General features: G+C 66.4%; 192 protein-coding genes (1 of these 192 running past the window's edge). 93 read left to right on the top strand and 99 right to left on the bottom strand.

Annotated elements, in window-relative coordinates; all coding sequences use genetic code 11:
- On the top strand, window positions 1-120 hold the final stretch of the coding sequence (locus tag AC3WUF_RS16500) for an Lrp/AsnC family transcriptional regulator (protein ID WP_492427584.1). 369 nt of this gene lie to the left of the window's left edge; the window shows 120 of its 489 coding nt (coding positions 370-489); its start codon lies beyond the left edge, outside the window; the stop codon is at window positions 118-120.
- 30 nt (window positions 121-150) lie between these two features.
- Window positions 151-678, top strand: a complete 528-nt coding sequence (locus tag AC3WUF_RS16495) for an acyl-CoA thioesterase (RefSeq protein WP_492427582.1) — start codon at window positions 151-153, stop codon at window positions 676-678.
- On the opposite strand, the gene AC3WUF_RS16490 is transcribed toward AC3WUF_RS16495, so the two are convergent.
- From AC3WUF_RS16490 to phhA, 7 genes are all read right to left on the bottom strand, one after another.
- Entirely contained in the window at window positions 675-1,244 is a 570-nt protein-coding gene (locus AC3WUF_RS16490; protein WP_492427580.1) for a hypothetical protein, read from the bottom strand. The two genes, AC3WUF_RS16495 and AC3WUF_RS16490, sit on opposite strands and share 4 nt — an antisense overlap.
- 221 nt (window positions 1,245-1,465) lie before the next feature.
- On the bottom strand, window positions 1,466-2,116 hold the full coding sequence (maiA, locus tag AC3WUF_RS16485; RefSeq protein ID WP_492427578.1) for a maleylacetoacetate isomerase: 651 nt from the start codon (window positions 2,114-2,116) through the stop codon (window positions 1,466-1,468).
- 14 nt (window positions 2,117-2,130) lie between these two features.
- The gene (locus AC3WUF_RS16480; RefSeq protein WP_492427576.1) at window positions 2,131-2,727 is read right to left on the bottom strand and encodes a hypothetical protein; all 597 of its coding nucleotides are present in this window, start codon (window positions 2,725-2,727) and stop codon (window positions 2,131-2,133) included.
- Between the two features lie 31 nt (window positions 2,728-2,758).
- Window positions 2,759-3,781, bottom strand: a complete 1,023-nt coding sequence (locus tag AC3WUF_RS16475) for a fumarylacetoacetate hydrolase family protein (protein ID WP_492427574.1) — start codon at window positions 3,779-3,781, stop codon at window positions 2,759-2,761.
- Window positions 3,778-4,917 carry a homogentisate 1,2-dioxygenase gene (locus tag AC3WUF_RS16470; protein WP_492427572.1) on the bottom strand — a complete coding sequence of 380 codons (1,140 nt, stop codon included), beginning with the start codon at window positions 4,915-4,917 and terminating at the stop codon, window positions 3,778-3,780. The genes AC3WUF_RS16475 and AC3WUF_RS16470 overlap by 4 nt, the downstream gene beginning before the upstream one ends.
- 23 nt (window positions 4,918-4,940) lie before the next feature.
- A complete protein-coding gene (hppD, locus tag AC3WUF_RS16465) occupies window positions 4,941-6,044 on the bottom strand; it encodes a 4-hydroxyphenylpyruvate dioxygenase (protein ID WP_492427571.1) in 1,104 nt (367 codons plus the stop codon).
- 64 nt (window positions 6,045-6,108) lie between these two features.
- Window positions 6,109-6,966 carry a phenylalanine 4-monooxygenase gene (phhA, locus tag AC3WUF_RS16460; RefSeq protein ID WP_492427569.1) on the bottom strand — a complete coding sequence of 286 codons (858 nt, stop codon included), beginning with the start codon at window positions 6,964-6,966 and terminating at the stop codon, window positions 6,109-6,111.
- 137 nt (window positions 6,967-7,103) lie between these two features.
- On the opposite strand from phhA, the gene AC3WUF_RS16455 reads away from it, so the two are divergent.
- The 4 genes from AC3WUF_RS16455 (at window position 7,104) to AC3WUF_RS16440 (ending at window position 10,826) form a co-directional block, all read left to right on the top strand.
- Window positions 7,104-7,568, top strand: coding sequence for an Lrp/AsnC family transcriptional regulator (locus tag AC3WUF_RS16455; RefSeq protein WP_492427567.1), 465 nt, complete (start codon window positions 7,104-7,106; stop codon window positions 7,566-7,568).
- 69 nt (window positions 7,569-7,637) lie between these two features.
- Window positions 7,638-8,114, top strand: a complete 477-nt coding sequence (locus tag AC3WUF_RS16450; protein WP_492427565.1) for a MarR family winged helix-turn-helix transcriptional regulator — start codon at window positions 7,638-7,640, stop codon at window positions 8,112-8,114.
- 23 nt (window positions 8,115-8,137) lie between these two features.
- Entirely contained in the window at window positions 8,138-9,256 is a 1,119-nt protein-coding gene (locus AC3WUF_RS16445) for an HlyD family secretion protein (protein ID WP_492427563.1), read from the top strand.
- 19 nt (window positions 9,257-9,275) lie between these two features.
- Entirely contained in the window at window positions 9,276-10,826 is a 1,551-nt protein-coding gene (locus AC3WUF_RS16440; RefSeq protein WP_492427561.1) for a DHA2 family efflux MFS transporter permease subunit, read from the top strand.
- A 338-nt stretch (window positions 10,827-11,164) separates the two neighbouring features.
- Here AC3WUF_RS16440 and pip read toward each other — a convergent pair whose 3' ends face one another.
- Window positions 11,165-12,109, bottom strand: a complete 945-nt coding sequence (gene pip / locus AC3WUF_RS16435; RefSeq protein WP_492427559.1) for a prolyl aminopeptidase — start codon at window positions 12,107-12,109, stop codon at window positions 11,165-11,167.
- Window positions 12,110-12,342: 233 nt separating this feature from the next.
- On the opposite strand from pip, the gene AC3WUF_RS16430 reads away from it, so the two are divergent.
- Window positions 12,343-14,310: a lytic transglycosylase domain-containing protein gene (locus tag AC3WUF_RS16430; protein WP_492427557.1), complete on the top strand. Its 1,968-nt coding sequence runs from the start codon at window positions 12,343-12,345 to the stop codon at window positions 14,308-14,310.
- 22 nt (window positions 14,311-14,332) lie between these two features.
- Here the strand turns inward: AC3WUF_RS16430 and AC3WUF_RS16425 are convergent, their stop codons facing one another.
- On the bottom strand, window positions 14,333-14,824 hold the full coding sequence (locus AC3WUF_RS16425) for a DUF456 domain-containing protein (RefSeq protein ID WP_492427555.1): 492 nt from the start codon (window positions 14,822-14,824) through the stop codon (window positions 14,333-14,335).
- A gap of 126 nt (window positions 14,825-14,950) precedes the next feature.
- On the opposite strand from AC3WUF_RS16425, the gene AC3WUF_RS16420 reads away from it, so the two are divergent.
- Window positions 14,951-16,456: a DUF3336 domain-containing protein gene (locus AC3WUF_RS16420; protein ID WP_492427554.1), complete on the top strand. Its 1,506-nt coding sequence runs from the start codon at window positions 14,951-14,953 to the stop codon at window positions 16,454-16,456.
- A gap of 189 nt (window positions 16,457-16,645) precedes the next feature.
- On the opposite strand, the gene mscL is transcribed toward AC3WUF_RS16420, so the two are convergent.
- Together mscL and AC3WUF_RS16410 are read right to left on the bottom strand one after the other, a co-directional pair.
- Window positions 16,646-17,044 (bottom strand): large-conductance mechanosensitive channel protein MscL, encoded by a 399-nt coding sequence (mscL, locus tag AC3WUF_RS16415; RefSeq protein WP_492427552.1) that lies wholly within the window; start codon window positions 17,042-17,044, stop codon window positions 16,646-16,648.
- Between the two features lie 67 nt (window positions 17,045-17,111).
- Window positions 17,112-17,999: an SDR family oxidoreductase gene (locus tag AC3WUF_RS16410; RefSeq protein ID WP_492427550.1), complete on the bottom strand. Its 888-nt coding sequence runs from the start codon at window positions 17,997-17,999 to the stop codon at window positions 17,112-17,114.
- Between AC3WUF_RS16410 and AC3WUF_RS16405 the strand changes: the two genes are divergently transcribed.
- Window positions 17,998-19,050, top strand: a complete 1,053-nt coding sequence (locus tag AC3WUF_RS16405) for a 2Fe-2S iron-sulfur cluster-binding protein (protein ID WP_492427548.1) — start codon at window positions 17,998-18,000, stop codon at window positions 19,048-19,050. The two genes, AC3WUF_RS16410 and AC3WUF_RS16405, sit on opposite strands and share 2 nt — an antisense overlap.
- On the opposite strand, the gene AC3WUF_RS16400 is transcribed toward AC3WUF_RS16405, so the two are convergent.
- From AC3WUF_RS16400 to AC3WUF_RS16375, 6 genes are read right to left on the bottom strand one after another with little or no spacing between them, the layout of a single operon-like run.
- Window positions 19,047-20,237, bottom strand: a complete 1,191-nt coding sequence (locus AC3WUF_RS16400) for a heme biosynthesis HemY N-terminal domain-containing protein (protein WP_492427546.1) — start codon at window positions 20,235-20,237, stop codon at window positions 19,047-19,049. The two genes, AC3WUF_RS16405 and AC3WUF_RS16400, sit on opposite strands and share 4 nt — an antisense overlap.
- The gene (locus tag AC3WUF_RS16395) at window positions 20,234-21,421 is read right to left on the bottom strand and encodes a uroporphyrinogen-III C-methyltransferase (protein WP_492427544.1); all 1,188 of its coding nucleotides are present in this window, start codon (window positions 21,419-21,421) and stop codon (window positions 20,234-20,236) included. The genes AC3WUF_RS16400 and AC3WUF_RS16395 overlap by 4 nt, the downstream gene beginning before the upstream one ends.
- A complete protein-coding gene (locus tag AC3WUF_RS16390) occupies window positions 21,418-22,200 on the bottom strand; it encodes a uroporphyrinogen-III synthase (protein WP_492427542.1) in 783 nt (260 codons plus the stop codon). Before AC3WUF_RS16390 ends, AC3WUF_RS16395 begins: the two co-directional genes overlap by 4 nt.
- 28 nt (window positions 22,201-22,228) lie before the next feature.
- A complete protein-coding gene (hemC, locus tag AC3WUF_RS16385) occupies window positions 22,229-23,173 on the bottom strand; it encodes a hydroxymethylbilane synthase (protein WP_492427540.1) in 945 nt (314 codons plus the stop codon).
- A 36-nt stretch (window positions 23,174-23,209) separates the two neighbouring features.
- Window positions 23,210-23,950 carry a LytR/AlgR family response regulator transcription factor gene (locus AC3WUF_RS16380; RefSeq protein WP_492427538.1) on the bottom strand — a complete coding sequence of 247 codons (741 nt, stop codon included), beginning with the start codon at window positions 23,948-23,950 and terminating at the stop codon, window positions 23,210-23,212.
- Window positions 23,951-23,993: 43 nt separating this feature from the next.
- Window positions 23,994-25,079, bottom strand: coding sequence for a sensor histidine kinase (locus tag AC3WUF_RS16375; RefSeq protein WP_492427536.1), 1,086 nt, complete (start codon window positions 25,077-25,079; stop codon window positions 23,994-23,996).
- 175 nt (window positions 25,080-25,254) lie between these two features.
- Between AC3WUF_RS16375 and argH the strand changes: the two genes are divergently transcribed.
- The 6 genes from argH to AC3WUF_RS16345 all read left to right on the top strand — a co-directional run bounded on the left by argH (window position 25,255) and on the right by AC3WUF_RS16345 (window position 34,239).
- Complete coding sequence (gene argH / locus AC3WUF_RS16370) at window positions 25,255-26,640, top strand: argininosuccinate lyase (RefSeq protein ID WP_492427534.1); 1,386 nt, start codon at window positions 25,255-25,257, stop codon at window positions 26,638-26,640.
- Between the two features lie 133 nt (window positions 26,641-26,773).
- On the top strand, window positions 26,774-28,549 hold the full coding sequence (locus AC3WUF_RS16365) for an alpha/beta hydrolase (protein ID WP_492427532.1): 1,776 nt from the start codon (window positions 26,774-26,776) through the stop codon (window positions 28,547-28,549).
- Between the two features lie 114 nt (window positions 28,550-28,663).
- Entirely contained in the window at window positions 28,664-30,793 is a 2,130-nt protein-coding gene (locus AC3WUF_RS16360) for a TonB-dependent siderophore receptor (protein WP_492427530.1), read from the top strand.
- Between the two features lie 77 nt (window positions 30,794-30,870).
- Window positions 30,871-32,679 carry a DUF885 domain-containing protein gene (locus AC3WUF_RS16355; RefSeq protein WP_492427528.1) on the top strand — a complete coding sequence of 603 codons (1,809 nt, stop codon included), beginning with the start codon at window positions 30,871-30,873 and terminating at the stop codon, window positions 32,677-32,679.
- A 103-nt stretch (window positions 32,680-32,782) separates the two neighbouring features.
- Entirely contained in the window at window positions 32,783-33,529 is a 747-nt protein-coding gene (locus AC3WUF_RS16350) for a FadR/GntR family transcriptional regulator (protein WP_492427526.1), read from the top strand.
- Window positions 33,526-34,239: a sterol desaturase family protein gene (locus AC3WUF_RS16345; RefSeq protein ID WP_492427524.1), complete on the top strand. Its 714-nt coding sequence runs from the start codon at window positions 33,526-33,528 to the stop codon at window positions 34,237-34,239. The genes AC3WUF_RS16350 and AC3WUF_RS16345 overlap by 4 nt, the downstream gene beginning before the upstream one ends.
- A 4-nt stretch (window positions 34,240-34,243) precedes the next feature.
- Here AC3WUF_RS16345 and AC3WUF_RS16340 read toward each other — a convergent pair whose 3' ends face one another.
- Complete coding sequence (locus tag AC3WUF_RS16340; protein ID WP_492427522.1) at window positions 34,244-35,923, bottom strand: DUF6056 family protein; 1,680 nt, start codon at window positions 35,921-35,923, stop codon at window positions 34,244-34,246.
- A 202-nt stretch (window positions 35,924-36,125) separates the two neighbouring features.
- On the opposite strand from AC3WUF_RS16340, the gene AC3WUF_RS16335 reads away from it, so the two are divergent.
- The 4 genes from AC3WUF_RS16335 to AC3WUF_RS16320 all read left to right on the top strand — a co-directional run bounded on the left by AC3WUF_RS16335 (window position 36,126) and on the right by AC3WUF_RS16320 (window position 40,478).
- Entirely contained in the window at window positions 36,126-36,884 is a 759-nt protein-coding gene (locus AC3WUF_RS16335; RefSeq protein ID WP_492427520.1) for an SDR family NAD(P)-dependent oxidoreductase, read from the top strand.
- 78 nt (window positions 36,885-36,962) lie between these two features.
- Complete coding sequence (locus tag AC3WUF_RS16330; protein WP_492427519.1) at window positions 36,963-38,147, top strand: acetyl-CoA C-acyltransferase family protein; 1,185 nt, start codon at window positions 36,963-36,965, stop codon at window positions 38,145-38,147.
- 55 nt (window positions 38,148-38,202) lie between these two features.
- Window positions 38,203-39,549: a hypothetical protein gene (locus tag AC3WUF_RS16325; RefSeq protein WP_492427517.1), complete on the top strand. Its 1,347-nt coding sequence runs from the start codon at window positions 38,203-38,205 to the stop codon at window positions 39,547-39,549.
- A gap of 32 nt (window positions 39,550-39,581) precedes the next feature.
- Window positions 39,582-40,478: an alpha/beta fold hydrolase gene (locus AC3WUF_RS16320; RefSeq protein WP_492427515.1), complete on the top strand. Its 897-nt coding sequence runs from the start codon at window positions 39,582-39,584 to the stop codon at window positions 40,476-40,478.
- A gap of 53 nt (window positions 40,479-40,531) precedes the next feature.
- Here AC3WUF_RS16320 and AC3WUF_RS16315 read toward each other — a convergent pair whose 3' ends face one another.
- Window positions 40,532-42,070 (bottom strand): trypsin-like serine peptidase, encoded by a 1,539-nt coding sequence (locus AC3WUF_RS16315; protein ID WP_492427513.1) that lies wholly within the window; start codon window positions 42,068-42,070, stop codon window positions 40,532-40,534.
- 207 nt (window positions 42,071-42,277) lie between these two features.
- Complete coding sequence (gene speA / locus AC3WUF_RS16310) at window positions 42,278-44,170, bottom strand: biosynthetic arginine decarboxylase (protein WP_492427511.1); 1,893 nt, start codon at window positions 44,168-44,170, stop codon at window positions 42,278-42,280.
- 94 nt (window positions 44,171-44,264) lie between these two features.
- Here speA and speE point away from each other — a divergent pair, with 94 nt between their 5' ends.
- Window positions 44,265-45,116, top strand: coding sequence for a polyamine aminopropyltransferase (gene speE / locus AC3WUF_RS16305; RefSeq protein ID WP_492427509.1), 852 nt, complete (start codon window positions 44,265-44,267; stop codon window positions 45,114-45,116).
- A 61-nt stretch (window positions 45,117-45,177) separates the two neighbouring features.
- On the opposite strand, the gene AC3WUF_RS16300 is transcribed toward speE, so the two are convergent.
- Window positions 45,178-45,624 carry a DUF4124 domain-containing protein gene (locus tag AC3WUF_RS16300; RefSeq protein WP_492427507.1) on the bottom strand — a complete coding sequence of 149 codons (447 nt, stop codon included), beginning with the start codon at window positions 45,622-45,624 and terminating at the stop codon, window positions 45,178-45,180.
- Between the two features lie 81 nt (window positions 45,625-45,705).
- Here AC3WUF_RS16300 and AC3WUF_RS16295 point away from each other — a divergent pair, with 81 nt between their 5' ends.
- Window positions 45,706-45,978 carry a CDGSH iron-sulfur domain-containing protein gene (locus tag AC3WUF_RS16295; RefSeq protein WP_492427505.1) on the top strand — a complete coding sequence of 91 codons (273 nt, stop codon included), beginning with the start codon at window positions 45,706-45,708 and terminating at the stop codon, window positions 45,976-45,978.
- Here the strand turns inward: AC3WUF_RS16295 and AC3WUF_RS16290 are convergent.
- The 4 genes from AC3WUF_RS16290 to glnK form a co-directional block, all read right to left on the bottom strand.
- On the bottom strand, window positions 45,975-47,267 hold the full coding sequence (locus tag AC3WUF_RS16290) for an ammonium transporter (RefSeq protein ID WP_492427503.1): 1,293 nt from the start codon (window positions 47,265-47,267) through the stop codon (window positions 45,975-45,977). The two genes, AC3WUF_RS16295 and AC3WUF_RS16290, sit on opposite strands and share 4 nt — an antisense overlap.
- Window positions 47,268-47,347: 80 nt before the next feature.
- Window positions 47,348-47,686, bottom strand: a complete 339-nt coding sequence (locus AC3WUF_RS16285) for a P-II family nitrogen regulator (RefSeq protein WP_492427501.1) — start codon at window positions 47,684-47,686, stop codon at window positions 47,348-47,350.
- A 178-nt stretch (window positions 47,687-47,864) separates the two neighbouring features.
- Window positions 47,865-49,379: an ammonium transporter gene (locus tag AC3WUF_RS16280; RefSeq protein ID WP_492428417.1), complete on the bottom strand. Its 1,515-nt coding sequence runs from the start codon at window positions 49,377-49,379 to the stop codon at window positions 47,865-47,867.
- A gap of 16 nt (window positions 49,380-49,395) precedes the next feature.
- A complete protein-coding gene (gene glnK, locus AC3WUF_RS16275) occupies window positions 49,396-49,734 on the bottom strand; it encodes a P-II family nitrogen regulator (RefSeq protein WP_492427499.1) in 339 nt (112 codons plus the stop codon).
- A 247-nt stretch (window positions 49,735-49,981) separates the two neighbouring features.
- Between glnK and AC3WUF_RS16270 the strand changes: the two genes are divergently transcribed.
- From AC3WUF_RS16270 to AC3WUF_RS16230, 9 genes are all read left to right on the top strand, one after another.
- Window positions 49,982-50,239, top strand: a complete 258-nt coding sequence (locus tag AC3WUF_RS16270; RefSeq protein WP_492427497.1) for an accessory factor UbiK family protein — start codon at window positions 49,982-49,984, stop codon at window positions 50,237-50,239.
- 145 nt (window positions 50,240-50,384) lie between these two features.
- Window positions 50,385-50,600 (top strand): 30S ribosomal protein S21, encoded by a 216-nt coding sequence (gene rpsU / locus AC3WUF_RS16265; RefSeq protein WP_492427495.1) that lies wholly within the window; start codon window positions 50,385-50,387, stop codon window positions 50,598-50,600.
- Window positions 50,601-50,666: 66 nt separating this feature from the next.
- Window positions 50,667-51,116, top strand: a complete 450-nt coding sequence (locus AC3WUF_RS16260; protein ID WP_492427493.1) for a GatB/YqeY domain-containing protein — start codon at window positions 50,667-50,669, stop codon at window positions 51,114-51,116.
- 88 nt (window positions 51,117-51,204) lie between these two features.
- Entirely contained in the window at window positions 51,205-52,977 is a 1,773-nt protein-coding gene (gene dnaG, locus AC3WUF_RS16255) for a DNA primase (RefSeq protein WP_492427491.1), read from the top strand.
- 58 nt (window positions 52,978-53,035) lie between these two features.
- The gene (gene rpoD / locus AC3WUF_RS16250; protein WP_492427489.1) at window positions 53,036-54,931 is read left to right on the top strand and encodes an RNA polymerase sigma factor RpoD; all 1,896 of its coding nucleotides are present in this window, start codon (window positions 53,036-53,038) and stop codon (window positions 54,929-54,931) included.
- 171 nt (window positions 54,932-55,102) lie between these two features.
- The gene (locus tag AC3WUF_RS16245) at window positions 55,103-57,166 is read left to right on the top strand and encodes an LTA synthase family protein (protein WP_492427487.1); all 2,064 of its coding nucleotides are present in this window, start codon (window positions 55,103-55,105) and stop codon (window positions 57,164-57,166) included.
- On the top strand, window positions 57,163-57,894 hold the full coding sequence (locus AC3WUF_RS16240) for a 3-deoxy-D-manno-octulosonic acid kinase (RefSeq protein ID WP_492427485.1): 732 nt from the start codon (window positions 57,163-57,165) through the stop codon (window positions 57,892-57,894). The genes AC3WUF_RS16245 and AC3WUF_RS16240 overlap by 4 nt, the downstream gene beginning before the upstream one ends.
- Window positions 57,891-59,153, top strand: a complete 1,263-nt coding sequence (waaA, locus tag AC3WUF_RS16235; protein WP_492427483.1) for a lipid IV(A) 3-deoxy-D-manno-octulosonic acid transferase — start codon at window positions 57,891-57,893, stop codon at window positions 59,151-59,153. The genes AC3WUF_RS16240 and waaA overlap by 4 nt, the downstream gene beginning before the upstream one ends.
- Window positions 59,150-60,298: a glycosyltransferase gene (locus AC3WUF_RS16230; RefSeq protein ID WP_492427481.1), complete on the top strand. Its 1,149-nt coding sequence runs from the start codon at window positions 59,150-59,152 to the stop codon at window positions 60,296-60,298. Before waaA ends, AC3WUF_RS16230 begins: the two co-directional genes overlap by 4 nt.
- On the opposite strand, the gene AC3WUF_RS16225 is transcribed toward AC3WUF_RS16230, so the two are convergent.
- Window positions 60,295-61,143, bottom strand: a complete 849-nt coding sequence (locus tag AC3WUF_RS16225) for a glycosyltransferase family 2 protein (RefSeq protein ID WP_492427479.1) — start codon at window positions 61,141-61,143, stop codon at window positions 60,295-60,297. The two genes, AC3WUF_RS16230 and AC3WUF_RS16225, sit on opposite strands and share 4 nt — an antisense overlap.
- 70 nt (window positions 61,144-61,213) lie before the next feature.
- Here AC3WUF_RS16225 and AC3WUF_RS16220 point away from each other — a divergent pair, with 70 nt between their 5' ends.
- Complete coding sequence (locus AC3WUF_RS16220; RefSeq protein ID WP_492427477.1) at window positions 61,214-61,966, top strand: glycosyltransferase family protein; 753 nt, start codon at window positions 61,214-61,216, stop codon at window positions 61,964-61,966.
- A 64-nt stretch (window positions 61,967-62,030) separates the two neighbouring features.
- Here AC3WUF_RS16220 and AC3WUF_RS16215 read toward each other — a convergent pair whose 3' ends face one another.
- The 5 genes from AC3WUF_RS16215 to AC3WUF_RS16195 form a co-directional block, all read right to left on the bottom strand.
- Window positions 62,031-62,621: an outer membrane beta-barrel protein gene (locus AC3WUF_RS16215; RefSeq protein ID WP_492427475.1), complete on the bottom strand. Its 591-nt coding sequence runs from the start codon at window positions 62,619-62,621 to the stop codon at window positions 62,031-62,033.
- A 171-nt stretch (window positions 62,622-62,792) separates the two neighbouring features.
- Entirely contained in the window at window positions 62,793-63,551 is a 759-nt protein-coding gene (locus AC3WUF_RS16210; RefSeq protein WP_492427473.1) for a hypothetical protein, read from the bottom strand.
- A 44-nt stretch (window positions 63,552-63,595) separates the two neighbouring features.
- Window positions 63,596-64,210, bottom strand: coding sequence for an outer membrane beta-barrel protein (locus AC3WUF_RS16205; RefSeq protein WP_492427471.1), 615 nt, complete (start codon window positions 64,208-64,210; stop codon window positions 63,596-63,598).
- Between the two features lie 140 nt (window positions 64,211-64,350).
- A complete protein-coding gene (locus AC3WUF_RS16200; RefSeq protein ID WP_492427469.1) occupies window positions 64,351-64,704 on the bottom strand; it encodes a c-type cytochrome in 354 nt (117 codons plus the stop codon).
- A gap of 10 nt (window positions 64,705-64,714) precedes the next feature.
- Window positions 64,715-65,038: a c-type cytochrome gene (locus tag AC3WUF_RS16195; RefSeq protein ID WP_492427467.1), complete on the bottom strand. Its 324-nt coding sequence runs from the start codon at window positions 65,036-65,038 to the stop codon at window positions 64,715-64,717.
- A 320-nt stretch (window positions 65,039-65,358) separates the two neighbouring features.
- Here AC3WUF_RS16195 and AC3WUF_RS16190 point away from each other — a divergent pair, with 320 nt between their 5' ends.
- The gene (locus tag AC3WUF_RS16190; protein ID WP_492427465.1) at window positions 65,359-66,879 is read left to right on the top strand and encodes a Ppx/GppA phosphatase family protein; all 1,521 of its coding nucleotides are present in this window, start codon (window positions 65,359-65,361) and stop codon (window positions 66,877-66,879) included.
- A 12-nt stretch (window positions 66,880-66,891) separates the two neighbouring features.
- Here AC3WUF_RS16190 and ppk1 read toward each other — a convergent pair whose 3' ends face one another.
- From ppk1 to AC3WUF_RS16175, 3 genes are all read right to left on the bottom strand, one after another.
- Window positions 66,892-68,979, bottom strand: a complete 2,088-nt coding sequence (gene ppk1 / locus AC3WUF_RS16185) for a polyphosphate kinase 1 (protein WP_492427462.1) — start codon at window positions 68,977-68,979, stop codon at window positions 66,892-66,894.
- Window positions 68,980-69,062: 83 nt separating this feature from the next.
- Entirely contained in the window at window positions 69,063-70,388 is a 1,326-nt protein-coding gene (locus AC3WUF_RS16180) for an NAD(P)/FAD-dependent oxidoreductase (RefSeq protein ID WP_492427460.1), read from the bottom strand.
- A 78-nt stretch (window positions 70,389-70,466) separates the two neighbouring features.
- Window positions 70,467-71,246, bottom strand: coding sequence for a MauE/DoxX family redox-associated membrane protein (locus AC3WUF_RS16175; protein WP_492427458.1), 780 nt, complete (start codon window positions 71,244-71,246; stop codon window positions 70,467-70,469).
- 61 nt (window positions 71,247-71,307) lie between these two features.
- Between AC3WUF_RS16175 and AC3WUF_RS16170 the strand changes: the two genes are divergently transcribed.
- Entirely contained in the window at window positions 71,308-71,709 is a 402-nt protein-coding gene (locus AC3WUF_RS16170) for a MerR family transcriptional regulator (protein ID WP_492427456.1), read from the top strand.
- Between the two features lie 15 nt (window positions 71,710-71,724).
- On the opposite strand, the gene AC3WUF_RS16165 is transcribed toward AC3WUF_RS16170, so the two are convergent.
- On the bottom strand, window positions 71,725-72,552 hold the full coding sequence (locus tag AC3WUF_RS16165) for an EcsC family protein (protein ID WP_492427454.1): 828 nt from the start codon (window positions 72,550-72,552) through the stop codon (window positions 71,725-71,727).
- A 38-nt stretch (window positions 72,553-72,590) separates the two neighbouring features.
- Here AC3WUF_RS16165 and AC3WUF_RS16160 point away from each other — a divergent pair, with 38 nt between their 5' ends.
- Window positions 72,591-73,460, top strand: coding sequence for an NRDE family protein (locus AC3WUF_RS16160; protein WP_492427452.1), 870 nt, complete (start codon window positions 72,591-72,593; stop codon window positions 73,458-73,460).
- 196 nt (window positions 73,461-73,656) lie between these two features.
- The gene (locus AC3WUF_RS16155) at window positions 73,657-76,224 is read left to right on the top strand and encodes a choice-of-anchor tandem repeat GloVer-containing protein (RefSeq protein WP_492427450.1); all 2,568 of its coding nucleotides are present in this window, start codon (window positions 73,657-73,659) and stop codon (window positions 76,222-76,224) included.
- Here AC3WUF_RS16155 and AC3WUF_RS16150 read toward each other — a convergent pair.
- Window positions 76,221-76,964: a pteridine reductase gene (locus AC3WUF_RS16150; protein WP_492427448.1), complete on the bottom strand. Its 744-nt coding sequence runs from the start codon at window positions 76,962-76,964 to the stop codon at window positions 76,221-76,223. The genes AC3WUF_RS16155 and AC3WUF_RS16150 overlap by 4 nt on opposite strands.
- A 59-nt stretch (window positions 76,965-77,023) precedes the next feature.
- Here AC3WUF_RS16150 and AC3WUF_RS16145 point away from each other — a divergent pair, with 59 nt between their 5' ends.
- The gene (locus AC3WUF_RS16145) at window positions 77,024-77,815 is read left to right on the top strand and encodes an undecaprenyl-diphosphate phosphatase (protein WP_492427446.1); all 792 of its coding nucleotides are present in this window, start codon (window positions 77,024-77,026) and stop codon (window positions 77,813-77,815) included.
- Between the two features lie 44 nt (window positions 77,816-77,859).
- On the opposite strand, the gene AC3WUF_RS16140 is transcribed toward AC3WUF_RS16145, so the two are convergent.
- The 6 genes from AC3WUF_RS16140 to AC3WUF_RS16115 form a co-directional block, all read right to left on the bottom strand.
- Window positions 77,860-79,353 (bottom strand): DHA2 family efflux MFS transporter permease subunit, encoded by a 1,494-nt coding sequence (locus AC3WUF_RS16140; protein WP_492428415.1) that lies wholly within the window; start codon window positions 79,351-79,353, stop codon window positions 77,860-77,862.
- Window positions 79,354-79,419: 66 nt separating this feature from the next.
- Entirely contained in the window at window positions 79,420-80,571 is a 1,152-nt protein-coding gene (locus tag AC3WUF_RS16135; RefSeq protein ID WP_492427444.1) for an HlyD family secretion protein, read from the bottom strand.
- Entirely contained in the window at window positions 80,568-82,022 is a 1,455-nt protein-coding gene (locus tag AC3WUF_RS16130; RefSeq protein WP_492427442.1) for an efflux transporter outer membrane subunit, read from the bottom strand. The genes AC3WUF_RS16135 and AC3WUF_RS16130 overlap by 4 nt, the downstream gene beginning before the upstream one ends.
- A complete protein-coding gene (locus AC3WUF_RS16125; protein ID WP_492427440.1) occupies window positions 82,019-82,501 on the bottom strand; it encodes a MarR family winged helix-turn-helix transcriptional regulator in 483 nt (160 codons plus the stop codon). Before AC3WUF_RS16125 ends, AC3WUF_RS16130 begins: the two co-directional genes overlap by 4 nt.
- A gap of 112 nt (window positions 82,502-82,613) precedes the next feature.
- Window positions 82,614-83,879, bottom strand: coding sequence for a multifunctional CCA addition/repair protein (locus AC3WUF_RS16120; protein WP_492427438.1), 1,266 nt, complete (start codon window positions 83,877-83,879; stop codon window positions 82,614-82,616).
- Window positions 83,876-85,678 carry a lytic transglycosylase domain-containing protein gene (locus AC3WUF_RS16115; protein WP_492427436.1) on the bottom strand — a complete coding sequence of 601 codons (1,803 nt, stop codon included), beginning with the start codon at window positions 85,676-85,678 and terminating at the stop codon, window positions 83,876-83,878. The genes AC3WUF_RS16120 and AC3WUF_RS16115 overlap by 4 nt, the downstream gene beginning before the upstream one ends.
- 190 nt (window positions 85,679-85,868) lie before the next feature.
- On the opposite strand from AC3WUF_RS16115, the gene AC3WUF_RS16110 reads away from it, so the two are divergent.
- Entirely contained in the window at window positions 85,869-86,672 is an 804-nt protein-coding gene (locus AC3WUF_RS16110) for a sulfite exporter TauE/SafE family protein (RefSeq protein WP_492427434.1), read from the top strand.
- A gap of 6 nt (window positions 86,673-86,678) precedes the next feature.
- Here the strand turns inward: AC3WUF_RS16110 and AC3WUF_RS16105 are convergent, their stop codons facing one another.
- The 7 genes from AC3WUF_RS16105 to AC3WUF_RS16075 form a co-directional block, all read right to left on the bottom strand.
- The gene (locus AC3WUF_RS16105) at window positions 86,679-87,614 is read right to left on the bottom strand and encodes a hydrogen peroxide-inducible genes activator (protein WP_492427432.1); all 936 of its coding nucleotides are present in this window, start codon (window positions 87,612-87,614) and stop codon (window positions 86,679-86,681) included.
- Window positions 87,615-87,676: 62 nt separating this feature from the next.
- Window positions 87,677-88,612 carry an oxygen-dependent coproporphyrinogen oxidase gene (gene hemF, locus AC3WUF_RS16100; RefSeq protein ID WP_492427430.1) on the bottom strand — a complete coding sequence of 312 codons (936 nt, stop codon included), beginning with the start codon at window positions 88,610-88,612 and terminating at the stop codon, window positions 87,677-87,679.
- Entirely contained in the window at window positions 88,609-89,187 is a 579-nt protein-coding gene (gene tsaC / locus AC3WUF_RS16095; RefSeq protein ID WP_492427428.1) for an L-threonylcarbamoyladenylate synthase type 1 TsaC, read from the bottom strand. The genes hemF and tsaC overlap by 4 nt, the downstream gene beginning before the upstream one ends.
- Window positions 89,184-91,694 (bottom strand): DNA topoisomerase I, encoded by a 2,511-nt coding sequence (locus tag AC3WUF_RS16090; protein ID WP_492427426.1) that lies wholly within the window; start codon window positions 91,692-91,694, stop codon window positions 89,184-89,186. Before AC3WUF_RS16090 ends, tsaC begins: the two co-directional genes overlap by 4 nt.
- 155 nt (window positions 91,695-91,849) lie before the next feature.
- On the bottom strand, window positions 91,850-92,317 hold the full coding sequence (locus AC3WUF_RS16085) for a Smg family protein (RefSeq protein ID WP_492427424.1): 468 nt from the start codon (window positions 92,315-92,317) through the stop codon (window positions 91,850-91,852).
- Window positions 92,318-92,351: 34 nt separating this feature from the next.
- The gene (dprA, locus tag AC3WUF_RS16080; RefSeq protein WP_492427422.1) at window positions 92,352-93,554 is read right to left on the bottom strand and encodes a DNA-processing protein DprA; all 1,203 of its coding nucleotides are present in this window, start codon (window positions 93,552-93,554) and stop codon (window positions 92,352-92,354) included.
- Between the two features lie 115 nt (window positions 93,555-93,669).
- Complete coding sequence (locus AC3WUF_RS16075) at window positions 93,670-94,839, bottom strand: LysM peptidoglycan-binding domain-containing protein (RefSeq protein WP_492427420.1); 1,170 nt, start codon at window positions 94,837-94,839, stop codon at window positions 93,670-93,672.
- Between the two features lie 110 nt (window positions 94,840-94,949).
- Between AC3WUF_RS16075 and def the strand changes: the two genes are divergently transcribed.
- The 3 genes from def to AC3WUF_RS16060 are packed head-to-tail and all read left to right on the top strand — an operon-like array spanning window position 94,950 to window position 96,583.
- Window positions 94,950-95,453, top strand: a complete 504-nt coding sequence (gene def / locus AC3WUF_RS16070; RefSeq protein ID WP_492427418.1) for a peptide deformylase — start codon at window positions 94,950-94,952, stop codon at window positions 95,451-95,453.
- Between the two features lie 4 nt (window positions 95,454-95,457).
- Window positions 95,458-96,384: a methionyl-tRNA formyltransferase gene (fmt, locus tag AC3WUF_RS16065; protein WP_492427416.1), complete on the top strand. Its 927-nt coding sequence runs from the start codon at window positions 95,458-95,460 to the stop codon at window positions 96,382-96,384.
- Complete coding sequence (locus AC3WUF_RS16060; RefSeq protein ID WP_492427414.1) at window positions 96,371-96,583, top strand: oxidoreductase-like domain-containing protein; 213 nt, start codon at window positions 96,371-96,373, stop codon at window positions 96,581-96,583. Before fmt ends, AC3WUF_RS16060 begins: the two co-directional genes overlap by 14 nt.
- A 22-nt stretch (window positions 96,584-96,605) precedes the next feature.
- Here AC3WUF_RS16060 and AC3WUF_RS16055 read toward each other — a convergent pair whose 3' ends face one another.
- From AC3WUF_RS16055 to AC3WUF_RS16045, 3 genes are all read right to left on the bottom strand, one after another.
- On the bottom strand, window positions 96,606-97,298 hold the full coding sequence (locus AC3WUF_RS16055) for a hypothetical protein (protein ID WP_492427412.1): 693 nt from the start codon (window positions 97,296-97,298) through the stop codon (window positions 96,606-96,608).
- Window positions 97,299-97,430: 132 nt separating this feature from the next.
- Window positions 97,431-98,426, bottom strand: a complete 996-nt coding sequence (locus tag AC3WUF_RS16050; RefSeq protein WP_492427410.1) for an SH3 domain-containing protein — start codon at window positions 98,424-98,426, stop codon at window positions 97,431-97,433.
- Window positions 98,427-98,603: 177 nt separating this feature from the next.
- On the bottom strand, window positions 98,604-100,463 hold the full coding sequence (locus AC3WUF_RS16045; RefSeq protein WP_492427408.1) for a CocE/NonD family hydrolase: 1,860 nt from the start codon (window positions 100,461-100,463) through the stop codon (window positions 98,604-98,606).
- Between the two features lie 147 nt (window positions 100,464-100,610).
- On the opposite strand from AC3WUF_RS16045, the gene rsmB reads away from it, so the two are divergent.
- Entirely contained in the window at window positions 100,611-101,960 is a 1,350-nt protein-coding gene (gene rsmB, locus AC3WUF_RS16040) for a 16S rRNA (cytosine(967)-C(5))-methyltransferase RsmB (protein ID WP_492427406.1), read from the top strand.
- A gap of 123 nt (window positions 101,961-102,083) precedes the next feature.
- The gene (locus AC3WUF_RS16035; protein ID WP_492427404.1) at window positions 102,084-103,013 is read left to right on the top strand and encodes a hypothetical protein; all 930 of its coding nucleotides are present in this window, start codon (window positions 102,084-102,086) and stop codon (window positions 103,011-103,013) included.
- Between the two features lie 72 nt (window positions 103,014-103,085).
- Here the strand turns inward: AC3WUF_RS16035 and AC3WUF_RS16030 are convergent, their stop codons facing one another.
- The gene (locus AC3WUF_RS16030; protein WP_492427402.1) at window positions 103,086-103,841 is read right to left on the bottom strand and encodes a YdcF family protein; all 756 of its coding nucleotides are present in this window, start codon (window positions 103,839-103,841) and stop codon (window positions 103,086-103,088) included.
- 74 nt (window positions 103,842-103,915) lie between these two features.
- On the opposite strand from AC3WUF_RS16030, the gene AC3WUF_RS16025 reads away from it, so the two are divergent.
- Both AC3WUF_RS16025 and ahr read left to right on the top strand, forming a co-directional pair.
- Complete coding sequence (locus AC3WUF_RS16025; protein ID WP_492427400.1) at window positions 103,916-104,401, top strand: hypothetical protein; 486 nt, start codon at window positions 103,916-103,918, stop codon at window positions 104,399-104,401.
- Complete coding sequence (ahr, locus tag AC3WUF_RS16020) at window positions 104,398-105,423, top strand: NADPH-dependent aldehyde reductase Ahr (protein WP_492428413.1); 1,026 nt, start codon at window positions 104,398-104,400, stop codon at window positions 105,421-105,423. The genes AC3WUF_RS16025 and ahr overlap by 4 nt, the downstream gene beginning before the upstream one ends.
- A 59-nt stretch (window positions 105,424-105,482) precedes the next feature.
- Here ahr and AC3WUF_RS16015 read toward each other — a convergent pair whose 3' ends face one another.
- The 7 genes from AC3WUF_RS16015 to AC3WUF_RS15985 all read right to left on the bottom strand — a co-directional run bounded on the left by AC3WUF_RS16015 (window position 105,483) and on the right by AC3WUF_RS15985 (window position 123,678).
- The gene (locus AC3WUF_RS16015; RefSeq protein ID WP_492427398.1) at window positions 105,483-108,512 is read right to left on the bottom strand and encodes a choice-of-anchor U domain-containing protein; all 3,030 of its coding nucleotides are present in this window, start codon (window positions 108,510-108,512) and stop codon (window positions 105,483-105,485) included.
- A gap of 438 nt (window positions 108,513-108,950) precedes the next feature.
- Complete coding sequence (locus tag AC3WUF_RS16010; RefSeq protein WP_492427396.1) at window positions 108,951-111,263, bottom strand: alpha-galactosidase; 2,313 nt, start codon at window positions 111,261-111,263, stop codon at window positions 108,951-108,953.
- On the bottom strand, window positions 111,260-113,635 hold the full coding sequence (locus AC3WUF_RS16005) for a GH92 family glycosyl hydrolase (RefSeq protein WP_492427394.1): 2,376 nt from the start codon (window positions 113,633-113,635) through the stop codon (window positions 111,260-111,262). The genes AC3WUF_RS16010 and AC3WUF_RS16005 overlap by 4 nt, the downstream gene beginning before the upstream one ends.
- Window positions 113,632-116,025 (bottom strand): neutral/alkaline non-lysosomal ceramidase N-terminal domain-containing protein, encoded by a 2,394-nt coding sequence (locus AC3WUF_RS16000; RefSeq protein ID WP_492427392.1) that lies wholly within the window; start codon window positions 116,023-116,025, stop codon window positions 113,632-113,634. The genes AC3WUF_RS16005 and AC3WUF_RS16000 overlap by 4 nt, the downstream gene beginning before the upstream one ends.
- A 104-nt stretch (window positions 116,026-116,129) precedes the next feature.
- The gene (locus AC3WUF_RS15995; protein WP_492427390.1) at window positions 116,130-119,060 is read right to left on the bottom strand and encodes a hypothetical protein; all 2,931 of its coding nucleotides are present in this window, start codon (window positions 119,058-119,060) and stop codon (window positions 116,130-116,132) included.
- The gene (locus AC3WUF_RS15990; RefSeq protein ID WP_492427388.1) at window positions 119,057-121,813 is read right to left on the bottom strand and encodes a hypothetical protein; all 2,757 of its coding nucleotides are present in this window, start codon (window positions 121,811-121,813) and stop codon (window positions 119,057-119,059) included. Before AC3WUF_RS15990 ends, AC3WUF_RS15995 begins: the two co-directional genes overlap by 4 nt.
- Complete coding sequence (locus AC3WUF_RS15985; RefSeq protein ID WP_492427386.1) at window positions 121,810-123,678, bottom strand: hypothetical protein; 1,869 nt, start codon at window positions 123,676-123,678, stop codon at window positions 121,810-121,812. The genes AC3WUF_RS15990 and AC3WUF_RS15985 overlap by 4 nt, the downstream gene beginning before the upstream one ends.
- 520 nt (window positions 123,679-124,198) lie before the next feature.
- On the opposite strand from AC3WUF_RS15985, the gene AC3WUF_RS15980 reads away from it, so the two are divergent.
- The 5 genes from AC3WUF_RS15980 (at window position 124,199) to AC3WUF_RS15960 (ending at window position 130,653) form a co-directional block, all read left to right on the top strand.
- Window positions 124,199-125,200 carry an AraC family transcriptional regulator gene (locus tag AC3WUF_RS15980; RefSeq protein ID WP_492427384.1) on the top strand — a complete coding sequence of 334 codons (1,002 nt, stop codon included), beginning with the start codon at window positions 124,199-124,201 and terminating at the stop codon, window positions 125,198-125,200.
- 57 nt (window positions 125,201-125,257) lie between these two features.
- Window positions 125,258-126,634 (top strand): Trk system potassium transporter TrkA, encoded by a 1,377-nt coding sequence (gene trkA / locus AC3WUF_RS15975; protein ID WP_492427382.1) that lies wholly within the window; start codon window positions 125,258-125,260, stop codon window positions 126,632-126,634.
- Window positions 126,635-126,639: 5 nt separating this feature from the next.
- Entirely contained in the window at window positions 126,640-128,133 is a 1,494-nt protein-coding gene (locus AC3WUF_RS15970; protein WP_492427380.1) for a TrkH family potassium uptake protein, read from the top strand.
- Window positions 128,130-129,623: a potassium transporter TrkG gene (locus AC3WUF_RS15965; protein WP_492427378.1), complete on the top strand. Its 1,494-nt coding sequence runs from the start codon at window positions 128,130-128,132 to the stop codon at window positions 129,621-129,623. Before AC3WUF_RS15970 ends, AC3WUF_RS15965 begins: the two co-directional genes overlap by 4 nt.
- 88 nt (window positions 129,624-129,711) lie before the next feature.
- Window positions 129,712-130,653, top strand: a complete 942-nt coding sequence (locus AC3WUF_RS15960) for a homoserine kinase (RefSeq protein ID WP_492427376.1) — start codon at window positions 129,712-129,714, stop codon at window positions 130,651-130,653.
- A 69-nt stretch (window positions 130,654-130,722) separates the two neighbouring features.
- Here AC3WUF_RS15960 and AC3WUF_RS15955 read toward each other — a convergent pair whose 3' ends face one another.
- The 3 genes from AC3WUF_RS15955 to AC3WUF_RS15945 are packed head-to-tail and all read right to left on the bottom strand — an operon-like array spanning window position 130,723 to window position 133,174.
- On the bottom strand, window positions 130,723-132,024 hold the full coding sequence (locus AC3WUF_RS15955) for an MFS transporter (RefSeq protein ID WP_492427374.1): 1,302 nt from the start codon (window positions 132,022-132,024) through the stop codon (window positions 130,723-130,725).
- A 7-nt stretch (window positions 132,025-132,031) separates the two neighbouring features.
- Window positions 132,032-132,268 (bottom strand): hypothetical protein, encoded by a 237-nt coding sequence (locus AC3WUF_RS15950; RefSeq protein ID WP_492427372.1) that lies wholly within the window; start codon window positions 132,266-132,268, stop codon window positions 132,032-132,034.
- A gap of 33 nt (window positions 132,269-132,301) precedes the next feature.
- Entirely contained in the window at window positions 132,302-133,174 is an 873-nt protein-coding gene (locus tag AC3WUF_RS15945; RefSeq protein WP_492427370.1) for a DNA ligase, read from the bottom strand.
- A gap of 154 nt (window positions 133,175-133,328) precedes the next feature.
- Here AC3WUF_RS15945 and AC3WUF_RS15940 point away from each other — a divergent pair, with 154 nt between their 5' ends.
- From AC3WUF_RS15940 to AC3WUF_RS15915, 6 genes are read left to right on the top strand one after another with little or no spacing between them, the layout of a single operon-like run.
- Window positions 133,329-134,627 carry an MFS transporter gene (locus AC3WUF_RS15940; protein WP_492427368.1) on the top strand — a complete coding sequence of 433 codons (1,299 nt, stop codon included), beginning with the start codon at window positions 133,329-133,331 and terminating at the stop codon, window positions 134,625-134,627.
- Window positions 134,624-135,925, top strand: coding sequence for an MFS transporter (locus AC3WUF_RS15935; protein WP_492427366.1), 1,302 nt, complete (start codon window positions 134,624-134,626; stop codon window positions 135,923-135,925). The genes AC3WUF_RS15940 and AC3WUF_RS15935 overlap by 4 nt, the downstream gene beginning before the upstream one ends.
- Before the next feature lies 1 nt (window position 135,926).
- Entirely contained in the window at window positions 135,927-136,649 is a 723-nt protein-coding gene (locus AC3WUF_RS15930) for a DUF2238 domain-containing protein (RefSeq protein WP_492427365.1), read from the top strand.
- 23 nt (window positions 136,650-136,672) lie between these two features.
- Window positions 136,673-137,413: a hypothetical protein gene (locus AC3WUF_RS15925; protein WP_492427363.1), complete on the top strand. Its 741-nt coding sequence runs from the start codon at window positions 136,673-136,675 to the stop codon at window positions 137,411-137,413.
- A 48-nt stretch (window positions 137,414-137,461) separates the two neighbouring features.
- Window positions 137,462-138,919 (top strand): LVIVD repeat-containing protein, encoded by a 1,458-nt coding sequence (locus AC3WUF_RS15920; protein ID WP_492427361.1) that lies wholly within the window; start codon window positions 137,462-137,464, stop codon window positions 138,917-138,919.
- A 16-nt stretch (window positions 138,920-138,935) separates the two neighbouring features.
- Window positions 138,936-139,994: a fumarylacetoacetate hydrolase family protein gene (locus AC3WUF_RS15915; RefSeq protein ID WP_492427359.1), complete on the top strand. Its 1,059-nt coding sequence runs from the start codon at window positions 138,936-138,938 to the stop codon at window positions 139,992-139,994.
- A 276-nt stretch (window positions 139,995-140,270) separates the two neighbouring features.
- On the opposite strand, the gene AC3WUF_RS15910 is transcribed toward AC3WUF_RS15915, so the two are convergent.
- On the bottom strand, window positions 140,271-141,581 hold the full coding sequence (locus AC3WUF_RS15910; RefSeq protein WP_492427357.1) for a PQQ-dependent sugar dehydrogenase: 1,311 nt from the start codon (window positions 141,579-141,581) through the stop codon (window positions 140,271-140,273).
- Window positions 141,578-142,144 carry a TetR/AcrR family transcriptional regulator gene (locus AC3WUF_RS15905; protein WP_492427355.1) on the bottom strand — a complete coding sequence of 189 codons (567 nt, stop codon included), beginning with the start codon at window positions 142,142-142,144 and terminating at the stop codon, window positions 141,578-141,580. Before AC3WUF_RS15905 ends, AC3WUF_RS15910 begins: the two co-directional genes overlap by 4 nt.
- 133 nt (window positions 142,145-142,277) lie before the next feature.
- Here AC3WUF_RS15905 and AC3WUF_RS15900 point away from each other — a divergent pair, with 133 nt between their 5' ends.
- The 3 genes from AC3WUF_RS15900 (at window position 142,278) to AC3WUF_RS15890 (ending at window position 146,006) form a co-directional block, all read left to right on the top strand.
- Window positions 142,278-143,093 (top strand): SDR family NAD(P)-dependent oxidoreductase, encoded by an 816-nt coding sequence (locus tag AC3WUF_RS15900; protein WP_492427353.1) that lies wholly within the window; start codon window positions 142,278-142,280, stop codon window positions 143,091-143,093.
- A gap of 12 nt (window positions 143,094-143,105) precedes the next feature.
- Window positions 143,106-144,416 (top strand): acetyl-CoA C-acetyltransferase, encoded by a 1,311-nt coding sequence (locus AC3WUF_RS15895; RefSeq protein WP_492427351.1) that lies wholly within the window; start codon window positions 143,106-143,108, stop codon window positions 144,414-144,416.
- A gap of 327 nt (window positions 144,417-144,743) precedes the next feature.
- Complete coding sequence (locus AC3WUF_RS15890; RefSeq protein WP_492427349.1) at window positions 144,744-146,006, top strand: GGDEF domain-containing protein; 1,263 nt, start codon at window positions 144,744-144,746, stop codon at window positions 146,004-146,006.
- Between the two features lie 12 nt (window positions 146,007-146,018).
- On the opposite strand, the gene AC3WUF_RS15885 is transcribed toward AC3WUF_RS15890, so the two are convergent.
- On the bottom strand, window positions 146,019-146,831 hold the full coding sequence (locus AC3WUF_RS15885; RefSeq protein ID WP_492427347.1) for a hypothetical protein: 813 nt from the start codon (window positions 146,829-146,831) through the stop codon (window positions 146,019-146,021).
- Window positions 146,832-147,011: 180 nt separating this feature from the next.
- Here AC3WUF_RS15885 and bcsD point away from each other — a divergent pair, with 180 nt between their 5' ends.
- From bcsD to AC3WUF_RS15850, 7 genes are all read left to right on the top strand, one after another.
- Window positions 147,012-147,485: a cellulose biosynthesis protein BcsD gene (gene bcsD / locus AC3WUF_RS15880; protein WP_492427345.1), complete on the top strand. Its 474-nt coding sequence runs from the start codon at window positions 147,012-147,014 to the stop codon at window positions 147,483-147,485.
- Between the two features lie 16 nt (window positions 147,486-147,501).
- Window positions 147,502-147,966 carry a hypothetical protein gene (locus tag AC3WUF_RS15875; RefSeq protein WP_492427343.1) on the top strand — a complete coding sequence of 155 codons (465 nt, stop codon included), beginning with the start codon at window positions 147,502-147,504 and terminating at the stop codon, window positions 147,964-147,966.
- Window positions 147,967-148,006: 40 nt separating this feature from the next.
- A complete protein-coding gene (bcsA, locus tag AC3WUF_RS15870) occupies window positions 148,007-150,124 on the top strand; it encodes a UDP-forming cellulose synthase catalytic subunit (RefSeq protein WP_492427341.1) in 2,118 nt (705 codons plus the stop codon).
- Between the two features lie 103 nt (window positions 150,125-150,227).
- Window positions 150,228-152,402: a cellulose biosynthesis cyclic di-GMP-binding regulatory protein BcsB gene (locus tag AC3WUF_RS15865; RefSeq protein ID WP_492427339.1), complete on the top strand. Its 2,175-nt coding sequence runs from the start codon at window positions 150,228-150,230 to the stop codon at window positions 152,400-152,402.
- The gene (gene bcsZ / locus AC3WUF_RS15860; RefSeq protein ID WP_492427337.1) at window positions 152,399-153,541 is read left to right on the top strand and encodes a cellulose synthase complex periplasmic endoglucanase BcsZ; all 1,143 of its coding nucleotides are present in this window, start codon (window positions 152,399-152,401) and stop codon (window positions 153,539-153,541) included. The genes AC3WUF_RS15865 and bcsZ overlap by 4 nt, the downstream gene beginning before the upstream one ends.
- The gene (locus AC3WUF_RS15855) at window positions 153,529-157,497 is read left to right on the top strand and encodes a cellulose biosynthesis protein BcsC (protein WP_492427335.1); all 3,969 of its coding nucleotides are present in this window, start codon (window positions 153,529-153,531) and stop codon (window positions 157,495-157,497) included. The genes bcsZ and AC3WUF_RS15855 overlap by 13 nt, the downstream gene beginning before the upstream one ends.
- Window positions 157,494-157,886, top strand: coding sequence for a hypothetical protein (locus AC3WUF_RS15850; protein ID WP_492427333.1), 393 nt, complete (start codon window positions 157,494-157,496; stop codon window positions 157,884-157,886). Before AC3WUF_RS15855 ends, AC3WUF_RS15850 begins: the two co-directional genes overlap by 4 nt.
- A gap of 54 nt (window positions 157,887-157,940) precedes the next feature.
- Here the strand turns inward: AC3WUF_RS15850 and AC3WUF_RS15845 are convergent, their stop codons facing one another.
- Complete coding sequence (locus AC3WUF_RS15845) at window positions 157,941-158,543, bottom strand: hypothetical protein (protein ID WP_492427331.1); 603 nt, start codon at window positions 158,541-158,543, stop codon at window positions 157,941-157,943.
- Window positions 158,544-158,798: 255 nt separating this feature from the next.
- On the opposite strand from AC3WUF_RS15845, the gene AC3WUF_RS15840 reads away from it, so the two are divergent.
- On the top strand, window positions 158,799-161,216 hold the full coding sequence (locus AC3WUF_RS15840; protein ID WP_492427329.1) for a DUF4394 domain-containing protein: 2,418 nt from the start codon (window positions 158,799-158,801) through the stop codon (window positions 161,214-161,216).
- A 55-nt stretch (window positions 161,217-161,271) separates the two neighbouring features.
- Here AC3WUF_RS15840 and AC3WUF_RS15835 read toward each other — a convergent pair whose 3' ends face one another.
- From AC3WUF_RS15835 to AC3WUF_RS15820, 4 genes are all read right to left on the bottom strand, one after another.
- Window positions 161,272-162,051, bottom strand: a complete 780-nt coding sequence (locus tag AC3WUF_RS15835; RefSeq protein WP_492427327.1) for an alpha/beta fold hydrolase — start codon at window positions 162,049-162,051, stop codon at window positions 161,272-161,274.
- 23 nt (window positions 162,052-162,074) lie between these two features.
- The gene (locus tag AC3WUF_RS15830) at window positions 162,075-164,603 is read right to left on the bottom strand and encodes a TonB-dependent receptor (protein WP_492427325.1); all 2,529 of its coding nucleotides are present in this window, start codon (window positions 164,601-164,603) and stop codon (window positions 162,075-162,077) included.
- A 68-nt stretch (window positions 164,604-164,671) separates the two neighbouring features.
- Window positions 164,672-165,319, bottom strand: coding sequence for a TetR/AcrR family transcriptional regulator (locus tag AC3WUF_RS15825; RefSeq protein WP_492427323.1), 648 nt, complete (start codon window positions 165,317-165,319; stop codon window positions 164,672-164,674).
- A 121-nt stretch (window positions 165,320-165,440) separates the two neighbouring features.
- Window positions 165,441-166,745 carry an OprO/OprP family phosphate-selective porin gene (locus AC3WUF_RS15820; protein WP_492427321.1) on the bottom strand — a complete coding sequence of 435 codons (1,305 nt, stop codon included), beginning with the start codon at window positions 166,743-166,745 and terminating at the stop codon, window positions 165,441-165,443.
- Between the two features lie 90 nt (window positions 166,746-166,835).
- Here AC3WUF_RS15820 and modA point away from each other — a divergent pair, with 90 nt between their 5' ends.
- From modA to modC, 3 genes are read left to right on the top strand one after another with little or no spacing between them, the layout of a single operon-like run.
- Window positions 166,836-167,615 (top strand): molybdate ABC transporter substrate-binding protein, encoded by a 780-nt coding sequence (gene modA / locus AC3WUF_RS15815; RefSeq protein ID WP_492427319.1) that lies wholly within the window; start codon window positions 166,836-166,838, stop codon window positions 167,613-167,615.
- 6 nt (window positions 167,616-167,621) lie between these two features.
- On the top strand, window positions 167,622-168,329 hold the full coding sequence (modB, locus tag AC3WUF_RS15810) for a molybdate ABC transporter permease subunit (RefSeq protein ID WP_492427317.1): 708 nt from the start codon (window positions 167,622-167,624) through the stop codon (window positions 168,327-168,329).
- Complete coding sequence (modC, locus tag AC3WUF_RS15805) at window positions 168,316-168,960, top strand: molybdenum ABC transporter ATP-binding protein (RefSeq protein WP_492427315.1); 645 nt, start codon at window positions 168,316-168,318, stop codon at window positions 168,958-168,960. Before modB ends, modC begins: the two co-directional genes overlap by 14 nt.
- Before the next feature lie 145 nt (window positions 168,961-169,105).
- Here modC and AC3WUF_RS15800 read toward each other — a convergent pair whose 3' ends face one another.
- Window positions 169,106-169,915: a TOBE domain-containing protein gene (locus AC3WUF_RS15800; RefSeq protein WP_492427313.1), complete on the bottom strand. Its 810-nt coding sequence runs from the start codon at window positions 169,913-169,915 to the stop codon at window positions 169,106-169,108.
- 248 nt (window positions 169,916-170,163) lie between these two features.
- On the opposite strand from AC3WUF_RS15800, the gene AC3WUF_RS15795 reads away from it, so the two are divergent.
- Together AC3WUF_RS15795 and AC3WUF_RS15790 are read left to right on the top strand one after the other, a co-directional pair.
- Window positions 170,164-170,610 carry a CBS domain-containing protein gene (locus tag AC3WUF_RS15795; RefSeq protein WP_492427311.1) on the top strand — a complete coding sequence of 149 codons (447 nt, stop codon included), beginning with the start codon at window positions 170,164-170,166 and terminating at the stop codon, window positions 170,608-170,610.
- Window positions 170,611-170,708: 98 nt separating this feature from the next.
- Window positions 170,709-171,617: a BON domain-containing protein gene (locus tag AC3WUF_RS15790; RefSeq protein WP_492427309.1), complete on the top strand. Its 909-nt coding sequence runs from the start codon at window positions 170,709-170,711 to the stop codon at window positions 171,615-171,617.
- A 74-nt stretch (window positions 171,618-171,691) separates the two neighbouring features.
- On the opposite strand, the gene egtD is transcribed toward AC3WUF_RS15790, so the two are convergent.
- Window positions 171,692-172,705, bottom strand: a complete 1,014-nt coding sequence (gene egtD / locus AC3WUF_RS15785) for an L-histidine N(alpha)-methyltransferase (protein ID WP_492427307.1) — start codon at window positions 172,703-172,705, stop codon at window positions 171,692-171,694.
- A 1-nt stretch (window position 172,706) separates the two neighbouring features.
- Entirely contained in the window at window positions 172,707-174,002 is a 1,296-nt protein-coding gene (egtB, locus tag AC3WUF_RS15780) for an ergothioneine biosynthesis protein EgtB (RefSeq protein WP_492427305.1), read from the bottom strand.
- Window positions 174,003-174,245: 243 nt separating this feature from the next.
- Between egtB and AC3WUF_RS15775 the strand changes: the two genes are divergently transcribed.
- Entirely contained in the window at window positions 174,246-174,527 is a 282-nt protein-coding gene (locus tag AC3WUF_RS15775) for a hypothetical protein (protein ID WP_492427303.1), read from the top strand.
- Between the two features lie 3 nt (window positions 174,528-174,530).
- Window positions 174,531-174,719 carry a hypothetical protein gene (locus AC3WUF_RS15770; protein WP_492427301.1) on the top strand — a complete coding sequence of 63 codons (189 nt, stop codon included), beginning with the start codon at window positions 174,531-174,533 and terminating at the stop codon, window positions 174,717-174,719.
- A gap of 26 nt (window positions 174,720-174,745) precedes the next feature.
- Here the strand turns inward: AC3WUF_RS15770 and AC3WUF_RS15765 are convergent, their stop codons facing one another.
- Window positions 174,746-174,982: a hypothetical protein gene (locus AC3WUF_RS15765; protein ID WP_492427299.1), complete on the bottom strand. Its 237-nt coding sequence runs from the start codon at window positions 174,980-174,982 to the stop codon at window positions 174,746-174,748.
- Window positions 174,983-175,099: 117 nt separating this feature from the next.
- Here AC3WUF_RS15765 and AC3WUF_RS15760 point away from each other — a divergent pair, with 117 nt between their 5' ends.
- A complete protein-coding gene (locus AC3WUF_RS15760; protein ID WP_492427297.1) occupies window positions 175,100-175,342 on the top strand; it encodes a hypothetical protein in 243 nt (80 codons plus the stop codon).
- A gap of 1 nt (window position 175,343) precedes the next feature.
- On the opposite strand, the gene treY is transcribed toward AC3WUF_RS15760, so the two are convergent.
- The 9 genes from treY to AC3WUF_RS15715 all read right to left on the bottom strand — a co-directional run bounded on the left by treY (window position 175,344) and on the right by AC3WUF_RS15715 (window position 194,573).
- A complete protein-coding gene (gene treY / locus AC3WUF_RS15755; protein WP_492427295.1) occupies window positions 175,344-178,214 on the bottom strand; it encodes a malto-oligosyltrehalose synthase in 2,871 nt (956 codons plus the stop codon).
- Window positions 178,211-180,277: a 4-alpha-glucanotransferase gene (malQ, locus tag AC3WUF_RS15750; protein WP_492427293.1), complete on the bottom strand. Its 2,067-nt coding sequence runs from the start codon at window positions 180,275-180,277 to the stop codon at window positions 178,211-178,213. Before malQ ends, treY begins: the two co-directional genes overlap by 4 nt.
- Window positions 180,274-182,079: a malto-oligosyltrehalose trehalohydrolase gene (gene treZ, locus AC3WUF_RS15745; protein WP_492427291.1), complete on the bottom strand. Its 1,806-nt coding sequence runs from the start codon at window positions 182,077-182,079 to the stop codon at window positions 180,274-180,276. The genes malQ and treZ overlap by 4 nt, the downstream gene beginning before the upstream one ends.
- Window positions 182,076-184,310 carry a glycogen debranching protein GlgX gene (gene glgX / locus AC3WUF_RS15740; RefSeq protein WP_492427289.1) on the bottom strand — a complete coding sequence of 745 codons (2,235 nt, stop codon included), beginning with the start codon at window positions 184,308-184,310 and terminating at the stop codon, window positions 182,076-182,078. Before glgX ends, treZ begins: the two co-directional genes overlap by 4 nt.
- A complete protein-coding gene (gene glgB / locus AC3WUF_RS15735; protein WP_492427287.1) occupies window positions 184,303-186,516 on the bottom strand; it encodes a 1,4-alpha-glucan branching protein GlgB in 2,214 nt (737 codons plus the stop codon). The genes glgX and glgB overlap by 8 nt, the downstream gene beginning before the upstream one ends.
- Window positions 186,509-189,946 (bottom strand): maltose alpha-D-glucosyltransferase, encoded by a 3,438-nt coding sequence (gene treS, locus AC3WUF_RS15730; protein ID WP_492427285.1) that lies wholly within the window; start codon window positions 189,944-189,946, stop codon window positions 186,509-186,511. Before treS ends, glgB begins: the two co-directional genes overlap by 8 nt.
- Before the next feature lie 3 nt (window positions 189,947-189,949).
- The gene (locus AC3WUF_RS15725; protein ID WP_492427283.1) at window positions 189,950-191,977 is read right to left on the bottom strand and encodes an alpha-1,4-glucan--maltose-1-phosphate maltosyltransferase; all 2,028 of its coding nucleotides are present in this window, start codon (window positions 191,975-191,977) and stop codon (window positions 189,950-189,952) included.
- A 2-nt stretch (window positions 191,978-191,979) separates the two neighbouring features.
- The gene (gene glgC, locus AC3WUF_RS15720; RefSeq protein ID WP_492428411.1) at window positions 191,980-193,218 is read right to left on the bottom strand and encodes a glucose-1-phosphate adenylyltransferase; all 1,239 of its coding nucleotides are present in this window, start codon (window positions 193,216-193,218) and stop codon (window positions 191,980-191,982) included.
- 338 nt (window positions 193,219-193,556) lie between these two features.
- Entirely contained in the window at window positions 193,557-194,573 is a 1,017-nt protein-coding gene (locus AC3WUF_RS15715) for a lysylphosphatidylglycerol synthase transmembrane domain-containing protein (RefSeq protein WP_492427281.1), read from the bottom strand.
- A gap of 158 nt (window positions 194,574-194,731) precedes the next feature.
- Between AC3WUF_RS15715 and AC3WUF_RS15710 the strand changes: the two genes are divergently transcribed.
- Both AC3WUF_RS15710 and clsB read left to right on the top strand, forming a co-directional pair.
- Window positions 194,732-195,511 (top strand): endonuclease/exonuclease/phosphatase family protein, encoded by a 780-nt coding sequence (locus tag AC3WUF_RS15710; protein ID WP_492427279.1) that lies wholly within the window; start codon window positions 194,732-194,734, stop codon window positions 195,509-195,511.
- Window positions 195,508-196,755: a cardiolipin synthase ClsB gene (clsB, locus tag AC3WUF_RS15705; protein WP_492427277.1), complete on the top strand. Its 1,248-nt coding sequence runs from the start codon at window positions 195,508-195,510 to the stop codon at window positions 196,753-196,755. Before AC3WUF_RS15710 ends, clsB begins: the two co-directional genes overlap by 4 nt.
- A gap of 46 nt (window positions 196,756-196,801) precedes the next feature.
- Here clsB and AC3WUF_RS15700 read toward each other — a convergent pair whose 3' ends face one another.
- Window positions 196,802-197,920 (bottom strand): AsmA family protein, encoded by a 1,119-nt coding sequence (locus tag AC3WUF_RS15700; RefSeq protein ID WP_492427275.1) that lies wholly within the window; start codon window positions 197,918-197,920, stop codon window positions 196,802-196,804.
- Window positions 197,921-198,121: 201 nt separating this feature from the next.
- Here AC3WUF_RS15700 and AC3WUF_RS15695 point away from each other — a divergent pair, with 201 nt between their 5' ends.
- The 4 genes from AC3WUF_RS15695 (at window position 198,122) to AC3WUF_RS15680 (ending at window position 199,641) form a co-directional block, all read left to right on the top strand.
- Window positions 198,122-198,463, top strand: a complete 342-nt coding sequence (locus AC3WUF_RS15695) for a BON domain-containing protein (protein ID WP_492427273.1) — start codon at window positions 198,122-198,124, stop codon at window positions 198,461-198,463.
- A gap of 93 nt (window positions 198,464-198,556) precedes the next feature.
- Window positions 198,557-198,901, top strand: a complete 345-nt coding sequence (locus AC3WUF_RS15690; RefSeq protein WP_492427271.1) for an ElaB/YgaM/YqjD family protein — start codon at window positions 198,557-198,559, stop codon at window positions 198,899-198,901.
- Between the two features lie 6 nt (window positions 198,902-198,907).
- Window positions 198,908-199,279 (top strand): phage holin family protein, encoded by a 372-nt coding sequence (locus AC3WUF_RS15685; RefSeq protein WP_492427269.1) that lies wholly within the window; start codon window positions 198,908-198,910, stop codon window positions 199,277-199,279.
- Complete coding sequence (locus AC3WUF_RS15680; RefSeq protein ID WP_492427267.1) at window positions 199,276-199,641, top strand: hypothetical protein; 366 nt, start codon at window positions 199,276-199,278, stop codon at window positions 199,639-199,641. The genes AC3WUF_RS15685 and AC3WUF_RS15680 overlap by 4 nt, the downstream gene beginning before the upstream one ends.
- Here AC3WUF_RS15680 and AC3WUF_RS15675 read toward each other — a convergent pair.
- Both AC3WUF_RS15675 and AC3WUF_RS15670 read right to left on the bottom strand, forming a co-directional pair.
- Window positions 199,604-200,701 (bottom strand): hybrid sensor histidine kinase/response regulator, encoded by a 1,098-nt coding sequence (locus AC3WUF_RS15675; RefSeq protein ID WP_492427265.1) that lies wholly within the window; start codon window positions 200,699-200,701, stop codon window positions 199,604-199,606. The genes AC3WUF_RS15680 and AC3WUF_RS15675 overlap by 38 nt on opposite strands.
- A gap of 125 nt (window positions 200,702-200,826) precedes the next feature.
- A complete protein-coding gene (locus AC3WUF_RS15670; protein WP_492427263.1) occupies window positions 200,827-200,994 on the bottom strand; it encodes a DUF1328 domain-containing protein in 168 nt (55 codons plus the stop codon).
- Between the two features lie 306 nt (window positions 200,995-201,300).
- Between AC3WUF_RS15670 and AC3WUF_RS15665 the strand changes: the two genes are divergently transcribed.
- From AC3WUF_RS15665 to ku, 5 genes are all read left to right on the top strand, one after another.
- Window positions 201,301-201,759, top strand: coding sequence for a PA2169 family four-helix-bundle protein (locus tag AC3WUF_RS15665; RefSeq protein WP_492427261.1), 459 nt, complete (start codon window positions 201,301-201,303; stop codon window positions 201,757-201,759).
- Window positions 201,760-201,801: 42 nt separating this feature from the next.
- Window positions 201,802-202,215, top strand: coding sequence for a PRC-barrel domain-containing protein (locus AC3WUF_RS15660; protein WP_492427259.1), 414 nt, complete (start codon window positions 201,802-201,804; stop codon window positions 202,213-202,215).
- A gap of 69 nt (window positions 202,216-202,284) precedes the next feature.
- Complete coding sequence (locus AC3WUF_RS15655) at window positions 202,285-202,590, top strand: hypothetical protein (RefSeq protein WP_492427257.1); 306 nt, start codon at window positions 202,285-202,287, stop codon at window positions 202,588-202,590.
- Between the two features lie 192 nt (window positions 202,591-202,782).
- The gene (gene ligD, locus AC3WUF_RS15650) at window positions 202,783-205,233 is read left to right on the top strand and encodes a DNA ligase D (RefSeq protein ID WP_492427255.1); all 2,451 of its coding nucleotides are present in this window, start codon (window positions 202,783-202,785) and stop codon (window positions 205,231-205,233) included.
- A 64-nt stretch (window positions 205,234-205,297) separates the two neighbouring features.
- A complete protein-coding gene (gene ku / locus AC3WUF_RS15645) occupies window positions 205,298-206,218 on the top strand; it encodes a non-homologous end joining protein Ku (protein WP_492428409.1) in 921 nt (306 codons plus the stop codon).
- An 8-nt stretch (window positions 206,219-206,226) separates the two neighbouring features.
- Here the strand turns inward: ku and AC3WUF_RS15640 are convergent, their stop codons facing one another.
- Entirely contained in the window at window positions 206,227-207,318 is a 1,092-nt protein-coding gene (locus AC3WUF_RS15640) for an AI-2E family transporter (protein ID WP_492427253.1), read from the bottom strand.
- Window positions 207,319-207,524: 206 nt separating this feature from the next.
- Between AC3WUF_RS15640 and wrbA the strand changes: the two genes are divergently transcribed.
- Window positions 207,525-208,142, top strand: a complete 618-nt coding sequence (gene wrbA, locus AC3WUF_RS15635; protein WP_492427251.1) for an NAD(P)H:quinone oxidoreductase — start codon at window positions 207,525-207,527, stop codon at window positions 208,140-208,142.
- Between the two features lie 35 nt (window positions 208,143-208,177).
- Here wrbA and AC3WUF_RS15630 read toward each other — a convergent pair whose 3' ends face one another.
- Window positions 208,178-208,366: a hypothetical protein gene (locus tag AC3WUF_RS15630; protein WP_492427249.1), complete on the bottom strand. Its 189-nt coding sequence runs from the start codon at window positions 208,364-208,366 to the stop codon at window positions 208,178-208,180.
- 211 nt (window positions 208,367-208,577) lie between these two features.
- On the opposite strand from AC3WUF_RS15630, the gene AC3WUF_RS15625 reads away from it, so the two are divergent.
- Window positions 208,578-209,183, top strand: a complete 606-nt coding sequence (locus tag AC3WUF_RS15625; RefSeq protein ID WP_492427247.1) for a porin family protein — start codon at window positions 208,578-208,580, stop codon at window positions 209,181-209,183.
- A 63-nt stretch (window positions 209,184-209,246) separates the two neighbouring features.
- Complete coding sequence (locus tag AC3WUF_RS15620; RefSeq protein WP_492427245.1) at window positions 209,247-209,777, top strand: hypothetical protein; 531 nt, start codon at window positions 209,247-209,249, stop codon at window positions 209,775-209,777.
- A gap of 4 nt (window positions 209,778-209,781) precedes the next feature.
- On the opposite strand, the gene AC3WUF_RS15615 is transcribed toward AC3WUF_RS15620, so the two are convergent.
- Window positions 209,782-211,290 (bottom strand): ShlB/FhaC/HecB family hemolysin secretion/activation protein, encoded by a 1,509-nt coding sequence (locus tag AC3WUF_RS15615; RefSeq protein ID WP_492427243.1) that lies wholly within the window; start codon window positions 211,288-211,290, stop codon window positions 209,782-209,784.
- Window positions 211,291-211,522: 232 nt separating this feature from the next.
- Here AC3WUF_RS15615 and AC3WUF_RS15610 point away from each other — a divergent pair, with 232 nt between their 5' ends.
- Entirely contained in the window at window positions 211,523-212,212 is a 690-nt protein-coding gene (locus AC3WUF_RS15610; protein WP_492427241.1) for a hypothetical protein, read from the top strand.
- A gap of 123 nt (window positions 212,213-212,335) precedes the next feature.
- Window positions 212,336-212,662 carry an ElaB/YgaM/YqjD family protein gene (locus AC3WUF_RS15605; RefSeq protein ID WP_492427239.1) on the top strand — a complete coding sequence of 109 codons (327 nt, stop codon included), beginning with the start codon at window positions 212,336-212,338 and terminating at the stop codon, window positions 212,660-212,662.
- 78 nt (window positions 212,663-212,740) lie between these two features.
- On the opposite strand, the gene rpoN is transcribed toward AC3WUF_RS15605, so the two are convergent.
- The 3 genes from rpoN to AC3WUF_RS15590 form a co-directional block, all read right to left on the bottom strand.
- Complete coding sequence (gene rpoN / locus AC3WUF_RS15600) at window positions 212,741-214,147, bottom strand: RNA polymerase factor sigma-54 (RefSeq protein ID WP_492427237.1); 1,407 nt, start codon at window positions 214,145-214,147, stop codon at window positions 212,741-212,743.
- A gap of 251 nt (window positions 214,148-214,398) precedes the next feature.
- Window positions 214,399-215,775, bottom strand: a complete 1,377-nt coding sequence (locus tag AC3WUF_RS15595; protein ID WP_492427235.1) for a sigma-54-dependent transcriptional regulator — start codon at window positions 215,773-215,775, stop codon at window positions 214,399-214,401.
- Window positions 215,776-215,859: 84 nt separating this feature from the next.
- Complete coding sequence (locus AC3WUF_RS15590; protein ID WP_492427234.1) at window positions 215,860-218,091, bottom strand: ATP-binding protein; 2,232 nt, start codon at window positions 218,089-218,091, stop codon at window positions 215,860-215,862.
- A 198-nt stretch (window positions 218,092-218,289) separates the two neighbouring features.
- Here AC3WUF_RS15590 and AC3WUF_RS15585 point away from each other — a divergent pair, with 198 nt between their 5' ends.
- Both AC3WUF_RS15585 and AC3WUF_RS15580 read left to right on the top strand, forming a co-directional pair.
- Window positions 218,290-218,613, top strand: a complete 324-nt coding sequence (locus tag AC3WUF_RS15585) for a four-helix bundle copper-binding protein (protein ID WP_492427232.1) — start codon at window positions 218,290-218,292, stop codon at window positions 218,611-218,613.
- A gap of 129 nt (window positions 218,614-218,742) precedes the next feature.
- Window positions 218,743-218,970, top strand: a complete 228-nt coding sequence (locus AC3WUF_RS15580; protein WP_492427230.1) for a dodecin family protein — start codon at window positions 218,743-218,745, stop codon at window positions 218,968-218,970.
- Here the strand turns inward: AC3WUF_RS15580 and AC3WUF_RS15575 are convergent.
- The 6 genes from AC3WUF_RS15575 to AC3WUF_RS15550 form a co-directional block, all read right to left on the bottom strand.
- Entirely contained in the window at window positions 218,928-220,427 is a 1,500-nt protein-coding gene (locus AC3WUF_RS15575; protein ID WP_492427228.1) for a glycogen synthase, read from the bottom strand. The genes AC3WUF_RS15580 and AC3WUF_RS15575 overlap by 43 nt on opposite strands.
- Before the next feature lie 91 nt (window positions 220,428-220,518).
- Complete coding sequence (locus tag AC3WUF_RS15570; protein WP_492427226.1) at window positions 220,519-221,661, bottom strand: sulfotransferase family protein; 1,143 nt, start codon at window positions 221,659-221,661, stop codon at window positions 220,519-220,521.
- 3 nt (window positions 221,662-221,664) lie between these two features.
- A complete protein-coding gene (locus AC3WUF_RS15565) occupies window positions 221,665-222,918 on the bottom strand; it encodes an MBL fold metallo-hydrolase (protein WP_492427224.1) in 1,254 nt (417 codons plus the stop codon).
- Window positions 222,915-223,928, bottom strand: coding sequence for a zinc-dependent alcohol dehydrogenase (locus AC3WUF_RS15560; RefSeq protein ID WP_492427222.1), 1,014 nt, complete (start codon window positions 223,926-223,928; stop codon window positions 222,915-222,917). The genes AC3WUF_RS15565 and AC3WUF_RS15560 overlap by 4 nt, the downstream gene beginning before the upstream one ends.
- Window positions 223,928-224,713, bottom strand: a complete 786-nt coding sequence (locus AC3WUF_RS15555) for an SDR family NAD(P)-dependent oxidoreductase (RefSeq protein ID WP_492427220.1) — start codon at window positions 224,711-224,713, stop codon at window positions 223,928-223,930. Before AC3WUF_RS15555 ends, AC3WUF_RS15560 begins: the two co-directional genes overlap by 1 nt.
- Window positions 224,714-224,912: 199 nt before the next feature.
- Window positions 224,913-227,225, bottom strand: a complete 2,313-nt coding sequence (locus tag AC3WUF_RS15550; RefSeq protein WP_492427218.1) for a DUF6351 family protein — start codon at window positions 227,223-227,225, stop codon at window positions 224,913-224,915.
- Between the two features lie 343 nt (window positions 227,226-227,568).
- Between AC3WUF_RS15550 and AC3WUF_RS15545 the strand changes: the two genes are divergently transcribed.
- Window positions 227,569-227,835 carry a hypothetical protein gene (locus tag AC3WUF_RS15545; protein ID WP_492427216.1) on the top strand — a complete coding sequence of 89 codons (267 nt, stop codon included), beginning with the start codon at window positions 227,569-227,571 and terminating at the stop codon, window positions 227,833-227,835.
- Window positions 227,836-228,017: the final 182 nt, after the last annotated feature.

Here is a 228,017-nt window from a genome sequence, read left to right as displayed (position 1 = left end):
GAACACTTCTTCTGGCAGAAGCTGTCGAAGATCGATGGTGTGCAGGAAATCTCCTCGTCGATCTCGATGAGCCAGACCGTCAACACAACGCGGCTGCCCTTGCAGGTCACACAGGCCTAGCAGCACCTCACCGCAAACGCCGAGACAAATATGCCGTTCCACGACCCCAACATCGCCCTGCCCGTGTCCTATTCGCTGGTCAGCGAACAGGTCTACATGGTGTTTCCGAATGACCTGAACTCCAACAACACGGTGTTCGGCGGACTGATCATGGCGCAGATGGATCGCTTCGCCAGCGTTGCCGCCGACCGTCACGCCGGCGGCGTCTGCGTCACTGTCAGCGTCGACGCCGTGCACTTCATCGCACCGGCCAAGGGTGGCGACGTGCTGGTGTTCAACTGCGCGGTCAACCGGGCATGGAACACATCGATGGAAGTCGGCTGCCGCGTCGAAGCCGAAGCGATCGGCGGCGGCGCGCGGCGGCAGATCCTGACCGCCTACCTGACCTTCGTCGCCGTAAATCCCGACAACTCCCCGCGGCGCGTGCCGCCGGTGCTGGCGCAAACGCAGGAAGAGCGCCATCGCTATGAAGAAGCTCAGTTGCGCCGCGAATATCGCCTGCGCCACGCCGAGGAACTCAAGACGCTGCGCGCCGGCCGGCCGCAGCCGGCAGCCTAGGCCGCCGCGGCGAGCGAACGCGGGATCGCCTCGATGAAGATCGAGTAGCTGTCGGTACCGCGCACCTTCTTCTTGCGCAGTCGTCCGTCCACATAGGCGCGCTCGTAGTCCTGGCGGGCATGCTGGTAGCCGTAGCCGGCACCGCCGAGCTGGGCCTGGACGATGCAGATCAGTACCGCATGCGCTGCCTGATCGTTGAGCGCCATGATCGCCCCGATCTGCGCGCGCAGCGCGGGGCAACGCACTTCGAAATGGCGGATGCCGCGATCGTCCCGATAGCTGAGATAGACGCGCTCAACCTCGAACGAAAACGTGCTGTTGTAGTTTTCGCTGCCTTGGAAGGCACTGTTGCGCTGAATGCCGACAACAAGATCGTCGGAGCGATAGCTGGTCGCGCCGTGAACGCAGCCGCCGAGCTCGCGGACGATGGGCTCATCGCCGGCAAAGGTCTTGCCGTAGACGCGCACATCATTGCGCGGCGGCACGCTGGCGATCTGCTGCAGTGCTAGCGACCGCGATCCGGTCTTGCTGTACTGCATGGGCACATGATTCGCATCCTTGTTCATGACGAACTCCGTTCGGCGAGGCGACGACGGCTCGTTTGAATGAGACCGTCAGCTTCCGACAATGCAACTTTGAGACCTCGTTCCTGAACCGGAGATTGCGAGGGTCTCACCGGCTGTTTTCAGCAGTCCAGCGGTTGCAACTGTCATGCCCAGAGTAAGGATGCAAAGGCTCACAACATGAGCCTTTGATGAATCCGGCAGCGGATTTTGAAACGCCAGTGTCAGTTTGCCGGCGCGTCCGGCTGCTGGCTGGGATGCGCGCGCTGGAAGGCCGGCAGCGTTGCGCAGTGCGCCGCGACACGGGCCAGGCGCGGGAAGCGCGACTCATCGCAGCCGAAGCGCTGCGCGGCGAAGATCTGCGGCACCAGCATGCACTCCGCCCAGCCCGGCAAGTCGCCGAACACGAACGGCGTGTCGGGCAGATCGCGCAGTTCTTCCTCGAGCGCGGCGAGTCCGCGCGTGATCCAATGCTGCAGCCAAGCGCTGCGCTGGGCGTCCTCGAGTTTCAAGGTATCGGTCAGATAGTTCAGCACCGACAGGTTCTGCAACGGCTGGATGTCGGCCACGATCGTCAGGCAGAACGCGCGGACGCGCGCCAGCAGCTGCGGGTCGGTCGGCGCCAGCGCCGGCGTCGGAAAGCGCGTCTCCAGATATTCGAGGATCGCCTGCGACTGATTGATGCTGAACTCACCGTCGATCAGCAAGGGCACGCGCGCCTGCGGATTGACGGCACGGTACTCGGCACCGAACTGCTCGCCGCCGTCGCGGACGAGGTTCACCGGCACGATCTGGTACGGAAGACCCTTGAGGTTGAGCGCGATGCGGACGCGATGGCTCGCCGACGAGCGCCAGAACGCATAGAGCTTGAGCATATCGTCGTCCGGCCTCAGTTGAGTGTCCTGGCTCTATCCTCGCTGATCTCTGCGGGAGGGCTGTGGTGCCGCGAAATCGCAGCCACCGCATCGTCGTACTCCTGCACGGAAATCACCGCCTTGTCGCGCAGCCACTGGAACTTGCCCAGCTCCCGTTGCGGATCGTTGGCGAGATTGACCTCCGCATACCAACGGCGCCACTGCTGACGGCGTCGCTCCGCGATCTCGCTGGTGATGCTGTCCTGCTTCGCGTTGCGAATGACAAAGATGCGTCCCTTGTCCGTCGCAAAGACCAGATATTTGACGCTGGCGAACCAGTACGCCAGCAAGCAGCCGATGCCGAGAATGGGCCAGATCGACAAGCGCAGATTGCCATCCTCCAGCAACTGCGCTCCGAGCTGGATGATGCCGAGCACCACCCAGATCAGGCCTACGTTCCTGAGCCAGGCGTTGCGCTCCTCGATCTCGGTGTGATCGATTGGAATCTCTGAGTAGCTCACCGAAAAGGAATTCGCGCCGCTGGCATCCTTGACGCTATATCTGAGCTCTTCCGCGCCGAACGAGAACGTCGTCCGGGTCGACAGTCGCCTCTGCTTGAGTTCCATGTTCATGCCCCGTTGCGTGTGACTCTGCGGGGACAGTTTACTTTCTGTAGCGCGCAACGACCTGTTCGATGGCGCCGAAGATCGACTCGCCATGCTGGTCGCGCATCTCGATGCGCACCTGGTCGCCGAAGCGCAGGAATGGTGTGCGAGGCTTGCCTTGCAGCAGGGTCTCGACGCAGCGCAGTTCGGCCAGGCAGGAATAGCCGACGCCGCCGTCGTTGATCGCCGCGCCGGGCCCGCCGTCGGGGCCGAGGTTCGACACGGTGCCGGAACCGATGATCGTGCCGGCGGCGAGCGGGCGGGTCTTCGCCGCATGCGCGACCAGCGTCGGGAAATCGAAGGTCATGTCGTTGCCGGCCTGCGGTGCGCCGAGCGGCTGTTCGTTGATGCTCGACAGCAGCGGCAGGGTCACGCGCTTGCCGTCCCAGTGCGCGCCGAGTTCGTCCGGCGTCACCGCGACCGGCGAGAACGCCGAAGACGGCTTGCTCTGGAAGAAACCGAAGCCCTTCGCCAGCTCGGGCGGAATCAGGTTGCGCAGCGAAACATCGTTGACCAGCATGATCAGGCGGATCGCGGCGCCGGCCGCCTCGGGAGATGCGCCCATCGGCACGTCGCCGGTGACGACGGCGATCTCGGCTTCGAGATCGATGCCGTAGTCTTCGCTGGCCGCTTCGATGGGCCCCATCGGATCGATGAAGCTGTCGCTGCCGCCCTGGTACATCAGCGGATCGGTCCAGAAGCTCGGCGGCATGTCGGCGCCGCGCGCCTTGCGCACCAGTTCGACGTGATTGACGTAGGCCGAACCATCCGCCCACTGGTAGGCGCGCGGCAACGGCGAGCGGCAGTCGATCGGGTGAAAGTCCTCCGCGTCGTCGGCGTAGCCGCCTCTGTTGAGGCGGTCCGAAACCATCTGCAACTGGGCGCGAACTTCCGCCCAGCGATCCAGCGCGGCCTGCAGCGTCGCGGCCAGCTGAGGCACCGGCACGCAGCGCGTCAGATTGCGCGAGACGACGACGAGCTGGCCGTCGCGCGTGCCGTTCTTGCGGCTTGCCAGCTTCATTGCGGCGCGGCCCAGCTCTGGTGATAGTCCGCCCACTCGACGCCGCTAGCCGCCGGATCAACGTTCAGCGCATCGCGCGCATCGATCATGACGGCGTATTCGTCGGTGGCGGGTTTCTTCGGCGTCAGCATGTTGTTCAGGGCTTTCGGGTGCGGGCCGTGGGTGAACCCGCAGGGGTGCAGCGTCATCATGCCCGGACAGATGTTGTCGCGCGAGAAGAAATCGCCGGCGTGATAGAACAATACCTCGTCGTAGTCATCGTTGTTATGGAAGAACGGCACCTTGAGCGCGCCTGGATCGGTCTCGAACGGCCGCGGTGTGAAGGTGCAGATGACGAAGCGATTGGCGACAAACGTCGTGTGCGCCGACGGCGGCAGGTGGTAGCGATGCGACATCAGCGGGCGGATGTCGCGCACGTTGATGCGCACCGGCATCAGCGTGCCATGCCAGCCCAGCGCATCCAGCGGGTTGTAGGGATAGGTCACCGTCGAAATCTGCTGGCTGCGCTTGATCGCAACCCGCCATTCGCGGGCGGCCTGCGCGCCTTGCTGCTGCGCGACGAAGGCCTCGTCGAGGCGCGGATAGTCGAGCATTGCCGGATCGAAGATTGCCTGCTCGCCGACCAGTCCCTTGTCCGGCAGCTGGTAGCTGGAGCCGGTCGCTTCGATCAGCAGCCACCGCGTCGGCGCCGCGCATTCGACGCGCCACATCGTGCCGCGCGGCACGACGACATAGTCGCCGCTGGCCAGGCTCAGATGCCCGTAGTCGCAGAAGAACTCGGCGCTGCCGGCGTGCAGGAACAGCAGCTCGTCGCCATCGGCATTGCGGACGAGCTGATCCATGTTGCCGGTGCATGACCACCAGCGCAGCTGCAGATGCGCGTTGTGCAGCACCGGCGCTGCAGTCCAGGGTGTCGTCGACGTCGCGGCGAGCTGGTTCAGATCGAAGGCGCGCGGTCGCAGCGGTCCTTCCCAGTGCGTCCAGCCGGTCGGCGGACGCGGATGGATCATGTGCGTCGCCGGACCGAAGAAGCCTTCCTTGCCCAGCTCGCGCTCGACCGTGCCGGGCGGCAGGTCGGCATGCGCCTGCCGCGAGGCCTGGCCTTCAACGATCGGTCGATAGATCCATTTGCGCATGCGCCGCTCCGCTGTACAGGGACTCAGGCCTTGGCCGGCGCCGCATCGAGCACGCCGCGCTTGATCTGATCATCTTCGATCGACTCGAACAAGGCCTTGAAGTTGCCTTCGCCGAAGCCCTGGTTGCCCTTGCGCTGGATGATCTCGAAGAAGATCGGGCCGATCACCGTGCTGGTGAAGATCTGCAGCAGGATGCCTTCGACCGGCGCGCCGTCGATCAGGATGCTCAGCTCCTTCAGCCGGGCGACCGGCTCGCCGTGGCCCGGCACGCGCGCATCGACGCGGGCGTAGTAGCTGTCCGGCGTGTCCATGAACTGCACGCCACGCGCGCGCAGCGCTTCGACGGTCTTGTAGATGTCGTTGGTCGACAGCGCGATGTGCTGGATGCCTTCGCCGCGGTACTGGCGCAGGAACTCCTCGATCTGCGACTTGTCGTCCGAGCTTTCGTTGATCGGGATGCGGATCTTGCCGCAGGGCGAGGTCATCGCCCGCGACACCAGTCCCGTCACCTTGCCTTCGATATCGAAGTAGCGGATCTCGCGGAAGTTGGCGATGCGCTCGTAGAAGCCAGACCAGTGATCCATGTTGCCGCGCGCGACGTTGTGGGTCAGATGGTCGATCTCCTGCAGGCCGACACCCTTGGGCTGGCGGTCGACGCCATCGAAATAGCGGAAGTCGACGTCGTACAGCGAATGCTCCGGGCCATAACGATCGACCAGATACAGCACGCTGGAGCCGATGCCGTACAACGCCGGCAGGCGCAGTTCCATCAGGCCGGGCTTCGCGTCGAACGGCACCGCGCCCTGCGCGACCGCATGTTCGTAGGCCTTGACCGCGTCCTTGACGCGCCAGCCCATCGCGCAGGCACTCGGACCATGCGCGCGGGCGAACTGCTCGAAGTGCGAGTACGGCGCACGGTTGACCAGAAAGTTGATGTCGCCCTGGCGGTACAGCGTCACATCCTTGCTGCGATGCTTGGCGATCGCCGAGAAGCCCATCATCTCGAACAACGAACGCAGCTGCGCAATGCCTTCATCGGTGGGCGCGGTGTATTCGACGAACTCGAAGCCGTCGGTGCCCATCACATTGGGCGCGGGCGTCTGGTTCGAAGGGCTGGGCTTGCTCATGGGTTCTGCTCCGTGGCGGGGCGTCGGGCCTGTTCTGGCAGGCTTGAATGACATTCGTGGGACATCAGGCCGCGCGCAGGGCAGCGCGCGGCGGCACCTGCTGGTCGCCGGGATAGCTGCGCTCGGCCAGCAGTTCCGGCAGCGCACGCTGCGTCGCAATCAGCGCGCCCAGGTTCTGCGTCACGGCCGCGACCAGTTCCTCGATCGAGCGGATGACGAAATAGGTCTTCTGGTAATCGTCGATGCGGTACTGCGTACGCATGCAGCGCGGCACCTCGAGGCGGACGCGCTGCGGCAGTGGACTCTCGACCGAGTACAGCGTCTCGCCCGCCGACGACAGGATGCCGGCGCCGTAGGCGCGCAGCTCGCCGTCCTGTTCGATCAAACCGAATTCGACCGTGTACCAATACAGGCGCGCGACCAGCGCGAGCGCACCATCGCGCAATGCCTGCAGGCCCAGTTCGCCGAAACGCTGCATGAAAGCGGCGAAGGTCGGATCGAAGAACATCGGCACGTGGCCGAAGAAGTCGTGAAAGATGTCCGGCTCGACCAGATAGTCGAATTCCTCCGGCTTGCGGATCCACACCGTCACCGGAAAGCGCCGCGCCGCGAGGTGGGCGAAGAACTGCTCGTTCGGAATGAAGCCCGGCACCGCGATCAGGCGCCAGCCGGAGCGGGCTTCAAGCAGATCGCTGATCCGTTCGATATCCGGAATGCGATCGGCACAGTTCGTCAGCTTCAGCCCCTCGGCGAACTCGCGGCAGGCGTAGGCGGCGACCTGCTCGGTCTGTCGCGCGTAAAGCCGCCGCCAAAGTGCATGGTCGGCCTCGCTGTACGGGTGCCAGGACTGCTCGACGCTGAAGTCGCTGCGCGCGCGGCTGTAATCGCCGCGAAGCTCGTTGCTGGTATTGGCGTCGTACATAGGAGATGCCTCGCCGATGCGGTCTGGGTAGGCCCTCACTGTAACGCCGGCGGCACAGCGATTTAGTGCATATTCACACCATACGTCGAGCTGGATGCGTAATAATCACTATGAATTGGCATTATGGTAGTGATTACATGCAATCCGACCTCGACCGCACCGACCGCCGCATTCTCCGCGAGCTGCAGGCCGATGGCCGGCTGCCGATCGTCGAGCTGGCGGAGCGAGTGTCGCTGTCTCCCACCGCTTGCCAGCGCCGCGTCCGCAAACTCGAGGAAACCGGCGTCATCGAACGCTACGCGGCCGTGCTCAGCCCGGCGGCGCTCGGCCAGCAGGTCGAGGCCTTCGTGCGGGTCAGCATCGAGCGGCAATCGCGCGACGTCACGCAGGCCTTTGAAGAGGCGATCCGCCGCCGTCCCGAAATTCGCGCCAGCTACGTGATGACCGGCGATCTCGATTTCCTGCTGCATGTACTGGTCCCCGACCTGCAGGCGTTTGCCGAGTTCTCGATGCGGGTGCTGATCGGCCTGCCGGGCGTCAAGGACGTCCGTTCCAGTCTGGTGCTGGAGGCGATCAAAAAGGATCAGGGGCTACCGCTGTAATAAGTCACGCGTCACGGGGTGATTTGGTCTGCTATTGATTAGCTTGCTAACAATAAGTAGACTAGGTTCATGTCTCAGTCTGCCCGCAAACCCTCCGCCGCGACCGCGCCGACCACGGTGATCGGCTCGCTGGTGCTCGATGTCGGCCGCCTGATCCGCCAGGACTTCCGCCGTCGCGCGCAGCATCTGAATCTCACGCAGGCACAGTGGGCGGCCTTGATGCATCTGTCGCGCGAACCCGGCCTGACGCAGACCGAACTCGCCGACCGCCTCGAGGTGCATCCGGTCACCGTCACCCAGCTCCTCGACCGCCTGAGCAAGGCCGGCTGGATCACGCGCAAGGCCCACGTCAGCGATCGCCGCGCGCAATGCGTGCACCTGACCAAGGCCAGCGACGCGCTGATCGAGGAGATGCGGCGCCTCGGCACGCAGACGCGCGAGATCGCCCTGAAAGGACTGAATGCCGACGAGCGCAAGCAGCTGGAAAGCCTGCTGCTGCGCGTGAAGGCGAATATTTCGACCGGCGACAGCCCCGCTGGCCAGTGAAGCAACACGTTGCGAGTCACACCATGCAGACCCCAGACAATCGCGAAGTCATCCTCCCGGCCTCTGCCGAGCGTCGGCGCTGGCGGCGTCCGCTGCTGATCGCCGGCCCGGCCGTCGCCGGCCTGATCGTGCTGGGCCTTTATCTGTTCGGCGGGCGCTATGTCGACACCGACGATGCCTACATCAAGGCCGACAAGGTCAACATCAGTGCCGAAGTCACCGGCCCGATCGCCGAAGTGCTGATTGCGGAGAACCAGCATGTCGCGCGCGGCGATGCGCTGGTACAGCTCGATCGCCGGCCGTTCGAGGTCGCCGTGCAGCAGGCGCAGGCCAACCTGCAGCAGACGCGTCTGCAGCTCGGATCCCTGCGCGCTACCTACGCACAGAAAGTCTCGGCGCTGAGCACGGCGCAGACCGACATGAGCTATCAGCAGACGCAGCAGAAGCGCGTGCATGAACTGTTCGGCAAGGAAGTGGTTTCACGCGCAGCGCTGGATACCGCGAAGCGCGACCTCGATGTCTCGCGCAGCCATCTCGCCGAACTCGAGCACGACCTCAACGAGGCGCGCGTGCAGCTCAACGGCGACGTCGACAGCCCCGCCGAGCAGCACCCGGCGTTTCTGGCGGCGAAGGCCGCGCTCGACAAGGCGCAGCTGGATCTCGACCGCACGACCGTGCGCGCACCGATCGCCGGCGTCGCCAGCAAGGTGCCGGAACCAGGCACCTACGCGATGCCCGGCATGCCGCTGCTGAGCGTGGTCGCCGGCGACGATGCCTGGATCGAAGCCAACTTCAAGGAATCCGAGCTTGAGCGCATCCGTACCGGGCAGCGCGTCAGCATCGAGATCGACGCCTATCCCAGCCACGAATGGCAGGGCGATGTCGTCAGCATCGGCCAGGCGACGGGCGCCGAGTTCTCGCTGCTGCCGGCGCAGAACGCGAGCGGCAACTGGGTCAAGGTCGTGCAGCGCATTCCGGTGCGCATCCACATCCAGCACGCGGCGGACGAGCCGGAGCTGCGCGCCGGCATGAGCGCCGAGATTTCGGTGGACACCGGCCACACACCGCGCGCCGCGCGCATGCTGTCCGCACTGGGCTTCGGCAAGGCCGCTGCGGCCGAGACCGCGGCGAGCGCGCACTGATTCCGCGCCGGTCGTTCCCGTGTCCACTTCCGCGCTGAGCGCGAGCCTGCCAGCAAAGTCGGAATCCACCGCGCTGATCACGATCGCCGTCATGGCGGCGACGATCATGCAGACGCTGGACACGACGATCGCCAACGTCGCCCTGCCGCACATGCAGGGCAGCCTGTCGGCGGCGCAAGACCAGATCACCTGGGTGCTGACCTCGTACATCGTCGCGTCCGCCATCGCGACGGCACCGACCGGCTATCTCGCCGCGCGCTTCGGCCGCAAGCAGGTCTTCATCACCTCGGTGCTGTGCTTCACCGTCTTCTCGATGCTGTGCGGCATGGCAACGACGCTGAGCCAGCTGGTCGGCTTCCGCATCATGCAGGGGCTGTTCGGCGCCGCGCTGGTGCCGTTGTCGCAGACCGTGCTGCTCGACACCTATCCGCGCGAGAAGCACGGCGCGGCAATGGCGATGTGGGGCGTCGGCGTCATGATCGGTCCGATTCTCGGCCCGACATTAGGCGGTTGGCTGACCGACAATTTCAGCTGGCGCTGGGTCTTCTACATCAACCTGCCGATCGGCCTGCTGGCCGCACTCGCGCTGTCGGCCGCGATGCCGGCGACGCGCTCGGAACGCACGACGCATCTCGACGCGATGGGATTCATCTTCCTGAGCCTGGCGATCGGCTCGCTGCAGCTGATGCTGGATCGCGGCGAAACCAAGGACTGGTTCTCGTCGACCGAGATTGTCACCGAAGCCGGCATCGGCCTGCTCGCGATCTACCTGTTCGTCACGCATACGCTGACCACCGACAAGCCGTTCCTGCCGCCGCGCCTGTTCCGCGACCGCAATTTCGTCGCCGGCATCCTGATGATCTGCGTCGTCGGCATCGTGCTGCTGTCGACGTCGGCGCTGCTGCCGCCGTTCCTGCAGAACCTCAAGGGCTATCCGGTGACGCTGATCGGCCTGGTCACCGCGCCGCGCGGCTTCGGCACCATGTTCGCGATGATCGTCGGCGGGCGCCTGATGAAGGCTTTCGACGCGCGGCTGCTGATCGTCGCCGGCCTGCTGTGCATCTCCGCCTCGCTGCAGTGGATGTCGCACTTCAACCTCGACGTCTCGGCGAGCGCCATCGTCTGGTCGGGCGTATTTCAAGGGCTGGGACTGGGGCTCGCCTTCGTCGCGCTCAGCGCGCTGAGCTTCTCGTCACTTGACGCACGCGACCGCGCCGATGCCGCCGCGCTGTTCAGCCTGGTGCGCAATATCGGCGCCAGCATCGGCGTTGCGCTGTGCTTTGCGTTTCTGAGCCGCAGCACGCAATCCGCGCACGCGATGCTCGTCGAGCACGTCAATCCGTTCAACCCGGCGTTGTCGCAGTATCTGAATGCGACGGGCGGTCTGGCCTCCACGGCCGCGCTGGCGATGATCGACACCGAGGTTCAGCGCCAGGCCGCGACGCTGGCCTTGCTTGATGACTACCGCCACCTCGCCATTGCGGTGTTGCTGGCATCACCGCTGGCGCTGCTGTTCCGCAAGCCGCCTCGCGCAAAGGCTGACGAAGCGGCGGTCACCGCCTTCGAGTGATCTGCTGGGAAGTGATTATTTATCTACTAAAAGGAAATAGTAGATCAATAATCACAACTATTCAGCACTGGGTTGCGTGATATTTAACTGACTAATGATTTTTAGTTGATAAATAATCACAGGCATCAGAAAGCCGATGCGATTGATTTATCTTTGATGTTTTTCCTTATCTACAATTAAATATCACATAAACCAGCATCAGGCTTGGTGTGCTAAATTATGATTTATAGTTATTTAGTCAACAAATAATCACATTTTGAGGTCGCCATCAGGCGGTGATTATTTGTTGTATTTAGTGATTATTAATTTAACTATCGCACTTTAAATTTCAGCGTCAATCACCGCCGGAACCGATCCGCAGCATCGATCAGCGCAGTGAGCGTGCCCGCCTCGCTCGCGGCATGACCGGCGTCGGGAACAACGACGAATTCCGCTTCCGGCCAGGCCTTGTGCAGATCCCACGCGGACTTCATCGGGCAGACGACGTCGTAGCGCCCCTGCACGATCACGCCGGGAATCCCGCGCAGCTTGTCGGCGTTGGCCAGCAGAAAGTCGTCCTGCGTGAAGAAGCCCTTGTTGATGAAGTAGTGGCATTCGATCCGTGCGAAGGCCTCGGCGAACTTGTCCTCGCCAAAGCGCTGAGCGGTGTCCGGCGATGTCAGCAGCTTGCTCGTCGAGCCTTCCCACACGCTCCAGGCGCGTGCCGCGCGCAGACGCTCCAGCGCGTCCGGACTCGTCAGGCGCTTGTAGTAGGCGCGGACGAAGTCGCCGCGCTCAGCCTGTGGAATCGCTTGCTCGTAAGGCTCCCAGGCATCCGGATAAATCCAGCTCGCGCCTTCCTGGTAGAACCAGCGGATTTCCGCCTCCCGCAGCAGGAAGATGCCGCGCACGATCAGGCCGGCGCAGCGCTGCGGATGCGTCACCGCGTAGGTCAGGCCGAGCGTCGAGCCCCACGAGCCGCCAAAGACGACCCAGCGTTCGATGCCCAGCGTCGTCCGGATGTGCTCCATGTCGGCGACCAGATCCCAGGTCGTGTTCTCGCGCAGATCGGCATGCGGCGTCGAACGTCCGCAACCGCGCTGATCGAACAGGACGATGCGATAGCGCTGCGGATCGAAGAATTGCCGGTGCCAGGATTCACAGCCGCCACCGGGGCCGCCATGCACGAACACCACCGCCTGGCCTTCCGGATTGCCGCATTCCTCCACGTAGATCTCGTGGATTGAGGACACCTTGAAACGATGCGTGCGGTAGGGTTCGATCGCCGGGTACAGACGGGTCATGGGATGCGGTTCGTAGTGGATCGGCTGACTAGAGTAAGGCTGCCGCGCTGACGGTGAAAGCAGGCATCGTGCAATGCGCCGCGCACTGGAGAAATTCGTTGCCGTCACTGGGCGCTCGCCGTAACATGCACTGACGTTGTCTGCTTGGACCGCATGGCTTGCATGGATTCTGTTCAGTGATCACTACTCGACGCCGTTTTTCCCTTCTTTCCGCGTCGCTGATGATCGGCCTGATGGCTCAGCTGGGCAGCGCGAGTGTCGCCGCCAATCCGGCCGACGACTCGCTCGACGAATTGCCTTCCGAGCTGAACGGCACCGCGGTCGACATCGGCAATTCCGCAGCGCCGCCGGCACCCGGCGCGCGTCTCGACGCTCTGTCCAATATCGATTTCCCGGCCCTGCCCGTCACCGGCAACGACGCCGCCATCCCCGCCCCGGTCGACGCTCCGTCAGCTGGCGCCGGTACCGTCACGCTCGCGCCGCCACCGCCGCCGCGCGTCAGCAACGACAAGCAGTTTCCGCGCTACGAAGCCCTCAATCCGGCGGTCGCCTTCTGGAAAAAGATCTTCGGCGAGTACTCGACGCTGCAGACGGTCATTCACTCCACCGAATACCCGCACAAGGTGCTGCGCGTCCTCGACTTCCGCAGCGAAGCGGCGTCGATGTCGGAAGTGGCGCTGTATAACTACCGCAAGCGCGCCGAGTCCGAAGCGCGCGGCGCGATGGAAAAGCTGATCGGCGGCATCGAAGCGCGCCGCTCGAACCCGGGCTCGATGAGCGCCGAAGAGCGCCGCGTGTTCGCGCTGTTCTCGGATGTCAGCGGCAACCCTTTCCCGCGCATCCGCGACACCCTGCGCACCCAGCGCGGCCTGCGTGAGCGCACCGAGGAAGCGCTGCGCGTCTCCGACAGTTATCTGCCGTACATGGAGCAGATCTTCTCCGGCTATGGCCTGCCGAAGACCCTGACGCGCCTGCCGCTGGTGGAATCGAGTTTCAATCTCGCCGCGTACTCGAAGTCCGGCGCCGCCGGCATCTGGCAGTTCATTCCGTCGTCGGCAAAAATCTACATGCGCCTCAACGAGGTCGTCGACGACCGCCGCGATCCCTGGACCTCGACCGACGCCGCCGCCCGCCATCTGCGCGACGACTACGCGATGCTGCAGGACTGGCCGCTGGCGCTGACTGCGTACAACCACGGCCGCAACGGCATCAAGCGCGGTCTGGCCGCGACTGGCGGCAAGACCATCGTCGACCTGATCAACCACTACGACAATCCGCGCTTCGGCTTCGCCGGCAAGAATTACTACGCGGAATTCCTCGCGGCGATCGACGTCGAGCGCGACTGGCGCAACCGCAAGGACACGCCGGCCGGCCACTCGCCGCTGAATTTCGAAGTCGTCGAGACCAAGCATTACGTTCCCTACGACACGCTGCGCCGCCTCTGCGGTGCCAGCGACGCGGCGTTCCAGCGCCTGAATCCCGCGTATCGTCCGGAAGTCATCAACGGCAAGCTGTTCGTGCCGCCGGGCCATCTGATCCGCGTGCCCGCCGGTGCGGCGCGCAATTTCGAGGTCGCGTATTCGCGCCTCGGCGCCAACGAACGCTTCGAGAAGCAGCGCGTGTTCTATCTGCTGCACAAGGTCCGCAAGGGCGACACGCTGGGCCGCATCGCCAAGGAATATCGCGTCTCGCTGGCTGCCGTGCGCGGCGCCAACGACATGAAGAAGACGGCCAACTTGCGCATCGGCCAGGTGCTGAAGATTCCGCCGCACGAGGAATCGCGCCCAGGTCCGATCAGCGTCGCGGTCGGCGAATCCAAGCCGAGCCAGACGCTGGAGCAGCGTGTCGAGGAACGGCGCGAATCCGGCCAGAAGAGCTACACGGTGCGTAGCGGCGACACGATCAGCTCGATCGCCCGCCGCTTCAGCGTCAGCCAGGATGCGCTCAAGCTCGCCAACGATCTGCGCACGGCGGCCATCCGTGTCGGGCAGAACCTGACGATTCCGTCCGGTGCCGACGTCGTCGCCGTCGAAGCGAGAACCGCGCCGTCGTATCGCCGCCACAAGGTCAGCAGCGGCCAGACGCTGATCTCCATCGCGCGCCGCTACAACGTCAGCGTCAACGATCTGCGCAGCGCCAACGACATGGGCAAGTCGAGCGCGATCAAGGTCGGCCAGACGCTGAAGGTGCCGACGACCTAGGGCCCTTTGACGCCCATTGGCCCTAGACGAAGTACGCGAACACAAAGATTCCGAGCATCACCAGCGACAGCGCGAGCTTCGTCAGCGTCCCGAAAAGCAGGCCCATCCAGGTCGCGATACCGACATTCGCGGCCTGGCCCATGCTCTTGCGCGCGCTGAGTTCACCGAGCACCGCGCCGACGAAGGGGCCAAGCACCAGACCCGGCAGACCGAAGAACATGCCGACGATGCTGCCGAGCACCGAACCCCAGATCGCCTGTGGGCTGGCACCGACGCGCTTGGCCCCGAGCGCCGAAGCGATGAAGTCCACCGCAATCCCGATCGCGACGATCACCGCGAGGACAACCAGCGTGCTGATGCTGACGCGCGAGTAGCCGTCGATCCAGGCGCCCAGCCAAAGTCCGCCGAACAGCAGCGGCATGCCCGGGATCGCCGGCAGGATGGCGCCAGCGAGGCCGGCGCCGACTATGACCAGCACCGCAAGCCACAACAGAATCAAGATGATAGGGTCCATCGACGCTCTCTGAGGGAAGCCTGGACAAGCCTTGTGCCTGCCAAATGCAAGTCATCTCGAGAAGATTCATCACTAGATGAATCGGCTCATTGCGCACTGCACAAAAATCCTTACACTCGATTTCAAATGAGAAATCCACCGTATACGGCACGCCGATTGCTGAGGCAGCGCCACAGGGACCTGGATAACGCTGGCGATTATCGGACCTGGCGGGAAATCTCGCTTGAGCTCGACCGTCTGGAAGGCAGTGAAGCCTGGAAGCTCGACGACACCAGCGAAGATTTCGACTACCTGCTGATCAAGGAACGCCTGGCGGAGCTGCGCCGTCTGCGCGCCACCGGCGATGCGCGACGCCTGGCTTTCGACCTTTCCGAAGGCCTGCACGGCAATCTCGGCAATGTTTCCTCCCCGCGCCTGTACAGCGGTGCGCGTGTCGGCACCAAGGTGCTCGTCGAAGAGTACGTCCGCGAGGTGTCGCGCTGTCTCGATTTCATCTGCGCCGGCGATTTCCCCGACTTCGGCCTCGAAGAGAAGATGCAGTTCTTCAAGCGCACCGCGGGCACCTTTGGCCGCTCCGCGCTGATGCTGTCGGGCGGCGGGACGCTGGGGCTGTTCCATCTTGGCGTCATCAAGGCACTGCACGACGAGAACCTGCTGCCGCGGGTGCTGTCGGGTTCGTCGGCGGGTTCGATCATCGCCAGCACGGTCGGCGTTCGCCTCGATCACGAGATCAGTGAGATCTTCGCTCCGGGCGGCCTCAATCTCGATGCCTTCCAGTCGCTAGGCCTGCGCGAAGCGCTGAAAGGCGGCGCCATGATGGACAGCGGCCAGCTTGAGCGCTGTCTGAATCAGAACATCGGCTCCTACACGTTCGCCGAAGCTTTCGATCGCACCAAACGCATCGTCTGCGTCACCGTCTCGCCGGCCGAACTGCACCAGCAAGGCCGCGTTCTCAACTACCTGACGGCACCGCATGTCCTGATGAGCCGCGCGGTGCTGGCGTCTTGCGCAGTGCCCGGCGTATTTCCGCCGGTGACGCTCGAAGCGCGCAACTATCAGGGAACGATCGGGCCGTACATGCCGGGCAAACGCTGGGTCGACGGCTCGCTGTCATCGGACCTGCCGATGCTGCGTCTCGCGCGCCTGCACAACATCAATCACTACATCGTCAGCCAGACCAATCCGCACATCGTGCCGTTCATGGCGCAGCTCGACCGCGAGAGCGCCGGGCGTCGCGGCGTCGCACCGCTGGTTGCCGATCTGCTCAAGTCCGGCGGCACCGGCGCGCTGCGGCTGGCGCGCAAGCATCTGGATCCGTTTGGCGGCGGGCGCGTGCTCGGCAAGCTCGACAACGTCATCCGCCAGCGTTACTCCGGCGACATCAACATCTATCCGCGCAATACGCCGCAACGCGTGCTGCGCACCTTCAGCAATCCACTGGCCGAAGACATCCAGCGTTACATCCGCTCCGGCGAACGCGCGACCTGGCCGAAGCTCGAACGCATCCGCAACCAGACGCGCATCTCGCGTACGTTCGAGGATTGCCTGCGCCTGTTGAAGTCCTGCGAGCACGAACTGCTGCAGCAGCGCACCGCACCGACCCGCGAGCGCAAGCGGCGTCTGGCGAACTAGGGAACCTCTGAACAGGCGTCGCGAGCGAACGCGGCGCGTAGCCCGGGTAAAACCCGTGGTCTGCGCCTGTAGAGAATGCGCGAACCCGGATTGCATCCGGGCTACGGGCTTTGCCGACCCGCAAGCGCAAGCGCCGTCTCGCGAACTAGAACAGCCGGGAGCCGCGCTCCCGGCGCCAGCGGTTTCCGCTCAGCCCTGTTTCGCCTTCAGCAGGTCGCGGATTTCGGCCAGCAGCTTCTGATCCGCCGTAGGTTCCGTCGGTGCGGCCGCTTCGGCGTGCTTGAGGCGATTGATGCCCTTGACGACGACGAAGATCGCGAAGGCGATGATGATGAAATCGACGGTGGCCTGGACCAGCTTGCCGTAGCCCAGCAGCACTGCCGGCTGATCGCCGACCGCGGCCTTGAGCGTGATCGCCATGTCGGAAAAATCGATGCCGCCGACCAGCAGACCAATTAGCGGCATGACGACGTCGGCAACCAGCGACGAGACGATCTTGCCAAAGGCCGCGCCGATGACGACACCGACGGCAAGGTCGACGACGTTGCCGCGCACCGCGAACTTCTTGAACTCCGAAATCACGCTCATCCGCCTGACTCCTTTCCTTGAATGGGGGATTTCGATTGTAACCACAGTGAATCCGCGAGCTGCATTTTCAGAGGGGCAGGCAGCTCGGCAGGCCGGTCGCCAGCGTCGGGTAGCGTGGTGCAAAACCGAGCTCGCGCCGCGCGCGGTCGATGCGCAGCCGCTTGGACTCTTCCATGTACGACCACATCGCCGGCGTGAAGCGCTGCTGCGCCTCGCTGCGACCGATCTGTTCCGGCGCGGGCAGGCCCAGCAGCTGCGCGCATTGCAGGAAGTAGTCAGTCATCGTCGTCGGATCGCCGTCGGCGATGTTGTACGCGGCGCCGGCGCTGCCATGTCGTGCGGCAAGAATCGCCGCGGTCGCAAGGTCGTCCGCATGCACGCGATTGCTGTACGGCGCTTCACTCGTCGCCATCAGGGGCTCGCCTGCGCGCAGGCGCGCGAGCGGCAATCGCCCGGGACCGTAGATGCCGGGCACGCGCAGAATGATCGCAGCGCTGCCGCGCTCGGCGGCCCATTCATGCAGCGCCGCCTCGGCATCGACGCGCCGCACCGAGCGCGCGGCCTGCGGCTTCAAGGGTTCCGACTCGTCAATCCAGCGTCCATCGCAATCGCCATAGACACCCGATGTCGAGATGTAGATCAGACGTTCGATGCGGCCTTGCTGAGCGGCCAGCCAATTGCGCAGGCGCAGATCGCGCTCGCCATCGGCGCGCGGCGGCGCGAACCAGAACAGCCAGGGCCAGTCGCCGACGCTGCGCGGCTCATCGAGATCGGCAAGCTGCGTCCCCGCGCCGAGCGCATTCAGCACCTGCTGCTTCTGCGTCGTGCGGACGATTGCGCTGACCTTGCCACCCTCGCGCAGCAGCTTTTCCGCGACACGCAAACCGATGTCGCCGCAACCGGCGATCAGGCTGTGCGGCGGAGTCGCTGCGACCTCTGTATCGTGATCGTTCATGAGCCATCAAGTGTATATGGACGGCCGCCCGGCGCCGTTCAGCGTTGCCGACGACGAGTCGATTCTCGATGCCGGCCTGCGCCAGCAGATGATGCTGCCGCACGGCTGCCAGTCCGGCAGCTGCGCCTCCTGCCGTGTGCGGCTGCTCAAGGGCGAGGTGCGTTATCCCTTCGAGCCTCCGGGCCTTTCGGCGGCCGAGGTCGAAGCCGGCTTCATCCTGATGTGCCTCGCCAGACCGACCAGCGATCTGCTGATCGAGCTCGATCAGCCCGCGGACGCCGCGAGCCTGAGGCCGCAGCAGATGCCTTGCCGCGTGCAGACGCGCCGCTGGCTCTCGCACGACGTACTCGGCCTCACGCTCAAGCTGCCGCGGCGCAATCCGGGCGATCCGGCGTTTCGGTATCTGGCTGGCCAGTACATCGACCTGCTGCTCGACGACGGCCAGCGGCGCAGCTTCTCGATCGCCAATGCGCCGAATGGCGAAAGCCTGGAACTGCATATCCGCGTGACGCCGAATGGCCGCTTCGCGAACTGGGCCGCGCATGAGATGCCGGACCGCGCGATCCTCCGCTTCGAAGGCCCGCTCGGTGCGTTCTATCGGCGCGAAGATTCGACGCGACCGCTGCTGATGCTCGCCGGCGGCACCGGCATTGCGCCGCTGCATGCGATGCTCGAACAGCTGCTGCAGCACGGCGCGCCGTCGCGCCCTCTCTGGCTGTACTGGGGGGTGCGCGCGACGGCCGATCTCTACCTACATGATCGGCTGACGCAATGGGCTGCGCAGCACGCGGACTTTCACTACTGCCCTGTCCTGTCGGCGCCGACGGCGGAAGATCTGGCGACCAACGCCCATGCGCGCGGCTGGGTGCATGAAATGCCGCTGCGGCATCATGCGGATTTGCAGGCTTTCGACGCCTACATCAGCGGACCGCCGCCGATGGTGCACGCCGCCAAGTCAGCCTTCGTCGCAGCCGGGCTTGCGCCCGAGCATCTGTACTACGACAGCTTCGAGGACGCCCACACGACCTGGCCGGGCAAGGCGCCCATCTAGCGAATCGTCGCCGCAAGTTCCAGACCGCGCCGGTAGAAGGCCTGCGCTTCGGCTGGGTTCTGGCTCTGCTCCGAGACCTTGGCGAGTTCCAGATAGACCTCAGCCGTCGGCGCGATGCGCTCGACCGCGTCCAGATAGCTGCGCGCCTTGCCCCACAGGCGGTTGCGCAGGCAGACGCGCCCGGCAGCCATCAGCAACTCGACGCGTTCGCCGTACTTGCCGAGCCACTGCTCGATGGCGGCCAGCTGCCCTACAGTGTCGCTCGGTTCGAGTTCGCCGTAGAGCGTGACCAGTCCGGCATCCCATTCCTTGTTCAGCACGGCGGTCGCCAGCGCCAGCGCTTCCGGCTGCGCGTTGAGGCGTGCCAGACTGCGCGCGTACTGCAGCCTTACCTCGGGCCATTGGCGCGCATCGGCCGGCGTATCGCCCCAGATTGCCTTGACCTGATCGAGCTTGGCTTCGGTTTCCGCCTCACGCAGACGCGCGACCAAGGCCTGCGTCAGCATCTCGCGACGGCGCGGCGCCGCAACGCCGGCAGTGCCGATGTCGCTCACCAGCAGCTGCCGCAGCGGCTCCCAGTCGGCCAGCCCGAACAGCGCCTCGGCCTGCAGCTCGACGGACAGCAGATGTTTCGGCTCCAGCGTGCGCAGACGCTGCGCCACGTCACGCGCCAATGCGAACTCGCCGCGCTCCAGCTGCAGGCGCGCCTGCATCAGCAACATCGCCCGCTCGTGCGTTGGCGCAATGCCGGCCGCAAGATTCAGATAGTGATCGCGCCGGTCGCCGGCACCCATGCGCTGCGCGGCGCGCGCGGCGGACAGGTAGTTCAAATGGCCGGCGTGATGGTCCGCGGCGCGGCGCACGAGTTCGATCTCGGCACGCTTCCAGTCGCCTTCGAGCAGATGCAGCATGCCGGTCTCGAACGAACGCTGCGCGCGATCGCGCCGCCGACGCTGCGCCATGCCACGCAGCGCGGCCGGCAGCCGCACACTACCGACAATCAGGCGCAGCAGCAGCCAGCTGCCGACCACCGTCAGCGCCAGGGCGAGCAGCAGGCCGAGCAGAGAAGTCTCGAGTATCCAGCCGCGGAAACTCACCAGCACATAGCCGGTTTCATCGTGAAGGTAATACGCCGTCGCCGCACCGATCGCGAGGGCGACAACCATGATCAGCCACTCGCGGATCATTGCGTCTGCACCTCGGCGAGGCCGCGCAACAGACCGAGGCTGCGGCTGATGTCCGGCAGCGGTGGCGACAGCTGCAGTTCCTGCAGGCGCTGCAGATCGGCCTGCGCGGCAATCACCGCCGGATCGTCCTTGCGGAAATAATCCTCAAGCCAGCGCGAAGCGGAAACGCAGATCTCGCGCAGACTGGTGGCATTGCGCCGCAGCAGCGCAAGCCGCGCGGCTTCGAGCTTGAGCGCCAGCATCTGCCGCACGAGATCCGACTGTTCGACGCTGAGCAGCTGCGGCGACGGTCCATCGGCACGCCGGATCGTAAATGCGCTGGCGACCGCCTGCTTGACCGCCGCCCAGGCCCGCGCCCAGGCACCGGCAGTCTCGGGCAGCGCCACGGCTTCCGGCGCGCTGGCGGTGAAGTGTCCCGGCGCCTGCGCAGACAGCGGCAAGCGCGAGGTCCGCTCGATCAGTCCGGACAGCATCAGTGCCGCACCGACCTCGTCGACCGCGGGCACCGCCTGCAGCGCCGCGCGTTCCTGCGCGATCGCCTCGCGCACGGCGAACATGCGCGGGTCCTTCAGTGCGGCGAGTCGCGCGTCGGCCGCTTCGAGCGCAGTGATCGTGGCGGGAACTTCGCGACCGACGACGAGGCGATCGTTCGCCAGCATCAGCAGTTGTTCGACAACCGCGAGCTGCACACGCACGCGACCGCCGCCGAGTTCCTCGCGTAACTGGCCGACGGCCTCATCCTGCGCATCGAGACGCTCGTTGAAACGGGCGACATCGCCGGCGGCGCGCTGCTGCGACGCCAGCAGATCCGAGGTGCGTGCGCGCAGGCTCTCGGCATTCGTTGCGGCACGCGCGACGGACTGTTCGAGCGCCGCGATGCGATCGTCGCGCTCCTTGAGCATCGGCATCGCGCGCCGATGCAGCTCGAATCCGGCGGCGCCAATGATGGCGAGCACGACGATCGCCCACAGCAGACCGCCGAGGAATCCGCCGCGCCGCGACTCTCCGCGTTCCGAAACCTTGGCCGGCGCTTCGTCCGGCACTTCGCGACCGCCGTCGCTGCCGCTGTCCGCATTCGGAACGGTGACGGCCGGCACCGGCGTCTGGTCGGTGGCGCCTGCGCCGAGCGCAGCCGCTGCTGCATCGGGCTGTGTTGACGGGTCGTTGTTGTTCGGATCGGTCATGCTGATGGAGTCCTGCCGCGACCGCTCCACCATTGCTGCAGGCAATGCAAGCAGGCGGTATCGAGCATCTGGTCGGTTACGAGGGGGGCGACTGTGAAGCCGAATTTGGATGCCTGTTCTACCACACGCTGACTTGGCACAACCAGCTGCGTGGCGAGCAGTGCGTTCAGGCCGGGTTCCGCAATCCGCGTCACCAATTGCTGCAGTGCCTCGCCGTTGGTCACGACAATGGCCTGCACCGCAGCCAGACTTGCCTGCAGATGTTCGGGCGCATACGGCAAGTTGACGCGCCGGTACACCGCAAGCCGCTGCAATTGTGCGCCGCGTGCGCGCAGCGTCTGTTCGATGCTGTCACGACCGCCTTCGCCGCCGATCAAGGCGACGCGCTTGTCGCGCACATTCTGCAGATCCGGCAGCGCCAGAACACCTTCGCTGTTGTGCTGCACGGGAACGATGACGGCCGGCGCTCCGAGCGCCGACAGCGCAGAGGCCGTCGCCGGCCCGACTGCGATCGTCAACGGCCAGCGCGTGCCAAACAGTCCGCGTGCGTGACGCACGGCGTTGGCGCTGGTGAAAATCCATACATCGGCATCTTGCGCAGCGCCGAGTTCGCGGTCGAGCTGCATCGACTGGCGCGCGGGTTCGATGGATTGCAGCGGCAGGCGGATCACCTGCGCACCCTGCTGTTCGAGCAGCAGACACAGCGCCTCGGCCTGCGCCGCCGGTCGCGTCACGGCGACGCTGAGCCCATTCAGTAACTTTGCGGCGGCGGTGCTCATGGCGCGAAGCGCTGCCTGGCCGTGCCTTTCAGACCTGAATGCCCAGCGCGCCGAGGATGTCGCGCGCGCCACGCTGCAGCAGCCGCTCGGCCAGGCGGATGCCGAGCGCGGCGGCTTCGGCGGTCGGCCCGCTGATGCTCTCGCGAACCTGACGCGAGCCATCCGGCGCGCCCACCAGGCCGGTCAGTTGCAGCGTGTCGCCGTCGATGACGGCATGCCCGGCCACCGGCACCTGGCAAGCACCGCCCAGGCGGGAATTCATGGCGCGCTCGGCGGCGAGCCGGATCGCCGAATGCGGACGATTGAGCGGTTCAAGCAATGCGCGGGTGCTGGCGTCGTCGCTGCGGCATTCGATGCCGACGATGCCCTGGCCGATCGCCGGCACAAAGCGATGCTGGTCGAGACGCTCGGCAATGCGCGATTCGAGTTCGAGGCGGATCAGCCCGGCGCAGGCGAGCAGGATCGCGTCGTACTGGCCTTCGTCGAGTTTGCGCAGGCGGGTGCCGACGTTGCCGCGCAGATCGGAGATCTTCAGATCCGGACGCAAGCCGCGCAGCTGGGTCTGCCGGCGCAGGCTCGACGTGCCGACATGCGCGCCCTGCGGCAGCGCATCCAGCGACGCGTAGCGATTCGACACGAAGGCGTCGCGCGGATCTTCCGGCTCAAGGTAGGCGCTGAGACACAGCCCGTCAGGCTGCTGGACCGGCACGTCCTTCATCGAATGCACGGCCAGGTCGGCGCGGCCCTCGAGCATCGCCTGCTCGAGTTCCTTGACGAACAGGCCCTTGCCGCCCGCGGTCGACAGCGGCGCATTGAGAATCTGGTCGCCCTGCGTCGTCATCGGCAGCAGCTCGACCTGCAGATCCGGATGCAGCTGCCGCAACGCCGCCTGGACGTGGCGAGCCTGCCACAGCGCAAGCGGCGATTCACGGGTGGCGATACGGAGCGTCTTGGGAGCGGTCGTGGTGTTCACACCCGCATTTTCACACGACGCGCGCCGCCGCGCTTCTCAGGTGTCCGTCATGAAGCGACGCACTTCGGCCAGGCGTCGGCGCGACACCGGCAGCGGTTCGGAGACGTGCTTGAGCTTGAGCCAGTGGTGCTGGTCGCCATGGCGGTCGCGCTCGAGCCCGGCGATAAAGCGCGTGTTGACGAGCGCCTTGCGGTGCACGCGCAGGAACAGCGGTTCGAGATCGACTTCCAGCGTCTTCAGCGATTCCTCGATCAGCACTTCGCCATGCAGATGGCCGACCGTCGTGTATTTGTGGTCAGCAAGGAAATACAGGATGTCCGGCACCGGCACACGGACCAGACCGTCGCGGGTCGTCGCCAGCACGAATTCGCGCTTGGGAGTGCCGCTGGCGGCCTCCACCGGCTTGGCCTTGTGCGCGCGGGTCGGCTTGCGCACGCGCTGCAAGGCATCGCGCAGCTTTTCGAGCTTGACCGGCTTGAGCAGGTAGCCCTGCGCGCTGGCATCGAAGGCAGACAGCGCATGCTCGGCATAGGCCGTCGTGAAGATCACCGCCGGCGGCACGTCCATTTCCGACAGCTGGCGGGCGACCTGCAGGCCGTCCATGCCGCCCATGCGGATGTCGAGCAGCACCAGATCGGGCTCCTCGTCGTCGACGACATCGAGCGCGGATTCGCCGTCGCCGGCCTCGCCCACGACTTCGTAGCCGGGGAATTCCTGCAGCAGACGGCGCAGGCGTTCCCGGGCCAGCGGTTCATCATCGACTATGACCACACGCATCGATCTTCCCCTCTTGTAATGTCGTGGGCTTGCGCCCACTCGGTCAACTCAACGGCACTTCGCCACGCGATCCCCGCGGCAGCACAAGACGTACCCGGAACACGCCGCCTTCGAGGCGCAGGTCGCGGCCCATTTCCAGCCGCGCGCTGTCACCGTAAATCAGGTTCAGTCTTTGGGCAATGTTGTCGATCGCGACCCGGTTGCCCTTGCTGGGGATCGCGTCGCCATCCGCCATCGGATTGCTGACCTCGATGACCAGTCGCTCGAAGATGCGCCGCGCGGCAATCCGGATCAGGCCGCCGGCGGCGAGCCGCGAAACCCCGTGATGCACCGCATTCTCGATGACCGGCTGCGCGACCAGCTTGGGCACCGACCAGTCGAGCAGGTCTTCGGGGATGTCCCATTCGATCTTGAGCTTGTCGCCCAGGCGCAGCTTTTCGATGCGCAGATAGGCGTTGCAGAGAGCGATCTCCTCGACCAGCGGCGCGAGCTGGCCGCGGCCTTCGAGGCTGGCGCGGAACAGGTCGGACAGATCCTCGACCATCATTTCGGCGTCGTTAGGCCGGACCTGGATCAGCGCCGCGAGACTGTTCAGGGCGTTGAACAGGAAGTGCGGTCGGATACGTGCATTGAGCGCCTGGTAACGCGCCTCGCCCTCGGCCTGGACCTGCGCCGCCCACAGATTGCGCAGCCAGAAATAGCGCAGCAACAGCATCGCCACGACGGCGGCGATGCAGGTATGCCGCAGCACAAACGCCGCGCGCGACTCCGACTGCAGGATGAAACTCCAGTTCAGCCAGCCGCTCATGGCATGCGCGGCCGCGGCGATCAGGCCGACGATGAGCACCATCATCGCCCAGCAGACGAAGAACACGACGCCCGGACGGGCGTCCTTGAGCCAGCTGCGCGCCGAGCACAGCGCGGCGGCGGAGCAGAGGCTGATCCATTGCAGATACAGCGACAGCAGCAGCAGCCGCTCCAGTGCGGCAGGCCCGCGCGCGCCGCCGCCCAGCGTGAAGACGATGGCGACCAGCTCCATGGTGAAGGCCAGCGCCAGCACGCCGCGCCCGCCGCAGAAGTCGGGGATCAGCGTATATGCAGGTGCCGTGGGTGGCCGGATGCGTTGCACTTGAAAGCCAGTTTCCGTCTGTCTGGCCGCAATGAGGCCGCGGCTAGCTTCGCAAGCAGCGGTCATTCCAGCAAGGCAGCCCGTCCCCCGCCAGCTGCCGTCCGGCGCCCCGGCACCGACCGCCACGCCTATATAATTCGCGCCTTTCCTGCCTGTGCCATCTAAGTTCTAAGCCATGTCCAACTCCGGCAACCAGAAGCTCTGGGGCGGTCGCTTCGCCGAATCCACGTCCGCGCTGGTCGAGCAATTCTCCGAATCGGTCAGCTTCGACGCGCGCCTGTACCGCCAGGACATCGCCGGCAGCCAGGCGCATGCGCGGATGCTGTGCAAGGTGGGCGTGCTGACCCAGGCCGATACCGATGCGATCGTCGCCGGGCTGGACGGCATCCGCGCCGATATCGACGCCGGCAAGTTCGAGTGGAGCACCGCGCTCGAAGACGTCCACATGAACATCGAGGCGCGCCTGACCGAGCGCATCGGCGACGCCGGCAAGCGCCTGCACACCGGCCGCTCGCGCAACGACCAGGTCGCGACCGACCTGCGCCTGTATGTGCGCGACGTGATCGACGATCTGTGCGTGATGATCGACCGCGTTGCCGACGGCCTGCTCGATCTCGCCGAGCGCGAGGCCGACACCGTGATGCCCGGCTTCACCCATCTGCAGATCGCCCAGCCGGTCACCTTCGGCCATCACATGCTGGCCTGGCGCGAACAGATGCTGCGCGACCGCACGCGCCTGCTCGACTGCCGCAAGCGCATGAACCTGCTGCCGCTGGGCGCGGCCGCGCTGGCTGGCACGGTCTATCCGATCGACCGCCATTTCGTCGCCGGACAGCTGGGCTTCGACGGCGTCACCGAGAATTCCCTGGATACGGTGTCGGATCGCGACTACGCGATCGAGTTCTGTGCGGCGGCGAGCCTGATCCTGGTGCACCTGTCGCGCTGGAGCGAGGAGCTGATCCTGTGGGCCTCGCCGATGTTCGCCTTCGTCAACCTGCCGGACCGCTTCTGCACCGGCAGCTCGATCATGCCGCAGAAGAAGAATCCGGACGTGCCGGAACTGGTGCGCGGCAAGACCGGCCGCGTGATCGGCAACCTCAACGCGCTGCTGGTGCTGATGAAGGGCCAGCCGCTGGCGTACAACCGCGACAACCAGGAAGACAAGCCGCCGCTGTTCGACAGCGTCGATACCGTCAGCCTGTGCCTGCAGGTCTATGCCGAGATGATTCCGGCGATTGAAGTGCGCCGCGACAACTGCCGCGCCGCGGCGTCCAAGGGTTTCTCGACGGCAACCGACCTCGCCGATTACCTGGTCAAGAAGGGCCTGCCGTTCCGCGATGCGCATCACGTGGTCGGCAGCGCGGTGGCCTACGCCGGCCAGAAGAACTGCGACCTGCCGGAACTCAGCCTTGAAGAGCTGCAGAGGTTCTCACCGCTGATCGCCGCCGACGTCTACGAGCGCATCACGCTGGAAGGCTCGCTCGCCGCGCGCAACCACTACGGCGCCACCGCGCCGGCCCAGGTGCGCGCCGCAATCGCGAGGGCGCGGGCCGCGCGCTGAAGCCGGCTTCTGGCACTGCGGTCCGATCTGACCGCCGTGTCAGATATTTCAGTCTTCGCACGTCATTGCCTGTTGCGCTGACAGGCGCGGGGCTATGCTCCGCCGCCCTGCACTCGCCGCGACCCGGACTGCCATGACGACGATCTCCCGCTTTGCTCTGGCCATCGGCCTCTGCGGCCTGCTCGCCGCCTGCGGCTCCGACGACAAGGCCGCGGACGCAGTCAGCGCGCCGGCGGTCGACAAGGCGATCATCTTCAACGGCACGATTCCGGCGGCCGACGGCGAGACGATCGGCATCACCGTCTACCAGCCGGCGCTCGCCGCCAACCAGGCTGCGCCGCTGGTGATCCACGGCCATGGCTTCGGCCTGTCGCGCAACAAGAACTTTGAAGGCGGCAATCCGATCGGCGCGTTTCTCGGCGCCGACGTCACCAGCGATGCCGGCCGCAAGGCCTGGAACAGCGGCTACTACGTCATCAGCTTCGACCAGCGCGGCTTCGGCCAGTCGAGCGGGCCGATCACGGTCATGGACCCGGAGATCGACGGCCGCAATGTCTCGACGATCATCGACTGGGCCGAAGAGAACCTGCCGCACCTGGCGCGTCGCGGCGGCGATCCGGTGATCGGCGCGGTCGGCCTCAGTTACGGCGGCGGCTTCCAGCTGATCGGCGCCGGCGTCGATCCGCGCTTCGATGCGCTGGTGCCGACCGCGACCTGGTCCGATCTGCGCTACAGCCTCGCGCCGGGCGGCGTGCCGAAAACCATCTGGCTCGACATCCTCGCCGTCGCTGGCGGCGCAACGGCCGGCTTCCAGTTCGAGCCCTTCGTCTATACCGCGCTGCTGCAGGCGACGCTGGGCACGGTCAGCCAGGACACCTACGACAAGTTCCTTGAGCGCAGCTTCCTGTCGTTCTGCGGAGGCAACCGCGCCGACGGCCGCGGTGTGCCGCAGGTCGACGCCTTCTTCGTGCAGGGCGCCAATGACATCCTGTTCAACATGAACGAGGCGGCGGCCAACCTTCAATGCCTGCGCAATCAGGGCCGCGACGCGCGCCTGCTGGTGCAGACCAACGGCCACATCATTCCGGCACTGCAGGCCGCCGGCCGGCAGATCCTGTTCGGCGTCGATGAGACCATCACCTGCGGCAGCCGCAGCTACGACACCGCCAGCATGATGGTCGACTTCCTCGATCAGAAACTGAAGCGGCTCGCGCCGGGCACCCAGACCCCGCCCGACCTCTGCGTTTCGCTGACGCCGGAAGAAGGTCTGCTGCTGCCGTTCCTGCCCTACGGCGGCGATGCGATCACGTTCGGCGACACGCAGGTCATCCCCGGCGCCGTCGGCCAGGTCGTCAACCTGCTGCGCAGCCTGCCGCTGCAGACCCTGTATGCCAGCCTGACCGGCCTGGCGCCGGAAGCGCTGCGGGTCATCTCCGGCGTGCTGCTCAATCCGCCCGGCAGCAATCTCGGCTACACGCAGGATTTCCTCGCGCTGCTGCCGCAGATCGTCAATCTGCTGCCCTACGAAACGCTGCAGCAGCTGACCGCCACGCCAGTCTACGTGCCGCTGCACACCGTCACCCGCGCCGAAGCGCTGGCCGGCATTCCGCAGGCAACGCTGCACTTCTCCGGCGGCGCCGGTCAGCCGCCGATCTTCGTCGGCCTCGGCCTGCGCAAGCGCGGCGAGACCGATCCCGCCGCGATCAGCGATCAGGTCACCCCCGTGCGGGCAAACGGCGATCTGCAGCTCGATCTGGTCGGCGTGCGCGCCGCGCTGAACCCGGGCGACGAAATCGGCCTGCTGCTGTACGGCTTCCATCCGTACTTCCTCAACAACTCGATCCTGTCGCTGGCCCCAGTGCCGGTGACGGTATCGGGCGAGGTCGCACTGCCGTTGCTGAATCGCTAGCCCGCAGCGCGGCAGAACCGATAGAATCCAGCGCCGCCGTCCCGTACGGCGGCGTTTACTCCCCATTTTGCACAGCCAGCTGCTGCCAGCGTGCTCTCCTCGAAGGATCCATCGATGAAGCACTGCACACGGCTGTTGCCTGTTGTATTCCTTGCCTGCGCGTCTCCCACCCTCCTCGCCGCGGAGGCGGACCCGCTGCAGACCGCCGCCAGCGAGCCGACCAAACTGTCGCCGGTCACCGTCGAAGCCAGCAAGGAAACGGGCCCGACCTACAGCATCGACACCGCGAGCAGCGCGACCAAGACCGGCACGCCGCTGCTGGAGACCCCGCAGTCGATCCAGGTCATCACGCGCGCGCTGATCGAAGACCAGGACGCCCGCATCCTCGACGACGTGCTGCGCAACGTCGCTGGCGTGATGCCCGGCGGCTACTACGGCGACTATGACTATTTTCGTATCCGCGGCTTCGACGCCAGCGGCTACGCCTTCCTCGACGGCCTGCCGATGTCGAAGGGTACGGTGACCAACAACAAGGAAATCTTCGGCCTCGAAAGCGTCGAGATCGTGCGCGGTCCGGCAGCCGTGCTGTATGGCGCCGGCTCGCTCGGCGGCCTGGTCAACCTCGTCAGCAAGCGGCCCCGCGAAGAGAACTTCGCCGATCTGGAAATCTCGACCGGCCGTTATCTCGATGTCGAACCCGCGATCGACGCCGGCGCGGTGCTCGCCAAGGGCCTCGCGGTGCGCGTCAACGCGCTGTACCGCGATGAAGGCAGCTTCACCGATTTTGGCGAACGCCAGCGCTTCTACATCGCGCCGTCGCTGAGCTGGCAGATTGCCGACAGCACCGACCTCACCGTCCTCGCCAGCTACACCGACAACGAAGACAAGCTCGGCTTCCCGCTGCCGGCGGAAGGTACCGTGCTGCCGAATCCCAACGGCAAGATTCCGCTCAGCCGCTACATCGGCGATCCCGACCAGCCGATCCGTATCCAAGACGAAGTCAGCAACCTCGGTTACCAATTCACGCATCGCTTCTCGAGCAGCTGGTCGCTGCGCCAGAACGCGCGCTACACGAAGGCCGAGCAGATCTGGGACAACGTGACCTATCCGGGTGCGCTGCTCGACGACAAGCGCACGCTGACGCGCTACCCGCTGTTCCTTGACGGCAATACCGACAACTGGGACATCGACACTTCAGTGATCGGCGAGTTCGACACCGCTGCGGTCAAGCACCGCCTGCTGATCGGCATCGAGCGCTACGAAGAAAACTCGTTCAATGCCTTTGCCTATGGGGACGACCCGGAAGGCACCGGCTTCCCGATCGATCTATTCGATCCGGACTACAGCACCACGCTACCGCTGCGCCCGGCCGACCTCGGTCCTGGCTATCGCACGACGACGGCGCAGACCGGCATCTACGTGCAAGACCAGCTGAGCCTCGCCGCCTGGACGCTGACGCTCGGTGCGCGTTACGACGAGTCCGAAGTGGATTCCGGCGCTGGCCCCAACCGCGACTACGACGTGACGCCACGCGCCGGCGTGACCTGGCAGTTCCTGTCTGGCCTCGCCGCGTACGCGAATTACAGCGAGTCGTTCCTGCCGCAGTCCGGCCAGCTGCTCGGCGGCGGCAATGCCGAGCCGGAGACCGGCGACAACCGGGAAGTCGGCCTCAAGGGCGAACTGCTCGACGGCCGCCTGCTGTTCAGCGCGGCGATCTACGAACTGCTGCGCCAGAACCTGACGACCGCGGTGCCCAACCAGCCGGATGTGGTCGTGCAGACCGCCGAGGCGCGCAGCCGCGGCTTCGAGATCGACGGCAGCTACGAGATCCTGCCCGGCTGGACCACACAGCTCGCCTACACCTTCATCGACGCCGAGACGACCGAAGAGCAGACCCTGTACGGCGTCACCACGCCCGAGGGCACGCGCCTGATCAACGTGCCGAAGCACATCGCCAGCCTGTGGTCGCGCTACAACATCCAGACCGGCGCTTTCGCCGGCCTCGGTGCGGGCTTGGGTCTGCGCCACTACGCCGACCAGTCGGGCGACACCAACGACACGTTCTCGCTGCCGGAATACACCCTCGTCAACGCGGCGCTGTACTGGACGCGCGGCCCGGTCCGCGTGCAGGCCAACCTCAACAACCTGTTCGACGAGGAGTACTACGTCGGCTCCTACGATGCGCTCTACGTGCTGCCCGGCACGCCGCGCGAATGGACGGCGAGCCTGCGTTACAGCTTCTGAGCCTGCGATCCGCACCGGGCCACCCGCGACGGTGGCCCGGTTGCGCAGGACGCCGGTGAATCTGGGACGATAGCGGCATGCAACGCCGCCAATTCCTTCAGGCCAGCGCCGCGGGTATCGCGATCGGTCTGCTTAGACCGCTGACCGCTTTCGCAGCCGCCAACAGCGCCGACGCCCGGCTCGAAGCCCTGCTCCAACGCCACAGCGAGCTGTTCCTGCACCGCTCGCCCGAGACGGCGACAGCCTATGGCCACGACAGCGGCGTCAATGTCGCGCTGCGCAGTCAGCTCGACGACCGCTCGCTCGGCGCGATCGCTCGAGATCGCGCTGCGGTCGCGCAGGGTCTGAAGGAACTCTCTGCGATCGAACGCGAGGCGCTGTCGCCCGCCGCCGCACTCGACTACGACGTCGCGCGGTTCGTCTATGAAGATCTGCGCGACACGCTCGCCTGGTACGGCTACGTCGACATCGATCTGCGCCCGAGTCCGTACGTCGTTAGCCAGATGAACGGCACGTACTACTGGCTGCCGGACTTCATCGGCGGCCGCCACCCGCTCGCGGAAAAGGCCGATGTCGATGCCTATCTCGCACGCCTGTCGGCGCTGGCGACCGCGCTCGATCAGGAGGCCGAGCGCATCCGCCACGACGCCGGCCTCGGCGTGATTCCACCGGGCTTCATCATCGACCGGACCGTCGCGCAGATCGCGGGCTTGCGCGATATGAAGCCGGCAACCACGCCGCTGATCGAACCGGCCCTGCAGCGCGCCGCCGCTGCGAAGCTGGCGGACTTCGGCGCGCAGGCGGCGAAGATCTTCACGCAAGGGATTGCCCCCGCGCTGACGCGACAGATCGAGGCGCTGCAAGCGCTGCGTGGCAAGGCTGTCGACGCTGCCGGCGTCTGGCGCCTGCCGGACGGCGAGGCTTACTACGAGACGGCGTTGCGCTCGAACACGACCTCGATGCGCAAACCCGCCGAGCTGCACGCCAGCGGGCAGGCGCAGGTCAAGGAACTGCTTGCTGAACTCGACGTCGCTCTGCGACGGCAGGGCTACAAGACCGGCAGCGTCGGCGAGCGCATCGCTGCGCTGAATGTCGACAAGCGTTTCCAGGTGCCGGACAACGACGAGGGCCGCGCACAGCTGCTCGCCAAGGCGCAGGCAGTGCTCGACGACATTCGCACGCGCCTGCCGCGCGCCTTCGACGCAACCGCGATCGATCCGCTCGTCGTGCGGCGCACGCCGGCAGCGATCGAGGGCAGCTCGCCCGGCGCGTTCTACAGCCCGGGCACCGGCGATCAGCCGGGCACGTTCTCGCTGAACCTCAAGGAGCCGGATGAACTCGCGCTATGGCGACTCCCTACGCTGGCGCATCACGAAGGCATACCCGGCCACCACTTCCAGGGCTCGGCACTCAGGCATGCCGGCGCACTGCCCCTGTTCCGCAAAGTCGTCCGCTTCTCCTCGTACACGGAAGGCTGGGCGCTGTATGCCGAGCAGGTGGCCGATGAACTCGGCGTCTACGACAACAATCCCGCTGGCCGCATCGGTTATCTGCAGTCGAGCCTGTTCCGCGCGGCGCGCATCGTCGTCGACACCGGCATCCACCAGCAGCGCTGGACGCGCCAGCAGGCGACCGAATGGATGGTCACGCAGATCGGCGAGCCGCTGATCTCGGCGACCCGCGAAATCGAGCGCTACTGCGTCTACCCGGGTCAGGCCTGCAGCTTCAAGGTCGGCGCCAACACCCTCGTCGCCGCTCGCGAAGCGGCGCGCCGGAGCATGGGCTCGCGCTTCGACATCCGCCGCTTCCACGCGCTTGTGCTCAACTCCGGACCGATGCCGATGGCGGTGCTGGAGCAGGTCGTGGCACGATGGGGCGCGCAGTGATCCGCTCATCGGATTCCACGATTCTCTTTTATTAACATAAATTTATGATCGTTTTTCTGCGGTGCGATTGTGGTCGATCCAACTGGTATGATAAGTTGACCACATGACCGATCATGCTTATCGCCCCGTCTCACGCAGCTCGCTGTCGGAGGCCGTTTTCCGCCAGCTGGCCGACCGCATCCTGCGCGGCGAGCTGCCGGCCGGTGAAACGCTGCCGGCCGAACGCGAGCTGTCGGAAGCGCTCGGCGTGAACCGCGGCGCGGTGCGTGAGGCGATCAAGCGCCTGCAACAGGCGGGGCTGGTGGCCGTGCGTCAGGGCGGCAACAGTCTGGTGCTCGACTATCTCGCTGAAGGGGGACTGGAGTTGCTGCCGAATCTGCTGCTGCACTCGGACGGTCGCGTCAACGGCACCGTCGTGCGTTCGATCATGGCCATGCGCTCGTCGCTGGCGCCGGACATTGCCGCCGCGGCGGCGCGCAAGGGCGGAGCAAAGCTTGCCGATGCGCTCGACGATCTGCTCGCGCAGATGAAGGGCGGCAAGGCCGATCTGCGCACGCTGCAGCAGCTCGCGCATGCGTACTGGAAGCTGCTCGTTGAACGCGGCGGCAACGTCGCCTACCGGCTGGCGTTCAACTCGATGAGCAAGACTTATCTGCAGGTGCAGGAGGCGCTGGCACAGGTGCTGGAAGCCGAATTCCGCGATCACGCGAACTTCGCCGCAATCGCCGCGGCGATTCGCAAGGCTGACCCGGAAGCTGCGCGCGCCGCGGGCCTGCGGCATGTCGAGATCGGCCGCAAGGCGCTGGAGCTGGCACTGGATCAGGTTGAAGCACGTGGAGGGCGGATGTGAACACCGAACGCGCCAATGACCGTGAAATGATGGCGGCGGCGAACACCGCCCAGAAAAATCCGATGCGCCCGCCGGACACGCTGCCGCGCGATGCGGCGACGGCGCTCGCGGTGTTCTGGAAGCATCCGAGCACGCTGCTGATCGCGGGCTTCGTCGTGCTGTTCGCGGCCACACGTATCGCGCTGGGTAGCTGGAGCTGGGTCGACGCGGCCATTGCGCTGGGACTCGTCGCCTATTTCCCGGTCAACGAATGGCTGATCCATGTCGTGATGCTGCATTGGCGTCCGCGCAAGGTCTTGGGCCGCACGATCGATTTCTATCTGCCCAAGACGCATCGGCGCCATCATGCCGATCCCTGGAATCTGAAATGGGTGTTCATCCCGCGCCACGTGCATCTGCTGGTGCTGCCGACGATTGGCCTGCTGCTGTGGGCCTTCTGGCCCTGGAAGCAATGGGTGCTGACCGGCGTCACGACCTACCTGCTGCTCGGCCTGCACTATGAATGGGTGCACTTTCTGTCGCACATCCCCTGGTGCCCCGACAATGCGTACTACCAGCGCCGCGTGCGCGAGCATCGCTACCACCATTTCCGCAACGAGAACTACTGGTGGGGCGTGTCGATGGGTCTCGGCGACCGTCTGTTCGGCACGGCGCCGAAAGTCGACGAGGTGCAGCGCTCGGGGACGGCGCAGACCGTCGGCCGGCCCTGAGCCATCAGGCTTCCTGGGCTCCGCGCGCGATGCAGTGCTGAGTGGATGGCTCGCCATCAATGCCGATCAGGCTGGTGTCGGTGAAGCTCCATGCGTACTTCAGCCCAGCGGCCGTCGCGGCTTCCACGGCCTTGTAGCATTCGCCGCTGCCGGCAATGACATAGGCAACCCGCTGACTCCGGAAATTGTCCGGTTCGGTTCTCGAGAGAACCCGCACGGCTGCGGATTCGTACTCCAGCTGAAACACTGAACGATTGGCCAGTTCCGGCTCGAAGATGAGGTACTGCGTCTCGAGGCGAAGGGCAAACTTGAAGCCGTAGTCTTCGGCAAAGGTGCCATTGCGCCAGCCGTTGCCGGGAATGTCTGTGTGGATATCGCGCAGGAAATAGCGGCCGCGCACCAGATCGTCATGCAAGCCTTCGATGTATGGAATCCGGTACGAAGGCAGGTACGGTTGCCGGATGCCGTACAGCCGATAAAGACTCATCAGCGCATCGCGGCGCTGGGTTTGCGTCCAGGTCGCGTGATACTGGGAAACCGTCCGTGCCATATCCGGCGCCAGGAACACGATGAGCAAGCCGGCGCAGCCGATCGCGAAAAATCTCGATCGCGGCATTGCGAGAATGGCGTGGACGAGCGAAACACCGGCTGTCACGAACAGCACTTCGGAACAGAACGCGGTGCGCGCGCTGAAACTCACACCGGTTGCGCCGACCATCGCCATCGCGCTGGCCAGGCCGTACAGCAGAATGATCGCCGCGCGGCGCAGTCCCGCCATGGGAACACGGAACAGCAACGCCGCCAATGTCAGCGCAAACAGCATGTAGAAGATTTCGGTGCCGCGCGTGCCCTGCTCCCAGATGCGCACGATCATTGGCCAGAGGCGCGCGGCCATCGGAATGCCATCGTCCTGCATGGCGAACCGTGCGTAGTTTCCGGGCGCCGCGATCAGTATGGCGGTGCCGCAGAGATACGCGATCGCGGCAATCAGATACCAGCGCGGCACCTGCGATCGACGCACGAATCTGAGCCACAGCAGCGCGACGATGAGCAGCATCGCGGTCGCCGCCGTCAGATTTTCCAAGGTCGCGGCGCCCAGCAGGTAGAAGAGCGGCAGCACATACAGCCGGCGGGCGGTGTTGGGGCGCACCGCCTCATCGCAGAGCAGATCGACAAACGGCTTGACGAGAAGCTGCGTTGCGGCGATGACCCATAGAAACCCGACCGCACCGGTTTTCCACAGGATGCCCTCGCCGAAGGCATCGAGATACAACCACACACCGCCGAGGGCCGCGGCCAGCGTCAGCACATCATCGCGATTTCTTCCCGGCAAGCGTCCGCTCGCCAGCCAGAACATTCCGAGCAGCAGCAGGCAGAAGGCGGCGGCGTTGATCACCGCAAAGACGGCTTGGGTGCCCGGGTATAGCCACAGCGCGATGTAGGTGAACAGCAGCACGCTGGCGCGGCCGGTCCAGGTTTCGTATTCCCAGGCAATGCGTTTGAAAGTCTGGATCAGATCGCCGCCGGCCAGGGTGCGATGCCAATCGTCGCCCCAGGTCGGCGTCATCAGGTTGAGCGCCAGCATCAGCAGAAAGACCGCACCGAACAGCAGCCCGAGACCGATCCAGGAATGCGTGCGCCTCGGGCGCTGCTCCGCGTGCAGCGATTCTGCTGTTTCGTGCATTGACCCGCCTCTACCCCGGTTGATGCGCCAGTCCGTTGGCGTCGCTGGCTGCGCTCGCTAGCCGGCTACTTTACACAGCCATTCGTCCGGACAACGGCGTCGCCGTCGCCGCCGATGCGGGATCCGCCGCGCTGCCGGCTTGCCTGGACCGGCGCCTTGGGTTACAAGCGCCACCTCACATGAGCCACTTGCAGAGCAACCCGTGAATTCCTCCCGCGTCGTCTTCGTCACCGGCGCCAGCGCCGGCTTTGGCATGGCCATCGCACGCCGCTTCGTTGCCGATGGCTGCCGCGTCATCATCAGCGGCCGCCGCGGCGAGCGCCTGCGCAAGCTGGCCGCCGAGCTTGGCCCGCTGGCATTGCCGCTGACCTTCGATGTGCGCGACGCCAAGGCGATCGAAACCGCGCTGGCCGAGTTGCCGGCGGAATTCGCCGAAGTCGACGTGCTGATCAACAACGCCGGCCTCGCCCTCGGCCTCGAGCCGGCGCACAAGGCCGTGATGGACGATTGGGAGCGCATGGTCGACACCAACATCAAGGGCCTGATGTACATGACCCGCGCGCTGTTGCCGGGCATGGTGGCGCGCAACCGCGGCCATGTCGTCAATATCGGCTCGGTCGCCGGCGAGTGGCCGTATCCGGGTGGCAATGTCTATGGCGGCACCAAGGCCTTTGTCCGTCATTTTTCGCTGAACCTGCGCGCCGACCTGGCTGGCACGGCGGTACGTGTCAGCAACGTCGAACCCGGACTCTGCGGCGGAACGGAGTTCTCCAACGTGCGCTTCCACGGCGACGACGCGCGCGCCGCGAAGATCTACGACAAGGTCACCCCGATGTCGGCCGAGGACATCGCCGAGGCGGTGCACTGGATTGCGACGCGCCCCGCGCACGTCAACATCAATACGATCTCGATGATGCCGGTCGCGCAGACTTTTTCGCCGTTGACCATCCATCGCGCCTGACCCTACCCGCACAGGTATTTATTCGCGGCGGCATTTGCTTTAGCGTGCCGCCGCCCCACTCATTACCGGAATCGAATCATGTCCAAGCCTGAAATCTTCGTCGTCAGCGCAGTGCGCACCGCGATCGGCTCCTACGGCGGCACGCTGAAGGATGTGCCGCTGGCGGATCTCGCGACCACCGCGATCAAGGCGTCCCTGGAGCGCGCCGGCATCAGTGGCGATCAGGTCGGTCACGTCGTCATGGGCACGGTGATTCCGACCGAGACGCGCGACGCCTACCTGAGCCGGCTGGCTTCGGTGAACGCCGGCATTTCCAAAGAGACGCCGGCCTACAACGTCAACCGTCTGTGCGGCTCCGGCATGCAGGCGATCGTTTCCGCCGCGCAGACGATCCTGCTCGGCGACGCCGGCATTGCGATCGGCGCCGGCGCGGAGTCGATGAGCCGCGGCCCGTACATCGTGCCGAACGCGCGCTGGGGCGCACGTTTGGGCGACACGCAGATGATCGATTACATGAACGGCATCCTGCATGACCCGTTCCAGGCTTTTCACATGGGCATCACCGCCGAGAATGTCGCCGAACGGTTCGGCATCACGCGCGAGATGCAGGATCAGCTCGCCGCGGAAAGCCAGCAGCGCGCGGCGAAGGCGATTGCCGAAGGCCGTTTCAAGAGCCAGATCGTCAACGTCGAGATCAAGACGCGCAAGGGCGTGATCAGCTTTGACACCGACGAGAACGTGCGCGGCGACACGACGGCCGAAAGCCTCGCCAAGCTCAAGCCGGTGTTCAAGAAGGACGGTCTGGTCACGGCCGGCAATGCGTCGAGCCTCAACGACGGCGCGGCATCGGTCGTGCTTGCTTCGGGGGAACAGGTCAAGGCGCTCAACCTCAAGCCGCTCGCACGTCTGGTTTCCTACGGCCACGCCGGCGTCGAGCCCGCCTACATGGGTATCGGCCCGGTACCGGCGACGCAGCAGGCGCTGAAGCGCGCCGGCATCGCGATCAAGGATCTCGATGTCATCGAGGCCAACGAGGCCTTTGCCGCACAGGCCTGCGCGGTATCCAAGGAACTCGGCTTCGATCCGGCCAAGGTCAATCCGAACGGCTCGGGCATCTCGCTCGGCCATCCGGTCGGCGCGACCGGCACCATGATCGTCACCAAGGCGATCTACGAGCTGCAGCGGCTGCAGGGCCGCTACGCACTGGCGACGATGTGCATCGGCGGCGGCCAGGGCATCGCGACCATTTTCGAACGCGTCTGATCGCCGCGGATCGCGGGCCGGCCGATCGTCCGGCCCGCGATACCGGAACCGCCGCATGAGTCTGCTGCAGAAGCTGGGCTTGTCATGGCTGATTCTGCTCATCGGCGCGCTGGTCGTCGCCCGGTTCGCCGCTCTCGATCGCGTACCTCCCGGCTTCTATCTGGACGAAGCCGCTATCGCGGCACAGGTCGTCTGCATCGAACGAACTCAGGCCGACGCGCACGGCACGCGCTGGCCCCTGTACTCGCCGGTGCTCGCCGGCGGTCAAGTCTCCGCACCGCTGCTGTATCCGGCGGCGGCGTGGACAGCGTTGTTCGGCGCATCGGAAAGCGCGCTGCGCGCCTTCGTCGCGGCCCATGGTCTGCTGCTGGCCCTGGCGATTGCCACCGCCATCGGCCTGACCACGCGCAGCCTGCCGGCGGCCGCGCTGACGCTGCTGATCGGACTTTGCTCGCCATGGCTGTTTGTGCTGTCGCGCGTCTTCTGGGATCCGATCGTCGGTGCCACGTGGACCGGCATTGCATTCGCCGCGTTCTGGATTGCGCGTCAGGCCGAGCGGCCGAGCGGCCAGCGGCGTCTGCTGTGGTGTCTGGCCGCGATGGCCGCTGCGTTAGCGGCGTACGCCTATCCGCCTTTGCGGATCCAGCTGCTCGCTTCGGCCGCATGGTTGCTGCTCGTCGATCGGAGCTGGAGAACGGACGCGGCATTCTGGTACGGCGCCATCCTGTTCGGCGTGCTCGTCGCGCCGCTCCTTTACCTGTATGCGTTTGATGCCGAGTTCGCATTGCGCAGCCAGACGCTCGCCATCTGGAACCCCGACTGGCTGGGCGGGCAGAACCTGACTGTCCGCGATCTGCCGCGGATCGCGTTCGACAATCTGCTGGTCAACCTGGACCCGCGCTATCTGTTCTGGCGCGGAGGGATCAACCTGCACCACGGCACCGGATTCGGCGGGCCCATCGGCCCCGTGGAGTTGGTGGTTCTGTTGTGCGCGCTGGCACTGTCGCCCCGGTTGTTTGTGAGCCGCGATGGCGTTCTGTTGCTCGGCTTGTTCATTGCGGCCCTGCTCCCCGCCGCACTGACCTGGGATCGCAATCCGCATACGCTGCGCAGCATCGGCGCGATCGCGCCCTTGTTGCTGCTGCTCGGCCTGGCCGCGCATCGCGCGACGACCCGATTGAACGCAAGGCATCGAAGCATCGCGCTGATCGCCCTGCTGTGCGGCGCCACGGCATGGGCCGGCTTTTACGGCAGCGACTACTTCGGCGACTACCGCAAGCGCGCCGCCCCCTGGTTCGAAGGATCGGCCCATCTGGCTACGAGCGATCCGCAACTCGAGTTGGCGAACCGCTACTACCAGGCGCGCCTCGGCCAGCCGCTCCACTGCCCGGGCCCGCAGTAGCAAAAATCCTGATTGTCCGTAGGCTGGCGCGCATGCCTTATCTACGCATGCGCGACGGCGCCAAGCTGCACTATCACGATCTCGGCCGCGGCGAGCCGGTCGTCCTGCTGCACGGATTTGCGATGCCTGCTTCGCTATGGCTGCCGTTCGCCATTCCGCTGATGCAGCGCTATCGCTTCATCCTGCCGGACCTGCGCGGCTTCGGCGGTTCGCACGAACTCGCGTTGAGCGACAGCTGCCTGCTCAGCCAGCACGCCAACGATCTTGCCGATCTGATCAAGGGTCTGAACCTGCACGACATCCGCCTCGGCGGCCTGTCGATGGGCGCCTGCACGGCGATGCAATATCACCGCCTGCATGGCTTCGAGCGCATCCACAGCTACCTGCACATCGACCAGTCACCCTGTGTGCGCAACGGCGAAGACTGGCAGCACGGACTGCTCGGCAGCGCGCAGGCCGATCGGCTCGGGCACTGGCAGGCGGTCATGGATCAGCTCAAGGCCTATCGCGGCCTGCCTTACGAGCAATTACCGCGGGCGCTGCGCCGCTCGCTGTGGAGCAGCCTGGCCGAGTTCTTCGGTGCCGCGTTCCATCGCCGGCACTGGAAAATGTTCAGCCGCCTGGCGCAGCATGAGCTGCTGATCCGTCGCGTAACGCCGACGACGAACTGGTCGATCTATCTGGACAGCGTGTTCTCGTACATGGAGGGCGACTACGACTGGCGCCCCTCGCTGCCGAAGATCGAAGTGCCGATGACGGTACTCATCGGGCGCGATTCGGTGATGTACCCCGCAGCGGGTCAGGCCCACATCGCCAAGCTCGTCCCGCACGCGAATGTCGTGACGATCGACAACTGCGGCCATGCGATTCCGTTCGAGGCGCCGCGCCGCTTCAATCGCGAACTGCGCGAGTTCCTCGCCGCCGCCTAGCGCGGAAACAAAGACGCCGGCACATGGGCCGGCGTCTTTGATCGATCAGCCGCTCAGAGGCTGAGCCGGCGCCGGCGCAACAGCGCGCCCAGACCGAGCAGGGCCAGCGCGAAAGGATTGCTCGCGCCGCCGCCACCGCCGTTTTCTTCCGGCTCCGGGGTTTCGGTCGGCTCAGGCGTGGCTGTCGCCGTCGGGGCCGCTGTCGGAATCGCGGTCGGTGTTGGCGTCGGCGCACCGGTCGGCGTCGCGGTAGGCGCTGGCGTCGCACCGAGCGCGCTGGCGTTCTTGCCGAGCAGACGACGATTGCCGCTGTTGGCCGGATCCAGCCAGGCCTTGAGCTGGCTGCCCGCCGTGCCGCCGCCCAGCCACTGCTGGTCGATACGCGCATAGGAGTCGGTCAGCGAGGCATCGGCGCATTCCGAAGCGCCGCCGCTGAGCACGCCGATCACCAGCTTGTCCTGGTTCCACAGCGGCGAGCCTGACGAGCCCGGCTCGGTGACGCCCTGGCTCCAGGTCACGATCCAGGCCGGCACTTCTTCGTAGCCGTCGACACCCGCCGGGCCCTTCTCCGGGGCGCTGGTGAACTCGCTGATCTTCTTCACGTCGCCCGCCGGATGGTGGATGCCGACGCCGTCGGTGACGGCGCTGTTGCTGGCATCGAAGCCGGCATAGAACACGTTGTACGACGCCGGCGGCTTGCTGCTGACACGCAGCAGCGCCATGTCGTGTGCCTGGCTCAGCGCGACGACCGTCGTGCCGGTGATGTTCTGCGTATCGCTGGCATCCGCCGCGCCTTCGCAGGTGCTGTTCTGGAAGTTCCAGTAGACGACGATGTCGCCGGCGTTCGCCGAGCGGATCTCGCAGTGATGCGCGGTCAGGATGTAAGGCTTTGCGTCCTCGGCGAAGTTGTTCACCAGCGCGCCGGAGCAGGAGCCCACCGAATCGCCGACCGGAATCTGCAGCTTCACGACCGAACGGATCTGGTTGCGCCAGGCATTGCCAAGCGGGCAGGCAACGTTGATCTCGCAGGCGGTCGAAGAGCCTATGTCCTGCACGTCGCGCGGATCGCGCCAGGCGTGAGCGACACGTGCGAGATCCAGCGCCGCGCCGGCGCGCTGTGCGCTCGGCAGCGAGAGTTCGATAACGGCCATGTCGCCCGGGACCATCGCGGTCCACAGGCGGCCGTTGGCCGACAGGTTCTCCGCGCTGTACGGCCCCTGCACGGTCTTGCCGGCAACGTCGTAGATGCGCAGCTGTGCGGTGGCCGGCAGCGCAACTCGGCCGAACTCCATCATCAGCGCCTTGGCGCCGGACGAATAGACGCGCGTGCGCCAGCGCGAGGTGCCAGCCTGCGGCTCATCCCATACGCCGTCGGCCAGCGATAGCGGCAGGCGCGCCGTCGCCGCGAACAGCTGCGGACCGCTGCCCTTGTGCTGGCGGTCACGGGCAATCGATTTGGCGAGGACATCCGCCGGCGCAACATGCAGCGGCAGCTCGTCGAGCGCGGAAAGATCGGCTTGGAAGGCGGCATAGGCCGCCGGCGTGGAACAGACGGCCAACAACGCCGCCGACAGCAACAAGCGAAGACGCATGGTTCTGACCCCCAAAGTCAGGTGAACGCATAAAGCGGATTAGGATTCGCCGCGCGTCCCTGCGTCCGACGTGCACGGTTGACACCGTGTCAACTCAGCATACGCCGAGCCGTCGCTTTTAATACCCCCTTGCTGGGGGATGCCCGACTGGAGAAACACCAGCGCCTTGAGCGCTGGTTCACAGTTACCGCGCGCGGTGCCGGTGCGTCAGGACAGGTAGGTGTAGCCGGTCAGGCCCGCATCCAGTTCTTCAAGAAACGCGATGCGCTCGGCCTGGCTCAGATTGCTGCGCTCCAGCTTTTCGCGATACGCCGCGCTGAGGGTTTCCGGCAGCAGGTGAACATAGCGCAGCAGCTCGTCGGTGCGGTCGCCGTGCTCTGCGCCTTCGAGATTCCAGCCACCCTTGCCATCGAGGACGACATTGACGGCATTGGTGTCGCCGAACAGGTTGTGCATGTCGCCGAGGATTTCCTGGTATGCGCCGACCATGAAGAACGCCACCAGATACTGCTCGCCGTCGCGCAGCGCATGCATCGGCAGCGTTGGCTCCAGACCGCCGCGGTCGACGTACTGGTCGAGGCGGCCGTCGGAATCGCAGGTCAGATCGCAGAGGCTCGCGCGTACGTTCGGCCGTTCGTTGAGGCGATGCACCGGCACGATCGGAAACACCTGGTCGATCGCCCAGGCGTCCGGCACCGACTGGAACACCGAGAAATTGCAGAAATACTTTTCGGCGAGTTTCTCGCGCAGTTCATCAAGCGCCTCGCGATGCGCGCGGATGCTCGGATCCAGCTTCGGCTGCAAGCCGTGGCAGACCGCGTAGTAGAGCACTTCGGCATCCGCGCGCTGGCGCAAGGTCAGCGAGCCGTGCGTGTACTGCGCTTGCGCCTCTTGAAGAAACGCAGCGGCATCATGCAGGCATTCCAGCGGGCCGCGCGAAGCCAGATCGGCTTGCAGTGTGCGCAGCTCCTGCAGCACGGCAGGCTCGTCGTCGCCGACCGGCGGCACCGCGCGGACCTGCACGGTCTCGTGATCGATGACGTCGGTGATCAGCACCGCGTGATGCGCGGTCAATGCACGGCCGGACTCGGAAATGATGTGCGGCTCCGGCTGGCCGGCCTGCGCGCAGACGTCCTGCAGCGTGCGCACGACATTGCGCGCGTACTCGCGCGTCGTGTAGTTCATCGAGCACGAAGAGCGCGAGCGCGTGCCTTCGTAGTCGACGCCGAGGCCGCCGCCGACATCGACGACCGCGACCGGCACGCCGAGCGCGCGCAGCTCGGTATAGAAGCGCGCCGCTTCGCGCATGCCGCGCGCGATGTCCTGCACGTTGGCAACCTGCGAGCCGAGATGGAAATGCACCATCTGCACCGCGTCCAGGCACCCCGCCGCGCGCAGCTCGTCGACCGCCGCCAGCACCTGCGCACAGGACAGGCCGAACTTGGATTTCTCGCCGCCGGTGTTCTGCCACTTGCCGGCGCTGATCGACGCCAGGCGCACGCGCAGGCCGATGCGCGGCGCGACGCCGAGACGCTTGGATTCCTCGATGACCAGCGGCAGCTCGGAGCGCTTCTCGACGACGATGTAGACCTTGTGGCCGAGCTTCTCGCTGATCAAGGCACGGCGGATGTAGGCGCGATCCTTGTAGCCGTTGCAGACGATGACGCTGCCCGGCCGCGCCATGCCGAGCACCGCCGCCAGCTCCGGCTTGCTGCCCGCTTCGAGACCGACACGATCGCCGCCGTGGCTGACGATCTCGCGGATCACATCGCCCTGCTGGTTGACCTTGATCGGGTACACGGCGGTGTACTGGCCGCTGTACTCAAGCTCCTTGATGACATCGGCGAACGCGCCGGTCAGCGCGTCGACGCGGTCGTGCAGGATGTTGACGAAGCGCACCAGCACCGGCAGCTGCAGCCCCTCGGTCTTGAGCCGCTGGGCCAGCGCATAGAGGTCGATCTGCGAAGGGTCGCGGTCACGGAACGGCCGCACCTGCAGATGGCCGTCGGCGCTGACGCCGAAGTAGCCCTCGCCCCAGTACGGCATGTTGTAGAGATCGGAGGCCTGCTCGGCGGTCCATGCCACGGTGCTGTCATTCATTTTGGGGCTTCAACCTTTATACTCGCGCGCATTCTAGGGCCCGTAGTGTCGGCCCGCGACCTTACCGCCATAAGTCCATTGCCGGAATATTGAAATGAGCCTTGATCAACGCTGGTTTTCCGAACCCGTCGAAGCCACCGGCACGGCCTTTTCGCTGACCGGCGAGAAGCTCCACGAGGAGCAGACGCCGTACCAGAAGATCGAGATCTGGAAGACCGAGACCTTCGGCTACCTGATGACGATCGACGGCTGCACGATGGTCTCGACGCGCGACAATTTCCTCTATCACGAGATGATGTCGCACCCGGCGCTGAACTCGCACCCGAATCCTAAGAACGTCGTCGTCGTCGGTGGCGGTGACTGCGGCACGCTGCGCGAGGTGCTCAAGCATCCCGAGGTGAAGACCGCCACCCAGGTCGAGATCGACGAGCGCGTCACGCGCCTGTCCGAGCAGTATTTCCCCGAGCTGTGCGACAAGAACAACGACCCGCGCGCAACGCTGTTCTTCGGCGACGGCATCCAGTGGATGAAGGACGCCAAGCCGGGCTCGATCGACCTGATCATCATCGACTCGACCGATCCGGTCGGCCCGGCCGAGGGCCTGTTCGGCAAGAAGTTCTACCTCGACTGCATCAAGGCGCTGGCGCCGGACGGCATGCTGGTCCAGCAATCGGAGTCGCCGCTGCTGCATCTGTCGCTGATCCAGGAGATGCACGCCGCAATGCGCGATGCCGGATTCGCCCAGACCCATCTGCTGCACTTCCCGCAGCCGATCTATCCGTCCGGCTGGTGGTCGGGCTCGATCGCCTGCAAGAAACCGGGCGCGCTCGCGCAGCGGCTGGACGAGAAGACCATCGCCGCGCTCGACACCCAGTACTACAACGCCGACACCCATCGCGGTGCGTTCGCGCTGCCGAACTACGTGCGCAAGGCACTCGGCCAGTAAACCCGGAAGCGGGCAAAAAAAATGCGCCCGGAAGGGCGCATTTTTCGTGGCAAAGACAGGGCTAGCCGCAGAGTTCCTTGACCTGCCGCTGCGTGGTTTCGATGAGCTTCAGGCGGTCCGTCTCGGAGTAGACCTTTTCCTTGCCCTTGGCATCCTGCTCGACGATGCGGTTGGCGCTCTGGTAGGTGGCGAGCTGATCCTTACGGCGCTTGCATTCTTGCGCCTTGAGCGCCGGCGACGGCTCGCCGTCGGTTGATTCGGCGACGTCGTCGCCCGTTACGAGGTCATCGCCTGCGGTGTCGGGCTCGTCGGCCACCGGATCGCTGGCCGTGACGGTCGGCTCGATTGCCGCTCCCGTGGCCGGATCCACGCGCTTCCAGCCCGCCTGCGGCATATCGCTGAAACGCACCTTGCCGCTGGGATCGACCCACTTGTAGACCTGCTGGGCGCTGGCGCCAAACGTTGCGACAAGAAGTGCGGCCAGAAGTAGCGGTCTGGTCAGGGGCATGGGCGTTCTCTGATCCTTCAGGGAATGGTGTGGCAGGAGTCTAGTACGATTTACTCACGAGTACGTATATGCGAACAGACCATGTCGGCACCTTCCGTCAGCCCTAAATGCGCGTTCCGCGGCCCCTACGTGCTGGACCTGACGCCGGGAGACTACCTGTGGTGCGCCTGCGGACAATCGCAGCGCCAGCCGTTCTGCGACGGCTCGCATGCCGGCGGGCCGTTCAGCCCGCTGAAGTTCAGTGTGACCGGCCGGACCCGCACGGTCTGGCTATGCGGCTGCAAGCAGTCACGCCACCCACCGCATTGCGATGGGCGGCATAACAAGCTGCCCGCAGACTCCGCCGCCCCTTAGAGCGATTGCAGGTCGTAGCCGCGTTCGTTGTGCTGTGTGGTGTCCAGACCGACGGTTTCGTGTTCTTCGCTGACACGCAGGCCAGTGAACAAGCCGATCAGCTTCAGCAGACCCCAGGTCAGCACCGCCGTGTAAGCGATGGTTGCGCCAATGCCGAGCAGCTGGACGCCGAGCTGCGAGCTCATCGTCACGCCTTCGGCATAACCCTGGCCGCTGAACACGCCCAGTGCGGACGACGCGAAGATGCCGGCGAAGAAGGTGCCGAGCATGCCGCCGACGCCGTGAACCGGAAACACGTCGAGCGAGTCATCGACCTTGAGCACCCGCTTGAGCCCGTGGGTGGCGAAGAAGCAGACAAAGCCGGCCACCAGGCCGATCACCAGCGCGCCGCCCGGCCCTACGTAGCCGGAGGCCGGCGTGATGGTGCCCAGGCCGGCGACCATGCCGGTGACGATGCCCAGCGCGGACGGCTTGCCGTACTTGAACCACTCGATCGCGCTCCACATCAGCGCGCCGGCGGCGGCCGAGGTATGCGTCACCAGGATCGCCATGCCGGCATTGCCGTTGGCACCCAACGCCGAGCCGCCGTTGAAACCGAACCAGCCGACCCACAGCATGCCGGCGCCGGTGACGGTCATCGTCAGGTTGTGCGGCATCATCGGCGTCTGCAGGAAGCCGCGGCGCGGCTTGAGCACGAGCGCCGCGACGAGTGCCGCAACGCCGGCGGTGATGTGGACGACGGTGCCGCCGGCGAAGTCGAGCAGGCCGCGCTGGAACAGCCAGCCGTCGGCAGCCCAGACCCAATGGCAGACCGGCAGATAGACCGCGACCAGCCACAGCACCGAGAACAGCAGCATCGCCGAGAACTTCATGCGCTCGGCGAAACCGCCGACGACCAGCGCCGGCGTGATCGCCGCGAAGGTCAGCTGGTACATCGCGAACACGGTTTCGGGAATCGTGCCGTTCAGCGAGTTCTCGCCGACGCCGTAGAAGAACGCCTTGGACAGGCCGCCGATGAAGCCATTGCCCGGCGCAAACGCCAGGCTGTAGCCGAAGACCAGCCAGATGATCGACACGACGCAGACGATGGCGAAGCACTGCATCAGCACCGACAGCACGTTCTTCGCGCGGACCAGGCCGCCGTAGAACAGCGCCAGGCCCGGCAAGCTCATGAACAGCACCAGCGCGGTCGACGTCATGACCCAGGCGGTGTCGCCACCGCTCAGTTCGGCCTGAGCCAACGCCGTCCCCGGCAGCATCGCCAGCAAACCCCAAGCAAGCTTTTTCATACGCTCCCCAAACCCATCGCAGATTTAGAAAACCCCCGCTGATCGGACGATCGCAGGGGTGTTTTTATGTTTTGAACGACTTAGACGGCGTCGATGCCCGACTCGCCGGTACGGATGCGGACGGTCTGGTCGAGATCGTAGATGAAGATCTTGCCGTCGCCGATCTGGCCGGTCTTGGCGGCCTTCTGGATCGCGTCGACTGCCTTCTCGACCTGATCCGGCGCCAGCGCGACTTCGAGCTTGATCTTCGGCAGCAGATCGACCGTGTACTCGGCGCCGCGGTACAACTCGGTGTGGCCTTTCTGGCGGCCAAACCCGCGGACTTCAGTCACCGTCATGCCCTGGACACCGATGTCGGCCAGCGCTTCGCGCACGGCATCGAGCTTGAAGGGCTTGATGATGGCAATCAGCATTTTCATGTTGCGGCTCCCTGAGTTCAGGCCGCGGATTCTAGCATTTGCACTGTTTTGAGGCGCATTCGCCGGCATTCGAGCCAGCATCGAAGCCACAAAAAAGGGCGGATGCTCATCGCATCCGCCCCAATCCCACCGGAGAAACTGAGAGGCGGGGCTGTGACCAGCACAGCCCCGGTGCTGCTTACATGTTGTACGCCTTCTCGCCGTGCTCGGAGACGTCCAGACCTTCGGATTCCTGCTCCTCGGTCACTCGGATACCGATCGTGAACTTGAGGATCAGCAGGGTCACCGCGCTGACGACGGCGCTGAGGACGATCGCGATCAGGACCGCCTTGATCTGGATCATGATCTGCGACGGCGAGTAGCCAACCGCCATCGTGAACCAGTCGGCGTAGACACCGACGCCGCCCTTGGCCGGATCGACGAACACACCGGTCAGCACCGCACCGATGATGCCGCCCACCGCGTGGACGCCGAAGGCATCGAGGGCATCGTCATAGCCCAGCATCTTCTTCAGGTAAGCCACCGCGAAGAAGCAGACGAAGCCCGAGACCGCACCGATGATCAGGCCGCCGGTGATGCCGACGAAGCCGCAAGCCGGGGTGATCGCAACGAGGCCGGCGATGGCGCCCGAGATGATGCCCAGCAGGCTCGGCTTGCCCTTGAAGATCCACTCCGCGAAGAACCAGGCGATCGCCGCAGCTGCGGTGGCGAAAGCGGTGTTCGCGAAGGCCAGCACGGCATAGCCGTTGGCTTCGAGGTTGGAACCGGCGTTGAAGCCGAACCAGCCGAACCACAGCAACGAAGCACCGATCATGCTCATGACCAGGCTGTGTGGCGCCATAGCGACCTTGCCGTAACCCGAACGCTTGCCGAGGATGATGGCGCAGACCAGGCCAGCGATACCGGCGTTGATGTGGACGACCGTGCCGCCGGCGAAGTCGAGCGCGCCGAGCTGCCACAGGTAACCCGCGGTTGCGTTCAGATCAGCAACGCCTTCCGCCGAGGTGTAGGCATCCGGACCCGCCCACCACCAGACCATGTGGGCCATCGGCAGGTAGGACAGCGTGAACCAGACCACCGAGAAGATCAGCACGGCCTTGAACTTCATGCGCTCGGCGTAGGCGCCGGCGATGAGGGCCACCGTGATGCACGCGAAGGTCATCTGGAACACGGCGAACAGCAGCTCCGGAATCACCACGCCCTTGCTGAACGTCGCAGTCGCGGTGAAGAAGCCGTTGGCGTCATAGACCACGCCCTTCAGGAACATCTTGTCCAGCGTACCGATGAACGGTTCGCTGCCGCTGAACGCCAGGCTGTAGCCGTAGACGCACCACAGCACACCGATCAGGCAGAAGATCGCGAAGGTCTGCGTCATCGTCGACAGCATGTTCTTCTGGCGGACCATGCCGCCGTAGAACAGCGCCAGACCCGGCAGCGACATCAACAGCACGAAGGCGGTCGACACCAGCATCCAGGCGACGTTGCCGCCGTCGAAAGTCGGCGCCACCGGGGCCGCTTCCGCGGGAGCGGCTTCGGCGGTTTCAACGACAACCGCTTCCGTCACGACCGCTGCTTCAGCCGCCGGGGCCGCTTCAACAGCCGCAGCCGTCGGTTCGGCGGTAGGTTCCTGGGCCCAAGCCGGGGCCAGGCTGCAACACGCGGCTAGCGCCACGACAGTCAAAAATTTACGCATCATTGGATGGCCCCCTTTACAGCGCGTCTTTGCCGGATTCACCCGTACGGATACGGATGGCCTGATCCAGCGTGTAAACAAAGATCTTGCCGTCACCAATCTTGCCGGTATGCGCGGCCTTGGTAATGGCTTCGATAGCCCCCTCGAGCTTGTCGTCGCCGACGGCGACTTCGATCTTGACCTTGGGAAGGAAATCCACCACGTATTCGGCACCGCGGTAGAGTTCGGTGTGGCCTTTCTGGCGCCCGAATCCCTTCACCTCAGTCACCGTAATACCGGCCACGCCGAGATCCGAAAGTGCTTCACGCACTTCGTCCAGCTTGAACGGTTTGATGATGGCTGCGATTAGTTTCATTGACATCACTCCTGAGTCGGAAAGCGTTGTTCCACCGAAGGAGCCTCTGACTCCGGCGGCTGCACACGGAGAAAGCACGGAGCGTGCCAGCGGCCCGGAATTGGGCATCCGCTGCATTTGGTGCCTTGGCATCCCTTCTCGCGCACCAGTTCGGTGCATTTGGGGCCCGGCACTGCACCATCGCGCGAGAACCGCCGAAACGGCGGCTTGCTTGAAACTGCCCCGATGAACCTCGACACTGGCGCCCGTGAAACCAGACAACCGCCAACTCGAAGAACTCGCCGCCCGCCTGTCCCAGCTGCTGCCGCCCGGCCTCAAGGGCCTGCGGCATGAGCTGGAAGACAATTTCCGCGCCGTGCTGCGCGCCAATCTCGAAAAGTGGGACTTGGTCGGCCGCGAACGTTTCGATGTCCAGGCCGAACTGCTGGCGAAAACCCAGGCCCGTCTGGCGAGCATGGAGCAGCGCCTCGCCGAGCTCGAATCGCGGCTCAAGGCCACGAGCTGAAGCCGCTCCATATATAGAGGCCGGCCGCCACCCATCCGGCACCTGCCGAACCCCGGGGTTTGCATGGCGGGGATGGTTTGGCTAGAATCGCGGCCCTTTTTGGGCATCCGCCCTGCCCTGCCCGTTTTTGAGAGAGTGAGTCTCCATGCCTTCTGTACGCGTTCGTGACAACGAGCCTTTCGAAGTTGCAGTCCGTCGCTTCAAGCGCACCTGCGAAAAGGCCGGCGTCCTGACCGACCTGCGCAAGCACGAGTACTTCGAAAAGCCGAGCCAGGAGCGCAAGCGTAAGCGCGCCGCCGCGGTCAAGCGCCAGGCCAAGAAGGTCCAGCGCGAATCGAACCGTCGCGTCCGCCTGTACTAAGGCGTCCGCTGTACCCGCTGTGAGCAACTGCGGCCGCTGGCCGCAGTTTGCGTTTTAGGGAATGCCATGTCCGAACTCAGAACCCGCATCGTCGAAGACGTCAAAACCGCCATGCGCGCCGGCGACAAGCCGCGTCTGGGCGTGCTGCGCATGCTGCAGGCGGAAATCCAGCAGCGCGAAGTCATCGAGCAGGTGCAGATCACCGATGCCGTGGTCCACGCGGCCGTCGAGAAGATGGTCAAGCAGCGCCGCGATTCGGAGACGCAGTTCCGCAGCGGCAACCGCCCGGACCTCGCCGACAAGGAAGCCAGCGAGATCCTCGTGCTGATGGGCTACCTGCCGCAGCAGTTCAGCGCCGAAGAAGTCGACGCGCTGATCAATCAGGCGATTGCCGAAACCGGCGCCGCCGGCGGCAAGGACATGGGCAAGGTCATGGGCTGGATCAAGCCCAAGGCTCAGGGCCGCACCGACATGGGCAAGCTCTCGGGTCTGATCAAGGCCAAGCTGGGCGCCTGAGCTTCTCCTTTCTCCGTCGTCCCCGCGAGCGGGACGACGGGCGGTGGCTTGACAGGGTTGCGCGCTTTCGCGGGAATGACGGAATCCTATGGCCGGTCGCATTCCAGATAGCTTCATCCACGATCTTCTCGCTCGGACGGACATCGTCGAGCTGATCAGCGCGCGCATGGAACTCAAGCGCGCCGGGCGCGAGCTCAAGGGCCTGTCGCCGTTCACCAACGAGAAAAGCCCCTCGTTCCACGTCAACCCGCAGAAGCAGATGTTCTTCGACTTCAGCTCGGGCAAGAACGGCAATGCGATCGGCTTCCTGATGGAGTTCGATCGCCTCAGCTTCGTCGAAGCCATCGAAGAGCTCGCCAAGCGCGCCGGCGTCGAAGTGCCGCGCGAAGGCGGCAATGAAGCGCGCGTCGTCATGGACGGGCCGCTCGATGCGCTCGCCGCGGCGCAACGTTACTTCACCGAGCGCCTGCGCCTGAGCCCGGTCGCGGTCGAGTATCTGAAGAAGCGCGGCGTCGACGGCGCGACCGCCAAGCGCTACGGCATCGGCTTCGCGCCCGAGAGCTGGGACGGACTGACCACTTTCCTCAAGGAAACCCAGCATGCCGTCGATGCCGGATTGCTGATCCGCAAGGACGGCGGCGCTCAGAGCGGGCGCGACTGCTACGACCGCTTCCGCAACCGCGTGATGTTCCCGATCCGCGATACGCGCGGCCGCGTCATCGGCTTCGGCGGCCGCACGCTGGGCAACGATCCGGCCAAGTATCTGAACTCGCCGGAAACGCCGCTGTTCCACAAGGGCCGCAATCTTTACGGCCTGTATGAAGCGAAGCAGAACGGTCCGGCGACCCTGCCGCACCTGATCGTCGTCGAAGGCTACATGGATGTCGTCATGCTCTCGCAGCACGGCGTCGGCGGTGCGGTCGCGACGCTTGGCACCGCGACGACGCGCGAGCATCTGCAGTTGATCTTCAAGAACACCAGCAAGCTGGTCTTCTGCTTCGACGGCGATCGTGCCGGCCGCGCCGCAGCCTGGCGCGCTCTTGAACAGGCGCTGCCGGAGCTCCATGAAGGGCGCGAGTGCCTGTTCATGTTCCTGCCGGATGGCCACGACCCGGACACCTTGGTGCAGGAGATCGGCAGCGCCGCGTTCAATGAACTTGTGACTCAGGCGCAGCCGCTGTCGCAGTTCCTGCTCGGCGAACTGACCAAGCAGGTGAATCTTGGCGCGATGGAAGGCCGTGCACGCCTGGTCGCGCTGGCACGCCCGCATGTCGACAAGCTGCGCGAAGGCCCGCTGCGGATGTTGATGCTCGACGAGTTGGCGCGGATCACGCGCATGTCGCGCGGCGATATCGAGAACAGCCTGCGCCGCAGCGATGCCGCCGCGCCGACGGCCAACAACACCGCGGCAACGCCCGCCGCGACCCGCGATCCGGGCGCCGGGCGACCGGTGAAGCACCTGCTGCAGCTGCTGCTCGAACAGCCGACGCTCGCCGAGCGCGCCGACAACCTGCAGCTGCTCGAACAATGCGATGTGCCGGGCGTCGGCGTGCTGGTCAACGCGCTCGACTACTTTCTCGCCAATCCGGGCGCGCATGCCGCCCAGCTGGCGGAGGCCTGGAAGGACACGCCGCAAGGCCAGGCCATCGGCCGCTTGATGGCGGAAGGCAGCCCGGAACTGGAACCGGCGGCGATCGAAATCGAGTTCATCGATGGCCTCGCCAGACTGACCCGGCGCGGCCTGCGGGGCCGCGTCAACGAGCTGCTTGCACAGGCTCGGATTCGGGATTTATCCGAAACCGAAACCAAGGAGTTAGGCGCACTTACGGCACAGTTGTCAGCACGTTCGCCTGAAACCTAGGGCGGGCAGTATAATAGGCGGTTCCGCGCTCCCGACGTGACGTTCCCAGAGTTAGTACATGGCAAACAGCAACAGCGAAAAGGCCGACAAGGCCAGCACTGCGCTTGAAAAGCAGGCTCAGAAGCAGTCCCAGATCAAGGTTCTGATCGCGCTCGGAAAGGAAAAGAGCTACCTCACCTACGCCGAGGTGGCCGACCATCTGCCGGAGATCGTCGATACCGAGCAGATCGAAGACATCATCAGCATGATCCAGGCGATGGGCATCCCGGTTCACGAGGAAGCCCCGCAGGAAGACGAGCAGCTGTTCTCCGAACCTGCCGTCGTTGCGACCAACGAAGAAGAAGAAGACGCTGCCGAAGAAGCCGCCGCCGCGATTGCCGCGCTCGACGACCAGTTCGGCCGCACGACCGACCCGGTGCGCATGTACATGCGCGAAATGGGTTCGGTGGAACTGCTCGACCGCGAAGGCGAAATCCGCATCGCCAAGCGCATCGAGGAAGGCCTCAACGAGGCCATGTTCGCGATGGCGCAGTACCCGGAAACGGTGGCGATCCTGCTCGAGGCCTTCGAGAGCTACAAGCAGGGCAACAAGCGTCTGAACGAGATTGTCACCGGCTTCATCGATCCGAACGCACCGGATGAAATTCCGCCGCCGGCGCCGCCGCAGCCGAAGATCGAAGAGAAGGACGAGGACGACGAGGCCAGCGGCGACGAGGAAGAAGAAGCCGTCGACACCGGCCCGGATCCGGTCATCACCGCCGAGAACTTCGCCGAACTGCAGAAGCTCTACGACAAGGCCTGGGACGCGCTGCTCAAGCTCGGCGCCGCCCACCCGAAGACGCAGCCGAAGCGCGAAGCGGTTGCGCAGCACATCATGACCTTCAAGCTGTCGCCGAAGATCGTCGATGAAATCACCCGCAATCTGCGCGCGAAGATCGACATGGTGCGCCGCACCGAGCGCCAGATCATGCGCATCTGCGTGGTCGATGCCGGCATGGGTCGCGAGGAGTTCCTCAAGATCTACCGCGAAGCCAACGGCGCGACCAACGAGGAGTGGATCACCAAGGCGATCCGCGCCAAGCGCAAGTATTCGTCGGAACTGAATTCGCGCAAGGATGAAGTCTTCGCGCTGCAGGACACGCTGAAGAAGATGGAAGGCGACAACCTCATCTCGCTGCACGAGATCAAGGACATCAACCGTCGCGTCAACGTCGGCGAAGCCAAGGCCCGCCGCGCGAAGAAGGAGATGGTGGAAGCCAACCTCCGTCTCGTCATCTCGATCGCGAAGAAGTACACCAACCGCGGCCTGCAGTTCCTCGACCTGATTCAGGAAGGCAACATCGGCCTGATGAAGGCGGTCGACAAGTTCGAATATCGCCGCGGCTACAAGTTCTCCACGTACGCGACCTGGTGGATTCGCCAGGCCATCACGCGTTCGATCGCCGATCAGGCCCGCACCATCCGCATCCCGGTGCACATGATCGAGACGATCAACAAGCTCAATCGTATCAGCCGCCAGATGCTGCAGGAGATGGGCCGCGAAGCGACGCCGGAAGAACTGGCGAAGAAAATGGAGATGCCCGAGGACAAGATCCGCAAGGTGCTCAAGATCGCCAAGGAACCGATCTCGATGGAAACGCCGATCGGCGACGACGAGGATTCGCACCTCGGCGACTTCATCGAGGACACCGCCGCGGTCTCGCCGCTGGAATCGGCGACCTCGTCGTCGCTCGCTGAAGCCACGCACCAGATTCTCGCCAGCCTGACGCCGCGCGAAGCCAAAGTGCTGCGCATGCGCTTCGGTATCGACATGACGACCGATCACACGCTGGAAGAAGTCGGCAAGCAGTTCGATGTCACCCGCGAGCGCATCCGTCAGATCGAGGCCAAGGCGCTGCGCAAGCTGCGTCATCCGAGCCGCGCCAACTACCTGCGCAGCTTCCTCGAAGAGTAATAGGCGTCGGCGCAAGCCAAAGCCTTACAGCATCCGCGGGCCGGTTCTGGGATCCAGACCCGGCCCGCACTGTTTTCGTCGACAGGATTGCCGGGCAAAGACGGTAACATTCACCGGATAGCCGCTGCTCCAGCGATCACAACAGACGCCAAACCCGTTGCAGGTCGAATCTTGAAAGCCGCCTCCTCCGATCGGATCCACTTCCCGAAACCGCCGCACGGGCTCGCCGCGCGGCTGACGTGGGCCGGCCCTTATGCACCGATCCTGGGCCTGTTGCTGCTGGGCGCCATGGGTCTTGCGCTGTCGCGCGCGGGCTTGGTCATTTGGCAGTGGCCACGTGTGGCGCCGACCGGCGGCGCGGTCACGATCATGCTGCAAGGGCTGCGCTCGGACCTGATCATGCTGGGCTGGGTCATCGCCCCGATGTTGCTTCTGTTGCCGGCCTTCATCGGTCTGCGCCAGGTGCCGGCATGGGTGCGTGTGAGCTGCTGGTGGTTTGCGCTGGCACTGAGCTTCATCGCGCTGATGGAGTTGATGACGCCGTCGTTCCTGATCCAGTACGACGTTCGCCCCAACCGCACGTTTGTCGACTACATCGAGTACCCGCGCGAAGTCCTGCTGATGCTGTGGGCGGGATTCCGCTATCAACTCATGGCGGCGATGCTGGCCATCGCCACGCTGGGCTGGCTGATCTTCCGCCAGTTCAACAGCTACCGCCGCGCCGCGAAACCCTGGAGCAGCGCCAGAACCCTGCTGATCTGGCCGCTGGCGGTGTTCTGCGTGTTCATGATGATCCGCTCCAACACGCATGGGCGTCCCGTGCACCTCGGCAACTTCTCCTTCTGCGGGGATGCCACCGTCAACAGCCTCGTCGCCAACTCGGCCTACAGCATGCTGTACGCGGCGTATCAGATCCGCCGCGAGGCGGGCCTGAGCCAGCAATACGGGGAGATGCCGATCGAGGAAGTCATCCGCCGCACGCGCGCGCAGATGGGCGTGGCCGCGGACCGCTTCATCTCCGATACGCAGCCGACGCTGCGCGTGCAGACCGCGAGCGTGCGCCGCGAACGCCCGCTCAATCTGGTCATCATCATGCAGGAGAGCCTGGGCGCCAGTTTCGTCGGCAGCCTGGGCGGAGCAGCGCTGACGCCGAACATCGATCGGCTGGCCGACCAGAGCCTGTGGTTCGAGCAGATGTACGCCACCGGCACCCGCACGTCGCGCGGCATCGAGGCTTTGATCGCGGGCTTTCCGCCGACGCCTGCGCTGCCGATCGTACGCCTGTCGAAATCGCAGAAGGATTTCTTCACGCTGGGGACCGCGCTCAAGGAAGTCGGCTTCCGCAACGAGTTCGTCTACGGCGGCGATGCGAATTTCGACAATCGCGGCGGCTTCCTGCTGAGCAACGGCTTCGATGCAGTAATCGATCGCGACGACTACAAGTCGCCGGTTTTCCCTGGCTATCTCGGAGTCTCGGACGAAGACCTGTTCACGAAGCTGCACGAGCGGCTCGGCCAACTGCAGGACGACAGCCAGCCGCATTTCCTGCTGGCACTGACCATCTCGCACCACGCGCCTTACGATTATCCCAGCGGCCGCATCGACGTCGGCGACGAAAATCCGGCCACCGTGGAAAATACCGCGCGGTATGCCGACTATGCCGTCGGCCAGTTCATCGAACTGGCGCGCAAGAGCGACTATTGGAACAACACCCTGTTTCTCATCGTTGCCGATCATGAAAGCGAGCTGCGCATCCGCGGCGATGCGCTGGTGCCGGTCGACGGCTTTCATATTCCCGCGCTGATTGTCGGCGCCGACATCCAGCCGCGGCGCATTCAATCGACGACCAGCCAGATCGATCTCGCGCCGACATTGCTCTCGCTGCTTGGCGTCGACGCGACCATCGCGTTCGCCGGACGCGACCTCACGCGCACACTGCCTGAGTTCGGCAACACGCCGGCGCCCGTCGCGCCGCGCGCACTGATGCAGTTCAACCAGAATTTCGCCTGGGTGCAGAACCAGCGCGTCACCGTGCTGTCCCCCGATGAGGACTCTGACAAGGTCGGCGAGGTTCATCAGTACCTGTATGACCCGGCGAGCAAGAGTCTGACGCCGGCACTCGACCACGATGCCGAGGCCGAGAAAGACGCACTGGCCCAGGCCCTGTTGCCGGCCTGGCTCTACGAGCAGCAGCGCTACCGGCTGCCTGCCCGGCGCGCCGTATCGATTCCATGAACGCGCACTATCTGGAGCAGGCCGGCAGCGAAATCGTCTACGACGCGACGCTGGTGCCTGCTGCCGGTACGTCTCTGTTTGAGCTTGCTCATTGGCAGAAGCTCGGCGCGGTGTCACATACCGCCAGCGGCCGCGCCGAAGTGCACTTCATCAATACCGGCGACGCGCAGTGGGTTCTGCGTCACTACCGCCGCGGCGGCCTGATCGCGCGCGTGATTCACGATCGTTACGTCTGGACCGGACTCGCGCGCACCCGCGCCTGGCGCGAATGGCATCTGCTCAAGGAACTGCATGAGCGCGGCTTTCCGGTGCCCGCACCGGTTGCCGCGCGCGTGCAGCGTGAGAGCCTGTTCTATCGCGCCGATCTGATCACCGCGCTGGTCGCCAATGCCGAGCCGCTCGCCGACACCTTGGCGCACGGCCCGCTGGCCACCGAACTGTGGGCGCTGCTTGGACGAACCATCGCGCGCTTTCACCGCGCCGGCGTTCATCACAGCGACCTGAATGCGCGCAACATCCTGTGGCGCGCCGGCGAGCAATGCTTCTTCCTGCTCGACTTCGACGGCGCGCAGCGCAACGCCGCGCCGGCGAAGCTGGCGTCCGGCATCGCACGCCTGCGGCGTTCCCTCGACAAGTTCGCCCGTAAAGCCGCCGAAGGCTCGACCGCCTTCCACTTCGACGAAGCGGCCTGGCAGGCGCTGCTCGCGGGTTACAACGCCGGCCCATGAGCCGCCTGATCTACACGCTGCTGATCGCGCTCGCGAGCCTGCCGGCGAGTCTGATGCTGGGACTCCGCGATCGCCGCCTGCAGCGCGCCGGCCACGGCTGGCTGGAGCGCTTCGGAAAACTGCCGCCGGATGCGGCACCGGTAGAGATCTGGATTCACGCTGCTTCCCTGGGAGAAGTACTCGCCGCGGCGCCGTTGATCAATCGCCTGCTCGCCGAACATGGCGACCGCCGGATCGCCGTCAGCTGCTTCACCGCGACCGGCTCGCAGCAGATCCGTCGCGCCTGGGGCGAGCGTGTCGTGCACAGCTATCTGCCCTTCGATCTGCCGTCGGCCGTTGCGCGCTTTCTTGACGCGCTCAAGCCGAGCAAGGCCATCGTGATCGAGACCGAGTTGTGGCCGAACCTGTACCGCGCGATCGCGGCGCGCGGCATTCCGCTGATCGTTGCCAACGCGCGGCTCTCCGAGCGTTCGATGCGCGGGTACCGCCGCCTTTCCGGCCTGATCCGTGAAACGCTCGAAGCCTGCACGCTCGTCGCCGCGCAGTCCTCGGCGGATGCCGAACGCTTTCGCACACTGGGCGCGCGTACGGTGACGACGACGGGCAACATCAAGCTCGATATCGAAGTTCCCGAGGGGCAGCTTGCCGAAGGCGCGCAGCTGAAATCACGACTTGGCGCCGGTCGCGCTGTATGGATCGCAGCGAGCACTCATGACGGCGAAGAAGCCGCTGCACTGGCTGCGCATCGCAAGCTGCTGGCGACACGGGCCGACGCAGCGCTGATTCTGGTGCCTCGTCATCCGCAACGCTTCGACGCCTGCTGGCGTCTGGTCGAAGGCAGCAGCCTGCGCGGCGCGCGGCGCAGCGGAACTGGCGGCGACGCGCAGACCCAGGTGTTGCTCGGCGACAGCATGGGCGAGATGTTTGCCTATCTGAGCGCTGCGGACATCGCCTTCGTCGGCGGCAGCCTCGTCGATGTCGGTGGCCATAACATTCTCGAACCGGCGGCCATCGGCCTGCCGGTGTTGTTCGGCCCGTATATGCAGAACTTCGCTGTCGCGCGTGAACTGCTGCTCGGCCATGGTGGCACCGAGGTCGCGGATGCCGATGCGCTAGCCGCCGCCTTGATCGCTGCCTTCGCCGACGCCGGACAGCGCCGCGACGCGGGTCTCGAAGCCCAGCGCGCAGTCGCCGCCAATCGCGGCGCGTTGCAGAATCTCCTGCAGGCCATTGTCACCCTTCCAGTCCAGCGCTCATGACTTCCGAACCGACGCCGCCGCCCAGCCCGAACGAACCCGTCCGCGTGCTGCACTTCGTGACCGGCGGCTTCTCCGGCGGCGCAACCCAGGTCGCGCTCGCGCTGGTCAACGCCGAACGTAGCGGCGATCAGGTCCAGCCGCTGCTGGTCCTGCGCCGCAAGATGCGCGGCGATCCGGCACGCATCATCGAACTCGAACAGGCCGGCGTGCCGATCCGCACCGTCACGGGATGGACGCACGCCGCAACGATCTGGAGCCTCGTGCAGGTCTGCAAGGAGTTCCGCCCGCACGTCCTGGTCGCGCACGGCTTCAGCGAGCATCTGTGGGGCCGCTATGCCGGCCTGCTTGCCAAGGTGCCGAGCCTCGTGCACGTCGAGCACAACTCGCGCGAGCGCTACACCGCCTGGCGCCTGACCCAGGCACGCTGGCTCGCGCAGCGCACCGCGGCCATCGTCGGCGTCTCCGAAGGCGTGCGCCTGCGTCTGCTCGAGCTTGGCTTCCCCGCCGACCGCACGATGGCGATCCCCAACGGCATTCGCCTTGAACCCTTCGCGGAGGCCGACAATCACCCCTTGCCGCAGCGCATTGCCGGCATCGTCATGGTGTCGCGCTTCGCGCGCCAGAAAGATCACCTGACGCTGCTGCGCGCGCTCGCGCTGCTGCGCGAGCGTGGCCTGCGTCCGCCGCTGCTGCTTGCCGGCGGCGGCAAGGCCAGCCACCGGCGCACCGCCGAGAAACTTTGCGACGCGTTGCAACTGCGGGATCAGGTTCAGTTCCTCGGCGTCTGCCGCAACGTGCCGGAACTGCTGATGGGCCATCAGATCGCCGTGCTCAGCACGCGTTACGAAGGCATGCCGCTGGCGATCGTCGAAGGCATGGCGGCCGGCTGCGCGGTGGTCGGCAGCGATGCTCCCGGCGTGCGCGAGCTGATCGAGGATGGGGTCAATGGCCGTGTCGCGGGGCAGGCCGATCCGCAGAAGCTGGCCGACGTACTCGAAGCGCTGCTGCGGGCTCCCGGGCAGGCCGCCGAGCTGGGGCGTGCTGCGCGCGCCGCGGCGCTGGAGCGACACAGCAGAGAGCTGATGAACGCACGCTACGAGGCGCTGTTCCTGCAGCTCGCGCGCCCGATGCCTGCGACGATCTAGGCCGCGCTGGCGGTGCCTGCGAGATGACGGTCGATGCCGTCGACGCAGCGGATCTTTCCGGTCGTCAGCGATTCCTTGATGATCGCCTTGTTGTGCTCCCAGCCGGCCTTCGACTCGTAGCTGCGCTTGTGCTCTAGATGCACGCAGACCGCCTGATAGCGCACCTTCTTACCGGTGATGCCGGCATTGACCAGCCGATGACCGAACTCGCGATCAAGCGCGCCATAGCCCATCCGTTCGTCGAAGCCGTTGACGAGAATCGCATCGTCTTTCCAGCACGAAGCGTTCGCACCGTTCCAGCCGGCTGAAGCCGTGGCGATCGCCTCGTAGAAGCGCGCCCAGCCCGGGCTGCGGGTGATCTTCCAGAACTGGCGCGGCTTCCAGGGCTGGCCCTTGCTGCGCAGCCAGGCGGCGTCGAAGACGCGCTGCGCCTCGATGTCGGCCTGCGTGATCGCCTCGGTCACCGGCATCGACAGCCGGAACAGCGCGCCAGAGAGGAAGCGGCCACGCTCGCGCTTGGCGATGTGCGTGGAGACGAAATCAGCGCGCGGGATGCAGTCGCCGTCGGTCATGATGATGTAGTCGGATGCCGAGGCGATGATGGCCTTGTTGAGAATCCGGCATTTCTGGAAACCATCGTCCGTCTGCCAGACGTGACGGATCGCGATCGGCGCCTGCGCAGCAACTTCTTCGATCATCAGGCGGGTTTCGTCGCGCGATCCGTCGTCGGCGACGACCACTTCGAAATCCTGGCGATCCTGGCGGCAATAGCCGATCAGCACCAGCCGCAGCGCGCGGGGCGAGTTATAGGTCGAGATGACGACGCTGGCGACCGGGGTATTCATGGGGCGACGACGGGCTGCAGACTCAGGACGAGTAATATATCGGCTGTCATCACCCGATGTGGAAAAGCACATGAGCGCAAAAGCGCCGCGGCAGGTCATCTGCATGAAGTGGGGGACCAAATTTCCGGCCGAGGACGTCAATCGCCTGTACCGGATGGTGCGGCGCTGGATTGGCGGAGAGCTGCAGTTCTGGTGCGTCACCGATCACCCGGAAGGCATCGATCCCGCGATCAAGGTCCTGCCGCTACCGGATGTACCCGTCGTCGGCGACCGCCTCAATCGCGGCTGGCGCAAGCTGGGCCTGTTCGATCCGACGCTCGGCGGCCCCAAGGGCCCCACCGTCTTCATGGATCTCGACGTCGTCCTCGTCGATACGCTGGATGTGCTGTTCGAGCTGCCCGGCGAGTTCCGCGTCATCAAGGACTACAAGCGCTTCCGCTACCGCCACAGCTTCACCGGCAACACCTCGGTGTTCCGCTACAACGCCGGCGCCCACAACGACCTGTACGACGAGCTGCGCGCGCTGGGACCGAAGGTGTTCGAGGCCTACCGCAACGAGCAGGAGTTCATGTCGGACTACATGCGCCGCAAGGGCCTGCTGCAGTACTGGCCGAAGGAATGGTGCGTCAGCTACAAGTACCACTGCGTGCGGCCGCTGCCGTTCGGCCTGTGGCTGACGCCGCGCCTGCCGCCGCAGGCGCGCGTACTGGTGTTCCACGGCACGCCCAAACCCGAGGAGGCCGTCGTCGGCATCGGCTCGAAGTGGTATCGCGTCATCCGGCCCGCGCCCTGGCTGCAGGACTACATGGACCCGCCGGCCTAGCGCATCCAGCGCCAACAAAAATGCCCCTGCAAAGGGGCATTTTCGCAATCGACTGCCGTTAGCTTCAGAAGTTGAAGCGCAGGCCTGCAGTCCAGGTGTCGGCGTTGTCGGCGATCGTGTAGCCGCCGCCGATCGACAGATGCGGAATCACGTGGAACAGCACCGTGCCGGTGTAGGAGAAATCATCGTCGTCGAACACGTCGGTGTAGTCGACCTTGAGGCCGGCTTCGAGCTGCGGGAAGAACAGGTGGCGCACGCCGGCGCCCACCGTGTAGCCATCGTCTTCGACATCGGAATCGACAAGGTCACCGTCGCGCTCGAGCTTGCCGTTGATCCAGGCAGCCTCGATGTTCAGGTCGGTGGCGTCAAACACCTCGAAGCGCGCGCCGAGACCGGCGGTGATGCTCTTCGTGGTGAACGTTGCGCCGATCGCATTTTCGTCGGTCTCGGCTTCCGCATAGCCGCCGTGCACGTAGATGCCTTCGTTGATCAGCACCGACAGCTTGGCGCGGTAACCGTCCGCATCGACATCCGCATCGTCCAGTTCAGACGAGACGTAACCGCCTTCGAGATAGTTGTACGACAGGCCTTCAGCCATCGCGGACAGCGGCAGACCGATCAGCGCCGCAGCACACAGAGCACCCAATTTTCGCATTCTAATTCTCCATTTATGGTGGCAACGCAGCCCGGTTTCTTGCCCCCCGGACCAGCCCCCATTTTGACCCCGTCGCCTGCCCAGCGCCAGCGGCCGGCCGGCATCCGTCCGAGGACATGAAAAAGGCTTCGCTTTGACGCGAAGCCTTCATATTCCTGCAGTTCCTTACGCTTAGAAGCTCAGGCGCGCACCGACCCGGATATCGTCGAAGGCGAACTCGTCGCCGCTGCCGTCGTCGATCTCCAGCGTGGTGAACCGATAGTCGACGAAGATGCCCAGCGAAGGCACGACGTCGAACTGGGCGCCGATCAGAAACTCGGGGCCGTCGGCATCGTCGAGCAGTAGATAGCCGACGTCTCCGTACACCGAGAACCAGTCGGCGTCGAATTCGAGGCCCGCATGCATGCCGAAACCGTCGTCCAGGTCTTCGCCGTCGAACTCGGCATCGAAGTATTCGACCTGCAGCCGACCCGAGACCTCGGGACCGAGCGGCGCGCTGCCGCCCACGCCAATCCGCATCTGCCTGAAGTCGAGGTCGGTTTCGAAGCTGCCTTGGTTGTCGTCGTCGAAATTGAACTCATCGATCGTCGTCGACTGATACTCGCCGGTGAGGAACAGCCCCGGCGCGAAAGCCAGCTGTCCCTTGATGCCGAAACCATCGCCCGAGCCATCTCCGAACTCCGAGATGTCCAGACCACTGCTCATGTAATAGACGTCGACATTGCTGTCGGTATGGTTGGCAAACGCGCTCAGCGGAGCGGCCAGCAGCAGGATGGGCACAAGTGCGGCGATTTTGCGCATGGTGTTTCTCTCCAGTGGGACCAGCGATCCGTATTTGATCGGATCTTGCGCGGCGATTATGCGCACGCGTTCACGGGCCGTGCCAGAAAGGGCGATGCGCCGGCTGAACGCCAGATGGACGGCCAGCAAAAAAGGCCCCGCAGTGCGGGGCCTTTCAAGCAATGCGGCGTCAATCAGAAGCGGAAGCGCAGACCGGCGCGGACGTCTTCGATGGTGCCCTTGATGTTGTCGTCGTTCTCCAGCTCGCTGACGCGATAGTCGGCGAACAGGCCGAAGTGGCGATCGAGGTTGAGGCCGAGGCCGACGACATACTCGAAGCCATCGGCGTCGCCGACGTCGAGATACCCGGCGCGGGCATCGAGCGTCAGCATGTCGATGATGTCGAACTTGACGCCGACATGCGCGGCATAGCCGTCTTCATCGCCGGAACCACCGACGCCAAGCGCCTCGCCCGACAGTTCGTTGCGCACGTATTCGCCCAGCAGGTACACCGGCAGGCCGAAGTGATAACCCAGGCCGAGGCGCGTGGTTTCCGCCGTCGCGCTCGCGTTCTGGAATTCATAGTCGGACGACTGGTACTCGCCCGAGATGAACAGATTCTCGCCGAGCATGCCGCCCAGCTTGACGCCAAAACCATCGCCATCGTCCGACTCGACGCTGGCGTTGTCGCCTTCGATCTCGAGCGTGGTATCCGGAATGTAGTAGCCGTCGAGATAGCTCATCGGTCCCGCCATCGCGACCAGCGGTGCCGCCAGCAGCAATCCACCCAAAGCAGCCAAAGCTTTCATCTGCGTTCTCCGTTTATTTTGTGTTCACCGGCGCCCCCGGCGCCGTACATCGCCCGGGGGAGTATACCCGCGCAATCCGTGAATCGCGCCCACAAAAAAAGCACGGCAAGCCGTGCTTTTTTGAACAAGCCTCGCGGGCCTTACTCGCCGTCGCGATGCGCGGCACCGGCGGCAGCGTGCACGTTCGGCGTGTGCAGCGTGCTCGGATAGCGATCGAAGTACAGCGACAGCGCCTTGATCTCCGCGTCGGTCAGGCTGGCGGCCTGGGCCGCCATCACCGGGTTCTTGCGAACGCCGGAGCGGTATTCCTTGAGCGCGTGCTCGAGGTAGTTGGCGTACTGGCCGGCGATGATCGGATAGTTCGGCGCGATGGGCTTGGCCCCGCCTTCACCGTGGCATGCGGCGCAGGCCGCGGCCTTTTCCGGCACCGGCACTTCGGCCAGCGCGCTCAGCGAAAAACCGGACAACAGAACTGCAGCAATGATGCGCTTCATGTCTCGACCCTTAGTGTGCAGCGACCGTGGACAGGAAGGCCGCGACATCCGCGATGTCCTGGTCGGACAGGTTCGCGGCCTGCGCATGCATCGTGCCGTGCGGACGCGCGCCGGAACGATAGGCTTTCAGGGCATCTTCCATATAGGCCGCCGACTGCCCGCCGAGTTTCGGCACGCGGTAGGTCGGATAGGCATTGTTGTACTTGGGAATGCCGTGGCACCCCATGCAGGTATTGGCCTTGACGCGACCCGCTTCGGCGTCGCCTTGCGCCGAAACGACGGGCGCAAAGATAGCGGCGGCAAGGGCAATCACGCCCCAACGCGCATGCTTCATGTCTGGGACTCCAGGGAAATTACAGTAAGTATCGATACCAGGGCCCGTTCGATTCCTAACCGGTCGGGCTCCAAGGGCGGGTATGTTCCGGGAATTGGGCGCTCGGGTCAACGCATCCCAGGGGTAGGCAGGGCGCACGCTAGTGGCTGCAAGGATCGAACTGCTACCCTGCCGACGCGCAAAAACCGGGGCCGGAAACCGCCGCCGGACCTCACCAAGATCATCGGCCGGCGTGCGAGCACCGGGCGAACCCTTCAAAATCAAGGCATGCCGCTTCAAGCCCTCAATCCCCTCCCCCAGCACTCGAAAGGATCCGGCCGATGAGCGCCGCATCCGGCGGTATCGCCAACGGCCCGTATGAGGTCGCCGCGGTCGATCTGGGCTCCAACAGCTTCCACATGATCGTCGCGCGCGCCGACGGCGCGGACGTCCAGGTCGTCGACCGCCTGCGCGAGCCGGTGCGCCTCGCCGGCGGTCTGGATGCCGACAAACGCCTGCAGCCGGATGCCGTGCTGCGCGCCCTCGACTGCCTGCGCCGCTTCGGCCAGCGCCTGCGCGGCATTGCGCCGGAACGGGTCCGCGCGGTCGGCACCAACACCATGCGGCGCCTGCGCAACAGCCGCGACTTCCATGTCGCCGCCGAGTCCGCGCTGGGCCACGAAATCGAAATCATCTCCGGCCTTGAGGAAGCCCGCCTGGTCTACGGAGGCGTCACCCACGGCATGGACAGCGCCAGCGCGCGCCGGCTGGTCGTCGACATCGGCGGCGGCAGCACCGAGCTGATCATCGGCCGCGGCGCCAGTCCGCGCCTGATGGAGTCCGTATCGCTCGGTTGCGTGGTCCATACGCAGCGCTTTTTCGAGGACGGCAAGATCACGCCGGCCACGTTCCGCCGCGCGCGACTCGCGGCGCGGGTCGAGCTGGAATTTCTCGAGCGCCGTTATCGCAAGGCCGGCTGGGACGTCGCGATCGGCAGCTCCGGCACCGTGCGCGGCATCTGGCGCGTGATCCGCGCGCAGGGCTGGAGCGACCAGCACATCGGCCGGCTCGACATCGAGCGCGCGGTCGAGCTGCTGCTGACCCGCAAGCATGTCGACGAAATCGACTTCCCCGATCTGCGCGAAGACCGCCGCCCGGTCTTCGTCGGCGGCCTCGCCGTACTGGCCGGCGTGTTCGACGCGCTCGGCATCGAAGAGATGCAGACTTCCGAGCGTGCGCTGCGCGAAGGCGTGGTCTACGACCTGCTCGGCCGCCTCAGCGACCGCGATGTGCGCAACGATTCGGTGCGCGCGATGGCCAGCCGCTACGCCGTCGACCAGGCACATGCCGACAGCCTGTCGCGAACCGCATTGAAGATTCTCGATCAGGTCGCGAAGACCTGGGGCCTGGAGACGCGGCTTGCGCGCCAGTACCTCGACTGGGCCGCGCGGCTGCACGAAGTGGGCCTGGCGATCACGCACAACGGCTATCACAAGCACAGCGGCTACATCCTGCGGAACAGCGATCTGCAGGGCTTCTCGCAGACCGAACAGCGGCTGCTCGCCGCGCTGGTGCGCCTGCATCGCGGCCGCTTCGCGCTGGAAACCCTGGATGAAGTGCCGACGATCTGGGTCGAGCCGCTCAAGCGCCTGGCGCTGATCCTGCGCCTGGCCTATCTGCTGCACCGCTCACGCACGCCGGACCTCAACCCGCCGGTGCGCGTCGCCGCCAATCGCCGTGGTTACGACCTGAGCTTCACGCGCAAGACCTGGCTTGCCCAGCACCCGCTGACGGTCGCCGATCTCGAACAGGAAACCGAGTATCTGACGGCAGCTCAGCTCAAGGTCCGGCTGCTGGCCTGAGCGCGCGGCAGCTTAGCCGCCTTCTTCCAGATACTTCTGCTGCGTCGAGACGCTGCCGTCGCGCAGCGGCTGGCTGTACGCGCCGTTGGGTTGCAGCATCCAGCTCTGCGCAGAGTCGGCGAGATAGGCCTGCAGATGGCCGAGGATGCGGGTGCGGATCTTCTTGTCGAGGATCGGGAAAGCGATCTCGACACGGCGGAACAGATTGCGCTCCATCCAGTCGGCGCTCGACAGATAGAGCTCGCCGTCGCCGTCGTTGGCAAAGTAATAGCAGCGCTGGTGCTCCAGGAAGCGACCGATGATCGATCGCACCTCGATGTTCTCCGACAGCCCCGGCACGCCGGGCCGCAGCGAACACATGCCGCGCACGATCAGCTGAATCTTCACGCCAGCCTTCGAGGCCCGATACAGCGCCTGGATGATTTCCGGCTCGACCAGCGCATTCATCTTCGCGACGATCGACGCCGGCTTGCCGGCCTTGGCATGCTCGATCTCGCGGTCGATCTTGACGTGCAGCATCTTCGCCAGCGTGAACGGCGACTGCAGCAGGCGATCGAGCTTGGTCAGCTTGCCGAGGCTGGTCAGCTGCAGGAACACCGCGTGGACGTCCTTGCAGATCTGCGGATCGGCGGTGAACAGGCCGTAGTCGGTGTACATGCGCGCCGTGCGCGGATGGTAGTTGCCGGTGCCCAGATGCGCGTAGTGACGCAGGCTGGAGCCGCCGGGCTGCGCCGCTTCCTCGCGGCGCACGACCAGACACATCTTGGCGTGGGTCTTGTAGCCGACGACGCCGTAGACGACATGGGCGCCGACGTCCTGCAGCTGTTCGGCAAGATCGATGTTCGCCTCTTCGTCGAAGCGCGCGCGCAGCTCGACGACGACGGTGACTTCCTTGCCGTTGCGCGCCGCCTCGAGCAGCGCATCGACGATCGCCGACTTGTCGCCGGTGCGGTACAGCGTCTGCTTGATCGCCAGCACCTTCGGATCGCGCGCCGCGTGACGCAGGAAATCGACGACCGGCACAAACGATTCGTAAGGATGATGCAGCATCAGGTCGCGTTCGCGGATCGCCGCGAACAGGTCCGCACTGCTGAACACCTTGGGCACGCGCGGCGTGTGCGGCGGGTATTTCAGATCGGGGCGGTCAACCATGTCCGGCATCGTCATCAGGCGATGCAGGTTGACCGGGCCGTTGACCTGATAGACGTCGGCCGGCGTCAACTGCGCGACTTCCATCAGGTATTGCCACAGATGCTCGGGGCAGTTGTGCGCGACCTCGAGGCGGACGATGTCGCCCCACTGGCGCTGCGACAGTTCGCCTTCGAGCGCTTCCATCAGGTCCTTGACCTCTTCCTCGTCGACCAGCAGGTCGGAGTTGCGGGTCAGGCGGAACTGATAGCTGCCGGTCGCTTCCATGCCGGGGAACAGGTCGTCGACATAGGCATGGATGACGCTGGACAGGAACACGAAATCGCTGGGGCCGGTGCCCGGCACGTCGGCCGGCAGCTGGATCAGGCGCGGCAGCGCGCGCGGCGCCTGCACGACGGCAAAGCCGGTATTGCGGCCGAAGGCGTCCTTGCCGGACAGCTGGACGATGAAATTCAGCGACTTGTTGAGAATGCGCGGAAACGGGTGCGCCGGATCGAGTCCGATCGGCGACAGCACCGGCAGCAGGTCGTTCTGGAAATAGTTCTTCAGCCAGGCGTCCTGCTCCGGCGTCCATTCGGAGCGGCGCAGGAAGCGGATGCGCTCTTTCTCAAGCGCCGGAATGAGCACGTCGTTGAAGACCGAATACTGGGCTTCGACCAACTCATGCGCGCGCCCGCTGATCGCCGCCAGGGTCTCGCCGGGCGTCATGCCTTCGGTGCCGCGCTGGTTGGGCGTCAGCTCGGCCATCTGCTGCAGGCCGGCAACGCGAACCTCGAAGAACTCGTCGAGGTTGGAGCTGGAGATGCACATGAACTTCAGGCGTTCGAGCAGTGGCACGCGCTCGTCCTTGGCCTGTTCGAGCACGCGCCGGTTGAACTCGAGCAGCGACAGCTCGCGGTTCAGAAACAGCTCTGTGGGCTGGAACTCCAGCGTCGGCGCCTCGGTGGTCATCAGCTACTTGTCCCTGTCTGGACTGGTCAGTGTATGACAGCCAGATGGCGGAAAAGTGACAGCCGGTCCGCCGGCCGGCGACGCTAGTCGGCGAGGCTTTTCTGCAATTCCTGACGCAGAACCCGTGTTTTCGGCGGCGCGCCGGTGATCAAGCGGTCGCCTTCCTTGCGAGTGAAATACTTCCAGGTCCACTGCAGAAACACGCGCATGCGCTGCTCGACGCTGATCAGCGACATGATGTGCACGAAAGCCCAGATCAGCCAGGCAATCACGCCGGTGACCTTGATGAAGCGCAGATCGCCGACCGCGCGATTCATACCGATCACCGACATCGAACCCATGTCGCGATAACGGAAGGGCTTGGGCGCCGGCTTGCCGCGCAGGCGGCGGACGATGACGTCGGCGACATAGCGGCCCTGCTGGATCGCCGCCGGGGCGAGGCCAGGCACGTCGCGGCCTGCGGCATCCGTCAGTCGCGCCAGGTCGCCGACGACGAAGATTTCCGGGCGCCCTGCAAGCGAGCAATCGGCATCGACCTTGACGCGTCCACCGCGGTCGAGCAGCACACCGATGCGCTCGGCGAGAATCTCGCCGAAGTAGGAGGCGCGCACGCCGGCCGCCCACAGGATCGTCGCTGCCTCGACGGTTTCGGTCTGCTCGCCGCTGCGCATGCGCACGAAGTCCGGGCCGAGATCCTCGACCATGGTCTTGGTGCGCACACTGACGCCGAGCTGCTCGAGATGCCGGCGCGCCGCCTTGCGCAACGGCGCCGCGTACAGCGGTAGGACGTCTTCGGCGCCTTCGACCAGCAGCACCTGTGCGTCGCGCGAATCGATGTTGCGGAAGTCGGCGACCATGGTCTTCTGCGCCAGCTCGCCGATCGCCCCGGCGAGTTCGACGCCGGTGGAACCGCCGCCGACGATGACAAAGCGCAGCAGCCGCGCACGCTCGGCCGGATCGCTGCTCGCCTCGGCGAGTTCAAAAGCCGAGAACAGCTGGCGGCGAATTTCCAGTGCGTGCTCGACCGTCTTCAGGCCCGGCGCGAAGGCACGCCAGCTGTCGCGGCCGAAGTAGTGATGCTTGACGCCGGTCGCGACGATCAGCGTGTCGTAGTTCAACTCGCCGTGTTCGTGGCGCAAGGTGCGCGTCGCCGGATCGAGCTCGAAGACCGCCGCGGTCAGGCACATCACGTTCTTGTATCTGCGCAGCACGACGCGATGCGGGATCGCGATGTCGCCGGGCGGAATCGCGCCAGTGGCAACCTGGTACAGCAGCGGCTGGAACAGCTGGAAGTTGCGCTTGTCGAGCAGCGTCACGCGGCAACCGGCACGCCCCAGACGCTGGGCCGCATGCAGGCCGGCGAAGCCTCCACCGACGATGACGACATGATGCTGAGCGGGTTCGGCCATGGGGATCAATCAATGTTGCAGTGCAACAACAGACTATCCCCATTGCGACAGCCCGGCAATCACAGGCGCCTGTTAGGCCTACATGGCGTGCCCGATACCCGCCATGCCGCCCCACTCGGCGAGCGCCATCCAGATCGCCATGCCGATCATCATCAGGTTCTCGGTCAGCGACACGAAGCCGAGCGGCACGTTGCTGCCGCCGCCGACGCAGGCGCACTTGAGTTCACGGCGATCGATGTACACCGCTTTGAACACCGAGACCGCGCCGATCGTGCCGATGAACAGCGCGACCGGCACCGACAGCCAGTTGGCGACGCCGGCGATCATCAGGATGCCGGCGAGGCCTTCGGCGAACGGATAGATGCGCGCATACGGCACCCAGCGCCTGGCGAGCAGGTCGTAGTTCAGGAACATCGTCGCGAAGCGGCCGACGTTCTGCAGCTTGAGCAAGGCCAGCGCCGCCATGCTGAACGCGATGAACCAGGCACCGGCCTGCGCCGTCAGCGGCGTACCGAAGGCCGCGGTGCTGGCGGCCAGCGCCATCAGCAGCGTCATGCCGAACAGCGCGACGACCGGCCGGTAGCTGGTCGCATTCGGATCGACCACCGGCTTGCCGAGGTGGCGGCGCAGGTCGTCGTAGCCACCAATCCTCTCGCTGCCGATGAAGACCTGCGGCGTGGTCTTCACGCCGTGCTCAGCCTTGAACGCCTCGACCGCCTCGCGTGAGGTCAGCCAGCGATCGTCGACGTCGTAGCCTTCGCTGCGCAGCAGGTGACGCGCCTGCAGGCCGAACGGGCAGAGGTGCTCGCCCATCACCATGCGATAGAGCGTTGCGGTCTTGCGGGTCGAGGTGTTCATTGGATCTCCGGATGCCTGGGCGCCTTGCAGTGGCGATGCGAAGCAGGATACGGTCCGTACCATGGTACGGAGTCAAGCCCTGTCGCTGTCGATCAGCCGATTCGCCGAAGCCGGCGGTGTCGGCGTCGAGACCGTGCGCTTCTATCAGCGCAAAGGGCTGCTCGCCACGCCGCGCGGCAGCGGCGGCATCCGCCACTACGGCGACGACGACCTGCGGCGCCTGCGTTTCATCCGCATGGCGCAGAAAGCCGGTTTCACGCTCGAGGAAATCCGTGAACTGCTCGCGCTCGATGCCGGCCACGACCACCGCCGCGCCCGCGAGCTGGCGCAGGCACGAATCGCCCGGCTCGACGAACAGATCGCTGAAATGGAACGCGCGCGCAACGGCCTGCGGCGCCTGGCGCGGCAATGCGCGTCCGACGCGGGCCGGCCCTGTCCGATCCTCGCCGCCTTTGAGATCTGATCAGCGAGATCTGACTCAGCCGCGCTCGGCGTGGCGGCGCAGCCAGCGGTCCTGCAACACGCGCTGCGACACCCGCGAAAGATCGCGCAGATAGTCGGCATTGATCGCGCTGCCGATCACCGCGCCGAGGACCGGCACGACACCCGCAGATTTGCGCGCACCGAGGCGCAAGCCGATCCGCGACGCCAGGGTCTGCAGACTGAACTGCGCGGCATCCTTGGCGATCTGCCGCTCGGCGACGCGCTCGACGCCGTCGCGCCAGGCCGCGTCGAGCAGACCCTGGCCATCACGCAACGCGGCCCAGGCATCGCGCTTCTCGTCCAGCGAGTTCGCCGAAGCCAGCGCGAACACGCCGATCACCATGCTGCGATCCGCCGCCTGTTGCCAATCCTCGCCGTAGCAATAAGCGGTGCGGTGGATCGTGCGCAAGGCCACCGTCAGCAGGGTCGGCACGTCGGCGACCATGCCGACCGCGCCGCCGATGCCGAACACCGCGCCGCTGCCGCCACCGAGCAGCATCGCGCGGCGCTGCACCTTGAGCGCGAGCTGGTCGCACTCGCTCAGCGGCCAGGCCGCGATCTCATCAAGGTTCGTCACGCCCGCCCAGCGCAGCACGCTGCGTGCATCCGACAGGCGGCCGGCGGCACGCTCGAGCGTGCGCAGACTGCCGCGCAGCACCGACACCGGCACGAACTGGCGCGCGGCATTGGCCGCCATCTTGCCCGGCTGCGCCATCAGGCGCGTACCCCAGTCCGGCGGCGCGGCGAGCCAGCGCTCGATCTCGGCGCGGCGTTCCTGTTCGTATTCCCTTGCGCTGTCGTTCATCGCGATCGAAGTTCTCATGTTCCGTCTGCGGCGTCCGCGAAAGCGGCTCTCGTGAAATGAACCTTAGCCTAGACGAGGCGCCTGAACCTGCGCCGACCCTGACAGCGGTTGACGCCCCGCCGAAGGCCGCCGAAGCTGCCGCCATGTGCCTGATTGCCTTCGCGTTGAACGCGCATCCCCGCTATCGCCTCGTCGTTGCCGCCAACCGCGACGAGTTTCATGCGCGCCCGACCGCCGCCGCCGCCTGGTGGAACGACGCGCCAGATATCTACGGTGGCCGCGACCTGCTGCAGGGCGGCACCTGGATGGCCTGCCATCGCGACGGCCGCTGGGCCGCGGTGACCAACGTGCGGCGCATGGAATTGCCGGACCCGAAGGCGCCGTCGCGCGGAGCGCTGGTCGCGGATTTCCTGCGCGGCAGCCGCAGCGCGTCGGAGTACGCCGACAGCCTCAGCGGCAACGCGGCGCGCTATGCCGGATTCAATCTGCTGCTCGGCGATGCTCCGAGCGACGGCGCCGAGACGGTCTACATCGGCAATCAATCGGTGATGCCGCCACGCAGCCTGCACAACGGTGTCCACGCCGTCAGCAACGCCAGCCTCGACACGCCCTGGCCGAAACTGCTGCGCCTGCGCGGCACCCTGGAGCAGTGGGCCGCCGCGGGCACAGCATCGAGCGAATCGCTGTTCGCGGCACTCGCCGACGAAGGCACGATCAGCGATGCCGAACTGCCGGATACCGGTGTCGGCCTGCAGCTCGAACGCCTGCTGTCGACCCCGTTCATCCGCAGCACCGAGTACGGCACGCGCGCCTGCACGGTACTGACGATCGATCACGCTGGCGCGCTGCGATTCGAGGAACGGCGCTACGGCACCAACGGCGTCGCGTTGGGTGCTGCCGCCGAGACGTTCGCCCTGGCTCGATAGGTCACCGCGGCATCGCGCGCACGGCGCACATTGCGAAGCGGCTGCGCCGGGCGCTACATTGCGCCGAGACTGGATGCGTCAAGAACCACGGTTGTCGTCGCACACCAGTCGCCCAGAGCTAAGGACAGCACCCGCACTTAGGGTTGCGGGCCAAGGGGGTACGATGCGCATTCGGCAAACGGGCGTGATAGCAACGATGCTGCTGGCGCTGCTCGGGCCACCGTCGGCCGCTTCGGCGCGCAGCAGCGAGACCGCTGCATCGGCACAGCAATCCAAGACCGATGGCCCCATACCGCGCGCAGGCACTTCCAGCGTCGGCGTCACGGGCGATGCGGTGGTGTCTTTCCAGCAGGGCTCGCCGAGAAACCCCAGCCGGCGGCTGGTTCAGGCTGGCGATGGCAACTTCTACGGAGTGACCAGCACCGGCGGCGAGTTTGCGATGGGCACGGTTTTCCGTCTCACTCCGGCGGGTGCCGTCACTGTCCTTCATTCATTCTCGGGAGCGGACGGCCAGCTTCCGCAGGGTGGCTTGCAGTTGGGCGACGACGGCCAGCTGTATGGAACGACGCCCTACGGCGGCGTTGAGCGCAAGGGCACCGTATTCCGCATCAGCCTGAGCGGCAGCTATAGCCTGCTGCATTCATTTGCAGGATCTGATGGAAGCGCGCCATTCGCCGGCTTGGTACGCACCGCGGATGGCAACCTGTACGGCACCACCAGCGCCGGTGGCAGTGCGGATCGCGGCACCGTGTTTCGCATCTCGCCCAACGGAACGCACACGATGCTGGGCTCGTTCAGCAGCCAGGGCGGGTATTACCCGGTCACCGACCTCGCAGTGGGTGGTGACGGCAACCTCTATGGCACAACCTATTACGGCGGCGCATCCAGCGCCGGGGTGGTCTTTCTCGTCTCACCGTCCGGCGGCATCAGCACCCTGCAGTCGTTCTCACCTGCAGCATTTTCCGATCTGGTGTCGGGTCTTGTCGCCGTCGACAACGGCGAGTTCTACGGAACAACCCGTTCGTGGGGCGACTCGAACGCGGGGACGGTATTTCGCCTGGATGCCGGCCGCACTGTCTCCGTGCTGCACTCTTTCTCGACAACCGGGGCCGTCGGCAGCCGGCCCGCCGCACCATTGCTGCGAACGTCCGATGGCACGCTGTATGGCACGACGACTGCCGGCGGCACTTACGGGTATGGAACGATCTTCAGCATCGTGGCGGGCGTGCCGACGGTGTTGCACGCCTTCTCGGCCGACGACGGTTACAGCGCAGCAGACGCCCTCGTCGAAGGCAGTGACGGCAACCTCTATGGCACCACCCCATCGGGCGGCGCCCATGGGCGCGGCACCGCGTTCCGCATTTCGCGATCCGGCAGCTTCAGCGTGCTCCATTCCTTCACCGCGTCGGATGCACACCGGCCGTCTGGAGACCTGCTGCGCGGCACGGACGGACGTTTCTACGGCACGACCGAATTCGGCGGAGAGACCGATGCCGGTACCGTATTCGTCGTAGATCCGCCCGGCAATCCCGTCGTGCTGCATGCCTTTGGGCGCGCAGACGGCGAGTTCCCCGCCGGGCTGGTTCGGGATGCCGGCAACAACCTGTACGGCACCACTCCATCCGGCGGCGCACCGGATCTCGGGACCATCTTCAAGCGGAGTCCGACCGGCACGCAGTCGACGTTTTATGTCTTCATCCAGTCCGAAGGCATCACGCCGAATGAAGGCCTGGTGGCCGCCAGCGATGGCGGCCTTTACGGCACCACACAGGACGGCCCGATTTTCGGCAGCGACAGAACGTCTCGAGGCGTGGTTTTCCGCGTATCGCCTGGCGGTGGCCTCGCAGTGCTGCATCGTTTCACCGGTGCCGATGGAGCGACACCGATGGCTGGCCTGACTCAGGGTGCTGACGGTGACTTTTACGGAACGACATCGACCGGCGGCGCCGCGTCGCGCGGAACGGTGTTCCGCATCACCGCAGCCGGCAAGCTCACGATGCTGCACTCGTTTTCGGGCAATGACGGCAGCACCCCGGTCACTCGCCTCACGCAGGGTGCGGATGGCCTGTTCTACGGCATGACCCAATCCGGCGGCATTGTCGACCGCGGCGTGGTGTTCCGCATCAACAGTGCTGGCACGCTCAGCGTCGTGCATGCATTCGCCGATGACGTCGGCATCTCCCCGAAGGCACGATTGATCGCCGCGCCGGACGGCAGCCTGTATGGCATCACGCCGCGCGGCGGAAGCAACGGCTATGGCACGCTGTTCAGGATTGGCGCCGACGCCGTGTTCACGAACCTCTATAGCTTTGGCGGCAATGAAGGCGCGCTGCCTTCCGGACTGGTCGCGCTCGACAACAGCGCGCTCCTGGTCACTGCCGGTCGGCTGGGGCCAAGCAACGGCGGTTCGATCGTCCGCCTCACATTGCCGGCCGCGACCCCCACGCCCACCGCCACACCGACGGCGACGCCGACCGCAAGGCCCTCCGCGACTCCGACGGCAACAGCGACGCCGACCGCCACCGCAACGCCGACGACAAGCCCTACGCCATCGCCGACGCCCCTCCCGACCGCCAGCCCGACAGTGGTACCGACATCGGTGCCAACGGCGACGCCAACGCCAACGCCAAGCCCGACTACGGCCAATGGCGGCGGCAACGGCGGTGCGATCGATCTCCTATGGCTGGCGCTCCTGATCGGAGCGCTGCTGTTGCGGTCGATCCGCGTCCAGCGGTTCGCGCAAGCCGGCGTCAACAGGCGCTAGCGGAGGCGCAGTCCGCCATCGACCGGCAGGATGGCGCCAGTGATGTAGGCCGCATCCGGTGACAACAGAAAGCGTACCGCGCGCGCGACTTCATCGGGACCGCCGAGGCGGCCCAGCGGAATGCGCGCCATTTCGCGCTGATGCATAGCGCTGTGTTCCTCGCCGCTGCTCGCCCACAGCATGTGCCCGGGCGCAATGGCATTGACGCGTATGCGCGGCGCCAGCTCCAGCGCCAGCGTCTCGGTCAGCGACCACAGCCCCGCCTTCGCTGCGAAGTACGGTGCGTAACCGGGCTGCGGATGCGGCACCTGGGTGTCGACGATATTGACCACGGCGGCGCGTTCGGCGAACAGCGCCGCACAGGCCTGGGTCAGCAACAGCGGCGCGCGCAGGTTCGAGCCGACGAGTTCATCGATCTGCGCGGCGCCGATCGTGCCAAGCGCGGTCGGGTAATAGCTCGACGCGTTGTTGACGAGCGCGTCGAGGCGCTGCCAGCGCGCCTGCGCTGCGCGGGCCAGCGAGTCGATCGCGGCGGCATCCTGCAGGTCCGCAAGCAGCGGAAACGCCGAGTCGGCCCGTACAGCGTTGAGTTCCGCCACCAGCGCCGACAGCTCGTCCTGCGAGCGATGCGCGTGCAACACCACATTCCAGCCGGCGCCGTGCAGCACCCGCGCGATCGCCGCGCCGATCCGCCGGGCGGCGCCGGTCACAAGCACTACGGACGGCTGATGGTCAGACACAGCGATCTCCACTCCGGGTAATCTTGTCGTCTTCAATAACCATGAGTTTACCCACAGCTGTGAGCGACCTGATCAACGTCATCTGGCTCGGCATCATCGAGGGCATCACCGAGTTCCTGCCGATCTCCAGCACCGGCCATCTGCTGATCGCCGAACAATGGCTCGGCCACCGCTCGGATCTGTTCAACATCGGCATCCAGGCCGGTGCGATGCTGGCAGTCGTTCTGATCTACCGCGAACGCCTGTGGGGCCTTGCGTCGAACCTGGGTGACGCCGCGCAACGCGACTATCTCTACAAGCTGTCGGTCGCGTTCCTGATCACCTGCATCGGCGGGCTGGTTGCGAAGAAGCTCGGCTTCGAGCTGCCGGAAACGCTGACGCCGGTCGCGCTGGCACTGATCGTCGGCGGCGTCGCGATCCTGCTGATCGAACGCATCGCGGCGCGCATGCCGCTCAACGACGTCCTGACCTGGAAAGTCGCGATCATCGTCGGCGCCGCGCAGATCCTCGCGGCAGTCTTTCCCGGCACCTCGCGCTCGGCCGCGACGATCTTCGCCGCGATGCTGGCCGGCATGACGCTGCGGACCAAGGCCACCGAATTCGCCTTCGTGCTCGGCATTCCGACGATGTTCGCCGCGACCGGCTACGAAACCCTGCGTCTGGTCGGCACGCCGGCCTTCGCGCAGGAGGACTGGACCGCGTTCGCCGTCGGCTTCGTGACCTCGGCGATCGTCGCGTTCATCGCCGTCAAATGGTTGCTGAATTACATCCAGACCCATACGTTCACGATCTTTGCCTGGTATCGCATCATCTTCGGTGCCGGCCTGCTGCTGTTTGCCGCACAGTCATAGCCCGGGTGCAGACCGGGTTTCACCCGGCTGCCGCTCCTGCGGGATCAGTCTGCCGCCGCCACAGCCGCCCCACCGCTCGGCCGGCGTGTCATCCAGACGATGCCGATCAGCGACAGGCACATCCAGGCCGAAATCCAGAAGTAGTCGAGCGAAGACAGCAGATACGCCTGACCGGACAGCGTGTGGCTCATCACGGCAACCGACTGGTCGTGCGTCAAACCCTGCGCGGACATCTGCTGCAGCGTCTGCTGCATCACCGGATCGTAGACGCTTGAAGCTTCGGCGAGATGCGTCTGGTGCAGCGCCTTGTGACGGTCCCAGAACGTCGTCGTGATCGAGGCCGCGAAGCTGCCTGCCGTGATGCGCAGGAAGTTGGTCAGACCCGAAGCCGACGGGATGCGCTCGGGCGACACGCCGTGCAGGCTGATCGTGATCATCGCGACGAAGAACGTGCCCATGCCCAGGCCCTGCACCAGCAACGGATAGGTGAAGGACCAGAAGTCGGCATCGGCGGTGTAGCCGGCGCGCATGAAGTACGAGACACCGAAAGCGACGAACGAGAACGTCGCGATGGCGCGCGCGTCGACCTTGCCGATCAGCTTGCCGACCATCGGTGAGATCAGCACCGCGATGACGCCGCTCGGCGCCGCGACCATGCCGGCCCAGGTGGCGGTATAGGACAGCTGGGTCTGCATCCACAGCGGCAGCAGCACGGTGTTGCCGAAGAAGATGGCATAGCCGACGCACAGCGCAATCGTGCCGAACACGACATTGCGATTCTTGAACAGCGACAGATCGATGATCGGATGCTCTTCGTTGAGCTCCCAGATCAGGAAGGCGATCAGGCCAACGACGGCGACGATCGACAGCGCAACGATATGCGGCGACGAGAACCAGTCGGCATCCTTGCCGGTGTCGAGCACGATCTGCAGCGCACCGATCCACACCACCAGCAGCGCGAAACCGATACCGTCGACCGGCAGCTTGCGGGTCGGCGTCTCGGAGTTCTTCAGGCCGCTCCAGCAGATCGCCGCGCAGGCGATGCCGACCGGCACATTGATCAGGAAGATCCACGGCCAGCTGTAGTTGTCGGAGATCCAGCCACCGAGCAGCGGCCCGCAGATCGGCGCGACCAGCGTCGTCATCGACCAGATCGCCAGCGCCGTGCCTTTCTTCTCGGGCGGGAACAGCGCCAGCAGCAGCGCCTGCGAACCGGGGATCATCGGCCCCGACACGGCGCCCTGCATGACGCGGAATGCGATCAGCGACTCCAGGCTCCACGACAGGCCGCACAGCAGCGATGCGAGCGTGAACAGCAGCACCGACACGACGAAGGTGCGGACCACGCCGTAGCGCATCATCAGCCAACCGGTCAGCGGCACCGAGATGCCGTTGGCGACCGCGAACGACGTGATGACCCAAGTGCCCTGGTCCGGCGCGACGCCGAGATTGCCGGCGATGGTCGGGATGGAGACGTTGGCGATCGTCGTGTCGAGCACCTGCATGAAGGTGCCGAGCGCGAGGGCCATCGCGACCATCGCCTTCGCGCCGCCTTCGAGCGGGACGCCGCGTGCCTGTGTGTTGGCTGCGCTCACGGGGAAGCTCTAGAACGAGGACTTGCCGGCGTTGGCGCTGATGATCGACGCGATGCGTTCATCCAGCGCGGTGTCGGCGACGGCGGCCAGCAGACGCTGCGGCTCGACGCGCAAGGCCGGCATCTCGTCGGCGCTGGCACGCAGATCGACGCGCGCGGACATCGACAGGCCGACGCGCAGCGGATGCTCCTTGAGCTGCTGCGGATCGAGCACGATGCGCGTCGGCACGCGCTGCACGACCTTGATCCAGTTGCCGGACGCGTTCTGCGCCGGCAGCAATGCGAAGGCAGAACCGCTGCCGGCGGAAACGCCGGCGATATGGCCGCGATACTCGACGTCGTTGCCATACAGATCCGCGTGCAGTTCCACCGGCTGGCCGATGCGCATGTGCTGCAGCTGCACTTCCTTGAAGTTGGCATCGACCCAGACCTGGTCGAGCGGCACGACCGCCATCAGCGGCGTTCCCGGCGCAATCCGCGCACCGAGCTGCACGCCGCGCTTGGCGACGACGCCGCTGACCGGCGCGATGAGCCGGGTCCGCTGCAGTGCCAGCGCGGCTTCGCGCAGACGCGCGACAGCCTGCAGCACCTGCGGATGCGTCTGCACCGTCGTGCCGTCGATCTGCGCCTGCGCGGTCGCCAGCTGCTCGCGCGTCGCATTCAACGCCGCCTGCAGCGACGACACCTCATCCGAAGCATGCGCCAGCTCTTCGGCGGACACCGCGCCGTCGCCGGCAATCGACTGGCGGCGTTTCAGGTTCGCCCGCGCCGTCGCCAGCACGACTTCGCGCTGTTCGCTCTGCGCCTGCAGCGTCGCGACCTGGCCCTGCATGCCGCGCACGCCGCGCACGGCTTGAGCCAGCGCGGCCTCGGCCTCGGCCATTGCGACTTCGGCATCGGCCTTGTCGAGTTCCAGCAGCACCTGGCCGCGCTCGACATGCTGAGTGTCATCGACATGGATCGCCGTCACCGTACCGGCCTGCTCGCTGGTGATCTGGATCAGGTCGCTGGCGACATAGGCGTCGTCGGTATGCTCGTAATGGCGCGCATGCAGGAACCAGTACGCGCTCCAGGCAAGCACACCCGATGCAACGACGGCCGTCAGGGTCAACAGGCCGCGCTGGCGCTTGGCGTTTGCAGTGGAAGTTGTGGGCGCATTCATGATTTCACTCCGGGACCGCTTTCTACCGATGCAGCAGATTTGAGGGTGTTGGGATCGAAACTGCCGCCGAGCTGCAGCAGCAGGCGCACGCGCGCCGACGACTGGCTGGCCTGCAGCATCACGAGTTCGCGGCGCAGGTTCAGCACTTGAGATTCGGCATTGAGGACGATCAGCTGGCTGGTCAGGCCAGCGGCATAGCGTCGCTGCGCGATCGAGTAGGCCTGTTCGGCGGCGGCCAGCGCCTGCTTCTGCTGCACCAGCTGCTCATTGATCGAGCGCGTATTGCTGAGCTGGTCGGCAACCTGGCGCACCGCTTCGAGCACGATCGCGTTGTAGTCGGCAATTGCGCTGTCGAGGCTCGCCGTCGCGCCGCGATAGCCGGCCTTCAGGCGCTGCGAGTCGAACAGCGGCAGATGGATGGCCGGACCGGCGCCGTAGGTCGTGCTGCTGCTTTCGAACAGATGATCCAGACCGATCGACGCGACGCCGGCGAAGGCGCGCAGGTTGATGTCGGGATAGAACGCGGTGCGGGCCGCCTCACGACCGGCGGTGGCCGCCGCGACGCGCGCCTGCGCCGCAAGCACGTCCGGACGGCGCGCGAGCAGATCCAGCGGCAGTTCTTCCGGCAGCGGCAGCGCGATGTCGAGATTCAGATGCGGGCGGCCGATCTGCGCGTAGGCGCCGGCGCCCTGGCCGCTCAGTTCGGCAAGACGATGCACCGCCAGCTCACGCGTCGCCTCGGCCTGCAGCCGCGCCGCGCGTGCTTGCGGCACCAGGGCTTCGGCGTTCTTCAGTTCGATCTGCGTATCGAGTCCGGCGCTGACGCGCTGGCCCGCGAGCTTGAGCAGTTCGATGCGCTGCTGCTCGCTGCGCTCGGCAATATCGCCCAGTGCCCAACTCTTGTAGAGCTCGACATAGGCCTGGGCGATCGCGCCGGACAGGGCGAGCTGCGCACTCGCGGCATCGAGCGCGCTGGCGTCGCCGACCGCGCGCGCCTGCTCGAGCAGCGCGGCCTGACGGCCCCAGAAATCGAGGCTCCAGTTCATGTTGAGACCGACCTGGCCCTGCCAGTACACGCCGCCGCCGAGCGGCGGCGGGATGATGTAGTTCTCCGAGTAGCGTTGGCGCACTTCCTCGCCATCGAGCGTAAAACCGGGGCGCAGCGGCGCTCCCGCGGCTTGAACCTGCGCCTGAGCGCTGGCGAAACGCGCCAATGCCTGCGCCAGGGTCGGGCTGTCGCGCAAGGCGGTATCGATCAGCTGATTGAGCTGCGCATCGCCATAGGCCTGCCACCAGCCTTCGGCGACGGCCGCGCGCGGCTGGGTGCCGAGGCCCAGCGTCGTCGTTGTGATCAGCTGCAACTTCGGTTCATAGGTCGGCGGCGTCACGCAGCCTGCGAGCGCCGCGCTCAAGGCAGCGCCGAGCGCCAGCGATACGATGCGAGACTTCATGACGCCGCTCCGATGGGCGTCGGCTCGCTGGCCTGCAATGCCGCAATCAGCTTGTTGAGCAGGCGCGTCAGTTCGGCAAACTCGGCGGCGTCGAAGCCGGACAGCGTCTCGTTGAGCAGCGTCACCAGCTGCGGCTTGAGTTCGTCGACCTTCTGTTCGCCGGCCGTGGTCAGCACCAGCTCGACGACGCGCCGATCCTGCTGGCTGCGATTGCGCTCGAGATAGCCGCGCTGCTCCAGGTGGTCGAGCATGCGCGTGATCGCGCCGTTGTCATGGCACATCGAGCGGCACAGTTCGCTCGCGGTTTTGACGATGCCCTCGCGCAGTTTGACCATCGCGATCCACTGCACGAAGTTGACGTCCTGGCTGGCAAACACGACGTCGGCACGCTCGTGCATCAGCGTGTGCGACAGCTTCAGCAGGTAGCCGATACCCGTGCTGGAGCGAAAGGTTTTGGGATCGTAATGCGCGGTCGTCACGAGCTTCTCCGCGAGACTCTCTGTCAGGGCAATATTTGCCGAGGCAGATATTGCTCCGGCAATTGATTGCCGTCAAGAACTTTTATTCTCATGAATACAATAGCTTGAGAAATCAGCGCGGGAGCGTGTCGCGCCAGGCTTTCAGCGATTCAGCCCTGCGGCGCTGCAAGGCCTGCCCCAGTTCGGCACCCGGGGCCTGGCCTTCCGCCATCAGATCGCGCGCCTGGATCGCCGTCGCGACGGCGCGCGCTTCGCGCAGATAGTCGACTTGCGGATAAGCCGCATCTTCGAAACCCAGCCGGCCGCGCGCATCGCAGCAACCGGCCTGCAGCAACTGCTCGAAACGCTCGGCATTGCGGAAAGCCTGCAGACGTTCCAGCAGCTCCAGCAGCGTCTGCGGCCGCAGTTCGCGGACGCGATGGATCAGCAGATGCTCGCGCGTGTGAATCAGCGCCAGCTCGCGACACTCGTTCGGCACGCGCAGCCGCTGCGACATCGCCTCCACCAGCGGCACGCCGCGATGCTCGTGCATCCGATGCGAGGGCCACTCGCCCTGCGGTGTCAGCGCCTTGCCCAGATCATGCACCAGCGCCGAGTAGCGCACCGGCAGCGCCGTATTCATCTTCGCGGCCACGTCGACGCACATCAGCGTATGCACGAGGCTGTCGACTTCCGGATGATAGTCCGCGCGCTGCGGCACACCGGACAGCGCCGCCAGTTCCGGCATCACCCGCGCCAGCGCGCCGCAGGCGTGCAGCGTTTCGAAGTAGGCCGATGGCCGTGCGCTCATCAGCGCCTTATGGGTCTCCTGCCAGATGCGCTCGGGCACCAGATGATCGACCTCGCCGGCGTCGACGATCTGCCGCAGCAGCTGCATCGTCTCGTCGGCCACCGTGAAACCCAGCGACGCGAAGCGCGCCATGAAGCGCGCGATGCGCAGCACCCGCACCGGGTCTTCGGTGAATGCGTCGCTGACGTGGCGCAGCTTGCGCGCGTCGATGTCGGCCTTGCCGCCGCAGGGATCGATCAGCGTGCCGTCCGCATCTTCCGCTATCGCGTTGATCGTCAGGTCGCGGCGCTGCAAATCCTGCTCGAGCGTCACGTCTGGGCCGGTATGGAACACGAAGCCCTTGTAGCCGTGCCCGCTCTTGCGCTCGGTGCGGGCCAGCGCGTATTCCTCCTGCGTCTGCGGATGCAGGAAGACCGGAAAATCCTTGCCGACCGCTCGGAAGCCACCCGCTTCCATCTGCTCCGGCGACGCGCCGAGCACGACCCAGTCGTTGGTGTTAGCCGGCAAACCCAGCAGACGATCGCGCACCGCGCCGCCGACCAGATAGCGGCGCGCCTGCGGCGGCAACTCGGCGTTGCCGGCCTTCACGGTGACGGGCGCTGTACCGGACGCAGCAGCGCCGCGGGGTCCTGCGGCTTGCCGTCGCTGCGCCAGCCGCGTACCGCGAAGTTCCACATGACCTTCTGCACGTAGCCGCGCGTCTCGTTGTACGGAATGTTCTCGATCCAGATGTCGCCTTCTACCGGCGCGGCCGGCAGCCAGCGCTGCACCGCATTCGGCCCGGCGTTGTAGGCCGCGGTGGCCGGCGCGAACTGTCCGCCGAAGCGGTCGCGCATCTCGCGCAGGTAAGTCGCGCCAAGCGGGATGTTCACCTCCGGCCGGAACAGATCTTCGACGTCGGGTCGCGCGCTGCCGCGCCGCTTGGCGACTTCTCGCGCGGTTGGCAGCAGCAGTTGCAACAATCCATAGGCATTCGACGGCGATTGCGCGCGTGCATTGAACAGGCTCTCCTGCCGCATCAGGCCGTAGATCCAGTTCGGCGGCATGCCGACGTCGTCGGCTGCTGCACCGATCTGCGCGATGTAGGCATTCGGATAGCTGAGCTCGAGCAGGTCGTAGACGCCCTGCTTGGCCAGCAAGCCAACGGTCTGCACATGCCAACCCCAGCGCGAAGCCAGCCGCGCGGCCTGCAAGCTCTGCGCCGCGTCGAGATCGCGCGTCGCGCGCGACCACTCGAGGTTCGCCCAGCGCTCGCGATCGCCGAGCAGGAACAGCTCCTGCGCGCGAACAAAACCAGGCTGCTGCGAGAGCTGCCGCTGCATGCCGGCGTCGTCGTCGAAGCCCCGCATGCGCGGCGCGTAGCCGCGCTGCAGACGATAAGCCGCGAGCAGGCCGTAGTAGCTGTTTTCACCGAGCAGCGATTCGTAAACGGCCCGGGCGTCTCGACCGAGCAGCTGAATGCTGCGCGCGCGCCAGTACGTCCAGCGCGGATCAGCGGCCTGCGTCGGCGGCATCCGCTGCAGCCAGTCGTAGGCTTGCGCATAGCGCCCGTTCCACAGCGCCGAGCGCACGCGCCACTCGCGCGAGCGCTCGTCGAGTACCGTGTCCGGCAAGCTCGCATAGACCTCCGGAGCATCTGCGCTGCGATCCAGCGCAAGCCCCAGTGCGACCGAGCGCCGCAGCTCGTCACGCTGGCTTGCCGCAAGACGCGGCGCCAGCTGGTTCAGCACCGCCTGCGCGCGCACCGGATCGCGTGTCGCGGCGCGATCGAAAGCCGGCTGCAATGTCGTCCAGTCGAAACTGGCGGCGGGGTCGCGTGCGATGTTCTCCAGCGTTCGGAGCGGATCGCCGACCAATGCCGACCATTGCCTGAGCGGCGCGACCCGCTCTTCCGGCAGCGTCTTGATCAGCCAGTCCGCCAGCTCGGTGTTGCGCGCTTCGAGCGCCTTGCGCGTGCGCTGTTCGACGACATCCGCCGTCAGCAGGCCGCGTGCCTTCAGCCAGTCGAAGGCCGGCACGCAGTTCTGCGGCATCTGCGGCGCGGATTGCCAGAAGTCGCGCAATTCGCTGGCCAGCGTGGCATCCGTGCTGTCGGCGGCGATGCGCGCGCGAAACGCCGCGCATCGCAACGCAGGATCGCTGGACTGGCCGCCGCCATAACGCAGGAAGTCGGCCCACAACTCGCGGTCGGCCAGACTGCCCAGCCAGGCCTGCTTCAGATCGGCAACCGCCGTGATATCCGGCGCGGTCTGCAGGAAGTCGACGATCTGGCCATCGACCGCGGGATCGACCGGCTTGCGCAGGAACGCCTGCAGGCGCAGCGCCTGCAGATCGGGATACAGCACATAGCTGCGCAGCGCGATGCTGTCGCTGAGGATCGTCGTCACGCCGCGTTCGGCCGCAGTCGCGGCCTGGCGAAACTCGTCCCGGACCGCGCTTGCGGAAGCTTCGGAACCGCACAGCAGCGCAAGGACCAATCCGCTGGTGCGCATAAGACGGGGGAACTTAAGCACATTCATCATCGGTTAGGATGCGCGCCAATTGTAGTGCAGCTGAAGAATCGAAGAATCAGGGCTCATGGAACAACTGCTGTCGCATCTGCTGGTCTTTCTCGTCACCGGTGCCTGCGCCGGCGTGCTGGCCGGACTGTTCGGTGTCGGCGGCGGCCTGATCATGGTGCCGGCCTTGGCGTTCGTGCTGCATGCCAGCGGCGTTGCCGACGCGGTCTACATGCAGGTCGCGATCGGCACCTCGCTCGCGGTCGTCTCGGCAACGTCGATCTCCTCGACTCTGGCTCACCACCGACGCAACGGCGTCGCATGGCAGGTCTTGCTGCGCTTCGGACCCGGACTCGCACTTGGCGCGATTGCCGGCGCCTACATTGCCGACACCTTGAGCGGCGATGCCTTGCGTCGCCTGGTGGGCGGCGGCGCGTTGCTGGTGGCGCTGCGGATGATCTTCAGCAAGAGCTCGACGGCCACCGTCGATCAGTTGCGCGCGGGCACTGCCGAGCTCTCGCTGGTCGGCGTGGTGATCGGCGCCTTGTCGTCGCTGGTCGGCATTGGCGGAGGCTCGCTGACCGTGCCGTATCTGAGTGCGCGCGGCTTGTCGGTACATCGCGCGGTCGGCACTGCCGCAGCCTGTGGTGTCCCTATCGCCTGGGCCGGCGCCTTCGGCTTCGTCTCGGCCGGCTGGGACGCCACCGGCGTACCCGCACCGCATCTCGGCTATGTCAGCCTCACCGCGTTCGCGTCACTCGCGGTCGCCAGCGTGACCTTCGCGCCGCTGGGCGCAAAGCTGGCGCACTCGCTGTCGCCGGTCGTCCTCAAGCGCGCATTCGCCGCGCTGTTGATCGTCGTCGGACTGCGGATGCTCTTCTAGCGCCTGCTAGTCTTTTGAAGGTTGTGCGTCCGGCAGAAAGCGTACGCCGTTGAGACCGGAGTCGAGCACCGCGGCCTGCAACAGATCCACGACCTTGCGGCGCGGAAAGCTCTTGCGCCAAGCCAGCGCGATGCGCCGCTGCGGCGCCGGCGGCACGAAGGGCTTGGCGATCAGCAGGCTGTCTTCGGGACGATTGTCGATCGACGAACGCGGCAGCACCGTGATACCCAGGCCGCTGACGACCATGTGACGGATCGTCTCCAGGCTGCTGCCGGTTTGCGGACGCGGTCCGTCGGCATCCATGTCGACGCATTTCGGACAGGCTTCGATGACCTGCTCGCGGAAGCAGTGCCCGGAGCCCAGCAGCAGCAGCGGCTCGCCGGCGAGCTGGCGCGCCTGCACCTGTTGCACCTCGGCCCAATGATGATCGGGCGGCATGACGACGAAGAAATCTTCGTCGTACAGCGCCCAGGTCTGCATGCCGCTCTGTTCGATCGGCAAGGCGACGATCGCGACATCGAGTTCGTTGTCGCGCAGCTGCTCGAGCAGGCGTGCAGTGAAGTTCTCCTCGATGACCAGCGGCATCTCGGGAGCGCGCTTGCGCATCAGCGGCACCAGGCCCGGCAACAGATAGGGTCCGACCGTATAGATCGCGCCGAGGCGCAGCGGACCGAAGAGTTCATTGCGGCCTTCGCGCGCCATGTCTTCGATCAGCCGCGCCTCGGCGAGGACGGTACGTGCCTGCGCGATGATGCGTTCGCCAACAGGCGTGGGGCGTGCTTCGCCGCGGTTGCGTTCGAACAGGATGACACCCAGTTCGTCTTCCAGCTTCTTCAACGCCACCGACAAGGTCGGTTGCGATACGAACGAACGCTCGGCCGCGCGCCCGAAGTGGCGTTCCTTTTCGAGGTTGACGAGGTAGCGCAGTTCGGTGAGCGTCATGCCAAGTTTGATCCGTTACCGTGGCCAACAGAATAGCGCCTGGATCCGCACGCGTTGCAGGGCTACAGCCAGTCCCTGGACTGCAGATAGTGGGTCAACAACCGCTCCTCCGCAGACGCCGGTTCTGGCTGATGGTCATAACGCCAGCTGACCTGCGGCGGCATCGACATCAGGATCGATTCCGTGCGGCCGCCGGACTGCAGGCCGAACAGCGTGCCGCGATCCCAGACCAGATTGAATTCCACGTAGCGGCCGCGCCGCAGCAGCTGCCACTCGCGCTCGCGCTCGCCGTAAGGCATGTCCTTGCGACGTTCGACGATCGGCACGTAAGCCGGCAGGAAGTGATCGCCGACACTGCGCATCAGGCCGAAGCTCTGGACGAATCCGCCGGCACTCCAGTCGTCGAAGAACAAGCCGCCGACACCGCGCGGTTCGTTGCGATGCTTGAGGAAGAAGTACTCGTCGCACCAACGCTTGAGGCGCTGATGAACGTCGGTGCCGAACGGCGTGCAGGCGTTGCGCGCCTGGGTATGCCAGTGGCGCACGTCGTCGTCGTTGCCGTAGTACGGAGTCAGATCGAAACCGCCGCCGAACCACCAGACCGGCTCGGCACCCTCGGCCTCGGCGCTGAAGAAGCGCACATTGGCGTGAGCGGTCGGAACAAAAGGATTGCGCGGGTGGATCACCAGTGAAAGGCCCATCGCACGGAAACCGCGGCCGACAAGCTCGGGCCGGTTCTGTGTCGCGGACGGCGGCAACCGCGCGCCGCGCACTTCCGAGATTGCGACGCCGGCGCGTTCAAAGACCTTGCCGTCGGCGAGCACGCGGGTTTCGCCGCGGCCCTGCAGCGGACTCTCCGGCGGCTTGCTCCAGGGATCGGCAACGAACGCGCTGCCATCGATCGCGCTCAGCGCGGCGCAGATCCGGTCCTGCAAGCCACGCAGATACTGTTCGACGGCCGTGGTATCGAAACCGCTGTTGTCGGCCGTGGCGTTCATCGACGCAGGATATGACCGGTTTGCACGTCGCGGATCGTCGTCGGCTTGGCGAGACCGCCGAGCGCGCCGGGAACGATGGCGTCGAGCCGCTTGCCGAGCTGCAGATGCACTTCACTGATGTTGCGCGCCGGCGGCCGACCGCTGCGATTGGCGCTGGTCGATACCAGCGGCCCGCAGCGCAGGGAAAGCGCGCGCAGCACCGGATGGGCGGTGATGCGGACGGCAATGCCGTCATGCTCACCGGTCAGCCAGGGCGGCGCGTCGTCGCTGACCGGGAATACCCAGGTCGCCGGGCCGGGCCAGGTCGCGGTCGCGCGCTTCATCGCGCTGTTCGAGGGCAAGGCGACGAACATCGGCAGCTGCTCGAAATCCGCCGCGACGAGAATCAGGCCCTTGCGCCAGTCGCGTTGCTTGAGCGCGAGCAAGCGCTTCACCGCCGTCGCGTTCATCGGGTCGCAGGACAGGCCCCAGACCGCTTCGGTCGGGCAAGCGATGACGCCGCCCTCGGCGATGGCTTCCGCGGCGCGCTGCACATGCCAGGGCGCCGGCGCGACGACGGCAGGATCGCGGCTCACTTGTTCTTGCGGACCGCCTTCTTCGCGGCCTTCTTCGCAGCGGCTTTCTTGACGACCTTGGTCGTCGACTCGATCGGCGCCTTGGCCTTGGCGGCAGCCTTCTTCACGGCTTTCTTGACCGCTTTCTTCACCGCCTTCTTTGCGGGCGCCTTGGCCTCGCCTGCTTCGGGCTTGTCGGCGGCAGTCTTCTTGGCCGACTTTTTAGCGCCCTTCTTGGTCGTCGGCGGATTCTGTTCCTCGAGATACGCTTCGCACTCGAACACGCTGAGGCTTTCGGCCTCGCGACCCTTGGGCAGGCGCGCACGCCGCTTGCCGTCGGTGATGTATGGACCGAAGCGACCCTTGACGATGCGGATGCCGGTCTCGCCGAAGATCTTGATCGTCGCGGCTTCGAGTGCGGCGGCCTTCTGCTCGATCAGCTCGATCGCGCGCGGCAGTTCGACGGTGTAAGGATCGTCTTCCTTCTTCAGCGACACGAAGCTCGAGCCGTGGCGCACATATGGGCCGAAGCGGCCGATGTTGACCGCAACCTCTTCGCCGTTCGGCAGCGTGCCGATGATGCGCGGCAGCGTGAACAGCGCGAGTGCCTGGTCCAGCGTGATCGTGTCGATGCGCTGGTTGGCGCGCAGCGAGGCGAAGCGCGGCTTGTCGGTGTCTTCCTTGGTGCCGATCTGCACGAAGGGTCCGAAGCGGCCGAGGCGCGCGGAGATGGGTTTGCCGGACACCGGATCGGTGCCGATCTGGCGCGCTTCGGAGACTTCCGAGCGGCTCAGCTCCTGCTTGGAATCGACCAGCGACTTGAACTGCGACCAGAACTCGCCGAGCAGCGGCTGCCACTGCTTCTCGCCGCGGGAAACCGCGTCGAGGTTGTCCTCGAGCTTGGCGGTGAATTCGTAGTCGACGTACTGCGTGAAGTGCTCGGTCAGGAATTTGTTGACGATCATGCCGACATCGCTGGGCCAGAACGCCTTGCCTTCGAGGCGCACGTAGTCGCGGGCAAGCAGCGTCGAGATGATGCTGGCATAGGTCGACGGACGACCGATGTCGTATTCCTCGAGCGTCTTGACCAGGCTCGCTTCGGTGAAGCGCGGCGGCGGCTCGGTGAAATGCTGGTCTGCGGAGACATCGAGCAGCTTGACCTTCTCGCCGACTTCCAGCGCCGGCAGGCGCTTGTCGTCGTCGTCGTCTTCCTTGCCGGTCGGCGTATCGACGCTCTGGTTGTAGACCGCCATGAAGCCGGGCTCGACCAGGGTCGAACCGTTGGCGCGGAAGGCATTGTCGGCGCCGGCACGCAGCTCGACGGCGACGGTGTCGAACACCGCCTGCTGCATCTGGCTCGCCATCGTGCGCTTCCAGATCAGCTCGTAGAGCTTGGCCTGTTCCGGCGACAGGAACTTCGCGACGTCCTTCGGCAGGCGCGCGGCCGAAGTCGGGCGCACCGCTTCATGCGCTTCCTGGGCGTTCTTCGACTTGGTCTTGTAGTAGCGCGGCTCTTCCGGCACTTCCTTGGCGCCGAACTGCTTGGCGATCGTGCTGCGGATCTCGGTCAGCGCGTCCTGCGCGAGGCTCACCGAGTCGGTACGCATGTAGGTGATCAAACCGACGGTCTCGCCGCCGAGATCGACACCTTCATACAACTGCTGCGCGGTCTGCATCGTGCGCTTGGACGTGAAGCCGAGCTTGCGGTTGCCTTCCTGCTGCAAGGTCGATGTCGTGAACGGCGGTGCCGGATTGCGGCGGCGTTGCTTCTTGTCGACGTTGGCGACCAGCAGTTCGCCCTGCGCGGCCTTGCTGACGATGTTCTTCGCGGTCAGCGCGCCGATCGTATTGTTCAAGGTGAACTGCTCGACCTTGCGGCCCTGCAGTTCGACGAGCTTGGCGGTGAACGCGGTCTTGCTCTTCTCGGCAACCGCTTCCAGCGTCCAGTATTCGCGCGGCACGAAGGCGCGGATTTCCTTCTCGCGCTCGCAGATCAGGCGCAGCGCCGGCGACTGCACGCGGCCGGCGGAAAGACCCGGCTGCACCTTGCGCCACAGCAGCGGCGACAGGTTGAAGCCGACCAGATAATCGAGTGCGCGGCGCGCCTGCTGGGCGTTGACCAGATCCTCGGAGATTTCGCGCGGCTCCTGGATCGCCTTCTGCACTTCGCGCTGGGTGATCTCGTAGAACACCACGCGCTTGACCGGCTTGTTCTTCAGCAGGTTCTTTTCGCGCAGCAGCTCGACCAGATGCCAGGAAATCGCCTCACCCTCGCGATCGGGGTCGGTCGCCAGCCAGAGCTCATCGGAGTTCTTCAGCGCCGAGATGATCGCCTTGACGTGTTTCTCGTTGCGCTCGATGACCTGGTACTTCATCTCGAAGCCGCGCGCGACGTCGACGGCGCCGTCCTTGGGCACCAGATCGCGGACGTGGCCGTAGGAAGCAAGGACTTCAAAGTCCTTGCCCAGATACTTCTTGATCGTCTTCGCCTTGGCGGGCGATTCGACGATAACGAGGTTCTTGCTCATGTAACTCGGCATATGGGGCGTGACCACCGGAGGGGTGGCAGCAATGGGCGCCTTATAAGCGCAACCGCAGGCCCATGTCTAGGCCAATGCGTGCGCGCGCACGCGCGTACGCGAGGAAATCCGCGGCGGCAAGGGCTGCCGCCGCGGTTCGGATCTCAGTGCTTGAACTCGCCGTGGTAGTAGACCATCTCCTCGAGATGGCCAAAGGCTTCCTCGGCATCGGGCTGGTTCATCAGCACCAGCAGGCAGACCCATTTGACGCGCTCGAGATCGATCTCTTCGCGCAGCGCCATCAGGCGGTCGATGACCAATTCGCGCAAACCGCCGTCGAGGATGCCGAGCTGCTCCAGGTACATCAGGAAGCCGCGGCATTCGGTGGAGATTTTTTCCATCTCCTCGCGTGCGTAGATGCGCATAGCGCCGCAGGGGCCGAAGACGATCGGCAGCTGGCGCTGCGCGGCGAGGCCATCGAGCCAGTTGAAGGCCTGGATGACCTGATCGTCCGGAAAACCGGCGGCGATCAGCTCTTCCTGCAAAGTGGCCTGATTGTCGGCTCCGGAGAATTCACCCTCCTGATAGTTCTCCAGCAGGTACATCAACACATCCAGGACCGTCTCTTTCATTTCTTACGCTCCCTAGAGTTGATCCGAAGTTGCTTCAAAGTTGATCAATGCGCTCAACAGAATGCTGGCCTGCATGCCCATTCTGGGCGAGCCGGAGCGGTTTGTCGCCCTTCCCTTCGCGTCGCGCAAGGCGCTGATAACGCCCGTCTGCGGCAACCGCGATCCAGCCTCCCAGCTCCAGCTGCGTCAGTGCCGCCTGCAGGCTCGCGATCGGCTGCTCCAGCCGCGCAGCGAGCTGATCGACACCGAGCAACTCGTCGCCCAGAGCCTGCAGCACTTTGGCCTGCCCGGCGCTTAATGCGTCGGTGGACTCATCAAGCGCCGCGTCTGCAGGTGCCGTTTCATTCAGAGCACGACGCATGCCAATCAGCGGCGCCAGCTCGACCAGTACGTCGTCGACCGTCTCGACCAGCTTCGCACCCTGCCGGATCAGGCTGTGGCAGCCGCGCGCCAGCGGGTTGTGGATCGAGCCGGGAATCGCGAACACCTCGCGGCCCTGCTCCAGCGCCAGCCGCGCGGTGATCAGCGAACCCGATTCGCGCGCCGCTTCGACGACGAGCACGCCCAGGGCCAGCCCGCTTATGAGTCGGTTGCGGCGCGGAAAGTTCTCCGCCGCCGCGCCGACGCCGACCGGGAACTCGGAGACCAGCGCGCCGCTGCCGATGATCCGGTGGGCGAGCGCCTTGTGCCGCGCCGGGTACACGCGGTCGAGCCCGGTGCCGCAGACCGCGACCGTGCCGCCGCCGCCCGCCAGCGCGCCCGCATGGGCCGCGCCATCGATTCCGAGCGCCAGCCCGCTGGTGATGGTCAGGCCGCGGCGCGCGAGCTCGGCAGCGAAGGCCTGCGCGTTCTCCAGGCCCTGCGGACTCGCATGGCGCGAGCCGACGATGGCCAGCTGCGGCGCATCGAGCCAGTCCAGATCGCCCTGGACGAACAGCAGCGGCGGCGCCTGGGCGATCTCGCGCAAGCGCGCGGGGTAGCGCGGGTCGGCCAATGTCAGCGCGTGGCAAGCCGGCTGCGCCAGCCATTGCAGGTCGCGCTCGATCGCCGCTTCGTCGACGCGCTGCAATGCCTGGATCTGCGCTTCGCTCAAACCCGCACGGCGCAGCGCAGACGGCTGTGCCGCCACGATGCTGGCAGGATCGGCAAAAGCGATGAGGAGTTTTCGGACCGTCGCGCTGCCGATGCCCGGCGCGCGGCACAGGATGAGCCAAGGTCTCAGTGACTGTGCGTCCACGGGCTTAGGGTCGCCCAGATGAGGGCGCGCTGGCAAGCGCGAACTCGCTGCTTCGAAGTTACGTTGTTGTTACAGCTTGCGGCTGGCTGTTGGCACTTGCCGTTACAACCTCGCCTCAACGACGCTCCGACGGATTCGGTCCACGCACGCGATCGTTGAGATGAATCTCGCGGACGGCGCGCATCACCAACGCGAAGCTGACGCGCTCGTCGGCCTTGAACACCATCAGCGTGCCGGCGAACAGTTCCGGCAACGTCTCGTTGCGACCGGTGTACGGATCGCGCGCGGTACGGCCGGTCTGGAACACATCGAGCACGCTGCCCGCTTCCAGGCCATCGGCCGCGCCGCGGCTCAGCGCGACGACCTGGTACTGGCCGATCTGCGAAACACCGCCGATCACCGAGATGATGCGTCCGGCGATGGAAGGGTCGGCGGCACGCGGATAGAAGTTGGCGGTGAAGCCGCCCAGTTCCGGCGGCAGCAGGCGATCGCCCGCGCGCGTTTCCATGTAGCTGCGCGCGATCAGCACCGTGGCCGGCTTGCCGTCGCGGCGCACTTCCATGTCGGCAACCGGAATCGCTTCCCAGCCGAGGAATTCCTTGGTATCCGGATCGATGTACTTGTTGCCGATGCGCACGCTGTCGTAGCGATAGTCGCCGCCTTCCGGCAGGTTCTTCACATAGACCTCGGCGCCCGCGCCCTCGACCACATGCGGCTCGGCAAAGCCGAGCACATACGGCGCATCGCGGAACTGGTCGGCGGTCACGACGCGCGCGGCGTGCAGGAAGTCGCGGATCGCTTCGAGCGGAATCGTCGGGATCGCATCGCCCAGCGCGGACTCGCGAATGCGCGGCGACAGGTATTCGGTGTTGGACGGTTCTTCGCGCTGCACGACCGGACGGCCATCGCGCCAGACCAGTGTCAGCACGTCGCCGGGATAGATCAGATGCGGATTCGCGACCTGGCCGTTGACGTACCAGATCTCCGGCCACTGCCAGGGCTCGATCAGATAGTGCGCGGCGATATCCCACAGCGTGTCGCCCTTCTTGACGACGTAGCTGAGCGGCGCATCGCTGCGCATGCCGACCGGCGCGGACGCCGGCAGCTGTGCGTCTTCGGAAATCTCCGCGAGCGGTGCTTCGTGCAGCGGCTGCGTGCGCAGGCCATCGCCGGAGTCGTCGCGCGCCGGGGTAATGGTCCGTTCGGCCGTTTGCGCACAGCCAGCCAGACTCAGCGCGAGCAGCGCTGCGCCGTACAGACCCTTTGAACCGGTATACTTGGGCATGGCAAAACCGTCCCCGCGGGTTGCGCCAGAATTGGTAAACTCTATACGGCTCAATCGCTTGCCGTCAAATCTGTCAGTTATTTCTTAAGCTGGTAACTTCGGCATCGGCCATGGCGCTACTCACCATCCTGCATCACCCCGATCCGCGCCTGCGTCAGAAGGCCCTTGCGGTGCAGCAGTTCGATGCCGCGCTGCAAACCCTGATCGACGACATGTTCGAGACCATGTACGCGGCGCCCGGCGTCGGCCTGGCCGCGACCCAGGTCGGCATCGCCCAGCGTCTGGCGGTCATGGATTGCAGCGAGGACAAGGACAAACCCGAGCCGATCGTCATCATCAACCCTGAAATCCTTGAACCGGCCGAGCCCGAAGTCATGGAAGAGGGCTGCCTGTCGGTGCCCGGCGTCGGCGAGAAAGTCGAACGCTACAACCGCCTGCGCATGCGTGCGCTCGACCGCCACGGCAAGCCCTTCGAACTCGAAGCCGCAGGTTTGATGGCGCAGGCCATCCAGCACGAGATCGATCACCTGGACGGCAAGCTTTATATCGATCGCCTGTCCTCGTTGAAGCGCGAGCGCCTGCTCAAGAAGCTGCGCAAGCAGCAGGCGGAATAAACCGATGCGGCTGGTCTTCGCCGGTACGCCGGAATTTTCGGTGACGGCGCTCGATGCGCTGCACGCCGCCGGCCATCAGATCGTCGGAGTCTTCACCCAACCCGATCGCCCCGCCGGCCGCGGCCGCAAGCTGTCGCCCTCGCCGGTGGCCGAGCGCGCCGTTGCGCTCGACCTGGCGGTCTTCAAGCCCGAGCGCCTGCGCGAGGACGCGCAAGCCATCCTGCGCGAACTCGCTCCCGAGGTCATGGTGGTCGTCGCCTACGGCCTGATCCTGCCGCAGGCGGTGCTCGACATCCCGCGGCATGGCTGCATCAACATCCATGCTTCGCTGCTGCCGCGCTGGCGCGGCGCGGCGCCGATCCAGCGCGCGATCGAAGCCGGCGATGCGCAGACCGGCGTCACCATCATGCGCATGGAAAAGGGTCTCGACACCGGGCCGATGCTGCTGATCGAAACCACAGCAATCACCTCGGCGACGACCGCCGCGAGCCTGCACGACACGCTGGCCGAAATCGGCGGCCGGCTGATCGTCACGGCGCTCGACAGGCTCGCAGCGGGTGCACTGCCGGAACGGATCCAGCCGGCGGAAGGGGTGACCTACGCCGCCAAGCTGAGCAAGGCCGAAGGCCAGATCGACTGGGCGCAATCGGCCGAAGAGATTGCACGCCGTGTCCGCGCCTTCAATCCGTTTCCGGTGGCCTGGAGCGGGCTCGCCGGCGAGCGTGTGCGCATCCTCCAGGCCCGGGCAGTCGACGGCGGCGCTGCGCCGGCCGGCACGCTGCTGGCCGCGCAGCATCTCGATGTCGCCTGCGGCCAGGGCTCGCTGCGCATCGAGCAGCTGCAGTGGCCAGGCGGTCGGGTGCTCGGCGCGCAGGAAGCGCTTGCGGCGCGCAAGCTCAACGGCTTGAGGTTCGAACATGTCGCCGACTGAACCGCCCGACGACGATCTGGCTTTTCCGCCAAAACCGGATCGTCCGGATTGCTGCGCCGGCGGTTGCGCCCAATGCGTCCTCGACGATTACGCCGAAGAGATGGGCCGCTGGCACGAAGCGGTGGCCGCCATTGAGGAGCTGCGCCGTCTGCGCGCCGCGGGGACAATCGGCGCCAATCCCGACGCGAAGGCCGACTGAGGCCAGCGCGCCTGCGGATGCTTCAGTTGGCGCGCTGGCAGCGCGCCAGGCAATTCGAGGTGTCCATCGAGAGGGCCAGCTGTTCGCCATCGCTCAGCGATGCGGAAAGGAATCGCTCCAGCGACCACTGCATGGGCGTCGGCGCTTGTTCCGCCTGCAGCGTCGAGGTCATGCGCAGACGGACAGGGCTTGCCGCCTTCTTTGCGAACCGCTGCGATTTTCCTGCCGCTGAAGGATTTCTCTGGCGGGCGGCAGCAATGATTCTGCCCCGCCCCGCGGCGGGCGCGCCATCTCCCAGACGGTGGCGCAGGGTCGAAACTTCACGCAGCGCTGTCGTCCCCACTTCGTCCGCGAGCTTGGCGCAGTCGATGCGCTTCAACAGCGAGCGCCCCTCTTCCGCGACCTCCGTTCCCGCCGGAGCGCGCCCGGACCACTGCACCTGCAGGCGCAGGTGATAGAGGCAGCTGTGGTTATCGATACGGCCAGTGACGATTTCGAGCTGCGGCGTCGCGACACCGCGATCGCTGCCGTTGCGAATGTCCGGCAGCTGCGCCGAGAAGCGGCGCGGCGTCCGCAACGGCGCAGCGGTCGTCCTCTGGGCGAATGCGCGGAGTTCGGCGGCGAGGCCCGCGTCGGCTGTCGCGGCCGCTGCGGCAGCCGGAGTGGCAGAGACCACAGCGCACAGCATCAGAACCGCTCTGAGCAAACTGAACATATTTCCCCGAAACACCGCGTGATCGCGATCCCCGATCGCCCGGGGGCGATGTTAGGGAGCGGTGATCTCAGGGAATATGGATAAAAACTACTGACCTGCCGTCGACGGTCGCGACAGCGCGATGTCGCGACTTCAGGGCGCCGAGCGTGCGCCGCGGCCACCGAGGGCAGCCGCCGTTGTGCCGGTCTTCAACGCGCGCACCAGGCCTTCGTCTGCAACGAAGCCGGAACCATCGTCGAGCTCGAACCAGCCCGCGGTATCGGCCGGCAGCAGACGCAGCTGCGTACCCGGCTGCAGGCGCTTGAGCACCTTGGCGGTCTTCTCGGGCTGGTCGCGGACCATCACGCGACCGCTGACGGTCGCCAGCACCAGCTGGCTCGCCACGTCCTCGATCTGCGCCGGCGGCGGCGCGGACAGCGAAGCCTCGTGGACCGATGCCAGCGCGCTGGCATGGATGTAGCCGGGCCGGCCCTGCAGCTGGTACCACTCGTCCTTGGTGGTCTTGACGACCTGGATCAGCGAGGCGGCGGCCAGTTTCGACAGCACCGGCGATTTCAGCGACGGTGTCGCGCGCAGGTTGACCCGGCTGGCGATGGTCACGGCGTCGAGCTGGCTGCCCAGCGCCTGCACCGACTCAACCGGCGTGTGGCGCGCGGCGGCGATGACCTGGTCGCGTTCGTTGTTGGAGGCGAAGCGCCCGCCCTGCTGCAGCTTGCGTTGCAGCGCGGAGACTTCATACAGCGCGACGGCGGTGGCTTCCTGCACCAGCGACGCGCAGGCCGTCTTCTGCAATACGGAGCGACCGCCTTCGGCCGCATCGTCTTCGTCGATCGCCGCGCCGGACCAGCGCAGGTGCAGGCGCAGCTGGTACAGGCAGGTGTGGCTGTCGAGCCGGCCGGCGACCAGTTCCAGCGCCGGCGAAACCGTGCGCTTGCCGTTGCTGCTGCTGATGCTCGGAAGATCGGTCTTGAAACTGCGCGGCAGACGCTGCGGCGCGTCGGGGATGCGTTCGAGGAAGCTCGTCAGGTCCTGTGCAAACGCGGCTTGGTCGGCACGCGCGCACGGCGCTGCGCCCGCTGTGAACAGCAGGCCAATGGCCAACGAGACTGCACTGGTACGACCGAGCATGTTCCCCCCGGAACGGCGCCCACCCCATGCGATAGGAATCGCAGTTACCCGATAGTAGCGGCGTGACGCCGGGATGACTACCCAGCGTCACGCGTAAATCGGGCCTATCGTCGCGGCGTGGAGGGCCACGACGATGGATCTGTCGTGATCTCTTACAGTTCTGGCGCGGATTGGTAATTACGCCGGCGGCAGCGCCGACAGCGGCACGACCGGCAACACCACGCTCGAAGGCCGCTCTGCATCGCTGTAGATCGTCAGCACACCGACCAGCTGGTCGGCCAGATCGGCGAGTGGCGGCAGCCCATGCGGGAAGTCGCTGGCACCGACGGTGACGCGCAGGCGGTGGCCCTGCTTGATGACGAAGCTCGACGGGAATACCTCGATCGGCAACAGCACCGGCGTCCCGCTGCCAACCGCCTCGCGCGAGGCCTCGGTGTACGGATGCCAGGGCTGGATCATCTCGCCGTTCAGATAACGCGAGCGGCTGGTGTCGAGCTGGCGCAGCGAGGCGGTGAGGATGCCGTTGGTGATTTCGCGCGAGCCGCCATCCGGGCTGACGTCGGTGACGCGCACCAGCAGGCCGGCGTCGGCGGCCGTCGTCGAGATCCATATATCGGCCTGGATCGGCCCGTTGACGTAGTAATCCTGCTCCATCGCCGGCGTTGTGAAGCCGACCTCAAGCAGGGGGTTCTCGTTGAGATTGTTCTCGTCGAAGCACGGCAGTGGCACCGCGCCGAGCAGGCCGGCGGTCCACTGCGAGGTGCTCGTCGAGCAGATGCCGTTGAGCGGCTGCTGCAGCACCGTGCTGCTGCCTTCGCCGGCAGCTGGCAGTTCGCGGCTCAGCGACTTGTCGGCGCGCAGGTAAAGGCGCTCTGCGCGCGCCTGCGGATGCGGCCAGTTCGTCGTCGTGACGTAACGCTCTTCGCCGTACAGGTATTGGGTGACGTTCGGCACTTTCGTCGCACCGGCGTTCATGCCCTTCAGGTACTGATCGAACCACATCAGCGCGATGTGATCGAGATCCGGCACGCCGTCGCGCGGCAGACCCTGACCCATGGAGCCGCCGATGTGCTGCCAGGGGCCGAGCAGCAGCTTGGCGGTGGTGTGGCCGCGCAGCGCCTCGTACAGCAGCGGCTCGCCGCGCTGGAAGATGTCGTTGAGGCCGCCGACGATGAAGGTCGGGATGCGGATGCGATCCGCCACTTCGATCGGCGATCGCGTGCGCCAGAACTCGGTGTCGTAGTTGTAACCGCCGACGCCGATCGCCGACTGCGCGATCACCGGCACCTGGAAGTTCGTCACCGCGCTGAGCAGGTGCTCGAGGATGACCGCCGGCGCCGCCGTGTCGAACTCGGCCGGAATCGCGCCGAGCGCGGTCACCAGGCCCATCCACAGCGGAATGAAGCCGGCATTGAGCTGGCCACCGGACCAGACGATGTCGCGGTAGGCATCCGCCATCGGCACGATCGCGAAGACGGCTTTGTGCGCCGGATGCTGGTGCGCGGCGGTGAACAGCTGGGTGATCGCCATGAACGACGCGCCCCAGGTACCGACCGTGCCGTTGCTCCACGGCTGGGTCGCGGCCCATTCCATGACTTCTTCGTAGTCGGCCTGCTCCTCTTCGCCGAAGGCTTCCCACTCGCCGCCCGACATGCCGGTGCCCCGCACATCGACGCTGACATGCACGTAGCCGTGGCGCACGAGGAAGGCGTTGGCGGCGGGGATCGCCGGAATGCTCTTGTTGTAGCCGGTCTGGGTCAGGATCACCGGCAGCGGCGTTGTCACCGCGTTGCCGTCGGCATCGGCCGGCAGCGTCACCGTCGCCGACAGCTCGACGCCGTCGCGCATGACGATCTTCTGGCCGCCGAGCTTTGCCGTGCCCGGATAGTCGTCGGCGCGCTCGTAGGTGACCCACTTGGCGTCGCTGGCGGATGAGCCGCCGCCTGTCGCCTCGCCCGCTTCATCGCTGCTGCCGCAGGCAGCAACACCGACCGCCACAAACGCCGCCAGCAGCCATTTGCCGAAGTTTGAATTCATGGGTCCTCGCTCCACTGCACTGGATCCTGCGGTGCTCGAGATTGGCACCTGATCGTCCCGGAGCGGCATGCTGCCATGGAATCGGGCGCTTTGTGGATGCCTGCGCACCTATCGCATTGCCGCTGCGCCTGCGATCATGCCGCCCGCATGAGCACCACCAATTCCCCCTGGGGCGCCAAGCCCCGCAGCAGCGACCGCGGCGGCGACCGTGCCGATCGCAATGTCCGCGCCATCGCCGCCCGCGCCGTCCGTCAGGTCCTGCGTGGCCGCAGCCTCGACGATGCGCTGCTGCCGGCCGCCAACCTCAACCTTGCAGCCGACGGTGCCCTGGCGCGCCTGCTCAGCTACGGCGTACTGCGCGAGCTGAGCACGCTGCAGGCGTTGTCGAAGATGCTGATGGAGCGGCCGCTCGATCCCGACGACGAAATCGCCACGCTGATCCTCGTCGGCCTGTTCCAGCTGCGCACGCTGAAGACGCCGGCGCATGCCGCGACCCATGAAACCGTCGAAGCCGCCGCCGCGCTGAAGCGGCCGGAAGCGCAGGGCTTCGTCAACGCGGTGCTGCGCCGCTACGATCGCGAGTCGGTGGAGCTCGAAGCCCAGCTGCCGGACGATCCGGTCGTCCGCTACGCGCACCCGTTCTGGCTGGTCGACACGCTGCAGCGCGACTGGCCGGATGACTGGCAGGCCGTGCTCGATGCCAACAACCAGCAAGGACCGCTGACGCTGCGCACCAACCGCCGCCGCATCACGCGCGACGAATACCTCAAGCGCCTCGGCGAGATGCAAATCGACGCCGAGGCCAATCCTTACGCCAGCGAAGCCGTGACGCTGGCCAGCGCGCGTGGCGTCGACCGGATTCCCGGCTTCAATAGCGGTCAGGTTTCGGTACAGGACGCCTCGGCGCAGCTCGCCGCGCGCCTGCTCGATCTGCAACCGGGTCTGAGCGTGCTCGATGCCTGCGCGGCGCCCGGCGGCAAGACAGCGCATATGCTCGAATCGGCCGACGTCAGGGTCACCGCGGTCGACAACGACGGCGGCCGCCTGATCCGGGTCGACGAAAACCTGCGCCGTCTCAAGCTGGAGGCCATGCTGATTGCCGGCGATGCCAACAAGCCGGAACGCTGGTCCAAGCAGCGCATCTTCGATCGCATCCTGCTCGATGCACCCTGCTCCGGCACCGGCGTGATCCGCCGTCATCCGGACATCAAGTGGCTGCGCCGCGAAAGCGACATCCTCGCCTTGCAGGACAAGCAGCTGGGCCTGCTGCAGTCGCTGTGGCCGCTGCTCGCGAGCGGCGGGCGCATGGTCTATGCGACCTGCTCGATCCTGCGCGCCGAGGGCGATGCCGTGATCGAGAAATTCGCGGCGATGCGGCCCAACGCCCAGGTTCTGCCGATCGATGCGGATTGGGGGCAGGCGACGCAGTACGGCCGTCGCATCGCACCCGGCGGCGCGTTCGACGGCTTCTATTACTCCGTTCTGAGCAAGCGCTGAGCCTGCTCGCCGCGAAATCTTGACCGAGGTCTCAGACAAAACCGGCGCTTTGTTGGATAAAGCGCCTTCTTTTCCGGCAGTTCCGGGCGCAGCCTCGATGCGCCCACCCCGATGGAGCAGATCATGAAACTCAAACTCGGCGTCATTTCCCTCCTGCTGGCGACGTCCACTTCGCTGTGGGCCGGCGGCACCGCCACGCTGGAAACCACCAGCGACGGTAAAAGCTATCCGTCGACGATCGAGTACGACGGCAAGGGTTCGCTGCGCGTCGACAGCAGCGAGCAGCAGAACGGCTATCTGCTGGTGCGCGACAACAAGGCCTACAGCGTCGTCGTCAACGACGGCCAGACGATGGTCATCGATCTCGCCAGCACGATGAAGATGCTCGGCGGCCTCGCCAAGCAGAACAGCAGCCAGGGCGCGACCGCGGGCAATGAAGTTGCGCGCTTCATCAGCCTCGACAAGACCGGCGCCAGCGAGACCGTCGCCGGCATTTCCGGCAGCGTCTACAACCTGACGTTCGTCGACGACGAAGGCCAGCAGCGCACCGAAAGCCTGGTGCTCAGCAAGGATGCGCGGGCGCGCGAACTGACCAAGGCGCTGACCACGATGGGCCGCCAGATGGCGAAGTCCGCCGGCGTGCCGGAGCCTGAAGGCACCGCGAAGATGTACGCCGAGATCGACGGCAGCAAGCAGGGCGTGCTGCGTTACGGCTCGGATTTCCGCGTCGCCTCTTTCGGCGGTGAGCCGGCATCGTCGCGCTTCGCACTGCCGGCGCAGCCGCAGCAGATGCCGAATCTCTCCGACCTGCTGGGCGGGGTCACTGGCGGTTCCGCGTCCGCGGGCGCTTCGGCCAACCTCGACGCCAGCGCGGATGCCGGCGGCTCGGCAAGCTCGGGCGGTTCCAATCCGCTCAGCGATCTGTTCGGCCAGAAGACCCAGCGCCAGGCGGATCGCGTCGAGAACAAGACCGATCAGAAGGTCGATGAAACGACCGACCGCGCGGTCGACAAGGTGCTCGACAAGGCGCTCGGCAAGCTGTTCGGCGACTGATCATTGGGGCAGGGGCCGCAAGGGCGGGAGACTCGAGTCTTCCGCCCTTTGCTTTTTGGGGTCCCGCAAAGCCTATGCGCTGCCAAACAGGCCTTGATGCGCAAGGCCGAGGTATTCCTTGATCGCGCTCTGACTGCGTAGCAACGCCGCCCGTTGCGGCAGCAGCGCACGCAGACCGCGCGATTGACCGAGCGCCTGATCGAAATCGCTGGGGGCCGCGATCACGTCCAGGTTCAACGCAGCGGCATTGGTCATCGCCCGCGGCATGTGCAAGGCCGAAGTCACCAGCAGTACGCGCTTGACGCCTTGTGCGCTCAGCATCGGCGCGGCCGCGCCGATGTTCTCGCGCGTGTTGCGCGCGGTGTCTTCGACGAGGATCGCCGAATCGGGCACGCCCAGCCCGATCAGCTGTTCGCGCATCCGCGCCGCTTCCGTCTGGCCGTGCTCGTCGATGCGGCCGCCGCTGACCAGCAGCAGCGGCGCACGTTGCGCCGCGTAGAGCGCGGCGGCAAAGGCGGTGCGGCTGCAGCGCGCAAGCTCGGTCTCGCACTCGGGCCGCAGGCCGCGCGGATCGCCGCCCAGCAGCAGGATCGCGTCCGCGGTCGGCGCGTTCGGCGGCGCCATCAGCAGATAACGCGATTCGAGCGCGAGGGTGATCCTGTCCGCGGCGAACGGGGTGGCCCACAACCACAGCCAGCCCAGCCCGGCGAACGCCAGGCCGAGCGCAAACCGCCGGCGCCGACGCCACAGCAACACCGCCAGCAGGCCGGCGCCGATCGCGATGCCGGGCGGCATCAGCAGCAGAGTCAATAACTTGAGCAGGCTCACCGATGGATTGTCCGCAACGCCGCCGCGCCTAGCAATGTCCTCACAGGTTCATGAAGGCGACATAGCCTGCCCGCATGAGCGTGCTCGAATGGTCCGAGTTCTTCAGCTATGTGGTGACCGTCATCGGTCTGCCCGGGGCGATCTACGTATTCGTCCACGAGCAGCGCAAGGAGCGCCACAACGAGGAAGAGGAAATCCATCAGCGCCTGTCCGACGACTACATGGATTTTCTGCGGCTGGTGCTCGATCACGCCGATCTGCACCTCCTGCGTCGCGAGAGCCGCGCGCTGCCGCTGAACGAAGAGCAGCAGGAGCGGCGCGATGCGCTGTTCGGCATACTGGTGTCGCTGTTCGAGCGCGCGTACCTGCTGGTTTACGAGGACGAAATGTCGCGCAAGACGCAACGCCTGTGGAAGTCCTGGGAGGACTACATGCGCGAATGGTGCCGGCGCGAGGACTTCCGTGCGGCGCTGCCCGAGTTGCTGCGCGGCGAGGACGAGGAGTTCTGCGCGCTGATCACGGGCATCGCCAGCGAGGAGCAGACCGGCAGAAAATCATAAGCAGCCGGAGATTCGCAATGAACATCAAGGCCTGGGCGGCCACCGAGGCCGGTGCCGCACTCAAACCGTTTGAATACGATCCGGGCGTGCTGCAGGCCGAAGACATCGAGGTTCACGTCGAGCATTGCGGCGTCTGCCATTCCGACCTGTCGATGCTGGACAACGAATGGCAGCGCACGAAGTTTCCGCTGGTGCCGGGCCATGAAGTGGTCGGCACCATCGTCGCGCGCGGCGACCAGGTCAAAGGACTGAACGTCGGCGATCGCGTCGGCATCGGCTGGTTCAGCGCCAGCTGCATGCACTGCGGCAACTGCCGTGCCGGCGATCTGCATTTCTGCCCGACCGGCGAGCAGACCATCATCGGCCGCCACGGCGGCTTCGCCGATCGCGTCCGCAGTCATTGGGCCTGGGCGGTGAAGCTGCCCGCGACCATCGATCACAAGGCCGCGGGACCGCTGTTCTGCGGCGGCATCACGGTGTTCAGCCCGATCGTCGAGTTCGGCGTCAAGCCGACCGATCGGGTCGGCGTCGTCGGCATCGGCGGCCTCGGCCACATGGCGATCCAGTACCTCAACAAATGGGGCTGCGAGGTCACGGCGTTCACGTCGAACGGGGCCAAGCATGCCGAAGCGCTCTCGCTCGGCGCGCACAAGGCGGTGTCGAGCACCGACAAGGCAGCGCTCAAGGCGCTGGTCGGCAAGCTCGACTTCGTGCTCGTCACGGTCAACGTCAATCTCGAATGGGCGGCGTATCTGCGCACGCTGGCGCCGCGCGGCCGCCTGCATTTCGTCGGCATGGTCGCCGAGCCGCTCGGCCTGTCGGGCATGCAGCTGGTCGGCAACCAGCGCAGCGTGTCGGGCTCTCCGCTCGGCCGGCCGACGACGATTGCGACGATGCTGGAGTTCTGCGCGCGCCACAAGATCGCACCGCAGGTCGAGCACTTCCCGATGCGCGAGGTCAACGCGGCGCTCGATCACCTGCGCAGCGGCAAGGCGCGCTATCGCATCGTGCTCGATGCCTGACGCCAAAGAAAAGGCCCACGAACCTGCGTTCGTGGGCCTTGCAACGAAGCCGCCTTCGCTCAGATGCGATAGGTCAGGATGATGCCCAGCGTCTGCACGTTGGCGTTGAGATCGAACAGCTGGTAGTCGAGGCCGATGCTGAGGTGCTGGTCCAGGCCGTACTGCGCCGACGCGCCGAACAGCCAGGAATTGTCCTTGGCATCAATGCTGAAGCTCTCGCCGTCGATCGTGTAGTCGACGTCGTTCGACAGACCGGCGAAGTAACCGCCGCGTACCTTGAGCATCCAGTTGCTGAGCTCGACCTGCGCCGTCGCCGCGACGGTGGCACCGAAGCCCACCGACGGATACTCATCTTCGATCAACTGCTGAAGACGCGCCTCGTCCGGATCGATCGCGGTGAACGCGAAATCGTAGTCGCCCAAATCCTCGGCGCCGACTTCGATACCGAAGTTCGGCGTCAGGTCGTAACCGACACGCAGGCTGTACTGCTTCGGGTGCTTGTCCCACTCCGTCACCTGCAGATCGCCGCCGGCGGGCTCCAGCACACGCTGCAGATCGCCGCGTGAGTTGATGTCGCTGATCGTGCCGCCCGAACTGAAGACGACCGTCCAGGGCGAGCGCGATTCCGCGGCGAGCAACGGCGCGGTCCAGGCCATCGTCACACCGACCAGCGCGAAGACGCACAGGGCGCTCGCGACCGGCAGACGCCGGCGCAGAGCCGCCAGACCGGCCAGCAGGCCGATCATCAGCGCACCGAAGGCACCGCCGCCGCTGCCGCTGACCGTCTTCGGCTTCATGATCGCCGGCAGCGAAGGATCGACGATGACACCGTTGGCAACACCATCGACGTCGTACGGGCCGCCGTCTTCGAGCGCAAAGGTGACGATCGTCTTCTTGGTGCCGACGTTGTTGAGCGCAACCGCCACGTTGTCCCACTCGCCGGTCAGGCGGTTCTTCTTGAGCAGGCCGTTGATCTCGGGATCGAACGGCATGTGCAGTTCGAAGGTTTCGACCGTACCCGGCGTCACGCCAAGCGCGGTGAAACTGACGCCCGAGAACGGCGCAATCGTGTTGGCCGGGAAATCTGCCGGCACATCGACCGCGGTGACGACGCTGAGCTGACGCTCGCCAACGCTGACGACCGTGAAGTAGCTGTCTTCGTCGAAGGTTTTCAGCGAGGTCACGAACGTCTGGTTGGCGTCGGGCGTGCCGTCGCCGTTGCCATCGCCCTTGCCACTGCCCTCGGGATTCGGCACCTGCGACTCGACCGAGCGCATCACGCCGTCGTCGTCGACATCGCTGTCAGGCGTCGGCGTCGGCGAGGCGGTCGGACTTGCCGTTGGCGTGCCGGTCGGCGTCGCCGTTGCAACCGGCGTCGGGGTGGCGGTCGGGCCAGCAGTCGGAACCACGGTCGGCGTCGGTGTCGCCACCGGAGTGGCCGTCGGTACCGTGGTCGGAACCGTCGTCGGGGCGGAAGTCGGCAGCGCGGTCGGCGTGGCCGTCGCGGTCGAAGTCGGCGACGGGGTTGGCGACGGCGGGCATATCAACAGCTTGCCGGAGCCGCCCTTCGTCACCAAGCAGGGATCCTGCGTCGGCGTTGCAGTCGGCGATGGCGACGCACTGGGGCACGACAGCTTGCCAAGACCACCCTTGAGCGCGAGGCAAGGATCCTGCGTCGGGGTCGGCGTCGGCGTGGCCGTCGGCTCGATCGTCGGCGTCGGCGTCGGCGTCGCTGTCGGTTCCGCGGTCGGGGTCGGTGTGGCCGTCGGCTCCACAGTCGGAGTCGGCGTCGCGGTCGGTTCCACGGTCGGAGTCGGCGTCGCGGTCGGTTCCACGGTCGGAGTCGGCGTCGCGGTCGGAACCATCGTCGGCGTCGGCGTTGCCGTCGGGCACTGCACAGCAATCTTGCCGCCGCCTGCCTTGGCGACCAGGCAAGGATCCTGAGTCGGTGTGGCCGTCGGGGTCGGGGTCGGGGTCGGGATCACGATCACGATGCAGGTCGGCGGAAGGCCGCCGTTCGGGCACTGCGTCGGAACCACGATCGAGATGCAGCTCGGCGGAGTGCCGCCATTCGGGCACGGCGTCACGGCCGGAGTCGCCGTCGGAGTCGCCGTCGGCGCCACAGTCGGTGTCGGTGTCGGTGTCGGTGTCGGTGTTGCCGTGGCGGTCGGCGTCGCCGTCGGCAGGGTGAAGGTCGACAAGGTGATCTTGCCGTTGCCGCTGTTGCCGCAGTCGCTCGTCGTCGGTGAACCGATGAACGCGGCGCCTACGCTGCTGCCGCCGGCACCAGGACCGCTGGCCTGACCGCCGCCGCCGCCGTAGCGACCGCCGCCGCCACCGCCGCCGCCACTGCTCTCGTCGGTGGTTGCGCCTGCACCGCCTTGTCCGCTGCCGCCATTCGATCCATCGCCGTTGTTGCTATTGCCGCCGGAGCCACCAGAGCCGTTGCCGCCAGCCTGGGCGTCGTCGTTGTCGTTACCACCATCGGCACCCGCCGCCGCGCCATCGTCGCCGTTGGATGCACCGCCGCCGCCCGCCGCGATGATCTGGCGCGAGCTGGCACCGGCTGCGGCACTCAGGCTGCCGAAGTTCGCCGGATTGAGGAATACGCCGGTCCAGCCACCGCCGCCGGCACCGCCGACGCGATTGTTGCCATTGCGCTGATCTGTACCGCCCGAGCCGCCGCCATTGATTCCGCCGGCACCGCCAGTTCTTCCATTGCGGTCGGCGCCTCTGCCACCGATGGCGAAGCCAAGCACATCGCCGGCCTGGACCATGATGGCGCGAGAAACGCTGGCGCCGTTGCCGCCCTGGTCATCCGTATTGACGTCACCGCCTTCCGCACCGCAAGCCGTGACCGTGATCGAGGTCAGTCCGCTCGGTATCGTGCAGGTCGTCAGCGCCGTGGCCGGGTTGACCGTGGTAATGGTCATGCCGCTGGTGCAGGCACCGAGATCAACCTTCTCGTCTACCGTGATGCTGCCCGCGCCTTCGGCGCCCGAACAGGCATGCAGCGCGAGCGTCAGCAGCGAGGTGGCGACTACCTTCGCGGCAACGCCCACGGTCTTGTACGTGGCTTGGTATTTCATGATGAACGCCGGCCCCACCGGTTATTTCGACGATTGCGATGGAACCGTGACCGAAACCGGCCCTCAGCCCCTCGATTGATGTGCGGACCGCGCTTTTTTTACTCAACTTCCCCGCGCGCAGACCGCTTTGCGGCGCGACTGTGACAGGAGTGTTATTGGGTAGATATCCCCTAGCTGGGGGATCAGTCGCGGCGATTTTTGGCGCAATCTGCTTGCTGTTATTCTTATAAATCAGACAGTTACATGTAACAAACTGTCAACTTTTGTGACGCAAGATTTATTTTCGCGGACAGGCGCCGCCCGGCTCGCTCCAAAGCGAACCGATCCGCGGCGGCGCCCGGTCGTGCGATGCGCAAAAAAATGGAAGCGCGACATCGCCGCGCTTCCTAAGCCCGCAGACCGCCCCCCGACGGTCGTGCGAGTGGGACAGAACCCGCCTTACTGCATCCGCTCGATCCGCAGCACGCGCGCGCTGTTGATTGCGGGGATGTTCACTTCAATGCCTGCGCGCAACTGTTCGGCGCTATACGTCAGCACCCTGGTTTCGTCCGGCGCCTCCAGCAGGCGGTAGTTGCCGGCCGGCACATTGCGCAGGCGGATCCTGCGCTGGGCTTCGCTCGTGTCCTGCCGGTAGACGAACAGCGCACCACGGCCCTGTTCCGGATTCCAGGTCTGGAATGCCGCCCAGTTGTCGCCGCTGTACGGGTCTTCGTCGGTCAGTGGATAGGTGAACGTCGCGAGGTCCGGGCGATGCGCCTTGTAGTAGTCGGTCCAGACGCGGATGCGCGGCACGATCGCTGCCGGCACGTCGCGCAGGTCGTTGAAGAAACTGATGTGCGACAGCAGCGCGACGCTCATCTGGTAGTCGACCGAGTACTTGTCGAGATCGCCCGTGCGCAGCGCGGCGCGGCCGAGCGCGTGCGGCGGCACCCAGGGCGTCAGCACCCAGTTGGCGTGCAGGGATTCATTCGGCGCCGGCGAGCCGTTCTGGTACCAGGTGGGCCCGCGCACCAGCGCCTCGAACGGGAACAGCCGGTAGTCGTTGGTCTCGTCCATCTGGATCGTCACGTCCGGATGATCGGCCAGCACGCGGTCGAGCATGCGCATGAACGACTCGCGGTAGCCATACAGATCGACGGTGTTGATGCCGACGCAGTCGAGCCAGGCGGTGAAGTCGAACTTGAAGTAGCGCACGCCCCACTGCTCGATCGCGATGCGGATGCGCTCCTCGATGTGATCGATCGCCTTTCTACCGTCCAGCGCGACTGCCTCCGGATTCCACTGCACGATGCCGGCTTCGCTGGAACTGTCGTAGGGCTGCGCCTGGTTGGCGAGCAGCAGCGCCGCGCTGAGCGGCAGGCATATCCACTCCGGATTCTCGCGGAAGGCCAGAGAGGTCGGGTGGAAATGCAGCGGCGACATCCACAGGCCAAGCCGCATGCCGGCCGGCTCAAGCTTTTCGCGCACCGCCTTGAACTCCGCATCCGGGAAGCGCGGCGCGAACTTCGGATCGCTGCCGCGGCGCGGCTCGGTGCAACGCTCGTCCGGCACGTCGGCGTCCGGGCACCAGTCGCCGGAGCGCGCCTGCCAGCCGTCGTCGAAGACGAAGGTTTCGATGCCGATCTGCTTCGCGGTCTCAAGCTGGACCAGGAAGGTCGCGAAGTCCATGTCGTCCTTGGCGCCGGTCGAGATGACGTTGTCGTCAACACCGTTGGAGTTGAACACGACCGCGCGCGGATACTTCGGCATGCGCAGCGACAGGTACTTGTAGTGCTGCCAGGCTTCGTCGTCGCCATCGACGCCGACGCCGGTGAAGACCGACTCGAGCTGCAGCGGCTGGCCCGGCAGCACGATGCGCGTGCGGCCAACACCGCCGCCGAGCGGGTTGCCGATGTGCAGCTGCTCTTCAAGCGGGCCGAGGTAGATGATGTCGCGCGCCAGATCGACGCCGGCGCGGGCGCGGCCACCGGAGAAGCTCATCGTCGACGACGGCAGATCGTTGCGTTCAAGCACGTAGAACAACCGGCGGTTGTCGCTGTCGCGCAGCGACAGCCATTCCGCAGTCTCGGTCACATCAGTGCCGGACGTGGTCTTGCGCCAAGTGCCGAGCTGCGCGTCGCCGACGACCAGCGGCGGCCCGGCCCATTCCGGTTCGCGCCAGTCGGCGCCGGCGCGAAAGGCATGCAGGTCGGCCGTCAGGCCATCGCCTTCGGGCTGCGCCTGATCCAGCGCGTAGCCCGTAATGACCAGCGGCACGATGGTTTCGAGGCGCGTCTCGATGCGCATGCCGGCGATGCCGGGATACATCTCGAAGGTACGCGTCACCAGCGTGTTCGGCGGCAGATTCGCGCCGAGCAGGTTCGGGGCGAGCGACATCGTCAGGCGCACACTGCCGCTCGCGGTCGTCTCGCTCTGCATGCCGGCCGTGCTGAGGTTGTAGTTGTCGGCGGCCAGTGGCAGACCGAGCACGCTCAACGAGAAATCCGCATCGTCGATTGCCCAGATCTTGCCGGTGCGCAGATCCTTCAGCGATTCGGTACGCACCAGCGGCGAGTGCGTCCAGCTGCGCTCGATCAAGCCGTTGCCGAGCACGATGCGTTCATCGTCGATGCGCAGCTCGACGCCGCCGCCAGTGCCGGGGATTGCCGAGGGCATCGGTGTCGGCACGCCGGCCGAAGGGGCTTCGCTGCTGCCGCAGCCGGCGAGCACGCTCAGCAGCGCAGGCACGAGCCAGCGAGTCCTCGTCGTCATCGCGTACTCCCGGCGTCGCAACCGAAAGCTGCGGGCGCGGCGCTGCTGATCGACGGCGGCGGCGCGTCCGCGCCCCAGCTCGCGCTCGGCAGTGCGCTCGTGTGCAGTGTGATCGTCGCGGCTTCGCGCGGCAGGATCAGCCAGGGCTGCGGCAGTTCTGCGCCATTGACGCTCAGGCCGTCGACGAAACTGTTCAGCGGCCCTGCGCCCGGCGCCTCGATGACCAGTGGCGCGCGCGGCCGTTGCAGCGTGACCTTCGAGAACACCGGCGAGCCGACGACGGCGAGCGGCGTGCCCGGATTCATCGGATACAGGCCCATCATCGTCCAGGTCAGCCAACCGGACAGCGCGCCGAGATCGTCGTTGCCGGGCAGGCCCAGCGGCGTCGGTGCGTAGATGCGCGCGGCATTGCGCGCGATAAGCTGCGCCTTCCACGGCGCGCCGATGTAGTTGTAGACGTACGGCGCCTGCAGATCGTGTTCGTTGCCGGGCGCGTACTGGTTGCCGTAGTACAGCGTGCCGAACACGCTGAGCTGGCCCTGCACGAGCGGCCAGACCGCCGGCACCAGATTCAGCGGCAGCGCGAAGAACTGATCGAGGCGGCGTTCGACATCGGCGTTGCCGCCCATGCCGGCGACGAGGCCGGCGTAGTCGTGCATCGTCAGCCAGGAGTACTGCCAGGACGTGCCTTCCTGGAAGCCGTAGTTCAGCTCCGGCAGGAACGGCGTCAGCCAGCTGCCGTCGTCGTGGCGCGGGCGGATGAAGCCGCTGGCGGGGTCCTGCAGGTTGCGGTAGTTCAGCGACTGCTGCGTCAGGCGGCTCGCTTCTCCGCTGTTGCCGATACTGTCGGCCATCATCGCCAACGCGAAATCGGCAATGCCGTACTCGAGCGTCGTGCCAGCCACGCCGGAACCGCCGGCGATCTCTTCGAAGATCGATCCCGGCCGGTCGACCGGGATGTAGCCGAGCGCAATGCGTTCGCGACGCCCGGCTTCGAGCGACTGCATCGCGTCGAACAGTGCATCGCGTTCGCTGGCGTTGAGCAGGCCGCGGCACCAGCCCTCGCCGATGAACGGAATCACCGGATCGCCAGACATGTGGCTCGCATCGCGCGGCCCCTGCTGCCAACGCGGCAGCGCACCGGCCTGCTGATGGAAGGCGAGCAGCGAGCGCAGCATGTCGCGGTAGCGAATCGGCTGCAGCTCGGCGAGCAGCTGGTTCTGGCCGCGATAGCTGTCCCACAGCGAATACTGGCTGTAGTGCGGACGCGTATCGCTGTGCACCTGGCCGTCCGGTCCGCGATAGCGGCCGTCGACATCGCTGTGCAGATTCGGGAACTGCTGCACGCGCATCAGCGCGGTGTAGAACGACCGGCGCTCGGTCTCACTGCCGCCTTCGACCAGCACGCGCGCGAGTTCGCCTTCCCAGGCTTCGCGCGTCGCGGTGCGCACGGCGTCGAAATCCCAGCCGGGAATCTCGGCATCGAGATTGCGCCGCGCACCTTCGACGTCAACATAGGAGATGCCGATCTTCAACTGCAGCGGCGCCGACAGGCCATCCGGAAAGTCGAGCAGCAGTTTCAGCTCCTCGCCGCTGACGGCAACGCCGTCCTCGAGCACGCTGCCGTCCGCCGTCGACGCGACATACGGCGCATCGAGCCGCGCCGCGAAGTAGAGCCTGTAGTCGTCGCCGGTTTCGATGAAGCCGCTGAGCAGTCCGTCGGCATCGCGCTGCGCCGTCGCCGGCCGGTAGCCACCGAGTTCGCGCGAGACGTCGAGCAGCACGCGCGGTGCGCCAACCGTGTAGGTGTAGCGATGCAGCGCCGCGCGCGTTGTCGCCGTCAGCTCGGCCTTGACGCCATAGCGCAACAGGTCGACCGCGTAGTAGCCCGGCTCGGCGGTCTGCAGGATCGGCAGCATCGGCGACGCGTAGGCCGGCACGTTGCTCGGCCAGCCGAGCTGCGACAGATCGCCCGGCATCAGCGCGCCGGTGAACGGCAGCAGCGGAAACTGGCCACCCTTGTAGACGCCGGCCGACATGTGCACCTGCGAGAAGCCGGTGACCAGCAGGTTCTGCACTGAGTAGCCGCCGTAGTTCAGCGGCCCTTCGGTATCCGGCCCGACATGCACCATGCCGAACGGCGCATAGGGGCCGGGATTCACAAAGCCGGGTGGGAACGTGCCGACGAAGGGATCGACATAGCGCGTCAGGCCGGCGGACGGCGGTGCTGGATCGCTGATCGAGCCGGGAATGTTGTCGGGTTGCGTGGGACCATTCGTGGCTTGCGGGCCGCCGTCCGGCGTTGCCGAACCGCCGCAGCCGGCGAGCAGCGCAACGGCGAACAGTGCGGTCCCGAGACTGGCGCGCGTCATGGCGAACCCACCGGCATCTTCCAGCGACCCGTGTTGCCGTGTGCATCGACGGCCTCGGCCGTCAGCGTCGACACATCGCCGGCGATCGTTGCGCTGTAGACCGCGACGAGTTGCTCGTCGCGCACTTCGATGCGCGGCGTCGACGCAGTGGCGCTTGCAGCACCGATCTTCAGCGTCACACTGCCGGCGCGCACCGGCGCCTGCTGCTCGGAGCGGACATCGACGTCGATCAGCCGGTACTTGTCCGAGCTCGGCGGATACGACAGCGTCACCTCGACGCGATCGCCGACACGCTGCGGCGCGGAGATGTAGACATACGGCGACGGCGTCACCGCGAAGGCCTGCGAGCGCAGGCTGTAGGCGTCCTGCGCCTGGCCCTGCACTTCGATGCGATAACGGCCCAGCGGCCAGTCGACCGGCGCCTCGAAATCGATCTGCCACAGGTGCTGCGCATTGATCAGACGGTAGCCGAGGTGCATCTCGAAATAGCTGTCGATGATCTCGCCGTTGCGGCGCTTCATCGGCTCGCAGGCTTCGCCGGATTCGTCGCAGCGCAGCAGCGTGGCTTGCGGCAGATCGACAAGCGGATCGCCGCCCTGCCAGGCGAAGCGTGCGGTCTCGAAGCGCTCGATCTCCTGCGGCTCGATCACCGCGGCGCCGGCGTTCAGTGCCGGCAGTGCAAGAGTGGGCAGCGCGACGTTGAGCAGATTGCTGTACTGGATCTCGAACTCGTTCGGCGGCGGCAGATCGGGACCATCGACGACCTTGAGCAGCTCGCTCGTCGCATCGAGCAACCGCGCGCCGAGCTTCCAGCCCCAGAACGTCGTCGTGCCTTCGGTGCCGCCCATTGCCCAGTCGTCTTCTTCGGGCGCGAGGATGTAGCCGACGTGATCCTGCGAGTAGCCCCAGATGAAGGTGTCCTTCGCAGCGAAGCCCTGTTCCTGCGCCCGCGCCAGCAGTCGCACGCCGTATTCGGTCAGCGGCTCGCCGGGCTGGATCAGCAGATGCGCGTCGCCGATGCGCGCGACCGAGATGCGCGTGTCCTGCGGCACGAACGCGCCGTTCTCGGCAACGCCGTTGTCGAGCAGGTCCCAGGGATCCGGCGGCGGCGCCGGCAGGCACAGCGGCAACGGCAAGGCGTTGCATTGCGCGGCACCCCAGGGATACGGGTACTCGCTGCCCTCGTAACCGAGCGATTCGCGGTTGAGGACGACGCGCTGCGTCACCATTCGCAGCACCGGCGCACTGTCGAAATTGTCGATGCCGTCATAGATCGCGCGCACCTGCGGCGCGAGCAGCGCGCCGAAGCGCTCGATGCGCTGCAAGGTCGGGCCGCCGTCGGCGCGTGGGCTGACATCGCCGCCGGCCGCCTGTACCAGCATCGCCAGCACCGGCGTGTCGAAGCTCTGCTCGACCGCACGTTCGGCGCCGCCAAGCACGTCGCCGGAGAAGTACTGGTTCTCGACGTCGAAGGCGATGCCGTGCGCGGCGTAGTTCATGACGACCGCGAGCGGTTCGCCGTCGGCATGGTCGATGCGCAACACGCCGATGCGTTCGCGCAGCGCGTTGTTGGCGTCGAGGTCGTAGCTCGGCAGCCGGTCGCGGCGGAAGGAGTTGAGCTTCTTCGGCCCTTCAAGCGGATTCTCGTAGCCTTCCTGCGCAGAGCCGTAGCCGAAACGCGCCGGCACCATCGCCTCTTCGCGCACGGCCTGTTCAACGACATCGGCGATGCTGTCGACCAGCGCGGCGTACACCGCCGGCTGGTAGATGTCGGTCGCCAGCCAGAAATAGCGCGTCGAATGATTGGCGACCGCGCCGGGCCCATCATGCGTATGCGTGCCGGACATGATCAGGCTGTCGTGCAGATCGATGCCGGTGCGCATCTGCACTTCGTCGGCGACACCCTGCACGAGTTCGTCGAGCATAGCGATCAGATCGGCCTTGACCAGCACCAGATACTGGCTGCCGTTCTTCAGCGCGACGGCCTTGACGTTGAGCGAGTCGTAATAGCCGCGCGACGGCGGCGACAGCTTGGCGTACGGCGAGTGCAGCACGCGCAGCTCTTCCGGAATCGCGAAGAGCGGCGTGCCGTCGTCGGCCTGCGCCGGCAGGAAGTTCAGGAACTCGCCGAAGAACGGCGCAAAGTCGGCCTCGGCGAACTGCTGCAGTTCTTCCAGATATTCGCCGCCCACCGGCGGCCGCAGATAACCGCCCAGCGGCACGCCGACCGGCACCCGCAGCAATCCCTTCGCGACACCCGCGCGCAGTCCGCCTCCGGGCACCGCTGTCGGCGTCGGTCCGCTGCCATCAAGTGGCTGCGAATCGCCGCAGGCGACCAGCAGCAGCGCCGCCAGCAGCATCGCGGCCAGGCTGCGCACAGGTCCCCTCACCTTCTTCTCCCCTGCGTTCACTCAACGTCCCCACGCTGGTAAAACCGCTGTCTCAAAAAGCAGGGCCCGCGAACTCGCCCCCCGACGAGTCCGCGGGCCTGCCCCTACCGCAACACAGTGGTGCCGCTGTTGCCGTCCTGGTCGAACACCCGGATCACCACCTGTTCCCCTGCCGCCAGTGACACGGCGGCGCTACACCGGTGCTGTGCATCGCAGCTCGCCGGTGCCGACTCCCCAACATCCAAACCGTCCGCGCCCTGCACGCTGACTTCGGCGCGCTCGAACACACCGCTACGCGCCCACGGCCGGAACGAGCAGGTGTCGCAGATGCGCGGATTGTCGTTGTCGGCGACGAACTTCAGTCCGCCCGCATAACTGCGCGGGTACTCGACCGCCGGCACCGAGAAACTGACGCGGCCGTTGGCAAGCTGCGCGTCCGCGATCGCGATGCCGTCCCACGGCTTCACCTCGAACGGCTCCGAGCAGAACGCATAGGGCGTCGTGCTCATGTTCTGCCGCGACGCGCCGTCGACGCAGAAGCGATAGCGGCCCGGCGCGGTGCTGCCGAGACGCTGCGGAAATGCGGTGTACGCCTCGAAGCTCGCGGTCCAGAACCATTCCTGCAGGCCGGCGTAGGTGCGCAGCACGCCCGGCACGCCGTCCGGGAAGTCGACCTGCACGGCCACTTCGCCGGTCTGGCCGGCCACCGCCTGCCACTGCGCCGCTGCAGTCTCGGTCTCGATGCGCACACGCGGGTTGTCGACCGCGGTCGAGCCGCCGCGCCAGCGGAAGTTCGCGGCGCTGAAGCGGGTGATGCTCGCCGGCTGGTCGATCGGTTCCGGCGTGCCGGCGTCGTTGGGCATCGCCGCCTGCCAGGTGTCGTAGGCCGCGCCGCTGAGAGTGCCGACCGTCGTCGCCAGTACCTGCTGGCGCACTTCGTCGACGGTCGCGAGCAGGTCGAGCGGCTCCGGCTCCAGCTCCGGTCCGCCCTGCAGCGCGGCGGCCATGCGGACCAGGCGCGTCGCCATGTAGTCGGCGGTGTGCGGGCCGTAGGCGGTCAGCGCCTTGCGGTAGCTGTCGCGGCTCATGTACTCGCGATACGACAGCGTGTAACCGTTGTAGTCGCCGGCATGGCCGACACCGACCGCGAGCCTGTAGCCCGGCGTGCCGAGATCCTGGATCTCCTCGCGCGTGAAGTTGCCGTACAGCGTCGCGATGTCCGGCGATTCGGATTCCGCGGTCAGCGCGTTCGCCGGTGCGTCCCAGCCGCGTGCGTCGTTGTGCACCTGCGCGCGCATGTGCGCGATGGCCTCCGGCTCGAAATTGTCGCCCGGGATCACGTCCGGATTGTTTTCCGGATCGGCCGGATCGAAGTAGGCCTTCTGGATCGCACAGGCCTGGGCGTAGGCCGGATCGCCGGCGTAGTCCGGCAGCAGGCAGGCCCAGTCGAATCCGGCGTAGATGTCGCCGGCGCTGTCGTTGAGACGCGATTCAAGATTGAGGATCAGATCGACCTGCGCCTCGCAGGCGCAGGACGCCAGCAGCACATCGCCGAGCCGGAAGGCCTGCAGCCGCAGACGCAGGTTCTCCTCGACGACACCGACGCTCGGCGCGGAGTAGTGATCCGGCACCGGAATGCCCTCGGCCTTCAGCGTCGCGTAGATCTGCGCGGTGATGCCGGTCAGCGGGTTCTCGCCGGGGATGCCGTTGCGCGAGCAGTCCGGCAGGCCGAGCACCGGCACGCCGACATCGCCGCCGAACGTCAGCTCGGTGCTGCAGTTCGACACCGTCGGCAACGGGTGCGACAGCGGACCCGGCACCCAGGCGTTGCGGTAGTCGACGGTGAATGCATCCGACAGCGGCACGCGCGCATTGCCGGCACCGATCGCGTTCCAGGCCTCGAGGATGCCGTCGGCGAGGAAGCGCACGTTGCGCTCGGTCTGCACATAGCCCTTGTGGTTCCAGTCGCGCAGCGTGCCTTCGCCCTGCGGGCAGTCGTCGCGGGTCGGCGCTTCGGCGTCGCCGGGCCATTCGCCGCAGATGCGTGCGTCGTCATCGAGCAGCTCGCGCGCGTCGCCGGTGTTCTCGGAACTACCGACGTCGCCTTGGCTGAACACCAGCGGCGCGCCAAGGTCTTGCTCGACGTAACGTTCGAGCGGGCCAAGGTAGTCGGCGCTGTGATAGTTGTAGGCATCGAGGCTTTCCGGATGCTCGCCCCAGTTGACCCAGACCGCGAGCGGCCGCGGCTGCGCCGGATTGCTGATGTCGTCGAAGCGCATGACGACGAGGCCGTGATCGCCGAACTCGGTCGGATAACCGGCCGGCGTGCCGTCGATCGCCGTCGCGGTGCGCACGACATTGCCCTTGTAGACGCGATGCTGGATTTGCGTCGCGCCCATGCGCGCCGGCTTGAGGTTCGCCGCCGCGGTTTCGATTGCCGCCGCCATCTTGCGCGCCTGGTTCTCGAAGAAGCGTGCGTCGTAGACGTCCTGGAACAGGAACAGGCCGGCGGCGAGCGTCGACGAATAGGACGAGCTGTGGTTGTGCGTGACGTGATAGAGGATCTGGTCGTAGCCGATGCCGGAGTCGCCGCCGTCGAGCAACTGGCCGACGCGGCGCAGCAGCATGTCCTGCGCCAGATAGTTGTCGGTCTTGAGCAGCGCGATGCGCTTGCCGTCGCCGCCTTCGACGACGATCGCGCGCGCCGTCAGGCGCGACTGCACGCCGATGCTCGCGTGCTTGAGCTTGTGGGTCAGGAACGGATCGAACTCGCCATTGATCAGGCCGCCGATCGTGTCGGTCGCGTAGTCGCAGTACTGGCCGGCGCAGTAGCCGACGTCCGGCGTCATGTCGACGACGCCGACACCGGCGCGCACCTTGCCCGGCACCGGGCCTGCCGTCGGCGCGGGCGTCGGGCCAACACCGCCGCCTCCACCGCCGCCGTCGACCGGCGATGACGAGCCGCAGGCCGCCAGCGTTGCGGCGAGCGCGACGGTCCAGAGAATCCTGCTCGACAGCGATGCGATTCTGATCATGGCGCGGGCACCACCAGAGCCTGGAGCGGGAAGCGCGCGACGTTGGCGTACGGCTCGGCCAGATTGCGCGGCCGCGCGGCCGGCACGATGAACTGCCACTGCTCGCCGTCGACTTCGGTCAGCGTCAGCGGCGTCAGGGCGTTGTCGGTGTCGTGCGTGACGAAGAAGTGCACGCCGTGGGCAGCGTAGGCGCCCTGCCTCTGTGCGCAGCTCAGGTCGGCGTACTGCAGATTGTTGTTGCCGGTGGCCGCACGCGCGCGCGCGACGTAGGCATTGCGCACCCGCGCATCGGCGGAGTTGTCACCCGGATATGGCCGCCGCACCGGATCGTCGCCGGTGCCGTCGTCGAGGCAGGCGTCGTCGCGGTAGTACGGCACGACCAGAGGATTGAGCAGCGACGTCGCGCCGCGGATCAGGAAGGTGTAGACCAGCGCGCCGCTGTTGCCCTTGCCCGACACCTGTTCCCAGTTGTCGAAGGCCAGCGGCAGATTGAAGGTCGGATCCGGCACGTCGACGAAAGCCGGGCAGCGGCCGTCGGCATTCGGCGGCGAGATGCCGTCCGACGACGGGCAGAAGCCGAACAGCGGCGCGAAGCCGTCGACGTTGCCGAGATCGTCGTTGATGCCGTCGATCGGCACGCCCTGCGGACGCAGGATCGTGTAGTAGCGGCCGCGCTCGACGCCGGCGGCGGCTTCGCTGGCGGTCGGCACCATCGCCGAGCGGTTGTAGTCCCAGGACGTGTAGAGACCATCCGGCGGAATCGGATGCACGCGCAGCCGGTAGCGATAGCTGATGGCGTCGCGATAGAAGGTCTCGGTCTTCGTGACGTTGGTGCCGGAGTCCGCGCCCCAGGTTTCGCGGATGCAGCGCACCGGGCCGCAGCGTTCGCCGAGCAGGCTCGCGTTGCCTTCCCAGTTGACCTGCTCGTCCTCGAAGCCGACCAGCGAGATCAGCGAGTCCGGCGACTGCTGGAAGGCGCGGCCTTTCCAGCGGTCGATCAGGTCGGGCCGCGTGTTCCAGTACGGCTCGTTCGCAGCGAGGCTCGGCACGACGGCGTTCGGCGCACGGATGCGCAGATCGCGCACCATCCAGCGGCCGCTCGCCTGCCAGCGGTAATTGGCGGTCGTCACGGTCAGGCCGTCGCGCGGGAAGCGATCCGTCGATGGGCAGGTGTAGCCGCCCTGCTCGCCTTCGTTGGCGGTGCACGCGGCATCGTTGCCGAAATACTGTTCGAGGCTGTCGACGCAGATCGTGCCGGTGAGGTTGGCGCCGTAGTTGGTGTTACTGGTGCCGAGCTTCTCGTCGTCGCTGTCGGCAAACACATTGCGATCGATCCACTGATCGGCATTGCTCATGCGCGTGTAGCGCACGTAGTGCTGGCCGCTAAACGCCGGCGCGCTGTTCTTGCGGAACAGGTAGACGGTGCGCAGCGTGGCCGGTGACAGCGGATCGATGAGATTGACCTGCTGTCCGCTGCCGGCGCGGGTGCCGGCCGGGCGGCTGCCGGAGGGCGCGATACCCCCCGCATCGGCCGCCATGAAGACGACTTCATCGTCGGCGTCGAGGCCTGCAACCGGATCGGCCACCGGCGCGGCGACGCCTTCGTTGGCACCGTCGTCGCTATTGTTGCCGTCGTATTCCGTGCTGCAACGGCCCTGAGTCTTGCCCCAGGACTCGACGTCCCAGACGTAAGTCGTCTCGGCGTCGGTGCCGGAGTAGATCGAGAACGTGCTGTTGCCGTTGGCGAGGAAGTACGGCATGCGCTCGTCGACCTGCAACGGAATCTCGACCCAGGCGTTGTTGCGCCAGGCATAGGCGGCGATCTGGTTGACCGGCACGCCGGAAGCGCCCACGCCGGCAAGCGGGTAGATCAGCTGACCGTTGTGCGCGTCGCGGATCGCGTGGCCGCCGGGGACCAGCGTACGCAGCAGCTCGATGATCGGATTGCAGACCTCGTCGAGCGGCGACGGGCACTGCTCCAGCATCGCGCCCGACGGATACAGATGCGGAATGCCCGCGGCCGCCGGCACCGACCATGCGGTGATCTGCGCGCCCTGCAGGACGACGGCCTCGGCGTTGCGATTGGCCGATACGGCCTGCAGCAGGACTTCCGGCAGACCCTGGCTCAGACCGAGCAGGGTCTGCGGATCGCGCGCCTCGGCGAGTTGCGCGATGTTCGCGGCAAAGTTCGTCAGCGCGTTCTGCAGGGCGCTGGCGCCGGCTTCGACATCGCCGCGCAACACGGCGTCGATCAGCTCGTGGCTGTCCGCGCCCAGATCGGCGAGCGCGCCGAGCACGCCTTCGCCGCGGCCGACATCGGGCGGGATCGGGGTCGCGGTTGGGGTTGGGGTCGCAGTCGGCGTAGCGGTCGCGGTCGGGGTCGCCGACGGATTGCCGGTGGGCGTCGCCGTCGCGGTGGGGCTTGCGGTGCCCGTCGGCATCGGGGTTGGGGTTGGTGTCGCCGTTGCGCCGCCGCTCGGTGTCGCCGTTGGCGTGCCGGTCGGATTGGCGGACGGCGTTGGCGTCGTACCGGGAATCGGGGTGCCGCCCGTGGTCGGCGTCGCGGTGGCTTGCGCCGTCGGGGTTGCCGTAGCGCCCGCGGTCGGTGTGCTGCCGGGCAGCGTCGGCGTCGCAGTGGCTGTCGGAGTCGATGTCGGTGTCGGCGTCGGATCGACGTCGCCGCCATCGCTGTTCGAATTGCAGGCGGCCAGCAGCACGCTGAGCGCCAGCGTCATCGGCGCGCGCAGTTTCAAGGCACCGCTCCTTGCGCCGGCTCTGCATCGCCGAGCAGATCGCAGAATTCTTCCGGCAGCTGGCCCAGCGAGCGGCACAGCCCTTCGAGCGGCGTCTGCGGATCGAGCAGCTGGCAGAACACCTGCGGCGCGCCGGCTTCCAGGCAGTTGTTGGCGAACGAGGTCTGCACGTACTCGAGATTGCGCGCGATGTCGGCAATCAGGCAGTCGGTGCTGGAGATGCCCGGCGCGGCGCAGGCCCGCAGGTAGTCCGGCAGATAGGTCAGCGGATCGGCGTCGAACAGCGGGATATAGGCCTGGATGCGCAGCAGCGGCGCGGTCAGAGGTCCGAGCGAAACGAATTCCTCATAGCCGGTGAACGGAATCAGCAGACCGGTATTGCCGGACGCGTCGATGTAGCTGAATTCCTCTTCGGGAATGATGTAGCCGAAGCTGTTCTGCGTCAGCCCGAACAGCATCGTCGTCGCGCCCGGATTCGCGGCTTCCGAAACCTGGCGGATGAAGTTGCCGAAGGTGTTGGTGGATTCGCCCGGAATCGTCGCGATCTCGAGGCCGCCGGCGCCGCCGAGCGACACGCGCGTCACCAGCGACTGCGCGACGGTCGGCACCTGGCCGATCTCGGTCTGCACGTTGCCGAGGATGTCGCCGAGCACCGGAATGCCGGTGAGCTGCTCCGGCGTGAAGTTGTAGTAGCGGTTGAAGGCGCCGACCGGCGCCACCGCGAGGAACAGCGGATTGGTCACCGGCAGCGTGACGTTGACGCTGCGGATCTCCAGCACCGGCGGCAGCGGCCGGGCGTTCTGCGCCAGCGCGAAGTTGGCGATCGCTTCGCCGCGGCAGCGCACGCTGTCGTAGGGATTCGGTTCTTCGAAGGTACAGCCGCCACCGGCGCCGGACGCGTCGGCAATCGGGCCGTTGTAGTACATGCCGATGCCGCCTTCGCGCTCGAGCCGTCCCATCGCGCCGTAGATGTAGTCGGCGTGCGGGACACGCGGGTCTTCGTCGATGCTGGTCGGATGCGCGGCGTACTGGAGGATCTGCGAGATCGGCTTGCGCGTGCGGGCGTTCTCGAAACGCAGCAGCGCCATGTGCGCATCCGCATCGGCATCGACCGTCACGCGCGGGCGACGATAGTTGTTGAAGTCGTTGGTCTCGCCGCTGGCGATCGTCGCGTTGGCGCGCTGGCGATAGGTGATCGCCTCGGTCACCGCACGCGCGGCACCCGCATAGAGCTGATCCTGGATCCACTGGATCGGCACACCGCCCCACAGACCCTGCAGGTCGGCGCCGGCATGACTGTGGGTCTGGCCGAACAGGATGTGCTCGCGATCGACGCACCAGTCGAGCGCGCAGCTGGCATCGACGATCGCGGTACGCAGTCCGTCCTGGATCAGGTTGCCGGCACCGATCGCGTCGAGGGAGACGAACACGATGCGCGTCTCGCCCTGCGACAGCGCGGTCACGCGCACATAGGTGTTCTCGGTTTCCCGGTAGCGCGCCGACACGTAGACCGGCTCCTGCGCCGGCTGGGTCAGGCTGCTGCCGAAATCGGCGAAGGGGCTGGGCAGGTTCTGGATCGGGTTGATGCCGAAGCCGCCGAGGTTGAACTGCTGGGTCTTGGAGCCGATGTAGAGACGCTCTTCGATGACGCCGTCGATCTCTTCCTGGGTCGGCGTGACGACAACCTTCGCGGCGCCCGCGCACCAGTCCTCGGCGCTGCAGGCATCGGCGGCGTTAGGCGGTTCGGTCGGGCCGGCGGTTGGATTGGGCGTCGCGCTGGGGCCGGGGCCGGTCGTCACCGCCGAACTTTGCCCGCAAGCCGCGAGCGCCAGGCTCAGCACCAGTACCGACAGTTGTATCCGCATCGACTCACTCCACAGCGACCGCACCACCAAGACCCTGAGTCCGGTGCCGGAAAGCCTGTGTTCGGTCGCCTGTTGCGTGTCCCATGCACGCCGCCAACGCGCATCCGCGGCCATAGGCCGGGCGCGACGCCACTGTCGAAAGTCAGGCCCAAAACCGGGCCGCAACCGATCGACAGCGCATCCATGCGCGTTGCGGGGGGAACCGCTGCAACAACTCCTCACACGGGGTTGAGTCGCGACCGGCGCTGTACATTGCGCGGCCTGCGCCCACTCCTTCCGTTCGCACCATCACCGGCCGTCGTTTGGATCTGACCGGTTCTCGCCCGCCGACGTTTAATGTGCAGACCCTGCGGAAAATCGGCTGGACTGTCCGCCGGGGTCCGGCAATGCGGGTCGGCTTTTCCGCATTGCAGCTGCATTCTGGGCCGCTGGCGAGCCCGGGGTCTTGACGAAACCCGCCTATTGATTGCGAAATCACGCCACTGTGCCTGTCGCCCCATCCCCCCAGAAACCGCCCGGCGTGATCGCCGCTCTATACGCCCGTGGTCTGATCGACTACCTGCGCGGACGTGGCGTCGACCCGATGGCGCTGTATCCGGCGGAGCGCGTTCAGCAGCTCGAGGCCACGCGCGGCCACGAGGAGATCTCGCTGACCGAGTGGATTTGCATGTTCGACCGCGCGATCGACCACACCGGTGAAACGGACCTGCCGCTGAAGGCCGGTGCGTCGCTGCATGTGCGCCACCTGGGCGTGCTCGGCCATGTGCTGATGAACTGCGCGACGCTCGGCGAAGTGGCCCAGCAGCTGGTGCGTTACATCCGCCTGCTCGGCCAGATCGGCCAGCCCAAGCTGACGCTCAACGGCGCGCAGGCGCACCTGGAGTGGATCTGGCCGCATTCGACGCCGGCTTCGCCGTCGGTCGCCCAGTTCATGCTCGGCGCGCGCGCGATGTTCATGCGCTGGCTCAGCGACCGTCCGGACCTGCGCTACGACGCCGACTTTCACTTCGAGCAGCCGGCCGACCTGACGGCCTATCAACGCATCTTCGGCGGCGAGCTGCGCTTCAACCGCCCCTGCAGCGCGATGATGTTTCCCGCCAGTTACTTGGACCTGCCGGTCGCCAGCGCCGACGACGACCTGCGCCAGCAGGTCGAGGCGCGCGCGCAATCGCTGCTGCGCACATTGTCCGGCGAGCCGCCGTTGCTGACCGAACTCAAGGGCGTGCTGGCGCGCAATCTGGCCAATGGCCGCGTCTCGCTCGAGGCCGCCGCCGACGTGCTGCAGCTGTCGTCGCGCACGCTGCAGCGCCGCCTCGGCGACCTCGACCGCTCGTTCCAGTCGGTGCTCGACGAAGTGCGGCTGCATGCCGCGGAAACCCTGTTGCGCGACGTCGGCATCTCGCTGACCCAGATCGCCTTCCTGCTCGGGTATACCGAGCAAAGTACTTTCCACAACGCCTTCCGGCGCTGGACCGGCCATTCGCCGGGCAGCTGGCGCAAGGACCATGCAGGGTCACATTAACCGTCCGGCCGAAGCGATCTTGCGGTGCAACATCCGCAGGCGTAAGGTGCGCGCCGCATGAAGATCATCATTCTCGGCGCCGGTCAGGTGGGGTCCACGCTGGCTGAAAACCTGGCCAGCGAACAGAACGATGTCACGGTCGTCGACATCAATCCGGTGGCGCTCGAGGATCTGCAGGAACGCCTCGACATCCGCACGGTCACCGGCCATGCCTCGCACCCGAGCGTGCTGAGACTCGCCGGTGCCGACGATGCCGACATGATCATCGCGGTCACCAGCAGCGACGAGACCAACATGCTGGCGTGCAAGATCGCCAACACGCTGTTCAACACGCCGACCAAGATCGCCCGTGTCCGCGCGACCGATTACCTGAAGGAAGAGAAACTGTTCGCCGCCGACGCCCTGCCGGTGGACATGCGCATCTCGCCGGAACAGCTCGTCACCGATCTGATCCAGCGCCTGATCGAATATCCCGGCGCGGTTCAGGTCGTCGAGTTCGCCGACGGCCGCGTGCGCCTCGTCGGCGTCAAGGCCTACTACGGCGGCCCGCTGGTTTCGCGCCAGCTCAAGGAGCTGCCGCAGCATCTGCCGGGCATCGATGCGCGCGTCGCCGCGATCTACCGCCGCGGCCGGCCGATCATTCCGGAAGGCGATACCGTCATCGAGGCGGAAGACGAAGTGTTCTTCGTCGCCGCACGCAATCACATCCCGAAGATCATTGCCGAGCTGCGCCGCCTCGACAAACCGGTCAAGCGCGTGATGCTGGCCGGCGGCGGCAACATCGGCCTGCGCCTGGCCAAGGCGCTCGAAGCGAGCAAGATCCAGGTCAAGATCATCGAGAAGTTCAAGGATCGCGCGGTGTTCCTGGCTCAGCAGCTGCAGCACACCATCGTGCTGACCGGCGACGGCGCCAACGAATCGCTGCTGCGCGAAGAGAACATCGAGGATGTGGATGTCTTCTGCGCGATCACCAACGACGACGAAGCCAACATCCTCTCGGCGATGCTCGCCAAGCGGCTCGGCGCACGCAAGGCGCTGTGCCTGATCAACCGCCTGTCGTATGTCGATCTGGTCGAAGGCGGCAGCATCGACATCGCGATCTCGCCGCAGCAGTCGACCGTCTCGGCGCTGCTCGCGCGCGTGCGGCGCGGCGACGTCGTGCGCGTGCACTCGCTGCGCCGCGGCGCCGCCGAGGCGATCGAGGCCATCGCGCATGGCGACCGGCACAACTCCAAGGTTGTCGGCCGCCGCCTCGAAGAGATCAAGCTGCCGCAGGGCACGACGATCGGCGCCATCGTGCGCGGCGACGAAGTCATCATCGCGCACCACGACACCGTCATCGAAGCGGAGGATCATGTGATCATGTTCCTCGTCGACAAGAAGCGGGTCCGCGAAGTCGAGAAACTGTTCCAGGTCGGGCTGAGCTTCTTCTAGCCGCGATGGGCTACGCCGACAAACAGGTGTTCGCCACCCGTTCGCAGCGCTACGCGGCGGTGCAACGCGTGATCGGCCTGCTGCTGATGATGTTCTCGATCAGCATGCTGCCGCCGGCGCTGATCAGCCTCATTTACGCCGAAGGCGTTGCCTATGCGTTTTTCGAAGGTGCCTGGATCAGCCTGATCACCGGCGCCATCGCCTACTGGCCGGTCCGACATTCGCGCGCCGAACTGAAAACCCGCGACGGCTTTCTCGTCGTCGTCGCATTCTGGGCGGTGCTGTCCGGGTTCGGTGCGATTCCGCTCTACATCACCGAAGTCGGCTGGCATTCGTTCGTCGATGCGCTGTTCGAGTCGGTGTCCGGCCTGACGACGACCGGCGCGACCGTCATCCCCAGCGGCCTGGACAACCTGCCGCACGCGATTAACTACTATCGAGCGCAGCTGCATTGGCTGGGCGGCATGGGCATCATCGTTCTCGCCGTCGCCATTCTGCCGATGCTCGGCGTCGGCGGCATGCAGCTGTACAAGGCCGAGACGCCGGGGCCGATGAAGGACTCCAAGCTGACTCCGCGCATCGCCGAAACTGCACGTGCGCTGTGGATCGTCTATTTGGCGCTGACGGTGACCTGCGGCCTCAGCTATTGGCTGGCCGGCATGCCCGCGTTCGATGCGGTCGTGCACTCGATGTCGACGATGGCCACCGGCGGTTTCTCCAACCACGATGCCAGCATTGGCTACTACAACAGCCCGCTGATTGAGTACGTCGTGATGGTTTTCATGATGCTCGGCGCGCTGAATTTCGCGACGCATTTCGCCGCCTGGCGCTCGCGCGGTCCCGGTGTCTACCTGCGCGACACCGAAGCGGCGACCAGCGTGCTGATCGTCCTCGGCTTCACCGTGCTGATCATGATTCCGCTGCTGGTCGCCGGCACCTACGACGGCGCCGAGACGACGATCCGCAAGGTGCTGTTCCATGTCATCTCCTACGGATCGACGACCGGATTCGGCACCGCGGATCCCAGCTACTGGCCCTCTTATGCACCGGTCATGCTGATCATGACCTTCTACATGGTCGGCTGCGCCGGCTCGACCGCCGGCGGCGTCAAGGTTGTGCGCCTGATGCTGTTCGTCAAACAGGCGGCACGCGAGATGCAGCGCCTGATCCATCCGAGTGCCGAACTGCCGATCAAGCTGGCCGGCAAGGTCGTGCCGGACCCTATCGTCTACGCGATCGGCGGCTTCTTCTCGGTCTACATCGGCGCCACGCTGATCCTGACGACCGCGATGATCGCGACCGGTCTCGATCCGCTGACCGCGTTCTCGGCGGTCTCGGCCTGCATCAACAACTCCGGCCCCGGCTTGGGCGACCACAATGCGTCGATGGCCGGCGTATCGCAGATCGGCAAATGCATCCTGATCTTCACGATGCTGCTCGGCCGTCTTGAGATCTTCTCGCTGCTGATCGTCTTCACGCCGGCGTTCTGGCGTCGATGAACGTCGCCAGGGCGCTCCCTTCAGCCAGCCCGCTGCGGCGATTCGCCGCCGTCCAGCGCGTGACCGGCATTCTGCTGATGCAGTTCTCGGCGACGATGCTGCCGCCGATGCTGATCTCGCTGTACCGCGACGAAGGTCTGGCGCTGGCGTTCGCGCAGGCTTTGGGCCTGACCCTGGGCGCAGGCGCGGCCGTCTTCCTTCCCGTGCGGCGCGCCAGCGCCGAACTCAAGATCAGGGACGGCTTTCTGGTCGTCGTGCTGTTCTGGGTCGTGTTGTCCGCCTTCGGCGCGGTGCCGTTCTACATCCTGCCGATCGAGTGGCTGAATTTCACCGACGCGGTCTTCGAGTCCACCTCCGGCCTGACGACGACCGGCGCGACCTCCATCGCCGGCGGACTCGATGCGATGCCCTGGGCGATTCTCTATTACCGCGCGCAGCTGCACTGGCTCGGCGGCATGGGTGTGATCGTCCTCGCCGTCGCGCTGCTGCCGATGCTCGGCATCGGCGGCATGCAGCTCTACCGCGCCGAGACGCCGGGCCCCATGAAGGACAGCAAGCTGACGCCGCGCATCGCCAGCACGGCGCGCGCGCTGTGGCTGATCTACCTGGCCATCACGGCGATCTGCATCCTGACGTACTGGCTGCTCGGGATGAGCTTCTTCGATGCGCTGTGTTACGGCATGTCGACGGTGGCGACCGGCGGCTTCGCCAACCACGACGCCAGCATCGGCTATTTCGAGAGCCTGGGCATCGAGATCGCCTGCATGATCTTCATGCTGATCGGCGCGACCAACTTCACGCTGCATTTCCTGGCCTGGCGCGGCAAGTCCGTCGGCACCTATCTGCGCGACCCCGAGTTCCGCGCCTTCCTGTGGACGGTGCTGACGCTCTCGCTGCTGGTCTGCGTGCCGCTGTGGCTGTTCGGCATCTACGACGATCTCGGCTCGGCAATCCGCTACGGCATGTTCCAGTTGATCGCCTTCGGCAGCAATGCCGGCTTCGCCACCGCGGATCCGACCTTCTGGCCGGCCTATGTACCGCTGCTGATCGTGCTGTCCGGCTTCATGGTCGGTTGCGCTGGTTCCACGTCGGCCGGCATCAAGGTCGCGCGTCTGGTCCTGATCATCAAGCAGGTACTGCGCGAGCTGCAGCGCCTGCTGCATCCGAGCGCGACGATCGTCGTCAAGTTCGGCCGCCGCACGGTGCCGGACGACATCGTCTACGCGGTCAGCGGCTTCTTCTTCGTCTACATCATCCTGACGGTCCTGCTGACCCTGGTCATGATCACCCTCGGCGAGGAGCCGATCGTCGCGTTCTCGACCGTCGCGGCGGCGATCAACAACGAAGGCCCGGGACTCGGTCACGCCAACGCATCGATGGCTGGCGTCAGCGACATGGGCAAGTGGGTGTTGATCGTGACGATGATCATGGGCCGCCTGGAAATCTTCACGTTCCTGATCATCTTCACGCCGGGCTTCTGGCGCCGCTGAGCGGCCCGCCAGGAGATTGCCACGCTCGGTGCAAGCGCCGAATCGGCGTTAAGCTTCACTTCAAAACAGCATCCGGTATTTCGCCCCCATGTCCGTATTCACCAAAGTCAGTCACAGCGAGCTGCTGACCTTCCTGCAGCGCTACCCGGTCGGCGAGCTGATCGGTTTCCAGGGCATTGGCGAGGGCGTCGAGAACACCAATTACTTCGTCGACACCGACGACGGCCGCTGGGTACTGACCCTGTTCGAGCGCCTCAACTACGCCGACCTGCCGTTCTTCCTCGGCCTGATGGAACACCTTGCTTCGCGCGATTTTCCCGGCGCGATGCCGGCGCATACGCGCGACGGCCAGACCCTGACGACGCTCAACGGCAAGCCCGCCGCGCTGGTGCGGCGCCTGACCGGGCAGAGCGTGCTGTTTCCGTCGCTGGAGCAGTGCGCCCAGGTCGGCCGCGTGCTCGGCGATCTGCATGTGCTCGGCGGATCGTACGCGGGACGCTGCGCGAACGATCGCGGCGTCGCCTGGCGCACCAAGACCGGCACGCTGCTGGCCGAGAAGGTCAGCGACCCGGCACATCGCCGCCTGATCGAGGACGAACTGCGCGCCCAGCAGGCGCTCGATCTGGTCGCGCTGCCGCAGGGCGTGATCCATGCCGACCTGTTCCGCGACAACGTGCTGTTCGTCGACCAGCGCCTGACCGGCGTCATCGATTTCTACTACGCCTGCAACGATGCGCTGGCCTACGACCTCGCGATCACCCTCAACGACTGGTGCTTCGAGGCCAACGGCCATCTGAATACGGCACGCTGGAACGCGCTGATGAGCGCCTATCGCGCGCGCCGCGAACTGAGCGAAGCCGAAAAGGCCAGCTGGCCGCTGATCCTGCGCGCCGCGGCGCTGCGCTTCTGGCTGTCGCGCCTCTACGACTGGACCTTCCCGCGCGAAGGCGATGTCGTGCAGATCAAGGACCCGGAACATTACCGGCGGATTCTCGATCACCATCGGACGGTGGCACCGCCGGTTTTGTAGCGGTCCGCTGCGGTCTCTCGATACACCGCGCTGTGCGCAGCACGCTGTATCGAGACGCCAGCGCTGAGCTCAACTCTCCGCGTCGATCCGCGATTCCTTCCGCGTATCCCGCATCGTCAGGTACAGCAGCAGCGACACCGCGATGCAGCCGGTGACATACCAGTCATAGCCGGTCTCGTTGCCGGCCTGCTTGAACCACAGCGCGATGAACTCCGCGGTGCCGCCGAACAGCGCGACGGTCAGCGCGTAGGGCAGGCCGACGCCGAGCGCACGCACGCGAGTCGGAAACAACTCGGCTTTGACGACGGCGTTGATCGACGTGTAACCGCTGACGATCAGCAACGCGCACATGATCAGCGCGAACGCGCTCCAGGTATCGTCGACGGTGCGCAGCGCGCCGAGGATCGGCAAGGTTGCCAGCGTGCCGCACACGCCGAAGCCGATCAGGATCGGCCGCCGGCCGATGCGATCGGACAGCGCGCCGACCAGCGGCTGCAACAGCATGAACACGAACAGGCTCGCGGCGTTGATCAGCGTCGCCGTCGTGCGGTCCATGCCGGCGCTGTTGACGAGGAACTTCTGCATATAGGTCGTGTAGGTGTAGAACGCGACCGTGCCGCCGAGCGTCAGACCGACGACCAGACCCAGCTCGCGCGGATGGCGCAGCAGTTCGCGCAGCGGCGAGCGTGGCGCCTGCTTCTGCTGTTCACGCGCGAACGACTGCGTTTCCTCCAGCCTTGAGCGCAGCAGCATCGCGACCAGCGCGCATAGCGCCCCGATCGCGAACGGTACGCGCCAGCCCCAGCTCTCGATCTGCGCCTGGGTCAGCGACTGCTGCAGGACGATCAGCACCGTCAGCGCGAGCAGTTGACCGCAGACCAGCGTGACGTACTGGAAGCTGGAGAAGAAGCCGCGCCGCTGGCTCGTCGCCATCTCGCTCAGGTAAGTCGCCGAGATGCCGTACTCGCCGCCGAGCGACAGGCCTTGCAGCAGACGCGCGAGCAACAGCACCGTCGGCGCGGCGATGCCGATCGTCGCGTAGCCCGGCGTCAGCGCGATGATCAGCGAGCCGATGCACATCATCCACACCGACAGCAGCAGGGCCGCCTTGCGCCCTCGACGGTCGGCATAGCTGCCGAGCAGCCAGCCGCCGAGCGGGCGCACCAGGAAGCCGACCGCGAAGATCGCCGCGCTGTTGAGCAGCTGCGCGGTCGGGTCGCTGTTCGGGAAAAACGCCTGCGCGAAGTACAGCGAGAACGCCGAGTAGACGTACCAGTCGTACCATTCGACGAGATTGCCGATCGAACCGCCGGCAATCGAGCGCAGACGGCGTGCCGTCGTCAGCGGTGCTGCCGTCGCTCCGGCCGACATGCAGGCGCTACTCGGACGCCTCCAGCTCGGCATCGAGCTTGGCCTTGCGCTCGTCATTCGCATTGAGCGCGCCGTCGACCTTGTCGGCGATCGCGTCGCCGGCATAGCCGATGGCCTCGGTGTTGCGCACCGAGCGCGTCTCCGCTCGGCCCTCCGGTTCCGCCGCCGGCGGCGGCGGTTCGCTGCCACCGCAGGCCGTCAGCAACAGGCTCGCCAGCAAGTACCCCGAGATTCGGTATCGCATCGCCATACTCCGCAGTCAGACCGCCATCATGCCTCACCGCGAATCCGGCGGCGGCAAATCGTCGCGGATCCGGATGTAGCGCGGGAACCGCGGCAGGCCGTCGCCGGTGCTGCCGTTGTAGCGGTAGGTGACCCAGCTGCCCAGCGGCGGCGGCACCCGGCGCAGCGCGTCGGTCAGGCCGCTGCCGATGCGGAACTGGCGCCCGTCGGGCCGCTCGACGATCAGCGCGCCGACCGCGCCGCGATACTTGCCGCTGCCCGGCGCATAGCCGATCACGCGCGCCTCGGCGTCGTGATGGGTCTTCAGCTTGAGCAGGTCATCGCTGCGGCCCTGGCGGTAGTAGGCGTCGGCGCGGTGCAGCATCAGGCCCTCGCCGCCCGCGGCAACGATCGCCTGCAGCCGCGCCTGCAGCGCCGCCGCATCCGCCAGGCGGAACTGTTCGACCGCTCGCAGCGATTCGTTGCCGGCGCGCGCGACCAGGCGCCGCAGCTCGGCGAGCCGCTCGCCGAAGCGGCCCGGATGCGCCGGCAGATCGAAGACCATGAAGCGCATCGGCCGCCATCGCCGAGAATCAGCATCCTTGCGCCGCACGACGCCGCTGGTCTCGTCGAAGCGGCCGCGGCCGATCCACAGCTCGCCGTCCATCGCGACCGCCGGCCAGCCGGCGGTGAACCCGGCCGGCGTCACGATGGCCTGACCGCCACGGCTGTACAGCTGCCGGCCGTCCCAGTATCCGCGCACACCGTCGAGCTTCTCGCTGATCCAGTACGCGGAAACATCCGCTTCGCCGTCGTAGGTCTGCGCCAGCATCAGCGGCGGCGGTGCGGCGCCGGCCGCCGCTGCCGGTTGCCCGCACATCGCCCATGCGACAGCCACGCAGAGCCCGCGAAATCCGCTTCCGTTCATGAGGTCCTCCCTGTGCGGTCTTGCGCCGCCATGCGCCGGTCCTTGGCCGGCCCGGGCAGCTTAGCGCCCGCGCGTCTGGCGCGTTCGGCGCCCGCTGCCGCACAATCGGCCCACACCGGCGTCGTCCTGGCGACCGGCGGGGAGACTTCCGCGAATGAGCGACACCCAGACCGCAGGCGCACGGCCGGTCAATTCACCCGGCCGCGTCCTGTTCGCGAGCCTGATAGGCACGACGATCGAGTTCTTCGATTTCTACATCTACGCCACCGCCGCGGTGCTGGTGTTCCCCAAGCTGTTCTTCCCATCCAGCGACCCTACCTCGGCGATGCTGTCGTCGCTGGCGACGTTCGCCATCGCGTTCTTCGCGCGGCCGATCGGCTCGGCGCTGTTCGGTCACTACGGCGACCGTATCGGCCGCAAGGCGACGCTGGTCGCCGCGCTGATGACGATGGGCATCTCGACCGTGGTGATCGGCTTGCTGCCGACCTACGCGCAGATCGGCATCGCCGCGCCGCTGCTGCTCGCGCTGTGCCGCTTCGGCCAGGGTCTGGGCCTCGGCGGCGAATGGGGCGGCGCGGTGCTGCTCGCGACCGAGAACGCGCCGCCGGGCAAGCGCGCCTGGTACGGCATGTTCCCGCAGCTCGGCGCGCCGCTGGGCTTCATCTGCTCCGGCGGCATCTTCCTGCTGCTGTCGGAAAACCTCAGCGACGAAGACTTCCTGTCCTGGGGCTGGCGCATCCCGTTCATCGCCAGCAGCCTGCTCGTCATCGTCGGCCTGTGGGTGCGGCTGTCGATCACCGAGACGCCGGTGTTCCAGAAGATTCTCGAGCAGCAGGAGCGCGTGAAGGTGCCGATGCTCGCGGTCGTCCGCGATCACACAAGGGCACTGGTGCTCGGCACCGTGATCGCGATCGCGACCTTCGTGCTGTTCTACCTGATGACGGTGTTCATGCTGTCCTGGGGCACGACCGCGCTGCAGTATCCGCGCTCGGAATTCCTCGTCATGCAGCTGTTCGGTATCCTGTTCTTCGGCCTGACGATTCCGATCTCGGCGATCTACGCCGACCGCAACGGCCGGCGCAAGACACTGCTGATCGTCAGCGCGGCCATCGCGGTATTTGGCTTCTTCATGGCGCCTCTGCTCGGCGCCGGTACGCCGGCCAACGTCGTCGCCGTGCTCGCGCTCGGTCTCGCATTGATGGGCCTGACATACGGGCCGATGGGGACGATCCTCGCCGAACTGTTCCCCGCGTCGGTGCGCTACACCGGCGCCTCGCTGACCTTCAACCTCGCCGGCATCTTCGGCGCCTCCCTGGCGCCGTACATCGCGACCTGGCTCGCGAAGAACCATGGCTTCGAGTTCGTCGGCTACTACCTGAGCGTCGCCGCGCTGCTGTCGTTCACCGCGATGCTGCTGTCCAAGGAAACCCGCGACCTCGAGTCCGCCCAATGATGGGCCTGACGCGCTACCAGTGGACCGTGCTGTTCGCCGCCTGGCTCGGCTGGGGCTTCGATCTGTTCGACAGCATCCTGTTCAACTTCGTCGCGCCCAACGCGGTGCCGACCCTGCTCGGCGTCGAAATCGGCAGCGCCGAGGCCAAGCAGGTCACGCTGTACTGGACCGGCATTCTGACGTCGGTGCTGCTGCTCGGCTGGGCCGCCGGCGGCATCCTGTTCGGCTACGTCGCCGATCGCATCGGCCGTACGCGCACCATGCAGCTGACGATCCTGATGTATGCGCTGGGCACCGCGGCCTGCGCGTTCGCACCGAACATCTGGTGGCTGCTGGCGTTTCGCATCGTCGCATCGCTCGGCATCGGCGGCGAATGGGCAGCCGGTGCATCGATGGTCGCCGAGGTCATGCCGGAGAACCGCCGCGTCGAAGCCGGCGCGCTGCTGTACACCTCGGCTGCGTTCGGCACGACGCTGGCGACGATCGTCAACGTCGTCATCGCCGGCCATCTGTTTGCCGACCAGCCGGAACTGTCCTGGCGTTTCGTCTTCGCCTGCGGCCTGATCCCGGCGGTCGTCGTGCTGATCATCCGCCTGTTCATCAAGGAACCGGAACGCTGGACCGCCGCGACGCGCGGCCAGCAGCCGCCGAAGCTGTCGGAGCTGTTCACGCCCGCGCTGCGCAGGATCACCCGCAGCGGCCTGCTGATGGCCTTGATCGCACTGATCACCTGGTGGAGCTGCAACGCCTTCCTGCCGACCTTCGCGACCGGCCTCGCGCTCGAACAGGCCGCAAGGGACGGGCTCGATGCGGTCGCGCGCCAGCGCCTCGTCGAAGACTGGAAGTTCACCGCGACGATGATGTTCAACATCGGCGGCTTCCTCGGCACGCTGCTGACGATTCCGGTCGCCAAACGGCTCGGCCGCCGGCCGATGTTCGCGCTGTACTTCATCGCGTCCGCGCTGGCGATCTTCGCGACCTTCGGCCTCGACGTCGCGCCGCAGCTGCGCCTGTACCTGTACTTCGCGATCGGCCTGTCGGTGTTCGGCATCTTCGGCAGCTTCACGTTCTACCTGCCGGAACTGTTCCCGACCCGCCTGCGCGCGACCGGTGCCGGCTTCTGCTACAACGCCGGCCGCGTCATCGCCGCGATCGGGCCCTTCGTCGTCGGCGTGATCGCCGCCAAGGGGCCGGGCACCGCGATGGAGGTGCTGGTGTGGATCGCTGTCGTGCCGCTCGTCGGCCTGCTGCTGATGCCGCTCGTCGTCGAGACGCGCGGTCAGGCGTTGAGGGACTGACATGACCATCAACCGCAAGCCCTACCTGCTGATGCTGCTCGCGCTGTACGCGCTGCTGTGGATCGTCCTCGCGATCGAGCCGCACGATCGCAAGGACTGGGCGCTCGAGAACGCGCTGGTGCTGGCCTTCGGCCTCGGCCTGTGGGCGGCACGCAAGCATTTCGTGTTCTCGCGCATCTCGTACACGCTGATCTTCCTGTTTTTGTGCCTGCATGCGGTCGGCGCGCATTACACCTACGCGGAAGTGCCGTACAACGATTGGTGGCAGGCACTGACCGGCAGCACCTTCAATTCGATGTTCGGCTGGGATCGCAACCACTACGACCGTCTCGTCCATTTCAGCTACGGCTTGCTGCTCGCCTATCCGGTGCGCGAGATCTTCCTGCGGGTTGCCGACGTGCGCGGCTTCTGGGGCTATTTCCTGCCGCTGGATTTCACGCTGTCGACATCGGCGCTGTTCGAGATGTTCGAATGGGCCGCCGCGGAATTCTTCGGCGGCGACCTCGGCGTTGCCTACCTCGGCACGCAAGGCGATGTCTGGGACGCGCACAAGGACATGGGCCTGGCCACGCTCGGCGCGATCGTCGCGATGCTGGTCACGCTGGCGATCAACCGCCGCCTGCAGCGCGACTTCGCCCGCGAATGGTCCGACAGCCTGAAGATCAAGGACACGCGACCGTATGGCGAAGACGCCATCGCGCGCCTGATCAAGGACGGTCGCTGAAACGCAACTGGCGGGGATAGGCGATGAGCAGACAGACCATCGGCACGGCATTGATCGGCGCAGCGATGCTGCTGATCTCGACACTGGCCGCAGCGGCCGATCTGACCGGCACCTGGCGCGGCAGCGTTGACAGCGAGGCCGCCGTGCTGGAGCTGCGCAAGGACGGCAGCGGCAACTTCAACGGCGCCGCGCTCAGCTGGCAGGTACAGCTCGGCATGCTGTTCCTCGAAAGCGACGGTGAAGTCCAGGCCTACAGCTTCAGCATCGACGGCAACCGCATGACGGTCGCCGGCGGCGACCTCGCCGGACCGGTCATGCTCGAACGCGGCGGCAAGCCTGCGGCGAATCCCGGCAAGCCCGCAACCGCCGCCAAACCGGCTGCAGAAGCCCCAGCCGCAGGCGGCGCGCGTGCGAACCTCGCGGGCAAGTGGTGCTACCTCGGCAGCTTCAGCGCCAACATGGGCGGCGGCAGCCAGAGCGAAAAATGCTTCGAGCTCACCGCCGATGGCCGCTATCGCTATCACGCCGAAAGCAGCATCAGCGCGTACAGCAACGGCAACGCCGGCCTTTGGGGTGGCACCAGCTCGGCAAGCGACGACCAGGGCCGCTGGAGCGCGACGACGAGCAGCCTGACGGTGCAGTCGGACAACGGCGGCACGACCACCTACCCGCTGCAGCTGCGCAATCATCCGAAGAACCGCGACCCGATGATCTGCCTCGACGGCGACTGCTACGTCACGCAGTGGCAGAAGGCTCCCTGGTAGGCGCAGGCGCGCCTATACTCGGCTGAAAATGCCGGGGGAGACCGACATATGAAAAAGACCATCCATGGTCTGTTGCTGCTGGCCGTCATCGCGCTTGCCGCCTGCGGCGACAGTGCTTCGGTTGATGTCGTGCCGCCGGTGAGCGGCGGCGATGGCAGCACCGCCACGCCGAAAGCGGTCTGCGGCCCCGGCTCGCGGCCGGAGCTGGGCATCCAGGGTCGCGTCAGCCGCGAGGAACATCGCAGTGGCCGCGCCGCGGAAGGCTATACCTGCAACACCGAGCTGGTCGGCACGCGCGTGATCGACAATGCGATCGGCACCGTCGCCGGCTTCAAGGTCGAGCGCTACATCGACGCGGCCGGAAACGACTGCGCCTACTACGACAGCGCGCTGCTGTATCCGCTCGGCATCGTCGACGGCGAGAACGGCGTCAACGTGCTCGACATGGCCGATCCGACGCAGCCGGTGCTGACCGATCGCCTGACCACCGTCGCGATGCTGACCCCGCACGAGTCGATGGTCGTCAGCAAGGAACGCGGCCTGCTTGTCGCCGTCGCCGGCAACGCCGCGCTGGCACCGGGCGTCGTCGACATCTACGACATCTCGCAGGACTGCCGCCATCCGGTGCTGAAGTCCTCGCGCCTGCTGACGCTGTTCGGCCACGAGAGCGGCCTGTCGCCGGACGGCAAGACTTTCTACGTCGCCTCGCCCGGCACGCCGACACTGACCGCGGTCGACATCAGCGATCCGGACCGGCCGCGGGTGCTGAAGGTCATGCCATATTCCTCGCATGGCCTGTCGATCAGCGCCGACGGCAACCGCGCGTATCTGGCCGGCGTCGGCCTGTCGGGTTCGGCCTGTGCGTTCGCGGTGACCTGCGCGCTGCCGGATCCCAACCTCGACCGCGCGCTGATCATTCTCGATGTGTCGGAGATCCAGGCGCGCAAGGAAAACCCGGTCGTCCGCGAAGTCTCGCGCCTGACCTGGCCACGCATGAGCATTCCGCAGAATGCGCTGCCGTTCACCAGCAAGGGCAAGCCCTATCTGCTGGAGATCGACGAGTTCGCCCGCGCCGGGGATGTCGGCGCGGCGCGCATCATCGACATCAGCGACGAGACGAATCCGCGCGTCGCGTCGGACCTGCGCCTCGAGGTGCACAACCCCGAGCACTTCGCCGAGGTGGCGACCGACCCGGGCAACAACTTCATCGGCCAGGGCTATGCCGGCCACTACTGCAACCTGCCGACGCGCGTCGATCCGACGATCGCGGCCTGCAGCATGATCGCGTCCGGCCTGCGCATCTTCGATATCCGCGATGTCGAACGCCCGCGCGAAGTCGCGTATTTCCACGCGCCGATGCATCCGCGCCTGACGCCGTATCTCGAGGCCAGCGGCTATGCGATGGCGAGCCCGGAGTTCGTGCCGGAGCGCAAGGAGATCTGGTACAGCGACGTCTACAGCGGCTTTTATGCGATCCGCGTGACCAACGGCGCCTGGCCGGACTGAGCGACGGGCACACATAGTGACCCGCTTCCTGTGGATAGCGCTGTTGCTGCTGACGGCGACGCTCGCGACGAGCCTGTGGCTGTCGCGTTCGCCCTACGATGCGGCGCTCGACGAAGCCAGACTGCGGCAGGTCGCCATCGCACCCGTTGCCGAGGCGCTGAGCTTCGCGCGTAGCGGCGGACGCCTGCTGCTGGTGACGCGTTATGCAGACGATTCGGTCGAAGGAATCGATCTCACGGAGCAGCTCCAGCTCGGCCACGACGATCCCATCCGCGCCTACAACGAGCTGGGTTACGACGCGCTCGCCGCGGCGGCGACAGCAGCGCCGATCAGCGTCGCGGTGTCGGCGCTGGAAGTGCCGCTGCTGGCGGCGACGCACAACCTGGCGATCGGCGCGAACTACCGCGAGCATGCCCGCGAGTCCGGCATCGACGAACAGCCGTTCCTGTTTCCGAAGATCGCCGTGCCGAGCCGGCACGACAGCAGCGTCGCGATCGGCGCATCCGCGCGGCTCGACTACGAGGCCGAGCTTGGCCTGGTCGCGCTGCGCGACATCGATGCGGCAAGGCCGGCGCCGGCGCGCATGGGTCTCGTGCTGTGCAACGAGCTGACCGATCGCTGGTCTCTGGTGCGCAATCTCAAACGCGGCACGGAGATGGGCACCAGCGGTTTCGTCGACGGCAAGAGCCGCGAGGGCTTCTCCGTGCTCGGACCGCTGTTCGTGATCCCGCGCGACTTCGCCGCGTTCTATCCGCAGTTGCGCCTGCAGCTGTGGCGCAACGGCCGGCTGCGCCAGGACGCGACGGCCGCCGACATGGTCTGGAATCCCGTGCAGCAACTCGAGCAGTTCTACGCGCGCGCCGGCTGGACCTTCCATCGCGGCGACGGCACGGTGCCGCTGCTGCCGCAGCAGGGACGCATCCCGGCCGGCACGGTGATTTTCTCCGGCACGCCGGCCGGCGTGATCTTCAAGCCACACAACCTGTGGGCCGGCTGGCTGTACCTGCAGCTCGACGAAGAGATTGCGATCCGTGCCGATTATCTCGGCGTCATCCGCAATCGCATTGTCGACTGAGTTTTGTAGCCCGGATGCAATCCGGGGTGCGGCTGTCGCGGAAAGTGCGAATCCCGGATTTCATCCGGGCTACGTTTTCTGCACGTTCTATCGCGACGACGGTACGGTGCCGACAGTGGGCCGGCGAGGAGATCGCGTCATTCGCAATCGCATCGCCGGCTGAGTTTTGTAGCCCGGATGCAATCCGGGGTGCGGCTCTCGCGGAAAGTGCGGATCCCGGATTTCGTCCGGGCTACGTTCTCCGCTTTCCGCGGTGGATTCCGGCGTTCGCGCTTTCTACGGCTTGGCGCTGACGCGCCAGATCGTGTTGCCGACATCGTCGGCGACCAGCAGGCCGCCGCGCGCATCGACGGCGACGCCGACCGGACGGCCGTAGGCATCGCCGTCCTCGCTGAGGAAGCCGTCGAGCACGTCCAGCGGCTTGCCGCCGGGAATGCCGCCGGCGAACGGCACGAAGATGACCTTGTAGCCGCTGTGCGGCTTGCGGTTCCAGGAGCCGTGCTGGCCGATGAACATGCCTTCGGCGAACTGCTCGGGCAGTGTGTTGCCGTGGGCGGCGGACAATCCCAGCGACGCCGTATGCGGTCCGAGCGCGTAATCCGGCACGCGCGCCTTGGCGACCATGTCCGGCCGCGGCGGTTGCACGCGCACGTCGACATGCTGGCCGTAGTAGCTCCACGGCCAGCCGTAGAACGCGCCGTCTTCGACGGAGGTCATGTAGTCGGGCACCAGATCGCTGCCGATCTCGTCGCGTTCGTTGACCGCGACCCACAGCTTGCCGCTCTCCGCTTCCCAGGCCATGCCGACCGGATTGCGCAGGCCGGAGGCGAACACGCGGCGCGCGCCCGTCGCAGCATCAATCTCGAGGATCGCCGCGCGCTCGGTTTCCTTGTCCATGCCGTTCTCGGCGACATTGCTGTTGGAACCGACGCCGACATACAGCTTGCTGCCATCGGCATTCGCAATCAGGCTCTTCGTCCAGTGATGGTTCAGCGCACCGCCCGGCAGATCGGCAAGACGCGTCGCCTTGCCGTCGACCTTGTCGGCGCCGAGGCGGTAGTCGAAACGCAACAGCGCGTCGGTATCGGCAACATAAAGGCGGTCGCCGACCCAGGCCATGCCGAACGGCGAGTTGAGATTTTCCAGCAGCGGCTTGCGCTGTTCGGCAACGCCATCGCCGTCGACATCGCGCAGCAGCGTGATGCGGTTCGCGCTGGGCACCGTCGCGCCGGCACGCTTCATGACGAGGCCGGCGACAAAGCCCTTGATGCCGGCACTGTCCTCGGGACGTTCCGGGGCATTGGTTTCGGCAACGAGCACATCGCCGTTGGGCAGCACAAGCAGCCAGCGCGGATGATCGAGGGCGCCGGCAAACGCGGCGACGCGCAGACCTTCCGCTGCGCGAGGCATGCCGCCCTGCGGCCAGCCGCGCGCCGGCGCGATGTTGATCGTCGGCAGCCAGGACTTCACCGGCGCGACCAGCTTCGGTGCCGGACCGATCCCTTCATCGACGCTCAGCTGCGCCTCCTCGGCCTGCGCCAACCCCGTCACCAGACACAGCGCCCACAGCAGATTCGATCTGTTCATTTCGCCACCGCATCCTTGACCGCGTTGAGGAATTCCTCGGACAGCTCGGCATCGTCGACCGCGCGTGACATGACCAGCGCGCCGATCATCGCAGCATAGGTCACCAGCGCCTTGTCGCGCCGCACCGCCGCCGATTTGCCGGGCGAGAGCTTGGCGATGACGTCGAGATGCTCGCGCACGCCGGCGGTCAGCGCGGCACGCACCTGCGGTCCCTGACGCGAGGCATCGACCGCCAGCGCCGAAGCGACGCAGCCGCTGCCGGGATGATCGCGGTGGCGGGTCGTCAGATAGGTCTCGGCGAACTCGCCGAGCGCATTGGCGTTGGGATTCTCGGCGGCGGTCTTCCACAGCTTCAGCGTGTCGCTGAAGGCTTGCGTGCAGGCCTGCGCCATCAGCTCTTCCTTGGACGCGAAGTGGCCATAGAAACCACCGTGCGTGAGGCCGGCCTTCTTCATTAGATCGGCAACGCTGATGCCTTCGAAACCATGCTGGCGGAACAGCTTGCCCGCCGCCGCCAGAATCCGGCCGCGGTTCTCCGCCGCCTGTTCTCTGCTGACTTTCATTGTGTCGTCCTCCGCCGGGTCCGGCCGTGCTTGACATTATACATGATGAGCATCATATTACATTCATGACGATCATCATCAATAATGGCGGTACGCCTGATGATCACCCTACAAGGCCAGCACGGAGCACAACATGAACCAACAGACCTCCCGCGGTACCGCCCTGATCACCGGCGCGTCGATCGGCATCGGCGCCACCTATGCCGACCGCCTCGCGCAGCGCGGCCACGACCTGCTGCTGGTCGCCCGCGACCGCAGCAAGCTCGAAGCACTGGCGGCGCGCTTGGCGCAGACCTATGGCGTCAAGGCCGAGTTCATCGTTGCCGACCTGACCGTCGACGTCGACCTGCGCCGCGTCGAGCAGCGCCTGCTGACCGATCCGCGCATCAGCCTGCTGGTCAACAACGCCGGCGTCGCGATGAGCGGCGAGTTCGTCGATGCCGATCCCGAACAGCTCGAGGCGATGATCAAGCTCAATGTGCTGGCGCCGTCTCGCCTCGCGCGCGCCGCGCTGCCCGGCTTCGTCGCCCGCGGCGCCGGTGCGCTGATCAACATCAGCTCGGTGCTGGCGCTCGCGCCGGAAATGTTCAACGGTGCCTACAGCGGCACCAAGGCCTATGTGCTGAACCTGACGCTCAAGCTGCAGCAGGAAGTCGGCAGCAAGGGCGTCCGCGTGCAGGCCGTGCTGCCGGGCGCGACGCGCACCGAGATCTGGAACCGCGCTGGCACCGACATCAACGCGCTGCCGCAGGACATGCTGATGGACGTCGACGAGATGGTCGACGCCGCGCTCGCCGGCTACGACCAGGGCGAGGTCGTCACGATCCCGTCATTGCCGGATGCCGAAGATTGGACAGCCGCCAGCGCGGCGCGCCTCAAGCTCGGCCCGAACCTGTCGCGCAGCCACGCCGCCGCGCGCTACAAACCCCACGTCGCCCAAGCGGCCTAACGGAGCAGGAACATGAGCAACACCGCAAAAACGCTCAAGCGCATCGCCATCCTCGGCGGCTCGCGGATTCCCTTCGCGCGCCAGAACACAGCCTATGCCGAGTCGAACAACATCGAGATGCTGACCGCCGCGCTGCGCGGCGTGGTCGCGAAGTTCAAGCTCGAAGGCGAGCGCCTGGGTGAAGTGGCCGCCGGCGCGGTGCTCAAGCATTCGCGCGACGCCAACATCAGCCGCGAAGCCGCGCTCGACAGCGGCCTGTCGCCGCAGACGCCGGCCTACGATGTGCAGCAGGCGTGCGCGACTTCGCTGGAAACCGCGATCCTGGTCGGCAACAAGATCGCGACGGGCCAGATCGAAGCCGGCATCGCCGGCGGCGTCGATTCGTCTTCCGACGCGCCGGTGTCGCTGCAGGACTCGCTGCGCAAGCTGATCCTGCGCCTGAACCGCAGCAAGACCGGCGGCGACAAGCTGTCGCTGCTCGCGCAGCTGCGGCCGGCGATGTTCAAACCCTCGGTGCCCAACGTCAACGAACGCCGCACCGGCCTGAGCATGGGCGAGCACTGCGAGCTGATGGTCAAGCAGTGGGGCATCACGCGCGAAGCGCAGGATGAACTTGCGCTCGCCAGCCACCTCAATGCCGCGCGTGCCTACAAGGACGGTTTCTACAGCGATCTGCTGGTGCCGTTCAAAGGCCTCGAGCGCGACAACAACCTGCGCGCCGACAGCTCGGCCGAAAAGCTCGCGCGCCTCGCGCCGGCCTTCGACAAGACTTCCGGCAAGGGCACGCTGACCGCCGGCAATTCGACGCCGTTGACCGACGGCGCCGCCGCCTTGCTGCTGTCTTCGGAAGAGTGGGCCGCCGCCCACGGCCATGCGCCGCAGGCGTATCTGGTCGATGCCGAAACCGCGGCGGTGGATTTCTTCGGCCCCGATGCCGAAGGCCTGCTGATGGCGCCGGCGCACGCGGTGCCGCGCCTGCTCGCCCGCAACGGCCTGAGCCTGCAGGACTTCGACTACTACGAGATCCACGAGGCCTTTTCCGGCCAGGTGCTGTGCACGCTGGCGGCCTGGGAAAGCGACGCCTACTGCCGCGACAAGCTCGGCCTGCCCGGCGCGCTCGGCAAGATCGACCGCAGCAAGCTCAATGTCAACGGCGGTTCGGTCGGCCTCGGCCATCCGTTTGCCGCGACCGGCGCCCGCGTGCTGGCCGGCGCGGCGAAGCAGCTCGCCGCCCATCGTGCAAAAACCGGCAAGTCCGGCCGCACGCTGGTGTCGATCTGCGCCGCCGGCGGCCTCGGCGCCACCGCGATCCTCGAAGGCTGAGTCGCACGCTCAGCGCTGCTGCGCCGGCCCCTTCCCCCGGGGCCGGCGCTTTTTTGTACGGCGTACGGCCTCAAAAGACGCCCCTCACCCCGGCCCTCTCCCCGCGCGCGGGGAGAGGGAGAAAAAGCATGAGCTGTCTCTGCCCGCACTCGGCGCACCCATATAGGGGGATACATCCGCCCCCGATCTGTGTATCAATAGCGTCGGCTAGCGCGGAAGGTTTCGGATGTTTCCCAGCATGGAAGCTAAAGTCGGGCCGTCGGCGGCTCGCGCGTGCAAAGGCGCACGCGGCGGTTCGACATTGATCGTGGGGTCCGCCGGTCGATCATGAGCCCGCGCGCATCCCGCCGCCCCGTTCCATCCGGCCGTCGCGGCTCGAGCCTCGACGACGTCACCGCAGCCGAAGTGCAGTCGCTGGAGCGCACCGCCAGCGAGCGCGTGTGGTGGTACTGGTTCTCGCCGCGCATCGAACGCGAGTTCGAACATTTCGTGCGCCATTCCAGCCGCCGCAATCGTCTGATCCTCGCGATCTCGACGGCACTCATGTTCCTGACGGTACCGCTGTGGGGCCAGCAGCTGCTGGGCGACGCCGCATCCGCGACGCTGGGGCCGATCGCCCCGCAGATCGCCGCGATGGGGCTGTTCTTCTGCGCGATCTCCTGGCTGCAGTACCGCCATTGGGATCGCGTCTTCGTCGAATGGCTGCTGCTCGCCGCGTTTGTCGGAGAAACCGTCTTCATCGAGTACCTGCGCTTCGAGAGCGAGCGCGTCGGCCTGTGGATTGACCCGTCGACGTCGATGGTCGTGCCGCTGACCGTCGTGCTGCTGGGACGCTTCCGCGTCGGCCGCATGCTGCTGTTCGTCGCCGCCACCGCCGCCGCGATGCTGTATGCGTCGGTGCTGTGGCCGATCAAGCTGGCGACGCGCGCCGAATCGACGTGGCTGATCCAGGTGATCAGCATGTCCGGCGTGGTCGTCGCGGCGATCTCGTCGAAGATCGATTCGCGCCGCCAGTGGGCGTCCGCCTGGCTGCTGCAGATGATGGCGTTCCGCGATTCGCTGACCGGCCTGCCGAACCGCCGCGCGCTGGAGAATCACTACGACCTGAACCTGCGGCAGGACCAGGCGCGCACCGGCCGCAACATCCTGCTCGCGCTGATCGATCTCGATCATTTCAAGAAGATCAACGACCGCTACGGCCACGACTACGGCGACGGCGTGCTCGCCGAGTTCGCGATGACGCTGAACCGCTATGTGCTCAACACGCCGGACATTGCCTCGCGCATCGGCGGCGAGGAGTTCTGCCTGCTGATCCCCAATTTCAATCCCAGCGCCAGCGAGGTGCTGCTGCGCGATATCGTCAGTACCACCGAATCGCTGGCGATCGAGAACGAATCGGCGCCGCTGGGGCTGCTGACCTGCAGCGTCGGTGCGGTCGTTGCCGACGCCAGCACGCCGCTGTCGATGCTGCTCAAGCAGGCCGACGAATGCCTTTACGAAGCCAAGGCCGGCGGGCGCAATACCTATCGCTGGCGCAACCTGACGGAAACCGGTGAGCAGGTGCTCGCGCCGCAGCAGCAGCGCGCCTGATTTTTGACGCGGTCAGCCCGGCCGCAGCTGGAGCAGCGTGCCGCCGCTGCCATTGGTCGTGACGATGACCAGCGTCAGATTGCCGTTCGCGGCACGGCGCAGCGTCGCCAGGCCGGAAGCCGGCGGCGGCTGCGGATTCGGCGTGTTGTTGCCGCACTGCTCGGAGAGCAGCGCGGAATACAGGTTGTAGGGCTGGTCGATCAGCGCCAGCGTGCCGCTGTACGAGCAGCCGGGGCTCTGGCCGAAGATCGTGCCGCCTTCGCTGACGGTGAAGTAGGTCGTGACCGCACCGAAATCGTCTTCCTCGATCCAGGTCCCGGCGACCAGCGGCAGGTCCGAGCGCCGTTCGTACTGGGCTTCCTGGTAGTCCACCGCGAGCGTGCCGCTGTCGACCACGCCGGCTTCGCCCTCGTTGGTCGCGGTATAGCTCATCAGGATCGCCGATTCCGGGTCGTAGCCGCCCTGCGCGTTGAACGTGCGGACGAGGACTTCATCGTCATCCGGATCGACCGTATCGGTACCGACCTGCGCGAACGCGCGGCCCTGCCAGTTGATGTCGCGATCGCTGACGCTGTAGCGGCCGCTGGCGATCAGGCTGCCCTCGGCGTCATACAGGTAGAGGCGGCTGTCGTTGACGAGCACGTCGACGTCCAGCGTCGTCCCCGAAGCAACGGACGTCAGCGTGCCGCTGTAGATGCCGGCCGGCGCGACGCTCGGCGGGCGCACGTCGGGAATCTCGATGGTGTCGATCTGCGATCCGCAGCCCGCCAGCAGCGCGACGATCGCGAAAATGCCTGAAATCTGCAGTCCGGAACTTACTTTCATGGCTGGAAACTACAGATATACCAATGAGATATTTGGAAAAATTGATGTTACTTTGCCTGATTTCCGGGCACAATGGCACAGGAACTGCTATGGCGTCGGGAACGATGAATACGTCTATGCAATTTGCGCACCCTTTCTGGCGCCCCCGGCGCCCGCCGAACTGCTGACCGAGCGCCAGCCATGGACCCTCGTAGCCACGAATATCTGAGCTCCCGCCGGCCGCCTGAATCCGCGGAGCCGGTCCTGCGCGTATTGGCCAGCGAGCTTGAACAGCAGATTCCGGCCGCGCAGCTGCGCTCGCTGGCTTATCTGGCCGGGCGCCGCTTCGGCAGCCAGCGCGGCATCGGCGAGATCAAGACCCTGGCCGACTTCGAGCAGCGCGGCAATGCGGTGCTGTCGGAACTGAGCTGGGGCTGGCTCGCGGTCGAGGAAGCGGCGGGTGCGATCGACATCCTGCACGGCTGCGTGCCGTTGAAGACCTGGTTTGGCGACGCCGCCTTGAGCTGGTCGCCCGGATTTTTTGAAGGGGTTTACGCGGAATGGATGCGCCAGCTCGGTGCCGGCGACCGCCTGGATGTGCGCGAAGTCGCCGCCACGGTCAGCGGCAGCGAAGTGCTGCGCTTCCGCCTCGCCCACGAATCGAGTTTTGCTTGAGTTGGAGTCGGTCACCATGAGCAGCAACAAAGACGGCAACGACGTCGACGCGCTGGTCGCGCATCTGCACCTCGGCACGGTTCGCTACCGCGAATTCGGCACGCCGAAAAGTACGGCCGCGCCGACGCCCGCGGCTGCGGCCAATCCAGCCGCAGCGGTGCCTCCGCCAGCAGCCGCGCCTGCGCCGGTCGTCGCCATCACGCCTGCCGCCGCCGCGAAGGCGCCCACGCCGGTCACGATCGAAGACGACAGCAAGGGCCTGCGCTCGGTCACCGGCAGCAGCCCGCTGGCCTTCACCTTCGAACGCCTGCGCCGCCAGGCCATCGGCTCGCCGATGCGCAAACCGTATCTGTCGCTGGACCTGCCGGAGCGTCACGTCTGGCGTCCGAGCGCGGCGCCGGCACCGCGCCAGCGCCTGCTGACGACGATCTTCGCCGAGATGGAAACCGCCGCGTCGGCACGCGTCCAGAAGCAGGCCTGATTGCCGATGACATCCGCCAGGCCGAGACCGGACTGAAGGCATGCGCTCCAGCCTGATGGGGGTGCTGCTGGCGGCGCTGCTGCTGATTCCGGCCTACGTCTTCATTGCGACTCCGCTGTCGCTGGAGTGGCAGGCGGGCGGCGCCGTCGGCCTGGTGATCGCCGCCTACTTCGTGCGGCGCAGCCGCAGCCGCACCGCGATCATCACGCTGATGATCATCTCGCTGCTCGCGAGTACCCGTTACCTGTGGTGGCGCGTCACCGAGACGCTGCCGATCGGCCCGCAGTTCAACAGCTGGGACCTGTTCCTGTCGTCCGGCCTGCTGTTCGCCGAGTTCTACGCCTACACGATCCTGCTGTTCGGCTACGTGCAGACCGCCTGGCCGCTCGGCCGCCGGCCGGCCGACCTGCCGGACGATCCGGCGCTGTGGCCGACCGTCGACGTCTTCATCCCGAGCTACAACGAACCGCTCGAAGTCGTGCGGCCCACCGTGCTCGCCGCGCTGTCGCTCGACTGGCCGAAGGACAAGCTGAACATCTACGTGCTCGACGACGGCCGCCGGCCGCAGTTCCGCGAGTTCTGCGAGAAGGTCGGCGTCACGCACCTGACGCGCGGCGACAACAAGCACGCCAAGGCCGGCAACATCAACGCCGCGCTGAAGGTCACGCACGGCGACCTGATCACGATCTTCGACTGCGATCACATTCCGACGCGTTCCTTCCTGCAGATGACGGTCGGCTCGATGATCGCCGACCCCAAGGTCTCGCTGGTGCAGACGCCGCACCACTTCTTCTCGCCGGATCCCTTCGAGCGCAACCTCGGCACCTTCCGCACGGTGCCCAACGAAGGCGAGTTGTTCTACGGCCTGATCCAGGACGGCAACGACTTCTGGGACGCCTCGTTCTTCTGCGGCTCCTGCGCGGTCCTGCGCCGCACCGCGCTGACCCAGATCGGCGGCATCGCGACCGAGACCGTGACAGAAGACGCGCACACCTCGCTGCGCATGCACTCGCTGGGCTGGAAGAGCGCGTACATCAACATCCCGCAGGCAGCCGGCCTGGCGACCGAATCGCTGTCCGCGCACGTCGGTCAGCGCATCCGCTGGGCGCGCGGCATGGCGCAGATCTTCCGCGTCGACAATCCGTTCCTGATGAAGGGCCTCAAGTGGGGCCAGCGCATCTGCTACGCCAACGCGATGATGCATTTCTTCTACGGCCTGCCGCGCATCATCTTCCTGACGTCGCCGCTCGGTTACCTGCTGCTCGGCGCCGACATCATCAAGGCACAGGGCTGGATGGTGCTCGCCTACGCCGCGCCGCACGTCGTGCTGGCGACGATGACCAACAGCCGCATCCAGGGACCGTTCCGCCACTCGTTCTGGTCCGAGGTCTACGAGACCGTGCTGGCAACCTTCATCCTGTGGCCGACGCTGCTGGCATTCATCAATCCCAAGCTCGGCAAGTTCAACGTGACGGCGAAGGGCGGCATCGTCAATCGCGACTACTTCGACAAGGACATCGCGCGGCCGTACTACCTGCTGTTCCTGCTCAATTTCATCGGCCTGATGGTCGGTGCCGTACGTCTCTACACCGAAGCCGAGCACGCCGACACGGTGATGCTCAATCTCGGCTGGACGCTGTACAACCTCATCATCATCGGCGGCGCGCTGGCAGTTGCCTCCGAAACCCGCCAGGTGCGCCAGTCGGTGCGCGTGCGCGTGAAGCTGCCGGCGCTGATCCGCAAGGGCCCCGGCGAGCCCGTGCAGGAAATCAACACGCTCGACGTCTCCTACTCCGGCGCCGCATTGGAAGGCGCGCCGGATCTCGGCATCGCCAACGGCGACTCGGTGCAGGTCGTGCTGGTGCCGCGCCGCTCCGACACCTGGCTCAACGCCAAGGTGCGCCGCGCGGGGCAGAAGGTCACCGCCGTGCAGTTCGACGAAATGGACGTCGAACAGGAGAGCGCGCTGGTCAATGCGCTCTACGGCCGCGCCGACGCCTGGATCCAGTGGCGCCAGGGCCAGCCGGAAGACCGTCCGCTGCGCGCGCTCGCCACCGTTGCACGCTACGGCGTACTCGGCAGCTACAAGTTCATGCGCTGGCTCAGCGCCGAATTCTTCCAGCGCATCCTGCGCCGCAGCGGAACGCAGGGCGCATGACATCGAACACTCCTTCCCTTCATCCTCAAGGCCGTAGCGCCTCAGCCGCAGCCCAAAGAGCAGCCCTATGAGTCACACGAGCAGCCCCACGAGCAGAAGCGCCATGTACTCCAGACCGTTCCGCTGGCTGTTGCTGTCGAGCGCGCTGTGCCTGTTGAGCGCGGCGCATGGCGCTGCGGCGCAGAACGCCGTCGCGACCTCCGCGGCCGGCACCGAGACCGAAGTCGAACTGAGCCTGCGCGACCTGGGCATCGACTATCCGCTGCGCCTGAAGACAATTTTCGGCCAAGCCTCGGTACCGCTCAATCTGCGCAGCGACCAGCTCGCACTGGCAGCAACGCTGGAGCTGCGCGTGGCGCACTCGCCGTCGATGCGCCCCGACCTCAGCCACCTCACCGTGCTGGTCAACAGCGAAGTCGTGTGGACGCAGCCGCTCGTCAAGGAAACCTCGGCGGGCACCAGCTACAGCATTCCGATCAATCCGCTGCTGCTGCTCGGCAAGAACGAAATCCGCTTTGAACTTGTCGGCCATTACGCGGCGGAAGGCGAATGCGAAGACCCCGCCAGCTCAACGCTGTGGGCCGACATCTCCAACGACAGCCGCGTGAAGCTGCGTCTGCGCCAGATCGAACTGCCGCCGACGCTCGACAAGATGCCGGGGCCCTGGTTCGAAGCCGCCAGCCAGAAGCGCCTGGTATTGCCGTTCGTGTTCAGCAATGCCCCGGACAGCGGCACGATCCGCGCGGCGGGCATCGTTGCCTCGTGGTTCGGCGCGCAAGCCGACTACCGCGGCGCGGATTTCCCGGTCAGCTTCGGTCCTGCCCCGGACGGCAACGCGGTGCTGTTCCAGACCGGCAGCGCGACGGCGGAAGTCCGCGCGATCCGCAATCCGCGCGATCCCTCCGGCCAGCTTCTGGTGTTCTCCGCGCCTGACGATGCCGGCCTGGTCGAAGTCGCTCAGGCCTTCTCGCTCGGCAGCATGGTCATGCGTGGTGAAGCCGCACGCGTCAGTGAGCTCAAGCTGCCGGATCCGCAGCAGGCCTGGCAGTCGCCGCGCTGGCCGGCGCAGGGCATGCCGATCGCGCTGAAGAATCACCTGCTCGGCCCGGCTTCGGTCTCCGGTCTGAATCCGGGCCCAGTCACCTATGAATTCGCGCTGCCGCCGGACCTGTACTTCCTTGGCAAGAGCGGCGGCCAGATCGAAGTCGGCTATCGCGCGAGCCGCGTGTCGAGTGCGAAGTCGTCGCTGAACATCTCGCTCAACAACCAGTATCTCGGCTCGGCGCTGCTCAATCCGAAGAGCGGCGTCGCCGACGACAACGTCACGCGGCCGCTCAAGCTTGAAGTACCGCCGAGCAGCCTGCAGGCGAAGAATCGACTGATCGCGCAGTACCAGTTCATTCGAGACACCAGCAAGGCCTGCGAAGATTTCCGCTCCGAATCTCTGCAGGGATCGATCGATCCGCGCAGCGAGGTGAAGCTGTCGCCGTATGCACACTTCGCGGAGATGCCGGCACTGCAGAAGCTGGTCAGCGGCGGCTTCCCGTTCTCGAAGTACGCTGATCTTTCGCACACCGCCGTCGTGCTGCCGGATACACCCACCGCCTCCGACATCTCGGCAGCGCTGATCACGCTTGGCCACATCGGCCGCTGGTCGCAGGATGCCGCGGTGCAGTTGCAGGTCGTGACGCTGTCGGCGATCGAATCGGTTGCCGATCGCGATCTGCTGTTGATCCTGCCGGCGGGTGCAGAGGGTCTGCCGGAGAAGTTCGAGGAAGCCAGCGTACTGGGCCTGAGCGCCGACGGCGTCGAGCTGAAGCAGGCTTCGGCGATGGACGTGCTACAGGCCCGCATCGAAGGCCGCCAGGTCCGCGATGCCGAGCACTATGCCGGCCGCGTGCTGGTACAGACCGGCTCCGCGCTCGGCGCCATGCTGCAATTCGAATCTCCGCTCGGTCGCGGCAACAGCGTCGTCGCCGTCTACACGACCGCGACCGCGGATCCGCGCGACGTCGTGCTGGCGATGGTCGATCCCGGCCGCTCGCAGTACGTCGAAGGCGGCCTGGTGCTGGTGACGCCCAAGCAGATCAGCGGCTATCAGCTCGGCGAGACCTACACGGTCGGCAGCCTGCCGTGGTGGTATGCGGCGGTGCGCTGGATGCGCCTGCATCCGTATCTGATCGTCCCGCTCGCGGTGCTGCTCGCGCTGCTCGGCGCGCGCCTAGCGGCATCCATGCTGCGCCGTCGCGCGGCATCACGGGTACCGCCTTCGCAATGAGGCACTGGCTCGCCCAGCTCGGCATGGGTCTGCTGGCGGGACTGACGCTGGCGCAGGCGGCCTGTGCCGACGTCCGTGCGCCGGGCAGGAAATCCGAGTGGCAAGACTGGCGCGCATTCCGCACCGCTTTCGTCACGGAGGAAGGCCGCGTCGTCGACTGGACCACCGGCGGCCGCACGGTCTCCGAAGCGCAGTCGTATGCGATGTTCTTCGCGCTGGTCGCCAACGACGCGGCGACCTTCCAGAAACTGCTGGACTGGACCGAGCGCAATCTCGCCGCCGGCGATCTGACGCGCCAGCTGCCGGCCTGGCTGTGGGGCCTCGGCGACGACGGCCAGCAGAAGATTCTCGATCCGAATCCGGCCAGCGACGCCGATCTGTGGATTGCCTACAACCTGCTCGAAGCCGCGCGCCTGTGGCGCAAGCCGGCCTATGAAGCCAAGGCGCGCGGCCTGCTCAAGCTGGTGCGCGAGCAATCCGTCTGGCAGTTGCCCAATGGCGCGACGCTGCTCAAGCCGGGACCGCAGGGCTTCGACTTCGTCGAGCGGCAGCGGCTCAATCCGTCCTATCTCGTGCCGCTGCAGATGCTGCGCTTCGCCGCGCTGGAACCGGCCGGACCGTGGGGCGAACTGCTGCGCCAGTATCCGGAAGCGATGGCCGCGCTGTCGCCGACCGGGCGCATCCCGGACTGGTCGCAGTATCGCGAGCAACGTCACGAGCTCGACACCGAGAGCGGCGGCCTCGGCAGCTACGACGCCATTCGCGTCTATCTGTGGGCCGGCTTCGGCCCGGCGGCCAATCCGTCGGTGCAGCAGCTGCGCGACAACCTCAAGGGCTATGTCGACATGGTCGACCAGGCCAAGCGCATCCCGGAGAAATGGGCGGCGCGCAGCAGCTGGATCGAAGGCACCGCGCCGGTCGGCTTCGACGCGGCGCTGCTGCCGTACTTCCGCGCGGTCGGCAACGAGGCGCTGCTCAAGCGCTCGCGGCAGCGCGTACTCGATACGCACGAGCAGGATCTCTATGGAAATCCGGCACGCTATTACGATCAGGTCTTGGTGCTGTTCGGCAAGGGATTCGACGATGGCTGGTTTCACTTCGACGCGAGTGGGAGGCTAGTCCCGGCATGGCACAGCTGAAACAGGTTCTGACCGTTGCCGTGCTGCTGGCCTGCGGCGGCAACGCGCTGGCGCAGGATCCCGCTGCGCTGGAGCAGCTGGTGCAGCAGGCGCAATTCCTCGAGAGCCGCAACCGCCCCGATCTGGCGCGCGAAGCCTGGCTGCGCGTGCTCGCCTCCGACGCCAACAACATCACCGCGCTCGAGCACCTGATCGACCTCGAAGCGCGCAACGGCAGCGCCGCGGCCGCCGCCAGCTACGAGTCGCGCCTGCGCGCGCTCGCACCGGATTCACCGGCGCTGCAGCGCCGCGCTTCGGGCGCGCCCGCGACGTCCAAGCGCGATGCGACGCTGACCCAGGCCCGCGAACTCGCCCGCAAGGGCGACGCCGATGCCGCCATCGCCGCCTACGCGTCGCTGCTCGATGCGAACGGCAAGCCGCCCGCCGATGTCGCGCTGGAGTACTACGAGACGCTGGCCGGCACCAGCAGTGGCTGGGATGCCGCGCGCGACGGCCTGCGCAAAGGCATGACCGACAATCCCGGCGACCCGCGCTATGCGCTCGCCCACGCCCGCGTGCTGACCTATCGCGGCGGCACGCGCAGGGAAGGCATCCAGGCGCTCGATGCGCTGGCCGAGCGCACGCCAGCCCTGCGTGCCGAAGCGCGCACCGCGCAGCGCAACGCGCTAGTGTGGCTGCAGGCGACCGAAGCCGATCGCGGTCTCTATGAGCGCTACCTCGCCGCTGCCGGCGAAGACAAGGAGCTGGCCGAGAAGCTGGCGAATCTTTCCAGCCAGCAGAAGGCGCAGGCGCAGGCGCGCGCCGACGCGAGCCGCGCGGAAAGCCTGCGCGCCGGCTACGACGCGCTGGAAGCCAACGACATCGGCGGCGCCGAGCGCTTCTTCACGGCACGACTGAAGCAGAACGCCAGCGACGCCGATGCATTGGCCGGACTCGGCCTGGTGCGCCTGCGCCAGCAGCGCTTCGCGGAAGCGGATACGGCGCTGTCGCAGGCCGTCGCCGCCAAGCCGTCGCTGCGCAAGGATTTCAACACAGCGCTGACCAGTAGCCGTTACTGGCATCGCGTTGTCGATGCCCGCAATGCCCAGCAGCGCGGCCAGTGGCGCGCGGCGGCACAGTCCTACGAGTCGGCGCTGGCGCTGCAGCCTTACGCCGATCCCGACGTGCGCCGCGACTACGCCGCCGTGCTGCGTCAGCTCGGCGATGTGGCGAAGGCCGAACGCGTACTGCGCGAAGGTCTCGCACGCGAACCGGATTCCGCGCCGCTGATCGGCGAGATGGCCGAGCTGCTGCTCGCCCAGCAGCGCGACAGCGAACTCGATCAGCTGCTGTCGAAGTCGCGGCAGTCGTCGGCGCCGCTGCGCAAGGTGCAGGTCGAACTGCTGCGCGCCCGTGCGGCGAATGCCGTCGCGGCCGGCAAGAACTCGCAGGCCGAAGGTTTCCTGCAGCAGGCCCTCGCCGCCGCGCCGGAGGATCCCTGGATTCGTCTCGACCTCGCGCGCCTGTACCGCGGCATGGGTCGCAGCGTCGATGCCGACACCCTGCTCGAGAATCTGAGCAGCACCGATCCGCAGGCGAATCCGGACGCGACGCTCGCGCAGGCCTATGCGCTTGCCGAAGCGCAGCGCTGGTACGAGACACTGATCGTGCTCGAGCGCGTGCCGGCCGAGCGCCGCGATGCGGCATCGGTGCGCCTGCAGCGCAGCAGCTGGATCCAGTATGAGCTGCAGCGCGCAACGCAGGCCGCGGCGATCGGCGAATCGGTGCAGGCGGTCGAGTATCTCAACGGGGCGATTGCCGCCGCCGGCGAAGATCCCGAATACGCCTCGGCGATCGCGCAGGGCTGGAGCGCGATGGGCGATCCGGCGCGCGCCGTCGCGGCACTGCGCAAGGCCTTCGCGCAGAAGACGCCGGCGCCCGGCGCTTCGATCCAGTACGCCGCGCTGCTGCTGCAACTCGGCCAGGATGCCGAGTTCGAAGCGGTGACCACCGCGCTGATCCGCGCCAACACGATGTCGGCCGCGCAGCACAGCACGCTGGAAGACCTCATCGTCGGCTATCGCATCAAGCTCGCCGATCGCCTGCGCGAGAAGGGCGATCTCGCCGCGGCGTATGCGCAGCTGCGCGAAGTCGTCATGCGTTATCCGAACCAGCCGCGCGTGCAGATGGCGTTGTCGCGCCTGTTCATCAGCGCCGGCGATACCGACAAGGCGCTCGCCATCGCCAACGCGATGCGCCGCAGCCATCCCGACGATGCCGAGGTCCGGCTCAGCGCGATCGATGCCGCGCTTGCCGCCGGCGACCGCGATGCCGCCGACGAATGGATCGCCGAGGCGCGCGCCAGCGGCGCCGACGATCCGGCGATCGACCGCGCTGCCGCGCGGCTCGCCGATCAGCGCGGCAATCGCGCCGAATCCCTGCGCCTGCTGCGGCGCGCCGCGGACCTCGAGGATCGCGAACGCCGCGACTCGGTCATGCCGGTGCTGGTGCTGATCGACCCACGCACGCAGAGCGAAGTGCATCTGCCGGATCCGGTTCGCGAACTGCTCAACGACAATGCCGAGTCGGTCGGCCCGCTGCTGCCGCGCGCCGGCGATGCAGGCCCCGCTCCGGGCGGCGCCGCGGCGAGCCGCTTCGGCGGCTTCCGCCTCGATTCCGCCGTCGGCGGCAAGAACACGACCGCCGCCATCGCCAAGGCCGACAGCAGCGCCGACCGCGACGGCCTGCAGCTGCGCCTCGACAACAGCAGCCAGCGGCTCGCCTCAACGCGGCCGAGCGAAGCCGAACAGCTGCAACGCCTCGAAGCCGGGCTCGCGCCCTGGGTGGCCGGCAGCTTTGCGACGCGCAGCCGCCAGGGCGAGGCCGGCCTGTCGCGCCTGCTGGCGATCGAGACGCCGATCGATCTCGCGTCGCGCGAGTTCGAGGCCGGCCGCCTCGGCGTCCGCGCGCGCCCGGTGATTCTGGACTCGGGCACGCCGGCCGGCCGCAACACGGTGCGCTTTGGCACCGGCGCACTCGTCAACGGCGAACTCGACGAGGACCAGCAGTCCGCCAACGGCATTGCGTTCGCGCTCGACTACAACATCGGCGAGCTGAGCCTCGACGTCGGCACCACGCCGCTGGGCTTCGACATCGAGAACTTCGTCGGCGGCATGCGCTGGCTGACGCGGCCGACGACGGAGCTGCAGATCACCGGCGAGCTGTCGCGCCGCGCGGTGACCGACAGCCTGCTGTCGTATGCGGGCACCACCGATCAGTTGACCGGCCTGCGCTGGGGCGGCGTCGTGCGCACCGGCGGCCGCGTCGATGTCGCTTACGACCTCGACAGCTACGGCATGTACGTGAGCGGTGCCTACTACGGCCTCGGCGGCCGCAATGTCGACGAGAACAGCATGCTCGAGTTCGGCGGCGGCCTGTTCTTCCGCGTGCTGCAGAGCCGCCGCGCCGGCGATGTCACCGTCGGCCTCAACCTGACGAGCTTCGGCTACGACCGCAATCTGCGGCATTTCACCTTCGGCCACGGCGGCTACTTCAGCCCGCAGTTCTTCACCGCGGTCAACGTGCCGATGAGCTGGACCGGCCGCCGCGGACGGCTCGACTACCGTGTCGACGCCGCGCTCGGCCTGCAGACCTTCCGCGAGGATGGTGCGCCGCTGTATCCGGGCTTCCCGGCGCTGCAGGACGAGTTGGAGGAGATCGTCGAGTTCGAGCCGACCAACGACATTCCGCTCGGCTATGAATCGCAGAAGGTCTCGGGCCTCGGCTACAAGTTCGGCGCGACGATGGAATTCCGCTTCAACGATCGCATGTCCGCCGGCGGCCTGGTGTCGCTCGACAACGCGCGCGATTACGAAGAGACCGTCGTGCATTTCTACGTTCGCTATCACTTCACCGATCGCGACGGCACACGCGGCGCATTCTCGACGCCCGACCTGCAGCGCGGAGCCCTGCCATGAACAGCATGATCAAGCTGCCGCTCGCCGCGCTGTCGTTGCTGCTCGCGGCGAACGCCGGCGCCCAGGGCGAAACCCTCGGCCTGCTCGAATCCGGCCGGCTCGACAGCGCGATGGCGCAGCTCGAGGCGGATCTCGGCGAAAACCCTTACGACGCGGTGGCGCTGAACAACCTCGCGGTGGCGCGGGCGCGCAGCGGCGAAGTGTTCTCGGCGCTGGACCTGCTCGACCGCGCCGCGCGCCTGGCGATCGACAACCCGACGATCGCCGCCAATCGCGATGCGCTGCGCGACTGGATCGCGCGCCGCATCGACGCCGACCGCCAGCAGATCGTCATGCTCGACGGCGACACGCCGCGACTGCCGGCGCCGCCGGCGCTGTGGGCACGCTAGCGGCCTCACACAGCACCGACGCCATCGACACAGGCCGCAGGCCCGGCTGAGGCATCAGTGCCGGGTGGCGCGCATCGAGCCGCGCGCCTTCTCGGCACGTGCCGCACCGATCGCGGTCTTCACGTGTCTGCGCTCTTCGGGCGGCGGCAGCACGGCGCGCAGGCCCAGCGACTTCATCCACAGTTCGCGGCACCAGCCCTTCGAGTGATCGAGGTGCTCGTCTTCCTCGTCCTCGACCTCGTCGACCGCGGTCTGCAGGCTCTGGCGCTCATCGCCCTTCAGGGCCCGCGCAACCTGGTTGAGCAATTCCCAGTTGGCGTGATCCTTGGTCTCGGCGAGCACGACGGTTTCGCAGGCGACGAGTTCGGCGAGATCGGCATTGCCGGTCTTGCGCGCCTTCATGATGGCGCTGACCAGGGCCCTGCCGTTCTCGCGAACGTTCGGCCGCCCCGGCGTCTCAGCCTCGGGATCGAGACCCAGCTCCTCACAGACGGTCAGCAGCACACGCTCGTGCTGACGCGTCTGGTGCAAATAGGCGCCGAACTCCTTCTTGAGATCGGCATTGCGGACGGTCTCGACGGCAAGCAAGTAGACATCGATGCCGCCGCGCTCGTGCTCCAGCGCCTCAAGGACCAGATGCTGCATCTGCTTGTTCATGACAAAAACTCCGAATCACTGGCTAGGCGACTAGGGTGGCGTCTGCCATTGAATCGGAACTGAATCGCAAGTGCTTGTTATGCGCCCGCTTTTCCTGGGCACGCGAATTGCGCCGCCGTCGCGGCGCCGATTGCAGGGTGTGACGTTCGTCATGAGCGCCACATTGCAGTTTTGTGTAGGGAGCGAGCCTGTGCATCCATTGCTGGCCTATGCACGTAAGCCCCTTTTCGAGGTGTCCCCCGAACGGAGAGAGCAATGCGAAATACAAGCACAACCTGGGTGCTGCTGGCAGTTTGCACCCTGACTTCCGGCCTCACGGCCTGCAACAGCGGCGACGACAACGATTCCACTCCACTGGCAGCCGATACCTATGCACTGACCAGTAACAACCGCCTGGTGGCGTTCAACCGCACCGATCCCGAAGTGCAGAGCGCGAGCAGCATCACCGGCCTGCAGTCCGGCGAGACCGTGCTCGGCATCGACATCCGTCCGGGCGGCACCCCGGCCGGCCAGATCATCGCGCTCGGCAGCAGCGGTCGCCTGTATTCCATCGATCCGGACAGCGGCGCCGCGACGCTCAAGTCGACACTCGCCGCCGATCCGGCGGACACCAGCAATCCGTACACGACCCTCGGCACCGGCGACTTCGGTGTCGACTTCAACCCGGTCGTCGATCGTCTGCGCGTCGTCAACGACAGCGGCCTCAACCTGCGCATCAACGTCGACAGCGGCCTGGTCACGACCGATGGCACGCTCAACGAATCCGGCACTGCCAAGTCCGGCATCAGCGCGGCGGCCTACACCAACAGCTTCGCCTCGACCTGCCGCACCACGCTGTTCTACATCGACAGCACGAACGGCAGCTTGCTGACGACCTCGGATCCGAACAACGGTGTCGTCACCAGCGTCGGCAGTCTGGGCAGCGGCGCCAGCAGTGGCGTCGACGGCTTCGAGATCGCCACCGCAGCCGATGGCACGAACAGCGCGTTCGCCGTTCTCGGCGGCAGCAGCGGTTCGAGCATCTCGTCGATCAATCTGACGACCGGTTCGGCCTCGGGCGCAATGAGCGTCACCGGTCTTGCCGCGGGCGAAACCCTGCGCGGCCTCGCGATTGCAGCGCCCGCGACCGCTCCGGCCCAGTCTCTCGGCGAACTCGCCGCGGTCACGGCCTCCGGCAAGCTCGTCTCGTTCACCAGCGCGGCACCGCAGAAGCTCTGCACCGGCCCGACCGCGATCGGCGGCCTCGGCAGCGAGACCGTGCTCGGCGCGGACCTGCGTCCGGCCAACGGCAGCCTCGTGGTCCTGAGCAGCGCCGACAAGCTGTACACGGTGAACCCGGCGACCGCCGCGGCAACCCTGCTGTCGACGCTGAGCGCCGATCCGGCCGATGCCAGCGCACCGTTCTCGGGCGTTAGCGCCGGCGCTGTCGGCGTCGACTTCAACCCGCTCGTCGATCGCCTGCGCGTTGTCGGCGCCGACGGCCAGAACCTGCGCATCAACGTCGATACCGGTCTGGTCACGACCGATGGCGCGCTCAATGGCGCCGTCACCGGCGCGGCTGGCGCGGCATACACCAACAGCCTCGGCAGCGCCGGCACAATCGGCACGACGAGCCTGTTCGTCATCGATACGACGACCAATACGCTGGCGCTGCAGAATCCGCCGAACGACGGCGTGACGACGGCGATCGGTGCGCTCGGCGTCGATGCCGACTCGGTCGACTTCGAGATCAACGGCCGCAGCGGCGCGGCGCTGGCCGCAATCAGCGTTGCCGGCGCAACGGTCTCCGACCTGTACAGCGTCAACCTGGCGACCGGCGCGGCAACCCGCATCAACGGCATCGGCACGTCCGGCGGACTGACCGAGAAGGTCAGCGGCATCAGCTATACGGCGAATCCGGTCGTGACGGTGTTCGGCGTCACCAACAGCAACCGTCTGGTCCGCTTCACGCCGCAGGCGCCGGGCACGCTGACCGACGATCGCGCGATCAGCGGTCTGCAGGCCAACGAGAACGTCGTCGGTATCGACGTCCGTCCGGCCAACGGCGACCTGGTCGCGGTGACCGACGCCAACCGCCTGTATCGCATCGACCCGGCAACGGGCGCGGCGAGTGCGGCGACGCCGCTGGTTGCCGCCGCGGGCGATGCCTTCGACGGCCTGACGCCGACGGCCGCCGTTGCCGCCGACTTCAATCCGGTCGTCGACCGTCTGCGCATCGTCAACACGGCCGAGCAGAACCTGCGCGCCAACGTGACGACCGGCGCCGTCATCACCGACACGCCGTTGCTGCCGGCCGGCAGCGTGTTTGCCGCGGCCTACAACAACAACTTCAGCGGCACGCTGACGACCACGCTGTTCACGCTCGATTCGGCCAGCGATTCGCTGCTGATCCAGGGCAGCGTCGGCGGCGCCCCGGTCAGTCCGAACACCGGCGTGCTGACCTCGGTCGGCGCGCTCGGCATCAACGTGTCGGACATCGGCGATCTGGAGATTGCCGGCGGCACCAACGGCATCGTGCTGGCGGCGCTGCAGACCTCCGGCGGTGGCTCCGAGCTGTATCGCGTGAACCTCGCGACCGGTGCGGCGACGCCGGTCGGCGTGGACGCGGCAGCGAGCGCGATCGGACCGGCCGGCACCGCGCCGCTGGTCGGCCTCGCGGTTCTCGTCAAGTAAGCACTGCTGCAGCGAAGGCCGGCTCCGTCAGGGGCCGGCCTTTTTCGTGGGCGTCTCAGTGAGCGTCGAGAAACTCGACGAGCGCCGCGTTGAACGGCTCGGGATTCTCGATCGGCATCGCATGCCGCGAATCGGCGATGACACGCAGCGCCGCCTGCGGCATGCGTGCCACGTATTCCTCTTTCCAGCTGACCGGGGTGTAATCCTGGTCCGCGGTCAGCACCAGCGTCGGGGCGGCGATCTCGCCGAGCCGGTCCTGCACGCTCCAGCCGAGCAGCGCGCGCAGCGAAGCGCGATAGCTGTCGACGTCGTTGCCGGCAAAGCGTTCGACGAACACCTGCATCTTGTGCGCGTGCTCGGGCTTGGGGAACAGCTTCTTGGCGACCACGGTCGCCAGCTTCGGCAATCCGAACAGGCGGATGATGACGAAGCGCAGGCGGATGACGAAGCGCGCCAGGAAAGTCTCCAGCACCGCGTGCGGCCCGCTGTTGACGATGACCATCGACTTCACGGCCCGCGGGTGATCGAGCGCGAACTGGAAGGCGATGCCGCCGCCGAGCGACAGACCGACGATGTGCGCGCTCGCGATGCCCAAATGTCCAAGCAGTGCCGCGACGTCGTCGGCGAACAGCCGCATGCTGATCGGCACCGGCGCGCGGCTGCTGCGGCCGTGGCCGCGCAGGTCGAGCGCGATGACCTTGTAGCGCTGCAGCGCCGGCAACTGGTACTCCCAGTCGAGCGCGCTGGAGCCCAGCCCGTGGATCAGCACGACCGGCGTGCCTTCACCGTGGACTTCGTAGTACAGCGTCGCATCGCCGTTGTTGAACGTCGCCATGAATGATCTCGTTGCTTGCGCGTCTAGAAGGTCCAGCGGAACTGGCCGTAGACCGTCCGCGGCGGGTCCTGCAGGTTGACGAACAATCCCGGCACGATGTCGCCCTGCCGCACCGAGGTCCGCTCGTCGCTGAGATTGTCGCCGAGGATCTTGAACGACCAGCCGCGCCGGCGATCCTCGATACCGATCGACGCCCGATAGCGCGCGAAGGCTTCCTGCACCTTGCGCTCGTCGAGATCGATGTCGAGATATTGCTTGGTCAGATACTCCACCGCGCCGCCGAAGGTCAGCGCGAGTCCGCTGCGGCCCAGTTCGAAGCGCGTGTTGGCGAGCAGCGTGCCGTTGAACTTCGGCGCGAACGCGAACGGCCGGCCGGTGGCGTCGCAGCGCTCGTCGTCGTCGCCATCGGTGTTGTCCTGGTCCGCCGGGCAGTCGTTGGTCTTGAAGCTGAGGTATTCGGTGTCGTTGTAGCCGACCGCCGCCATCAAGGTCAGCCAGTCGGCCGCGAGCCAGGTGATGTCGCCTTCCGCGCCCTGCGCACGCGCCTTCGCGGCGTTCTCGACCTTCGTCACGCCCAGGCCGATCGTCAATGCATCCGGCACGCGGGTCAGCACCTGGAAGTCGTCGATGTCCTGCCGGTACAGAGACAGGTTCAGCTTGACGCGCCCGTCGGCCAGCACGCCTTTCAGATCGAGGCCCCACTCTTCGGCGATCTCGGGCTTGTAGACCAGCTCCTCGTCGACATCGCGGAACGCAAAGGCATTGAAGCCGCCGCCCTTGTAGGCCTTCGCGTAGTGCACAAAGGCCGACAGGTCTTCGTTGAACTTGTAGCTCAGCGCGATCTTCGGCGTGAACTGTTCTTCGGAGATTTCGCGTTCTGCTTCGAACTCGGTGATGCCGGACAGGCGCAGCACCACGCCGAGTCCCTGCGTGTACGCCGAATTCCAGCGCGCGTCCTTGTCCTCCTGGTTGTAGCGGAAGCCGAGCTGCAATCCCCAGGCATCCGCGAAACTCCAGTCGACCTGGCCGTAGACCGCGTAGGCGCGCGCCTGCTGGTCGAAGCCCTGCTGCACCTCTTCGTCGGCGGCGCCGACGCCAGGCAAGTTGGTCGGGATCGCCGCGAACAGGCTGGCGAGAATGTCCGGCGGAATCAGGTCGAGCACCGATTGCACCGGCTCGTCCTGATTCGCCGCCAGCGTCAGCTCGAGGAACGGCACGGTGCCGATGCGGAACTCGAAGCCGGAGCCCTCGATCGCGCGGTCCTGCATGTAGAGACCCATCAGGAAACTGCTGCTGCCGAGATCGGCACCGAACAGTTCCTGCAGACCGAACAGGCCGTCGAAGCGCGGCGATTCGGCGCGCAGTTCCAACGTCGTCGTCGGCGACCGGTCTTCGTCATGACCGAAGATCGCCGGTGCCGGCGTGAAGTCGGTATCGACATCGAGCTCGCTGCGCAGCACCGAATGGCCGGCCAGCGCAACGACGTTCCACTCGCCGAAGGCGCGTGTCCATTCGCCGGAGGCGGTCCTGATCCGCACCTCGCGACCATCGGGTTCGTCGATCGACGCGATGTAGTTGCCCTTGACGAAGTCGGCATCCGGATCGTAACGCCGCAGCACCGACATGATCTGCGGCGAGGCATTGAACATCTCGGCGCCGGCACCGAGAGAACCGAGCTCGACGTCCTCGTAGGCCAGCTTGAGCGTGGAGCCGAACACATCCGGCGCGCGCAGCTTGATGCGCAGGCCGTGACGGTCGACGCCGCGCAGATGCTTCGCCGCGATGGGCGAGACTGCGGCCGTCGTGTTGTCGACGAAGCCTTCACGGCTCTCGGTGAAAGCAGCGACGCGGAACAGCAGCTGATCGCCGAGCAGCGGGCCGGATACGGCCGCTTCATAGCGCTCGCGGTCGAGCTGTCCGGCCTGAACATCGACGTGGCCCTGCCATTCCTCGGTAGGATCGTTGGAGATGATGTGGATCAGGCCGGCGGTCGTGTTCTTGCCGAAGGTCGTACCCTGCGGTCCGCGCAGCACTTCGATGCGCTTGATGTCGAAGATCGCGGAGTTGAAGTACTCGACACGCGTGTAGGGGATGCCGTCGAGCGCGACGCCGGCCGGCGGCTCGAAGGCCTTGTTGTTGTTGTTGAAGCTGAAGCCGCGCACGCGCGGCGACGCGAAGAAGCCGGCCTCCTCGACCTTGACGTTGGGCACGAACAGCATCGCCTCGCGGACGTCGGTGATCGCCCAGTTGCTGATGAACTTATTGTCGACGACCGACATCGAGATCGGCACGTCCTCGACGTACTGCAGCTTCTTCTGCGCAGTGACGACGATCTCCTCGAGCCGCGCATGCTGCGGCGGCGGTGCGAGCTGTTGCGGCGGCGCCGCTTCACGCAGCGTCTCGACCGGAATGCTTTCGAGCCCCGGCTCCGGCGTTTCGACCGGATCGGCAACAGCGTCCTCCTGCGCGTGCAGCGCCGGCGTGCCGATGACCGCGAACAACGCGACAGCGACCCCCAACGCACGACCAGCCCCCTGGTTTGCGTAGCTCATGACTCTCCTGACCGCCCACGGCTGTTGTCCTGGTGCGCCCGCCGCCGCAACGGGCGCGACCTTGGCTCCTATCCGGAGCTCTTCCCCTGCACGATGCGCAATGCAAACTCGGCGTAGTGATCGGCCACTGCTTCCGCCGACATGCCAAGGTTCTCGCTGTACCAGTGCGCGACGCGCACGCCCATGCCGCCGATCGCCGCCAGCGCGATCCACGGCGCCGGCACCGCGAACGCACCCCGGTCGATGCCGCGCTGGACCACTTCCATCATCAGCTGCTCGCTGTTGCGCCGCAGCGCCAGCGAGGCATCGGCGAACTCCACATTGAGCGCGTGCAGCTCGGCATTGGCGACGACAGCCAGCATCGGATAGTCGGTATGCATGCGCACATGCGCGCGAACCAGCTTGGCCAGCTGGTCGTTCGGATCGGCACTGCTTTCGAGCAGCGCGGCGCGCAGCCGGCGCTGGTGCTCCTCATGGCCGATGCGGGTCAGCTCGGCGAGCACATGCTGCTTGGACGGGAAATGCGCGTACATCGTCGCCGGCTGCACATCGGCATTCGCCGCGATGTCGCGCACCGAGGTACCGCCGAAGCCATGCGTCGCAAACAGGTTCAAGGCCGCGCGCAGGATCGCCGCCCGCGTGCCCTGCAGCCCGGGCAGGTTCGGCAATTCCTCGGAGGCGCTCGCCAACCGGCTGTGGATGACCGTAGATTTCATCTGAACGATCGTTTCAATATGATTGTGTTCTGACCTTATGTGGACAGTACATCAACCGAACGATCGTTTCAATTCCGGCCCTGCTCCCTCTCCCCGCGCGCGGGGAGAGGGAGACAAACGATCAGATCGCCAGCTGCAGACGCGCCTGCCAGATCTCCGGCTCTTCGCCGTCGAAGCTGCCGCCGTCGACGTCCAGCACCTTCACGTAGTTGGCACTGATGCGGACGAAGGGATTCAGATACCAGCTCAGCGCCGCCGTCGCATTGCGCTCGCGGCCGCCGGTGATCGGGCCGTCGGTCAGGTCGATCTCGCTGTAGCGCGCCGCCACTTCGAACGCGCCCCAGCCGCCAGCGCCGAAGGGCTTGGCCGGCTTGACGCCCTCGAACACGCCGCGGTCGACGCGGTACGGCCGCACTTCGCCGGTCAGCGTGTAGGCGAGCTGCACGTAGCTGCTGCTGAAGTCGACATCCTCGGCTCCGTTCTCGCGCGCGACAGCGACCTGCTGGTACTCGGCCTGCAGCGAGAACGCGTCGACCGCCGCGGCAAGTTCGACGCCGGCCAGGCTGAAGTCCTTGACGTCGACGATCTCGCCGGTGTCGACGAAGCGCTGCGACAGGATGTTCGACTCCGGCTTGGCGCGGAAGCGCACGGTCTCGAAACGCGGCCCGGTCGCGTTGGTGCTGTTGTCCTGCGTCGGCACGCGCCACTGCGCGGCAGCGCCCAGATGCACCAGGCGGGTGCCTTCCAGGTAAGGCGCCCAGGTCACGCGCGCCGCGGCGCCGTAGCCCTCGTCGCCCGCCTGCGCATTGCCGAGCGGCTCGCCGAACAGACCGCCGGCCAGCGAACCGCTGGCCCAGGACGTCGCGACCTGCACGCCGGGCGCACGCACGACCAGCGGCGACACCAGATAGAACGGCAGGGCGCGCTCCATGAACGTCGCGCTCTTGTCCTGCGACAGCGCTTCCATGCCGAACGAGGGCTTGAACTGGCCGACCGTGACGACCACCGGCTTGAGCGCGTTGTAGCTGACGTAGGCATCGGTCAGCGCGGCGCTGCCGCTGGCGAACTCGTACTCGACGCGGTACTGCCAGTCCTTCAGGAAGGTGCCGCCGACCGACAGGCGCGAACGGCGGATCTCGGTGCCGGACGACAGGTCGGTGACGTCGTCCGAATAGCTGGCGCCATCGAGCTGCTGCAGGGTGCCCGGCTGCAGCGTCCAGCTGCCATCGCCGGACGCGATGCGGAAACCGTCATCGAGGTTGAGCGCCGGCGCGGTCTTGCGCTGCGTCTTGAGCTTCTCGTACTCCTCCATCGTGATCACGCCCTTCTGCGCGAGGGTTTCGAGCAGTTCGTCGGCCGCGAGGGCACTGGTGGCATTGAGCGTCGCGACAATCGCAAACGTGGACAGGGCAAGGCAGGTACGCATCGCGAACTCCGGATCGGCGTTGGAAGAGGATTGACAGAATGAGCGCTATATATAACGGTATATAGCGAATCCATTGCAAGCGACGTCCCCATGCCTTTACATCCCCAGACAAGTTTCCGCGCCCTGCTGCGCGGCCTGCTCATCCTTGCCGTGCTGCCGTTTTCCGCCCAGGCGGAAGCGCCGGCGCGCGTCTACGCGGCAGCGAGCCTGACCAATGCGATGACCGATGTCGCCGCGCTGTGGACGCAGGCCGGCCACCCGAAACCGGTACTCGTGTTCGCGGCGTCGTCGGCACTGGCGAAGCAGATCGAGAACGGCGCGCCGGCGGATGTGTTCGCCTCGGCCGACCGCCGCTGGATGGACTACCTCGCCGAGCGCAAGAAGATCGACACCGCCTCGCGTCGCGAGCCGCTCGGCAACGCACTGGTGCTGATCGCCCCGGCCGGGCGCGAGTTCGCGGTGGACCTCAAGCCGGGCTTCGATCTGGCGGCTGCGTTCAAGGGCAAGTTGTGCACCGGCGAGCCGGACGTCGTGCCGGTCGGCACCTACGCCAAGCAGGCGCTGAGCGCGCTGGGCCAGTGGGCCGCCCTCGCACCGCGCATTGTCGGCACCGACGACGTGCGCACCGCGCTGGCCTTCGTCGAGCGCGGCGAATGCCCGGCCGGCATCGTCTATGCGACCGACGCCGCGATCAGCAAGAAAGTGACGGTCATCGGCCGCTTCCCCGCCGACACGCACACGCCCATCGTCTATCCTTTCGCGCTCGTCACCACCGCCCAGCCGGATGCCCGCGCCTTTCTCGATTACCTCGGCACCGCCGCCGCCAGCGAAGTCTTCGAACGCTACGGTTTCGTGCCGCTCAAACCCTGAGCCGGCATGGGCCTGACGCCCGACGAATGGGTCGCGCTGCAGCTGTCGGCGAAGGTCGCGCTGTGGTCGACGGCGCTGTCGCTGCCGCTCGGCGTCGGCTGCGCCTGGCTGCTCGCGCGGCGCGAGTTCCGCGGCAAGCTGCTGGTCGAGATGTTCGTCCAGCTGCCGATGGTGCTGCCGCCGGTCGTGCCCGGCTACCTGCTGCTGCTGCTGCTCGGCAGCCAGGGCATCGTCGGCCGCTGGCTGGAAGCGCAGTTCGGCATCGTGCTGGCCTTCACCTGGAAAGGCGCGGTGCTGGCGTCGGCGGTCATGGCCTTTCCGCTGCTGGTGCAACCGGTGCGCCTCGCGTTCCGCATGATCGACCAGCGGCTTGAACAGGCGGCGTCGACGCTCGGCGCGACGCCCTGGCGCGTGTTCCTCAGCGTGTCGCTGCCGCTGGCGCTGCCAGGCATCCTCGCCGGCGCGGTGCTGTGCTTCAGCCGCAGCCTCGGCGAGTTCGGCGCGACGATGGCCTTCGTCGGCAACATCCCCGGCGAGACCCGCACGCTGCCGCTGGCGATCTACTCGTACACGCATGTGCCGGATGGCGAGGCGGCGGCGTGGCGGCTCGCGGCGCTGTCGATCCTGCTTGCGGCGGCAGCACTGCTGATCGCGCACATCGCCAACCGGCATGCGGAACGTCGCCTGGGCTATACCGACCATGCTCGACGTTGATCTCGAATTCCGCCGCGGCGATTTCCGCCTCAAGGCGCGCGCCGACTTCGGCAGCGGCGTGACCGGTATCTGCGGCCCTTCCGGCAGCGGCAAGAGCACGCTGCTCGCCTTGCTGGCCGGTCTGCTCAAGCCGGAGCGCGGGCAGATCCGCTTCGACAGCGAAGTGCTCGCCGATGCCGCGCAGCATATTTTCGTGCCGCCCTGGCAGCGGCACTTCGGCCTGGTGTTCCAGGACGGCCAGCTGTTTCCGCACCTGCGCGTGCGCGACAACCTGCTGTACGGCTACCGCCGCCTCGCGCAAGCCGAACGCCACTTCCACCTCGAACAGGTCACCCAGCTGCTGGAGATCGGCGCGCTGCTTGAGCGCCGGCCCGCGCAGCTGTCCGGCGGCGAACGCTCACGCGTCGCACTCGGCCGTGCATTGCTCTATTCGCCGCGCCTGCTGCTGCTCGACGAGCCGCTCGCCGCGCTCGACCAGCGCCTCAAGCAGCAGATCCTGCCGTTCCTCAAGCGCGTCCGCGACGAGACGCGCATTCCGATGATCTATGTCAGCCACGCGATCGCGGAGGTCGACTATCTGGCCGATCGCGTGATGCAGATGGAGGATGGGGAGCTGAAGGTTTCTGGTTGATTCACGGAGAGCGTCGCGCTCGCCGCGGCCCCTCATCCGCCCTCCGGGCACCTTCTCCCCGTGAACGGGGAGAAGGAACAAAGGCCCATCCTCCCTCTCCCCGCACGCGGGGAGAGGGCCGGGGTGAGGGGCGCGCCGCAGGCGCCTAAGCCGCCACCGCCAGAATCACGCTCGACGCCTTGAAGATCGCGCAGGCCGGCTTGCCCAGTTTGAGACCGAGCGACTTCACCGAAGCATCGGTGATGATTGCCGCGACCGACTGACCGCCCTTCAGCTCAATGATCACTTCGGTGTTCACCGCACCCTTGGTCAGCTGGCTGACCTTGCCGCGCAGGCAGTTGCGCGCCGACATCTTCAGCTCGTCCTTGCCGTCGTCGACCCCGACGATGATCCACGAGGCCTTGATCAGCGCGATTGCTTCGGCGCCCTTCTTCAGCCCCAGCGTCTCGGTGCTTTCATGGGTGATGACCGCGACGATGCGATCGCCGCCGGGCAGCTTCAGCTCGATCTCGTCGTTGACCGCGCCGCGCGTCAGCCGCGAGACCTTGCCGGAGAAATGATTGCGGGCACTGGTCATCATCGTCATTCTCCCCAGGGATTGCAGATCGGCGCGATCGCGCACGCGGCGATTCACCCGCTCGACGAAGCGCGCATTCTCCGCCTCGACGGCGTGGAAGGTCTCGACCAGACGCAGGCCCTGCTTCGTCAGCTTCGCGCCGCCGCCGCCCTTGCCGCCGACGCTGCGCTCGACGAGGGTCTGGCCGGACAGGTTGTTCATCGTCGCGATCGCGTCCCACGCGGCCTTGTAGCTGAGGCCGACATGCTTGGCCGCCGCAGTGATCGAACTCTCGTCGCGCAGGCAAGCGAGCAGATCCATCCAGCGTTTCTTGAAGGCCTTGCCGCCGCCGGCGTCGAGGGTGAGCTCACTGCCCAGCTGAGGAGTTCTGCGCGGCATCGTCGATTTCCTAGTGTCTTGAGCACCTATGTTGCCTGCGAACGCTGCCAATGCAAGCTGCAGTGGAGTGCCGAAGCGACAGGCACTTTGCAGACTCGCGCCAGGAGACACGCGGTCTCTCCCACGTTCTCTGCGATTGCTCCCGACCGGCATGCGCCTTGCGGCCCTGCAAGCGCCCACGCCAGTTCTGGCGCCATTCAATGCGGGGCCGTCCGGGCAGCGGTTCCGACGATCAGCAGGAGAACACTATGAAGATCAGCGAATGCATGTCCCGCGACGTGCGAACGATCTCTCCGGACCGCAGCATCCGCGAAGCCGCGCAGGTCATGGCGGCGATGGACATCGGCGCATTGCCGGTCGGCGCGGATGACCGCCTCATCGGCATGATCACCGATCGCGACATCGCGGTCCGCGCCGTCGCCGAAGGCCTGGATGCCGACACCCCCATCCGCGACGTCATGACGGCGGACATCCGTTATTGCTTCGAAGACGAAGACGTCAAGCACATTGCCGAGAACATGGGCGACAACCAGGTGCGCCGCCTGCCGGTGCTCGATCGCAGCAAACGCCTGGTCGGCATCGTTGCGCTCGGCGATCTCGCCAGCAACAAGTCCACCGCGACCGCGACCGGCAAGGCGCTCGGCGCCATTTCGCGACAGGGCGGTCTGCACAATCAGTCGCAACAGACCCATTGATCCCATCGGCGAGAGGGTGGCACGCCTGATGCTGCCCTCCGCGCGCCGGACTTACCTCGACAGATCCGGCCCTTCCACAGACCTAAAGAGGCATTCCCATGAACAGACAACAGCGTCAATCTCACCGCGGTCAAGGCGACCAGCGCCACTCGCGGTCGAACGATCCGCGGTCGCGCCAGTTCGGCCGTCACGACGAGCCGGAGAACTTCCAGCAGTTCGCGGACGATCTCTTCGACGAGCGCGAGGCGGACCGCTATCCGCACGGCTACAGCACGGCGCGCTCCGCGCCCTGGGCCGAACCGTATCGCTACGGCTATCCCGATGCGCCGCGCCAGGACGTGTCGCGTTACGGTCAGTCGTATGCCTATTCGGGCAACCGCGAAGCGCCGTACGGCGCCGACCAGCGCCATTTCGACCACCAGCAGAACGAACCGCGCGACTGGAACCGCGAAGGTGCGCGCTACGATCGCCCCGATCATCCGCAGGGCTGGCGCAGCAATGCCTATGACGACGGCAGCTATCTGGGCAATGCCCAGCGCAGCCCGCGCCACGCCAACGAGCGCAACTGGAACAATGACGACCCGCGGCGATACGCGGCGGACGGCAGCACCGTGTCGCGGCTGTCCAGCTATGGCTTCTACGACACCGGCACGGCGGAGAATCGCTACGGGCGCCAGACGCCGAAGGGCTATACGCGTTCCGACGAGCGCATCAAGGACGACGTCTGCGGGCATCTGTACCACGCCAACGACATCGACCTCAGCGAGGTCACGATCGAGTCGAAGAACGGCACGGTGATCCTCGAAGGCACGGTGCCGGAACGGCGGATGAAGCATCGCATCGAGGACATTGCCGAGCAGTGCATCGGCGTCAACGATGTCGAGAACCGTATCCGCGTCAGTCGCGACAGCGGCCCGTTGCAGAGCCAGGGTGCGAGCGGGTTGGAGGATCGCAACAACGGCGGCGCGCGCAGGCCGTCTTCATCCTCGGGCTCGGCCAAGCACTGATCGTTCCACGCAGTCCGCAATAGTGACGCCGCCAGCATCAGGCGGCGTCACTTTCATTGCCGATCAGTTGCGGATCACTCGACCGCGCTGAAGCCCAGCAGACCGACGCGCTGTTCGTCGTCCATCCACAGGCGCATCCACTGCCAGCCGGCGTCCGACGCCAGATCCGCGAACTGCGTCGGCAGGTACTTGTACGAGTTCTCGGTGTGGATGGTCTCGCCGCGGCGCAGGCGCACGCAGCGGCGGCCGATGCGTACCAGCTGTGCGTAACGGCTGACCAGGTGCATCTCGATGCGGTGCAGCTTCTTGTCGTAGATCGCGCGGTGCTTGAAGGCGCCGATATCGAAGTGCGCATCGAACTCGCGGTTGAGGCGCTTCAGCAGATTGAGGTTGAACGCCGCGGTGACGCCCTGCGCATCGTCGTAGGCGCTGCGCAGCACGGCCGCGTTCTTGCGCAGGTCGACGCCGATCAGCAGACGGCTGCCGGCGCCCGCGGCCTGGCGGAACTGCTGCAGCAACTGGCCGGCGAACGCCGGGTCGAAGTTGCCGATCGTCGAACCCGGAAAGTAGACCACGCGTTGGCGCGCCTGGATCGAGGCCGGCACGACGAAGGACTGCATGAAGTCGCCATGCATCGGCGCCACGCGCAGATTCGGAAACGCGCAGCGGGTGACGATCTCGCAGCGGCGCAGCACCGTGTCGTCGATGTCCATCGGCGCGTAGAGATGGGGCCGCTGCATCGCCTGCAACAGCAGCCGCGCCTTCGAACCATAGCCGGCGCCGGGCTCGATCAACGCGGCATCGCTGCCGATGAAACCGGCGATGTCGCCGAGGTTCCCGCTGAGCAGCGCCATCTCGGCGCGGGTGACGTAGTACTCGGGCAGGTCGCAGATCGCCTCGAACCAGTTCGAGCCCTGCTCATCGTAGAGCAAGCGCGTCGGCAGGCGTTTCTGCTGCAGAGACAGGCCATGCAGGATCTCGGCAAGGTCGCGCTCGCGCGCCGACGGCGGCGGCAGGTCCAGCACGCGCTGGGCTCGCTGCGCGGGATTCGCGCGAGGGGTCGGACTGATGTTCTGGTCGTAGCGCATGTCAAAGATCCCGGGCGAGGCGCACGCCGGAGAACTGCCAGCGCGCGTGAGGATGGAAGAAATTTCGGTAGCTGCTGCGGGTGTGTCCGGGCGGCGTCGCGCAGGAGCCGCCGCGCAGCACCATCTGGTTGCACATGAACTTGCCGTTGTACTCGGCGATCACGCCGGACCAGCATCGGTAGCCCGGGTACGGTTGATACGCGCTTGAGGTCCAGGTCCAGACCTGGCCGGACCATTGCGAAGAGGCGGTTCGCGGATGCAGCCGAGCCTCGGTGGCGCTCTCGCCGCCGCGCGCCAGTTCCGCGCTCGCTTCCCATTCGGCCTCGGTCGGCAGGCGCGCCTGCGCCCAGCGCGCATAGGCGTCGGCTTCGTAGTAGCTGAGGTGGCAGACGGCGGCATCGCCGTCGAGCGGCTGCTCGCCATGCAGCGTGAATGCGCTGTCCAGCGATCGGTTCCAGTACAGCGGGCGCTTCCAGCGGCGCTGCTGCACGCAGCTCCAGCCGGCATCCAGCCACAGCGCCGGACGCTGGTAGCCGCCGTCCTGGATGAAGGCGCGGAATTCGCGATTGCTTACCGGCCGCGATGCGATCGCATGCGGGGTCAGCACGACCTGATGCCGCGGGCCTTCATTGTCGAAGGCGAAGCCCTGGCCGTCGTGACCGATCTCGACGACGCCGCAGGGGCCCGACTGCCAGGTCAGCGGGATCACCTCCGCCGGCGCGCCGGCGTCGATCGGCGCTTCGGCGTAAGCCGGACGCAAGGGGTTGCGCCAGAACAGATGCTTGATGTCGGTGAGGATCAGTTCCTGATGCTGCTGCTCGTGCTGCAGGCCCAGCTCGATCATCCGGCACAGCTGCGACGCCGGATGCAGCTCGCCGAGCAATTCGTCGATCTCGCGATCGACGTGCGCGCGATAGCGCAGCACATCCTCGTACGCCGGTCGCGTCAGCAGGCCGCGGCGCGCGCGTGCGCAGGGCTTGCCGAGTTGCTGGTAGTAGGAATTGAACAGGCGCGCGTAAGCCGCATCGTAGGGGCGATACGCCGATGACTCGCTCAGCACCAGGGTTTCGAAGAACCAGGTGGTGTGTGCCAGATGCCATTTCGCCGGGCTTGAGTCCGGCATGCTCTGAGCGCCGGCGTCCTCGACGGACAGCGGGGCGCAGAGCGCGAGCGTGGCAGCGCGGATCGCCGCATAGCGCTGCGCCAGCGCGGCGTTGAGCCGCGCGACAACCGGCGTGACGCCGGTGCTGTCGTCGCTGAACTGAAGATCCGGTTTGCGCAAAGCGGTGACGGGCATCTGCGGACTCCTCCATGCTTGTTCTGTCGAGGTCGCCCTGATGGATGAATCTCAGGCGAACGCCGAGTCGCAATCGCCATGCCCGCCAGATGCCTGCGGCGCAGCCGCTTTTTGATCTATTGCGAAGCGCCTTGCCACGCCACCGCGCGCTGCGAAATGCATGGGCCATGAGGCATTTCCACCCGCAGGCGGCGCAGGAACGATTCCTGATTCCCAATGGGCAGGCATTCAAGGAGACTTCGCATGGATGAGCCGACCCTGGCATCCGCCGCCGCCACGTTGCTGATCGTCAGCTTTGCACTGCTGTCGGCCATCGCGGCGGCCGGTGTCGTTCTGAGCATCAAGGTCGCGCGTCGACGACGGGCGGCGCAGTATCCGGCCGAGGCCGCCTTCGATACCGGCGTGCCGGCGACCCCGCTGTCCGCTGCACAGGCGCGGCGCTGGAGCGAGGCCTATACGGTTGCCGTGGTGCTGGGCGGCGCGACGGCCGCGCTGCTGATCGTCATCGCCATCTCGCTGGGTTAGGCGATGCGGACCGAACGCACAGTGCACGAAGCGCAGCCCGATCGACGCGAGCCGCCTGCCAACGCCTATCCGGACAGCGGGCCTTTCCTGCGGATGATGATCGGCTTTGCCGCCTTGGCCATCGTCGAGCGTCTGCCGCGCGCACTGGCGCGGCGGCTGCGCCCGCGGATGGCCGCCCTGATCGAGCCGTGATCGAGCCGCGTCGCTGAGCGCGATCGCTACTTGTCGACCTGGGGTTTATCGAGCTGCGGCTTGTCGACCTGCGGCGGACTCGGCTCGTGACGCGTGCCTTCGCGCTGCAGATGCCGCTGCGCGTCGCGTTCCTTGCGCTCCTGCAGCGGCGCGATCACGGGATCGTCGTCCTGCCCCGGCAAGTCCTGATCGGGCGCATCGCGCGGCCGGTCGGGTTCCGGCGAATGAGGAACGGGCGATTTGCCGCCGGCGAGCGTGTTCATGGGAAAGGCTCCGTCATCGTGTCGGCACGCAGCGGCAGGAATCGTGCCCATGCCGCGGCGGGCACGCGAACTGCTGCTTGAATGCATCGCCGCAACATTCTCTGGGAGATTCAGACCATGAGCCGGAAGACCGTTCGCCCCACAGCGCCGCCGAAGAAGCCTGCCGGCGGACCCGCATTGAACGAGGCGCCCGAGGAACCGGCGGCACCGGAGCCGTCGCTGGACGCGGAGATCAAGCCGCGCCCGCCGGAAGTACCGCCGGAGCCCGCGCCGGATGCCGAACCCAAGCCGGAGATTGCCGATCGACCCTTGCGCAATCGGCAGGACAAGCCGCGCATCCGCGTGCCGAAGACCGGTTGAATCAGGCGCGGCTGCAGAGCAGCGCCAGCGGCCAGGGATTCAGCAGCGGCGCGATATCGACGGACGCCGCATCGAAGCCCGGCGCCGCGCCGGCGTCATCGAGCGCGGAGTTCCAGCTGCGCCCGATCAGCGTGCGCGGCAGGGAGAGTTGATTGCCCGCCAGCTGCGCCGCGTCGAGACGCAGCACCGCGGGATCACCCATCAGGCCTTCGACCAGGCGCGGCACGATGACCAGCATCGACAGGTCGCGATGCGTCCGCGCGAAGGCCAGAAAATGGTTCGCATGCGGGCCGCGGATTTCCAGCGGCTGGTAGTTGCCGAGATCGAACAGCTCCGGATGGCGCGCGCGCAGCGCCAGGCCGCGCGCGATCAGTCGTTGCTTGATCGCGCCATCGCGCCAGTTCTGCAGCTGCGCCACGGTCGGACCGCTCGCATCGAGGCTGCGCACGCGGGCCGCGAAGTCGACCTCGCGGCGGTTGTCGGGATCGACCATGCTCAGATCCCAGAACTCGGCACCCTGGTACAGATCGGGCACGCCCGGCGTCGTCAGCCGCAGCAGCGTCTGGCTGAGGCTCTTGATCGCGCCGCCGGCGGCGATCGAATCGACGAAGGCCTGCATCGACGCGAGGAACGCCTGGCTGCGTAGCGGATCGAGCAGCGCCTGGACGAATGCGTCGCAGGCATCCTCGTAAGGGATGAACGGATCGAGCCAGCCCGAGTGGCGCTTGGCTTCGCGGACCGCCTTGCGATGCCATTGGCGCAGGCGTTCGGCGAAGTTCGCGAGTTCCTTGTCCTTGCGCTTGGGGTTGTTGAGCTGCAGCGGCCAGCAACCGACCATCATCTGATAGAGGATGTATTCGTCGGTGTCGTCTGGCGCGGCGACGCCGTCGACCAGCGTCTTCAGGGGCTGGTTCATCTGCGTCCACTGCGCGCTGGCGGCGGCCCACTGGCGCGGCCTTTCGCTGAACATGCTCAGGCGGGTGCGAACGTCTTCGCCGCGCTTGTGATCGTGGGTCGCGGTGGCGAGCAAGGCGCGCGGATAACGCAGCTGGCGTTCGGCGCTGCTGCGATGAAAGTCGGCGATCGTCATCGAGAACTGGCCGGGATCGGCGCCGACTTCATTGCGCGACAGCAAGCGGCCGTGACGATAGAACGCCGTATCCTCGACGGACTTCGCGGCGACCGGCGCGGTCAGCTGCTGGAAGCGCGCCAGCGCCCGCAGGCGCGCGCGACGGCCCTGCACCGTCGGCGCTGAGCGCGGCGGCTCCGCGCCGAGCCAGCGATCGACCAGCTCCAGCAGCGCGCGCTCGCCCGGGCGTACGCCGTCCATCGCATCGGCGACGACGCGCTTCATGATCTGCGCGTCGGCCATGCTGCGACCGCGCGCATCGACATAGGTGCGGTAGACCGGAAAGTGGACCAGGATTTCGGTGAGCACCCTGCGGATCGCCGCCAAGGACCAGTCGCGCCAGCGCGGATCGGCGCGCGCGATCGCATGCAGCGCATGGGCGCAGGCGCTGAACTCCGCCGAGAACAGATCCTGCGGAATGCGCCGCCGCGCCTTGCGCTCTTCCTCGGCGAAGTTGCCGCCTTCGCTGTGCGTGCGCCACAGGCCGGTCAGCGCGGCTTCGCCGGCGGCGTCATGCATCAGCGCGCTGACGTCGTTCATGAAGCTGTAGCCGGACGTACCGTCCATGTTCCAGTCGCGTGCCAGCCGTTCGCCGGGCGCGAGGATTTTCTCGACGACCAGATACGGCGGGCCGGACGGCGCGCTGCCCGGCCGATCCGCGGTGAGCAGTTCGAGCCGCGCGCGCAGACGCCGGCAGTAGCCGCGCGGATCGGCGAGACCGTCGACGTGATCGATGCGCAGGCCGTCGATCAGGCCCTCGCGGTAGAGCCGGAATGTCGTCTCGTGCACCGCCTCGAACACCGCCGAGTCCTGCATCCTCAATGCCGCTAGTCCGGTGATGTCGAAGAAGCGCCGCCAGTTGTTCTGGTCGCCGGCGGTGCGCCACCAGGACAGACGGTAGTGCTGCTGCTCCAGCAGGCGGTTGAGGCGCTCGGCGCCGTTGCGCTGGTCCGCCTGGTACAGCCGCAACAGGGCGTCGATGGCTTGCCGCGTCTGCGTCTCCGCGGCCGCGGCGGACAAGGCCGCGCAGCCGCTCTCGAACAGTTGCCGGCGCCCGCCGCGCGTACGGCGCCCGGCAATCGGCTGGAACAGCGCCGCCAGCGATTCAAGGCCGGTGCTGCGCAGCAGGAGCGGATAGTGCGGCGGCGCGATCGGAAAGTGATGTTCGTAATAGGCCACATGGAAACGGCCGCGGACGGCATCGAATTCCAGCTTCAGCTCGCCGTCGGCCAGCACCTCGCCGTAGGGCTTGCCGAGGAACGGTGCGAGCACGCGGTTGCGCAGCACCGGATCGTCGACATCCCAGTCGATGTCGAAGAACTCGGCGTTGTCGCTGTCGCGGCCCCACTCGAGCACGTCGAGCCAGCGGCGGTTGTCGCTGCCGCCGACCGCCATGTGGTTCGGCACGATATCGACGATCAGCCCCATGCCGCGCGCGCGCAGACAGCCGACCAGCCGATGCAGCCCGGCTTCGCCGCCGAGTTCGGCGCTGACGGTGTGGTGGTCGATGACGTCGTAGCCATGCGTCGAACCCTGGCGCGCGGTCAGGATCGGCGAGGCGAACACATGACTGATGCCGAGCCGTTCCAGATAAGGCAGCAGTTCGAGTGCCGCGTCGAAGCCGAAGCTCGGCGTCAGCTGCAGACGCGCCGTCGCCCGTGGGCACTCTCCGCTGCGCATGCGCGGCAGGCGCTCGGCGGCGAGGACGGCGGTCACCGGCAGTTTGCGCAGCGGCCGGCTCATGCGCGTGCCCGCGCCGCGGTCAGCGCCGCCAGCAGCGCCCGCACTTCAGCGCGTTCGCGCAGCTGCGCCTGCGGATCGCGCAGACGCCGGCGCCAGTTCGGATGCTCGTCGCTGGTGCCGGGGATATTCGGTTGCTCGGTCTGCACCAGTGCATCCTCGATAGACAGCAGCGCCAGCGGCGCCTGGCTCAGGCCGATGAATGCGGCCGCCGCGGCGGCGATCTCGACCGTGTTCATGTCGTCCGGCGCCGGGCCGTCGACGATGCCGGCATGCACGAACGCGGCCCACAATGCGGCCTTGTCGATCTGCCGTTCGGCCAGCGCCGCTTCGGCGCTGTCGTCCTCGGCGTAGAGCTTGAGTTCGCCGCGCCACTGCAGATCGCGGCCCTGCCACCAGCCGGCAACGGTCGGCAGATCGTGCGTGCTGGCCATCGCGACGGCGGTCGACGGCCAGCGGCGCGGATCGCTGTACAGACCGTGCTCGCGGACGTACCACATGACGTCGGTGCCGAGGATGCCGCGCGCCGCGAGCTGCGCGCGGAAACCTTCCGGAATCGTGCCGAGGTCTTCGCCGATGACGATCGCGCGATGACGCCAGGATTCGAGCGCGACCAGCCGGCACAGGTCTTCGAAGGGGTATTGCAGGTAGGCGCCGGCGGTCGGCTTGCCGCCGTCCGGCACCAGCCACAGGCGATGCAGGCCGAGCACATGATCGAGACGGATGCCGCCGACGTTGCGCATGTTCCGCCGCAGCAGTTCGATGAAGGCGGCGTAGCCGTTCTGCCTGAGCGCGAGCGGCGACATCGCCGCGAGGCCCCAGTTCTGCCCGATCGCATTGAGCATGTCCGGCGGCGCGCCGACGCTCAGACCCATCAGCATGTCGCTGCGCCGGCTCCAGCTATGACTGCCGGCGGCATCGGTGCCGATCGCCAGATCGCCGATCAGGCCGATCGCCATGCCGGCTTCGCGCGCCTGGCGCTGGGCATCGGCGAGGCTGCGGTCGGCGAGCCATTGCAGGAACAGGTGATAGGCGACCTCATCGGCATGCTGTTCGGCGTAGCGCTCGATGGCCGGACTGGTCGCGTCGGCATACTCGTCCGGCCAACGGCGCCAGTCGTAGAGCGGCGGATCGCGCTCGACGAAATGACGGTGCAGCGCCTCGAAGCGCGCATGGGCCTGCAGGCTGGCGTCGCAGTTGCGGCGGAACTCCTCGAAGTCGGCGCGCGGCGGTGCGTCGCTGTTCATCAGCTGCGCGTACAACGCTCGATGCAGCCGCGCGCGCGCGCGCGTCGCGCGCGGCCAGTCGATCAGCTCCAGGCTTTCGAGCAAGGCGTATTCGGCGCCGAGCCCGGCAGCCGCGAGTGCGGCCTGCACGGCGCCGGCATCGAATACCGCGAGCGGATCCGCGTAGACCGGATTGAGGGCGAAGCGGCTCGACGGCGAGTACGGCCCGTAATGATCCGGATAGGCATCGAAGCCGGCATGCACCGGGCTGATCGCGATCGCATCCGCGCCGCTCGCCGCCGCGGCGCGCGCGAGCGCGCCGACGCTGCCGAAGTGGCCGATGCCGCCATCGCCGGCCGCGGCCAGCGCGTAGACCTGCGTCGCCAGGCCCCACAGTTTGCGCTGCGGCGATCCGCCGATATCGGCGATCGTGAAGCAGCGCTGCGGCGCGATCGTCAGATCGATCGCCTGACCGTCGCTGCCGACGAGCCGGTGATAACCGATCGGCAGTGCGGGCAGCGGCTCGTTGATGTCGAGCTTGTAGTCCTGCGTGGAGCCGCCCTCGAAGCGGACCTGGAAATGGCCGCGCCCGTTGAACGCGGCTGGCCTGACGACCGGCACGCCGGCATCGGCGATCAGCATGCTGCCGGAACGCACTTCCTCGCGCAGCTGGCGCAGGCTGGCGTCGATCTGCCCGGCGGTCGCGCAGGCAATGCCCTGCGCCTGCAGGATCAGCCGCAGCACGTCGTCGGCGACAACCTGCGGCCGGCCGCGGTAGTCGGTCCACTGCGGGCTCAGGCCGCTGACGCGGGCGAGTTCCTGCAGGCGCGAGTCGCTCATCCGCCGATCTCCAGCCAGGCCTGCGTGCAGCGGCCCGGCAGCTGGTGGGGCGCCGCCGGCCGGTCGGCAGCGCTGTCGTACAGCAGGGTGCCGAACACCGGCGGCAGGTCGATCGCATCGGCGGCGAAGTTCGACGCGATCGTCAGCACCGCGCCGTCGGCCAGGCGCCAGCGCGCGCAGACGGCGGCGGCACCGATCACTTCGCAACCGAGCGCCGCGGTTCTCGCCGTGCTGTTGAGGCGCGGATCCTGCAGGCGCGGAATCAGCGCCGCATGGCGCAGCCTGAGCAGTTCGCGGAACTGCTGCAGACGCTGCGCGCCGGCTTCGCCCGGCGCCGGACGGCTGTCATCGAAGCCGGGCTTCGATACCGCGAAGCTTTCCAACGCATTCGGATCGGGCAGTGCCTGGCGCGTGTGGCGGCTCAGGAACTCGGCGAACTCCTGGCGCCGGCCATTGCGGACCGCCTCGGCCAGCGCGGCGTTGTGATCGGTGAAATAGCGGAACGGTTGCTCGCTGCCCCACTCCTCGCCCATGAACAGCAGCGGAATCTGCGGCGCCAGCAGCAGCAGCGCGGTGGCCGCATGCAGCGCCTCGCGGTCGGCCAGTGTCGTCAGCCGCTCGCCGAGCGCGCGGTTGCCGGTCTGGTCGTGGTTCTGCAGGAAGTTGACGAAGGCCTGCGGCGGCAGCCCGGCACTCGGCGTGCCGCGCCGCTCGCCGTGACTCGGCGAGTACTGGCCCTGATAGGCATAGCCTTCGGCGAGGCAGCGCGCGAGGTGCTGCACCGGCGCGTCGGCGAAGTTGCGGTAGTAGCCGTCGTCTTCGCCGGTCAGCAGGACATGCACGGCGTGATGGAAGTCGTCGTTCCATTGCGCGTCGTAGCCGGAGACTTCATCGCGCTGCAGCGGCGCCGCATCGTTGGCATCGTTCTCGAGCATCAGATGGATATGCCGGCCGGGCTCGACGGCGCCGCGCAGCAGCGTCGCCAGTTCGGTCAGCCAGCCTTCGTCCTCGATCGCATGCACGGCGTCGAAGCGCAGGCCGTCGATGCGGTACTCCTGCAGCCAGTACAGCGCGTTGTCGGCAAAGTACACGCGCACTTCCTCGCGACGGAAGTCGATCGCCGAACCCCAGGGCGTCGAGCGATCGTCGCGGAAGAACTGCGGCGCGTAGGACGACAGGTAATTGCCGTCCGGTCCGAAGTGGTTGTAGACCACATCGAGAAACACCATCAGGCCGAGGCCATGCGCCTGGTCGATCAGTGCCTTGAGCTGGTCCGGCGTGCCATAGGCGCGGTCCGGCGCGTATGGCAGCACACCGTCGTAGCCCCAGTTGCGCTGGCCGGGGAAGTCGGCGACCGGCATCAGCTCGACTGCCGTGACGCCGAGTTCGGCGAGCCAGGGCAGCAGCTGCGCGACGCCGGCATAGCCGCCGCAGGCGCCGACATGCAATTCGTAGATGACCGTCTCGTGCCAGGGCCGGCCGCGCCAGCGCGTGTGTTCCCAGACGTAGGCGCAGGGATCGACGACGACGCTGTCGGAATGCACGTCGCTGAGCTGGGCGCGCGATGCCGGGTCCGGCACCGCGAGGCCGTCGTCGAGGCGGTAGCGATAGCGATCGCCGGGGCGGCAATGGGCGACCGCTTCGAACTCGCCGTCGCCGGACACATCCATCGGCAGCGGCGGGCGGCCGTCGATCTCCAGCTGGACCGCGGTCTGTGCCGGCGCCCACAGGCGGAAGCGGGTGTGGCCGTCGGCACCGAAGTCGGCACCGTAGGTCAGCGGCACATGCTGGCGGCAGTTCACGCTTCGTCCTCGGCGACCGCCGGCTCGACGACGGACTCGTCCTCGGCGACGGCCACCGCCTCGACCGCGGCGGTGCCGGCGGCGGCCTGCACCTGGCGCTGGGCCTGCATGACCTGTTCGACATCGAGATGGGCGACCAGCAGCGCGACGCTCTTGTCGGCCAGCTGGTAGTGATCGCCATCGATCAGATCGTTCTTGCGTTCCGGCTCGGCGGTGTTGAGCAGCAGGCGATAGCGCAGCACGTCCTGCAGAACCTCCGGCACCGGCAGATGGAACTGGTGCGCCTGGTCGTCGGCATTGAACAGCAGCAGGGCGATGTCGACGCCGCCGTCGGCATCGGTGACGGCGCGCCGCAATGTCAGCAGACGCGCGAAGCCGTTGTCCCAGTCCTGCGCCTTCAGCGGCCGGCCCGCTTCGTCGAACCAGTCGGTGTCGCGCAGGCCCGGCGCCGGTTCGGTGCGGCTGTGCATGAAGCGCGGTCCGTGCATCGGCGCGAAGCTGCGCCGCAGCGCAATCAAGCGGCAGACGAAGTCGTGCATCGCGCTGCCGCGATCGCTGTCGAGCTGGCTCCAGTCGAGCCAGGTCGTCTCGTTGTCCTGGCAGTAGGCGTTGTTGTTGCCGTTCTGCGTATGCGCGAACTCGTCGCCGGCGAGAATCATCGGCGTGCCGTGCGAGACCAGCAGCGTCGTCAGCATGCCGCGCATGAGCCGGTCCCGGCGGCCGGCGATCTGCGCATCGTCGGTCGGCCCTTCGACGCCCCAGTTATGGCTGAGGTTGTCGTTGCTGCCGTCCTTGTTGTCTTCGCCGTTGGCCTCGTTGTGCTTCTCGGCGTAGCTGACGAGATCGTTGAGCGTGAAGCCATCGTGCGCGGTGACGAAGTTGATGCTGGCCCACGGCCGGCGCCGGTGGTGATCGAACAGGTCTGCCGAGCCGAGCAGGCGCGCGGCGACCGCGCTGCGCGACGCCGGATCGCCGCGCCAGTAGCGCCGCACGTCGTCGCGGTAGCGGCCGTTCCACTCGGCCATGCCGGCCGGATGGTTGCCGAGCTGATAGCCGCCGGGGCCGACGTCCCAGGGTTCGGAGATCAGCTTGACCTGGCTCAGCAACGGATCCTGCATCAGCGCATCGAAGAAGCCGCTGTTGGGATCGAAGCCGCTCGCTTCGCGGCCGAGCGTGACGCCGAGATCGAAGCGGAAACCGTCGACATGGAATTCCGAGACCCAGTAGCGCAGCGAGTCCATGACCATCTGGATCGTGCGCTGGTTGGAGAAGTCCACGGTGTTGCCGCAGCCGGTGTCGTCGACGCCATAACGCGATTCGTCGCTGCGCAGGCGGTAGTAGCCGGCGTTGTCGTAGCCACGCCAGGACAGCGTCGGGCCCAGCTCGCTGCCTTCGGCGGTGTGGTTGTAGACCACGTCGAGAATGACCTCGATGTTCGCCGCGTGCAGGCGCTGCACCGCCCACTTGATCTGGCCGAGCGTATCGTCGGACAGGTACTGCGAGTCCGGCGCGAACCAGGACAGCGAGTTGTAACCCCAGTAGTTCGTCAGGCCGCGTTCGACCAGATGACGGTCGCGCGTGAAGGCGTGGATCGGCATCAGCTCCACCGCGGTGACGCCGAGCCGGCGCAGGTAGTCGACCGTGTCGGCGCGTCCGAGCGCACCGAAGGTCCCGCGGTCGTGCTCGGGAATTTCCTTGCGCAGCTTGGTGAAGCCGCGCAGGTTCATCTCGTAGATGACCGTGTCGGTCCAGGGAATCCGCGGCGGCCGGTCCGCGCCCCAGTCGAAGGCATCGGCGGTGACGACGCCTTTCGGCACGTAGATCGCACTGTCGCGCCGGTCGAACGACAGATCCGCGCGCGGCGAACCGATGCGATAGCCGTACAGCGCATCGTGCCAGCGCAGCTCGCCGGCGAGCTGGCGCGCGTAGGGATCGATCAGCAGCTTGTACGGATTGAAGCGATGGCCCTGGCGCGGCTGGTACGCGCCGTAGACGCGATAGCCATACAGCTGGCCCGGCCGGCAGCCGGGCAGATAGCCGCGCCAGACGCCGTCGGTGCAATCGTCCATCTCGTAACGCGCCGACTCGTGCCGGTGCGGGCTGTCGAACAGGCACAGCTCGACCTTGTCCGCATTCGGCGCGACGACCGCGAAGTGAGTGCCGCGGCCGTCCCAGTGCGGGCCGAGCGCATGCGCGGTCGAGCGATCGAGCCGTGGGACGATGTCAGCCACCTTGCGCCCCCGGCTTGAGGATCAGTGTCGCCAGCGGCGGCAGGCACAGACTCAGCGAGTACGGCTCGCCATGCGCCGGGTCGGCGACCGCGGTCAGCACTTCGGCGATCGGATAGTCCGATCCGCCGTAGATGGCCTTGTCGGTATTGAGCCGCTCATGCCAGCGGCCGGCGAGCGGCACGCCGATGCGGTAGTCGTTGCGCGGCACCGGCGTGAAGTTGCAGACCACCAGCACCGGCGGCTGGCTGCCGTCGCGCGCGACGCGCAGGAAGGCGTAGACGCTGTTGACCTGGTCGTCGCCGATCAGCCAGCGGAAACCGCCGGCATCGCAGTCATCGACATGCAAGGCCGGCTCGGCGCTGTAGAGCTGGTTCAGATCGCGGATCAGGCGCTGGACGCCGCTGTGCAGCGGCGCATCCTCGGACTGCGGCTCGAGCACCGCCCAGTCCAGTTCGCGGTCGTGGTTCCACTCGGTGGTCTGGCCGAACTCGCTGCCCATGAACAGCAGCTTCTTGCCCGGATGCGTCCACATGAAGCCGTAGTAGGCGCGCAGATTGGCGTGGCGCTGCCACAGGTCGCCCGGCATGCGGCCGAAGATCGAGTGTTTGCCGTGCACCACCTCATCGTGCGACAGCGGCAGCACGAAGCGCTCCGAGAACGCATAGACCAGGCCGAAGCTGATGTCGTTGTGCGCGTAGGCGCGGTGCACCGGATCGCGGCCGATGTAGCGCAGCGTGTCGTGCATCCAGCCCATGTTCCACTTGTACGAGAAGCCGAGGCCGCCTTCGGCCACCGGCGCGGTGACGCCGGGGAACGCGGTCGACTCCTCGGCGATCATCAGCGCGCCGGGGAAGCGCTCGTGGACGGTCTGGTTGAGCTCGCGCAGGAACGCGATCGCTTCGAGATTCTCGCGGCCGCCGTAGCGGTTGGGAATCCACTCGCCGGCCGGTCGCGAGTAGTCGCGGTACAGCATCGAAGCCACCGCATCCACGCGCAGGCCATCGATGTGATAGTGCTCCAGCCAGTGCAGCGCGCTGCCGATCAGGAAGCCGCTGACCTCGTGCCGACCGAAGTTGTAGATCAGCGTGTTCCAGTCGTGATGGAAGCCTTCGCGCGGGTCCTCGTGCTCGTACACCGCGGTGCCGTCGAAGCGCGCGAGGCCATGCGTGTCGGCCGGGAAGTGCGCGGGGACCCAGTCGATCAGCACGCCGATGTCCTGCGCGTGGCAGCGATCGACGAAGCGCTTCAGGGCCGCCGGCTCGCCGTAGACCGGATGCGGCGCGAACAGGCCAAGCGGCTGGTAGCCCCAGGAGCCGCCGAAGGGATGCGCACTGACCGGCATCAGCTCGATGTGCGTGAAGCCGAGGCTGGAGACATAGGGAATCAGCAGATCGCCGAGCGCGTCCCAGTCCGGCGCATGGCCGCCGGGGCGCTGCCAGGAGCCGGCATGCAGTTCGTAGATCGACAACGGCGACTGCGGCGACTGGCGGCGCGCGCGGCTGTTCATCCACGCGGCGTCGGTCCAGGGATACGGCGTCGGGTCGGCGACCAGTGAACTGGTGCCCGGCGAGGCTTCCATCTGCGCGGCGACCGGATCGGCCTTCAGCGGCAACAGGCCATGGACGCCGAGCACTTCGTACTTGTAGGCGGCGCCGGCGCCGAGCCCGGGGATGAACAGCTCCCAGATACCCGCGTCGGCGCGCAGGCGCATCGGATGGCGGCGGCCGTCCCAGCTGTTGAAATCGCCAACCACCGAAACCCGCCGCGCATTCGGCGCCCACACCGCGAAGCGCACGCCGCCGATGCCGCGGATCTCCATCACATGCGCGCCGAGGCAATCGCCGAGATGGCGATGCCTGCCTTCGCGCAGGTACCACAGGTCCTGCTCGCCGAGCAGCGGGCCGAAGGCGTAGGGATCGGCCAGCTGCTGCTCGCCAGCCGGCCAGCGCACCCGCAGCTGGTAATCGTCGACGCCGTTGGCCGCGCCGATGAACAGGCCCGGCACCTGCGCCGGCTGCAGCGCGAACGCCGCCTGCGGATCGCTGGACGGAATCACGTCGATGGCCTGCGCGCCGGGCACGAACGCGCGGATCACGCGGGCGCCATTGCGTCCGTGCGGGCCGAGCAGCGCGAACGGATCGGCGCTGGTGGCATCGGCCAGTGCGCGCGCGGCGTCGCCGTCCAGCTTGAGTTCGGCATCAACCATCGTCGGGCTCTCTCGTCACCGGACTGCTGGATGCCTCGCCGGCCTGTTGCGGGACCAGCAGCCGGCTGGCGATGTCGAGCAGCGCGCGCAAAGGCACGTCGATCCAGCCCGGTCGGTTGGCGGCTTCGTAGCCGATTTCGTAGGCACTGCGCTCGATCAGGAACAGATCGAGCGCCACCGCGTCGGCACCGTCCCAGTTCCAGCCCTGCAGCGGCGCATGCGCGCGCCAGGCTTCGAGGAAAGCGTTCTGCATGCTGTCGCGGATCTCGAGCAGCAGCGTGCGGCGCGCGTCGTCTTCGGTCTTGCCGGCGTCCAGCGAGCGCTCGATGACCGCGGTGACATAGTCGAAGGACCGCAGGATGCCGGCGACATCGCGCAGCGGGTTGTTGCGCATGCGGCGCTCGGCGAGCGTCCGCGCCGGCTCGCCTTCGAAGTCGACGAAATAGACCTCGTCCTGCGCGACCAGCACCTGCCCCAGGTGCAGGTCGCCATGCGTGCGGATGCGCAGCCCGCCGGTCAGGCGCGGCCACAGGCCGTCGATCATCCGCTCCAAGTCGGGCCGCAGCTGGCGCAAGCGCTCGATGTCCTGACGCAGGCGTTCGCCACGCGCGTCCGGCGGCACCGCTTGCGCCGCAAGCAGGCCATCGACGTGGCGATAGGCTTCGCCGAGCCGCGCCAGTGCGCTGGCGCCCCAGCGTTGGCAGGCCTGGCTGTTCGCCGCGCAGGGCGCAAAGCTCGCGTCCGCGTCGATACCGGCCTCGGTATCCGACAGCGGCGCGGCGAGCACGGCGTGCATCTCGCCGAGACGCTTGCCGAGCGTTTCGGCGAAGCGGCTCAGCTCCGCACGCGCACGCGCAATCTCCTTGGTACCGTCCGCCGGCAGCGAGTCGTACTCGCGGATCGCCCGCTGCAGAACGCCCTGCACATGCGAGTAGGCGTCGCCCTGGTTGTGGATGAACGCCTGCGCGATACCGAGCACGCAGGGCTCGCCCTGCGCATCGATCCGATGCAGCTGGCCGAGCAGCGGCGCGACGTTCGGATAGCCGCGTTCGGTCAGCACGCGGCCCATCTCCGCTTCCGGATGCACGCCCGGCGTCAAGCGGCGGAACAGCTTGAGCATGATCCGCTCGCCGATCACCAGCGAGGAGTTGGACTGCTCCGTCGCGATACGGCGGACCTCGGCATTCGCGGCGACGCTGACCCCGCCGAGCGCGGAGGTCGGCTCGAAGCGGATCGAGCCGTTGCCGGTATCGATGGAGGCGCCTTCGCGCAACAGCTCGACGATGCTGTGCGCCAGGCCGTCGATCGCCAGCGCGTCGGTCAGGAAGCTGACCTGGTTGATGCGCCGCACGCGTGCCAGCGACAGCTGTTGCGGAATGGCGGTGATCGCCTCGTCTTCCGGCAACAGGCCGACCGGCAGCAGGTAACGCTGGCCGCCATCGCTGGCGACTTCGATCTCGAGCAACAGCAGCTCGCGACGCGGGTGCGGCAGCGGCGTCGCGCCGACGATGCGTACCGCGTGCAGGGCCTCGTGCTTTGCCGAGAACCAGCGGCGGCGCGGCAGGTACAACGGCAGGATTTCGTTCTCGAGCACGCCGCGCAGCGGCTCGTCGAGCAGATCCTTGAGCGGACCGCGCAGCACCAGCGTCTGGAATTCCGGCATCGGTTCCGGCGGCACGCTGTGCCAGTCCGGCATGCGCTCGGTGTTGGCGAGCATGAACCAGTAGAAGCCGTGCGGCGGCAGCGTCAGCAGATACGGCAGCTGGCCGATCGGCGGGAACGTCGAACCGCCGACCATCTCGACCGGCACCAGGCCGGCATAGCGCGCCAGATCCAGTTCGACGGCCTGCGCGCTGCCCGCCATGTTGGCGACGCACAGCACGATCGGCTGCTCGGTATCCAGCTCGTCGCGCGGCAGGCGCAGGTACGCGAGGATGCGCCGGTTGCCGGGGCTCAGCAGCTTGAGGCTGCCGCGGCCGAAGCTGCGGCAGCGGCTGCGGATCGTCAGCATGCGGCGCATCCAGTTCAGCAGGGAATGCGCATCGCGCTGCTGGGTCTCGACGCTGACGGTCTGGTAGCCGTACAGGGCATCCATGATCGGCGGCAGCACCAGACGTTCCGGATCGGCGCGCGAGAATCCGCCGTTGCGATCGGGCGACCACTGCATCGGCGTGCGCACGCCGTCGCGGTCGCCGAGATAGATGTTGTCGCCCATGCCGATCTCGTCACCGTAGTAGATGACCGGCGTGCCCGGCATCGACAGCAGCAGCGAGTTCAGCAGCTCGATGCGCTTGCGGTCGCGGTCGACCAGCGGCGCGAGACGGCGGCGGATGCCGAAGTTGAGCCGTGCGCGGCGATCCTTCGCATAGGTGTCCCACAGGTAATCGCGCTCGCGATTGGTCACCATCTCGAGCGTCAGCTCGTCATGGTTGCGCAGGAAGATCGCCCACTGGCAGTTGTCGGGAATCTCCGGCGTCTGGCGCAGGATATCGGTGATCGGAAAGCGGTCTTCCTGCGCGATCGCCATGTACATGCGTGGCATCAGCGGAAAGTGGAACGCCATGTGGCATTCGTCGCCTTTCCAGGGGACCGCCGGCTTGGCGGCACTCTTCGACGTGTCGTCCATGGTGCCGAAGTAATGCTGCACATCCTCCGGCCACTGGTTGGCCTCGGCGAGCAGCATGCGCCCCGGATACGTCGCGTCGATCTCGGCGCGGATGCGCTTGAGCACCGCGTGAGTCTCCGGCAGGTTCTCGTTGTTGGTGCCGTCGCGCTCGACCAGGTACGGCACTGCGTCGAGGCGCAGGCCGTCGACGCCCATCGCCAGCCAGAAACGCATGATGCCGAGCACCGCGTCGATGACACGCGGGTTGTCGAAGTTCAGGTCGGGCTGGTGCGAGTAGAAGCGATGCCAGTAATAGGCGTTCGCGACCGGATCCCAGGTCCAGTTGGATTTCTCGGTGTCGACAAAGATGATCCGCGTGTCGGAGTAGCGCTGGTCGCTGTCCGACCAGACGTAGAAATCGCGTGCCTTGCTGCCCGGCTTGGCCTTGCGTGCGCGCTGGAACCAGGGATGCTGGTCCGAAGTGTGGTTGATGACGAGTTCGGTGATGACGCGCAGATTGCGCTTGTGCGCCTCGGCGATGAAGCGGCGCACGTCCGCCATCGGGCCGAAGTCCGGATGCACGCTGCGATAGGCGGAGACGTCGTAGCCGTCGTCGCGCCGCGGCGACGGATAGAACGGCAGCAGCCAGATCGTGTTGACGCCCAGATCGGCGATGTAGTCGAGCTTCTCGATCAGGCCGGCGAAGTCGCCGATGCCGTCGTTGCTCGCATCGAAGAACGATTTGACGTGCAGCTGATAGACGACCGCGTCCTTGTACCAGAGCGGATCGTTGGCGAACGTGACGGTCGGCGTCGGCGATAGCATCGCTCAGGCCTCCCGGCGCCGCAGACACCAGATCGCGAACGGCCGCTCGCCCGGATTGAATCGCCAGTGCTGGCGATGGTCGCGCCATACGAATCGCGAGCCCGACATCAGCTCTTCGACATCGAGCGCGGCGTCATGCTGCGCGCCGAAAGTCGCCGCCGGCAGATCGAACCAGGTTTCCTGGCTCTGCTGCGGATCGAGGCTGACGGCAACCAGGATCGTCTCGGCGCTGTCCGGAATGTGCTTGCTGTAGCAGAGGATCTGATCGTTGTCCGCCGCGTGGAACTCGAGGTTCAGATGCGTCTGCAGCGCCGCGTGGTCGCGGCGGATGTGATTGAGCCGGGTGATCTCGGCAATGATGTTGCCGTCGGCGTTCCAGTCGCGCGGACGCAGCTGGTACTTCTCCGAGTCCAGATATTCTTCCTTGCCCGGCAGCGCGGTCGATTCGCAAAGCTCGAAGCCGCTGTAGACGCCCCACAGGCTCGACAGCGTGCTGGCCAGCGCGGCGCGGATCAGGAAACCCGGACGACCGGAGGTCTGCAGGAAGACCGGATTGATGTCCGGCGTGTTGACGAAGAAGTGCGGCCGGAAGAAATCGCGCGGGGCCTGCGTCGTCAGCTCCGTCATGTACTCGATCAGCTCGCGCTTGCTGTCGCGCCAGGTGAAATAGGTGTAGCTCTGCGAGAAGCCGACCTTGGCGAGGCGGTACATCATCGCCGGCCGCGTGAACGCCTCCGACAGGAAGATCGTCTCCGGATAGCGGCGGCGGATGTCGGCGATCAGCCAGGCCCAGAACGGCAGCGGCTTGGTGTGCGGGTTGTCGACGCGGAAAGTCCGCACGCCCTCGCCGATCCAGAACTCGATGACGTCGCGCAGCGCCGTCCACAGCGCGGACTGGCCGTCCTCGCCGTAGAAGTCGACGTTGACGATGTCCTCGTAGCGCTTCGGCGGATTCTCCGCGTAGCGGATGCTGCCGTCGGCGTTCCAGTCAAACCATTCCGGGTGCTCGCGCAGCCAGGGATGGTCGGGCGAACACTGGATTGCGAAGTCCAGCGCCAGTTCGATGTCGTACGAAGCGGCGGCCGTGCGCAGGCGCCGGAAGCCTTCGATGCCGCCGAGTTCGGGATGCACGGCGTCGTGGCCGCCCTCGGCGGCGCCGATCGCGTACGGACTGCCCGGCTCGCCGGCTTCGGCGCGTGGCGCATTGTTGCGGCCCTTGCGATTGGTCAGGCCGATCGGGTGGATCGGCGGCAGATACAGCACATCGAATCCCATCGCCTGGATCTGCGGCAGGCGGGCAATGACGTCGTCGAAGGTGCCGTGCCGCTCGGTGCCTTGCGGCGCCTGCGAACGCGGAAACAATTCATACCAGCTCGCAAAGCCGGCGCTGCGCCGCTCGATGTCGAGCGGCAGCGCCGGCGCCAAGCGCACGCTGAACTCGCGCGTCTGGATTCGCCGCATCAGCGTGCCGAGCGTGTCGTCGAGCAGCGCGGCGGCAGCGTCTTCCGGGCTGCATTCGCGCAGGCGATCGAGGGTCGCGATCAGTTCGATGCGATCGTGGCGATCGACATCGTCGCGGTGGCTTGCGGCGGCGACCTGCTCGATGCCGTCGCCGATCTCCATCGTGATCGAGACGCCGGCAGCCTGCTTGCGCGTCAGCGCGGAACGCAGGTTGCCCCAGGGATCGATGCTGGCTTCGATGGCATAGCGATGCAGCCCGCAACTGGCGGCGACGAAGCTGGCGTGCCAGCGATCGTTGCCCAGAGGCTGCATCGGCGTGCGGACGCAGGCCTCGCCGAGCGGGCCCCACATCAGCAGTTCGACCTCCAGATGTTCGTGGCCGTCGGCATAGACGTCCGCTCCGATCTCGATCTGCTGGCCGACCACGCCGCGTGCCGGATAGCGGCCGCCGTCGACGCAGGGCCTGCAGCGCTCGATGACGATGCGCGGCGCCTTGCGCGCGACGTTGAGATCGACCGGCAATGGCAGCGGCGCCGGTCGCGACAGATCCTGCGTGGCCAGATGTGCCATGGTCAGGCGCGCAGCATGTCGCGCGTCACGATCGTCACGCCACCGGGCGTGACTTCGAAGCGCCGTGCGTCTTCGGCCGCGTCCTCGCCGATGACGGTGCCGTCCGGCAGGCTGACGCCTTCGTCGATGACCGCGCGCCGGATCCGGCAATTACGCCCGAGGCTGACATTCGGCAGCAGCAGGCTGTCCTCAAGCGTGCTGCCGGCCTCGACGGTGCAACCGACGAACAGCACGGCGCGGCGGATCGTCGCGCCGGACACCACGCAGCCGCCGCTGACCAGCGAATCGACCGCCATGCCGCGCAGGCCGTTGCGGTCGAAGACGAACTTCGCCGGCGGCACCTGTTCCTGATGCGTCCAGATCGGCCAGCGATTGTCGTAGAGATCGAATTCCGGCTGGACTTCGGTGAGCTCCATGTTCGCCTGCCAGTAGGCGTCGACATGACCGACGTCGCGCCAGTAGCCCGGCCTGGCGGCGTCGTACAGATCGTGCAGGCGGTAGGCGACGGCGTTCGCGTTGCCGACGATCTCGGGCACGATGTCATGTCCGAAATCGTGCGAGGACTGCGGGTCCTTCGCATCGCGCTCCAGATGTTCGAGCAGGAACTCCGTGTCGAACACGTAGATGCCCATGCTCGCCAGCGCGACGTCCGGATTGCCGGGAATGGGCTTGGGATCCGCCGGCTTCTCGTCGAAGGACACGATGCGGTCGTTGTCGTCGACCTGCATGATGCCGAAGGCCGTGCCCTCTTCGCGCGGCACTTCGACGCAGCCGACCGTGACGTCGGCGCCGCGTGCGGTGTGATGCGCGAGCATGCTGCCGTAGTCCATCTTGTAGATGTGATCTCCGGCGAGCACCAGCACGAAACGCGGACGGCTGCGGCGGATGAAGTCGATGTTCTGGTAGACCGCGTCGGCGGTGCCGACATACCAGCCCGGCGCCTCGACGCGCTGCTCCGCCGGCAGCATCTCGATGAACTCGCCGAACTGCCCGCGGCAGAAGCTCCAGCCCTGCTGCAGGTGCTGGATCAGGGAATGCCCTTCGTACTGCATCAGCACGCCGATCTTGCGGATGCCGCTGTTGATGCAGTTCGACAGCGTGAAATCGATGATGCGGAACTTGCCGCCGAACGGCACCGCCGGCTTGGCGCGATGCGCCGCCAGCGGCATCAGCCGCGTGCCCTTGCCGCCCGCCATCACCAGCGCGAGCGTGTCGCGGGTCAGCCGGCTGACGAAGCGCATGTCTCCGCTCGCCGGGCGCGGGCGCGTTTCACCCTTGGACGCTGTGCCGCCGCAGGGCGAACGATCCGCCGCCGGCGACTCGCGCAGGCTCGGCGCAGGCGACGGCGACTTCGCCCGCGAGACCCCGCCGTCCAGCGCGCGGGAGACCGGCTTGCGGGACTCGACGGGCGTTTCGGCGGCGGTGTCCTGATACATGGTGTTCAATCCAATGGCGCTGGGTATTCGGCAAGGAACAAGAAACGTGCCCGGCCCGTCCGATCAAATTGCGCAGCATTTGCCGCGAGACGCTTCACTGCGAATTGCAGGGCCTGCGCGCGGTCGTTCTGCACAAAGCCCATTCACCCGCCGCGACCTGGGAGCAGATGGCGACCGGCAGCCCGATGGCGCTTGGCCAGCCACTCCATGCCGCCGAATCCGATCGCGGCGAGCATCAGCGGCAGCAGATAGAACAAGGCGCGATACGCGAGCAGCGCGGCGAGCACGTTGAGCTGATCCGCCTGCTCCGCGAACAGCCACAGCACACTGGCTTCGAGCACGCCGACGCTGCCCGGCACATGCGACATCGCACCGACCACGCTGCCCAGCAGCAGCACGACGAGTACCTGTTCGAACGGCACATGGCCGGGCAACAGGCGATCGAGCGTCGCCGCCATCAGCAGCCAACTCGCGCTCGACAGCGCGATCTGCAGCCAGGCGATGCGCAGACGCGGCAGCTGCAGGCTGAACTGCCGGACATGCAGGCGCCAGCCGCGCGCGTGGCCGATCGCGCAGACCGCGAGATAGGCGCCGACGACGGCGAACAGCAGCACCGCCGCAGTCAGCCGCCACGCAGGTTCTTCGAGCGGCAGCGTCGCCGGCAGCGCGAGCGGCATGCACAGCACGAGTGCCGACAGCAGCACGAAGCCGGACCAGTTGGTGAGGAAAGCCAGACCGATGATGTGCGCGATCTGGCGCACCGTCAGGCCGAAGCGGTGGTACAGGCGCATGCGCATGCCCCAGCCGCCGACCACGCCGCCGAAGTTGATCGAGAACGCGTAGGCAATGAAGTTGATCGCGAACACGCGGCGCGCGGGCAGGCTGTGGCCGACGTAGTGCTTGGCGACGATGTCGTAGGTCGCGGCGGCGGCATGCGCCACCAGCGCCAGGGCGGCGGCACCCAGCAGGGTCGACAGTTCATAGGCGCGCAGGGCATCGCCCACCGCCTGCCAGTCCATGTCGCGCGCCTTGTCGGCGAGCAGACCGATGATCAGCAGGACGAACAGCAGCGTGACGATCTGCCAGATGCGCTGGCGCGTGCTGCGCCGCGCGCGCTGCGGCACGAGGTGGGAGACGGATTCGACGATCGGTGCGCTCATGGTTGGGCTCCGCCGCAACTGGCGTGCCCGATGCGGCGCGACGGTTTCAGCCCGGGTTCATGGGTCGGACCCGACCCTGCAAGCACATTTTCATTATTGAACGACACACCGTGAGCCGCGCAGAATTTCTGGCGTCCGATGCTGTTGATGGGCCGGGCATGCAAGGCGAAGCCGCCTCGGAGCGGGCTGAGCCGTGCGTGTTCAAGGTGCTGACGCTGAACATCCACAAGGGCTTCAGCACCTTCAACCGGCGCCTAGTCCTGCATGAGCTGCGCGATGCGGTGCGCGCGACCGATGCCGATGTCGTGTTCCTGCAGGAAGTCATTGGCGAGCATGCGCTGCATTCCTCGTTGCATCCGCGCTGGCCGCAGACCTCCCACTACGAATTTCTCGCCGACTCGACCTGGAGCGCCTACGCCTACGGCCGCAACGCGGTGTATCCGGAAGGCCATCACGGCAATGCCCTGCTGTCGAAGTATCCGATCCGGCGTTACGCCAATCACGACATCTCGGTCGCCGGACGCGAGCCGCGCGGCCTGCTGCATTGCGTGGTCTCGGCACCGAACCTGCAGGAAGAACTGCATCTGATCTGCGTGCACCTCGATCTGCATGCGCGCCAGCGACGCCGCCAGCTCGGCCTGCTGTGCGAGCTGGTCGCGCGCGAGGTTCCGGCGCGGGCGCCGCTGGTGATCGCCGGCGATTTCAACGACTGGACGCTGCATGCCCACGATCGGCTGCGCGAATGCTCGAATCTTCGCGAGATCTTCGTCGAAAGACATGGCAAGGCAGCGCGTACTTTTCCGGCGCGCTGGCCGCTGCTGCGCCTCGACCGTATCTATGTGCGCAATGTCGAGGTCCGCAGCGAGGCCGTCCTCAAGCTGAGACCCTGGTCGCACCTTTCAGACCATGCCGGTCTGCTCGCGGAGATTGCCGCATGAACGCCCCGCTGCTGTTCGGCCAGACCGGCCAGATCGGACGCACCGAACGCTACCAATGGACGACCGGCAACCGGGTTCGCCTGCTGGAGAACGGCGAGCAGTACTACCCGGCCGTCTTCAAGGCGATCCGCGAGGCCCGCGAGGAAGTGCTGCTCGAGACTTTCATCATCTTCGACGACGGCGTCGGCCGCGAGCTGAAGGACGCGTTGATCCAGGCGGCACACAATGGCGCCAGCGTGGCGATGACCGTCGATGGCTACGGCACCGCGGGCCTGCCGAGCAGCTACATCGACGAACTGGTTGCCGCCGGCGTGGATTTCCGCAGCTTCGATCCACGCCCGCCGCTGCTGGGCATGCGTACCAATGCGTTCCGCCGCCTGCACCGAAAGATCGTGGTCGTCGACAAGCGGCTTGGCTACGTGGGCGGCATCAACTACTCCGACGATCATCTGCTCGACTTCGGCGACACCTCCAAGCAGGACTATGCCGTCGAGGTCGAAGGACCGATCGTCGACGATCTGCGCGCGCTGACGATCGCCGCACTGAAGGGCCAGCGCATGCCGCGCACGCGGCGCTGGTGGCGCCGCCGCGAGCAGGAGCGCATCACCGGCGGCAACACCCACGGCAATGCCTTGCTGACCTGGCGCGACAACGATCGCCACCAGGATGACATCGAGCTGCACTATCGCCTGGCGATGCGGCAGGCGCAGCGCGAGATCATCGTGGCCAACGCCTATTTCTTTCCGGGCTTCCGCCTGCTGCGCGAGTTCACCAAGGCGGCGCGGCGCGGCGTCAAGGTCTATCTGATCCTGCAGGGCCAGCCGGACCAGCCGATCATGCGCTGGGCCGCGCAGACGCTGTACGACTACCTGATCCACTCCGGCGTTGTCATCTACGAGTACTGCCAGCGGCCGTTCCACGGCAAGGTCGCAGTGATCGACGACGACTGGTGCACGGTCGGCTCAAGCAATCTGGATCCGCTGAGCCTGTCACTGAATCTCGAGGCCAACCTGCTATTCCGCGATCCGCGGCTGACGAAGCAGTTGCGTTCGCGCCTGGAGCTGCTGATGCGCAACAGCTGCGAGCGCATCGACCGCAAGGATGTGCGCCGGCGCACACGTCCGCGCCAGGCCCTCAGCTGGATGGTGTTTCACTTCCTGCGGAATTTCCCGTCGTGGGCGGGCTGGATCCCGATGCGCCGCCAGGCCACCGTGCCGATCGCCGAGGCCAGCGAGGGCGCTTGAAGCGTCTCCGTACGCGGAACTCCGCGCTGCTCGTCGCGGCTTGGACCTATTCGTTCTTCTTGTCGTTCTTTTCCCTCTCGCCGCCGGAGTTCTTGCGCTTCGGCCGCTCGATATCGGTGCCTTCGAACTGCGACTGATAGGCCTCGACGAAGGCATTGCGCAGGATGCCCTTGATGATGCCCCAGGTCGACGTCCCGGGCGCGTCGAGGCTGCCGTCGATCTCGATGCGCGTCGCGAACTGGTCTTCCGGATGGTTGCGGAACAGCTTGGTCACGCCGTCGCTCAGCGCTTCCCAGAGAATCTGCAGAGGATTGCCGTTGCCGTTCTCGACATCCTGCTTCCAGCTGAAGATGTCCAGGTCGTGCAGCAAGGGCTTTGCGTATCCGGTCAGCCGTCGGCCGTCGGCGTCGAGCTCCATGACGAAGTCGCCATGCCCGCGGGCGATGTCGAGATTCGCATAGGCCTTGGTCAGGCTGTTGAGGCGAGTCAGCTTGATGCCGGTGACGCGCATGTCCAGACGAAAGTCGTCGAGCTTGCCGAGCGGATCGAAGCCGGCGTGGACTTCGGCGGGCGCGTCTTCCAGAACCAGGGCGCGGCCGTCCAGTGTCGCGTCGCGCCGGCCTTCTGCATCGCGCACATTGGTCAGATTGCGGATCGCCAGATCGACCTTGGTCATCCGCAGATCGACCGGTGGATTCGAGTTCAGGTTGCGGAATGCAATGACGCCATCGACGACGCGGATCTCGTTCATGCGGATCGGCAGCAATGCTTCGAGCTGCTCGCGCCAGTCGACGCCACCGCCGGCCTGGCCTTCCTTGCCGTCGCCGCCGTCGACGAAGTTCAGCTCTGGATTCTGGAACTCCACCTCCGCGACGAAGGCGCCCTTGAAGATATCCCTCCAGCTGACCGACAGATCGATCAGTGGCGCGATCAGCAGCGGAACCGGCACCTCGCCGTCGCTCTTCTCGATCTTCAGATCGTAGATCTGGTACGCGCCGCGATAGAGGCTGAGATCGACGCTCTCGAGATGGCCGTGGTAGTCGCCCATCTTGTCGAGGCGCTTGTTGAGTTCGTCGGCGACCCAGTACGGCAGCGCGATCCGCAGCCCCACCAGCGCCAGCACGACGATCGCCACTCCCAGATATATCCGCTGCCGACGTCGCATCGCGAGTCTCCGTTCTTGTCGTTGTCGTGACGTCAGCCGCAAACGACGTTCCTGTGATCTGCAGGCGCGCATTCAGCTGGCGTTCTGCCTACCCGACTGCTGGCTGAACGATGCGATGCATGGGCACGGAAGCTGCCGTTATCCCGGTGAGCCTGAGCGGATTCGCTCATGCCAGACCCATAGCAAAACGGAGAACACCACATGTCCAAGATTGCGAAATTCAGCTCACCGCTGTTCCTGGCCGCTGCCGCCACCCTGGCCTTCACGGCGCCGAACGCTTTCGCCGACACGGCGAAGGGCAGCACCTCGCGTTCGGTCGGCACGACCGTCGACGATTCGGTCATCACCGGCCAGGTCAAGTCCAAGCTGATCGGCACCGATGGCATCGACGCGCTGAAGATCGACGTCGACACCCGCAGCGGCGTCGTGCAGCTCACCGGCACGGTGAAGGACACCGCGCAGATTGCACTGGCCGAGAAGGTCGCCGGTGAAGTCAAGGGCGTCAAGATGGTCCAGAACGATCTGAAGGTCGGCACGAACTAAGGTCGCTACGCCGCCGGCACGCCAAGGCGCGCCGGCGGCGCTTTTCTGCCAATGCGTCACAGGCGTCGATCGCGAACGCCGCAGGAGGAGAGCATGCAAACCCGACAACCCACCATCGGCAAGGCCCGCAAGGATCTCGCTGCCGATGTCCGCTCGCTGGTCACTCATGCCGAGCAACTGATGCAGGCCACCGCCGCTGCTTCCGGCAGCGGCATCGAGAAGGTCCGCGACAATCTGGCGGAGAGCCTGGACGCCGCGAAGACGCGCGTCGTCGCGCTGGAGTCCGCGGCGATGGAACGTGGCCGCAGTGCTTACAAGCAGACCACGCAACTGGTCCAGGAAAATCCCTGGCAGGCTATGGCGATCGCGGCGCTGGCCGGCATCGTCTTCGCAAAGGTCACGGGTCCTTCAAGGTCTCGCAGCAGCAAGGCCAACTGATCGGCCATGTCCGTGCCGACGCCGTCGCTGTATATGCAGCGCCTGCTCAACAGCGGACTGCAATACGCACGCGTACGTCTGGAAATTCTGGAGCTTGAGCTGATCGAGGAGCGCCAGCGCATCAGCTCGATGATCACCCGCGGCATGCTGCTGTCTCTGATGATCCTGACGTCGGTGCAGTTCGCCGCCGCGCTGATCGTCGCGGCATTCTGGGATACGCCCTGGCGGCTGCACTCAATCACTCTGCTGATCCTGCTCGCCCTGCTGGGCACGGCTGCCGCCTGGTCGTCGCTGCGCAAGTTGCGCAAGGAACCGGCGCGACCGCTGTCCATGGCGCTGCGCGATATCGATCGCGTCGTCGCGCCGGAGTCCGAATGAGCGACGACGACATCATTCACGAGCGCAGCCTGCTCGATGCCCGATGCCGGCATTACGAGCAGGAGATGCGCAGCGCGGCGAGCGGCCTGCGGTCGAGCATCAAGCTGGTGCCGCAGGCCGCGCTCGGCTTGCGCCGCGCCGCGCCGGCATTGCCGCTGATCGCAGCGGTCGCCGTGGTCGGCGCGGTGGTCTGGCGGCTGCGTGCGCGCCGGGCATCGCCGGTCCTGCTCGTCGGCGGCCTGCTGTTCGATGCGCTGCGCCTGTGGACTTTGCGCCAACCGCCGCATGCCGCGCTGTCGGCGCCGGAAGCGACCGTAGCGCCGCTCAGGGGTCCGGAGAACGCTGCGGCAGTTCGACGATGAAGAGGCTGCCGCCGCCGTCGCGCGGCTCGTACCAGACGTTGCCGCCCATCTGAGCGACGTCGTGCTTGGCGATCGCCAGGCCAAGTCCGCTCGAGAAGCGATTGGCTTCATCGTTCTCGCCATCGCTGTGTCGCGCATAGCGTTGAAACAGGCGCGGCAGCAGCTCGACCGGCACGCCGCCGCTGCGATCCTTGACGATGCACAGCGAGTAGCCCGGTCGCTCCGAAGGCTTGAGTTCGACCGTGACCTGCGCGCCGGCCGGGCTGTGGCGAATCGCATTGGAGATCAGATTCTGCATGACGTTGCGCAACGCCGGCGCATCGGCCCAGGCATCCGCGGCGCCTTCGATGGCCAGCGTCACATCGCGCAGCTCGGCGCCGGCGCGCATGAAGCGCGCCGCCTCGCGGGCAACGTCGGCGAGGTCGACATGCTCGGCGCCGAACTGACGCAGACGCTGGCCACCGGTGCCGCGGGTCAGAAAGCGCTGGATGTAGTGCAGCGCTTCTTCCGCGCAGCTCTGGATTTCGCCCGCCAGTTCCGCGCGGCGTTGCTCCGATCCCGGGTTGCGATGCAGGGCCTGCGCTGCAAACAGCACGCAGGTCAGCGGATTCTTCAGATCGTGCGCGACGATGTCGATGACGTCCTCGCGCTCCTTGACGCTGTTGGCGAGCTTGTCGCGCGCGTGCTTGAGATCCATGTGCGTGCGCACGCGGACCAGCAGTTCCTCGACGACAAACGGCTTGGTGATGTAGTCGACCGCGCCGGCGGCGAACGCGGCAACCAGCGAAGCGCGATCGTTGGCGGCGGTCACGAACAGAATCGGCAGCTGCTCCATGCCGGGTAGCCGGCGCAGATCCCGGCAGGTCTGGATGCCATCCATGCCGGGCATCGCCATGTCGAGCAATACGAGGTCGGGTTGCCTGAGACGCGCCCGGGAGAGCGCCTGCTCGCCGTTGAGCGCCGGCATCACCTGATAGCCGGCCTGATCGAGCACTTCTCCGATCAGCTGCAGATTGGTGTTCTGGTCATCGACGACCAGAATCAGCGGACTCTTGTTCATGGGCGAACCGCGGGAAGGTCATGTACCGAGATGCGATCCGCCTGGGTACTTCGAAAGCGCGCCGCTGTACTTGCAACAGCGGCACGTTTCGACGGAACCGAGTGAAGCTTCTTGTGAAACTGCCGTCAGGCAATGGGCGTTCGACGATGCAGAACCAGCGAAACGACCAGGGCCACCAGGAAGACCAGGAACAGCAGCTTGGCGATGCCCGTGGCGGCGCCGGCGATGCTGGTGAAGCCAAACGCCGCGGCGACGATGGCAAGAATCAGGAACATCAAGGCGTAGTAAAGCATTTCAGTACTCCTCCAGTCGGATGGACGACTTGCGAGCATCAATTTGCGTGCCCGGAACCGTACGTTCACTGAACAGCCGCATGGCGAATCGGCCATCGATCAGTGCCGCATGGAGTCTCGGATATGAACGACCAGGCCATGCGCAATCTGCATGGCGATCCGATCGCGGACGTGCAAGTCGCGCGCACTTCCTGCACCGATCCGCATGCTGCACCCGGCCAAGGAGCGGGGCACGCTTCTTGATGAGCTGTGCCGTGCCGGCAGAACCGCCGGCACCCTTTCTATTCCTATTCGCAGGAGAAACTCATGACCAGCACAGACCAGACCGTCAGCGTGCTCAACGATTTGATTCAGACCTCGGAAGACGGCAAGCAGGGCTTTCAAGCCGCTGCGGAGAAAGCCGCCGATCCGAGCCTCAAGAGCCTGTTCCAGGCGCGTGCGCAGTCCTGCGCCGTGGCCGTCAGCGAGCTGCAGCAGATCGTCCGTTCGCTCGGCGCCGATCCGAAGGACTCCGGCACCGTCGGTGGCGCCGTCCATCGCGGCTGGGTCAAGGTGAAAGCCGCCGTCGGCGACAACAATCTCGCGGTGCTCGAGGAAGTCGAGCGTGGCGAGGATGTCGCGAAGGAAGTCTACAGCGAGGCACTGCGTGCCGACCTGCCGACCACGATCAAGGCCGTCGTCAGCAAGCAGTATGAAGGCGTCCTGCAGAACCACAGCCGTGTCCGCGATCTGCGCAATCAGTATCGCGCGAGCGCCAGCCACTAACTCCGCACGTGGGCGGCAGCCGCCAATCCACTGGAGATAAAGATGAAAACTCAGACAATTCCCGGCAAGACGCCGATCATCGCCAGCATCGGCGACTACCAGGGCCCCGGCCCGGAGATCATGGCTGCCGATACGCTCGAGGGTGATCGCGTCGTCAACATCGAAGGCGAAGATCTCGGCCGGATCCGCAACATCATGATCGACGTCGCGAACGGACGCGTTGCTTACGCGGTGCTCGCCGTCGGCGGCGTACTCGGCATCGGCGACCGCTTGTTCGCAGTGCCCTGGGGCTCGCTCGCTCTCAACGCGATCGACAAGTGTTTCGTGCTCGACTTCGACAAGGAGCATCTGAAGAACGCGCCGGGGTTCGACAAGGATCACTGGCCATCGATGGCCGATCCGCGCTTCGCCAACTCGATCTACGAGTACTACGACACGCCGCCGTACTGGAACTGAGCGCAGCCGCGGCGGGGCTGGTGATGCCCCGCCGCACGTTGCCGGATGTCCCTCGACCGGAGACGAACGATGAAGACTGCTGCCTTTCCCGCGCTGCTCGCCGCAGCGCTCACGATCGCTGGATTGAGCGCCTGCAACAAGCCCGGCGAGCGTGATGAACCGGGCGGTCTTCCGCGCGAGACGGTACCGATGTCGGTACCGCCGATGCCGGGCGATCCGCGGCCACCCCCGGAAAGCACCGTCCCGCCGGACTCGCCGGCGGCGCCGAATCCACTCAGCGGCACGCCGCCGTTGCCGATCGGCAAGGATCGCGAGCGGCCCGCGTCTTCCGACGACACCGCACAGCGCATATTGCAGGACGGCCGCCTCGTGTGATTTCACACTGAACGTGTGCGGAACGCCGCCGCACATGGGCATGGCTCTTGTTGCTGGCTTTTTGCAACAGGAGCGCAATCATGCAGGCACATCGGCAAACCACACACGAGCAGCATTGCGGTCATCGTAGCGAGCGGTCTGTGCGCCGCCATGCTTTCCAATGCCATAAGCGGCAGCCCGATGGAGACTGACATGACACAGTCTTCGACGAAGCAGCCGCAGCGTCTCGAGGATTCCCGCCGCCGCCGCCACTTCGGCCAGAGTTCCGATTCGCGGCTGCCGGGCCGGCGTCGCGACAGCACTGACAGCGCGCGCTTCGTCGTGCAGCTCCATCACACCCAGCGACGCCATTTCGATCTGCGCCTGGAAATCGGCGGCGCCTTGCGCAGCTGGGCGGTACCGCGCGGACCTTCGCTCGACGCGGACCAGAAACGCCTCGCCGTGCAGGTCGATGATCATCCGTTCGGCGATGCGGACTTCGAGGCGCAATGCGCCTCGAGCCGCGCCGGCGCGGTCGCAGTGTGGGACCAGGGCCATTGGCAGCCGGACAGCGATCCGGTTCGCGGACTCGCCGCCGGCCATCTCGGCTTCACGCTGTACGGCCACCGCTTGCATGGACGCTGGTCGCTGATGCGCACCGACATGCGCGGCGACGTGCTCAGCAAGCCGCAGTGGCTGCTGGTAAAAGCGCGGGACAGCTGGATGCGCAGCGGCGACGTCGCCGACGACCGGCCGCTGTCCGCGGTCTCCGATCTCGGCGCGGCCGACGAGGTGGATGGCGGCAGCCGCTTGCCGGGCACCGCCGATCTGCAGCTGACCCGACTCGCGATGGCGGCGCCGGAAGGCGACGAGTGGTTGCACGAGGTGAAGCTCGACGGCTATCGCCTGTTGATCCAGCGCAGCGGTGACGACGTTCGCCTGCTCTCGCGAAACGCGGTCGACTGGACGTCGCGCTTGCCGCACCTGGTCGAAGCGGTGCGCGGCCTTCGCTGCCGGTCGGTCGTGCTGGATGCCGAACTGATCGCGATCGACCGTCTCGGCCGCAGCGACTTCCAACAGCTTCAGCAGTCGATGGCGCGCGACGGCGATCCGAGCGCGACCGTCGCGCTGGCATTCGACCTGTTGTCGTTGGACAAGCGCGACCTGCGAACGCAGCCGCAGATCCGCCGCAAGCGCGAGCTGGCCCGCCTGATGGCGCGGCGCGCCTCGCCGCTGCGCGTCTCCGACTTCGTCGTTGGCGACGGTCCCGGGCGTTTCCGCGCCGCCTGCGACGACGGCCTGGAGGGAATCGTCAGCAAGCGCTGCGACGCCGGCTACCAGAGCGGACGCAGCGACGCCTGGTTGAAGATCAAGTGCGTGCCATCCGATGAGTTCGTCGTGATCGGCTACACCAGCGGCCTGGAAACGCAAGCGCCGCTCGGCTCGCTGCTGCTCGCGCGACCCAGCGGCGATCGCTGGCGCTATGCCGGCCGCATCGAGCACGTTCGCGGTGATGAATTGCTGACCGGGTTGCCGGCGCGTCTGAAGCCGCGTCGCGAGCCGCCGGCGCTGAGTCACAGTCCGGGTTTCGTGGATCCGACCGAACTGCATCCGGTCTGGGTCGCGCCGACGATGATCGTCGAGGCGCAGTATCGCGGCATTGCCGGCGACGGCCTGCTGCGGGCCGCGACACTCAAGACGATCCGCGACGACAAGAACCTCGACGATCTGCAGCCGGTCGACGATGCGCCCGCCGCCGACACCGCATCGCGGGGCGACCAGCAGATGACGCCGCTGCTGACCGATCCGGACCGGCTGCTGTTTGCCGAGCCGCCGATCAGCAAACGGCAGCTGGCCGATTTCTACGGCGGCATCGCGCAGTACCTGATGCCGGGGCTGCGCAATCGCCCGCTGTCCTTGCTGCGCTGCCCCGAGGGCATCGCCGGCAGCTGCTTCTTAGAGCGCCACCTGAGCCACGGATTTCCACGCTCGGTTCACGAGACGCGGATTGCCGGCCGTCACGGCCGCAGCATGAAGGTGTTCTATGTCGACGATGTCGATGGCCTGATCGGCCTGGTGCAGATGGACGCGGTGGAGATTCACAGCTGGGGTGCGAGCCTCAACGACATCGAGCATCCGGACCAGTTGATCTTCGATCTCGATCCCGGAGCGGATGTTGCCTGGGCCCGCGTCGTCGCGGCGGCGCGCGAGATTCGCGAGCGCCTGCAGGCAAGCGGGCTGCAATCCTTCGTGCGTACCTCGGGCGGCAAGGGCCTGCAGCTGTTCGTGCCGTTGCGTCCGCAGGCCGATTGGCAGACGGCCAAGACCTTCGCGCGCAAGCTGGCACGCGGCCTGGCGACGGAGCAGCCGCGCCTGTACACGGATCTCGCCGGCGAGCGGAATCGCAAGGGCCGCATCTTCATCGACCACCTGCGCAACAGCCGCGGCGCGTCGAGCATCGCCAGCTATTCCCTGCGCGCACGCAGCGGCGCGGCGGTGGCCACGCCACTGCGATGGTCGGAGCTGGGCCGCCTGCGATCGGCGGCGCAGTACAACTACGGCAACCTGCCGGCCCGCCTCGCGGGTCTTCGCGAAGACCCCTGGGGAAACTACCTGCAGATCAAACAGACCTTACCGGAGCCCGCCCTTGAAACGAAAAACTAAGACCCGCGCCACGGACTCCGCCGATGACAGCGCACTCGACGACACGCGCGCGCCCGGACGGCCGATCTGGACCGGTGCCATTTCCTTCGGCCTGCTCAACATTCCGGTCCAGCTGATGTCCGCCGAACGCCACGTCGATCTGCATTTCCACATGCTCGACCGTCGCGACGAGAACCGCGTGCGTTACGAGCGGGTCAATGCCGAGACCGGCAAGGAAGTGCCTTGGAAGGAAGTCGTCAAGGCCTTCGAGTACAGCAAGGGCAACTACGTCGTGCTGAAGGACGAAGACCTCGGCGCCGCTGCACCGCGCAGCAAGGAGTCGGTGGACATCGAAGCGTTCATCGACAGCGCCGACGTCAGCCTGCGCTACTACGAGAAGCCCTATTTCCTGGTGCCGGGACGCAAGGCCGAGAAAGGCTATGTCCTGCTGCGGGAAACCTTGCGCGAGAACAACAAGGCCGGTCTGGCGCGCGTCGTCATCCGCACCCGCGAATACCTCGCGCTGGTCGCGGTCGAAGGCCAGGCGCTGGTGCTGTTCCTGCTGCGCTATCCGCAGGAACTGATCAGCGAGAAGGAGTACAAGCTGCCGCAAGGCAGCCTGCGCGACTTCCGCATTGCGCCGCGCGAACTCGAGATGGCGAAGCAGCTGGTGTCGTCGATGCAGGCGGACTGGAACCCGAAGAACTACCAGGATGAGTTCCGCGAACGCCTGACGAAGGTCATCAAGAGCCGGATCAGGAAGGGCCGCAAGCCCGCCAGGTCGAAGAAGGCGGAAGCGCCGGCGCAAGCCCCTGCCGCCGGCAAGGTGGTCGACTTCATGGCCTTGCTGAAGAAGAGCATTGCGGAGAATCGCCGTACGCCGGCGGCCGCTGAGCCGCGCAAGGCCAGGGCCAAATCGACGGCGAAGCCCAGGACGGCCCGCAAGACAACGAAGACCGCCGCGGGCAAGCGGGCGACGGCCAGCCGTTCCCGCAAGGCGGCCTGAGCTTTGCTCTAGGCAGTCTCGCTGCGGCTGCGGCGGCGCAGGGAGTGATCGTCGAGCATGTCTTCGATGTAGAGCATGCGCGCGCCGAGCAGCACGACGGCGAGCACTGGCGTCGCCAGGATGACGCCGACCATGCCGAACAACGCACCCATGATGGTCTGCGAGAGAATCGTCAGCGCCGGCGGCAGATGGCTGATCCGCCGTTGCAGCATCGGCGTGAGGATGTTGCCCTCGATCATCTGGATGGCGCCGAACATCATCGCCACCCAGACCGCGGTCTGCGGCCCGACGCCTAGGGCGACAACCAGCGCCGGGGCGGCGCCGACGAAGGGACCGACGTAGGGAACGAAGTTGGTCAATCCGGCAATCAATGCCAGTAGCGGCGCGAGCGGCACGCCGAGCAATGCAAGACCGATGTAGGTCACGACGGCGATCACCAGCATCGCGATGCCCTGCCCGTACAGCCACAGCCGCAAGGTGTTTGCGCATTCCCTGAGGAATTGCCGGCCGCGCAGACGCCTCGGCTTCGGCAGCAGGCGGACGAAGCCGCGCACATAGGTTCCGGGCGAAGCCGCGAAGTAGAACGCAGTGACGATCGCAATCATGACGCTGGCGACGGCGCCGAACAGCGTCATCAGGGCGATGCCCAGGTTGCTGGCGATGCGCTGGCCGTTCTCGGCGAGGTTCTCCGCCGACGCACCGTCGACGACGGGCCGCAGCCAGCTGAACTGTTTCATCCAGTCGCGCGTCGTCTCGAAGGCCTGGATCGACTGCGTCCATAGCTGGTTGCCCTGCTCCGCCAGCGGCGGCCCGCTGTAGCGAACGCCGGCGACGATCGACAGCACAAGAATCACGCTGACCAGCACGAGACTGGTTTCCGCCGACCAGCGGCTGTTCCTCGAGATCGCCTCGCTGACGCCGCGCAGCGCCACCGCCAGCAGCGCCGCGCCGAAGATCAGCAGGAAGACATCCCCCAGCAGCCAGAGGAAGAAGAAGATGACCGCGGCGCAGAACGTCCGCCTCAGCAGGCGGACCAGATCGGGTGAGCGGGCCGCGGTGGCCAGCTGTGTCGCGAGGCTCGTCGCAGCGGCGGATGTCATCGGTGAGTCCGGCGAATGGTCGTTAACGCCGAAGGAGCAATCAGGATGCCCAGCCGCAGGTATGCCTCTTGCGCTGATCGGGGCGAGCACCTTGCGGCGTCTGCCTGGGCGTCAGGTTCGGCAATCTGCAAGGAGTGGGTCCATCGCACTGCAAGCTGAGACCTTCGACGCACTTTTCACCTCGAACACATCCAAGGAGTCGATCAATGGCCAAGGTTCTGATTCTCTACTACAGCATGCACGGGCATGTTGAACGCATGGCAAAGGCCGTCGCCGCCGGCGCGGCCGAGACCGGCAGCGACGTGGACATCAAGCGCGTTCCCGAAATCGTCGACGACGAGACCTTGCAGAAGCTCGGCGCCGTGCGCGATGCCGGCATCGAGGATGCGCGCGTCGACGATCTGCCGAACTACGACGCGATCGTGTTCGGCGCGCCGACGCGCTACGGCAACGTCTGCGCGCAGATGCGCGCCTTCATCGACCGCACCGGCAAGCTGTGGCAGAGCGGCGCGCTGGTCGGCAAGGTCGGCAGCGCATTCACCGCCTCGGCGACCCAGCATGGCGGCCAGGAAAGCACGCTGCTCACTTTGTTCCCGACACTGATGCATCTGGGCATGGTCATCGTCGGCCTGCCGTACAGCTGCACCGAGCAGATGGGCCTCGACGAGATCAAGGGCGGCAGCCCCTACGGCGCGTCGACGATCGCCGGCGCCGACGGCAAGCGCATGCCGAGCGACCAGGAACTGGCGATGGCGAATTTCCAGGGCCGCCACGTCGCCACGATCGCCGAGCGGATGCGGACGGCGACCCTGGCGACGGCCTGACGGCGGGCGATTGGCGCCCGATCCCGATCAGCGCTTCAGTAGCGCGATTTGTCGAGGGCTTCGCGGATCGCTTCGTTAGGGTCCACGCCATCGCGCGACGGTTTGCCGCCGGCGGACCGCGCTTGATCCATCTTGTTCTGATTGGCGTCGAGACGGCGCTCCAGTTCGATCTTCCGCGCGCCCGGTCCCAGATCCTGCTTTTCCGAATCCTGTCTGCGAGACATGTGAGTCCTCCTGTGAACGGATGTTTGCGCCGGCTTCATGGAGATCAGCACCGGCACCATTGATTTGGACGCAATCGGCGCGCCGCGGTTCGCCGCGGACCCGGCGTTTTCAGGCACGCCATATGCAGCCTCGCAGCGCCACACCGGCCATCTCGCGAACCCAGATTCGCAACAACAAGCTTCAGACAACAATCCCCCAGGAGGCATCCCCATGAAACACCGACATACGCAGGCCCGCGCCGTACGAGAGCCCCGCAATTCGCACCAGCGCAGCCTGCAGATCGTGCTTGCTGCACTGCTCGCTTCGCCGCTGATTGCCCATGCGCAGGATCTCCGACCGAAACCCGGCCTCTATCTCGGCGGCGGCATCGGCTACAGCCGCATCGAGAGCGAAGATATTCCGAACAGCGATGACGACCTGTCGGACAGCCAGGTCGCCTACAAGGGCATTGCCGGCATCCGGCTCGGGCCGATGCTCGCGATCGAAGGCCAGTACATCGATTTCGGCACCGCCGAGGACGGCGACAACCGCATCGACGCCAGCGGCTGGACGGCCGACGCCGTCGTCACGCTGCCGCTGACCGAGCGGATCAATCCCTACGGCAAGATCGGCGCGCTGTTCTGGGAAGCGGATGGTCGCAGCCAGGGTGTCTCTCCGCCGATCAGGGCCAACGAAGACGGCACCGACCTGACCTATGGCGTCGGCGTCAACATCGGCATCACCGAGATGATCGCGTTCCGTGCCGAGTACGAACGCTTTGCGCTCGAGGACACCGATGTCGATCTGGGTTCCGCCAACATCGCCTTCAGCTTCTGAAGAAGCCGCCCCGCAGCCCACTGCCCGTCGCGGCAGTGGGCTCATCGTTCAAGAGAATTCCCCATGCGTTCTTCCACCGCACCCATCAATCTCTCGATCTTCAGCGATCAGGATTCGTTCCAGGAGTTGTGGCGCAAGGCCAACTGGCAAGGCGACGATGTGGAGATGCAGCGCGATCACCATGCGATGCAGAAGCTGCTGCAGCTCAGCCAGGGCGCGGCGACGATCGCGGAGATACGTCCGGCGCTCGACGTCATGATCGAGCTGTTCAAGGTCCACGCCCAGATCGAGCACCAGCTGCTCGGCTCACGCCTGCCGGCGCACTCGATCGACTATGCGCTGACGTTGATCGAGCAGCTGGAGGAGACCAGCGAGGACGATCCGCTCTACACCATCCGCGCCGCCAATGTCCTGCATCAGCTGTCGTTGCTGATGGCGCTCGAGGAGGATCTCTACGACGAGATGGATCGCTCCTTCAAGACGGCGATCCTCAGCGGACCGCTGCTGCAGCAACGCGAACGCCTGCTGCAGGACGCCGACATCCTGATCAAGTCTCCGCTGCTGGCTCAGGCGCGCTATACGCGCCTGAGCTAGGCAATCAGAACGTGGCCTCGACACGGAACAGCATGCCGGCGTCATAACGTCCGCGGCTGTCCGCCGACAGGTCGCTGTCGCTGAGCGGCCAGGCATACGAAACGCTGGCATCGAGGATCTTGCGCCAGTTGGCGCTGAGCTCGACACCGGCGTCGCTCAGATCAACCCGCTGCTCGTCCGGAAACTCCTCGGTCGCGACGAATTCGGTGGTACCCGCCTCGGCGAAGAGGCGCGGTGTCAGATCGATGCCGGCCACGGAAAATGACTTGTACTCGAGTTCGACCAGGCCAATCATGCCGCGGTCGCCGACGGCGACGCCCGGCAGGTAGGCCTGCACGGCGTCGCTGCCGCCGAGCAGCCACTGGCTCTGCTCCGGCAGGCTGTCCGAGCTGAACTGGGCAACCGCGGCCACGCCGACGAACAGCTGATCGGCCACTTCGATCTTGAAATGCCCGCGCGGCCGGTACAGGAAGTAGTCCAGCGCCGCGCCGGATTCGCCCTGCTCTCCGCGCAGGCCCTGCCGCAGCTCGATGCCCAGCAACACATCCCAGGAACGGTCGCTCCACAAGCCGTCGTGCGTGTAGTCGAGGCCGGCCTGCACGGACGGGTACTGCTCGTCCTGCAAGGTGACGATGTCCTCGAACGCCGAGCGGCGCTTGCTTGTGTAGTCGACGCTCAGGTCGAGCACCCAGCGGCTGCTGATCGTGGCGACGATCGGATACGACCAGGCAATCTGGTACTCCTCCAGATCGCCGTCGATTCTCTGATTGCCGGCCGGCTGCTTGTAATCGACGAGATGCGCGGACAGGCCGAACAGGCCGTAGGGGCTGACGCGGCTCCATGACAGCGAGCCTTCGTAATATTCGTCCGCCGCGTCTTCGTCGCGAGTCGGCGCGAGGGTCAGCATGAGGTCGGCGCTGTCGCCGTAGTCGGTGGTCTTGCGCGCGCCGAGGTCGAGAAGATTGCGGCCGACGAAGCGATTGCCGAAGTTGGAATAGCGCGCCGACAACTCATAGGACTTCTGCTCGCTTTCCAGCAGATCGACCTGCAGCTGCTGGCCGCCGTCCACCGCCGCGAGGCGGCTGATGGCGGGCGCTCCGGCGCGCTCGGCGTGCAGGGCGGCGAGCACGCGGCGCGGCTCGAAGTCGCGGTCGCGCAGCGGCTCGCCCAGCGGAAGGTCGTCGAAGTAGGGCTGCAGCGGCGCGCTGATTTCGACGCTGCTGAGCTTCGGCACTTCAACGACGATGAAGACATCGTCGCCGTTTCTCGCGTAGCGCAGGCGCGCACCGAGATAACCGGCGTCGTAATGCGCCTGTGCCAGCGCGCGAACCGCATTCGAGAGTGTGTCCGCCTCAGCGACCAGCGCACGCGCCTCGTCGACATCGATCAGCTGCGGCCCCAGCAGATACAGCTTGTAGGACTCGTACTGGATCGGAATCGCACGTTGTCCGTTCTCGGCCATCGAGAGTTCGGCCGCTTCGGGCGGCGACGGGGGCGGCAGCGCAACACTCATTTCGAGACTCCTGGAGCCGGCTAGGGCGGATTGCATGAAGCATTGAGGGCGTCTTGCAAGCGGCAGTGCCGACAACGCTGCAAGAGCTCGTTTATTTCGTCGCGAGCGCAGAGAGCACGCGGCGTGCCCGGAATCGGCCTGAATAACCGTCTTCAACATTAATGTTTGAGTTAACGATGAATTCATTGCCTGTCGGCGAAGCTGGACGTCCATTTAGAGCAGGAGAACATTAATGAACAATCGTCCGATCATGACGCTCGTTGCACTGAGTATCGCCACCGCTTTCAGCGCCGCACATGCTGAATCCCGCACCCAGGCGCGGGCCATTGGCGACGGTGCCCTCCGTGGCGCGCTGACGCAGACCTTGTCGTCATCCGGCAATACGAGCAGCGAACTGCGCAATCGCAGCGAACGCGACGCGTCGCGCAACGAAAGCACGCTGCGTGAGCGCATCGCCGATCGCCGTGAGCAGCGTCTCTCCGACCGCGACGACGACCGCAGCAATGCGCTCGCCGGCCTTGAGGACACCGAAGACGGTGGTCGCGAGCTGACGCTGGGCCGCCTCAAGGTCGCCGTCGAGTCCGATGCCAACCGCAAGGGCGAAGACGATGACGACCAGCCCGCCGCGGCTTCGAGCAAGCTCACCGTGAGCACGATCCCGGCGGAAGGCGAGGACAGCGACGTCAAGGGCAGCAGCCTGTCGACCGGCCTGGCGCTGAAGGGCCCGGCGCCGGACAAGGGCGATGGTCCGTTCGACGACTCCGACGATGAAGGTCGCGACGTCGGCGGCAGCGCCGAGACGATGCTGAAGGTGTCCACGCCCAAGCGCGAGGACAACACCGAGACCAATACTTATGGCAGCAACATGAAGATCGGTCTCAACGGCGTCGCCACCACGCCGCAGTCGGATGACAACAACTAGTCATGCCGCTGTGAGCAACCGACGAAGAGCCCGCACTGCGGGCTCTTCTTTTTTCCCGCGGCGATTTCACCAGCCGGGAACAAAACCTGCGAAGCAGATCAGTCCCAACGAAGGAGAAACCACATGTCACGACTATCCCCATTCAGCAAGGCCAGCAATGGACTGGCCACCGATTTCCGCGCACTGGCCGGCCATGCCGAGGATCTGATCAAAGCCACCGCCGACATCACGACCGGCAAGGTCAAGACCGCCCGCGAACAGCTCGATGTCAGCCTCGGCGAAGCCCAGCGCCGGCTTGAAGCCGCGCAGGAACAGTCGGTGGATCTGGCGACCACGGCAGTCAACCGCTCGGTCGAGTACGCGCGGGAACGTCCGTATCAGACCGCGGCGATCGCCACGACGCTGCTGGCTCTGGTGGTGGCCGGCTTCTGGTTCAGTCGCAAGGAGTAGCAGGCCTGGCGACAAGGCCTGGCAACAGGCCGCTGACGCCGGAGCCGACCTGCAAGGGTTCGGCTCCGGCGAGCAGGTTCAGGCGCGGCGGCGCAGCTCGGCCGGCGGCAGACGCAGCATCTGGCGGTACTTGGAGACCGTGCGGCGGGCGATACGGATGCCCTGGGCGCGCAGCTGGATCGCGATATCGACATCGGACAGCGGCGCTTCGGTGCCTTCCTCGGAGATGATTTCCTGGATCAGGGCGCGCACCGCGGTGGCCGAACAGGCCGGGCCGCTGCGCATCTGCAGTTCACGCGAGAAGAAATGCTTGAACTCGAAGCAGCCGCGCGGCGTTTCCATGTGCTTGTTGTTGGTCGCCCGCGACACGGTCGATTCGTGAAGGCCGAGTTCGTCGGCGACCTCACGCAGTACCATCGGCTTGAGGGCGATGTCGCCATGCTGGAAGAAGTCGCTCTGGTGCTCGACGATGCATTCCGCGACGCGCTGGATCGTGTCGAAACGCTGATCCGCGTTGCGCAGGAACCAGCGCGCTTCCTGCAGCTGCTGGGACATCGCCGGGTTGTGCTTGTTGCGCGAGCTGCGCAGCATTTCGGCGTAGCGCTGATTGAGCTGCGCGCGCGGCCGCACGGCCGGATTGAGCTTGACGACGTAACGCCCGCGCCGGCGGACGACGAAGACATCCGGAATCACATAGTCCGCCGCCTTCGGCGAGTAGCGGCTGCCGGGTTGCGGATCGAGGCGGCGGATCAGCGCACAGGCGGCGCGCACGCGGGCCTCGTCGTGGTTGAGCTTGCGGTATAGCGCGCCGTAGTCGTGGCGCGCCAGCAGCGTCAGGTGATTGCTGAGAATTTCCATCGCCAGTTCGCGCTCGCCCTCGGCGGAATCCAGCGCGCGCAGCTGCAGGTTCAGGCAGTCGACCAGGTCGCGGGCGCCGACGCCGACCGGATCGAGGCGACGCACCAGCGCAATTGCCTCCTCGACCTCGTCCGGCGACAGCGGCGGCTGGATGTCGACCGCGGCCAGCGAAGCACTGACGTCGTCGCGCAGGTAGCCGTCTTCGTCGAGCGTGTCGATGACGATCTCGGCGCCGACGACGATCCGCTCGGCGGCGCGCGAGGCGTATAGCTGCTGGCGCAGGTGTTCGCGCAGGCCGGTCTTCTCGGGCACCCAGCTGAGGTCAGTGCCGTCGACGGTCGAGCCCGCGGCGCGGGTCCGCTCGAAGGCGCTGCCGAGGCTGGAGCCGTCCCAGTCGTTGGCGGTGGCTTCCTCGGGCGCTGCGTCGTCGGCGTGGTCCGCGAGCTGCGTATCGGCAACCACCGGCGCGGGTTCCTCGATTTCCTCGAGGAACGGATTGCTCGACAGGGAGTCGCGGAGCTCCTGGTGGAACTCGACCGCCGACAGCTGCAGCATGCGGATCGCCTGCTGCAGGCGCGGCGAGATCGACAGGGATTGTTTGGTGGAAAGCGACAGCGCGAGACTCATGAGATCCATCTCCTTTGCGGCGTTCCCGCCGGCTTGAATATCCGTATTCGCTTGATGCTCGTTCCACCTCTGTTGCAGCAGCCATGCCAAGCCCTGCCTGAGACTTCGGGCATTGAAAATGCTGGGGTTTTGGTTCTGCGCCGACGGCGTCGGTGATCTGTGGCCGGGTATCCTGCCTGCTTGCCGCAGGACGATGCTGCGTTCTGCAAGTCGGGCCTGATCCTTGCTGATCAGGCCCTTTGGGCGCCGCTTCAGGCGGCCTTGTCGTCCGCTCTTGCGTCGTACTGCTTGCGCTTGCGATACAGCGTCGAGCTGTCGATGCCGAGCAGGCGCGCAGCCGCTTCCAGCGAGGGCGCGCTGCCGATCACCGCCTCGATATGCGCACGTTCGAGTTCCTGCAGGCTCACCGCGTCTCCCGCGCGCAGGCCCATCGCCGCCGGCGGCCGTTCACGGGCGAACGGCAGATGTTCGGGGCCGATCGTTTCTCCCCCGCTGACAATCACCGCGCGCTCGATCGCGTTGTGCAGCTCGCGCATGTTGCCGGGCCAGCTGTGCGTCATCAGCAAGGTGATGGCTTCCGGCGAGAAATTCCGCCCCGGCGCGTCGTAGCGTCGCGCCAGTCTCCTCAGCATGCCTTCGGCGATGCGCTGGACATCCTCGCGGCGCTCACGCAACGGCGGCATCGTCAGATTGAAGACGTTGAGGCGGTAGAAAAGATCTTCGCGGAACTTGCCCTGCTCGACCATCTCGGCGAGGTTGCGATTGGTCGCGGCGATGACGCGCACGTTGGCGGTTCGCGTGTTCGGATCGCCGACTCTTTCGTACTCGCGATCCTGCAGGAAGCGCAGCAGCTTGGGCTGCAGGACGGCCGGCAGATCGCCGATCTCGTCGAGGAACAGCGTGCCGCCTTCGGCGATCTGCACGCGCCCCTGGCGATTTTCCGTCGCACCGGTGAACGATCCGCGGACGTGGCCGAACAGTTCGCTGGCGAGCAGCTCCGCGGACAGCGACGGGCAGCTGACCGTCGCGAACACCGCATCCCGGCGTGCGCTCCACTGATGGATCGCACGCGCCAGGACCGTCTTGCCGGTGCCGTTCTCGCCGAGGATCAGCACCGTCGCATCCTTCTCGGCGACGCGCCGCGCCAGCTCCAGCGTCGAATGGACGACCGGGCTGTTCGAGGTGTGGTCGAAACCGTTGTTGTCGTTGGCATCGAGCTGGAACGCGTCCACACGCTGTTCGAGCCGGCGCGCCTGCAACTGCTGGGACACCGCGTGCAGGAGTTCTTCCGGCTGGCAGGGCTTGACCAGATAGTCGACCGCGCCGGCGCGGATGGCCTGGATCGCGGTCGTGACATTGTTGGAGGCGGTGACGACGATGACCTTCATCCAGGGCGCCGCTTCGGACAGGATCGGCAGCAGTTCCAGGCCCGATTCGGTGCCGAGGTGCAGGTCCAGCAGGCAGACATCGAAGACGCCGCGACGCAATGCGGCCTCAGCCTCGGCCGAGGACTTGACGGCGACGGCATCGTGACCGGCGTCCTCGATCACGCGGCGGAACGCGCGCTGGATCGAGACGTCGTCGTCGATCAACAGCAGGCGGGCATGCATAGAGTTTTCTGTGGCCATACATTCGGCTCGGTTTTTTCGTAGCGGCATTGCATCTTGCGAGGTCCGGCTATACGCAAGCTGAACCGTTTTCGGACCAGATGCTCAGGCCGGAATTGCCGGGCTGAGGCGCGCGCGCTGCTCGGCAATGTGCGCCGGAAATTCGGCGAGCAGCACCTCGATACGGGCAATGTCGAAGCTCGACGCGGCGCCGCCCAGCTTGCGCGCGTACTGGACGACGGCCCGACAGCCGTTGCGGCTGCCGATGTCATCGATCGCGCTGGCGAAAGTCCGTACTTCTCCTACCGTCGGGGTGTCGCGCACGTTGGGCCAGCGCTCCTCGAGCAGCTGGTCGAGTTCGATCAGCAGGTGCGGATTCGGCGCCGCCGGCTCTGCTGGCTCGACCGTCTCGGGCATCGCATAGCTGTCGCTGGCGTGCGGCTGATGCGGCGTGCTGGCGATGTCCATCGCACGCACCAGCGTGACCTCGTAGAACGGCTTGACGACGACGGCATCGAAGTGGCCGCGGATGTCGGGCAGCTGGTAGTAGCTCGACGCCGTCACCGCGATCATCCGGGTGTCTCTCAGCCGCGGGTCGGCGCGCAGCCGATCGGTCAGCTCGATGCCGTCCATGCCGCCAAGATGGATGTCGACCAGGGCCACATCCGGCACCCACCCGGCGACGACAGCCAGCGCTTCCGATGCGCTGGCGACCATGCGCACCTCGTGCGGCGATCCAGCGAACATGGCGCCGAACACCTGGCGGTTGAGTTGCTCGTCCTCGATCACGAGGACCTTCTGCGTCGGCAGATCGCATAGCCGCCGCGCCCCGGCGGCCGCGTGCCAGGACTCGACGCAGACCTTCAGGTCCGGCAGCACGATGGCGAAGCACGAACCCTTGCCGACATGGCTGCGCACCTGCACATCGCCGCCCATCGCACGGGCCAGCTGGCGGGTGATGCTGAGCCCGAGCCCGGTGCCGGACACTTCGCCGCGGCCCTTGTGCTGGCTCCAGGAGAACGGCTCGAACACCCGCTCAAGGTCCTCAGCGGGAATACCCTGGCCGAAATCCTCGACCTCGAAACGGCAGCTGACGGTGTCCCTGGCCGCGCCGGCTTCGGCCTTGACGCGGACGATGATCTCGTCGGTTTCACTGTGCTTGAGTGCATTGCTGAGCAGGTTGACGAGCATCTGGCGGACACGGCCACCGTCGAGGCTGAGCACCAGCGGTACCTGCGAGTGGATGTCGGCGATCAGTCGTACGCCGAGGTTCTCGGCCTGCTGCGACATCATCGTGATGACGCCTTCGACCAGATCGCGCGGACGGGACGGCACGCTGCTGACCTCGATGCGGCCGGACTCGATCGTCGACAGGTCGAGAAGGTCGTTGATCAGGCCCAGCAGCGAGCGGGCGCTGCTGGTGATTGCGTCGATGTAATGGCGGTTGGTGGCGTCTTCCAGGCGATCGTGCAGCAGGCCGCCGAAGCCGAAGATCGCATTCATCGGCGTTCTGATCTCGTGGCTGACGTGCGCGAGGAAGGTACTCTTGGCGGCGCTCTCGCTGCGCGAGCGCTGTGCCTGGCGGAACAGCTGTTCCTGGCGCTTCAGCGCATCGAAATGCAGTGCGCCGAGCAGCATGGTGGCGATGATGATCAGCGCCGAGACGACCAGTGCGGTGTTCATCGCCATCGAACGGGCTTCGATATCGGCCTCCACGCGCTCGCGCTGTTCGGCCAGCAGCTTGTGCAGCGCCTGCTCGAGCGTCTGCGTGCTGCGCCTCAGCTGGTCCATCTCGAACTTGCCGAGGTCTTCGCCGACCGGAACCGGGGTCGGCAGCGCCGGTTCGACCGGCACGGCCGGCGCCGTCAGCGCCGCCATTTCGCTGCGCTTGCGGGCCAGCGTCTGGCGCATGCCGTCGAGCAGCATCTGCAGATCCGGCCGATCGGCCAGCAGGCCCTCCAGCAGTTCCAGCTGGCGCGGCAGCGCTGCATCGGCGATCCGGTAGGCCTCGAGCTGGGCCGGGTCGCCGGTCAGCATGTAGCCGCGGTGTCCGGATTCGAGATCGACCGCATAGCCGAGCAGCTTGCGGCTTTCCTCCAGCGTGGTGCGCAGGGCATCGCTCTGCGCCAGATTGGCGCCAAGCCGGTCGGTCAGGTGCTGCGAGTAGCCGGCCGCCGCCAGCACCAGCAGCAGCAAGATCGCGCCGACCGCGACGAGATAGCGCCAGTGCAGCGCGCTGTTGAATGCCTGCGGCTCCTTGCCCGCCTCCGGCTTGCGCGCGGCCGCATCGGCGCCGCGCTCGTGTCCGTGGCCGAGGGGCCGTGGCTTGGGCTTCATTCCAGCGGCTCTCCATCCCTGAGATTCGATCGGTGCCGATGCATCGGCCGATGAGCGCCAATGAAGCACCGAGGGTGGCGCAAGCATCGCGCGGGAAAACCGGACGGCGCCTTAACGGCAACGGTGCCTGAAGCAGGGCCGGGCACGTTACTTGTTAAGGCCTGATTGCCCTGCTCCACCTCCGCCCCAGACCTGACCATGAGTCTTGAACAAACCATCCGCGACTGCGCCGATGAATGCCAGCGCTGCTTCGACAGCTGCACCCAGAGCGCAATGATCTATTGCCTCGAAACCGGCGACGACCATGTGGAGCCCGAACACTTCCGGCTGATGCTGCATTGCGCGGAAATCTGCCGCACCGCCGCCCTGTTCATGCTCGGCGGCTCGTCGCTGCATTCACCCGTCTGTCGCGCCTGCGCCGAAATCTGCCGCGCCTGCGCCGAGAGCTGCGACCAGCTCGACGGCATGGAGGAATGCGCCGCGACCTGCCGCCGCTGCGCGGAGAGCTGCAGCGTCATGTAGGCGCGCAGCCTGCATGACAGGCGCGGGCGGTCATCGCGAATTGCAGTGCGCGCGGCACTCGTCGCGGCTGCAGCCGCGCGGCACGCAAGTTGCGGCCAGGCCAAGACCCCCGATCCGCCTGGAACCCGCATGTCCAATCAGGAACAGATGAACGCTCGCGCCGTCGTCACCGAGGTCATCGCGTCGAGTCCGCACAGCTTCGACGACGCGATCAAGGTCGGACTCAGCCGCGCGCAGGAGAATCTGGAGAACATCAGCGGCGCCCGGGTCGAGGATCACCGGCTCGACATGCGCGACGGCGTCATCACCGGCTATCAGGTCACGCTCAAGCTGAGCTTCGATTCCGATAGCGGCTGAGGGGTGCCGATGCATTCCCGGTAAAGCTGCAGGTATTCCCCCGCGGTCGACGACCAGGAGAACGGCCGCGTCATGCCGCGCTCGCGCAGCTGCTGACGCGTTGCGGCGCTGCCGAGCAGTTGCAGGCCACGCCTGATGCCATAGCTCAGGCCGCCCACATCGGCGTCGCGGAACTGCACGCCGCTGGCGCTGCCATCCTCGAGCGTCGCGTCGGTGGCATCGACCACGGTGTCGATCAGACCTCCCGTCGCGCGGACCACCGGCACCGTCGCGTAGCGCTGCGCATACATCTGCAGCATGCCGCAGGGCTCGAAGCGCGACGGCATCAGCAGCAGATCCGCTGCGGCGAGCGCGCGCCGCACCAGATCCGGGTCATAGCGGTTGCAGAACGCGACGCGCTGCGGCGCACGGGCCTGCAGCTGCCGCAGGCGCTCGCTGACCTGCGCGTCGCCGACGCCGATCAGCACATAACGGGCGTCGAGTTCCAGCAGTTCATCGCCGAGATCGGCGATCAGATCGGCGCCCTTCTGGTCGGTCAGGCGTCCGATGAACGCGACCAGCGGACTCTCCGACTGCTCGATGCCGAGCTCGGCCGCCAGCACGCGCCGGTTGGCGCGCTTGCCGGCACCGACGTCGTCAATGCCGTAGTTATCCGACAGGGCCGGATCGCTGCGCGGGTCCCAGGCCTGCTCGTCGATACCGTTGACGATGCCGCGCAGGCGACCCAGCGCGGCCTGCGCGCGCAGCACGGCGTCGAGCCCGAAACCCTGCTGCGGCTGCTGGATCTCCTGCGCGTAGCTGTGACTGACGGTCGTCGTCATCTCGCTGTGGCGAATGCCGGCGCGCAGGAAAGAACCGTCCGGTCCCCGCACGTCCTGCTTCGCGATGGCAGGCACGTTGCAGCGATGCAGCAGCAGGTCGTCGAACCGGCCCTGGAACGCGAGGTTGTGGATCGACAGCACCGCGCGCGGCGCGCCGCCGAGCTGCTTCAGCCAGGCTGGCGCCAGCGCCACATGCCAGTCATGGACATGCAGCAGATCGGGCGCAAAGCCGTTCCGCAGACAGGCGAAGCGCGCCACCGCTTCGCTGAATGCGGCGAAACGCTGCGCAAGGTCCTCGAGTTCCTGGCCGTCGGCGCGCCGGTAGGGGTCGGCGCATTGGCCGAACAGCTCCGGGATATCGCACCAGTACAGCGGCGCGCCGTTGGCAGTCGTTTCCGATTCGATGATCCGCGCGCGGCGCTCCAGTGCGGGCACTTCGGCGACGACCCGGCCGCGAACCAGCGCGTCATCAAGAAAGCCGTAGCGCGGCATGATGATTCGCGCGTCGATCCCGCAGCCGCGTTGCGCACCGGGCAACGCGGCGAGCACATCGCCGAGGCCGCCGGTGGTCGCGAACGGCATGCACTCGACCGCCGCGTGGAGCACACGCAGCTGCGTCGTACCCGCACCGGGCATCGGGGATCCTGCCGTCGTCACGCAAAGGCCTCGGGGACTTGCATCGAAGCCCTTCAGTCTTGGCGCGGCGACTGAACCTTGCGTGAACGATTCAGTCGTTCGGAATCGAGTAGCGCTCGCAGTAGTCGCGGAAGTGCTTGCGCACGCCCTCGGCCGTCAGCCCGAACTCCTGCAGCGAATAGACGTGCCTGCCGTGCTTGTGCTGCGGATTGTCCGCGGCGAGGCGGGTCATGCGCGCTTCGGCCTCGGCGCTCAGCGGCTCGTCGAAGCGTGCATAGAGCTTGCGCATCGTGCCGACCGGATCGCGCAGCTGCTCGCTGTACTGGATGTCGTGGATCGAGTCCTCTCCATACTTCGCGCGATAGGCATTCTGCCGTTCGATCATCAGATCGAAGGTCTGCAACAGGGTCTGCGCGATCTCGCCCATGTCGACCTTGTCGCTGTACATCGGCCGCACCAGACGCAGCAGGCCGCAGGCGGAACCGACGACCTCGACCGGATTGCGATGCGTCATCACCAGCTGCGCGTCCGGATAGACCGCGCGCAGATCGTCGAGGAACAGCGGGTGCCAGGGATTCTTCAGCGTCCAGCGCCCGCCGTTGTGCTCCTGCAGCAGCTGCAGCAGCTGCTTGTGGAACTCGAAGGCATGCCGGTAGCCGGTTTTGTGCAGGAACCAGTCGCTATAGCTCGGGATGTTGAGAATGGAATCGAAGATCTCGGCGCAGAACGACAGCTGCATCGCGTACTGGCATTCGGTCGGGCTGTCGGCCTCCTCGAAGTGCGCGGCGGCGATCTGCGGCGCGATCTTCAGCATCGCATCGAGCATCTGGCGCTGAGCGCCGCAGCGCAGGTCGGTCTGCAGCTCGCCCTGCTTCGCCGGCGGCACCGGGTTGAGCGCCTCCCAGCGCAGCAGGCAGCGGCGCATCGGGTCGGCGCTCAGCAGGTTGATCGTCAGCGTCGTGCCGGTGCGCGGCAGGCCGAAGACGAACATCGGTTTCTCGACCGGGCGCTGCAGCAGCTCGGGCTTCTTCTTCAGGTAATCGACGATGCGCAGGCGATTGGCGAGGATGCCGATCAGGTTCTCGCGCCAACGCATCGCGCCGGCAGCAGACAGCCTCGCTTCGTCGTTGGAGGCCTTGACGAGCACCTCCAGGCCTTCGAGCACCTGCGGATCGCCGACGTCGGAAAGTCCGGTCGCCTTGCGCGCGCTGTCGATGATGTCGGTCGTGTTCATGGTTCAGGATTCAGTGCGTGCTGCGAGCACGGCATCGGCCGTGGCGATTTCCGATCGCAGCCACATGGTCTCGCTGAGATTGGCCCCGCCGGATTCGGCCAGCAGCCGCTGCAGCGCGGCCTTGCGAACTTCCAGCGCGGGGTGGCATTGCGGCTCCGCGCCGAGCGCGACGTCGAGCAGGTGCAGCGCTTCCAGCGGCCGACCGGCGTCGAGATGCCGTTGCGCACGAACGGAGAGCACGGCTGCGCCGCCAGCCAGCTCGGCCAGATCGGCGTCGACGGCGCGCCGCGGCACGCCATACAGCGCAGTCGTCGAGTCGTAGTGGAACCAGCCGGAGTATTCCTCCCAGATGCTGCGCACCGCCCAGGCGACCTTGCCATGCGGCTCGCCCAGCTTCAGTGCCTCCGGAAGCTTGATCTCGCGCATCAGCGCGTGCACGTCCTTGCCGTCATTCATGCCGGCGACGACGGCGTCGTGCAGATGCGTGACGGCGGCATGCATGCGGTCGAGGTTCTCGCGGATCAGCGCGGCGCCGCGAATCGGTTCGCCGTGGCCGGTGATCAGCAGTTCCGCGCCGAGATGCCTGACCGCATCGAGCGAGCGCAGGTAGCGCCGCACCGAGCGCGGTCGATCGCCGCGCACGGTGACCAGATTCGGCACCGACAGGAATACCGGGCCGAAGAGATTGCCGCTGAACAGCACGCGTTCCTGCGGCAACCAGACCACCAGCGAGTCGAGCGCCTCGCCGCCCGGCGTTGAGATCAGCTCGAAGCGGCGGCCGCCCTGCTCGAACGCATGCTGGCGATCGACGACGACGTCGGGCTCGATCAGCGGCGGCATCGTCGGCGGGCCCTTGCGCTTGATCGTCGAACCCCAGAGCTTGAACGAGCGGCGGCGGAAGTACGGCGCGAGCCGGTGGAAGTCCGCGCAGGTATCGGCGAAATGGCGTTGCGCGATGATTTCAGTCTCCGCCTCGCGCAAGGCCGGCACGCCGCCGTAGTGATCGGGATGTCCCTGCGTGACGACGATGCGCCGCAGCGGACCGCTGCGCACTTTCTCCAGCAGCGATCGGTTGCGCTCGGCGCTGTCCATGAAACCGGCGTTGACGAGCACGTCGCCATCCGCGGTGCGCACCAGATAGGCGTTGGAGATGTCGCGCAGCATGAAGATGAAGTCGCCAATGGCGACGGCTTCGGTCTGGCCTTCGCCGGCCTGCACCAGCGCCGCGAGCGCCGGCTTGCTGTCTTCGCTGCTCACGGGCCGAACTCGATCATGACCTTGGCCGACGCCGGCGTGCTCGCAACGCCCAGCGCTTCGATGACGCGGCCGAACGGAAAGCGATGGCTGATCAGCGGCGCGGCCTTGTCACGCAAACGCGGCAGCGCGGCGACGACGTCCGCCATCTCGGTCGGATAGCCGACGGCGGTCGTGATCGTCATCTCGGTCGTCAGCATCGCGCCGAGGTCGAGTTCCACCGGCTTCATGTAGGCGGCGGTGACAACCATGCGCGACTGGTATTTCGCCATGCGCACGACGTCGGACAGGATGTTCGGCGCGCCGGCGGCGTCGATGAACGCATCGGTGCCGACGGCTTCACGGCTGAACACGCGCGCCGAACCGTGCAGTTCGATCAGCTTGGCCTTGAGGTCGACTTTCGTCGGATCGAACGCGGCGCGCGCGCCGAGCGCGAGTGCGCGCTGCAGGCGCTCCGGCGCCAGATCAAGCGCAACGACATCGCTGACGCCGCGATCGATCAGCCACAGGATCATGCCGAGGCCGATCGGCCCGCAGCCGAACACGACGACCTTGTCGCCTGCCTTGACCTGCGCGCGGTTGACGCCATGCAACGCGACCGCCAGCGGCTCGGTCAGCGCGGCGATCTCGTACGGCAGGTCCTGCGGAATCGGCAGCAGGCTGTCGCCGATGCGCGCGTCGCGGACCAGCAGCTCTTCGGTGAACGCGCCTTCCGGCCCGCCGCTGCCGATGTAGCTCGGCGTCATCATCGGATTGATGACGACGCGCTGGCCGACGCTGACGCCTTGCACCGCGGCGCCGACCGCAACGACTTCGCCCGCCGCCTCGTGGCCCAGCGGCGTCACGCCATCCGGCTTGCGATGGATGCCGCCGATCTTGATGTAGCTGAGGTCGCTGCCGCAGATGCCGCAGGCCTTGACCCGGATGACGACGTCGGACTGGCCAGGCGTGGGCGCGGCGACCGGATCGAGGCGGACGTCGTCGACGCCGTGGATGTTGAGGATCTGTCCCATCAGAGCATCACCATGCAGCCGCCGTCGATCGTCAGCGTGTCGCCGGTGTGGAACGACGACGCATCGCTGGCGAGATAGGCCGCGACACCTTCGAAGTCCGCCATGTAGCCGGGCCGCGGGATGGCGTTCTTGATCAGCATGAACTTGTCGAGCGGACTCAGCTCGCCGGTGCCGGTCATGCCGGTTTTCACGTAACCCGGCGCGATCGAGTTCGCGCGGATGCCGTACTTGCCGAACTCGACCGCCATCGAGCGCACGATCGCACCCATGCCGCCTTTCGAGCCGGCGTACGACGGCTTGCCGGCAAGGCCCTTGTACATCGACAGGCTGCCGCAGAAGATCAGCGAGCCACCGGGCTCGCCGGCTTCCGCGCGCTTGACCATCAGCCGTGCACCTTCGCGCAGCGTCAGGTAAGCGCCGGTCAGGCTGACGTCGAGGAAGTCCTTGAACGCCTGAGTCGACAGATCGAGCATCGAGCGCGTCTGCGGCGGCGGCAGGCCGGCGTTGGCGATGACGCAGTCGACGCGGCCGTGCGCCTGCATGACCTCCGCGTAGCCGGCGACGGTCTGCTCCTCCGACGACACATCGACCCGGTGCGTCGTCACGGCGACGCCGAAGGCTTCCAGTTCCTTCTTCGCCTCGGCGTTCTTCTCGGCGTTGCGCGCCCAGATCGCAAGGCTGCCGCCCTGCTTCGCGATACCGCGCGCAAAACCGAGACCGAGACCGCTGTTGCCGCCGGTGATGACGGTGACCTTGCCGCTGAGATCGAACAAACCCTTGGACATGACGCACTCCGAATTCCTTGCTGGGAATTCTTGGGGCCACAGCCCTGTCAGGCCAGCGGGATCGATGTCTGCAGAGAGTCGGAATGTCGACAACCGGCCATGGCGTCCGCGAAACCGGCGCAAACACAAAGGGGATGCCTGCGCATCCCCTTCGTTTCAGCGTTGCGGCAAAACTCGCCGGCTGTCGATCAGCGATCGATCATCGATCGCGCACCGGATAGACGAAGGCCTGCGCCTGCGTGCCGGTGCCGGAATGCGCGGGCGGTGCCGGCAGCGGCGCGCCGCCGACGACGACGCGGCCCTGGTCGTCGAAGTACTTCAGCCACGACACGGTCTTTTGCTTGCCCTGACCCGGCGCGCGGTAGTCGCAGACGCCGTCGGCGAACAGTTCCTCGAGCTGCTGCCATTCGGCGTCGCTGAACGGGATCAGGCCGTAGTCGTCGTTGCGGTCGAGCGGCTTGAGCACGCAGTCGAAGTTGTCCGCGGTGTTGGTGTCGCCGGCGACGGTGCGCGGCGTGCCGTAGGCGTACAACGGCTGCAGCAGGTCAATGCATTCCTGGCCGAGGATGCGCTGACCGTCGGCGAGCGCGCAGGAGTCCTGCACGTCGCCGGGGCGATGGATCGACAGCTTGTCGGCAATCGGCGTGTCGGAGGTGTCGGCTTCGACGGCGGACAGCCATTCATCCATCGCGTCGAGGCCCTTGTAGACGTACTGCAGGTCGCCGAGCAGCGGCACCGGTCCGGCCCACATGACGTGATTACGCGCGCTGCCGTGCTCGCGTTCGATGCGCCAGCGCACCCACCAGGCATGCACGGAGTCGTGGGCGATGCCCGGATCGGGGCCGACGAAGTTGATGATCGCGACGGTGTCGAGATTGTTCGCCATGTCGATCATGCCGCTGCGATACGCGTTGGCGACCGCGAGCGGATCGGCCTTGGTGCGCGCCGTCTGCGGCTGGATGTCGACATCGAGGCCGCCGATCTTGACGTTGAGGTCGACGAACATCGCCGGCGTGATCAGGCCCGCACGCAACGCGTTGAGGCCGTACTGCACGCCGGTGTTGCCGAGCGGGATGCCGGTGAAACCCTTGCCGATCTGCTGCTCGACGGCGGTCCAGACGTCCGGCTCGCGCGCGCCGAGGATGTGCGGGATCCATTCGATGATGCCGCAGCGCTGGCCGGTGGGATTGGTCACCGGATCGTAGGTGTCTTCGCCGTAGCAGTCGCCGGTGACGCGCGTCGCGTCCTGGAACAGGCCGGTGTCGGCGACGATCGCATTGATGTGCGTCAGATGGCCTTCGACCGGACCCCACAGCACCGGATTCCAGATCACGCCCGGCGCCCAGCGCGCGGGCGCCTCGAAGTACTTGCGCATCAGATGCAGGTCGGCGAACTGCAAGCCGGCCGACAGCGAATCCGGGTACGCGCACATCGTCAGCAGGCCTTGGTACAGGCCCGGATACGCGTTGGCGATCGTGACCTGCGCGATCGAGCCGCCCGAGCAGCCGGTGCCGATCGTGTAGCGCAGCGGTCCGTACTGCTCGACGAAGCGTTCCTTGGCCATCATGATCGACTCGGCATTGAGCGCCACGTCGCAGTTGTGGCCGGTGTTGGCGAGCGCGGTCGACATCACCGCATAGCCCTCGCCGAGTGCGTAGATGTAGCTCGGCTCGATCAGCGGGATATCGCCAAAGGTGCCGGAGTAGTCGTCGAGTGGCGCACCGCCGGGTGTGTACGAGGCCCCGCAATTGCCGCCGTGCGTGACCAGCATCTTGCCGTTCCACTGCGACTGCGGCGCCCAGGGCAGCCAGGGTTCATCGGGTTTGTAGAGCGTCAGAATCTTGTACTGGTCGCTGTCCTGGTAGCCCAGTTCCTGGCGCACGATGAATGGCACCGTCTCGCCGTTCTGCGTTGTCGTCGTCGCGACGTTGTCGGGCGGATTGGCCGGATCGTAGGGCAGCAGCTCGGTGCCCAGCGTCAGCACCGGAATGCCTTCGAGGTTGTCGACGAAGGCCGTCGGCCGGTACAGGAATGTGTACTCCGCCGGCTGGTTGCAATGCACGTCGGTCGCCGCGTCCTGGCAGCGGATGCGCTTGATTTCCGGCCGCGAGAAGATCGGCCCTTCGTTCGGATAGTTGCGGATCACCGCCCGCCCCGCGGCACCGCCGCCGAGGCGGGCGACCAGCGTGTTCTCGCCGACGCGCAGGCCCTCGACCAGGCCCATCACGCGCCCGTTCTCGCGGCGCGCGAAACGGCTGCTGACGTCCGAACCGTTCAGCGTCACGCGCAGCGCGTCCAGCGAAGCACCGTCGGCGACGCCAAGTTCCACCAACGCATCGCCGCCGCTGATCAGGTCCGCGCGATTCGACAGCACTTCGACGGTCGGCGCCGTGCCGCCGCCCTGTCCGGGCGACCCGCCGGTGTCCGAAACGGGTTCGCTAGAACCGCAGCCGGCGAGAACCACGCCCGACATCAGGACGGCCAACGCCGTCCCGCGTGCTTTGATCAGCATTCCAAACTCTCCTCAAAGTGATCGGCACCCCGTGAGGTTGCCGCCGTTTGGTCTGGGCGCCTGCGCCCGACCGTTTTTTATGAACCGCAAAGCCAGCCGCGTATTGATATACGGATGCCGCCGCCTTGTATTGCGCGTTCATGCCAAGCCGCATCGAAATCGCGCCACTGCCGGCGCGGGCGCAAGCTTGGGGCGGAGCGGTCCGGGGCCTCGCCGGCTTCAGGACGCACCGCGCGACCGCCCTTCCGGCCGCTTTTCAATGTCGACAACCGGCCATGTCGTCGGCAACACTGGTCCGGGATCGGTCCGGGGAGTGCTTACTGATGGTCAGGCGGAGCAGCAAATGAAGGCCAGCGAAGCGCTGCAGCGACTGGCGCAGCTCCCGCAGTTCCAGGCCTCGAAGACCGGCAAATCGGGCCTCGTCTGGCGCGTGCTCAACCTGGAAACCAACGTCGGATACACAGGCCGCTTCACCGCGGACCGCGAGGTCGACGACGAACAGGGCCTGCAGTCTTTCGGCAATGCCAGCGCGGGCGGCGGCAGCGAGCCGATTCTGGGCGAGAAGCTGCGCGCGCTGGTCGAGTATTTTGAGAGACGGGCGGCGAAGTAGTGGGCCGTGCCGGGCAGCTGGCGCCGGCATCGCAGCAATCAAAAAGCCCGACCGAGACATCGCTCGATCAGGCTCTAAGTAGCTGATTCTGGTGCGCCCGACAGGGAGCGTGTCCGGATTTTTGTGTAAACGGCGGGTGGGTTAACGGATAGGCATCCTGTCTTCGAACTGGATGGTAAATC

Source organism: Fontimonas sp. FW305-C-3 (genome assembly GCF_058783185.1).
The sequence above is the reverse complement of the archived record's forward strand: the minus strand, read 5'-3'. Positions and strand labels throughout refer to the sequence as shown.

What these genes read in the sequence shown, in the direction of transcription:
- AC3WUF_RS16450 (WP_492427565.1), top strand. Translation starts at nt 7,638, where the DNA reads ATGTCTCAGTCTGCCCGCAAACCCTCCGCCGCGACCGCGCCGACCACG.
- AC3WUF_RS15605 (WP_492427239.1), top strand. Translation starts at nt 212,336, where the DNA reads ATGTCACGACTATCCCCATTCAGCAAGGCCAGCAATGGACTGGCCACC.
- AC3WUF_RS16455 (WP_492427567.1), top strand. Translation starts at nt 7,104, where the DNA reads ATGCAATCCGACCTCGACCGCACCGACCGCCGCATTCTCCGCGAGCTG.
- AC3WUF_RS15825 (WP_492427323.1), bottom strand. Translation starts at nt 165,319, where the DNA reads ATGAAATCTACGGTCATCCACAGCCGGTTGGCGAGCGCCTCCGAGGAA.
- AC3WUF_RS15710 (WP_492427279.1), top strand. Translation starts at nt 194,732, where the DNA reads ATGCAAGGCGAAGCCGCCTCGGAGCGGGCTGAGCCGTGCGTGTTCAAG.
- AC3WUF_RS16230 (WP_492427481.1), top strand. Translation starts at nt 59,150, where the DNA reads ATGACTTCCGAACCGACGCCGCCGCCCAGCCCGAACGAACCCGTCCGC.
- AC3WUF_RS15955 (WP_492427374.1), bottom strand. Translation starts at nt 132,024, where the DNA reads ATGTCGGCCGGAGCGACGGCAGCACCGCTGACGACGGCACGCCGTCTG.
- AC3WUF_RS15950 (WP_492427372.1), bottom strand. Translation starts at nt 132,268, where the DNA reads ATGCGATACCGAATCTCGGGGTACTTGCTGGCGAGCCTGTTGCTGACG.
- AC3WUF_RS15790 (WP_492427309.1), top strand. Translation starts at nt 170,709, where the DNA reads ATGAACAGACAACAGCGTCAATCTCACCGCGGTCAAGGCGACCAGCGC.
- speE (WP_492427509.1), top strand. Translation starts at nt 44,265, where the DNA reads ATGAGCCTTGATCAACGCTGGTTTTCCGAACCCGTCGAAGCCACCGGC.
- pip (WP_492427559.1), bottom strand. Translation starts at nt 12,109, where the DNA reads ATGACCCGTCTGTACCCGGCGATCGAACCCTACCGCACGCATCGTTTC.
- AC3WUF_RS15960 (WP_492427376.1), top strand. Translation starts at nt 129,712, where the DNA reads ATGTCCGTATTCACCAAAGTCAGTCACAGCGAGCTGCTGACCTTCCTG.
- egtB (WP_492427305.1), bottom strand. Translation starts at nt 174,002, where the DNA reads ATGCCCGTCACCGCTTTGCGCAAACCGGATCTTCAGTTCAGCGACGAC.
- AC3WUF_RS15640 (WP_492427253.1), bottom strand. Translation starts at nt 207,318, where the DNA reads ATGACATCCGCCGCTGCGACGAGCCTCGCGACACAGCTGGCCACCGCG.
- AC3WUF_RS15775 (WP_492427303.1), top strand. Translation starts at nt 174,246, where the DNA reads ATGGATGAGCCGACCCTGGCATCCGCCGCCGCCACGTTGCTGATCGTC.
- AC3WUF_RS15900 (WP_492427353.1), top strand. Translation starts at nt 142,278, where the DNA reads ATGAACCAACAGACCTCCCGCGGTACCGCCCTGATCACCGGCGCGTCG.
- AC3WUF_RS15945 (WP_492427370.1), bottom strand. Translation starts at nt 133,174, where the DNA reads ATGAACGGAAGCGGATTTCGCGGGCTCTGCGTGGCTGTCGCATGGGCG.
- AC3WUF_RS16205 (WP_492427471.1), bottom strand. Translation starts at nt 64,210, where the DNA reads ATGAAAGCTTTGGCTGCTTTGGGTGGATTGCTGCTGGCGGCACCGCTG.
- AC3WUF_RS15660 (WP_492427259.1), top strand. Translation starts at nt 201,802, where the DNA reads ATGAAAACTCAGACAATTCCCGGCAAGACGCCGATCATCGCCAGCATC.
- AC3WUF_RS15760 (WP_492427297.1), top strand. Translation starts at nt 175,100, where the DNA reads ATGAGCCGGAAGACCGTTCGCCCCACAGCGCCGCCGAAGAAGCCTGCC.
- AC3WUF_RS15595 (WP_492427235.1), bottom strand. Translation starts at nt 215,775, where the DNA reads ATGGCCACAGAAAACTCTATGCATGCCCGCCTGCTGTTGATCGACGAC.
- def (WP_492427418.1), top strand. Translation starts at nt 94,950, where the DNA reads ATGGCGCTACTCACCATCCTGCATCACCCCGATCCGCGCCTGCGTCAG.
- AC3WUF_RS15925 (WP_492427363.1), top strand. Translation starts at nt 136,673, where the DNA reads ATGAGCAGACAGACCATCGGCACGGCATTGATCGGCGCAGCGATGCTG.
- AC3WUF_RS16105 (WP_492427432.1), bottom strand. Translation starts at nt 87,614, where the DNA reads ATGACGCTCACCGAACTGCGCTACCTCGTCAACCTCGAAAAGGAACGC.
- AC3WUF_RS15865 (WP_492427339.1), top strand. Translation starts at nt 150,228, where the DNA reads ATGTACTCCAGACCGTTCCGCTGGCTGTTGCTGTCGAGCGCGCTGTGC.
- AC3WUF_RS15675 (WP_492427265.1), bottom strand. Translation starts at nt 200,701, where the DNA reads ATGAACAAGAGTCCGCTGATTCTGGTCGTCGATGACCAGAACACCAAT.
- AC3WUF_RS16110 (WP_492427434.1), top strand. Translation starts at nt 85,869, where the DNA reads ATGGAACAACTGCTGTCGCATCTGCTGGTCTTTCTCGTCACCGGTGCC.
- AC3WUF_RS15885 (WP_492427347.1), bottom strand. Translation starts at nt 146,831, where the DNA reads ATGAAAGTAAGTTCCGGACTGCAGATTTCAGGCATTTTCGCGATCGTC.
- AC3WUF_RS15665 (WP_492427261.1), top strand. Translation starts at nt 201,301, where the DNA reads ATGACCAGCACAGACCAGACCGTCAGCGTGCTCAACGATTTGATTCAG.
- trkA (WP_492427382.1), top strand. Translation starts at nt 125,258, where the DNA reads ATGAAGATCATCATTCTCGGCGCCGGTCAGGTGGGGTCCACGCTGGCT.
- AC3WUF_RS16400 (WP_492427546.1), bottom strand. Translation starts at nt 20,237, where the DNA reads ATGATCCGCGAGTGGCTGATCATGGTTGTCGCCCTCGCGATCGGTGCG.
- AC3WUF_RS16495 (WP_492427582.1), top strand. Translation starts at nt 151, where the DNA reads ATGCCGTTCCACGACCCCAACATCGCCCTGCCCGTGTCCTATTCGCTG.
- AC3WUF_RS16215 (WP_492427475.1), bottom strand. Translation starts at nt 62,621, where the DNA reads ATGCGAAAATTGGGTGCTCTGTGTGCTGCGGCGCTGATCGGTCTGCCG.
- AC3WUF_RS15840 (WP_492427329.1), top strand. Translation starts at nt 158,799, where the DNA reads ATGCGAAATACAAGCACAACCTGGGTGCTGCTGGCAGTTTGCACCCTG.
- AC3WUF_RS16320 (WP_492427515.1), top strand. Translation starts at nt 39,582, where the DNA reads ATGCCTTATCTACGCATGCGCGACGGCGCCAAGCTGCACTATCACGAT.
- AC3WUF_RS16045 (WP_492427408.1), bottom strand. Translation starts at nt 100,463, where the DNA reads ATGAATTCAAACTTCGGCAAATGGCTGCTGGCGGCGTTTGTGGCGGTC.
- AC3WUF_RS16015 (WP_492427398.1), bottom strand. Translation starts at nt 108,512, where the DNA reads ATGAAATACCAAGCCACGTACAAGACCGTGGGCGTTGCCGCGAAGGTA.
- AC3WUF_RS15700 (WP_492427275.1), bottom strand. Translation starts at nt 197,920, where the DNA reads ATGCGACGTCGGCAGCGGATATATCTGGGAGTGGCGATCGTCGTGCTG.
- bcsZ (WP_492427337.1), top strand. Translation starts at nt 152,399, where the DNA reads ATGAGGCACTGGCTCGCCCAGCTCGGCATGGGTCTGCTGGCGGGACTG.
- AC3WUF_RS15590 (WP_492427234.1), bottom strand. Translation starts at nt 218,091, where the DNA reads ATGAAGCCCAAGCCACGGCCCCTCGGCCACGGACACGAGCGCGGCGCC.
- AC3WUF_RS15545 (WP_492427216.1), top strand. Translation starts at nt 227,569, where the DNA reads ATGAAGGCCAGCGAAGCGCTGCAGCGACTGGCGCAGCTCCCGCAGTTC.
- modC (WP_492427315.1), top strand. Translation starts at nt 168,316, where the DNA reads ATGCTCGACGTTGATCTCGAATTCCGCCGCGGCGATTTCCGCCTCAAG.
- AC3WUF_RS15725 (WP_492427283.1), bottom strand. Translation starts at nt 191,977, where the DNA reads ATGGCACATCTGGCCACGCAGGATCTGTCGCGACCGGCGCCGCTGCCA.
- AC3WUF_RS16445 (WP_492427563.1), top strand. Translation starts at nt 8,138, where the DNA reads ATGCAGACCCCAGACAATCGCGAAGTCATCCTCCCGGCCTCTGCCGAG.
- AC3WUF_RS16135 (WP_492427444.1), bottom strand. Translation starts at nt 80,571, where the DNA reads ATGAATGCGCCCACAACTTCCACTGCAAACGCCAAGCGCCAGCGCGGC.
- AC3WUF_RS16170 (WP_492427456.1), top strand. Translation starts at nt 71,308, where the DNA reads ATGGTACGGAGTCAAGCCCTGTCGCTGTCGATCAGCCGATTCGCCGAA.
- AC3WUF_RS16430 (WP_492427557.1), top strand. Translation starts at nt 12,343, where the DNA reads ATGGCTCAGCTGGGCAGCGCGAGTGTCGCCGCCAATCCGGCCGACGAC.
- AC3WUF_RS15890 (WP_492427349.1), top strand. Translation starts at nt 144,744, where the DNA reads ATGAGCCCGCGCGCATCCCGCCGCCCCGTTCCATCCGGCCGTCGCGGC.
- AC3WUF_RS16225 (WP_492427479.1), bottom strand. Translation starts at nt 61,143, where the DNA reads ATGAATACCCCGGTCGCCAGCGTCGTCATCTCGACCTATAACTCGCCC.
- AC3WUF_RS16160 (WP_492427452.1), top strand. Translation starts at nt 72,591, where the DNA reads ATGAACCTTAGCCTAGACGAGGCGCCTGAACCTGCGCCGACCCTGACA.
- AC3WUF_RS15920 (WP_492427361.1), top strand. Translation starts at nt 137,462, where the DNA reads ATGAAAAAGACCATCCATGGTCTGTTGCTGCTGGCCGTCATCGCGCTT.
- AC3WUF_RS16165 (WP_492427454.1), bottom strand. Translation starts at nt 72,552, where the DNA reads ATGAGAACTTCGATCGCGATGAACGACAGCGCAAGGGAATACGAACAG.
- AC3WUF_RS16395 (WP_492427544.1), bottom strand. Translation starts at nt 21,421, where the DNA reads ATGACCGATCCGAACAACAACGACCCGTCAACACAGCCCGATGCAGCA.
- AC3WUF_RS16090 (WP_492427426.1), bottom strand. Translation starts at nt 91,694, where the DNA reads ATGAGCAAGAACCTCGTTATCGTCGAATCGCCCGCCAAGGCGAAGACG.
- AC3WUF_RS16390 (WP_492427542.1), bottom strand. Translation starts at nt 22,200, where the DNA reads ATGAGCACCGCCGCCGCAAAGTTACTGAATGGGCTCAGCGTCGCCGTG.
- AC3WUF_RS15570 (WP_492427226.1), bottom strand. Translation starts at nt 221,661, where the DNA reads ATGAACACGACCGACATCATCGACAGCGCGCGCAAGGCGACCGGACTT.
- AC3WUF_RS16075 (WP_492427420.1), bottom strand. Translation starts at nt 94,839, where the DNA reads ATGCCCAAGTATACCGGTTCAAAGGGTCTGTACGGCGCAGCGCTGCTC.
- AC3WUF_RS16060 (WP_492427414.1), top strand. Translation starts at nt 96,371, where the DNA reads ATGTCGCCGACTGAACCGCCCGACGACGATCTGGCTTTTCCGCCAAAA.
- AC3WUF_RS16260 (WP_492427493.1), top strand. Translation starts at nt 50,667, where the DNA reads ATGTCCGAACTCAGAACCCGCATCGTCGAAGACGTCAAAACCGCCATG.
- argH (WP_492427534.1), top strand. Translation starts at nt 25,255, where the DNA reads ATGTCCAACTCCGGCAACCAGAAGCTCTGGGGCGGTCGCTTCGCCGAA.
- AC3WUF_RS16355 (WP_492427528.1), top strand. Translation starts at nt 30,871, where the DNA reads ATGCAACGCCGCCAATTCCTTCAGGCCAGCGCCGCGGGTATCGCGATC.
- AC3WUF_RS15630 (WP_492427249.1), bottom strand. Translation starts at nt 208,366, where the DNA reads ATGTCTCGCAGACAGGATTCGGAAAAGCAGGATCTGGGACCGGGCGCG.
- hemF (WP_492427430.1), bottom strand. Translation starts at nt 88,612, where the DNA reads ATGAACGCCACGGCCGACAACAGCGGTTTCGATACCACGGCCGTCGAA.
- AC3WUF_RS15680 (WP_492427267.1), top strand. Translation starts at nt 199,276, where the DNA reads ATGAGCGACGACGACATCATTCACGAGCGCAGCCTGCTCGATGCCCGA.
- AC3WUF_RS15620 (WP_492427245.1), top strand. Translation starts at nt 209,247, where the DNA reads ATGCGTTCTTCCACCGCACCCATCAATCTCTCGATCTTCAGCGATCAG.
- AC3WUF_RS15935 (WP_492427366.1), top strand. Translation starts at nt 134,624, where the DNA reads ATGATGGGCCTGACGCGCTACCAGTGGACCGTGCTGTTCGCCGCCTGG.
- AC3WUF_RS15655 (WP_492427257.1), top strand. Translation starts at nt 202,285, where the DNA reads ATGAAGACTGCTGCCTTTCCCGCGCTGCTCGCCGCAGCGCTCACGATC.
- AC3WUF_RS16360 (WP_492427530.1), top strand. Translation starts at nt 28,664, where the DNA reads ATGAAGCACTGCACACGGCTGTTGCCTGTTGTATTCCTTGCCTGCGCG.
- rpoD (WP_492427489.1), top strand. Translation starts at nt 53,036, where the DNA reads ATGGCAAACAGCAACAGCGAAAAGGCCGACAAGGCCAGCACTGCGCTT.
- AC3WUF_RS15995 (WP_492427390.1), bottom strand. Translation starts at nt 119,060, where the DNA reads ATGATCAGAATCGCATCGCTGTCGAGCAGGATTCTCTGGACCGTCGCG.
- treY (WP_492427295.1), bottom strand. Translation starts at nt 178,214, where the DNA reads ATGAGCCGGCCGCTGCGCAAACTGCCGGTGACCGCCGTCCTCGCCGCC.
- AC3WUF_RS15670 (WP_492427263.1), bottom strand. Translation starts at nt 200,994, where the DNA reads ATGCTTTACTACGCCTTGATGTTCCTGATTCTTGCCATCGTCGCCGCG.
- ligD (WP_492427255.1), top strand. Translation starts at nt 202,783, where the DNA reads ATGACACAGTCTTCGACGAAGCAGCCGCAGCGTCTCGAGGATTCCCGC.
- AC3WUF_RS16155 (WP_492427450.1), top strand. Translation starts at nt 73,657, where the DNA reads ATGCTGCTGGCGCTGCTCGGGCCACCGTCGGCCGCTTCGGCGCGCAGC.
- maiA (WP_492427578.1), bottom strand. Translation starts at nt 2,116, where the DNA reads ATGCTCAAGCTCTATGCGTTCTGGCGCTCGTCGGCGAGCCATCGCGTC.
- AC3WUF_RS16420 (WP_492427554.1), top strand. Translation starts at nt 14,951, where the DNA reads ATGAGAAATCCACCGTATACGGCACGCCGATTGCTGAGGCAGCGCCAC.
- AC3WUF_RS16410 (WP_492427550.1), bottom strand. Translation starts at nt 17,999, where the DNA reads ATGAACGATCACGATACAGAGGTCGCAGCGACTCCGCCGCACAGCCTG.
- AC3WUF_RS15690 (WP_492427271.1), top strand. Translation starts at nt 198,557, where the DNA reads ATGCAAACCCGACAACCCACCATCGGCAAGGCCCGCAAGGATCTCGCT.
- AC3WUF_RS15625 (WP_492427247.1), top strand. Translation starts at nt 208,578, where the DNA reads ATGAAACACCGACATACGCAGGCCCGCGCCGTACGAGAGCCCCGCAAT.
- clsB (WP_492427277.1), top strand. Translation starts at nt 195,508, where the DNA reads ATGAACGCCCCGCTGCTGTTCGGCCAGACCGGCCAGATCGGACGCACC.
- AC3WUF_RS15765 (WP_492427299.1), bottom strand. Translation starts at nt 174,982, where the DNA reads ATGAACACGCTCGCCGGCGGCAAATCGCCCGTTCCTCATTCGCCGGAA.
- ppk1 (WP_492427462.1), bottom strand. Translation starts at nt 68,979, where the DNA reads ATGACCACCGAGGCGCCGACGCTGGAGTTCCAGCCCACAGAGCTGTTT.
- AC3WUF_RS15585 (WP_492427232.1), top strand. Translation starts at nt 218,290, where the DNA reads ATGAGTCTTGAACAAACCATCCGCGACTGCGCCGATGAATGCCAGCGC.
- bcsD (WP_492427345.1), top strand. Translation starts at nt 147,012, where the DNA reads ATGGACCCTCGTAGCCACGAATATCTGAGCTCCCGCCGGCCGCCTGAA.
- AC3WUF_RS16285 (WP_492427501.1), bottom strand. Translation starts at nt 47,686, where the DNA reads ATGAAAATGCTGATTGCCATCATCAAGCCCTTCAAGCTCGATGCCGTG.
- AC3WUF_RS16325 (WP_492427517.1), top strand. Translation starts at nt 38,203, where the DNA reads ATGAGTCTGCTGCAGAAGCTGGGCTTGTCATGGCTGATTCTGCTCATC.
- AC3WUF_RS15930 (WP_492427365.1), top strand. Translation starts at nt 135,927, where the DNA reads ATGACCATCAACCGCAAGCCCTACCTGCTGATGCTGCTCGCGCTGTAC.
- AC3WUF_RS15715 (WP_492427281.1), bottom strand. Translation starts at nt 194,573, where the DNA reads ATGAGCGCACCGATCGTCGAATCCGTCTCCCACCTCGTGCCGCAGCGC.
- treS (WP_492427285.1), bottom strand. Translation starts at nt 189,946, where the DNA reads ATGCTATCGCCGACGCCGACCGTCACGTTCGCCAACGATCCGCTCTGG.
- AC3WUF_RS16295 (WP_492427505.1), top strand. Translation starts at nt 45,706, where the DNA reads ATGTCGGCACCTTCCGTCAGCCCTAAATGCGCGTTCCGCGGCCCCTAC.
- AC3WUF_RS15875 (WP_492427343.1), top strand. Translation starts at nt 147,502, where the DNA reads ATGAGCAGCAACAAAGACGGCAACGACGTCGACGCGCTGGTCGCGCAT.
- AC3WUF_RS16180 (WP_492427460.1), bottom strand. Translation starts at nt 70,388, where the DNA reads ATGGCCGAACCCGCTCAGCATCATGTCGTCATCGTCGGTGGAGGCTTC.
- AC3WUF_RS16005 (WP_492427394.1), bottom strand. Translation starts at nt 113,635, where the DNA reads ATGACGCGCGCCAGTCTCGGGACCGCACTGTTCGCCGTTGCGCTGCTC.
- AC3WUF_RS15695 (WP_492427273.1), top strand. Translation starts at nt 198,122, where the DNA reads ATGTCCAAGATTGCGAAATTCAGCTCACCGCTGTTCCTGGCCGCTGCC.
- AC3WUF_RS16220 (WP_492427477.1), top strand. Translation starts at nt 61,214, where the DNA reads ATGAGCGCAAAAGCGCCGCGGCAGGTCATCTGCATGAAGTGGGGGACC.
- AC3WUF_RS15580 (WP_492427230.1), top strand. Translation starts at nt 218,743, where the DNA reads ATGTCCAATCAGGAACAGATGAACGCTCGCGCCGTCGTCACCGAGGTC.
- glgB (WP_492427287.1), bottom strand. Translation starts at nt 186,516, where the DNA reads ATGGTTGATGCCGAACTCAAGCTGGACGGCGACGCCGCGCGCGCACTG.
- AC3WUF_RS15970 (WP_492427380.1), top strand. Translation starts at nt 126,640, where the DNA reads ATGGGCTACGCCGACAAACAGGTGTTCGCCACCCGTTCGCAGCGCTAC.
- rsmB (WP_492427406.1), top strand. Translation starts at nt 100,611, where the DNA reads ATGAGCACCACCAATTCCCCCTGGGGCGCCAAGCCCCGCAGCAGCGAC.
- AC3WUF_RS15555 (WP_492427220.1), bottom strand. Translation starts at nt 224,713, where the DNA reads ATGTCCAAGGGTTTGTTCGATCTCAGCGGCAAGGTCACCGTCATCACC.
- AC3WUF_RS16470 (WP_492427572.1), bottom strand. Translation starts at nt 4,917, where the DNA reads ATGCGCAAATGGATCTATCGACCGATCGTTGAAGGCCAGGCCTCGCGG.
- AC3WUF_RS16130 (WP_492427442.1), bottom strand. Translation starts at nt 82,022, where the DNA reads ATGAAGTCTCGCATCGTATCGCTGGCGCTCGGCGCTGCCTTGAGCGCG.
- AC3WUF_RS15940 (WP_492427368.1), top strand. Translation starts at nt 133,329, where the DNA reads ATGAGCGACACCCAGACCGCAGGCGCACGGCCGGTCAATTCACCCGGC.
- AC3WUF_RS15610 (WP_492427241.1), top strand. Translation starts at nt 211,523, where the DNA reads ATGAACAATCGTCCGATCATGACGCTCGTTGCACTGAGTATCGCCACC.
- AC3WUF_RS16340 (WP_492427522.1), bottom strand. Translation starts at nt 35,923, where the DNA reads ATGCACGAAACAGCAGAATCGCTGCACGCGGAGCAGCGCCCGAGGCGC.
- AC3WUF_RS16330 (WP_492427519.1), top strand. Translation starts at nt 36,963, where the DNA reads ATGTCCAAGCCTGAAATCTTCGTCGTCAGCGCAGTGCGCACCGCGATC.
- dnaG (WP_492427491.1), top strand. Translation starts at nt 51,205, where the DNA reads ATGGCCGGTCGCATTCCAGATAGCTTCATCCACGATCTTCTCGCTCGG.
- AC3WUF_RS16315 (WP_492427513.1), bottom strand. Translation starts at nt 42,070, where the DNA reads ATGCGTCTTCGCTTGTTGCTGTCGGCGGCGTTGTTGGCCGTCTGTTCC.
- rpsU (WP_492427495.1), top strand. Translation starts at nt 50,385, where the DNA reads ATGCCTTCTGTACGCGTTCGTGACAACGAGCCTTTCGAAGTTGCAGTC.
- AC3WUF_RS16350 (WP_492427526.1), top strand. Translation starts at nt 32,783, where the DNA reads ATGACCGATCATGCTTATCGCCCCGTCTCACGCAGCTCGCTGTCGGAG.
- AC3WUF_RS16175 (WP_492427458.1), bottom strand. Translation starts at nt 71,246, where the DNA reads ATGAACACCTCGACCCGCAAGACCGCAACGCTCTATCGCATGGTGATG.
- AC3WUF_RS16290 (WP_492427503.1), bottom strand. Translation starts at nt 47,267, where the DNA reads ATGAAAAAGCTTGCTTGGGGTTTGCTGGCGATGCTGCCGGGGACGGCG.
- bcsA (WP_492427341.1), top strand. Translation starts at nt 148,007, where the DNA reads ATGCGCTCCAGCCTGATGGGGGTGCTGCTGGCGGCGCTGCTGCTGATT.
- AC3WUF_RS15685 (WP_492427269.1), top strand. Translation starts at nt 198,908, where the DNA reads ATGTCCGTGCCGACGCCGTCGCTGTATATGCAGCGCCTGCTCAACAGC.
- AC3WUF_RS16025 (WP_492427400.1), top strand. Translation starts at nt 103,916, where the DNA reads ATGAGCGTGCTCGAATGGTCCGAGTTCTTCAGCTATGTGGTGACCGTC.
- AC3WUF_RS15855 (WP_492427335.1), top strand. Translation starts at nt 153,529, where the DNA reads ATGGCACAGCTGAAACAGGTTCTGACCGTTGCCGTGCTGCTGGCCTGC.
- AC3WUF_RS15795 (WP_492427311.1), top strand. Translation starts at nt 170,164, where the DNA reads ATGAAGATCAGCGAATGCATGTCCCGCGACGTGCGAACGATCTCTCCG.
- AC3WUF_RS16280 (WP_492428417.1), bottom strand. Translation starts at nt 49,379, where the DNA reads ATGCGTAAATTTTTGACTGTCGTGGCGCTAGCCGCGTGTTGCAGCCTG.
- rpoN (WP_492427237.1), bottom strand. Translation starts at nt 214,147, where the DNA reads ATGAGTCTCGCGCTGTCGCTTTCCACCAAACAATCCCTGTCGATCTCG.
- AC3WUF_RS15965 (WP_492427378.1), top strand. Translation starts at nt 128,130, where the DNA reads ATGAACGTCGCCAGGGCGCTCCCTTCAGCCAGCCCGCTGCGGCGATTC.
- wrbA (WP_492427251.1), top strand. Translation starts at nt 207,525, where the DNA reads ATGGCCAAGGTTCTGATTCTCTACTACAGCATGCACGGGCATGTTGAA.
- modA (WP_492427319.1), top strand. Translation starts at nt 166,836, where the DNA reads ATGCCTTTACATCCCCAGACAAGTTTCCGCGCCCTGCTGCGCGGCCTG.
- AC3WUF_RS16475 (WP_492427574.1), bottom strand. Translation starts at nt 3,781, where the DNA reads ATGAAGCTGGCAAGCCGCAAGAACGGCACGCGCGACGGCCAGCTCGTC.
- AC3WUF_RS16035 (WP_492427404.1), top strand. Translation starts at nt 102,084, where the DNA reads ATGAAACTCAAACTCGGCGTCATTTCCCTCCTGCTGGCGACGTCCACT.
- AC3WUF_RS16200 (WP_492427469.1), bottom strand. Translation starts at nt 64,704, where the DNA reads ATGAAGCGCATCATTGCTGCAGTTCTGTTGTCCGGTTTTTCGCTGAGC.
- AC3WUF_RS16490 (WP_492427580.1), bottom strand. Translation starts at nt 1,244, where the DNA reads ATGAACAAGGATGCGAATCATGTGCCCATGCAGTACAGCAAGACCGGA.
- glgC (WP_492428411.1), bottom strand. Translation starts at nt 193,218, where the DNA reads ATGCGCTTCGTCAGCCGGCTGACCCGCGACACGCTCGCGCTGGTGATG.
- AC3WUF_RS15905 (WP_492427355.1), bottom strand. Translation starts at nt 142,144, where the DNA reads ATGAAAGTCAGCAGAGAACAGGCGGCGGAGAACCGCGGCCGGATTCTG.
- hppD (WP_492427571.1), bottom strand. Translation starts at nt 6,044, where the DNA reads ATGAGCAAGCCCAGCCCTTCGAACCAGACGCCCGCGCCCAATGTGATG.
- AC3WUF_RS16365 (WP_492427532.1), top strand. Translation starts at nt 26,774, where the DNA reads ATGACGACGATCTCCCGCTTTGCTCTGGCCATCGGCCTCTGCGGCCTG.
- modB (WP_492427317.1), top strand. Translation starts at nt 167,622, where the DNA reads ATGGGCCTGACGCCCGACGAATGGGTCGCGCTGCAGCTGTCGGCGAAG.
- egtD (WP_492427307.1), bottom strand. Translation starts at nt 172,705, where the DNA reads ATGCGCTACGACCAGAACATCAGTCCGACCCCTCGCGCGAATCCCGCG.
- fmt (WP_492427416.1), top strand. Translation starts at nt 95,458, where the DNA reads ATGCGGCTGGTCTTCGCCGGTACGCCGGAATTTTCGGTGACGGCGCTC.
- AC3WUF_RS15575 (WP_492427228.1), bottom strand. Translation starts at nt 220,427, where the DNA reads ATGCCCGGTGCGGGTACGACGCAGCTGCGTGTGCTCCACGCGGCGGTC.
- AC3WUF_RS16140 (WP_492428415.1), bottom strand. Translation starts at nt 79,353, where the DNA reads ATGGTCGCGATGGCCCTCGCGCTCGGCACCTTCATGCAGGTGCTCGAC.
- AC3WUF_RS16300 (WP_492427507.1), bottom strand. Translation starts at nt 45,624, where the DNA reads ATGCCCCTGACCAGACCGCTACTTCTGGCCGCACTTCTTGTCGCAACG.
- AC3WUF_RS16480 (WP_492427576.1), bottom strand. Translation starts at nt 2,727, where the DNA reads ATGAACATGGAACTCAAGCAGAGGCGACTGTCGACCCGGACGACGTTC.
- phhA (WP_492427569.1), bottom strand. Translation starts at nt 6,966, where the DNA reads ATGTACGACGCCAATACCAGCAACGAGCTTCGCGGCGATTACAGCCGC.
- AC3WUF_RS15850 (WP_492427333.1), top strand. Translation starts at nt 157,494, where the DNA reads ATGAACAGCATGATCAAGCTGCCGCTCGCCGCGCTGTCGTTGCTGCTC.
- glnK (WP_492427499.1), bottom strand. Translation starts at nt 49,734, where the DNA reads ATGAAACTAATCGCAGCCATCATCAAACCGTTCAAGCTGGACGAAGTG.
- mscL (WP_492427552.1), bottom strand. Translation starts at nt 17,044, where the DNA reads ATGAGCGTGATTTCGGAGTTCAAGAAGTTCGCGGTGCGCGGCAACGTC.
- AC3WUF_RS16405 (WP_492427548.1), top strand. Translation starts at nt 17,998, where the DNA reads ATGAGCCATCAAGTGTATATGGACGGCCGCCCGGCGCCGTTCAGCGTT.
- AC3WUF_RS16195 (WP_492427467.1), bottom strand. Translation starts at nt 65,038, where the DNA reads ATGAAGCATGCGCGTTGGGGCGTGATTGCCCTTGCCGCCGCTATCTTT.
- AC3WUF_RS15560 (WP_492427222.1), bottom strand. Translation starts at nt 223,928, where the DNA reads ATGGGACAGATCCTCAACATCCACGGCGTCGACGACGTCCGCCTCGAT.
- AC3WUF_RS16380 (WP_492427538.1), bottom strand. Translation starts at nt 23,950, where the DNA reads ATGCGTGTGGTCATAGTCGATGATGAACCGCTGGCCCGGGAACGCCTG.
- speA (WP_492427511.1), bottom strand. Translation starts at nt 44,170, where the DNA reads ATGAATGACAGCACCGTGGCATGGACCGCCGAGCAGGCCTCCGATCTC.
- AC3WUF_RS15820 (WP_492427321.1), bottom strand. Translation starts at nt 166,745, where the DNA reads ATGCGTACCTGCCTTGCCCTGTCCACGTTTGCGATTGTCGCGACGCTC.
- AC3WUF_RS15800 (WP_492427313.1), bottom strand. Translation starts at nt 169,915, where the DNA reads ATGCCGCGCAGAACTCCTCAGCTGGGCAGTGAGCTCACCCTCGACGCC.
- AC3WUF_RS15835 (WP_492427327.1), bottom strand. Translation starts at nt 162,051, where the DNA reads ATGGCGACGTTCAACAACGGCGATGCGACGCTGTACTACGAAGTCCAC.
- AC3WUF_RS15845 (WP_492427331.1), bottom strand. Translation starts at nt 158,543, where the DNA reads ATGAACAAGCAGATGCAGCATCTGGTCCTTGAGGCGCTGGAGCACGAG.
- AC3WUF_RS16240 (WP_492427485.1), top strand. Translation starts at nt 57,163, where the DNA reads ATGAACGCGCACTATCTGGAGCAGGCCGGCAGCGAAATCGTCTACGAC.
- AC3WUF_RS16010 (WP_492427396.1), bottom strand. Translation starts at nt 111,263, where the DNA reads ATGACGACGAGGACTCGCTGGCTCGTGCCTGCGCTGCTGAGCGTGCTC.
- AC3WUF_RS15895 (WP_492427351.1), top strand. Translation starts at nt 143,106, where the DNA reads ATGAGCAACACCGCAAAAACGCTCAAGCGCATCGCCATCCTCGGCGGC.
- AC3WUF_RS16085 (WP_492427424.1), bottom strand. Translation starts at nt 92,317, where the DNA reads ATGAAAGAGACGGTCCTGGATGTGTTGATGTACCTGCTGGAGAACTAT.
- waaA (WP_492427483.1), top strand. Translation starts at nt 57,891, where the DNA reads ATGAGCCGCCTGATCTACACGCTGCTGATCGCGCTCGCGAGCCTGCCG.
- AC3WUF_RS15770 (WP_492427301.1), top strand. Translation starts at nt 174,531, where the DNA reads ATGCGGACCGAACGCACAGTGCACGAAGCGCAGCCCGATCGACGCGAG.
- AC3WUF_RS15550 (WP_492427218.1), bottom strand. Translation starts at nt 227,225, where the DNA reads ATGCTGATCAAAGCACGCGGGACGGCGTTGGCCGTCCTGATGTCGGGC.
- AC3WUF_RS15985 (WP_492427386.1), bottom strand. Translation starts at nt 123,678, where the DNA reads ATGCGGATACAACTGTCGGTACTGGTGCTGAGCCTGGCGCTCGCGGCT.
- malQ (WP_492427293.1), bottom strand. Translation starts at nt 180,277, where the DNA reads ATGAGCGACTCGCGCCTGCAGGAACTCGCCCGCGTCAGCGGCCTGAGC.
- AC3WUF_RS16055 (WP_492427412.1), bottom strand. Translation starts at nt 97,298, where the DNA reads ATGTTCAGTTTGCTCAGAGCGGTTCTGATGCTGTGCGCTGTGGTCTCT.
- AC3WUF_RS16425 (WP_492427555.1), bottom strand. Translation starts at nt 14,824, where the DNA reads ATGGACCCTATCATCTTGATTCTGTTGTGGCTTGCGGTGCTGGTCATA.
- AC3WUF_RS15830 (WP_492427325.1), bottom strand. Translation starts at nt 164,603, where the DNA reads ATGAGCTACGCAAACCAGGGGGCTGGTCGTGCGTTGGGGGTCGCTGTC.
- AC3WUF_RS16050 (WP_492427410.1), bottom strand. Translation starts at nt 98,426, where the DNA reads ATGCTCGGTCGTACCAGTGCAGTCTCGTTGGCCATTGGCCTGCTGTTC.
- AC3WUF_RS15615 (WP_492427243.1), bottom strand. Translation starts at nt 211,290, where the DNA reads ATGAGTGTTGCGCTGCCGCCCCCGTCGCCGCCCGAAGCGGCCGAACTC.
- AC3WUF_RS15910 (WP_492427357.1), bottom strand. Translation starts at nt 141,581, where the DNA reads ATGAACAGATCGAATCTGCTGTGGGCGCTGTGTCTGGTGACGGGGTTG.
- AC3WUF_RS16190 (WP_492427465.1), top strand. Translation starts at nt 65,359, where the DNA reads ATGAGCGCCGCATCCGGCGGTATCGCCAACGGCCCGTATGAGGTCGCC.